We start from the raw sequence: 230,686 nt of genomic DNA, 5'->3' as shown, positions 1-230,686 counted from the left end.
ATCCCGGCGCTGAAAGCGGCAGCCGGCGATGACAAAGTCATGGTGATCCCGAAAATTACCGGCGCCGAGGACTTTTCCTTTTTCGCCAATGAAGTACCGGGCTTTTACTACTTCCTCGGCGTCACCCCGAAGGGCACCGACCCGGCCACCGCCGCCAGCAACCACTCACCGCGCTTTTATGTGGATGAAAGTGCGCTGGCCATCGGTACCAGGGCGATTACCCAGCTGGCACTGGATTATTTCGAGCGTCAAAAAAACTGATGGGCAGACTGCGCTGCCCACAGCCCGGCGGCACGCCGACGTGTTTTCTTTACCGTAGATGAAGCCTGCCGATGGATACCGAAGCCATACGCCTGTTTGTGCGAGCCGCAGAAATGCTGAATATCAGTGCCGCTGGCCGCGAGCTGGGGATGGCACCGGCGGTGGCCAGCGCCAAACTGGCCAAGCTGGAAAAGTCCCTTGGCGCAGATCTGCTGCACCGCTCCACACGCAAGGTGGCCCTCTCTCTCGAGGGCGCCGAATTCCTGCCCTTTGCCCGAGAACTCCTCGCCCAGGAAGACGCGGCGTTTGCCGCCCTCGGCAAAGGTAACCTCGAAGCCACCGGCACCCTGCGCTTCACCGCCCCAAGCACCTTTGCGCAGCTATATATAGCGCCGATCCTGCCGGCGTTTATGCAGCGCCACCCCAAGGTCCATCTGGACCTGCGACTCACGGATACGGAATTCGACCTGATCGAAGGCAGCTTCGATCTGGCACTGCGCTATGCGGCACTGCCGGACAGCAGCCTGAAAGCGCGCAAACTGGCCGATGATGTTGTGGTGCTGTGTGCGTCCCCCGCGTACCTCGAGCAACACGGTGCCCCGCCAACCCCGGAAGCGCTCGGTCAGCATCAGCTGATCGCCTTTCGCGGTCTCGGTACTACCCCTCTGGTCGCCGCCGATGGCCGCCGCGGCGAGTTCGACCCGCGCACGGCCGGCTCCCGACTCACCATCGACGACGGCGCCAGCCAGCGGCTTGCCACCATCGCCGGTGCCGGTATCTCCCTGAACGCCCTGTGGAGCGTCAAAGCGGATCTGGATTCGGGTGCCCTGATCCGGGTGCTCCCCGACTATCAAGCCGATACCCGGGCCGCACTGTGGCTTGTCTACCCACAATCCAACGCCCTGACCGCCAAGGTGCGGGTGTTTATCGACTTTCTGCTTGAGCACATCGGACAACGCCCCACCTGGCTGCAATAGCCGTTTATATAGAAAAGCTAAAAAGTGAACTCCGATATGCACCGTTTTTATTGAAACGGGAAACGCCTATCTTAGTGGTATTCCATCAGAACGGTCCCTATACCACTTGCCGCGGGCACTGAAGACCACGGACCCCGGCAGCGACAGGAGCACACCATGAAAGCCATGATCCTCAACGAATACGGCGCCGATGCCCGCTTCCAGGCCACCGACTTGCCGCGCCCGGACGTACAACCCGGTCACCTGCTGGTGCGCGTCACCGCCTCCAGCGTCAATACCGTCGATACCATGATCCGCCAAATGGGTAAGGAGCTCCCTCTGGCACCGGATCTTCCCGCCGTGCTCGGCATGGACTTCGCCGGCACCGTGGAATCCGTCGGCGAAGGCGTGAATGACTTCCAGCCTGGCGATGAAGTCTACGGCTGCGCCGGTGGGCTGGCAGACCTGCAAGGCAGCCTCGCGGAATTTATGCTGGCGGACGCCCGCCTGGTCGCGCACAAACCCAAAACCCTCTCCATGCGTGAAGCGGCCGCGCTCCCCCTGGTTGGCATCACCGCATTTGAGGGACTGAAACGGGCTGGTACCCAGGCAGGAAAACGCGTACTGGTCCACGGCGGTGCCGGTGGTGTCGGCCACGTCGCAGTCCAGCTGGCGCGCCACTTCGGTGCCGATACATACGCCACCGGCCACGGCGAGCAATTGGAGATTATCCAAGGGTACGGAGCCACCGCCATCGACTTCAAAAAAGAGAAGGTCGCTGACTATGTGGAAAAACACACCGGCGGGACCGGCTTCGATATCGTGTTTGACTCGGTGGGTGGCGCGAACCTGGGCAACTCGTTCGAGGCTGCCGCACTCAACGGCCAAATCGCCACCACCGTCGCGCTGCTCGACCTGGACCTCAGCCCGGCCCATTTCAAAGGATTGTCACTGCATGTGGTATTTATGCTGATCCCCATGCTGCACAACGTGCAGCGGGAAACCCACGGTGCCATTCTGAAGGAACTGGCAAAAATTATTGATGCCGGCGCACTGACACCCCTGGTGGACGACACCTACTTTGGTCTCGAAGATATCGGCCGCGCCCAGGATCACCTCACGACTGGCAAAGCCATCGGCAAGGTTGTTGTAGAAAATTAATTGTTCCCTTACGCCAAGGCAGGGGCACAGCGCTCTTCCCAAAGGAAGGCGCTGGTCCTCACCGGGAGATAAATCCACATGAGAAAAATCACACTAACGGCAATAGCTCTGGCTACAAGTCTGTTTGCACTACCCACCATCGCCGGCGATCACACCGTCATTGCCACCGACAATATTGAGTGGGGCCTGCTCAACCCGCTCAGAGGGGATGCCAGCCCCAAAGCCGCCGACCTGTGGGGAGACCGGACCAAAGATATGGCAACCGGGATGCTGGTGAAATTCGACAAGGGGTTCTCTTCCCCACCCCACATTCACAACATCACTTACCGCGGTGTGGTGATTGAAGGGCGTATGCACAATGATGACCCGGGCGCGGAAAACATGTGGCTCTCCACCGGCTCATTCTGGACACAGCCCGCAGGGGAAACCCACATTACCGCAGCCAATGGAGAGCGCAACCTGATCTATCTGGAGATCGACAGCGGTCCCTATCTCGTGCTGCCCCCGGAGAAAGCGTTTGATAGCGGCGAGCGCCCGATCAATATCGATGAGCGCAACCTCGTCTGGCTGGATGCGAAAGACGTGACCTGGCTCGATAAGGGGAACGCGCAAGTGGCGTATCTCTGGGGTAAACCCAGTGCGGCCAATGGCAGCTTTGTCCGATTACCTGCCGGATTCAACGGCACCATCGAGAACCCGAACGGGTTGAAAGCGGTAGTGGTCAGCGGTGAGGCCAGCTACCGATGGAACAGAGACAAAACCCGGACATCGCTATCGCCAAGCAGCTTTTTCAGCGCCTCCACAGCGGGTAAGCATCGCATCGAAACTCAGGAAGGCGCGGTACTCTACATCAACTCCAATGGCAGCTACCGAATCGAGTAGCTACTGAGAATTCTGCCAGCACCGGCTGAGACGAGCGGCAAAGCACCCTGACTACGAAAATGGAGGCCTTATGAAAGCGAACAAGAAAACCATTCTGATCACCGGTGCCACCGATGGACTGGGTCTGGCCACGGCACAGGCACTGCATGCACAAGGGCACGAGGTTCTATTGCACGGACGCAGCGCAGCCAAGCTCGCCACAGCGCAAGAAACGGTTTTCGGGAAGGCCCCGGGTGCGGCAGAAAAAAATACCGCAGCTGGTAACCTCGCCGATTTTTCCGTGCTGGAAGAAGTACAAACGCTTGCTCAGGCGGTCACCAGAGATCACCCGGTCATTGATGTTCTGATCAATAATGCCGGTGTGTTTCAGGTTCCGGAAACGCGTACAGCAGACAACCTGGATATCCGGTTTGCGGTAAATACCGTTGCGCCCTTTTTGCTGACGCAATTGCTGATGCCAAACCTGGCCGCAGATGCGCGCGTGGTCAACCTGTCATCTGCCGCACAGTCGCCGGTCGATCTCCAGGCACTGGAAGGGCAGCGCCCTATCGCCGACGCCTTTAACGCCTACGCCCAGAGCAAGCTGGCACTGACCATGTGGACCGCAGACCAGGCTCGACGGAACGGGGATCAGGGCCCATTGATTGTCGCGGTGAATCCAGGTTCTCTGCTCGCCACCAAAATGGTGAAAGAGGGATTCGGGCAGGCGGGTAATGATATTCAGATAGGGACAGACATCCTTGTCCGTGCAGCCCTCTCCAGCGAGTTCGAGGGGGCCTCAGGGAAATATTTCGACAACGACAAAGGCGCCTTTTCCGCACCTCATACAGATGCATTGAATGCGGAAAAATGCCAGGCCGTCGTCGCCAGTATCGAATCGGTTTTACAGCGCGCCGGCGCCAGTTGTTGAACACCAACTGGCGCAAGCGAAAATCGCGGTGTTACGCGGATTCCGTGCGACGCTGAGGGCGACGACGGCGGTTGCCACTGTTATTACTATTGTTGTTGCCGTTGTCAGACGCTGACCGGCTGCGGTTACCGCCGTTGCCATTGCGACGATTCCCGTCACCGCGATTTCCATCACTACGGCTTCCATCACTACGTCGGCCTTCGCCGCGACCGGCACCACCGGAGCGACTACCAGAAGCGGCGCCGCGGCCGCCGTTGCCGCTGCGGTTACCGCTTTTATTGCCACCGCCACTTCTCGCTGCCGGCTTGGCACCACCGCGACGCACCTGATTGCCTTTTCCCGCTTTGCCACCGGAGGCCGGCAGCTGGTGATCCGGCTCAAAGCCTTCAATTTCTTCCCGCTCGATCGGCTTCTGGATCAGCTTCTCGATATCCCACAGCTGCTTGGCTTCATCCGCTGAAACCAGAGACACCGCCTGGCCGGAAGCACCGGCACGGCCGGTACGGCCAATGCGGTGCACGTAATCTTCCGGCACGTTCGGCAAATCGAAGTTCACTACCTGGGGCAGCTGGTCGATATCAATACCGCGCGCGGCGATATCAGTGGCCACCAGAATCTGCACCTTGCCGGCTTTAAAGTCGGCCAGGGCCTTGGTGCGCGCATTCTGGCTTTTGTTGCCGTGAATCGCTGCCGCCGGAATTCGGCTCTGTTCCAACTGTTTGGCCAGACGGTTGGCACCGTGCTTGGTGCGGCTGAACACCAGCGCCTGATGCCAGCCATTTTCCTTGATCAGATGACACAGCAGAGACGCCTTGCGGGACTTATCCACCGGGTGCAGCTTCTGGACCACCGTCTTGGTGGTGCTGTTGCGCGGCGCCACGTCGATTTCTACCGGGTCATTCACCAGGCCCTTGGCCAGGCTGCGGATTTCCGGGGAGAAGGTCGCAGAGAACAGCAGGTTCTGGCGCTTCGTCGGCAGTACCTTCAGGATTTTTTTGATGTCGTGGATAAAGCCCATGTCCAGCATGCGGTCGGCTTCGTCCAGCACGAGGGTTTCCAACTGGTCGAACTTGATCGCGCGCTGGTTGTACAGGTCCAGCAGACGGCCGGGGGTGGCCACAAGAATGTCTGCACCACCGCGCAGGCGCATCATCTGCGGGTTGATCTTCACACCGCCAAACACCACCGAGTGACGCATGGGCAGGTACTGGCTGTAGCTCTGTACGTTGTCGAACACCTGCGCCGCCAGTTCGCGGGTAGGGGTCAGCACCAGGGCGCGCACCTGGTTGTTGCGCGCGCGCTCACCGGCGCTCAGTTTGTGCAGCAGCGGCAGGGTAAAACCGGCAGTCTTGCCGGTACCGGTCTGGGCCGCCGCCATCACGTCACCACCGCGCATTACCACAGGGATGGCCTGCTCCTGAATCGGGGTGGGTTTGGTATAGCCCTGCTCCGCAACGGCGCGGGCAATTTCCGGCACAAGGCCGAGGTCTTCAAAAAGCATAGGTTTTCTTACTTGAGTGCAGCCTGCGGAACAATCACGCCGGCTCGCGTTGCGCCCGAGCCGTGGTGCTCCGGGCAAAAATTGGAATGCTCAACCCGCCGATCCCTTGTTTCAAGTCCAGTCAGACTTCAGATTCAGGGCCGATGTTCCACGGGGTGAGATTGGTTGCCGCCAAAGGCGTTGGCCGAATGTTCTCAATCGGCCGGGTGCGGCATTCAGTAGAAAGGGTTCAGACACACTGTTGAGAACAGCGTTCCGGAATTGAGTCGAAAATTAATTCGACCTACAGATGACGCAACTGGCGGTAGCGCCAGCCGCGGCACTATAACACAGCGCGGTAGACTGCCCAGTTTTAATTGCAATTTCGCACCGTGAACACTTTATGCAGGATTATTCACGCTCCTGACCGTGGAACCTTTCGAGACCAAAAGGCCCACCGTAGTATTTCTCCACCACAAAACGGGGAGGGCTAATTTATGTCTTACACGACCCACACGCTACGCGACGGCCGCGAAGTCAGCATCCGCCCGGTCAGGGCCAGCGACGGTGAACTGGAACGGGAGCTGATTGAGAGTCTGTCAGCAGACTCCAGCCGCATGCGATTTCTCGGCGGGATCGGCCAGGTCAGTCAGCAACTGATGCGCGTACTCACCGACAATGACGCGCAGCACGAAGCCTTTATCGCACTGTTTGAGGATGAATCCGGGACCCTGCACGCCACGGGTGTCGCCAACTTCGCCTGTGATCCGGATGGCCGCACCTGCGAGTGCGCCGTCGTGGTTGCCGATGACTGGCAAAACGTCGGCCTGGGTAAACTGTTGCTAGGCGAGCTGGTCGACGCCGCCAAAGCAGATGGCCTGGACGAAATCTACTCCATCGAATCCGCAGGCAATAGCGCCATCGACCACGTCGCGCGGGAACTGGGATTTGCCTGCAAGGCCGACCCGCAAGATTACACCACCTTGCGTTACTCTCTCAGCCTGCACTAGCTCAGTCTGCACTAACTCAGCCTGCACTAAACCTGCTCTGAGCTTGGCCTGCACTCACCCTCGCCAGCGCCGCTTGTCGGGCGCTGGTGACAGCGTGGCCATACCCGCGAAGCCGCAAAGGCCACGACCGTCATGTCCTTAGAAAACTTGCCAACGGATGGAAGCTCCGGCACTTTGGGCTATACACATAAGAGCTAATAATAAATCCGGAGGTTCCCATGGAATCCAGCCCTCTCATTTCGATCGGTCTCCCGCTGTCCCTGTTCATCATCATGATCGGTATCGGTATGACCCTCACCGCCCGGGACTTTCACCAGGTCACCGTGAAACCCGCCGGCCTGATTATCGGCACTATCACCCAAATCGTGGTCATGCCCCTCGCCGCCTTCGCGCTTGCATGGGCACTACAGCTGCCTCCGGCAATGGCGGTTGGACTGGTAATCATCGCCGCGTGTCCCGGTGGTACCACATCAAACCTGTTTACCCTGTTGGCCAAGGGCAATGTGGCACTGTCTATTGTTTTGACCGTATCTGCCAGCCTGATCACGATCATGAGCCTGCCGCTGTTCGCAAACTACGCCCTGCAAGCTTTCTCCGGCACACAACAAACTATTTCTCTGCCATTCGGGAAGACGGTATTGATGTTGTCTGCGATCGTTTTACTACCGGTGGCCATAGGCATGGGCGTGAAGGCGCTGCGCCCGGCCCTGGCTGCACGCGCGGAAGGGCTGGTCAGCGTGTTTGGCGGGCTGGTCCTTGCAGTTCTGATCGCCGGTATTATCTACGGCATGCGCGACCGTGTTGTCGACCTGCTGATCCAGGCCGGCCCCGCAACCGTCGCCCTGAATATTCTGGGTATCGCTATTGGCCTGCTCTGCACCCGTGCTGCCGGGCTGGGAAGCCGCGAACGCCTTGCGGTTGCCACCGAGCTGGGTATCAAAAACGGCACACTCGGATTGATGGTGACACTCACCCTGCTGCAATCCAATGAGATGTCGGTACCCTCGGCCATATACGGCGTCATCATGTTCCCGATCGGATTCCTGCTTGCCGCATACGGCCGCCGGCTCGCCAGGGCTTCAGTGACCTCCGCAAGCGCCGAAGAGCCCTCCCGTACTGCCGAAGCTGGCTAAACGACAGCCCGCCTGGCATTCACTCGAAATGCCCCGTAGAGTGGCCTCACCACAACATGTGAGGCCACCCATGCTCCTCAAACGCTCACCTAGCGCCCTTCGCTCTGCCCTCGTCACTCTGCTATTCCTACTCGCAGGCTACACAGCCTCGGCATCGGCCGAATCAACTCCGCAGCAGGTAACGAGCCCACTGCTCGAATACCGGGATATCCCGTGGGCAAAGGCCGGCGGCAAGACCCTCACCACTGACATTTTTGTGCCTGACACCGGCCGCCAACGGTATCCGGTTGTGATCATCTATCACGGCGGCGGCTGGCTGATTAACGACAACAGCATCATGGAATCCACTGCCAGATACCTCGCACGCAATGGCGAGTTTGTGGTCGCCAACATGAACTACCGACTGCTCGGTGACAATAACAACACCACAACCATGGGCGAAATTATTGAGGACGCGCTCGGCGGATTTCTGTGGGTAGAAGCGCATATTTCCAAGTATGGCGGTGATCCGGGCCGTATTGCCGTTACCGGCGATAGCGCCGGTGGCCACTTGAGCGCCATGGTCGTGCTCGCTGCGACTAATCTGAGCAGTAAACCTTTCGGCCCGGGTAACCTCTCATTCCGGCCTACCTATATCCCCGCCGGAAAAACACCGGAACAGATCGCAAACCGGGAACAGAGCCCGATAAAAGCGGCGGTACTGAGCTACGGTGTGTTTGATCTTGAAAAGCGGGTCCGCGAAGGTCTGGAGTCTCCGGGTAACGGCTTCTGGCAAATGGGCGGCGCCAAAGCGCGTAGCATTTTCGGGAACGATATCAGCGTCGCCACACATCCGGAGCTCTACCAGGCCGTATCGCCAATTCACCTGATACCCAATGTACAGGACCGAAAGCTACCCGCAATATTTGCTCACGTCGGCAGCAGGGATACAGCGACACCGCCAGCAGCCGTTAAGAAGTTTGCAGATCATCTGGAAACGGCGGGGCAATCAGTAGTATTCAAAGAGTACGCAGACAAAAATCATGCTTTTCTCGATAATGGCTGCAACGAATATCTAGGCAACTGTTTTGATGATGATGCACCGGACACTCTGGACGACATGATCCAGTTTCTGCAAACGCATCTGAAATAACATCAAGGTTCATATGGCACATTGGGCTCCATCAACTACTGACGAGCCCTTGTCGAGCCTGATCTTACCCAGATAAGTGGACACCCTAACGATGCGTATTTTCGCAAAAATTAGAACGTAGCGACGCGATTTATCAAATTTCAGCTTTTCCTAGAGCCATCGCTTGGCTTCGGAAATTACCGTTTCCAGCCTCTTCTGAAGCGCCCTATTCCGCAGAGCGCAAAGGTATAGCGTTTCGCTGACCGGGCTAGAAAGTTGATGAGCTTTAATCTGCTCAGGCCGTTGGAAGGCTTCAACCGCATGTGCCGGAAGAATGGTAAAACCCAGCCCCATACTTACCGGTTCCAAAATCAGGCCAATCTGGTTTGAGAATCCCGTTCTTGGAAACAGGTTACTGTGCTGAAATTCAGGGTAATTGGCACCGAGAAGCAGGTTAGCGTGATGACTCCCGTCAGGGTGGTCGATAAAGCCAAGTGCCATCAACGTGTCCCACTCCGGCTCTTTGACTGAAGCAGGTGTTACCAACAGCAGCGACTCTTGCGCGACCGGCGTGCAAACCACATCGGCCAGGGTGGGTTTCGACGTCATGAATCCAATATCAACGGTAGATTCAGCGATTGCATTTTCCACATCGGCATTGGGTGCAAACCGATAATCAATAACAAGCTTCGGATGCTCGCTCTGCAACTCCAGCAAATGTGGATACAACTTAAGCCCGACACTTCCCGGCGACATCACCCTCACAACTCCTTCGTAGGGCGGATCGTCTCGAATGTTCTGCTCCAGATTCGACAACGCGAGGAGAATACCCTGCGCGTCGGCATAAAGTCTTTCACCGGTATCCGAGAGTGAGAACTGCTTGCCCTGCCGTACAAGCAGCTCAGTGCCGAGCTGCTCCTCCAACTTTCGGACGTGCTGACTAACCCCGGACTGCGTCATATGGAGCCGCTCTGCGGTACGCGTGAAATGACCAACTTCAACCAGTGTGCAAAAGCTGCGTAACCAAGTGGTATTTATCATTACATTATGAAATCTAAATGATCACAAATCATAATTTTACGTAATAATAAGTATTATGTAACCTTTTCTTACTCACCAGAGGAGGACAGCAATGAGCAACGTTTATCCAAGAAATTTTTCACATATTGGCATATCCGTGCCGGACCTTGAGCGCGCCGTTAAATTCTATACAGAGGTCATGGGTTGGTATCTGATTATGGAGCCAACCGAGATCGAAGAGGACGACAGCGCCATCGGAGAGATGTGCACCGATGTATTCGGCGCGGGCTGGGGGAGCTTCCGTATCGCTCACCTATCGACAGGAGATCGAATCGGAGTGGAACTTTTTCAGTTCAAAAACCAGACCAACCCGAAAGACAATTTCGAGTACTGGAAAACCGGGGTTTTTCACTTCTGCGTACAAGACCCGAACGTCGAAGAACTTGCACAGCGCATCGTGGCTGCTGGTGGTAAAAAGCGCATGGAGAAGCCGCGCTACTATTACCCCGGCGAGAAGCCGTACCGCATGATTTATATGGAAGATCCGTTTGGGAACATCGTAGAAATTTATAGTCATAGCTACGAATTGATCTACAGCGCGGGAGCCTACTGACGGTTCACCAGCAAGAATACGATAAAGGCTTAGCGAGGCTAAAGGCTCCCTGAGCGCCCAGCGCAGGCGCAGCTAGCGTGGAGCATATTTTGTGTTAATGTTTGAGCGCCAGCGAGTAACACAAAAGGTGCGTAGCGTTGGTTGTCGCTCTGCCGCTGTTTGTTATGCTTGACTACACCACTGACTTACACTAAAACCGCTACATGTAATTTTTAGTGCCCGATCAAATTGAATTATATTTATTCAGCGTCATTGATCAGTGTAAATCAAAGTAGAAAACCTTTAGGCTTTGCACAATGAAGCACTTCGTGCAAACAAGTCATACATTCGGTAACAATAGGATTTCCATTCTTATCTTCTACATATAAGCCGACCCCATTATCTTCATGGCTCATCATTCCGGTGCATGAATTCGGATCGTCCAGATGATAGCAGATATTGTACGCCAAACTTTCTTGCTCCAACATAACGAGTTGCGAAATTTCTTCAGGAGATATTCCCTTGCTAATGAATTTTTCAACTATCGGAATTACAGGGTTTATTGTTCTACTTGGGTTTCTATTGGCCCACGCTTTTTCATTTTCTATACGATCTTTTGAATAAGATGAATTATTAGGGTTTTCGATGTATTGCCAAATTGACCATAAAAATAAAAATTCAATTACATCTCCACGACGATACTCGGAACTACTCGCCCATTGAGTTGGCGATTCGACATCAAGAGTCTCAATTAGCTCCTTAAACTCTTCCATAGACTTAGGAAATTTTAGATTCATATTTCGTAACTCCCTTTGAACCGAGACGCATAACGCCCAGCGCAGGCGCAGCTAGCGCGGAGCGCCTTTTGTGTTAATGTTTGAGCGACAGCGAGTAACACAAAAGGTGCGTAGCGTTGGCTGTCGCTCTGCCGCTGTTTGTTAGGTTTTTACTCACCGGAGTTACGCCACAACGGTAACCTTGCACCGAGTGAAAAACCACCACCTATAATAATGCAGGCGAAAATCATATATGAAAAATTACTTCTAAAACAGGCAAATGGGTTAGCATGGCACCAATTATTGTAAGGGAAATAATATACTTTCAGACCCCAGAGTATTGAAATTAGCAGACAAACGAGAGCGACTCCAAAAAACGAAGCGAGACGAAATTGGTTTAAGATTAAAATTGAAGGAACACCTATGATGCCCACGCCCAGGAGTATGAATGGAGTAAGCAAAACATATAAGTAGATAAAGTAACCTGGAATATGAATCAGCATCTCTTGAAATGTAAATATTCCCTGATCGATTTTTCCGAAGCCGATTTGGACAGCATTGATCAATGCATAGATAGCTGCCGCTAGGAGGGAGCCAAAAATACCAAGGATAACTCTGCGCCCACTAAATTTACTGAAGGACGTAGAAAATTCACGATCTTTTCTAGAAAAATAGTATGCAACGCAAAGGAATCCAGATATTACAAGTACCGGAATCCAAAAAAGTAAAACAAATCCATCTGTTGCCATTACGGAAACCTAACGCCCAGCGCAGGCGCAGCCAGCGAGTAACACAAAAGGTGCGTAGCGTTGGCTGTCGCTCTGCCGCTGATTGTTAGTGTGTTGGCGGGGACCATATGATTAATTTTGGTTTAGCACTCAAAATTGACTGACTTCCTGAATCAATACTTACAGTTACCGAAAATTTTTCGCCAGGCATTGCTGGAAGATAACTTATAAGAGCGCCTGCAGATTCGGCCGCAAAAAATGCATCAGGCAAATAGTCTCGATCTAGCTTTTCTACAACCCCATGGCCTTCTTTGACTATTCGATACGTAAATTTGACTTTCGATAAATTTTCCTCGCAAGCAGGAAACCTAGGACCGCCTTTCCCGTTGAACTGACAAAGCAATCTTTGTCTATTTTCTTTCGTAGTCTCGTACTCGATAGCTACAATATACCTGCCCTCTGTATCAGCCACAAAGTTGGCTGTGTACTTTCTACCGAACTCGTTAATTGCCAATGAAATAGGTACAAATTTCTCATTGATCGGCGAAGCACAGCAGGCCATTCCGAATGAAAATAATGATAAAAACAATACTCTAAGCATAATAGTTACCAGATTCCCTTCTAGACACTAACGCCGCGCTCAGGGGCGGCTTACTTTGTGCGCTTTGTTGCGCAGCATAGGAGCGAAGCGACCGCGCAACAAAGTGCACAAAGTAAGCCGTCCCAATGCAGCGCCTTGTTAACTGTGTTACTCGAAATGGTAGGCATTATGGGGACCTAACCTGCCCATGTATGAACCTACAAAATGACGATCCGATACGCTCAACAGCTTTGGAATAGGCAGCTCATCATCCTCTATGCGTTTTGCATGGCTCAGATATAGAGTGGTCATATAAAGGGCCGCAATAGAGTTTAGGCAATGCTTAAGGCTCGCTTTGCTAAAGTGCTCATGACGTCCGTGCTTAACCTTGTTGTGAGCGCTCCACCAAACTGGTGAAGAGTCGGCTTTCCAGTCAATCCATGGCGTTAAAGTTACACCATACCTAGGAATAGTAACCTGAAACTCAATAAAATCTTTGGTGTTAGCTGCTATCACTTCATAATATTCATTGATGCGATTTGGAGAGCTATCGGGACAAAACACTTCGCAGAGCTGCTTTAAGGTTACCTCTACCTCGGAGCAGCAAGACAAAAAAAGACGCGCAATTTCGATAGAGAATGTATCTTCGTTCGCTGATAAATCAACAAATCGTGCAAGCCTCTCTAAATCTGACTCTAAGGCTAAGAAGTAACTCCAATTTATTGATGTTTCGTTTCTTTGAATGCCCAAATGATCCCTCCATGAACAGTTAACGCCGCGAGCAGCGGCAGATTACTTTGCGCACTTTATGCGCGAAAATGGGAGCGAAGCGACCCGCGTATAAAGTGGGAAAAGTAAGCTGTCCGGTGGAGGCCCGCAGGGCCGGAACGAATTGCCTCGCTTTGTTAGAGTACTCACTGCGCTTGCTTAGGGGGCCAAATCTTAAGACCCAATACTACCAAACATGCTACAAATAGTCCCTGGACCGCAGCAATTACCGGGATTAATGGAATTGTATAAAGCGAGAGATCTGGCATATTCTTAGATGACAGGATAGCTAGCAGAAGTAACGGCAAAAACAGAACGGTTACGCCAACCGTCCAGCCCCTCCAAACTCTCCAAAATAAATTCATTTTAGTACCAACACTAATATTTAAATTATTTTCCATTCATTGCTTCGTATTACGCCGAAACTCTAACGCCGCGAGCAGCGGCAGCTTACTTTGTGCGCTTTATTGCGCAAAAATGGGAGCGAAGCGACCGCGCAATAAAGTGGACAAAGTAAGCTGTCCGGTGGAGGCCCGAAGGGCCGGAACGAACTGCCTCGCATTGTTAACGTGCACTGCCCTTTGGGCCGCTACGGATTAAATTTGCTACTTGAGACCTGCCGCCCACACCCATATAAAAAGGGTGAGAATTAGCTAAAAGTCTCTCTCTACTTTACAACAAACCTGGAGTGTCGAGCGACGCTGAAATTGGGCCGCCTAACTTGCAGCCAACAATTTTTAGCAGACTATGCTTTTCTCCATAATTTTGGATGTCCGGTAAAATCCCGAAGCAAAAACCTTCTTTCTATCCGAACCTGGACTCAACCACAATCCGCTATTCAATACTTTTTAAATTCGATTTTTCTCAGCCAGCCCACGAACTACTTTCTTGCCTCAGCACGTTAACGCCGCGCTCAGGGGCGCCCAATGCTATGCACCTTTTGTGCGAAAATGAGAGCGCAGCGACCAGCACAAAAGGTGCATAGCGTTGGGCGTCCCGCGGAGGGCCAAAGGCCCGGAGCAAACTGCAGCGCCTTGTTAGGCATACTTAGCAAAAAGTTTGTCAAGCGTTAAGGACCTATATATTAGGATCAAGACGAGAAAAAGTAGCGCAATCAGATTAAAGCCAAAAACGAATGGACGGTCACTACCATACGAAAGCGCCCACTCCAAGCCTATGTGAAAGTACTGCCATGAATAAAGATAAGCATTAGGTGCAAATTGGAAATAAATGATATACGTAATAGCAGACGAAAATTTATAAATGAAATAAGATGTATATAGAACTGGAATTTGCGCTATAAAAGATAGCAGTAGGTTTCTACTTTTTTGATCGTTCTTCATGAACTCATACGCCCCAAATATCTGGTAGCCGTACAGTAGAATAGCGATCCCCAGGAGCATCCCGACATTCTTATCTGAGGGCTGGTCTTGCCAAGTAAAATAAAAAACAGTAAAAATTCCAAGGACACCTGTTACATATGAATAGATGAGCAAGTTCCATCGAATAGTTTTTGTTATAGAATCCACTAAAATTTTTCCTATTTTGCCTAACAGTTTTATTCATAAGCCCCAGATATAGACATAATGTCTACATCTGGGCATGGGATGTCTATATATACCCATAATGGCTATATATAGCCATGCCGCCTCATATCGAATATGTCTATATCTAGACATATATTCCTACCCGCATCATGGATCTACATCCGGCCAGGATCTCGCCAATCAGGGCCTTCAACCCGTTGTAAGTGGGTATTTTTCTTTGAGGCAAAAATAACAAAGCCCCGCAAGGCGGGGCTTTGGAGTCAACTGACTTCGGCAAGGTTACCCTTGCTTTCGAGCCACTGCTTGCGATCGCTGGCCCGCTTCTTGGCGAGGAGCATATCCAGCAACTGGTTACTGTTGTCTCCCGCGTCAATATAGAGCTGGACCAACCGTCGCGTATTGGGGTCCATGGTGGTTTCACGCAATTGTAGCGGGTTCATCTCACCCAGGCCTTTGAATCGGGTTACCTGTATTTTCCCTTTCTTTTTCTCGGCGGCGATGCGATCGAGAATTCCCTGGCGTTCAGCGTCGTCCAGTGCGTAGTAAACGTCTTTGCCAATATCGATACGGAACAGTGGCGGCATGGCGACATAGACGTGGCCGGCAGTGATCAGGGGACGGAAGTGGCGCAGAAAGAGCGCACACAACAGAGTGGCAATGTGCAGACCGTCGGAGTCGGCATCGGCGAGGATGCAGATTTTGTTGTAGCGCAGCCCTTCCAGATTGTCGCTACCGGGATCAACACCGAGGGCAACGGCAATATCGTGCACTTCCTGGCTGGCGAGGATTTCACTGGAGTCGACTTCCCAGGTGTTCAGGATTTTACCGCGCAGGGGCATGATGGCCTGGAATTCGCGGTCGCGCGCCTGCTTTGCAGAGCCGCCGGCGGAGTCCCCTTCCACCAGGAAGAGTTCTGAGCGGCTGGCATCGGCGCTGGAGCAGTCGGCGAGCTTGCCGGGGAGTGCAGGTCCCTGGGTAACTTTTTTGCGCGCGACTTTTTTCGCTGAGCGCAGGCGTTTTTGCGCATTGCTGATGCAGAGCTCGGCGAGTTTGTCACCGTCTTCGGTGTGCTGGTTGAGCCACAGGCCGAAAGCATCTTTGGCTACACCGGAAATAAAGGCGGTGGCTTCACGGGAGCTGAGACGCTCCTTGGTCTGACCGGAAAACTGCGGATCGGCGAGTTTGGCGGAGAGTACATAGGAGCACTGCCCCCAGATATCTTCCGGTCCGAGCTTAACGCCGCGTGGCAGCAGGTTGCGGATTTCACAGTATTCACGCATGGCATCCAGCAGCCCTGCACGCAGACCGTTCACGTGGGTGCCACCCTGGGCGGTGGGGATCAGGTTGACGTAGGACTCAGCGGTGACTTCACCACCTTCCGGCAGCCATTGTACAGCCCAGTCTGCGGCCTCGGTCTGCGCGGCGAAGTTGCCGATAAACGGTTCTGCGGGCAGCACTTCCCAGCCCTGGTTTGCTGCGGCGAGATAGTCCTTGAGCCCGTCTTCGTAATACCACTGGTCGGATTCACCATCCTGCTCATTGATAAAGGTGACGTTCAGGCCCGGGCAGAGCACGGCCTTGGCACGCAGCAGGTGGCGCAGGCGCGGTACGGAAAACTTGTGCGAGTCGAAGTATTTCGGGTCCGGCAGGAAGCGCACACTGGTACCCGTGGTGCGCTTGCCACACTCTCCGACCACTTCCAGATCGGAGGCTTTTTCACCGTCCTGGAAACCAATGCGGTGCACCTTGCCATCCCGCTGAATGGTCACTTCGAGCACCTTGGACAGGGCATTCACCACGGAAACACCGACGCCGTGCAAACCACCGGAGAACTGGTAGTTGTTGTTGGAGAACTTGCCACCCGCATGCAGGGTGGAGAGGATCACTTCCACCCCCGGACGCCCCTGCTCCGGGTGAATATCCACAGGCATGCCGCGGCCGTCATCGCTGACGGAGATGGAGTGGTCTTTGTGCAGTACCACTTCGATTTTCTTGGCGTGCCCGGCGAGGGCTTCGTCGACACTGTTGTCGATCACTTCCTGGGCGAGGTGGTTGGGGCGCGTGGTCTCGGTGTACATCCCCGGGCGCTTTTTCACCGGGTCCAGCCCCGTCAATACCTCGATATCTTCTGCGGAATAATTAGCCATAGAGTTCTGCTCGCCGTGGCCGGCGCCTACTGCTTGGGTGTTGTTATTGATTGATTCGGGAACAGGAAATCTACCAGCGCGGGCATATGCCGGGCAAATTCCTGAAAACTATGATCGCCACCGTCTTCGATGGTCTGCCGCTGGCCGCGGTAGAAGGCTTCCGCCTCGCGATAATCCAGGGTTTCGTCACCGCGCTGGGCCAGCAGCCAGTAGCGGCCACTGAGTGTAGCCGGAATACCGGATTCCAGTTGCCGCATCTTATCCACATCCTGCGGGCGCAGGCGATAGGTTTTATCCTCACCACTGTATGGCTTCAGATTCTGGTCCAGATAATTCGGCATAAACCGTGACGGTGTGACCGCGGGGTTGATGAGCACTGCCGGGAGCCTGTGCTGTTCTGCCAGCCAGGTACTCCAGAAGCCGCCCATCGAGCTACCCACCAGACCGATCGGGCCGCGGTGGTTGCTATTGAAATCTTCCAGCGCCTTGCCCAGTGTCATGGCGGCCTCCGCCGGATAAGGCGAGACCAGCGGTGCATAGAAAACAATATCCGGGCGAACTTCCTGCAGCCACGCTTTGAGTTCCTGGCATTTGAAAGACTGTGGTGAAGACAGGAACCCGTGCAGGTACACCAGCAGCGGGCGATCCTGCGGCTGGGGACTGGGGTGCTGAGGGCTGCGGTGTTGAGGGTTGGCATGTTGCGACATGCAGGGGATTATAACGATGCCGCCGGCAGATGTACCGGCGGCGGTAACGATGAATTTATTGAAGCGATTCGTCGAGGCTGGCAAAGGCGCGGCGCAGATCGACCTTCATATCCCTCCAGAAGGTAACACTGGTAAAACGCTCGAAGCGGCCGCCCGGACCGAGGCTGCCGAAGTTTTCGCCGATATCGCGGCGGTCACTGAAGCGCATCACGGCGTTGCCATTGCTGTCTTTGAGCTCACCGGAGAGGGTGCCGTAGGCGCTCTGGTCGGTGTAAACACGCCACAGCCACGGCTGCGGGTCCAGTGGTGCACCGAGCGCAAAGCGGCTCAGGTCGAGCTGCATCACGTAATCCGCTTCCGCCTTGTCGGTGACCAATTGGCTCCGACGCGGCGCGAGGAAGCGCTCGTTCAAGGTTTCTCCCATCACTTCCTGTAGTTTGACCAGATCCTTGTCGCGCAGTTCGTAGTCCTGAGCGCGCAGCGGTGAACCGGCGGTTGGGAAACGCTTGTTGTACTGCACACCCACCGGCTCCAGATACACCTTGGCACCGCTCAGGTCAAAGGCATAGGCTGCACTGACACTGTCCAGCCCGGTCTTGCGGGGCAACAGGCCGTCCGCCTCGTCTTCTGGCGATGCGACCGGTTGCTGGGCGCAGCCGGCAACCAGTGCCGCCGCAAGAAACAGCAGGGGTAAGAATTTCTTATGAATAGTCTGCATGGTGACCTCACTTCCTGATGAACACATAAGTTGTTGCAGAAGAGGCTGGCAACCCGCCGGCCTGCCGTCTGCAGGAACCCGGTACCACTGAACCGCGAATTCAGGTGCCATCTTAGAGTAGATGAGCGGCCAATAAGTCACGAAAGACAGGTTAAGAAGTGCAAATAGATTATTGGTCTGCGTTCGCGGAGCTGCGCGGTATCAGTATCCGGAAGATGCCAGGTCGACACTGTATTCGGCGATGGCGACCCGCTCTACACCGGTGTCGTAGTGTCCATCGTCGTGCAGGTCGAACCAGCGGTAGCCAGGCATTTCACTATCCACAGCAAAGGGACCGCTGCCCGGAGTGAACTGTACCGAGGTGGACGGAGTGGCGTGCAGGCCGATGTCACCGATATGGCTATCGAACTGCTGGTGCACGTGCCCCCAGGTAATTGCACGCACATTTTCAGTTTTTTGCACCAGCTCGATAAATGCCTCGCGCCCGGCCTTCAGCATATGGCCATCAATCCAGTGACTGCCAACGGCCACCGGCTGGTGATGCATCATCAGCATCAGCGGGTGATCGGCGTGACTCTCGATCAGATTTGCGATGCGCGCGAGCTCGGCGTCGTCAAACCCACCACAGATCTGACCGGGCACACTGGTATCCAGTAACAGCAAACGCCAGTTGCCCACGCTGACCACTTCCGGCCGGCGCTTGGCCGCCAGCTGATCCATTCGCTGGGGATTGTCGTGATTACCGGGGAGCCAGAACCAGGGAGACCGCACCCGCTGCATTTTATGCAGGAAGCGGCGATAGGATGCTTCGGAGGCGTTTGCAGAAACATCGCCGGTCACCACCATCAACTCAGGGGCTACCGGGGATTTGTCGATGGCGACAAGCACTTCGTCCAGGGTATGACCGGTGTCGAGGCCCAGCAACTGATAATCCGGCCGGCCGCCTATATGGGGGTCGGTAAACTGGATCAGCCGATGTGCTGCTTGTGCTGGATTGTTACTCACTTTCTCACCTTGCCGATACATCCATGTACGCCTGTACGATGCCCGGCGACTACTCAGGTCTATTCAGGTCGGCGGTTGAGTTCCGAAGGGGAGAGTAACTTCGGCGCGACCATTGGCCAGGCAATGGGCCAACCACTCACTCAGATAGCGGTTGACCTGTTGGCGCTCATCTTCATTGTGCATGGCCGGATTGGGGTAGCGGAAATTCAGTCCATCACCACCAACCGGGCCCTGTCCGTTCACTGCGACGACTTCCGCCATACGTGCATCGTGATAGAGGCGCACGGTAATCGGCGGCGGCGTCAGCCAGTGTTTGTCCTTGTCACTGGAAACGCTGGCCGAGGCCTGCAGACACACTTCAGTGGTGTACCTGCTGCGATCCAGTACGGCAACTTCCAGAGTCCCGTGAGGGATCTGGTAGCGCCAACTCTGATTGTTTGCGAGCTCCGGCATCAACTTGCACAGGCGAAGATAATTTGCATCGCAATCGGCGTGGTACGTAGGCAAATCCACCCGAAAGCGGTCTTTGCCAACTGCTGTCGCCAGGCTGCGAGACCCCTCTCGCGGCGGCGATGCCGTTTTATTTCGGCCTGTGTCTGCCGGTACCGCCATTATCGACACTCCTGTTGAGTTCACGCCGTGACTGATCTCTCAAAATATCTGCGGCGAGATGAAATTTCGGCTTATCGGGCCTGTCGACGTACAAAAAGCGTACAATTTGCTAAGTACATCTCCGGTCAGAAAGCGGGAGCCCCGAGCCGAGAGACTGAAAGGCACACGCCGCTAGTAACCATTCACTACCTTGGCAGTTTCCGGGGGTGATTGCCATTAAAGTGTAACTATCAAAGGAATTATAAGGTTAAGAGGGGCGGATCCATGCGACCAGAGATCCGCTATCGGTACCCGGGCTCAGTCCAGACGATCCCGGTTCAGTTGCAGCCACTGCAGGCTGATGACGCTCGCCGCATTGTCGATCGCGGCATCACCGCTTTCCAAAGCCGCCATGACAGCGTCCAGAGGGAACACTCTCAGGCGAATATCCTCGTGCTCGTCGGCGAGGCCAAATAGTCCCTCGATACCCCGAAGGTCCGCACAAGCACAAAAAAGGTGCATGCGTTCGCTGGATCCCCCGGGGCTTGGCAGGTAACTGCGGATAAAGTGAAGCTTCTGGACCTCGAGCCCCGCCTCCTCCTGCAGCTCGCGGCGCGCGACTTCCTCAAGGGATTCACCTTCCTCGACCATGCCCGCAACAACTTCCAGGCACCAGGGGCTGGGGTCCCGCTCCAGAGCACCAATCCGAAACTGCTCGGTCAGGGCGATCAGCTGATGCTGTGGGTCATACAGCAGCACCCCCACGGCGTTGCCGCGCACAAACAGCTCACGCTCCATTTCGCCCCCCCAGCCGCCGCGATAGAGGCGATGGCGCAAGCGCAGTTTTTGCATCTTGAAGAAACCGTTGTAGACGGTTTTACGCTCGACAATATCCACCGCGCCACGGGTAAACTGGGGTTTGAGATCCGTCTTTTCACTCATTGCGCCGTTTTCCTTTCTCGCCAAAATACCGGCCTCAGTCAAAACCCACGTCGTTGTACGGTGGGAACCGCGCAAGAATCTGGCTGGCCTCCTGGCGCAACTGGAACAGCTGCTGCTCCGGCGCATCGTGACGGCCCGCCACCGAGGGCATGGAGCCGCGCCACAGGGGCGCCTCTTCCGGCGAGAGTACATCGACAATCAGTGACGACTCCCGGTACTCCCGCACCCGCAGCGGTGCGCGCCAGCCGAAGCCGAAATAGCGATAGCCACCGTAGATAGAGAACGGGTCTTCATAGACCGCCACCTTATCGGCGCTGAACAATTGCACCCGCACCAGGAAGTCCGCCTCTTCACGCGAGGCGGCGGGCTGATAACTTCCCTTTAGAATGTCATCCACGGCCTGATTGGCCCGCTTGCTCTCAAACGGCGAAACAGGCCCATTGGCGAGGGTATCGAGCAGGTAGTAGCTGCGCAGGTTGGCGAATTTGTAGGTGGGATCGTAATCGACCGCCACCGGGTTGGGGGCCGCGCAGCCGGCCAGTAGCAGGGCTGTGAGCAAGCCGAGGGTAACGGCAGCAAATGATTTGCGCGGCATGGGTCGATGCAGTGAAGCCATGTCTTCTCCCGGTAGTACGTTGAGAGTACCGGCGTCCCTGCCGAAACTGTTATTCGTTGTGACTAAATTGGACTGGGCAATGTATCGGTCCAGATTGTCAGACGGATTCTATCGCCAATCACGAGGCCGGTGGCAGGTCTTTCAGCAGCTCACCGACGGCGCTGTTCAAAATGCGCTGGCGCTCTTTTTTATCTTCCGGCCGCGCGATCAGTTTGGTGGCACTGCCACCCCAGATGGGCATCGCGTTTTGCGGACCAATGCCCACCGACAGGGTTACCTTGGGAGCGCCGCTGCGATCAGGCAATTCGACCACGCCGCGCTGGGCGTTGCTGTCGAACTGGGAATCCCAGCTTTCATTGTTGTCATCGCTGGCGAATTCCTCCTCCACTACCGCAATCTGGTAATCCACCACCATCTGCGCGCTATTTGTGCTGGCCACCTGGCGATATCCGCGGGACTGCAGCAGACCGCCCACAACCTGACGCAGCTCGGTATCCAGCTCCACCAGTTGAGCCGGCGCGCCGGTATCGGCACTGAGCGCTTCAGTACCCCAGGCATAGGTTTGAAATGCGACCGGAGCACCGGGAGACTGGATACGCTCGATTTTTGTCGGTGTCCCGCAGCCGGCGAGCCCGAGGGCGACGCCCAGCGCGAGCATCATAGCGACAACAGGCGCGGTTACAGGTTTGTGCATAATTCCCATGAAAGCTTCCTTAGGTCCTTGGTGCGACGAAGGTGCGACTATTCGCTAAGCTCCGTAAACGAAACTCCTTCGTGCTATTTGAAACTGTCTTCCAGTGCCGGGTACAGTTCGATTTTCGGGCTCCACAGCAGCCACTCGTCTTCCGGTTTCCCATACAGTGGGTAATGGCTGCCGGACTCCACTTCAAGCCCCATTTCCGGGTTATTCGGTGTAGCGAAGGCAATGCCGCCGGCCAGCAGTGCCTGCGTTGATTCGGTGTGTACATCGAGCCCGGTCATCAGACCAAAGTTGACGTCCACACCGCTGGCATTCCAGAACCGCGAGTGCTCCCGCACCAGGGTGCGAAACTGGGGTTCAATATAAACATAGATGTAAACCCGGTCCGCCAGTTCCCCAAGTTGATATCCGGTCACGCGCCCGACCTGTACCTGACGGTAATACACCGGGCTGCCGCGCTTCAGTGAACCCCGTCGCGGCGCATCCAGAATCAACGCCAGGCCTGGCATCATCATGGTATCCGCAAGATCCGGTACCGGCTTGGCAGCCAGGGCCACGAACTCGGTCTGCGGGTCGTTGCCGCCACCGGGCTCCAGCTCAAGATAGGGCCCGGTAACCAGCGTTTCCAGATTGCCCACGCCATCCAGCCCCAGCTTCGGCCCCACTACCCACATCCGGGTGCCGGTGCGCGCGAAGCGTTCCGCCCGTCGGTACAGGCGGGCGCGGGCGCGCACGCCGTCCATCTCCAGGGTGAGGCGCATACGGGTGATCTCACCTACCTGAATACCCCGGTAGCGCAGTGCCGATCCCACCTTCAACCCCTCGTCACCCTTGAGGTCGATATAAATGTTGATGCCTTCTTCCTGCGCCTCTTCGCGGCTGCCGTACAACCGGAAACTATCGCCGGTGCGCGCGTCTTCCGCGTTTTTGCTGTGGTGGGGTCCGCTGCCGAAGGCTATGCCACCGCGCACCACCGATAACAGAGCATCGGTCTCTACTTCGATGCCCTCGAGACTGGCGCTGGCACGCACGCCGCTCACATTCCAGAAGCGACTGTCGCTGTTGACCAGATGCGCGTAGGGCGGGTCGACTACTACATACACCTCCACCCCGGAGCCATCGGGCAACAGCGCCATCCCCTGTACCCGCCCCACTTCAATCTGGCGGTAATACACAGACGCGCCGCGTTGCAGGGAGCCGGTATTGCGTGCGGTCAATGTGAGATGCAGCCCGGGAACACGGGGATCCCGCTGGGGTGGTTTGGACGCGGCCTCAAAGGTGCGTACCGAACGCTGCCCCTTGCGCAGGTCGACCTCGATACGATTGCCCTTTAGCAGATCGTTCACCCCGGAAGTGAAATCCAGGGTGGGTGGCGCCAGCCAGAAGCGGGTGTTCTCGCTCAGCAGGTCGTCGGTGATGGGGTCCATCAGCACCTTGACCGACATGCCGTCGATCTTCCGATTCGCCTTGACGCTGCTGACCTCACCGACCTTGATCCCCTGATAGATGACCTCGGTGGAGCCCTCCGAAAGGCTGACCCCGCGATCAAAGTCCAGGGTGATGGGAATGCCGGCGTCAGCCTCGGCAAAATTTTTGTACAGCTTGAACGCATTGCCGTCTTCCGCCTGCGGCGAATGGCGCTGGGACTCGGGTGTATAGAAGCTGACGCCGCCGGCAATCAGCGAAGCGAGGGACTCCAGCTCCACATTCACGCCGCTGATACCGCCCTGAATCGATACCCCGGAGGTATTCCAGAAGCGACTGCCCCGGTGCACAAGATGGGCGTAAGGACGGCGGATAAACAGGTTGATCTCCACCTCACTGGCATCTTCGGTGAGGCGGTAGCTCTCGACCTGCCCCACTTCCAGCTGCCGGTAGTACACCGGCGAGCCGCGATTGAGCGATGCCAGGCGCGGGGACTTGAGGGTGATACGCAGACCGTCGCCACGGACATTGGGGGGAGGCTCCGCCACCGCCACAAAGTGCTTCTGTGACGGGCCACTGCCTGGCTCAATAGCAATGTAATTGCCGGAAACCAGCGCCTCCAGGCCGCGAACACCAGTAAGAGACACCTCGGGTTTCACCAGCCAGAACTTGCTGCCGCGGGTCAATAGATAAGCGGCGCTGTGGTTAAAGCGCACCTCCGCGACGACGCCATCCTGCCCGTCCAGCTCCTTGGCATTGGGCGCCAGGCGAAAATCCTCCACCACGCCGATTTCCACCCCGGAGTACTTCACCGCGGTTTTGCCTTTCACCAGGCCATCGCCGGTGGAAAACAGAATCGTGGCCTTGATATCCCCCTGGGTGAAATCCTCGTACAGCAACCAGGCAGCAATGGCCGCCGCAATCAACGGCAACAGCCACACCAGCGAAATTCCGCGACTGCGGCGCGCCACCCCTTCGGGCGGAACGTCGTACTCCATCGGCGGTTCGCTCATTCAGTTTCCCTGTGTTCGTTCTCGTTCACTGGTGAGTCCGCCAGCAGCCTGGCTTCATAGACGTCCCATACCAGACGCGGATCAAATGCGCGCACCGCAAACATGGTTACCACCACCACCGTGGCGAAGGCGGTACTGCCGGCACCCGCTTCCACTTCGGCGATAGCGCCCATATCTACGAGCGCCACCAGAATAGAAATCATAAACAGATCCAGCAACGACCAGCGGCCGATGGCATTGACGACCCGATAGATCCGCATGGCCTGACGCGGTGCCACATTCAGGCGCCACTGTACGATCAGGCACAGGATCACCAGCCCCACCAGTTTCATCACCGGCACCGCGATACTCGCCACGAACACGATCAGGGCGATACCCCAGAGCCCGTTCTGATACAGCTCCAGCGCACCGCCGATAATCGTACTGGGTTCACCGGCGCCCAGATAGATCACCGTCATCACCGGCAAGATATTCGCCGGAATCAACAGCAGTGCACCGGTAATTGTCAGTGCCCAGGTCAGCATCAGGCTGGATTCGACCCGCCCGTGCATACGTGCGCCGCAGCGCGGACACAGGCAGGTTTGCGTCTGCGGCGACACCCGCACCAGCTGGCGGCAGCCGAGGCAGGTCCAGAATCCGTGAGACAATGCGCGCGCCGGACGGTTCACACGGTATCCTCGTCGCGGCCGCTCTCGGCAGCGTCACTTTGTACGCGACGACGCGCCAACCTCGCCCAGATGGTTTCCGCGTCAAATGACACGGAAGTGGCACTGGCCACCACCATCATGGCAACAAAGCAGTAAAGACCGGGCTCCACCGTCATCTTGCCCAGATCCGACATTTTCACCAGTGCCACCAGAATGCCGAGCATATACACATCCAGCATGCCCCACTCCTGCAGGTGGTGATACCAGCGCAGTGCCCGCGCCACCGGCCCGGCCATACTCGCCCAACCACTGCCCCAGCAGATAAAACCCAGCAGCAGGAACTTGCCCACCGGCGCCAGCACACTACAGAACAGGACGATGGAGGCCAGCCAGATGTAACCGGCCGCGAACAGTGCCTGAACACCGTTCATCAGGGTGTTTTCAGCCCCAAAGGAAAACAGGGAAAACTCCAGCAGTGGCAGGCTTGCGGTAGGAATAAACAGTAGCAGCCCGCACAGGCTCAATGCCGCGGTGTGCGTCACGCTGCGGTCCATATTGCGGTGCAGGGACGCGCCGCAGCGCGGACACAACAGGCGCTGCCCCACCGGAGCGTGGGCGCGGGTCAGCAGCAGGTCGCACTGATGACAGGCCCGCTGCCAGGCGACCGGTCTGGCCCCCGAAGGCTGCGAGTGCTGGCAAGTCTGATCCATGCCCTGCCCCATAAACGGTCTATACGCTCCGTTTTCCAATGCGTTTACCCACCCAATCTCCGCTTGTTGGCGACCAGCTTTCGGTCTCCACGGGGCCGTAAAGTCGCCTGCATCCATTCAGCGCCTGTGGCGCGTCTGATGGGCGGGAACGGCGGAAAGCCGGCGGGGGGGAATAATTTGTCACTGGACGCACATTCGCGTCCGTTTAACGAAGATATACCAAATTGCCCCAACCGTCGCCTCGACGCTCCTGCGGGCGAACGGTACACTCTCGCGACCGCGGGCCCGATCTCCGTCTTGAAAACGGATGCCAGCAATCAATGCTAACGAGAAGGGGCCAAGCCAGCATTGCCTTCAGAGCACTCGACAGACTGGCTCCAGAACCATTTCACGCGCATAAATAACGAACAATGCGCAGCGAAATGCAATGCGGGGTTTACAGGAAAGCAGTGGGCGTTGGGGTTCACAGTCCGCAAACGCCACCGGAAACTTGAAGACCGCAGCTGTCACAGGAAATCAAACGAAATGACAAGAAGTGCAAAAGGGCGCATCGCACGCAAGCTGGGCCGCCCGATGAAATCTCTGCTCGCCGCAGCCGTTTTGGGGTTGGGTACCGGACTTGGCGCCGTGCAGGCGCAAGCGGACACCCTGTGGGAAATCTACCTGCAGGCGCTGGATAACGACCCGCAACTGGCTGCAGACCGCGCCGCTTACCGCGCGGGCCTGGAAGCCAAGAATCTCGGCCGCTCGGCACTGCTGCCCCAGGTAAACGCCTCCGCGGAAGCCAGCAGAACCAAAACCGATGCCACGCGCTTTAACTACACCTTTACCGAAAACCAGGTTGTTGTGGTGCCCAACCGCAGCGATACCGACACTGACGAGCGCATCTATTCGGCGACCCTCAGTCAGGCGCTATTCGATTTACCGGCGTGGTTCGGCTACAAACAGGGCAAAACTGCCAGCGAGCAGTCCACCGCCGAGTTCAGTGCCAACCAGCAGGATATGATGGTTCGTGTGGCCAGCGCCTACTTCGATGTACTGCGCGCACACGATGTACTCGAGGCGGCGATCGCGGAAGAAGAGGCCCTGGCCAAACAGCTGGAGCAGACTCAACAGCGGTTTGAAGTGGGTCTCACCGCAATTACCGACGTCTACGACTCCCGTTCCGCCTACGACAGCGCCGTGGCCCGTCGCCTGACCGCTCAGGACGACCTGCTGAGCCGCTTTGACGCGCTTTCAGTGCTGACCGGCCGCAACCACGATGTGGTCGCGCCCCTGCAGCCGAACTTTTCGGTCGCGCCACCTGACCCGGCGGACCGCGCCGCATGGGTTGAGTTTGCACTGACAAACAATTTCACCCTGAAGGCCGCGCGGCTGTCTGCCGATGCCGCCCGCTATGGCGCACGCGCAGCGGCGGCCGAGCATCTGCCTACCCTGACCGGTACCCTGAATTATCAGGATTATCACCAGGACGGATCCTCCACCACTTCTGTGCCAGGGGAAATGGATGAGCGCCTGCCGATTTCCACAGATACCCAGACCAAGTATGCGGCGATCACCTTCAACATGCCGCTGTATACCGGTGGTGGCCTCAGCGCCAGCCGCCGCGAAGCGCGCAATCTGGCCTTCCAGGCGGAAGATGTCCGCAACCTGACCGAGCGCAACACCATCCAGAACACGCGCACCCTGCACCGTGCAGTGACTACCGACACCAGCCGGGTAGAGGCGCGCGAGCAGGCGGTGATTTCCGCCAAGAGTGCACTGGACGCCACTCAGGCCGGTTACGAGGTGGGGACCCGCAATATCGTCGACGTGCTGCTGGCACAGCGTACCCTCGCACTGGCCCGGACCGACTACGCCAATGCGCTCTACGACTACATCCTCAACACCCTGAACCTGAAACTGGTTGCAGGCCTGCTGGCACCGGAAGACCTGCAGCAGCTGGATACCCGTCTGAACCCGGCCACTCCGGTTTCCCGCGCCCATATCCTCGATAGCGGCGCAGCGAGCTTCAGCAAATAACCGCTCCCCTATTGAGTGGGAAACCTGACGCGCTTCGCGACTTTCGCGCGAGGCGCAGAAATTGAAGGCCGGTACTGCTATAGTCCCGGCCTTTTTTCCGTCTGGAGAAAACTGGCGCGGCCACTGGCTACAATTGCCGCTACCCAAGATTTATTTGCGATCCAACTATCCATGAAGCACCTGATCACCGGCAATGCCGGCTTTATCGGTTTCCACGTCGCCCGCGCGCTGATGGCCCGCGGCGATGCCGTGGTCGGCATCGACAACGTCAACGACTACTACGAGACCAGCCTCAAGGAAGCCCGCTTGCGCGAGCTGGAACACACCGCACAGCAGCGCGGCGTCGCCTACCAGTTTGAACGGGCCAATATTGCCGATCGCGCAGCACTGGACAGGATCTTCGCCGAACACCAGTTCGACCGGGTTATCCACCTGGCCGCCCAGGCCGGCGTGCGTCACTCGATCGAGCACCCGGAATCCTATGTCGAGAGCAATCTGGTGGGGTTTTCCAACCTGCTGGAAGTGTGCCGCCACGCCAGCACACCACACCTGACCTATGCCAGCACCAGCAGTGTCTACGGCGGCAATACCCAGATGCCATTCAGTGAAGACCACGGTGTTGACCACCCACTGCAGTTCTACGCTGCTACCAAGCGTGCCAACGAACTGATGGCGCACAGCTACAGCCACCTGTTCCGCATGCCCACTACCGGGCTGCGCTTCTTTACGGTGTACGGTCCATGGGGCCGGCCGGATATGGCGCTGTTCAAATTCACTCGCCTGATTCTCGAAGGCAAGCCTATCCCCGTGTTCAACCACGGCCACCATACCCGAGACTTCACCTATATCGACGACATCGTCGAAGGGGTGATCAAGTCCAGCGACCAGGTCGCCACTGTGGATAACCGCTGGTCCAGTGACCAGCCGTCACCATCTACCAGCAACGCGCCCTTCCGCGTGTTCAATATTGGAAATGGCAACCCGGCACAGCTGGTCGACTATATCGACGCGCTGGAAGATGCCCTCGGCCAAAAGGCCATTCGCGAGATGCTGCCAATGCAGCCAGGTGATATCCCCGACACCCACGCGGATACAGGAAAGCTGGAGCAGGCGGTGGGGTACCGCCCGGATACCAGCGTGCGCGAGGGCGTGGGGAAATTCGTGGAGTGGTACCGAAACTACTATGCGGTTTAAGTCGGCTTGAGCCGGCTCAGGCAGTCACCTGCACTCGGTAAGCACCAAGCAGGGCCTGCCAGTTGTCTTCCGTGAACGTGAAACCTGGCAGACGCCCCATTTCCTTGTCCAGCGAGCGGCGCAGACGCGCCACATTGCCATCGGCGTCCTGACGAGACAGGGGCGTGCGAATGGCTCCCTTGTCAAAATCGATCAGGTACCAGGCCGGCGCAGCAGTGCCAGCGCCTGCCAACAGGATGTTGTGCACGTTGAGATCCGCGTGATAAACGTTGTGTCCGTGAAAGCGCGCAATCAGCGCCCCAAGGGACTCCCATAGCCCGTCGTCAAGCGCGCCCTTGCACAGGGCCTCGGCCAGAGTCTGGGAATTTTCCACCCGCTCGGTAATCAATTCACCGCGATAGACCAGAGGCGGGAAGCTTTCACAGCGCGCCGCCACCGGGCGCGGCACCGGCAAGCCCATGGCACGCATGTCGCGCAGCATATTGAATTCCCGCCACACCCGCGTGTTTGCGAGACAGCTGTAGAGGTAGGTTTTTTTGACCAGCCGGCCAGCAAGCCCGCCGCGATGGTACTGCTTGAATACCAGCTGTTTGCCATCGTATTCAAACATGATCGCGGTACCGCGCTGTACCTGTCCGCAGTGGCCGCTCGCTTGCGCCAGCCAATTCGGCTGGAATAGCTTTTCGCAGTCGGCCCCCACAATCTCATCGTCATAGATGATAGCGGCGCGCTTGCGCGTAAATTGTTGATACCCCACGGGCTTGCCCCCAAAAGCACCTGGAACCGGAAAACTTGGCAAGGAGTTGCTTCCCCGCCACACCAGGATAGACACCGAAAATTAGAAACTTTTACACATTCTACCTGCTGCGGCGCCTCGGCCCCAGTACCGCCGTTCCCCGGAGTCCGCTCTGGGGGAATAATTTCCCGTAGAAATCAGCCTTTTTTCAGCTTTCGCTCCAGACGATCCAGCAGCTTCAACCATCCGGCTCCCTGCATCGGGTCATAGGCCCAGGGAGTTTTCAGCTTGCGGTCCGCAGACAGGAACTCTTCAGCCACAGGTAATCGGGGTGGCTCAGATCGCGCCAGTGTATCCGCCTCACTCTCAGTCATCATGCGAAGCGGGTAAAACCCACAGTTGCGAATCCACTCCCCGAAGCGCAGCGCGAGGGATTTCTGCTTGCCACGATAGGCTCCGCCATTTGGCAGCCACATGGCAAAGGGCGCACGCATTCTTGCCATCCGGCAAAAAACCTTCGCCGCCCGGCGATTGTTCACCGACTCCCCCACCTCAAATTTCCACCCGACACTGCGCAGGCGGGCAACATCGGCAATCAGTAAGGCGGAGAACCAGGTTCCTGTTGATCGCTTGCGGGGGTACCAGAACCAGAAGTTGCGCTCCGCATCAAAACGGAAATCCCGATCCGCGGCTTTTTTCAGGGAAATACCGCGCACAAATGCCGGCGAGATAAACCCGAGGTCCGGCTGCGTATCAATACTGTCTTTCAATCCCTGAATATCGGCTTCGGACAACGACCGCACCATCTGGGTATCGTCCTGAAGAAAGCACATCAGCTCGTCTTCGGACGCCATCTCAAATGCAGCCTGCATGTTGGCATACAACCCACCCAGCTTATGTCCGGACTCTGCCGTCCGGTCGATCACCCGGTGCCGCTTCGCCACTGCCGCCAGCACCTCGCGAGTCTCCGGATCATCACTCCCATCATCAATGATCGTGAGCCGACACTGGGGCGCACACGCTTCAATGGAGCTGACGCAATTCTCCAGATACCGACCGCGATTGAATGAAAACACAAAGATATGCATATAACTGCCCATATTCCCATCTCTGTTTTACAGAGAGGCGTCAATCCAGCGCTTGTCTGCAACAAGCGGTCACACAAGGTTTAAAAAGAAAGCGTATCAAACCTTGAACCAGGTTACTGCAATACCGGTCCTAAACTGACTAGACTCTTCCGGAGCGTGTTTGACCGCGAACACTTTCCGCCCCACTGCCAAGGATCTGGCCGTTTTACCACTATCTGAGATCCCAATGACCAAGCGTTTTGTCATCACCGGCTGTGGCCGATCCGGAACGACCTATATTGCCAGGTTACTTTGCGAACTCGGCTGCAAATGCAATCACGAAGTGTTTTTTACCGGCAGCCGACCGGGGCGCGGCACCGAGCTGCTGGCCCGTCTGGGCGCGCGCGAACTGCGCTGGCAGCCCCCGACCATCGGCGAGGCTGCCTGGGAAGCCGCCCCGTGGTTACCGCTGATGCCCGACAACACCTGTGTTCTGCACCAACTGCGCCATCCGCTGGAATTTATCCGTTCACGCCAGAAAAAGGGATGGGTACACGGCCGCTTTCGCAGTCGCCACCTGCCGCACTTCCCGCGCATGAATAAAGCGCGCTTCGCAGCCCTGCCGCTTGAGGAGCAGGCTGACTGGCTGGCGAGGTTCTGGATCGACTGGAACGCGCTGGTAGAAGAGCGGGCTCAGGGGAAACCCTACTTGCAATACCGGATTGAGGATTTCGACCTGGCGAAACTTGAAGAGGTGCTCACCTGGATCGAGTTCCCCCATGACCGCAGCGCCGTGCAGCAGGCGTTTGCCGCATTGCCAACGAATGTGAATACCCGCGGACAAAAGCGCGAGGATATTACCCTCGATCTGCTCTCCCGCGAAACACGGGCAAATCTGGCGTCCGCCGCCAGCCGCTACGGGTACCACCTCTGAGCGGTAAATCCTGTACAATTCGCGCGCAGAATTACCGGCATCTTTCGCGGAGACACCATGAGCCAATCTGTCATGAACATATCCGTCATCATGACTACCTACAATTCCCCAGAGTGGCTGGAGAAGGTATTGTGGGGCTACAGCTGCCAGACCGAGCAGCCACTGGAGGTCATCGTGGCGGACGATGGCTCAGGGCCGGAGACGGCGCAGCTGGTTGAGCGGCTGCGCCAGGAGACAGGCCTCGATATTCGGCATATCTGGCAGAAAGACGACGGCTTCCGCAAGTGCAGGATTCTCAACAAGGCCATCCTAAGCGCTCGCGGCGATTACCTGGTGTTTACCGATGGCGATTGTATCCCGCGCGACGATTTCCTCGCGGTACACAAGCGCCGTGCGGAGCGCGGCTACTTCCTTTCCGGTAGCTACTTCAAACTGCCCATGAGCACCAGCGAAACCATTGACCGCGACGATATCCTGTCCGGGCGCTGCTTCGATTTCAATTGGCTGTGCGCCAACGGCCTGACAACCCGGCGCAAGACCCTGAAGCTGCGCGCGACTGCGCGCTGGGCTCCGCTGCTGAACCGCCTCACCCCCACTGCCTGCAACCTGAAGGGCTCCAACGCCTCTGCCTGGAGGGAGGATTGCCTCAAGGTCAATGGGTTTGATGAGCGTATGGCCTGGGGCGGGCTAGACCGCGAATTTGGCGTGCGCCTGGAAAATGCCGGAATCAAGCCCCGCCACGTGCGCTTCGATGCAATCTGTATCCATCTGGATCACCCGCGAGGCTATGCAGACCCGGAGATTGTCGCGCGCAACAAGGCACTTCGCCTGCGTGTGGCCAAAGAGGGAGTGATTGAGACACCCCAGGGAATCCGGCAGCTGACCGAGTCTGGCTACCGCCCGCAGTAGAACCTGCAGGCACCGCACCACCACACCTCCCCAACGAAGCGAATTACATGAGCGCACCGACAACTCACAAGCACTGGTCCGACCCTATCGTCAGCCGTTTTCTGCGCCTGGCCGCCAGCGGGCTGGTGCCGCCTTCACTGTTTCAGAAGCCGCTGCCAACAGAGAGTGAGCGCACTGCGCGCACCGGGATGCTGGATATCGAAATCGTCAGCCACTGCTGGCAGTACTCCCACTTCCTGATTTATCAGCTGAGCTCTCTCGCGCTGTTTCCACCAACCAAGGCTACGGTCACCATGACCGTGTACTTTAACCGCGAGGACACCCGCACGGCTGCGGTACTGGATTTCTTCGGCAAACAACAGGTGCCGGGTGTCACCTGGAACTGGTGTGAACTCCCCAGAGAGTCCCTGTACCGCCGCGCCATCGGCCGCAACCAGGCGGCACTGGCTACCAAAGCGGACTGGATCTGGTTTACCGACTGCGACCTGATGTTCCGGGAAAACTGTCTCGACCAGCTCGCAGAACTATTGCAAGGGCGCAAGGATGCCCTGGTGTTTCCGGAGCGCGAGCGCATCACCTCGCTGCTGGCGGACGACGACCCCATGCTGAACTTCGATCCGGAAAACCTGAGCCTCGCGGATATCGACGATTCGCGCTTTATCGAGCAGACACGCGATCGCGCTACCGGTCCACTGCAGATCGCCCACGGCGATGTGGCGCGCGCGGGAGGTTACTGCGACTGCCTGAGCTATTACCAGAAACCCGCCGAGCGCTGGTGCAAAGCACACGAGGACCGGGCCTTCCGATGGCTGCTGGGCACCCAGGGGACCCCTCTGGCGGTTCCTAGTGTTTACCGTATCCGCCATATCAGCAAGGGGCGCTATACCGGCAGCAAATTGAATACCCAGATCCGCAGTAGTGTACGGCAGGCAACCGACAAGCACTGAGTTACACCGACCACCCGCAAACAAAAATGCCGGATGCTTCCTTTATTCACAGAAGCATCCGGCACTTTTATTTTTCCCCCACTAAAGAGGTTGTTCAGCCGCCTCTTCGCCGCATCAGCAACTCAATCACTTCGATCGTGCGCTCTAATGCACCGCTGTTTTGCGCAGCCACATCCCGTGCACGCGCCCCAGCGGCGATTCGCTCGTCCCGGTTCCCCAGCCACGTTGCAACCTGCTCCGCCATCTGCCCGGCATCTTCCACCACCTTCAGGCCGCCCACCTCCCGCATCAAATCAGAAACCATACTGAAGTTGTGCAGATACGAACCAGACACCACGGGCACGCCCCAGGCAGCGGGTTCGATCATATTGTGGCCACCGACCGGTACCAGACTGCCGCCCACAAATGCCACGTCACAGGCACCATAGAAGCGCAGCAACTCGCCCATGGTATCGCCCAACAGCACCTGGTCAGATGCAGCGGGCTTCACACCGTCACTGCGACGCGCCACATTCAGACCTCGCTCGCGGCATAACCTCGCCACACTGTCGAAGCGCATGGGATGGCGCGGCACCAGCACCAGCAATAAGTCCGGGAAGGAATCCCGGAGCTTCTCGAATGCATCCAGAACCACCTCATCTTCACCCGCGTGGGTGCTGGCCGCCAGCCATACCGGGCGACGATGGCCCTGCAGGTCCTGACGGCCGGGCTCTCGCCACTGATGGGATAAGGCCTGGGCCTCACTCACCAGGCCGGAACCGATCTGCAGATCAAACTTGATGTTACCTACTGTCTGTACGCGCCGGGGCGACACACCAAGGGCAATAAAGCGCTCCGCATCAGCCGGATACTGTGCCACGACCCGGGTTATATGGCTGAGCATTTCCCGACTCAGGGTCGCAAAGCGACCGTAGCCGCGAGCCGACTTTGCGCTCAAGCGTCCATTTACCAGCGCCACCGGCATACCGCGGCGGGAACACAGGGTCAGGAGGTTTGGCCAGAGCTCGGTTTCCATACTGACCAGCATGTTGGGGCGCAGTGCATCGAGGAAAGGTGACAGACATTCGGGCAGATCAAACGGCAGGTAGTAGTGCAGCAGGCGACCGTTCAGGATCGGGTCGAGCGCATCGTGTACCCGCTGAGAACCGGTGGGCGTGGTGGTAGTTACCAGCCATTGCCATTGATGGTGGCGCGCCGCCAACTCTTCGATCAAAGGAATTGCCGCGAGTGTCTCACCCACGGAAACCGAATGGATCCAGATCAGAGGTGCACGGCTGGCCCGGTCCGGCACCACCCCGAAACGCTCCCGCCAGCGCCGCCGCGCGCCCGGTCGCGATGGCACCAGGCCAAAGCGCTCGCTCCAGCGCTTGCGATAGGCAGGATCCGCACGGCCCCGCCACCACAGGTGCAGCAACATCAGCGGTAGGGCGAGGCGGAAAAACCAGGTGTACAGAAAACGCATCAGGTCAATATCGAAGTTCAGCGACACAGCGCCATGGGGTGTGCAATTGGATTCTTTTCAGGGCACTATTCTACCTCAATATCTACCCCGATCTCGCGCCATGCTGGTGCAACCCGGGCAGGGGCTGCGATCCCCCCACCGCGCAACCCATCAGACCACGGAGTCAACGTTGAAAATCGTCCAGCTATTACCCGCTCTTAATTCCGGTGGCGTCGAGCGGGGCACCCTGGATCTCGCGCGGGTACTGGTGCAAGAGGGGCATGAGTCCATTGTGATCTCCAGCGGTGGCCGCCTGGTAGAGCAGCTGGAGCGTGAGGGCAGCCGGCATATCACCCTGCCAATTCACAGAAAATCCCTGCTCAGCCTGCGGCAGGTACGACCACTTCGCGCGGTACTGCGCGAGCTGCAAGCCGATATCCTGCACGTACGCTCACGCATGCCGGCCTGGCTCACCTACCTGGCCTGGAAAAAGCTACCGGCAGCCACTCGCCCCCGCCTCGTGAGTACCGCCCACGGTCTCTACTCCATCAACCGCTACAGTGCGATCATGGCGCGCGCGGAACAGGTGATCGCAATTTCAGACTGTGTGGATAACTACTTGCAGCACAACTACTCATCCGTACTGCAGACAGCGCCTGAAGTCATCTATCGCGGTGTAGACACCGATGAATTTTCACCGGATATTCCACCTCCAGCTGCCTGGCTCGAGAACACGCTCACTGATTTTCCGGAGCTGCGCGATCGCCGCTGGCTACTGTTACCGGCACGCCTGACACGCTGGAAGGGTCAGCAGGACTTTATCGACATGATCGCGGAGCTCGCCCGGGATCACACCGATATCCAGGGGGTGATTGTCGGAGCAGCGGAAAAGAACAAGCAGCACTTTGCTGAAGAGCTGCAGGCGCAGGCCGAGCGAGCCGGCATTTCCGACCGCATTACCTTTACCGGCCACCGCAGTGACGTACGTGAGTGGTACCGTCACGCAACACTGGTGTACAACCTGTCGAAAAAGCCTGAGCCCTTCGGGCGCACGGTAATCGAAGCCGTGGCCATGGGGACACCGGTAATTGGATATGATATTGGCGGGCCTGCGGAATCCCTGCGTGCCTGCTACCCACAGGGGCTGGTAACGAACGGCGACCCCGCACAACTGCTATCGCGTACACGGGAGCTACTTGCAGCAGCTCCGAACCCGACACTCAGTCCGGAGTTTACCCTTCACACTCAAGCGCAAAAAACAATTGCGCTATACCGCAAGCTGCTCACACAGAAAGTCCAAGAGAAAACAGCCCATTGATCGACCTCAGTAACTGCAAGCCTTTCGCAAAAGGTGGCAATCGCAACTGCTTCCGCCATCCCGAGTTTCCCGACCGCTGTGTCAAAGTCATGCTGCCAGGCCGACTTGCAGAACTCCGCGCCCGCGCACCCTGGTATAAAAAATTATTCGGCGACGATCAGTTCGATGACAATTCACGGGAGCGGGACGGGTACGCCCAGAAAGCACTGCGCAGTGAGCCACCCACTAGTATCGTCTGGCAACACCTGCCCTACTGGTATGGCATGGAAGAGACTAGCCAGGGACCTGGTGCGGTTTCCGAACTGATACTCGACAGCAATGGCGAACCAGCAATCACTCTGGAGCACTATCTGCAGCAAAACGGGCTGGACACCAGAATCCGGCACGCCATTTCCGAATTCGCTGACTGGCTGCGGTTAACAGGCGTGATGACCAAAAACCTGCTACCCCACAACCTGGTCATTCGCGAGGCCGGAGAGCAGCCTCAGCTCGTACTGATTGATGGCCTTGGCCGCTCCGCATTCCTGCCTTTTGCCGAAATTTTCGATCGATCCCGCGATCGCTACCTGGAACGTCGCATCAAACGCATGTGGGCACGAGTAGCCTGGGAAATCTCGAATCGATCCATTACCTGGGAAGAGGCTGAAGCCATCAGCCGCCGACGCTGACTTTTTGAGTGGACGCCGGCTTTTCTAGATTCTTGCCGACAAAATCATCCAGCAGTCGACTTCTCTGCTAATGCCTGCTCATACACCTTAAAGGTTTCACGTGCCATGGCGTCGAGAGTCAGCCTCTCTCGCGCGCGAGCAAAGTATGGGCTGTAGTCATCCTTCAGTTTTTCCAGACTCGCCAGTGCAGCTGTCAGCTTGACTGCAAGACCGGCAGTATCCCCGATATCCACCAGATATGAAGCCGGGATATTTTCCGGCACATTGCCCACACGGGTGGAAACCAGCGGACAACCAGCCAAAAGCGCCTCGACCACGGTATAAGGAGCTCCCTCTTTGCTGGATGCTACAACCTTCAGGTCCGCGGCAGCCATCCAATCAGTTACTCGAGACTGAAACCCGACAAATTTGACCCGCCCCTCCAGGTGCAACTCTTGAGCGAGGCTTTCCAGCTCTTCCCGCATAGGGCCATCGCCCACGATATACAGCACCGCATCACCCACTTGCGCCTGTGCCCAGGCCCGCAACAGCCGGTCTATGCCCTTCGCAGGAACTAGCCTTGCAACGGAAATAACTGCTGGCCTAGTTGAATCCAGAAGCGAGTCATGACTATCACCAGCGTCCCGCAACTGAGTACCATTCGGGATCACATGCCAGGGCAACGCGGAATTGGCTACAGCCATTTGGCTCACAGCAATCCGATGCGGAAAGTGTTTGGACAGATTGTCTTTCGGGTTGACCACATTGTGCCTGGTCAGAACTACTTTACCGGGGATCCACCCCTGGAGACGGCGCATGATATACGCGGGTTTGGCTGCATGCGCATGAACCAGATCAAATTGATAACGCCGCATCAGGCGGAAAAGTTCAATACTGAGTAATGGATTGCGGCGACCGCGATCGGTATTTACCGGAAGGAATCTGACACCCTCGGGGAACATGGCTTCATACCGGGGGTGGGCGATCACATAGACTTCCGCATTGCAGTGTCGCAGCTGCCAACCGCTCAACTCCTGAACATGCTTCTCGAGCCCACCGGATTCGACGCTGGTAAACAGCTGACAGATTCGCAATGGCTTGCTTCTCTCCACGTCATTCGCCGTCTCAACCATCACCCTTCTCCAAAGTCGATTTAATGCCGCAGCGCCGCAATAACGCCCGCGCGCAGCTTACCTGTTGATTGAGCGGTTTTCGAGGAAACTGCTGCAATGCAGAACAGGCAGCTTCATCCAACTGCTCTGTAACCAGCTCCTGATCCAGCAATCGCTGTATGGCCCCGCGGATCTTGTTGTTAGGCCGTCGACTGGGCAAGGTAATTACCCCCACTTGCGCGCGGCTCTGTAGCGCCTCGGACACCATCGAAACACTGTCACCAGTAACCCAGATATGTCCGGATCGGGCCATCTGCTCCGCCAGCCACCCCGATGAAGTCTCCTGCCAGGAAACTAACTCTGCACCACTCCCAATGAATTGCGTCAGAGCCCCCTGGGGCGTGCGGCGACTGTCTGCCACTACCCACTTCAACGGTCTTTTCAGTAGCTGCTCAGCAACTGCCGTAACTTTTGCAGCGTCCCATTGAAAATGTCGGCTGGGACCACCCAACAACAGCAACCCACGGTCGGCCTCGAAAGGAATATCAGGAAGCGGCTCGGCCAGCGCTCCCTGTGTAAGAATCACGTTTTCTACGGCTGGAGGCCGGTCGTGTTCAGGAACAATCACGAAATCAAACCAGCGCAGTGGCAGGCTGGGCTGCATGATTACAACACTGCGGCCACCACAAAGGCCCCGTGCACGCAGCAAGGGCCAGTGGGTTCTATGCCCCGCACCAATTAACAGGTCTGGGCGTGGCAGCTGTCGTAAAGCCTCGGCCCCCCCCCCAAAAAGCGACAGTTTCACGGCTCTGCAGTCGATAACCCGGCAATCGAGCCTGCCTGCCCCCAGACAACGCTCCAGTCCACTGATCAGTGCGGCGCTCTGCTTTTCATGCGCGCGATTACCGTCCACAAAACGCCAGATAACCAGCACAGTTCCACCTCAATAGCCGTCGATACCACTAGCACCTATCTACTACCTATCGCATTCATCAATGTGGCATCTACATGTGAATAATCAAAATCGAGCGTGTCGAAGATAAGCCCACGCCCCGCGCGGCATGCTACCGCAGCCATAGGGAAGACTGAAACCGCAGCCGCTATTCGCGGACTGTCGACAACAGACGGTATGCACACCTATGACCCGCCGGACCAGACACGCCCCGCGGTAGCCCGCGACATGCTCTACGGATACAATGAGCCGCCTATCCAGAGCCTCAAAGTCACTACCAGAAAGGCCGGAAAACAGGATTCCCGTTGTATGTCTACCATTTTGTCGGCCTCATCCACGCACACGCCCCCTTCGCGAAAAGCCCGTTTACGGGAGATTTTTGACCAGCCTTTCGCCATCGGTCTGCTGCTGTGTAGCTTTATCTGGGTGCTGCCTTGGTCACGCACATTCCAACTTTCTGTCCTTGTGCTCGCCATTACGGCGATCGTTCAGTTGGTGCGCGACCGGAATAGCTGGAAGCCCTTTGGCATCAAGCCCTGGTGCCTGATGAACCTGCTGGCCGCGATGGCGCTGGCGCTTTCTGCCGCAGGATCGCAATATTCGAGCAAACCCATTGAACTCGCGGTGTTTCAGCTGGTCCTGATGCTCGCGGGCATTCCGGTGCTGCTTTGGGCACGCAATGATGCCATATGGCACAAGCTGCAGCTGTGCCTGGTCGCGATTATCGGCTTTTGGCTGGTGGATGGGCTCTTTCAGGCCCTGGTGGGCTTCGACTTCTTCGGAGTGCCCCGGGCCGAACGGCTCGGCGGCTACTTCAGTCACCCAGACAAATTTGGCTATTACATAGCACCACTCTGCGCATGGGTTCTGTTTGCCCCGATAGTGCGCAAGCTAAGCCTGCCGTTACAGTCTGGCATTTATCTTCTGTGCCTCGCTGTCACCTTCTTTGGTAATACCCGCGCCGGTTGGGTGGCATTCGCTCTGGTCAGCCTGATCTGGCTGTACACTATTCGCCACCAATTGCAGGCCTCAAAAAGTGTGATGTGCCTGTTGGCCGCCGCAGCACTCTCCGCCGGCTGGTGGATCATGAGCGACCCAATGGTCAGCAAACGCATCGCCGCCAGCATACCGCAAAGCCTCGATGTACAGGGCTTGTCTTCCGTTATTCCGGTGCGCATCCAACTGTGGTCCCAGGCCTGGGAGCAATTCCTCGCTTCCCCCTGGCTCGGTACCGGCGCCGGGAACTATGTGATGTTCCTACCGGAAACCTGGGCCGATACCCACCTGGACCAGCCTTACGCACACCAGGTGGTGTTCGAAGTGCTCGCGGGCACCGGCATTATCGGCTTCACCCTGTTTTTTACCGTACTGGCCTGCTTTCTGCGTATCGTATGGCGCGGTGACTACTCTCGCGTGAGTGAAACCCGCCGCCCACTGGCTCCACTGATTATCTTGCTGTGCACATGGTTTCCGCTGAGTACGCATCGCGAGCTGTTCAGCTCAGAAATGATGGTATTTACGTGGCTCTGCGTTGCCCTGGTAATTGCACGCTCAAACCTCCCGGAAGCCACACCACGGATCGCGAGCAATGAAATATCCAATTTAGACAAAATTGAAGGAAGCGAAAAGCAATGAATGTCTCTGTATTTGGCACTGGTTATGTAGGCCTGGTGCAGGCCGCCGTTCTCGCAGAGGCCGGCCACCGGGTAACCTGCATCGATATTGACGAAAACAAGATCGAACGACTGAAACAGGGCCATATACCAATTTTCGAGCCAGGCCTTGAACCACTGGTCAAACGCAACAACGAATCCGGAAACCTCGCCTTCACCACCAATGCTGCAGAAGGGGTAGCGCACGGCGACCTGATCTTTATCGCAGTCGGCACCCCACCTGATGAAGACGGGTCTGCGGACTTGCGCTATGTACTCAAGGTGGCACGTACTATTGCCGAACATATGGACGGCAAGAAATATATCATCAACAAATCCACCGTGCCGGTAGGTACCGCGGATAAAGTCCGCGAGGAAGTGACTCGCACCCTGCAAGAACGCGAAGCACTAAATCTGGAATTCGACGTAATTTCCAATCCCGAATTCCTCAAAGAGGGATCCGCAGTGGCGGACTGCATGAAGCCAGACCGCATCATTATCGGCACCTCGGAAAATGCCTCCGAGCAGAAAATGCGCCAGCTGTACGCGCCGTTTAACCGAAATCACGACAAGGTAATCGTGATGGATGTGCGCAGCGCGGAACTGGCCAAGTACGCGGCCAACTGCATGCTCGCCACCAAGATCAGCTTTATGAATGAAATGGCGGTGATTGCCGATAAAGTCGGTGCCGACATTGAAGCGGTGCGCCAGGGCATCGGTTCCGACCCGCGTATCGGTTACCACTTTATCTACCCGGGCATCGGTTACGGCGGCTCCTGTTTCCCCAAAGACGTACAGGCTCTGAAAACTACTGCCGCACAGCTGGGCATCGAACCCAAGGTTCTGAATGCGGTGGAAGACCGCAATCACAGCCAGAAACACTACCTGCTGGATAAAATTGTCGAGCGCTACGGCAAGGACCTGTCCGGTAAAACCTTTGCTCTGTGGGGACTGGCATTCAAACCCAACACCGACGATATGCGCGAGGCTCCCGCGCGTGTATTGATGGAAAACCTGTGGGAAATGGGTGCCAGTGTGCGCGCCTTCGACCCGGAAGCCATGCAGGAGTGCGAGCGTATTTATGGCAATCGCGACGACCTGCAGCTGTGCGGTACCCGTGACAGCGCACTGTCCGGCGCCGACGCGCTGGTGATTGCCACCGAATGGCAGCAGTTCAAGTCTCTTGACTACACCACGGTCAATAGCAATTTGAAGGAGCCAGTGGTATTTGATGGACGCAACCTATACCACCCTCTGGATATGGTCGAAGCCGGATTCGAGTACTATTGCGTTGGCCGCCCACAGGCGGCAGGTGGACAGTAGCCCCCTTTCAGACACGTTGGCACACCTGGCGCACCCCTCTGCGCTTGGTGCGCCAGTCCTCGATTAACGCAATAGCCCGTACAAACGGTAACGCTCAAACACCGCGCGAATCTTGCAGTCGTTCCCACCTCTGGAGCGCCAGTTCTCATTTTGTAACGCTACTTCCTGAGACCCATCCACGGTCAAAAAGCGCCCGGACCAGTCCCGGGTATCGGGCAATCTCGCGCAGGGGGTTCCCTGCAGTAGACTCATGGCCTTCAGCCACACATCGTCCGCTCCGGGGCACAGCGCAAGGAATTTGTCTTTGGCGAAGGCGTCTGGGTGCAGCGAGCCGGGGAAATACAGTACACCGCCTACACCGGTCGGAAATACCAGTGGAGAGGGCTCGCCGCTGCTATCCTGCCAGCGCCAGTCGGCGCACCAGTTACTGTAGGGCTTCAACTCGCCTCGTTTGTCCAGCTGCATCAGGTGCGCGCGGTGGCAATGGATCCAGTCAGGATTGCGGAGCCACGCGCGGTACAGCTGGTCGATCATGTCCGGTGGATAGAGGGTATCGTCATCGACCGTAATGATCAGACTGTCCGGATATTTTTCAAACGCGTAGAAATACTTGGTGTAAGGACCGAGGTCCTCGACATAGCAAATCTGCAAACCGCGCGTCTGCTGGCGTACCAGGCTTTCAGGTAATTGTCCCTCAGGAAATTGCTCCCGCGACAGCCACAGCACCACCGCATCCGCTTTCAGCCACTGCTGGAATACGCTTTCCACGGCATAAACCGCGTTGTGGATGCGACGATCGAATGAGGTGAGAGAGACAACAATGCTGTGCTCCTTTTCATTCCCCACGCCCATGTCATTACTTCCAAGCACCTGCTGTTGTAACAACTGCACCCGAAGCAGGGATTCCAGCTTACGGTTGTTCACCTGGTCGTGCTTGCGAAGCCGCCCCTTCAGCAAATTAGTAAACATACGCTCTGTTCCATCCAGCCAATTTCGCTCTCCCGATACGCTCCTCTAACGTGGCACACCATTCTATGTGTAAAGCGAAGACGACTCTATGAAATGACGGTCAACAGACAACGCACAAAAAAAAGGGCGAATACCCGAGGGTATCCGCCCTTTTTTTGCATTCAGGCTTACTGGAATGTTCAGGCTGATACCGCTACCTGTTCGCAGGTCTCATGCACATCGCTCAGCCAACCGAGGTGCGCCTGGCTCTTGCCCTGCACAGCATCGAAGTACATCTGTTGCAGACGCTTGGTGATCGGGCCACGGCGACCCTCACCGATAGTGCGACCATCCAACATGCGAATCGGCAGTACTTCTGCGGCGGTACCGGTGAAGAAGGCTTCATCGGCGATATACACCTCGTCGCGGGTAATACGCTTTTCCTTCACGGTGTAGCCACACTCTTCTGCCATCTGGATCACCGAGGCGCGGGTGATGCCGTCCAGACAGGAGGTCAGTTCCGGGGTGTAAATGATGCCGTCGCTGACCAGGAAGAAGTTCTCGCCACTGCCCTCCGCCACATAGCCTTCCGGATCCAGCAGCAGGGCTTCTTCACAGCCATTGCGGATGGCTTCCTGCAGGGCCAGCATGGAATTGATGTAGTTGCCATTGGCCTTGGCCTTACACATGGCAATGTTCACATGGTGGCGGGTATAGGAAGAGGTATTGACCTTGATCCCCAGTTCGCGGGCTTCCGGGGTCATGTAGCTCGGCCATTCCCAGGCGGCGACAATCACGTGGGTCTGCAGTCCGTCCGCGCGCAGTCCCATGCCTTCAGAGCCATAAAATGCCATGGGGCGCAGGTAGGCTTCCTTGAGGCCGTTCTCCCGCACCACCAGACGCTGGGCTTCGTTAAGCTCCTCGGCGCTATACGGCATGGGCATGTTCATGATCTTGGCGGAACGGCACAAACGACGGGTATGCTCGTGCAGACGGAAGATACTGGTGCCTCCGTCGGCAGTTTCATAGGCACGCACGCCCTCGAATACGCCCATTCCGTAATGCAACGTGTGGGTGAGCACGTGTACCCGGGCATCGCGCCAGGGAACCAGTTCTCCGTCAAACCAGATAACGCCGTCTCGATCGGCAAAAGACATGGGGATCTCCTACAAAATTCTATTAACGCCTGTAGGAGCGGCCTGGGGGAGGATGGTCGAGTCCTTGCGAGGCATTGCAAGGGAAGATCGAATCAGTTCGCCAGCAGGCTGGCTCCTACAGCACAGAGCCAGGTGAAAAACAGTTTAAGCGGGCAGCGGGAATGGCGAGGCACAGGAATCCCTTAACAGGGGATTCAGCCCAGCATCTGCTGCCAAGTTGTTTCAACGGTCTTTCTTTCCGCTTCGAATTGGTCACCGGATACAACCCCCGGCAGCTGTTGTAATGCCAGGCGATGACCTTCTGATCGGTAGGCTTTGTAGGCGTCGATCAAATGCGCGGCTTGGTGGGCCGGCATCAGGCCCGCCTCGGAGAGGCTTTCAAGAATGCGGATATTGTCGGTATATCGCACGATCGAAGGGGCGCCCTGCGCCCAGGCCAATGCGGCATATTGAACCATAAATTCAATATCGACAATACCGCCAGTGCCGTGCTTGAGATCGAATTGTCGATCATTGCTCTTATCGAGGTGTGCACGCATCTTATTGCGCATTTCCACCACCTCTTTACGCAATTTCTGCTCATCACGCCCCTCGCATAACAGCCTGGTGCGCAGGTCCTCGAACGCCAATCCGAGGCGCGCACTGCCGGCAACCGGGCGCGTGCGCACCAGCGCCTGGTGCTCCCAGGTCCAGGCGCTCTCGCGCTGGTACTTTTCAAACGCGGCAAGCGACGTCACCAGCAGACCGGAATTCCCCGACGGACGCAGGCGGGTATCCACTTCGTACAGAGGGCCGCTGAGCGTGCGGGTCTGCAGAATATGAATCAGGCGCTGGGCCAGGCGGGTGTAGAAACTCTGCGCATCCAGCGACCGCTCGCCACTGGTATAGCCGGCGCTATCGGCGTCGTGCACAAATACGATATCCAGATCCGAGCCATGCCCCAGCTCCAGGCCGCCGAGCTTGCCGTAGGCGACAATGGAAAAGCGCATATCCTCTGCGCTCGCATCCTTCGGCTCGCCGTGTTTTTCCACCACCTGCTGCCAGGCGAGGGTCAGCGACTGCTGCAGTATGGCTTCCGCCAGCCAGGTCAGGGAGTCACTCACTTTCATCAGTGGCAGCGCACCGGTGACTTCCTGGGCGGCGATACGCAGGCTCTGCCCCTGCTTGAAATGACGCAGGGCTTCCATCTGCGCTTCCAGGTCGTCCTCGTCCACCCGCAGCATATGCTGGCGCAGGTCGTCGGCGATATCTTCCGCGGTGGAAGGTTGCAGCAGGCGGCGCTGGTCGAGCATTTCGTCCAGCAGGATGGGGTGACGCGCGAGCAGATCGGCAATCCACGGCGAGGCACTGCACAGGCGCAGCAGCTGGTTCAGTACCGGCGGATTTTCATTGATCAGTACGAGATACGCGCTGCGGCGCAGAATCGAGCGCAATAAAGGCAGCGCCCGCTCCAGCGCAAGTAACGGCTCACTCACCTCGGAAGCTGCAGCCAGCAACAGCGGCATTGTCTGATCCAGGCGCTGGCGACCGGCGGCGGGTAACGCGGCGACGATGCGGTCGCAGTGCAGGTTGGTAAGCGCTTCCAGTGCTTTGGCCGCAGGCTGGAAACCGGCGTTGTGCAGCTGCTCCAGCCAGCTGTCGCGATCGTCGGCGCGCTCACACCCGGCCCAGAGGAATTCCCACTGGTCGGAATCGGTAATCTCGCAACTCTCTTCTGGCGGTGCGATAACCTCGTCAAACTCGCGCTCAATGGCCGCGCGAGCCTGCACCAGCGCATTCTCCAACGTTGCCCAGTTGTCGTAACCGAGTGCAAACGCGAGCTGCTCGCGGCGCTCGATCTCCGGTGGCAGCGTCTGGGTCTGGTGATCCTTTTCCGCCTGCAGGCCGTGCTCAACCCGGCGCAGCAGTAAATAGGCATCGCGCAGTTCGGCCGCAGCCCCTTCGGGAAGATGACCGCCCTCCTCCAGCAACGGCAGAACTTTCAATATATTGCGCACCCGCAGATCCGGCTCGCGCCCGCCGCGGATCAGCTGAAATGCCTGGGCGATAAATTCCACCTCGCGGATGCCACCGCGACCCAGCTTGATATTGTCGATCAGACCGCGGGCCCGCACCTGGCGCTGGATCAGGGTTTTCATTTCCCGCAGCGCGTCGATCACACTGAAATCGATATAGCGGCGGTAGGTAAACGGCCGCAGTAGTTCCACCAGCTCCTCCGAGGCGGCAGCCGCACCTTCGCCGGAGGCGGCCACCGGGCGCGCCTTGATCATGGCGTAGCGTTCCCACTCCCGCCCCTGGGTCTGGTAATAGTCTTCCAGTGCCGCGTAATGGCTCACCAACGGGCCGCTGTCCCCGTAGGGGCGCAGGCGCATATCCACGCGGAACACGAAACCATCGGCGGTGACCGCGTCGAGAGATTTGATCAGCCGCTGCCCCAGGCGTTGAAACCAGGCCTGGTTTTCCAGTGGTTTGTCCCCATCAGACTGACCCGGTTCCGGGTAGGCAAAAATCAGGTCGATATCGGAGGAAAGGTTCAGCTCCCGCGCTCCCAGCTTGCCCATCCCCAGCACCACCATCGGCTGGACATCCCCCGCGCGGCAGCGCGGCTCGCCGTGGCGCTCGACCATCTTCTGGCGGTGCCAGTCGAGCGCCGTCTGAATGCAAACTTCCGCCAGCTGGGTCAATCGCGCACAGGCGGTGGGGATATCCCACTGGCCGGCAAAATCCCGAAAGATCACCTCGGCATTGACCCTGTTGCGCAGGTTACGCAGCACTTTTTCCAGCTGCTCTTCCGACTCGATCTCGGCCAGATCCGGCGCCACCAGCCCGCAATCCGCCTGCCCTACAAAACCGGCAAGCCACTTGGGATGACGACTGCACTGCTGCACAAAAAAATCCGAGCCCACAAACGCCCGTACCAGTCCCCGCCCCAATGCACCACTCTTCTCGTCACCCACCAGCGACTCAACCCCGGCCACCTGCTCCTCCCCCACCGCGGCGCACCAATCCTCCCAGCGCTGAGCAAACAGTGCTTGATGCGGTTGCGGACAGAATTCCATCAATGACATGGGCGATTCCTTCTAAATCCAGAACGACGAGTGTAGTGACCGCAAAAAGCGGCGAAACCCAAAGTGTACACCGGCCGTCACCGGATTCCTCACCAGCGCGGACACCAGGTCTTGAACTTTCCTACACAGGCCCTATCTAACCCTCGATCAACACCGAGCGATCTTTCGTCTGAACCTTGTTTTTATTGCGGCCCCAACCGTATTACGAGCATGACTATTTCGACTGATTACACAAATCATCACCAGCTTCACTATTTCCCCCGGGCCGCGGCAACCTGTCGCCGCCCCATGCGACGCGTACCCATCTACCTGCCTATCTCGCGTCCACCGCCGTAATCACTCTCGAATAAATTCCACATCACTTCGCGCGAAGGCGTCGATGTCCGGTACAGCTTTGCGAGACCGTCTGCGGCCAGGACGGCCGCAGCCGAGCCCCCATGGACGGGTTTACGGCGTGTCTCGCAAAGCTGTACCGGACAGCGGCGCCGCCACGGAGCTGATTAAACCCCCTAAGTGTTACCACCACCCCCTGACAACCAAACCAAAAGGAGGACAAGGTGCTGGAAGTCACCCACCTCAGCCGTTACTACGACGACTTCAAAGCCGTCGACGACGTCAGTTTTAGAATCGGAAAAGGCGAAATTGTCGGCCTGCTCGGCCACAACGGCGCCGGCAAGACCACCATCATGAAAATGCTCTCTGGCTACCTGGAACCGGATAGCGGCAGCGTCACCATTGATGGCATATCTATGGCCGACAAGCCCAAAACCCTGCAAAGGCAACTGGGCTACCTGCCTGAGAACCTGCCCGTGTACGGCGAAATGACCGTCGCCGACTACCTCGACTACGCAGCCTCATTGAAAGGCCTCGACGACCGCGACAAAGTCGACGAAATCCGCCGCGCCATCAAAGCCACCGAACTGGCCGACAAACTCCACGCCCGCATCCACACCCTTTCGCGGGGCTACAAACAGCGCGTCGGCGTCGCCCAGGCCATTCTCGGTCGCCCGCGCCTGCTGATTCTGGACGAGCCCACCAACGGCCTCGACCCCACCCAGACCGAACAGATGCGCAAACTCATCAAAGACATCGCCCGCGAAGCCACCGTCATCCTATCCACCCACATCATGCAGGAAGTGGAAGCCCTGTGTGACCGGGTACTGATCATCCACCGCGGGCAACTGGCGGTGGACGAACAACTCGACCAGCTGCGCCGCGCCAACAGCATCCTGCTGGACACTTCCGCCACCGATGCCCGCGAAATACTCGGCCGACTCGGCAAGGAGGAAGGTATTCACAGTATCGAGCCGCTCAAGAACGCCGGGCAGTTCCGCATCGTCCTCAACGAGGATGCCAACCTGCGCTCCACCAGTGCGGTGATCGCCCGCACCCTGATTGCCGCCGGCGGCGAACTCTATCGATTGCAGCCGGAACAGCGGGACCTGGAAAGCCTGTTCCGTCAGGTGAATGAAAACAGCAAACAACAAAACACGGAGGCACTGGAAAATGCGGCCTGAATCATCACCTCCCGTCAGCGGCAAGCAGCTGATCCAGCGCGTCGCCGCCAAAGAGCTCACCCTGTTTTTCGCCTCGCCGGTGGCCTATCTGTTCCTCGCCACCTTTGCCGCGGTCAGCCTGTTCGTGTTTTTCTGGGGCGAGGCGTTTTTTGCCCGTAATATCGCCGACGTGCGCCCGCTGTTCGAGTGGATGCCGCTGCTGCTGATCTTCCTCAGTAGCGCCCTCACCATGCGCCTGTGGAGCGACGAGCGGGCCAAGGGAACGCTGGAACATATCCTCACCCAGCCCGCGCCCCTGTGGCAGTTTGTGCTGGGCAAGTTTGTCGCCTGTCTTGCACTGCTGGGCATCGCACTCGCCATCACCCTGCCACTGCCGGTAACTGTGGCGCTGATCGGCGAGCTGGACTGGGGCCCGGTGTGGGCGGGTTATCTCGCCACTTTCCTGCTGGGTGCGGCCTATCTCAGCATCGGCCTGTTCGTCTCCGCCCGCGCCAGCAACCAGATCGTCAGCCTGATTGTGGCCTCCGCCCTGTGCGGGGTTTTCTATCTTATCGGCACGCCGCTGCTCACCGACTTTTTCGGCAACAGCGCCGGCGAGTGGCTGCGCAGCCTCAGCACCGGCGCGCGCTTTGATGCCATCACCCGCGGTGTTATCGACCTTCCAGATCTGTATTACTACCTGAGCCTGTGCGCGGTGTTCCTGTCATTGAACACTCTGGTGCTGGAGCGCGAGCGCTGGGCCAATGGTGGCGACCGTAAACACCGCCAGGCCTGGCAGACGGTCACCGCACTGCTGGTAGTAAACGCGCTCGGCGCCAATTTATGGCTGGGGCAACTGAAATCCCTGCGCGCGGATGTGACCGAAGGCAACCTGTATTCCATCTCCCCGGCCACCGAGCAGTACCTGAACCAGCTACAGGAACCGCTGCTGATCCGCGGCTATTTCAGCGGCAAAACCCATCCACTGCTGGCCCCACTGGTACCGCAGATGCGCGATCTGTTGCGGGAATATGAAGTGAGTGGCGACGGCCGTGTGCGGGTGGAGATTATCGATCCGACCCAGGAGCCTGAACTGGAGGAAGAGGCCAACCGCAAATACGGTATTGCGCCGGTGCCCTTCCAGGTGGCGGACCGCTATCAGGCGTCCATCGTCAGCTCCTATTTTGATGTGCTGGTGCAGTACGGCGATGAGTACGAAGTACTGGGCTTCCGCGACCTGATCGAGGTGAACGCGGAGCGAGAAACCGACGTGGACGTACAACTGCGCAACCCGGAGTACGACCTGACCCGCGCGGTGAAAAAAGTCCTGCAGAGCTATCAGAGCGAGGGCAATTTGTTCGATACGGTGCAGGGCTCACTGGAATTTACCGCCTACGTCTCCGCCGATGAACAGCTGCCGGAACAACTGGCGGAGTTCAAACAGTCCATCCGCGAAAGCGTGGAAAAAATACAGGGAGACGCCGGCGAGCGGCTGTCAGTCAGCTTCATCGACCCGCAAGCAGATGGCGGCAAGGTCGCGCAACAGATTGCAGAGGATTACGGCTTTCAGCCCATGGCCGCGAGCCTGATCGGCCGCCCCTTCTATTTCTATCTGACCCTCGCCCGTGATGATCAGCATGACAAAGTGGTGCAGATTCCTCTGGACGATCTAAGCGCGGATACCTTCGAGCGCAACCTGGAAGCAGGTATCAAGCGCTTCGCCAGCGGCTTTACCAAAACCGTGGCACTGGTGACACCGGCGGACGATTTCAGCCACGGTATGGGCGGTGGTGCGCGCTTCAGCCAGCTGGAAACCCTGCTCGGCGCCGAGCTGAATGTGGAACGCGAAGACCTGAGCGACGGTCGCGTATCCGGCAATGCAGATATCCTGATGCTGCTGGCACCGCGCAACCTGAGTGAAAAGGCCCTCTACGCCGTGGACCAGTTCCTGATGCAGGGGGGCACCGTGATCGCCGCTACCTCGCCCTATAGCGCCAACCTGTCGAACCGCAGCCTGAGCCTGAACCGGGTCAACAGCGGCCTGGAAAAATGGCTCGACCACATGGGCCTGAAGGTGGACAACAAGCTGGTACTGGATCCGCAAAACAGCGCCTTCCCGGTACCGGTCACCCGCAACGTGGGCGGTTTCCAGCTGCAGGAACTGCGCATGCTGGATTACCCCTACTTTATCGACGTACGCGGCGACGGCCTCAATGCCGACAACCCCATCACCGGTAATCTTCCCCAGGCCACCGTGAGCTGGGCCTCCCCCATTCACGTGGATGAAGAGAAGTCTGCTGCACGCAGCATTACCCCGCTTCTGCGCAGTTCCGACAGTGCCTGGCTGTCCAGTAACACCAACGTGATGCCGCGCTACGTGGACGGTCAGATCAGCGCCTTCACCCCCGAGGGCGAACGCGCCTCGCACCTGTTGGGTGTGGTCAGTGCCGGACGCTTCGACTCCTACTTTGCCGATAAACCGTCACCACTGGCGCAAGAAGAAAGTGCCGCGGAAAACACGACGGAAGGCGAAAGTGAAAACGACAGCGCAAGTGACGCCAGCCAGCTGGAGAACCTGCCCAGCCAGATCAGCCGCTCGCCGGAATCTGCGCGCATCATTCTGTTCGCCTCCAACGACTTCCTGCGGGATCAGGTGGTGCGCATGAGCGGCGCCGCGGCCGGTGGTGACTACCTCAATACCCTGCAACTGGCGGCCAACAGTGTGGACTGGTCTCTGGAAGATGCAGGTCTGCTCAGCATCCGCGCCCGCAGCCACTTCAACCGCACCCTGCCCCCCATGGAGCAGGACAGCCGGCTGTTCTGGGAATCACTGAACTATATCGCCGCACTGCTGGCACTGGGCATCGTCGCCCTGATCCAACAGCTGCGCAATCGCGCCCGTCAGCAGCGTTACCAACAACTGCTGGCCGGCTGAGGAGGATAGGAGAAATAGCCCATGAAAAATCTACAAATGGCATTGAGTGGCGTGCTGGCCCTGCAGCTGGTCCTCGCCACCGGCCTGTTCTGGGAATCGACCTCCCGACAACAGGCACAGGCGCAGGCCACCCAACTGGTACAGACAGAAACCGATGCCCTGCAGCGACTGGAGATTGCCGGTGACGACAAACAGGTTACCCTGATACGCAAAGACGGACAGTGGCTGCTGCCCGAGCTTCACGACCTCCCGGTAAACGGTGACAAACTGGACACCCTGCTGGAAAAACTCACCGCCCTGAAAGGCAACTGGCCGGTGGCCACCAGCAACAGTGCGCGGGAGCGCTTCGAGGTGGCGGAAGAAAAATTCCGCAAGCACCTGAAGCTGTACTCCGCGGAAGGGGATAAAGCGGCGCTGGAACTGTTTCTGGGCACCTCGCCAGGATTCCGCAAGGTGCATGTGCGCCGCGCCGATGACGACGCCATCTATGCGGTGGAATTGAACAGCTTTGACCTGCCCTCTAGCGCCGACAGCTGGCTAGACAAATCCCTGCTGGCCGCCGGTACACTGGAGCAGATTCAGGGCCCGGACTACACCCTGGAAAAGGGCGAGGACGGCTGGGCGTTTGCGCCTACTAACTCAGGTGGCGGGGAACCGACGCCCGCAGTAGATCCCGGCAAAGCGCGGGAACTGGCTGCGGCACTGGAAAAGCTGCGCATTACCAAAGCCGTCACCGAAGCTCCCCAGGCAGAGGCAACGGAAATCAAGGTGCAGACCAGTGAGGGCGTGCGGCGCTATCACTTCGCCAGCGCGAACGATAAATACTATGTACGCCGAGACGACCGCGAGCAGTATTTTGAAATCGCCAAGTACGATTTCGATCGGGTGATGGATAAACGCCACCAGGATCTGGTGCTGGTGGAGCGGGATGATGAGGAGCAGACCGCGGAGGAAGAATCCGGTAATACTCAGGAAGAAGATGCAAAAAGCTGACACCTTTCAACCAATAAAAAAACCGCGCACTGCGCGGTTTTTTATTGGGTGAAAGCAAACCTTAGGATTCAGGGAAGAACAGTTTCCCCTCACCCATCCTGATTACATTGCCGCCGATGCGGCAGCGCACTTCCTTGCCCGGCTTTTTATCGAACTCCACATGCAACACACTTTTGCGGGTTTCCAGACTGCCGCGATCCACAGAGAAAATGTGCGTGCCAGACGCGGTTTCCTGCTGCTCCGCAAGATAAGCAATAAATTCCGGCATGACGTTGCCGATCGGTGGAAACACATCTTTCGCCAGATTGGGATTTAACAGGCGACCGTGGAACTCGGTGCCGCCGGTAATGGAGCCCGGGGCAAACAGGAATAGCTCGGAGGTATACAGGTCACCGAGCAGCGCATTCCAGTGATCGTGAATAAGACTGGCGGCCAGTACATGTTCGGGGCGGGTAAAGGGAACGATCAGTGTCGGCGTGTCCACACTCACCACCAGTGGTTTGTATTTACTGAAGGTGATGTGTTTATCTTCGGTATTCAGCGCCGCCGCCAGGCGGGCTACATCCGGTGTGTAGCGATCCACCGTGGGGGACAGTTCGCGGGCAAACTGGATATTGCCGGGTGTGCCTTCTTTGTCGTCGATAAAACTTTCGATCAGGCCGCTGTCCTGCTGCAACAGAAAGGAGGCAAAGCTACCTTCGCCTTTCGTCAGCCCCAGTTCAAATGCCATAAAAGACGCGGCGAGAATGGTGTGGGCGCCAAAGTGCTGCTGGCCGCGGCTGTTATACACGCAGGCAGGAACCGTATTGTCCGGCTCGATAAACACGGTTTCGGTCTGCTGGAATTCACTGGCAATGGCTTTTTTGGCGGCCACGTCCAGATTCTTCCCAGCCAGATTCACCACCGGAATCTGGGTGCCCTGAAAAGGTGCATCGGCAAACACATCCAGCAGTGCGTATTCAATCGTCATCACTCAATTCCTTTTTTATTGTCGCCTTCCCTGACTATGCGCCAGCTGGGAATTATTGCAAGTTCTCATCCACCCTACAAAACTCTCAGAAAGCGATATCTGGTGGCGGAGCCACCCGCAGCACTTCCTGCACAGTGGTGATGCCTGCAGCCACCTTGCGTGCGCCGGACAGGCGCAGGCTGTTCATGCCTTCACGCATCCCCTGCCTGCGTACCTGCTGCAGATCGCAGTCGTGGGTCACCAGGGACTGGATGCCCTCACTGAACGGCAGGATTTCGTAAATACCCTGACGGCCGCGGTAGCCGGTATTGCGGCAATCGAGACAGCCCTCCGGCTGATACACCACTTCCGGCTTTGGCGCCTTCCAGGGTTTCACCAGCGCCTGCCAGTCCTCGTCGCTCACTTGCGCCTTGCGCTTGCAACTGGGGCAAAGGGTTCTGACCAGACGCTGGGCCATCACCCCCAGCACGGTGGACTTCAACAGGTAATGGGGAAGCCCGAGATCCAGCAGACGGGTTACTGCGGTGGGGGCGTCGTTGGTGTGCAGGGTGGAGATCACCAGGTGGCCGGTAAGCGCGGCCTGCACTGCCATCTGCGCGGTTTCCAGGTCGCGGATCTCGCCCACCATGATGATGTCCGGATCCTGACGCATCAGGGTGCGAATACCGGCGGCGAAGTCCAGGCCAATGCTGTAGTGCACCTGAGTCTGGTTAAAGCTGTCTTCCACCATCTCAATGGGGTCTTCGATGGTGGACACATTGACCTCGGTGGAGGCCAGCTGCTTGAGCGCGGTATAGAGGGTGGTGGTTTTACCGGAACCGGTGGGGCCGGTCACCAGCACAATGCCATTGGGGCGGCCCAGCATTTTGTGCCAGCGCGCCAGGTCGTCACCGGCGAGGCCGAGGTCGGTATAGGAGCGCGCCAGCACTTCCGGGTCGAAGATCCGCATTACCAGCTTTTCACCAAAAGCGGTGGGCAGGGTGGAAAGCCGCAGTTCCACCTCGCTGCCGTCCGGGCGCTTGGTCTTGATACGGCCGTCCTGGGGTTTGCGCTTCTCCGCCACGTTCATGCGACCGAGAATCTTCAGGCGGCTGGTGACGGCGGCGTTGACCTGATCCGGCAACTCGTGGATCGGGTGCAGTACGCCGTCGATACGGAAGCGGATACGGCCGATGTTCCTTCGTGGCTCGATGTGAATATCACTGGCGCGCTGGTCGAAGGCGTGCTGCAGCAGCCAGTCGACGATATTGACGATGTGCTGGTCGTTGGCTTCCGGATCCTTGAGGTTGCCAAGCTCCAGCAGCTGCTCGAAGTTGCCTGCACCGGAGCTGCCCTTGAGACCACTGGCCCCGGAGATGGAGTTAGCCAGGGAGTAAAACTCGGTGCCGTAGCGTTTGATATCGGCGGGGTCCGCCACCACCCGCTGCACGGTGCGGCCGCTGGTGTGTTCCAGCTGTTCTTCCCAGCCCGAGGTGTAGGGCTGAGCGGTGGCCACCAGCAGCATTTCCTTGGAGGCTTCGACGCACAGGATCTGGTGGCGCTTGGCGAACTGGAAGCTCATCACCTCGGTCACTTCCGCCACATTCACCTTGAGCGGGTCGATATGGTAGAGGCCGTGGGAAGAAGTATCCGCCAGCCACTGGGTAAGTGTGGCCGCGTCCAGCGTCTTACCGGGCTTTTTCTGATTGGGCAGCTCACAGCTGGCAATGTAGGTGAGCGGGTGCATCTGCGCCTGCTCGGCGGTGCGCGGGGTGCCGATCAGGCGATTGGCGTCCATACGCGCCACATACCCCTGACTCACCAGGTCCTCCAGCAATCCGGGCAGATCGAGAACCCGGTCCGCCCCTCTTGTCCCAGTGCTTACAGCCATACCCTGTCATCCGTCTACGCTTTATTGTGAAGGCGCATTGTAGCTCTTATGGCGAGCCGCAACAGTGCGCCGGTTGCCCCCAATGGTAACGAAACCGTCACGTCACTGTGCCCTGCGCACAGGTTGGGGTACCATGCCGCCAAATTTGGCCGCTGCTCACGTCACCAGGCGGTCTTTTCGTCAACTGTCAGGACCGGAAAAAGGAACAGACCATGCCCCTGTCCAATATCGCCAACCTGTTCGGCCGCTCGCCGATCAAGCCGATCAAGGAGCACATGGCGACTGCCCACGAGGCGTCAGCGGATCTGGTGCCCTTCTTTGAAGCCCTTATGAAGGGCGACCTCAGCACTGCCAAAACCGTACAACAGCGGATCTCCGCCAGTGAGAACCGCGCCGACGACATCAAGAAAGACCTGCGCCTGCACCTGCCGGACAGCCTGTTTATGCCGGTCTCCCGCACCGACCTGCTGGAGCTGCTGCACGTGCAGGACAAGGTGGCCAACACCGCTCAGGACATCGCCGGCCTGGCGATCGGCCGTCAGATGCAGATCCCCGCTTCTATGCACGCCATGATGGCCACCTTCGTGGAAAGCGCAGTCGCCACATCCGCCCAGGCCCTGACTGCCATCAATGAGCTGGACGAGCTGCTGGAATCCGGCTTTGCCGGGCGCGAAGTGGATATTGCCCGCCGCATGACTGAAGAGCTGGACGACCTCGAGCGCAAGTCCGACGAGCTGGAAGTGGAAGTGCGCGCCGCACTGTTCAAATTAGAAAAAGACCTGCCACCGGTAGACGTGATTTTCCTCTACCGCATTATCGAGTGGGTCGGTGACCTGGCAGATGAGGCCCACGGCGTGGGCAACCGATTGCAGCTGTTGCTGGCGCGATAACGGGGAGAGAAATCGTGGATATCATTGCTCAGTACGGCCATATCTTTCTGATACTGGCCTGTGTATTTGGATTTTTTATGGCCTGGGGGGTGGGCGCCAACGACGTAGCCAACGCCATGGGCACGTCCGTTGGCTCCCGCGCACTGACCATCAAACAGGCGATCATTATCGCCATGATCTTCGAATTTGCCGGCGCCTATTTAGCCGGCGGCGAGGTCACCTCCACCATCCGCAAGGGCATCATCGCCCCGGATCTGTTCAACGATCGCCCGGAACTGCTGGTCTACGGCATGCTCTCCGCCCTGCTGGCCGCAGGTACCTGGCTGATGATCGCCAGTATTCTCGGCTGGCCGGTATCCACCACTCACTCCATTGTTGGCGCCATTGTCGGCTTCTCCGCGGTGGGCATCTCCGTGGACGCGGTGGCCTGGGGCAAGGTGGCCAGTATCGTCGCCAGCTGGGTGGTCTCTCCGGTTCTCGCCGGCACCATCTCCTTCCTGCTGTTCCGCAGCGTGCAGCGATTGATCCTGAACACCGAAGATCCCTTTACCAACGCCAAGCGCTATATCCCCATCTATATGTTCGCGGTGGGCTGGATGATCGCCATGGTGACGCTGACCAAGGGGCTTAAACATGTATTCAAGGACGCCGGTATCACCCTGTCCTTCTGGCAGGACGCGCTGATCGCCGGCGTGATCGGCCTGATCGTGATGGGTATTGGCATCGTACTGCTGAAGCGCATCAAGCGTGATCCCTCCATGGAAAAAGACAATCGCTTCGCCAACGTGGAGCGCGTATTCGCCATCCTGATGATCTTCACCGCCTGTGCCATGGCCTTTGCCCACGGCTCCAACGACGTGGCCAACGCCGTGGGTCCGCTGGCCGCGGTGGTCAACACCGTGCAACAGGGCGCTGTCACCGCCAAGGCAGTGATGCCGCCGTGGATTCTGTTGCTGGGTGGTGCCGGTATCGTGGTCGGCCTCGCCACTTACGGCTTCAAGGTAATGGCCACCATCGGCCGCAAGATCACCGAGCTGACCCCGAGCCGCGGCTTCGCCGCCGAGCTGGGTGCCGCCTCCACCGTGGTACTCGCCTCCGGCACCGGCCTGCCCATTTCCACCACCCACACCCTGGTGGGTGCGGTACTGGGTGTCGGCCTGGCCCGCGGTATCGGCGCACTGAACCTGCGCATGATCACCACCATCGCCGCCTCCTGGATCGTCACCCTGCCCGCCGGTGCCGGCCTGGCGATTCTGTTCTTCTTCTTCTTCAAGGGCGTCTTTGGCTGGTAAAACTGGAACGGTAATAGAAATTACCTGGTGCACTTGATAAAAAGGGAGAGCTGTTTAGCTCTCCCTTTTTATTTGTGTTCAATTTGCACTGGCAATGTGAGAAGGATCCCTCCATGCAACTGCCCATTTACCAGGCTGACGCCTTCACCTCGGAACTCTTCAAAGGCAACCCCGCCGCTTACGTACCGCTGACCCGCTGGCTCGACGACGCGCTGCTGCAACAGATCGCCGCGGAGAACAACCTCGCCGAAACCGCCTACACCGTCCCCGCCGGCAACGGCTTTGAACTGCGCTGGTTCACCCCCGGCGAAGAAGTCCCCCTGTGCGGCCACGCCACCCTGGTCACCGCGCACCTGCTGTGGACGGAACTGGGGTTCACCGACGACGAGATTCACTTTTTTACCCGCAGCGGCGAGCTGATTGTGCGCCGTGACGGCGAGCTACTGGCCCTGGATTTCCCCGCGCAGAACATCCAGCCAGTCGGACTCGGCAAGGAATATTCCGATGCACTCGGCGCCGAGCCGCTGTCGGCCATGGAAGTTGCCGGCTCTAACCAGCAAGTACTAATCGAGTTCGCCTCATCAGAAACCGTTGCCAGCCTCGAACCCGATATGCACGCTGTCAGTAACCTCCCCTACAAGGGCGTGATCTGCACCGCTCCGGGCGACGGATTCGACTGCGACTTTGTCAGCCGCTTCTTCGCCCCGGCGATTGGTGTGGACGAGGACTCGGTAACCGGCTCGGCCCACACGCGGCTAGTACCATTCTGGACGGAGAAGCTGGATAAAACCGCGCTCACGGCAAAACAGATTTCACCGCGCGGTGGTGAACTGGATTGTGAGTTGAAGGGAGAGCGGGTAATTATGCGGGGCAAGGCGGTGACTTATTTGCGGGGTCAGATCACTCTGTAAAGCTACGGTGGTCAATTCGAAGTAAATAGTTTCGAGAGAAGGCGGCGATACCGGGTGCAAACTTGTGAGACCTTCCGCGAGAGGGACCTCGCGGAAGAGCCCCCAGGGATGGGTTCACGGCGTGTCTCACAAGTTTGCACCCGGTAGCGGCGCCGCCACCCAACCTGCTACGGAGCACACAAAGGACTACCAATAATGGTAATGCAGCCGCTCATTCTTCCGCGGCCCATCAATCTGCCAGATCAACTCGATTTCATCCGAATGCAGAATCAGGTCGGCGGTATACGTATCCTCTCCACATAAATGCGGAGACTGATGACGAAACCCGTGCTCCGTCACCGGAACCAGATTAAATAACAAAACCGGCTCTTCCCGCCGCAAATGCTCAAGGCGCACAAAATCAACACAGCGCGTCCAGCGGTAGGTGTTCTGCAGATCGATCTTGTGGCCGTCGCCATCGGTAAACTCCGCCCGCTCCGCAAACAGAGTGTGCGCACCGAAACTCGTCACCGCCACCTCGCCGCGCCCGTGCCCGCGCCAGTTGGTTTGCGACCCGGGCCCGTTGCTCGCATTAAAACTGAATGCGCGCACCTTCTTTAACCGCTCAACCAATTGCGCTAACGCCAACAAAGCTTTGTAATCCACCACTGCATTCACCGGACATCGCACCTATTCATGATTCTGCTGATCCTTATCACCCTCCTGTGGGCATTCTCTTTCAGCCTGATCGGCGTCTACCTCGCCGGCCAGGTGGACAGCTACTTTTCCGTACTCACCCGGGTATTGCTGGCGGCGCTGGTATTTCTGCCATTTCTCAACTGGCGTACTCCACCACGTACCGCGCTCATCCTGATGGCCATCGGCGCCGTGCAGCTGGGATTGATGTACCTGTTTTACTACCAGTCCTTCCTGCTGCTCAGCGTGCCCGAAGTGCTGCTGTTTACCATCTTCACCCCGGTATATATCACCCTGATCTACGACCTGATGGCACGAAGGTTTTCTCCCTTGAACCTGCTGATCGCCGCTATCGCAGTATGCGGCGCCGCCATTATCCGCTGGAATAATCTCAGCGGTGATTACTGGACCGGCTTTCTTGTGGTCCAGGGTGCCAATCTCTGTTTTGCCAGCGGCCAGGTGGCCTACAAGCAGTTTATGCAATCTCAGCAAAGCCGCGGGAACACATTGCCACCCCGGCAGACCTTCGGCTGGTTTTTTATCGGTGCCAGTATCGTTGCCACCCTCGCCTGGCTGATACTCGGCAAGCCACAGTACCCGAGCAGCGGTGTGCAATGGGGCATCTTGCTGTGGTTGGGTGCCATCGCCTCGGGCGTCGGGTATTTCCTGTGGAACAAGGGCGCCACTCAGGTATCTCCCGGCACCCTCGCGGCCATGAACAACGCACTGATTCCCGCCGGGCTGCTGGTCAACCTGCTGATCTGGAACCGGGACGCGGACCTGTCGCGGCTGGCGCTCGGCGGTGCCATCATCGTCGCCGCAGTGGTACTCAGCGAACGGCGTAACCGGGCGCCCCATTGAGCGGGATTGGCGGCTGCTATAATTGCTGCCGGATGCGGGCGCGGGATAGCGCCGAATTTCTTCGCATTCACCGCGCACAAGGAATTGTGAATGATGGACGCAGCGGAAAGCCCTCGCAGCGATGCCACCGAGTGAATCACCCCGCCTGTGGCCACGCTGCAATCACCTGTTACTCGTCGCCATTCTGACGGGGCTGGTTGCCTGTGCCCCGCTCGGGCCCAATTTCCGCGAGCCGGACGTGACCTGGCTGTCCGCCTGGCAGCCGAATCTCTACGGTCAGACCTATCAGGACCCCGATGCGACGGATATCAGCCAGTGGTGGCACCGCCTGGGCGACCCCATCCTGAACGACCTGATTGCCCTTGCCCGCCGTGAAAACCCGAGCCTGCAGATTGCCGGGCTGCGCATTCTCGAAAGCCGTGCGGCCCTGGGCATTGCCGTTGGCCTGAAATATCCACAGATACAGCGAATCGACGGCAGTGGCGCCTATGTATCCGAGTACCTGCACGGTGGGCCGGACGACGACCACCGGGACTACCGCACCGGCGACATCGCCTTCAACCTGCAGTGGGAAATGGACTTCTGGGGGCGTTTCCGCCGCGGCATAGAATCCGCAGACGCCGCCTTTTTTGCCTCCATCGCCAACCAGCGCGATGGCCAGGTACTGCTGGCGGCGGAAGTGGCCAGGCTGTATTACGGCTACAAGACAACCCTGCAACGCATCGATATTGCCCAGCGCAATATCGCACTGCAGCAACGCAATGTGGACATTACCCGTCAGCTGTTCGATAGCGGCCAGCAGTCGGAACTGGACCTGCAGCAGGCGCGTACCCAGTATCTCGCCAGTCTCGCCACCATCCCCACTCTGCGGCTGACACAGTCACTGCAACGCAACGCCCTCTGTGCCCTGCTGGGACGCGCTCCGGGAGACCTGCCGGAACTCGCCGGCGCGACAGATCAACTGCCCAATATCGAACAGATTCCTCTCCGGCAGACACCGGTCAACCTGCTGCTGCGTCGCCCGGATGTGCGCGCCGCCGCCTGGGATGCCGCGGCACAGTCGGCACAGATCGGCGTGGCCATGAGCGACCTCTACCCGGCTATCTCCCTGTTCGGCACCCTCGGCTGGGCGGGCACCAGTCTCCGTGGGCTGCCGGATGTATCCACACTGGCGGTAGGCCCGGCGCTCAGCTGGAATATTTTCAACTACGGCCGATTGAAAAATAACGTGCGGGTACAGGACGCGCGCCTGCAGCAGCTGCTGGAGCTGTTCCGCGCCACGGTCCTCGAGGCCGCGCGGGAAATCGACGACGCCGCCAGCCGTATCGCCCAGACTGATGCACGCCAGGGCATTCTCGATGAGTCCCTGGTGGCCGCGCAGCGCTCCCTGGACATTGCCAGCCGCCGCTACCAGGAGGGTTACTCCGATTTCCAGCGAGTGCTGGACGCCCAGGCTGCGGTATTTGCCCAGTCGGACCTGGTGGTAATCAACCGCGGTGACCATGTAGCTGCCATTATTGAACTGTACCGATCCCTCGGCGGTGGCTGGCGCGATGCCACCGTCGATGACCTGATCCCCAGCGACACCCGCTACCAGATGCTGGAGCGCACCAATTGGGGAAATCTGCTTGAGGAGCCGCTGCCCGACGCTGACGCGGGCACAACCCCGTAATGGATCCACGCAAACAGGCCAGTAACAAACAACCGGGGCAGCAAACCCTGGACGAGATCGCCGCGGCACAATCGGCCGGCGGGGAATCGTCCGCGCCCGTCTCTCCAGGTGCACCTCCAGCTGCACCTCCACCTCCACCCGCGCCGTCCGGCGACCGCGCAACAACAGGGGCCGATAGGGTATCTCCGGAAACGGAAGCAAAAGAAACACCCGCAAAGGCCGTCGGGCGGGGTGTAAAGATCCTGCTGGCGCTGATCCTCGTCTCACTGTGCCTCTACCTCCTCGCCGACCGCTTCACCCCCTATACCTCGCAGGCGCGGGTGCAGGGCTATGTGGTCGGAGTTGCCCCCAAAGTAGCCGGGGTGATCACCGAGGTGTGGGTCGAGAACAACCAGCGTGTCCAACAGGGCGACAAGCTGTTCGCCATCGATGCCACCCAGTATGAGCTGGCGCTGCAAACCGCCCGCGCGAACCTGGACAACGCCTGGCAGCAGGTGGCGGCCGGAGACGCGGTGGTGCAACAGGCCCGCGCCAACCTGCGTGCCGCCATTGCCGCGCGCCTTGAAGCAGAGCAGGACTACACGCGTTTGCGACACCTGCGCGACAGTGACCCAGGTACCATCTCCGTCCGTCGCCTGGAAATCTCCCGCGCCAATCTCGAACAGGCGCGCGCCAAGGTCATCGCGGCAGAAGCGGCCATTCAACAGGCCATCGAGCAGAAAGGGGGGGATTCCGAGCACAACAATTCGCTGCTGAAAGTCGCCCGCGCGGCGGTCAACGAGGCGCAGCTCGACCTGGACAACACCACGGTCATCGCCCAGAAGGATGGAATCATCACCGACCTGCGCGTCGAGGTCGGGCGCTATGCCGGCACCGGCAATGCGGTACTGACACTGATTTCCCGGGAGGATTTCTGGATCGCCGCGGACTATACCGAGAACAACCTGGGCCACCTGCAACAAGGTACGCCGGTGGAAATCCTGCTGGACTCCCTGCCGGGCAAAGTATTGAAAGGACGAATACTGGATATCGGTGCGGGGGTAAATGCGGGCAGAACCCCAACCCCTGGCGCACTGCCGGAAATTCAGAACAACCGCGACTGGCTGCGCCAGGCTCAGCGATTCCCGGTGCGGGTAACCTTTGATGAAGCGCCACCGCCGGAGGTACTCGCACAACTGCGCATAGGCGGCCAGGCCTCGGTGATCGCCTACAGCGACGAACACCTTATCCTGCGCCAGCTGGGGAAGCTCTATATCCGCGTCATGAGCTATCTGTCCTACGCCTACTGATCGCGCGGTGTTGGAAAAATTTATACAGCGCGGCGCCAGGGCCGCAGCTTCTGTTTATTCTCCGATTTTTCCCCTATTTCGCTCCTATTTCTTCTCCGCTTCCGCGCCCTGATCGCGGAAACGCAGCCGGCGAAACAGACGCACCACCAGCTCTTCGGCCACCAGCATCACCACGACCACCACAATCAGGGTAACCACGCCGTGCCACATTCCGTGAAAGCGCACGTCCTCATCGAATACCAGAGTGATCGCTTCCAGAATCACAAACTTCGAACCAAATAACACCAGCCAGGCGCAGAAGTAACGCAGAAAACGCGAGAAGCCGCTGGTGTACCGCGTAAAAAATTCTGCGACCCGGTGCTCCACGGCAATGGTCAGTTTCAGCAGCAGCTGCAGCAGTATCGCCGCCAGCAGAGAAATGCTGAACGATTTAATTTCGACGTTCTCGGAAAACTCCGCGAACAGATTGAGCACCACCAGGTCCACCAGGACACCGTTGTAATAAAGCAGAAACAACCGCTGTGCATTGGTCGGTGTTTCCGCCAGCTCCGCACGTAGAAACGACATCGTGGACTTGGTCATTCATAGACTCCGCAGACACACCCAGAAATTACTGATAATTCGCCAAAGCGAAAGCAATACCGCCTCGATTCGGCTCGAAAATAGGGAATTGATGCTTAACTACTAGAGTAGCTCCTTATTCCGCGATGCCGAACGGGTGGTTGATCTGGTCTGCCTTACACGACGCAGACCCGGAGCGCGCAAATTTTTCCCCCAATGAAGTAGTAACCAAGCAGTTTGCGGAGGAATCGAATGCCTTCTTCCAACCCGGTTCCGGACAGCGCTATCCGCGGTCCGGTGCTGACATTTACCGGCGATCCTTTCGCTTCCAGTGTCGAGGACACCCTGTGTTACGAGTCAGATGCCATAGTGGCATTTGGCGATGGAGTGATTACCCACTTCGGCCCCGCAGATCAAATCCAGCCGCAGCTGCCGAAAGACCTGAAGGTTCGCAACTACGGCGCGGATGCTCTGATCACCGCGGGCTTTCTCGACAGTCATGTGCACTTTCCGCAAACACCGATGATTGCCGCCTTTGGCGAGCAGCTGCTGGACTGGCTGAACAAATACACTTTTCCCACGGAACGCAAATACGCGGACAAGGCATTTGCCGCATCGGTTGCGAAAGTGTTTCTCGATGAGTGTCTGAAAAACGGTATCACCACCAGCTGTGTCTACTGCACTGTGTTTCCGCAGTCCGTCGACGCCCTGTTTGAAGAGGCCGAGCGCCTGGGCATGCGCATGGCCGCCGGCAAGGTGCTGATGAACCGCAATGCACCGGACTACCTGCTGGATACCACCCAAAGCGGTTACGACGACTCCAAGGCACTGATCAGCAAGTGGCACAACCGCGGCCGCCTGATGTACGCCATTACCCCGCGCTTTGCGCCGACAAGCAGCGCGGATCAGCTGGATTCCGCCGGCGCACTGTGGGACGAATTCCCGGACTGCTATATGCAGACCCACGTATCGGAAAATATGGATGAGGTCGCCTGGGTAAAAGAGCTGTTCCCGGACCGCAAGGGTTATCTGGATGTGTACGACCACAGCAAACTGTGTCGGCCTCGGGCGGTGTTCGGCCACGGTATCCACCTGACCGAAGACGAGCTCTGCTGCATGCATCACACCGGCTCCGCCATTTCCCACTGCCCCACGTCCAACTTCTTCCTCGGCAGCGGCTATCTCGATGTGTATCGCGCGAAAGATCCCAAGCGCCCGGTACGGGTAGGCATCGGCACCGATCTCGGCGCCGGCACTTCGTTTTCGATCCTCGCCACTCTGAACGAGGCATACAAAGCGGCGCAGCTGAATGGCAAGGCGCTCACGGCGGGGCACGCATTTTATTTCGCGACCCGCGGCACCGCCCGCGCCATGTATATCGACGACAAGGTGGGCAGCATCGCCCCGGGAATGGAAGCGGATCTGGTGGTACTCGATATGAAGTCCACTCCGATCATTGATTACCGCATGCAGTTTGTGGAAGACATCCACGAGGCGTTGTTTGTGCAGATGACCCTCGGCGACGACCGCGCGGTCCAGGCCACCTATATCGCCGGCAAACTGCAATACGAGCAGGCCAAAGCCCGATAAACCCGCGTCCGTAATTAGAAATTGATGGAGGCCAGCCATGTCTGCCACCCGTGATAACGCTTCTGCCGCTGGCGCCCCCAAGCTCGGCGGTGCCATGGCCTGGTGGGTGTGGACACTCGCCGTTTTGTTTGTGGTGTATCTGTTCAGTTTCCAGACCGGCTACTCCATCGTGAATCCCAGTGTGCAGGAAGATGTCGGCCTGACGATCAAACAGATCGGTGGTATTGCCGCCGTATACACCTGGGCCTTTGCCATCTCCCAGTTTTTTGGTGGTGCATTGCTTGACCGGCTGGGCGCGCGCAAGGTGATCCCTATTGCCATTGCCCTGGTTGCCCTCGGTATTTTCCTGTTTGCCAATGCCGAGAGCTACACCATGCTGCTGGTCTCCCAGATCGTGGTTGCGGTTGGCTCCTGTGTCGGGTTTGTCGGCGCAGGCTATATCGGCGGCCAGTGGTTCGGTATGGCCAAGTTCAGTTTTATGTTTGGTCTGGTACAGGTCATGGCCGCACTGACGTCCGCCTTCTCGGTGAACCTGATCAGCATGGCACTGGAGACGACCACCTGGCGCACCCTGTTTAACGCCACCGCGATATTCGGCGTGGTGCTGTTTGTATTGGGCCTGATCTTTATCCGCAATCCGACACCGGTGGTGCATGAGGCCGACAGCAGTGGGGACAACTTTTTTGTCGGCGTTCTGAAAAGCCTGGCAAGCGTCGCCAAGATCGGACACGTATGGGTGGCGGCACTGGTAGGTGCGCTGTCATTTGGCATGCTACTGGCTTTAGGGGTGGTGTGGATGCCAAAAATCCTGATGGTGCATGGACTCAGCCCCTCTTCCGCGGCGCTCGGCTCTTCGCTTCTGTGGCTCGGGTTGGCGGCCGGCAGCGCGGTGGTACCCCACTGGTCCGATGTCATCAAACGCCGCAAGCGCACCATGGTTGTGGGCTGTGCCATTCAATTGGCGGCGCTGCTCGGGCTGCTGTTTATTCCCGGTCTTGGCAGCGGCCTGGCGCTGACACTGTGCTTTATTCTCGGTTTTGCCAACGCCTCCCATATGCTCGCGTTCAGTACTGCCGCCGATGTTGTGCAGCCGCACCAGATCGGCACGTCCGCGGCCATCGTCAATGGCATCATGTTTATCCTCGGCGGCATCCTGATCAGCCGGCCGGGATTCCGTATCGGCGTCGGCGTGGAAAAGGGCATACAACCGGAGTCACTGGCACTGGCGCAGTACGCCAGTATCCCGCTGATTATTGCCGGTGCGCTGGCCCTGCTGATCGCGCTGTTTATGCGGGAAACTTATCCACAGCAGGGACATGGCTGAGGAGTAGCTGACGTGGGTACCGGCGCAGGGCAGAGCCCCCCTCTCGGTGGCTGGCGCGCCTGGGGGGCGTGGCTGATTGGAGTCGCCTTTGTGGTGTACTACTTCAGTTTCCAGACCGGCTATTCCATCGTCAACGCACGGGTGCAGGAAGATGTGGGGCTGAGTGTCGCGCAAGTAGGCTTTATCGCCGCGCTCTACACCTGGGTGTTCGCCATCTTCCAGTTCCTCGCCGGGCCACTGCTGGATCGACTGGGAGCGCGCAAGGTCTTATTGCCGGCGATTGTTCTGGTCACCATCGGTATCTTCCTGTTTGCCCGCGCGCAGAGTTTTTCCATGCTTCTGCTCTCCCAGGTATTTATCGCGCTCGGTGCCTGCACCGGGTTTGTGGGCGCGGGGTATATTGGCGGCACCTGGTTTGGCTGGGCCAAGTTCAGCCTGATGTTCGGTCTGGTGCAGTTTTCGGCTTCCCTTTTCTCCGCGTTCAATCAGAACCTGCTGACCCGCGCACTGGAATCCTGGCCGTGGCGGGAGCTGTTTACCATGGCCGCCGGTTTTGGCTTGGCCCTGCTAATTATTGCCGTTTTACGCTTGCGGGATCCCGTGCCCGTCGAGGTTGCCGGCGCACGCGGTATACGGCCGTTTCTGCGCAGTGTCATCCGCGCGCTCAGGAAGGTGGGGGCTGTCCCCATGGTGTGGGTGGCATCGGCATTCGGCGCACTCTGCTTCGGAGTAATGCTCGCACTCGGTGTGGTGTGGGGGCCGAAGCTGATGATGGTGCGCGGGCTTGAGCCTGCAACAGCCAATCTCGCCGCGTCGTTTTTGTGGCTGGGACTTGCCGCCGGTTGTTTTATCACTCCGTGGCTGTCGGATCGTCTGCAACGGCGCAAGCTGCCCACCATCGTGGGTATTGTGATCCAGCTGTTCGCGCTCGCGCTGATTTTATTTGCTCCGCCCATGGGAGCAGCGGCAGACATGTCTCTCTGTTTTGTATTTGGCTTTGGCAACTCCGCACATATGCTGGCTTTCAGCGCCGCCTCCGATGTGGTGGAGCCAGAGAACATCGGCACCTCGGCGGCCATCGTCAACGGTGTCATGTTTATTGTCGGTGGCATCATGATCAGCCGCCCGGGAATGCGCATTGGTCTCGGCCAGGCCGAGGGGCTGGTGCCCGCCTCCGCCGAACTCGCACAATTTGCCGCGCGGCCGCTGCTACTGGCCATTCTGATTGCCTTGCTGATCGCGCTGTTCATGCGTGAAACCTATCCAAAGATGCGTGCGCTCCACGCAGCGGAATAGCGATGGGCATATTCATGATTGCCCGCAACCGCACATCCTCAACCTCCTCGCCATTACCGCTGGCGGCCCGCCGCTGCTACCGGCTCGCCTTTACCACCGCGCTTGCACTGGCCCTGTGCTACGGCCTCAATATTGGTATTCCCTTTGTCGCACCGGTATTTGCGGTGCTGGTGGCAGCGGCGCCAAAGCCGCCACCGGATCTTCGCGGAGCGCTCGGGCTGCTGCTGTTTATGGCCGCCGCACTTACCGTAGGCATTCTGATTGGCCCGCTACTGCAGCAGGCACCGTTCACCGCACTGCTGATCATCGCCGCCGGAACCTATTTCAGTAATCGCCTCGCCATCGGTGGAGGCAAGGCGCTGCCCGGTACATTGCTGGCCCTGGGGTTTACCGTCATTCCCGTGGCGGATGTCGCGAGTTCGGCTCTCGCTTCCGCATTGGTGGAAGCACTGGTGCTGGGGCTAGCCCTCGCCATTTTCAGTCTGTGGCTTGTGTATCCATTTTTCCCGGAAGACGCGGCACTCGCGCCACCGGCACAGTCGACTACACCATTCGATGATCACTGGCTGTCCCTGCGTGCGACCCTGATCGTGCTGCCTGCGCTTGGGTTTACGCTGACCAACCCCACCACCAATTTACCCTTTCTGGTGAAAAGCATTCTGTTGGGACGGGAAGCCAGCGAACTGCAGTTGCGCCATGCCGGCCGCGAGCTGGTGGGCTCCACACTGGCCGGCGGCTTGCTGGCCATTGCGGTGTGGTGGTGCCTCGGCTTCGCGGTGGAGCTTTGGTTTTTCAGTGCCTGGATCCTGCTGGTGAGCCTGTTTGTGGCGGCGGGCTGCTACCAGGTATTCCGCAACCGCTTCAGTCCCGGCTTCTGGAGCAACGCGCTGATGAACATGCTGATATTGCTCGGTGCGGCAGTGCAGGACAGTGTTGTGGGCAACGATGTGTACCGGGCATTTCTGGTGCGCATGTCGCTGTTTCTACTGGTCGCGGTATACGCCCTGTTTACCATGCAGCTGCTGGAATGGTGGCGAAGGCGTCGCAGGCAGGCGCGAAACTTCCGCCGCAGCCAATAACATAAACAAAAGATAAAAACGCCAAGCGGTAAAATTAAAAGTGATTCAGGAAAACGGGAATCATCAGGGCATTGGCCAGGTCGATAAAAAAGGCGCACACCAACGGCACGATAATAAACGCCAGGTGTGACGCACCATAGCGACTGGTGACCGCCGACATATTCGCCATCGCCGTGGGCGTTGCCCCCATGGTAAACCCTGCGAATCCCGCACTAATAACGGCCGCATCGTAATTTTTTCCCATTACACGAAATACGACAAAGATACTCACGACCGCCACCAACACACTCTGCATGGCGAGGATGGACAATATGGGCCCGGCCATATCCAGCAGTGTCCAGAGTTGCATGCTCATCAGGGACATCGCGAGAAATGCGCCGAGAGACACCTCGGCGATCAGCGCCATGGTCGGGGTGCGGGTGGGCCAGGTCATACCGGTAATGCGGGGCACCGTGCGCGGCACCAGGTTGGTCATTACGATGCCTGCAAACAGGCAGGTCACAAACAGCGGCAGGTCGAGGCCGAGGGATTTCAACAGCGCATTCAGCCCGAGTCCGATCAGGATGCACAGGTGGATCGCCAGGATACTATCCATAAACTGCAGCGCGGTTATAGCGCTGTGTTTCGATTTGTCTTCCACACCAACATCCAGCGGTGCGGCTCGAACTGGCGTCAGACCATGGCGATCAATCAGCAGTTTGGCAATTGGGCCGCCCATCACACTGGCAAGAATGAGCCCGAAGGTTGCACAGGCAATGCCGATTTCCATGGCACTGGCGACCCCATAGTCCTCGGCAATCCTGGGCGCCCAGGCAATCGCTGTACCATGACCTCCGATCAGCGACACAGAGCCTCCCAAAACACCGGTGGCCGCGGACAGATCAAACAGCCGCGCCACCGTGATCCCCACCAGGTTCTGCGCCAGCATAAAGGCGATGGTTACGCCCAGCAGTATGAGCAGCGGCTTGCCTCCGGCAACCAGGTCCTTGATGCTGGCGTTGATGCCGATGGTGGTAAAGAAATATACCAGCAGTACATCCCGGGCATTCAGCTCGAAGTCGATGGCGATACCGGTTGCCGCGTAAATCAGCGCGATCACCACGGAAAACAATAGTCCGCCAGTTACCGGCTCGGGAATACTAAACTCCCGAAGCAGACCGACAGACTCGTTAATCCGCTTACCCACAAACAGCACGATCAGCCCGAGGGTAAACGCCAGGAATGAGCCAATAGTCAGAACCCCATCGGTCAGTTCCACACCAGCACCTCTCCACGATAAAGCACAGTCTTCAGCCTAGCAGGCTACTCGCGCGACTCATCAGAGGTTCCTGGATAAAGAAGGTTTAGCGCCGCTTACCACAGTCGGGATTATTCCGCGTCTACTCTTGAAAGAGTCTTGCACGAGGTTGCCTTTTGCTGAATCTACTGCTGATTTTTATTCCTATCGCCGTGGCCCTGGAACATCTGGCACCGGGGCAGCACTTGCTGGTGTTTGTCACTTCTGCCCTCGCGATTCTGCCGCTGGCCGGTTGGCTCGGTCGCGCCACCGAGCACCTGGCGGAGCACGCCGGTGAAGGTGTAGGCGGACTATTGAATGCCACCTTCGGCAACGCCGCCGAACTGATCATTGCACTGGTGGCCCTGAAAGCGGGACTGCACGATGTGGTCAAGGCTTCTATCGCCGGCTCGATTATCGGCAACATTCTTCTGGTGCTTGGGGCCTCGATGCTGGCCGGCGGCATGAAGCACCACCAGCAGCAATACAGCTCCGAGGGCGCCCGCTCTCAGGCGACGATGCTTACCCTCGCCACCATCGGCCTGATATTGCCCGCAGCTTACTCCTTCTCCGTTGCCGAGCAGGTTCCCCGGGGGCTTGGTTTTATCAGTATTACCATTTCTGTCGTACTGCTGACGGTTTATGTGCTGTTTCTCCTCTACTCCCTGATTACCCACCGCGCGCTATTTGCAGGCTCCGTGGATTTCTCGGAAGACGGCACACACAAGGCACCATGGCCCGTAGGAAAAGCGTTGGCGGTACTCGCCATTGCCACGGTGTTTATTGCGTGGATGAGTGAAATTCTGGTGGGCGCCGTAGAACCTGCTGCGGAGGAGCTGGGCCTCAGCAATATTTTTGTGGGGGTCTTTATCGTCGCGATTCTCGGCAACGCAGCGGAGCATGCATCGGCAATAACCGCGGCGATGAAAAACCGTATGGATCTGTCGCTGTCTATCGCCATCGGCTCCGGGGTACAGGTAGCGCTGTTTGTGGCGCCCCTGCTGGTGTTACTGAGCCTGACAATTGGCCCAAAACCAATGGATCTCGCATTTTCCGGCGGCCTGGTTCTGAGCATGCTGCTGGCGGTACTGATTACCGGGCAGGTGGCCGGTGATGGCCGTTCGGACTGGCTGAAGGGCGTGCAGTTGCTCAGTGTGTATCTGATTCTGGCGCTGACCTACTTTGTCATCCCCGACCAGATGGCAACTTGAGGTCGGCTATGTCACAGAACCACAAGAAGCCAAAAACATTCCGCTTCGGTGATTACCTGAACGCCAGCGGCGCCGGTCGCCGCACCCTGGATATCCACGCACTACTGCCGGAGCCCGAGCGGAATTCGGACGGTCGTATTGTGCGCCTTCCTCAGCCACCGGTGTCGCTGACGTCCAGTGAAGTTTCCAGAATCCTCAGGCCGTATTTTTCCGTGCGCTTCCGCGAGCAGTTGCGCGCCGTTGTACCGCTCGCGGCCTACCTGGCTCTTTTCCAGATCATCGTGCTGCGACAATTGGTGGAAGATCCATGGCTTGTCACCGGTGGCCTGCTGGCGGTAATTGTCGGCCTGATGCTCTTTATGGAGGGGTTGAAACTCGGCCTGATGCCCTTCGGTGAAGTCATAGGTGAAACGTTACCGCGCAAAGCGGCGCTTCCCGTCGTGCTGCTGATTACCCTGCTCCTCGGGATCGGGGTAACCTTTGCCGAACCCGCCATCGGTGCGTTGAAAACGGCCGGGCAGAATGTGAGCGCAGAACAGGCGCCCTACCTGTACCTGGTGCTGAATCAGATGTCCGATACCCTGGTGCTGGTGGTCGGTGCCAGTGTAGGGCTTGCCGCGGTTATCGGTACCCTGCGATTTCTTTATGGCTGGAGCCTGAAACCACTGGTGTACGCCGCACTGGTACCGGTACTCGGCCTCAGTCTGTATGCAGCCAGCCAGCCTCAACTGGCCTCGGCCATCGGGCTCGCCTGGGATACCGGCGCCGTCACCACCGGGCCGGTGACGGTGCCACTGGTTCTGTCACTGGGTATCGGGATTGCCGCGGCGGCGGGCAAAGGGGACTCCGGACTTTCCGGTTTCGGGATAGTCACCCTTGCATCCCTGTTCCCTATTGGCGGTGTACTGTTGCTGCTGATAATTCTGTCGTTTGTCACCTCGCCCGAAGAAATTCTCCAGCTCGCTGCCAATGCCAGTACCGCGGTGGTTGAATCGCCCCCCTGGTACGCGCGTAGCCCGGGGATGGAAATCGTAATGGGGATACGCGCCATTCTGCCGCTGGTGATTTTTCTTTTTCTGGTACTGCGGCTGATGCTGAAAGAGCCGCTAAAAAACCGTGGAGAAGTCTTCCTTGGTATTCTGCTCACCATTGTGGGCATGTGCATCTTCAATATTGGCCTCACTTACGGTCTGTCCAGACTGGGAGGCAGCGCCGGCGGCATGATGCCAATGGCCTTTATGGCGATCGAGGGGCAGCAGGATTCACCACTCTACACTTATGCCGTCGGCCTGGTACTGGCGCTGGTATTTGCCTGGGTGCTCGGCTTTGGCGCGACCATCGCGGAGCCCGCGCTGAACGCCCTGGGTATTACCGCGGAGACTCTTACCAACGGTGTATTCCGCAAGCGCACGCTTATTCTGTCAGTGTCGGTGGGTGTTGCCTTTGGCATTGCACTGGGTTTGGCCAAGCTGATTTTCAATCTGCCGTTGCTGTGGATGATTCTGCCCTGCTACCTGGTGGCCGTGGTACTGACCTGGTTATCCAGCGAAGAATTCGTCAACGTGGCCTGGGACAGTGCCGGCGTGACCACAGGCCCGATCACCGTGCCATTGGTATTGGCCCTGGGGCTCGGCTTTGGTAATGCCGTACAAGCGGTGGAAGGTTTCGGCATTCTGTCCATGGCTTCGGTCGGCCCGATTATCACCGTCATGATCTCCGGGCTCTGGTCCCGTTACTGCGCCAGAGCTCAGGCGCGGGCTGCAAAACAAGACGGCGTCACTACCGCATCCAGGAATGAGGAAGTCACATGACCGATAAAACCATCACTTACCTGACGGATGCGGTGCAGATCACTGCGGTGGTGCAGAAAGGCCGCAGCGACGACATTCTACGTGCCTGCCGCGATCTCGGTGTCGCGGGCGGTGTGGTACACCTGGCCCGCGGCACGGGCGCCCGTGAACGCCTTGGACTACTGGGTATTGCGGTGGAAACGGAAAAAGAAGTCGTGACCGTGGTCGTCGCCGCTGACTTGCGCGAACTGATCGCAGAGGCGATTTATCACACCGGCGGACTGGACGCGCCGGGCGGCGGCTATCTGTATGTGAGTGAACTGCAGCGGCTCGCGACTTATATTCCCGAAGAAATCCTTGCACGTATGAACGCACCGCAAAATGCGGCAGTGGATAATCAGGCATGACGGCAACACCCTCTTCTTCCTCGGCACTACCACTGGAAGCCGCTTGCTGTATCCGCGTTATTGTGCCCGATGACGGTACCGATCTGCGCCTGATAAAAACACTGCTGCAGGAAAAGGGAATCACCCGCGCCCACAGTGTACCGCTGCGGGCAGTGGGTATGTTACGGGAAGCTCGCAGCAAACGCGGGCATCTCCCTGAGCCCGCGTTGGCCAGACTGGTCAACGTGGTTGTGCCGGAAAGCGAAGCCGAGACACTATTCGCCTTTGTCTGCGAAGCCGCCAGACTGAATCGCAGCGGTGGCGGCCTCGCTTCCATACAGCGGCTACAGGGAGCCACCAGCTATTCGCTTCCCGAGGATCTGCCCATAGAAGCAGGTCACACCGAAGAAAGCCATTAACGCGAAAAGAAACGCGCGGCTACTTCGCGGGCCACTGATAGTTCTCAAACCGCACGCGCAAATCCTTTTTACTGACCTTGCCGGTTGCCGTATGCGGTATATCCGCCACAAACTCACAGGCTTCCGGAATCCACCAGCGCGCAACCTTGCCGGTAAAATGTGCCAGTAATTCTGCCGGATCTGGCGACTCACCCTCTTTGGGTACAACGACCAATAGCGGGCGTTCGGTCCATTTTTCGTGATACACACCAATCACCGCCGCTTCCGCCACCTGCGGGTGAGTCATGGCACAGTTTTCCAGCTCGATGGAGGAAATCCACTCGCCACCGGACTTGATCACGTCTTTGGTCCGGTCGGTAATCTGCATATACCCATCGGCATCAATGGTGGCCACGTCCCCGGTTTCAAACCAGCCATCGGTGTCGCAGGCATCGGTGCCCGCCTTGAAGTAACGCTGAATCACCCAGGAACCGCGCACTTTCACTGCACCCGATGCCTTGCCATCCCAGGGTAAGGCAACATCATTTTCGTCGACAATTTTCATATCCACACCATAGACGGGGCGCCCCTGTTTGAGCCGAATCCGGGTTTTCTCTTCTTCGCTCCAATTGTCCATGTGGGGCTTCTGGGTATTGTAGGTACCCAGTGGGCTCATTTCCGTCATGCCCCAGGCCTGCTGGACTTCCACATCGTAATGTTCACGAAACTTGTCAAAGATCGGTTGCGGACAGGCGGCACCGCCGGTGGTGAGCCGCTGCAGGCTCGGCACCTTTTGGCCGGACTTTTCCAGATATCCCAGCAGTGCCAGCCAAACGGTCGGCACGCCCGCCGACGCCGTTACTTTTTCCTCATTGATCAGGGTACACAGGGTTTCGCCATCTCCCATTTTCGGCCCCGGCATCACCAGCTTGGCGCCAACCATAGGACCGCTGTACACCAGTCCCCAGCCATTCACATGGAACATGGGCACAATCGGCATCACCACGTCCCGGCCGGAAAGCCCGAAGGAATCCGGCAGAGCGGAGCCGTAGCAGTGTAAAACCGTGGAACGGTGGGAGTAGAGAACACCTTTTGGATTGCCTGTGGTGCCCGAGGTATAACACAGGGAGCTCGCGGTATTTTCTTCTAATTCCGGCCAGTCGAATTCGTCGCTCTCACCGGCAATCAGTGTCTCGTAGCAGATCAGGTTGGGCAGACTGCATTGTTCCGGCATATGCGCTTCATCGGTCAGTACCACAAACCCTTTTACCCGCGGTAACTTTTCCACCAGCTTTTCCAGTACCGGCACAAACAGCACATCCACAAACAGGTACTGGTCATCAGCGTGGTTGATGATGTACTCCAGCTGTTCCGGGAAAAGGCGTGGATTAATGGTGTGGCACACCATGCCCGAACAGGAAATCCCGTAGTACAACTCAAGATGACGGTAATCGTTTAACGCCAGGGTACCGACACATTCGCCGCGCTGGATGCCCAACCGCTCAAGTGCATTGGCCAGTTTGCGTGCGCGGGCAAAAGCCTCCCCGTAGGTATAGCGGTGGTATGGGTTATCGGAGGTCACCGACACAATTTCGCTGCTACCGTAAACCTTGTCGGCAAATTGCATGATATTGGTAATGGTGAGCGGCAGGTTCATCATCTGGCCGTACATAGAATTTCCTCTCGTCAAAATTTGCGTTTACAGAGCACAGGGAATCAGGCAGCTGTCCAGCTCTTCAATAAAGGCTTCCGCCATCGGCCAGGGCCCGAAGCCAGACGCCGGATTGAGGTGACCAACGTCGCCGAGGTTGACCAGTTTGCTACCCCAGGTCGCCGCCATTTTTTCCGCCGTGGCGAATGAAGCCAGGTAGTCATTGGTACTTGCGGCAAGAATGCTGGGAAACGGTAGCGGCTGTGCCGAAGGCTGATCCCAACCGTGCTCGCGCAGAGTATCCGGTGTCGGGTATTGCGGCGGCCAGTCGATATTCAAATCCGGCGGTGCAACCAGCAGCGCTCCCTTGATCTCACGGGTGTAACGCGCCGCCCAGTGCGCCACCATCAGGCAGCCGGCACTGTGCGCAACCAGAATGATGTCGCCTTTGATACGCTCGATCTGTCGCTGGATATTTTCTATTCGAGCATTGCAATCGAGCTTTTGTTCCGTAAGCGGTGGCACGCTGCACACACGCTGCAGCCTTTTTTCCAGATGCGTTTGCCAGTGCTCTTCCACGTGATCTCGCAGTCCGGGCACGATCAAAACAGTCGCTTGTGTTTCCATTGTTCACCTTGTAAAAAAAGGGGCGTGAACAGATAGCTGATCCGCCCCAACAATGAATTTCCACTTAACCAAATATCGGAAAAATACTCAGAAATGCATTCGCGCAGTCAAACCGAAGGTGCGCGGTGTTCCAGTGTAGGCCTGATAAGAAGCGCCGCCATCCAGCTTTGACGCGATAGGCGAGGCGGTTTTCTGGACGAAATACACCTCGTCGTGCAGGTTGCGAACCCAGGTGGAAATGTCCCAGGTATCGTTGCGCCAACCCGCGCGCAGATTACCCACCCAGTAGGCATCCTCCTGATGACGGGGATCGAGCTCGGAACTGTAATTGGCTTGTCCGGTATAGCGATAATCCACACGGGAATAGAGGTCCCCACCGGCCAGGGGCTGCTCCCACTCCAGCGCCAGGTTGCCGGTCAGTTCCGGTGCAAACGGTAGGGTCTCGCCACTCAGATCACACTGCCCCAGTGCATTTTCCGGTGCGCGACCGTAGTAGCACTGTCCGCCGGTGTAGGTATCGTACCTGGCCTGGATATAGGCAAGGTTTGCTACCCCTGTCAGGTTTTCACTGAGCAGCCAGGTGGAGTCCAGCTCGATGCCATCAACTACAACCTTCTCTGCGTTGTTGACCGCAAACGCAAGCCCGATAAAGGTGGCATTCTGGAAATTGGAATACTCGGTATGGAATAGACTGCCGTTGATACGCGCGCGATTTGCCCAGGTTTCGGTTTTCCAGCCGAGCTCGAAGTTATCGATATCTTCTTCGTCGAAGGGTCGCGCCTCTTCGCTGAAGTCGCCCCACTGCAGGCTGTAGCCACCCGCCTTGAAGCCACGGGAATAGGTGCCATAGATCATGGTATCGTCGTTGGCAAACCAGCTCAGGGTGACATTCCCGGTAATCGCAGTCCAGCTGTCGTTGTCTTCAAAGTCGCTGGCATCCGGCGTGAGCGAGCAGACGAGATTATTGAGTACGCAACCGAGTGCGGTGGTGGTGTGCTGCTCGACTTTTCCGTCTTTCGCATCCATTGAGTAGCGCAGGCCGGTGTCCAGCTTCAGGTTCTCATTGATGTGATAACCGAGGGTACCGAATATGCCATAGCTCTGGGTGTCCTGTTCGGCAAAAACGTCACCGGTATCACCATCGCTGCCAAACAGTGCCGGGCGGAATTGCTCGGGTACGCCGAGTACCGAGCCAACCACATTGCCGAGCATGGCAATATCGGACTGCAGTTCAAACTCTGCACCGTTTCTGTCGCCGCGGGTAAATGTGTTGTTGTAGTAGAAGCCGCCCAGTAACCACTCGAGGTTTTCGCTGTTATCCGACATCAGACGCAGTTCCTGGGAAAAAGAGCGCCCGTCCTGCAGATCGTTGAATACCAGCAGGTCCGATGGCATCTGCTCCACGCCATACATGATGTTGCTGGAGGAGTAATCTTCAAATCCGGTAATGGCATTGAACAGGTATCCATCGCCGGAGTATTCAAACTGCAGTACGCCGTCGGTCACCTGCTGATCGAAATCGTTGGTCCCCACCTGCTCGATAATACGATCCGACGGATCGTTATTGGTCACCGCACTGCCGGCGCCAAACTGGGACATGGCCCCGGCAACTGTCACGACCGTTGGGCTGTACCAGGTGTCCCCAAGCATGGTGTTCATATGCCGCTCCATGCGGCTCAGAATCAGCCTGGAAGTCAGGTTGTCGGAAAGATCCGCGCTCAGCTGAACGCGCAGAGCCTGTCCGTCCTGGCTGTCACCGCCTTCGCCTAGGGTGTTCTCGATCATCTGATCGCGGCGGGTACTGGAAACACTGACGCGACCGTTGACACCATCACTGATCGCGCCATTGACGGAGCCCTTGAATTGGCTCAGGCCCTCGGAGCCAAAACCGTACTCGGCCATACCGGCAAAGTCTGAGGTCGGGGCCTCGGTATTGACGATGATGACACCGGCGCTGGCATTTTTTCCGTACAGGGTGCTCTGGGGTCCTTTGAGAACTTCCACCGACTGCACATCGACGAGTTCGCCCAGGCCCACCCCGGAACGGGAGCGGAATGCGCCATCGATGATCAATGCGGTGTCCGGTTCAAAAGTGGGGATATTGCCCTCGTTGCCAATACGACGAATGCGAAAAGTGGCATTCAGTGGGGAAAGGTTGCTGGTCACAATCAGTGACGGAATCTGGGCGGCGACATCATCGACATCGCGGAATCCCGCCTTTGCCAATTGATCTCCGGTCAGGGCGTCCACTGCGACGGGCACATCCTGCAGGCTTTCGCTGCGCTTCTGTGCGGTAACAGTGACTTCGTCTATTCTCAGGTCTCTCGCATCGCTAGTTTCAGCCAACCCGCTTAACGGATGAATCGCCAGGCCAACAGCAAGAGCCAGCAGCGACGGCTGTACCAGTCCAATGGAATTATCTTTATCAGGATTGGTGCGTATAAATTTCATTATTGTCTCCTCAAAATGCTTCAGTGCCTCGCACTGAAGCGTGACTGACCGAAATAAAACATCGATTCCCGTCAGCATGTGGGGTGGTCCGGAACGCTCGGCCACGGACTCACTCTAAAAGAGGGCGTGAATCTGGACTTTTCTTGAGGCGACAGGCAGTTTTCATTTGATGACACTCGGCGACTTTTTTGCATGTTTTTTGCGCGCCCGAGAAAAAGAAAACCCCGCAAAAGTACACCGACTTTTGCAGGGTCTTGCACCGCATGCAGCGGTATTAAGCAGAGCGGGAAAGAGTGATGATCGATCAGCTGAAATAGAGAATGGCCAGGACCATCGCCGCGAGCACCGTGGTTTCGATCAGCATCAGCAGTATCGGTTTGAACCCGACCTTGGCCAGTTCTTTTAGCTGGGTTTTCATGCCCAGCGCACTGATCGCAATAACCAGGCACCAGCGCGACAGGTCGCTGCCAAACTGCTGTGCCGTCGGTGGTACCCAGCCGGTGCTGTTGACCGCGGCAAGCAATACAAAGACCACCGCAAACAGCGGCAGCAGTGGAGGGCGTTTGCCACCATCCTCCGCACCCTGGGCGCGGGCGACCATAACGACACACAGAATCACCGGCAACAACATGGCAATGCGCATCAGCTTGACGATGGTGGCGGTATCGCCGGCCTCATGGGAAATGCTGTAGCCGGCCCCTACCACCTGAGCCACATCGTGGATAGTGCCACCCAGGAAAATACCGGCCTCAACATCATCCAGCCCAAACCACTGCACCACCATCGGATAGGCAATCATGGCCATGGTCGACAGTGCGGAAACCCCCACCACGGTAAACAGGGTTGCGCGCTCCTTGGCCGGGTGCGCAGGCATGGCCGCAGACAGCGCCATCGCCGCGGAAGCGCCGCAGATCGCGGTGGCACCGCCGGTCAATACGCCAAACAGCGACTGAAAACCCAGTGCCCGGGCGAGCCCCACGGAAACACATATGGTCGCAGTAACGATGCCTATCACCAGGATGATCGGCCCCCACCCCAGGGAGGCGACCTGATCAAAGGTGATCCGCATACCCAACAGGGCGACACCGATACGCAATATCGTACGCGCGGTAAATTCAATGCCTTCCTTGCAGGGTCCATCCGCTGCGAGGAAATTCATCGCCATTCCCAGTAACAGGGCGAACAGCATCACCGGCGCGGAGTAATGTTCGGAAAGAAAACTCGCCGCAGCGGCAACGACGGTACTGGCAATCAGTCCGGGCAACAGAACCTGCGATCGCGAGCGCACAGAAACCCAGGTAGCAGCAATCATGAGATAACCCCTCGCTGTTCGCGTCCTTACACAGACAGTTCGTCAAGCGCCTGGCAAAGCGCGGCATATAATTGTTCCGGCGGCTGCGCACCGTGCAGGCGCATTCGGTGATTGAAGGTATAACTCGGCACCCCCTCCACCGCGGAAGCCGAGTGAAAAGACTTAGGAGCCACAGCCGCACCGTCCGCCAGCATGCGGCTATCCAGTGCACAGCCCTCGGCAATGTCGAGCAGGATTTCCACATCGCCGATATCGCGCCCGTGAATAAAGTACGCGTGAAACAGGCATTCGAGAAACTCGTCCGCCTGCGCGGGAGTGCCCAGCTGCTGCGCTCGATGAAAAATCCGATGCACCAGTTTCGTATTCGGCATGATCGGAATATTTTGCAGGCGCAAGGAGATGCCGGCGTTCAACGCAGCGCGGCTGACCTGCTCCTGACGAATACGCACCGCCTCATCGCTTCCCAACCGCTGGCGATAGAAATCCTTGAACGGAACACCAGCGACAGGAAGCCCCGGTAGTAATTGCACGCCCACCCAGAATACGTCGATATGCAATTCCGGCAGGTTTTCACGCAGCAATCCCGTGGCAACTTCCAGGTTGCGTTTGCCGATAAAACACCAGGGGCAGATAAAATCAAACGCCACTTCAATTTTCAGATTACTCATGCCGCGACTACCGCCCCCTGTGCGGATAGATCACGCACACTGGCAATATCCTGCCGGTAGTGGCGCTTCGCGCAGTAGAAAACCAGTGCCGATGCGAGGCTCATGATTGGCACCAGTGCCAGAGCCTGAGAGAGTCCAACCCCATCCGCCAACATGCCGGTCACAAACGGCCCCGGCGCCAGGCCAAGCAGATTGTTGACCAGGGTCAGGGTTGCAAAGGCGGTTCCGTGGATCGCCGCGTGTGTAAGATTCGCCACCATGGCGCCGGCGGGGCCGGTGGTCCCCGCTACCAGGAACATGCCGAGGCCGATCAGCACCAGTTGCACCACCCCAGACTCCAGGCGAAACCCGACGCCCAGAAACAGGCAGCACAACAGGCAGTAAATAATGGCGAGCGAAATTTTACGCTCCGCGTGATTCCGGCACAGTCGGTCACACAGATTGCCGCACACCACCATGCCGGCACCGCTGATCAGAACAAATACTGCTGCGGCCATACCGGCCTTGTCGGTTCCGAGATCGTAATAGCGATTCATGAAGCTGGGGATCCAGGCCATCAGCGACGCCGCGACAAACAGTTGCAGACCGCTGGCGATGTAGGCACACAGCACCGACGGGTTGTTGACCAGGCCGCGCAGAGATGGGCGCTGCGCGCTGGCTGCAGAAGTAGCCGGCGTCACGCGTTTTTCGCGAATGATGACGGGATAGATCAGCGCAAGGACGATGCCGAAAATGGCCATACCGGCGAATGCCCAGCGCCAGCCGAGGTGCTCCGCGAGCACTCCGCCCAACGCCATACCAAGCACCGACCCCAGCATACCGCCGGCCATAAAGGCACCCGCCAGCGTCGCACGCAGGCTTGGCGGAAACACGGAAATCACCAGTGCGATACCCACACTGCCGTAGGCAGCTTCACCGATTCCCACCAGAAAACGCGCCGCAAACATTTCCGCGTAACTGTCGGACAGTGCGCACATCAGGGTGGCGAGGCTCCACAGCAGCGCCATCAGGGTCAGGCTTTTTACCCTGCCCCAGCGGTCGGCAAGTAGGGAGAGCGGTATGGTGAGCAAACCGACCATCAGGGCAACAATACCCGAAAGGGAACCCAGCTGGGCGTCACTCAATTGCCACTCGAGTTTGAGCAGTGGAAATACAGCGTTGAGAACCTGCCGCGACATATAGTCGGAAATCAGCAGACCAAAGGTAAGGGCGAAAATAATCCAGGCGTAACGGCGCGATACCGAGACGACCGGAATATCACTGTCGGCATAGTGGGCCATGGCGGTTCCTCGCAGAAAGCCAGCGTACAGAACAGCGCGGTCACCTCGTCACTGGCGGCACAGGGCCGCCAGTGCGAGACTCAACAGCTGCGGTTCGGGATTGCTGAATCAATACCCGCGCAGCGGAACATTCTTCTGTCCAAGCTTGCGATTGGGCGCCATACCATGGGCCGCCAGGGTTTCATTGGCGTCTTTATACCAGGTGCCAATGCGGTAGATTTCTCGCGCTTCCTGTCCGTTGGCGACTTCGCGCCCCAGTTCGTGAGACAGACGCACCAGTTGCTGGATCTGCGCCACCGAGGTCATGCGATTGCCGTGCTGGTCGATCAGGGTGTCTTCAATACCACAGCGCGGGTGCAGGCCCAGTGCCATGGCGATGGTGTTGATCGGCAACACATTTTTCATCAGGGATTCGAGTGTGAGGCAGGCACCGTCCGGGGCGCGGCGGATAAACTCCATAAAATTGTAGGGGTTGGGGCCGTCGAAACCACCGGCAATACCGACCCAGGTCAGGTTCAGCGGACCGCGATAAACGCCGCGACGCACCAGGCGCTCCAGAGTTTCCAGCGAGTGCATACCGGTCAGCTGGAAGTGCGGCTGAATCTCGGCCGCCTGCAAACGCTTCAGGTGCTCCTCCACCCAGCCCGGTCCTGCGGGCACAGTCATTTCGCGATACGCTTCCCAGTAGGCCGGGTCGCAGATACTGGTACCGGCGACGTCTTCTTCATGCATCAACTCGGTGATGTTCATCTGCACGGTGTTGATGGCCACGGTTACCTGATCCGGTTTCGGCGACAGTTCCGCGAGCATATGGCGGGTGTCGTCGGACAGCCATTTGGCTTCCTGCCCTTCTTCCGGGGCAAAAGAAATGGAACCACCCACCTGGATGATCATGTCGGGTACCGCCTCGCGCACGCCGGCAATCAGTTCATTGAATTTGGACAGGCGCTTGGAGCCTTTGCCATCCAGTTCACGTACGTGCAGGTGCAATACGGTGGCACCGGCCTCATAGCAGTCGACGGCTTTCTGGATCTGCTCCTCCATGGTGACCGGAATATCTTCCGGGAAATCTTCCGGCATCCACTCAGGTCCGTAGGGGGCTACGGTAATTACAACTTTGTCCTGGTTCTGCGGGTGCAGGGAATCATCTAGGAACTGCATTCTTCACTCCTCATCGTTCGCAATTTATTTTTTTCGAATAGTGATTTAGTAAGGCTTATCGCCCACGATGCCGGCGCGCTCCATCTTGCGGTGGCAGGCCGGATAGTCCATCACGGCATAATGTTGGGTACTGCGGTTGTCCCAGATGGCGACGCTGTGCGGTTGCCAGCGCCAGCGCACCTGGTACTCGGGAATCGTTGCCTGGCTAATCAGGTAGCGTAGAAGGTCTGCACCACCCGGATTCGCGTCCTGACCGAAGCGCACATTCTCCGGGGTATGGAAGTTGGTAAAGTGCGTGGTGAACGCATTCACAAACAGAATTTTTTCTCCGGTGTCCGGGTGTGTGCGCACCACCGGATGTTCCGCGTCGGGAAACTGTTCCTTCAGCGCAAGGCGTTTTTCGATAGGCATGGCGGCGCCAAAAGAAGCCTCGATGGAATGGCGTGCACGCAAACCATCGATCTGTTTTTTCACATGCTCGGGCAGCATTTCATAGGCCTTCACCATATTGACCCACATGGTGTCGCCGCCCACCGGCGGACATTCGATACAGCGCAACACACAACCAAACGGCGGCGCCTCGCGCCAGGTGGCATCGGTATGCCAGGCATTTTCATAGCGGTCTGCGGGCTGATCCGGACTTTTATAAATCCGCACTAGCCCCGGGTGCTCAGGGTCAGACCCAGCAACCGGATGATCTTCCAGCTCGCCAAATCGCTCGGCAAAGGCGACATGCTGCGCGCGGGAAAAATTCTGGTCGCGCAGAAAAAGTACCTTGTGCTCGATGAGAAGCTGTCGAATGGTTTCGAACAGTCCATCGTCGTGAACGGCGTCGGCGAGATTGATCCCGGACAGTTCGGCGCCGATACTGCAGGTGAGCGGTTCAATGCGCATGGTCGACACCTCAGATAATGAAAATCGATGAGCCGGTGGTTTTGCGCGCTTCCAGATCCCGGTGCGCCTGCACTGCATCTTCCAGTGCGTAATGCTGATTGATACCGATCTTCAAGCGGCCGCTACCCACCAGGTCGAACAGCTCGCCGGCCAGTGCTTCTTTTTCTGCGGGGTCCGCAATGTAGTCTGCCAGTGCCGGGCGCGTCATATACAGCGACCCTTTCATCGCCAGCAGCTGTGGATCAAAAGGCGGAATGGTGCCCGAAGCGGTACCGACGCAAACCATCAGTCCGCGGCGTTTCAGCGAGTCGAGAGACGCCATAAAGGTGTCTTTGCCAACACTGTCGAACACCACATCCACGCCAACGCCACCCGTCAGGTCGCGCACGCTGGTCACCACATCTTCACAGCTGTAATTGATCACGTGATCGCAACCATGTGCCCGCGCCACTTCTGCCTTGGCTTCCGAAGAGACGGTGCCAATGACATTCAGACCGAGCAGCTTCGCCCATTGGGAAACAATCAGGCCAACACCACCGGCAGCCGCGTGCAGCAGAATGGTGTCCCCCGCTTTGAAATCGTGAATACGGCGCATCAGATAGGCGGACGTCAGACCACGCATGGTCATCGCCGCCGCAGTTTCGTAGGCAATGGTTTCCGGCAGTTTGATCAGTGGCGCCGCGGGAATCAGTCGCTCGCTCGAATAGGCACCGAGGGTGTTGAGGAAACCGGTGTAGGTGACTCGGTCACCTGCGGTGACATTGGTCACACCGGCACCCACTTCCATCACCACACCGGCAGCTTCCACACCGATACCATTGGGCATGGGAATGGGATAGGTGCCATTGCGAAAATAGGTATCCGCATAATTCAGACCTACCGCCACGTGGCGCAGACGCACTTCGCCGGGTCCGGGTTTACCCACTTCGACATTTTCGATACGCAGGACTTCGGGGCCCCCGGTTTCATAAAATCGAACAGCCTTGACCATTCCCAGGCCTCCTGTAGTGCTTTCGCGTTTTCGGTTGATATTCGCTTCTGGTATCTACTGTATGGTTTCCCCCTTTGCGCATCTTCACTTCGAGCGACATATACTTTTCTTTTCATGACACACTAAAATGGAAGAAAAACCGTCTGAGGATGGATAAATGACGAGTCAGATTCGCGCTGCGGCGCTGAATGACTATGCCGAACTGGCCCAGCAACTGGGACTGAACTACCAGCGTCTGATGCACGATGTCGGGTTGCGTCCCACGGTGTTGGGACAGGCGGATACACGTATCTCGGTAGATGCGGTGGTGGATCTGCTGGAACTATCCGCAGAGGAAAGTCAGTGCCCGACGTTCGGGCTGCGCCTGGCAGAATTTCGCCAACTGTCGGATTTCGGTGCGATCAGTCTTTTGCTGCCACATCTGCGCACTCTGCGCGATGCGTTAAATACCACCATCAAATACCGCCACTTGATGAACGATGCGCTGGTCATGCACCTGGAGGATGCGGGGAAAGTCGTGGTCGTACACGAGGAAGTCGTCACCAGCAATACACGCCCGTCCCGTCAGGCGACCGAACTTGCAATCGGTGTGCTGTTTCGTTTGTGCGGCGCACTGCTGAGTGGCCAGTGGCATCCGATCAGCGTCAACTTCACACACAGTGCACCGCCGGATCTGCAGGTACACAAGCGTATATTTAATTGCAAAATCGAGTTTGGCTCCGACTTCAACGGCATGGTGTGTCCGGCAGCGGATCTCGACAGCCCAAATCCATCTGCCGATCCAGCCATGGCGAAATATGCGGAAACCTATATTGCCTCCCTGCCCGGCTCCAAACAGCAACCGTTTTCCTACGAGGTTCGCCAGGCGATTTATCTGTTCCTGCCCATGGGGCGTGCCAATATTGAACAGATCGCCCATGCCCTCGGGGTAAACGTGCGCACCCTGCAACGCAAGCTTGAAGAAAGTGGGGAAACCTTTTCCGACCTGATTAACGAAGTGCGCCGCAACCTGGTGGTGCACTACATGGCAAACCCCAACTATTCTCTTGGCAGAATTGCGGATATGCTCGGCTACTCGGTGGCAAGCTCATTCACTCGCTGGTTTTCCAGCCAGTTTGGGATGTCCCCCGCCCGTTGGCGCGCCGAACACGACACGGACGAAAGTGCGCCGAATAATTGATTTAATCGCTGAAGAACAGACAAGTCGGAAATAACAAAAGGACGTACACCATGAGCGCTCGCAACCTGCCGGGAGTTCAGCAACAGCTGCAGCAGCTGGTCGCCAGTCCCAGCGTCAGCGCCACCAACCCCAAACTGGATATGGGTAATCGCGGCGTTATCGACCTGCTCGCCGCCTGGTTGGAAACCCTGGGCTTCAAGATTGAAATCATGCCCATGGAAGACCAGCCCCATAAAGCCAACCTGATCGCCACCCTTGGCCGGGGCGATGGCGGGCTGGTACTTGCCGGACACACCGATACCGTGCCCTACGACGACAACCGCTGGAAATCCGATCCGTTCAAACTGAGCGAGCGCGACAACCGTTTTTACGGCCTCGGCAGCACGGATATGAAAGGCTTTTTTCCGCTGGCGATCGAAGCCGCGAAAGCCTTTGCCAACAAGCCGTTGCAGCAGCCACTGATCATCCTTGCCACCGCGGACGAGGAAACCTCCATGTCCGGGGCGCGCGCACTGGTAAAGGCCGGCTTGCCCAAGGCCCGTTACGCCATCATCGGCGAACCCACCGGCTTGAAGCCCATCCGTATGCACAAGGGCATGATGATGGAACGGCTGCGCATCACCGGCCAGGCCGGCCACTCCTCCAACCCCGCGTACGGCGCCAGCGCGCTGGAGGCGATGCATACCGCGATGGGAGAAATTCTGAAACTGCGCGGAGAGTGGCAGGAACGCTACACCAATCCCGGGTTTGCCGTTCAGGTGCCGACACTCAATCTCGGCTGTATTCACGGCGGCGATAATCCAAACCGCATCTGCGGGCACACGGAACTGCAATTTGACCTGCGACCATTGCCGGGCATGCCGATGGACGAGTTGCGTGGGGAACTGCACCAGCGTCTGAAAGACGTAATAGGCGGCGAGAAGATCCAGCTGGAAATGGAATCCCTGATCGGCGGCGTGGAGGCTTTCGAAGAGCCGGCACAATCTGAGCTGGTGCGGGTAGCCGAACAGCTGACCGGGCACAGTGCCGAAAGCGTGGCCTTCGCCACCGAGGCGCCCTTCCTGCAAAAGCTCGGCATGCAGACAATCGTTCTCGGCCCCGGAGATATTGATCAGGCCCACCAGCCGGATGAATACCTCGGCCTTGAGCGGATTGATCCGATGGTCGACGTGTTGAAAGGGATGATTGGGAAGTTTTGCCTCTGACAGCGTTTAGAAGTCCGAGAGAAGGTGGCGATACCGGGTGCACTTTTGCGAGACCTTCCGCGAGAGGGACCTCGCGGAAGAGTCCCCATGGATGGGTTCACGACGTGTCTCGCAAAAGTGCACCCGGTAGCGGCACCGCCACCCAGCCCGAACAAATCCCCGCTTTAACATTAACCACTGCTGCCGCAGAAAATACGGTATATTGAGCCGACTTACGATTAATCTGCAGAACACAAAAGCTCGTGAATACAGAAACCACCACCCTCAACTGGTTCAGAAACGCCGCGCCCTATATCAATGATCTGCGCGGGCGAACCCTGGTGGTTGCGATTCCGGGGGAGGGGTTCGAGCATGAGAATTTTCGCAACCTGGTACACGACCTCACTCTGTTAATCAGCCTGGGGGTAAAGCTGGTGCTGGTGCACGGGGCCCGCGCGCAGGTGAACCGCGCATTGACGGCCGCCGGTATCGAAAGCCGTTTTCAGGGCAACACCCGCATTACCGACCGCGAAACCCTGGAGGTGATCAAGGCGGTGGTGGGCAAACTGCGCTTCGAAATTGAAGCCGCGTTTTCCCAGGGGTTACCGGATTCGCCCATGGCGCGCTCCGCGCTGAAAGTGGTTTCCGGCAACTTTGTTACCGCGCGTCCGGTGGGCGTTATCGACGGCGTGGATATGCGCTGGACCGGGCAGGTGCGACGGATGGAAGTGCAGGCCATTGGCCGCGCGCTGGAGGAAAACTCCCTGGTGCTGCTGTCACCCTTTGGCACCTCCCTGACCGGCGAGCTGTTTAACCTCAACTATCTGGATCTCGCCGCCGAAGCGGCCAAGACGCTTCAGGCGGAGAAACTGATCCTGTTTCGCGACCAGCCACAACTGGAAGTCAACGGCGAGACGATTTATGACCTCAGTATCCATCAGGCGGAAGACGTTGCCGACCACCTCGATAGCGAAACACTGAGTTGCGCCATCAAAGCCTGTAACGCCGGTACGCAACGTGTGCACCTGCTGAGTTACGCAGACAATGGCGCCCTGCTGCAGGAACTGCTGAGCCGCGAGGGCGCCGGCACCATGATTTACCGGGATAGCTACGAGGTGATCCGGCGGGCGCGGATCAACGACGTGGGCGGGATTCTCGGGCTAATCCGGCCGTTGGAGAAACAGGGCATTCTGGTGCGCCGCTCGCGAGAAAAGCTTGAGTCGGAAATCGACCACTTTACCCTGGTGGAAGTGGATGGCACCCCGGTGGCCTGTGCGGCGCTGTATCCGATTCTCGACGATCAGGGCGACACCATCGCCGCGGAAATTGCCTGTGTGGCCATTCATCCGGAGTTTCGCGGCGGCGGCCGCGGTGCCAAGTTGCTGCAACATCTTGAGCGACAGGCACGGGCGCTGGATCTGGCGGACATCTATGTACTGACCACCCAGACCGAACACTGGTTTATCGAGCGCGGCTTCACCCAGATGGATGTCGCGGATCTGCCCACGAGCCGCAAGTCTCTGTACAACATTCAGCGAAATTCCCGCGTTTTACGCAAGCCGCTGAAAGCGCAATAGACTTGCATGAAAACCCACGGGAAACGGACAGGTCTTGCGCAGGATTCTCCTACTTTTGGCAACCGCGCAATAGCGCTTCCATTTTGCTAACCTGTCGCGTCCCCGGGGTACATTGCTACCCCGCCCAAACTTCGGGCAAACCACCAAATTCTGATCCACGTTCACACGTTTAGTAAGTACCGCTATGCCTCAGTACCGCTCTCGCACCTCCACCGCCGGCCGCAATATGGCCGGCGCCCGCGCCCTGTGGCGCGCCACCGGCATGAAGGATGAAGATTTCCACAAGCCGATTATTGCCGTGGCCAACTCCTTCACCCAGTTCGTGCCCGGGCACGTACACCTGAAGGACATGGGCCAGCTGGTGGCACGAGAAATCGAGAAAGCCGGCGGCGTTGCCAAAGAGTTCAACACCATCGCCGTGGACGACGGTATCGCCATGGGCCACGATGGCATGCTCTACAGCCTGCCCAGCCGCGAGATCATCGCCGACTCCGTGGAATATATGGTAAACGCCCACTGCGCCGACGCACTGGTTTGTATCTCCAACTGCGACAAAATTACCCCCGGAATGCTGATGGCGGCCCTGCGCCTGAATATCCCGGTGATCTTTGTTTCCGGTGGCCCCATGGAAGCGGGCAAAACCAAGCTAGCCGACCACAAGCTGGACCTGGTGGATGCCATGGTGATTGCCGCTACCGATGATGCCAGCGACGAAAAGGTCGCCGAGTACGAGCGCTCCGCCTGCCCCACCTGCGGTTCCTGCTCCGGCATGTTCACCGCAAACTCCATGAACTGCTTGACCGAGGCACTGGGCCTGTCTCTGCCCGGGAACGGTACCATGCTCGCTACCCACGCCGACCGCGAGCAGCTGTTCCTGCGCGCGGGCCGCGAGATCGTCGCCCTGGCCAAGCGCCATTACGAAGAGGATGACTATTCCGCCCTTCCCCGCAGCATCGCCAACCGCGCCGCGTTCAGCAATGCGATGGCCCTGGATATCGCCATGGGCGGCTCCACCAATACTATCCTGCACCTGCTGGCGGCGGCCCAGGAAGGCGAAATCGACTTTGATTTGTCCGATATCGACCGCCTGTCACGCAAGATTCCGCAGCTGTGCAAAGTGGCGCCGAACACTCAGAAATACCATATCGAAGACGTACACCGGGCGGGTGGCGTCATGTCCATCCTCGGCGAACTGGAGGCCGGCGGACTGCTGGATGCCAGCCTGCCAACGGTGTACAGCAGCTCCTTTAAAGAAGCGCTGGAAGAGTGGGATATTCGCCGTACAGATAACCCGGAAGTACACAAGTTTTTCCGTGCGGGCCCAGCCGGCATTCCTACACAAACCGCGTTCAGCCAGGACTGCCGCTGGAACAACCTAGACGGCGACCGCGAGGAGGGCTGTATCCGCTCTGTCGAGCATGCCTATTCTTCCGAGGGTGGCCTCGCGGTACTGTTCGGCAACCTCGCCCCCAACGGCTGTGTCGTAAAAACCTCCGGGGTGGAAGAAGAGCTGTGGCACTTTGAAGGCCCCGCCCACATCGTCGAAAGCCAGGAAGACGCCGTGGCGCATATTCTTGAAGGCAAGGTGAAGGAAGGTGAGGCTGTCATCGTGCGCTATGAGGGCCCCAAAGGCGGCCCGGGCATGCAGGAAATGCTGTACCCCACCAGCTACCTGAAATCCAAAGGCCTGGGTAAGTCCTGCGCGCTGATTACCGACGGCCGCTTCTCAGGTGGAACCTCAGGCCTTTCAATTGGGCACGTATCACCGGAAGCAGCCGGGGGCGGCAATATCGGTCTGGTACAGAATGGTGACCTGGTCCGCATCGATATTCCCAAGCGCCTGATCGAAATCGATATTCCGGAAGAGGAACTGCAACGCCGCCGCGACGCAATGAACGCGAAAGGTGAGGAAGGCTGGAAACCGGCGAAGGTTCGCCCACGCAAGGTAAGTCGCGCGCTAAAAGCCTACGCATTACTGGCAACCAGTGCCGATAAAGGCGCGGTGCGAGAAATCGACTGATCCTGGGGTCACCCAGCGGCAAGAAAAATAGCGGGCATTGCCCGCTATTTTTTTTTTGGTCCATTAATGGAGTGCACTGACGAAGTGGTTATTCTGCCAGCTTGTAAGAGATCCGGTTGCGTACACCGTGCTTTTCAACCGGCTCACCATCCACCACCGTTGGTCGGTATTTGAAGCGCTCAACGGCCTTTAACGCAGAGTGATCAAACACATCCGTCGGCGCCCCGGCGGTATCGTATCCACCCACAACCCGCGGATTCTTCACACTGCCGTTCTTGCTGATGGTGAATTCCACCACTATGTAGCCTTCGATTCCCCTGGCCATCGCACGCCGTGGGTAGCGGGGTGCCGGCTTGTAAATGGGTAGTGGATCCGCACTGATGATTGCGGTATTCACTTTGGTCCGGGTTGAAGCCGGTGGGCGAATATCCAGGGGAATAGAACCGGGCTCCACGGTGCGCTCAACAGTAGCCGGCGTCACCGGTGGCGGTAACTCCTGTGGTTTACTAACGGTCTCCTGCCGATGCACCGTAGGCTTTACATCCGGCATATGAATCGGTGCAACTTTTGGAGGAGGCTCCACAAGTGGTGCTTCAAAGTCAGTGGCGATCAGCTGCGACATACCGAACAACAGTAATCCGGTAACCCCCAGGGCCATCGCCAGGTTGCGCACGGCGGCGGTAGATTGAATGGGTATTGAAAGATCTGAAACGGAATTGGGCGGATAAGCCAGCTCCATAACACCTCTCCTTTTTATTTTCAGGTGTTGTTTGAAACGCACCGGCGCACGGGGTGAGTCGGTGCGATGGAAAAAGCTGATCAGCTACCTACATTTCTAGTTGAATCCGGCGAAATTGCAAATAATTCCCATTAATCGATCAAAATTATGCCAATCCTGTTCAGACGCAAAAGAAAGGCCGCACAGTGTGCGGCCTTTCTTTGGAAAAACATCCGGTCAATGTAGGGTTTTACATTGCCAGCTGTCTCTCACGCTCCTGCTCACCTTCTACGAAAGTGATCCACTGTTTGGCAAACTTCTCGGAACGTTTGTCTTCCAGGGCTTTCTTGAAGTTCTTGAGCGAGGCGTCGTACTTCTTCAGGTTGGCGTTCGCCATACCCAGCACGATGTAGAGCTGATCCGGACGCTTGATATCGCCTTTCTTCAGCGCCTTGGTACCCATATCCAGAGCTTCTTTATTCTTGTCCAGGTCCAGGTAGATACCGGCCAGACGGGAATAAAGGTCACCCTTGTCGGACATACCTGCAGCAGCTTCCAGTTCAGGGATCGATTTTTGCAGCTCCTGAGCCATCTGGTATGCCTGAGCCAGGGTTTCCAGATTTTTGGAGTTGCGGGCAATCTTCTTCTCGCTCATGCCCTTGTCGATCACTTTGGCACCCTTGTACGGCATTTCTGCACCCATAAAGAGGTAAGCCATGTTCAACAGCTCTTTCTCTTTTTGCAGGGCACCGGCAATGTAGGCAGCTTCCATCATGTGAAGCATATCGTCTTCACGCTTCAGCTCACCGTACATACCCGCCAGCTGTTTGTAGTACTCCCCTTTCGGGTAATACTTGACCAGCTTTTCCAGGATATTGGCCACTTGCTTGTAGTCGTTTTTCTCGTAGTAGAGGAAACGCTGCAGGCCCAGCCAGTTCTCCTTCGGGGTCTTGCCTTCTTTTTCGTACATGGACACGGCCTGATTGATATCGGCCAGTGCCTTGTTGTTGTCGCCCAGCTGGTAATAAGCCTGGGCGCGCAGGGCGTAGGAATCCGCGTTGATATTGTCGGCTACCTTGAACCAGCGGTTCAGGTAGTTGACAGCCTGCTTGTAATCTTCTGTAACGAAGTAAAGCTGGGCCACGGTTAGCAGCGTACCCACTTCCAGTGCTACCGGCAGGTTCTGTTCACCCTGATCCAGCACTTTCTTGTAGTAGGTAATCGCCTGCGGATACTTCTCCATGCTGTAGTAAACAAAGCCGTAGAAGTAGTACATCTGCGCGGTTTCATAACCGTTCAGCTTGTCCTTACCCGCTTCCATCTCCCGCAGTGCCGCCAGGGCAGCCGGCCAGTTCTGGGCATCAGCAGCTTCCTGGGCCTTGCCCAGGTGCTTGAATGCACTTTCGCGCATGGAAGGCGTTTTGCGGGTCTTCTGCTCGCTCTGGGCCTCAGCCTGAGCGAAAGAAGTGGAAACACCCACGGCCTCCAGCACGGTTACACTCACTGCCGGCGCCAGGACCAGGGGCAGCGCTACGGACGTGCGCAGGACGAGCCTGGAGAGGCCTTTCGTCACGGTCGTCATATTCATATGCGTCCCCTATCTTATTGCGCCATATTGAAGCTGATCTTGGTTTTTACACCAGGCACTTCAATCGGTTCACCGTCAACAACCCGCGGCTTGTACTTGTACTTCAACGCGGACTTCACAGCAGCGCGGTTGAAGATGGTGGTGGGGTTGCCGTCTTTGGTGAAGGCTTCCACAACACGCGGATCACGTACAGAACCGTTTTTGGTTACCGTGTATTCCACAACAACCCAGCCTTCGATACCGCGCTGCAAGGCGCGACGTGGATACTGGGGCTGAACCTTCACGATAGGCAGGTAGTCACCTTCGGAAGCGAAGCCGCCGATACCACCTACGTTCAGGTCGGCATTGGCAGTCGGTGCAGACATGTTCAGGGCATTGTCTACGTCCGGCTGGTCAAACTCCGGCTCCGGCATATCGGGTGGCGGCTGCTCGGGCTCGTCGGGCTTATCCGGTTTGCTGGTGTCGTATTGCGTTTCGATCTTCGTTTCCGGCATCACGATATCGGCCACTTTGATCTGCTCCTCGTCATCGGGAGCTTTCATATTGGCTTCAATCAGCGCATGCATGGTGAAGATCAGGGCAATGGTGGTGACTACTGCCAGCGCACCCGCCCCTACTAGTCTTACCGGGTTCATAGCTGTTAACTCTTCTCTGTAGCGACCGACACTTTCTCGATTCCGATCTTCCTGGCCGCGTCCGCGATCAGGGCAACCTTCTCGATACTCGCCTTTTTATCGGGCTGAATAACCAACCACCCCTTGGGGTTTTCCGCGTAGAGACGCTCCAGGGTGTTTTTCACCAGGCGGTCATCTACCTGCTCTTTGGCAATCCAGATTTCGTTGTTGTCGTTAATCGCTACCAGAATAGAGGCGGCTTTGAGATCAGCGGTTGTCGCTTCCGGCTTCAGAACATCGACACCTGGCTCCTTGATAAAGGTCGCGGTGACGATGAAGAAGATCAGCATGATGAACACCACGTCCAGCATGGGCGTGAGGTCAATCGCTTGCCCTTCTTCTTCCGCCGTATTCTGTTTTCTGCTCATTGCAACTCTCTCTAGCAAAATGCTAATAGCGAGATTTGGCCCTGAAGCTCCCACTGACACAGAGTGAAAATGGAAGCTTCCGTGTTGGCTAAACCTTCTCGGTTACCGCCGCACTCGTTCGATTGCGGCAGCAACACACTTGTGGTGCCTTAGTGATCCATCGTCAGATGGTCTTCCAGCAGCTGGCTTTCACGCTGGGCGGTACGGGTGATATAGGTGTTAGCAAATACACCGGACAGTGCGGTTACCATGCCCGCCATTGTCGGGATGGTCGCCATGGATACACCACTGGCCATTTGCTTGGCATCACCACCGCCGGTGATCGCGAGAACCTCAAACACGTTGATCATGCCCCAAACGGTACCCAGGAGGCCGAACAACGGCGCCAGGGCTACACAGGTCTGGATCATGTCCAAGTTGCTGTCGATTTTCTCGGATACCCGGGAAATCAGCGCGTAGCGGATCTGGTGGGCACCCCAGGATTTGCGCTCGGGGCGCGCTTCCCAGGTGTCCACAGCGCCCTGAACATCACTCTTCAGGCCACTCTTGAAGTAGAAGAACCGCTCGAAAATCAGCGTCCACATAAAGAAGGTCAGGCCGGCGATCAGGAGTAGTACTGGCCCGCCCGACGCCATAAAGGCGACAACGGCGGCCCATGCGTCATTCAATGCGTGCATGTTGCCGCCTCCTCTTATTTACGCTCAGCGTTTTCTGCAACGATACCGGCACTCTGCTCGTCCAGAATGTGCAGGATACGCTTGGCGCGGCCGTTCACTACGGTGTGCAGCAGTACAGTCGGGATAGCGACACACAGACCCAGAACGGTGGTTACCAGTGCAGAGGAGATACCGCCAGCCATTGCTTTAGGATCGCCCGCGCCGAAGATGGTGATCGCCTGGAAGGTTACGATCATACCGGTAACGGTACCCAGCAGACCCAGCAGCGGGGCTACCATCGCGATGATCTTCAGCAGGTTCAGACCGGATTCGATGGCCGGACGCTCTTTCAGCACCGCCTCTTCCATCTTCAGTTCCAGAGTCTCACCGTCTACGCCTTTGTTCTCTTCGGCTACAGCCAGAACACGACCCAGCGGGTTGTTGGTGTTCGGAGTAGAGGAACGCAGCTGAGCGTTAACTTTGGCGTTAACACCAGACAGTACGATCAGACGCCAGATAGCCAGCAGGATAGCGAATACACCCACCGCAGTGATGATGTAACCCACTTTGTCACCCTGGTGCCAGCGCTCAACAATGCTCGGGCTGTTGATCATGGCTTTCAGGTAGGAACCGCCGGTAGGACCAGTGGGGTCAACACCGAAGGCGGTGAAACCGCTGGTAGCTGCCTGCAGGTTCGAAGCCATTTTCTGGAAGTGACCATCAGGCTGGCGGATCAGTTCTGCCATCTTCTGGTTGTCGTTCATTTCCAGGTACTTGCCGTTGGAAACCAGGTTGAAGTTACCAACACGTACCACTTCCTGCTCAACCTGTTCACCGTCAGGCAGAATTACAGTGCCGTTAAACTTCACAACCTTACCGGCTTCTACGGTTTCACGCTGCAGTTCGAACCACAAACGCTCAATTTCCGGAATAGTCGGCAGTTTGGTAGCAGAGTTCATTTTGTCGATCAGCTGATCGAGGAACTCAGCACGGCCCGGGTACTGGGCGGAAACCAGAGAGCCGTCCAGGTTAGCGCGCAAGTCGCCAGCGGTGGAGGTCAGGTGACCGAACAGCTCTTTCAGAGAACCCAGACGCTGATCAAGCGCTTCGCGTTTCTGTTGAACCAGCAGTTCCTGGTCTTCGTACTTCTTCTCCAGCGCCGCGGAGCGGGCTTCTTCGGAAGCGCGCGTGTTTTCAGCCTGGCTCAGCAGGGAGGACTGATTAGCTTTCTGACGACGGAAGTCGGCTTCGCGTTTTTTGTGCTCGGCAGACTCGGAGATCTTGGAGCTCTGAACCATCTTCAGCAGCTGGTCCAGGGAGGAGGCTTTGTCCTGGGCAACAGCGGAAACGCTGATCAGGCCAGCAGCCGCTACGGCGAGAACGCTTTTGGCGATAGAGGTTTTCATTGCGCAGCCTCCGGAGCAGTAATCGGCAAAGTCATGATGTCGGTAGTAGCCTGTTTCTTGGCGATTTTCAGACCCTGCATGATGGCGCGACGGTATTCGCCGGAGTCAATCTCAACCCAGGCTTTCTGTTCTTTGTCATAGGCCAGGGAGATTTTGGAGTCAGTGGTCTGAGCTACCAGAGCGATACGACCAACCTGCAGTACGTTTACTTCGCGATCCTGACCGTTCACGTTCAGGGTGTCGCCGTAGCTGTCGATCTTACGGGCGTATTCAGATTCGAAATTGTACAGTTCCAGCACCTGACGGAATTTTTCCGCTACAGTGATATCGGAACGGTCCATATTGTTCTTAACTCCTTCGAGGTTGGCCTTACGCTCGGCCAGCTTGAAGGGGGCGTCCAGTTCGATGAACTGCTCCAGACCGTCCAGCATACGCAGGATCAGCGGCTGGATCTGACGCTCGATAACGGTTACCTGATCGATGGACTCGTCGAGATCCTTGATCACGGCCAGCTGGTTGGCCAGCTGTTTCTCGAGCTGACGGTTGTATACACGCAGACCGTCGATCTCTTTGTTTACTACCTTGAACTGCTGAAGCAGGTCGGAGGTTTCCTGAGCGATCTTGTCGATGCGCTTTTGAGATGCAGTGGCAGCAGCAGTTTTCTGCTCGCCAACCTTGAGTACGGTGTTGAGTGTGTCCGCAGTGGCTACGCTACCGTACAGTGCGCCGGCAGACAGCGCAGTGGTCAGCGCCACAGCCATGAATCGCTTGGTTTTCATTAGACCCCCCAGTGGGTTCAATATTTCACAACATGGTCGCGATGGATTAGCTGCCACAACGCGGTAGTTTTTGGTTTGAAGACAGCTAAGAGCCGCACATTGTAAACAGCCGATTTGATTATTCAAATGCGGATTGACTACGCCGTCCCGCCTGTGTAGCAAGGTAACACCCGGGTAACACCCGCGGGGTTCATGCACACATTTGCGGCGATCTACACTGTGCAACATTTGACCAACCCTACCCGAAAGAGTATTTTTTGGTCAAATTGTTTTTAAATAAACCTGTCGTACTGGACTAAGCAGTAGTTGTATTCATCCCGTTCCGAGGCCGGGTAACAGTCCCGGGCGACTTCTTGCCAGCCATTGCCGAACTCGGGGAAGAAGGCGTCTCCCTCCACTTCCGCATCCACCTCGGTGATATACAGCCGACGGGCCAGTGGCAGCGCCTGGCGATAGATCTCGGCGCCGCCGATCACCATCAACTCCCCCTGCCCCACTTCTTTCGCAGCGCGATCTGCCAATTTCAGGGCCGAATTTAGAGAGCTAACCACTTCAACGCCGTCTGCGCGCCAGTCGCTATTGCGGGTTATCACGATGTTCAGGCGCCCGGGCAGCGGTCGGCCGATGGATTCGAAGGTCTTGCGCCCCATCACCACAGGCTTGCCGAGGGTGGTGCGCTTGAAGAACTGCAGATCCCCGGAGATTTTCCACGGCAGTGCATTAGCGCGGCCAATGGCCCGGTTGTGCGCCATCGCCACAATCATGGCGACCGGAGTTTCGATCGAGATCTCATCCGCCGCCATCAGACTGCCACCGGTGCCGGGATATGCGGGTGGGCTTCGTAGCCCTTGAGCTCGAAGTCCTCGAAACGGAACTCGAACAGGTCTTTGACATCCGGGTTCAGCACCATCTGCGGCAGCGGCAGTGGCTCGCGGGCGAGCTGCTGCTCCACCTGCTCTGCGTGGTTGGAATAGAGATGCGCATCACCGAAGGTGTGCACGAAATCCCCCGGCTCCAGGCCACAAACCTGCGCCAGCATCAGCGTCAGCAGACTATAGGAGGCGATATTGAAGGGCACACCGAGAAAGATATCGGCGCTGCGCTGGTACAACTGGCAGGACAGCTTGCCGTCCGCCACATAAAACTGGAACAGGGCGTGACAGGGCGCCAGTGCCATCTTGCCGGCGCGGGCGTTGTCGCTTGGCGAAACGCCTTCATCCGGCAGATCCGACGGGTTCCAGGCACTGACAATCAGTCGGCGGGAATCCGGGCGGGTCTTTAGCTGGTGAACCAGCTCCTTAATCTGGTCGATATGACGGCCGTCGGCCGTGGGCCAGGAGCGCCATTGATAGCCGTACACCGGCCCCAGATCCCCCTCTTGCGTCGCCCACTCGTCCCAGATGCGCACACCGCTTTCCTTCAGGTAGGCGATATTGGTATCGCCTTTGAGGAACCACAGCAGCTCGTGAATGATGGAGCGCAAATGACATTTCTTGGTGGTGATCAGCGGGAATCCTTCGGCAAGGTCGAAGCGCATCTGATAGCCAAATACGCTGCGGGTGCCAGTACCGGTGCGGTCGCTCTTGAGGGTGCCGTTGTCGCGCACGTGGCGCATCAGGTCGAGATATTGCTTCATCTATATACAGGTCTTTAAATCGAATGCCAGTGAGCGGGCCATTATTTGGCCGCACTCTTTTTCAGTTTGCCGGCACTTTTGCTGGTCTCGGGCTTGAATTCGGGCTCTTCACCCTGGCCGCGCCCCTCCGGCAGCGGCTGGGTGCGATAGCTCCAGATCAGGAGCAGGATTCCGCCGACAATCATCGGCAGGCACAGTAGCTGGCCGCGGGTGAGCCAGCCAAACATCACTTCGATACCCACATCCGGCTGGCGAACGAATTCCACCAGGAAACGGAAAACGCCATACAGGAGGACAAACAGACCGCCTACCGCCAGACGCGGACGCGGCTTGCTGGAGTAAATCCACAAAACCACAAACAGCACCAGCCCCTCAAGAAAGGCCTGATACAGCTGTGAAGGGTGGCGCACCAGCAGCTCCGGGTCACGAGGGAACACCATACCCCAGGGGCCATCAGTCTCGCGGCCCCACAGCTCCTGGCCAATAAAGTTACCGACACGACCAAGACCGAGGCCGATGGGTACCAGCGGCGCCACGAAATCGATCAGTGCCGGGAAGGTCGTGCCGATCTTGCGGGCATAGATGGTGGCCGCCAGCATCACGCCGATCAGGCCGCCGTGGAAACTCATACCCCCTTCCCACACCTTGAACAGGCTGAGAGGGTGGGCCAGCAACTCGCTGAAGTTATAAAAGAACATGTAGCCGAGGCGCCCGCCTACCACCACGCCAATGGCGCAGAACAGGATCAGGTCCTCCACCTCCGACTTGATTACCGGCGACCAGGGTTTCTGTGCCCGGCGCATAGCCAGCCACCAGGCGGCGGCGAAGCCAGCCAGGTACATCAGTCCATACCAGTGAATCTTGAGTGGCCCAATGGCCAATGCGACGGGATCGATCTCGGGGTACGTCAGCATGCTGAAACCGCGGTTGGGAAAATTGGGCGTTATTATGGCACTGACAAAATGACGATTGCGAGCTGACATGTGCCTGTTGTTGATTGCCTATAAGCAACACCCCCGATTTCCCCTGCTGATTCTCGCCAACCGGGACGAATTCTATTCCCGCGCTACCGAGTCCGCGCACCACTGGCCGGGCGGCCGGATTACCGCGGGCCGGGACCTGGAAGCAGGTGGCACCTGGCTGGGGGTCTCGACGGGTGGCAGGGTGGCCGCGGTAACCAATGTGCGGGAGCCGCAGATGCCCGAACCGCGAGATGTCCTGTCTCGCGGAGAGATTCCGGTCAACTTCCTTGCCGGTGACCAGGCGCCGGAGCCCTTCGCCCGGAGTATTGCCGGGGCGCGTTACCGGGGCTTCAACGCCCTTCTCTTCGACGCGTCACTCCTGGAATCAGCAGACCAGCCTCTGATCTGCGCGGGCAACCGCCACCGGCCATTTGCCATGCCGCCGGGCGTGCACGGTATTTCCAACGGGGCACCGGATGCTCCATGGCCCAAGGTCACTCGCGGTTGCCAGGCCCTGTCCGAACTGGTTGCAGCGCTACCCGCATCACTGGACCGGGGCAATTTCGTTTCCCCGGCTCTGGCACTGCTTGCCGACACCCGGCGGGGGCCTGCCACTCAGCTGCCGGACACCGGTGTTGGCCGGGCAATGGAGTCCGCCCTGTCATCGATTTTCGTACGAATCGACGCAGACGATACGCTACCGGGCAGTTCACTGACGGCCGGTTACGGTACCCGGGTAAGCTCACTGGTCGCCGTCGACACCGACGGCGATGTGCAATTCTGGGAACAGGCCTACCTCAACGGACGGGTCAGTGGGTCCCCCGCTTATTTCCACCTGCCGGCGGCATGACCCGGCAGCCGTGACCGTGTTCCGCAGTTCAGGTCCAGGTCCCCGTCCACGCCTCAAAATGCGCCAGCCTGACGCCAATCTACCCCACCGGTTTGCGGCCTAACGCGAGGCGCGCCAGCAACCTAAGGTTAAATGATTCCAACGCCAAGCAAATTTCGCATTTGTTGCCATACTTAAATTCACAGGCAGGCGGATGTTGAGAAACGCGCAAGGCGACGTTCTCGGTACCCGCTTTAATAAAAGGAAGGTCGCGCGGGATGCTCGGCTAAGGTGCGCCGTCGCCGGAATTCGTTCTGGCGATTTGATGTGGATAGGTGCGCCGAAGGTTGGGAAGGTATGAACGATCGGGCCCCGGCTTCCGCACTGTAAACCGGCGCCCTGCAGTATCGCTGAGGTACCATGTCATATTTCATTCCAGAGCGTCGCAAACGCAAATCACCGCTGCCGCTGATTTTTCTCGGCAGCCTGTGCGTGTTCGCCCTCTATTACGCTTTCACTGCCAATCAGAAAACGGTCCCGGTTCTGCCGGAGAATGCCGTGCGCCCACACCTGGTGAACTGGCTGGAGAGCAACCCTGACGCCTGGCCCGCTCAGGACCCCATCTTCAACCCGGTGGCGGTGCGCCGTATCTATCGCCGCACCGACTACCGGTTGCTGTGGTTCGATAACTACAGCCTGAGCGACACCGCGAACGATCTGCTCAAGCAGCTCACCGCATCCAGCTCCGGCAACCCCAGCAGCATGGTGGATTACCGCTATCACCTGGGCTACTTCGACCGCACCCTGCGCGATACCCCGCAGCGCCTGCAAATGGCCGCGGTGCTCGATGTGCTGCTCACCGACGCGTTTATCTCCTACGCCCAGGACACTCAGCTGGACAAGTTGCGTCCACAGGCCCCGGAGCAGCAACCCCGCCTGCGTCTGCGCAAGAAGGACATCACCCCAGTCAACCTGACCGAGGGCGGCTTCCAGATGGCCAGCGCCGGCACCGAAGACCTCATCGACAGGGCAGCCCCGACGCTTTATGCAGCCAACGACAGTGGCCGCCAGTACTTCCGCGGCTACAACCGCGGTGGCCAGTCCGTAGACCGTTCTCGCTACTACACCCAGCGCTCCTCTCAAGGCCAGCAAGGCCGGGTGTACAGCAGCGGCTCGCGCTACGGCACCAGCCACAGTGCGCGCTACTCCACCCGCAGCTATCCACAGTCCTACCCCCGCGTGATGCCGCGCTTCCGCAACCTGTCCGAGGAAGGTTCGGGCCTGACACCGTCCCACGGTGAGGGGATGTACCGGGAGGAAAACACCCCGTTCGGCAGCGATGCCCAGGCCCTGCGCCAGGAGCTGGCCCGCTACCGCAACATGGCCGCATCCGGCCAGTGGCGCCCGCTTCCCGCCGGCCCGGCAATGACCCTCGGTGCCAAGCACGCGAATGTAATCCACCTGCGCAACCTGTTGTCGGTGTACGGGGACTATTACAGCTACGGTGGCGAGACCAACAGCAACCGCTTTGACCAGCGCCTGCACGATGCGGTAGTGCGCTTCCAGCGACGCCACGGCCTCAAGCCCGATGGTATCGTTGGCAAGCAGACTCGCCAGCGCATGAATATCTCGCCCTCCGCCCGTGCGCACATTATCGAGGCCAATATCCGCCGCCGGGAAAAACTGCCGGCCAACCTGGGGGACCGCTTTATCCAGGTGAACATTCCCGGGTACAGCCTCAACTATGTGGAGCAAGATCGCATCAAGCTCTCCATGAACGTGGTGGTGGGCAAGAAGATTCACCAGACACCGGAAATCAATACCCGTGTCGCCCGCGTGGTCTTCAACCCCACCTGGACCGTGCCTCGCAGCATCCTGGTGAACGAGATTCTGCCCAAGGCCCGGGCCAACCCGCACGGCATGGAAAACATGGGTTACCGGGTGGTCAATGGCAGTGGTGAATACCTGCCGCTGAACTCCCAGAACCTGAAGCGCGCGGCGGCTGGCGGCTTCCTTATGCGCCAGAAGGGTGGCGAGCAGAATATCCTCGGCCGGGTGAAGTTCGAGATCCCCAATGGCGACGATATCTACCTGCACGACACCCGTGCCAAGAGCCTGTTCAGCCTCACCGATCGGGACTACAGCCACGGCTGTGTGCGCCTGGAGAAACCGCGCCAGCTGGCCGAAGTGCTGCTGCGGGACGAGCCCGGCGACTGGAGCCGCTATCGCATCGAGCAGCTCACCACCGGTGACAACACTACCGAGGTGCGCATGAGCAAGAATGTGAAGGTGTATCTGACCTACTGGACAGCCTGGGTAGACGGCGAAGGGCGCATGAACTTCCGCCCGGATATCTACGGCAAAGATGGCCTCGCCGCAAACCAGTTCTAAGCGCACTCCACAACCGCAGGCGGTGCCACCACTCACCGCCCTGCGTCCGACTTCTCTCACTGCCCACTGAATTGCCGGGTGGAGGAACCACCCGGCCCCTTTCTCCTGCCAACCGCCCCACTGCCACCAATACCGACCCGCGCGCCACCCCCTCACAGCCCAGTGCTCACCGAGCATATTCCGAAAGATCCCGAGAACCCCCCGCGGCATACCCCAATCGTATTTGGCGCCAATCCAGTCACAAATTACCAATTAAGACACTGCGCGCAGCCGCGCGCGCCGAAGGTTGAGTGGTTTACGGGGCTGAATCCTTAGTCCCGACAGCGACAGGGGTCAGAGATGGGTAGCAAGTTGGGAATTCCAGCCAGCATTGGCGCAGCGATGGTTCTGTCGCTGTCCGTCGATGCTCTGGCGATGGACGAAGAGGTACCGGCACGGGAACAACAGTCCGGCTCGCAGCAAATCGAAAGTAAACGGCCAGCGCAAAAAACAGAAAAAGCGGACCAAACAGACTCTTTCACACCCTACAGCCCTTTCACCCCCTATGGACGCCAGTATGCGCTGATGCGCGAAGAACTTGCGCGCTACCGGGCCCTCAGTGCGGGTGAGGACTGGCAACCGCTGCCTTCTGGCCAGGCCCTGGCGCCGGGCATGCGCGACGAGCGCGTCAGGGTCCTGCGCAGCCTGCTGATGCAGTATGGAGACCTGGCCCTGGTCGACGATATGTCCGGTAGCAGCCTCGACAAGCAACAGGATACAAGTGCCACCAAGAACCCGGCGGACCTCTACGATCAGCAGGTACGCAATGCCGTGAAGCGCTTCCAGCGCCGCCACGGCCTGCGCGCCGATGGAATCGTCAATACCCACACCCGCAACGCCCTCAACACACCACCGGCCAAACGCCTGGCCACGCTGGAAGCCAATCTCCAGCGCTGGCAACAGATGCCGAAGGACCTGGGGCCGCGCTACCTGCTGGTCAATATTCCCGAGTACACCCTGCGCCTGATGGACGGCGAGGAAGAGCAATACCGCATGCGCGTGGTGGTCGGCAAAACCGAGCACCAGACACCCCAGTTGAGCACCCGCCTCACCCGGGTCGTGTTCAACCCTACCTGGACGGTGCCGCGCAATATCGCCGTGCGTGAGCTGTTACCCAAAGGCTCCGGCAACCTGTCTGCGGGGGGCTATCGACTGATTAACAACCGCGGCAAATCGGTCCCTTTCAGCGGCGCCAACCTGCGCGCACTGCGCCTGGGTAGCATCGCGCTCCAGCAGCGCGGTGGAGCCGGCAATGCACTGGGGCGGTTCAAGTTTGTGATTCCAAATCAGCAGGCCATATTCCTCCATGATACGCAGAAAAAAAACCTTTTCGGGCGCAGCCAACGCGCTTTTAGTCACGGCTGTGTGCGGCTGGAAAAACCTGACGAACTAGCCCGCATTGTTCTCGCCCAGCAAAGCCAACCCGGCAAATGGGATAGCGATCGTCTGGCGCGCTACACCACTGGAAGTCGCACACGCTCCGTCGCACTCGAGCAGCCGATCCCCGTGCATATCGTGTACTGGACCGCCTGGGTGGACGAAGAAGGACAGCTGAACTTTCGGCCGGACATATACCAGCGTGACCAGCTAAATGCCGAATGAGAACTGGGGGCAACCATGCATATCGACGACTACAGCAAGCACATCAAGTCGAAGTGCCGGCAGCGATCAGGGTTGCGGGACTGGGCCGTACAACCGCGCCAGACGCTGGCACTGGTTAGTTTCTGCGCCCTGTTACCGCTCTACGCTATCGCACAGATGGCCGAGCCGGCGCCTCCGGCAGAAACCGAGCAAAGCCTGCAGCAGCCACAGCAGGAAAATCAGCCCGGTGTGGCCCCTGAGGAACCGAAAGCAGATACACAGCACACCGACGAGAACGCCGGTCGCGCCATCGACTTTGCCACCACCGCCGCCGCGCTGCGTGAACAGGCCGCGCGATATCGCGAAATTGCCAACCACTGGCAACCGATTGCACAGGGCGCACCGCTACGCCCCGGTGACCAGGGCCCGCGGGTCGCGCAACTGCGCAAGATCCTGAGCCAGTACGGCGATTACCAAGGGGCACTGGGGCCCGTGATTGTGGAAAGCGACGTTTCAGACCGTTACGACGCAGGCCTCCAGCGCGCGGTTGAGAGCTACCAGCGTCGCCATGGCATGGAGGCTACCGGTCGCGCGGACGCGGCAACACTGCACGCGCTGTCACACCCCCCGCAGGAGCTGGCCAACAAACTCGAGATCAATGCCGAGCGCTGGGAAAAGCTACCCGCCAAGCCCGGCAACCGCTACATATTGGTCAATGTCCCAGACTTCCAGCTGCAACTGATCGACCAGCAGCGGGTTGTGCTCTCCATGAAAACCGTGGTGGGCAAAAGCAGCAAACGCACCCCGGACCTGACGACCAAAGTGGTATCGGTGGTATTCAATCCAACCTGGACCGTGCCCCGCAGTATCCTGCTCACCGATCTGCTACCGAAAGCGCGCAATTTTCCGGAAGCCATGCACAAGCGCGGTTACCGGGTGGTGAAATACGGCAGTAACACCACCACGCCGATCAACGATAAGAGCATCGAAAGTGCCGCTCGAGGCAAGGCCACCCTGCGCCAGATCGCCGGCCCGGGGAATACCCTCGGGCGGGTGAAGTTTGTGATTCCCAACAAGCAGGCCATTTTCCTGCACGACACCCAGGCCCAGAGCCTGTTCGAACTGCGCCACCGTGCCTTCAGTCACGGGTGTATCCGCCTGCAACAACCGGAAGAACTGGCCTATGCACTCCTGGGCAAACAGGGCTGGGACCGCACCCGGGTTGCACAGGCAACCACCGGCGACGAATCTGTCACCATCAAGGTGGACAACCCGCCGCGACTCTTTATTGCCTACCTGACGGCCTGGGTGGACGCCATCGGCCAGGTACAGTTCCGCCCGGACATCTACCACCGGGACCGCTAGCACTCAGAACGCCCAGTCAGTCACTGCCAGCGGGGAGGTCAATATACCTCCCCGCGCACGCAGCCTCCGATACCGGCCCGCCCCAAAAACCGCTCAAAATGCACCGAGAAACACCCGATTGCGACGCGAACCTCCCCTTGCACGCGCGCAACCAGCCGGTTCCGTCGGATAAGCATCCACCACCCAACTGAAAACCCTGTACCCGAAACCCGCAAGTCACAGAAAAATAATTTCCCATTAATGACAACGCTGTCACCATATTTTTAAAGGTTCCCGGAGGTGAGTAGGCAAAATAAGTCCGAGCCGCCTAGTGTATTAGAAAAAAATAGCCAGGTTATTTTTTGATCAATTTGTTATCAGAGGCGATCAGTTTGTAACCAAAGATTATTTTTTATACAGTGCAGACATCGCGAGAGACACCGGAAGCCACTCGAAGACTAGAGGCCCCCAAGGGCACAACTCACTCAGACACCAAAGGCGGTAACAGGGTATGAAAGAACTTTCCAGACGCAGGTTTTTAGCAGTTTCTGCAGCTACCGCGGCGGCGGTTTCGGCCGGCCCCGCTATGGCAAAAGTGGGCAAGTCGCGCAATCTGAAAATGCGCAACCTGCACACCGGTGAACGCCTGAGCACCGCCTACTGGGCGGATGGCGACTACGATAGCAGCGGCCTCAAGCAGTTCAACCGACTGCTGCGCGACCACCGCGCCAATGAGGTAACGCGCATGGACCCGAAACTGTTCGACATCGTGTACAAGCTTAAGGAAAAACTGAACTACAACGGTGAGATCGAGATTATCTCCGGATACCGCTCTCCCAAAACCAACGCCAAGCTCCGCGCAGCAGGCCGCGGTGTGGCACGACGCAGCTACCACACCCGTGGTATGGCTCTGGACATCCGCATGCCGGGTGTATCTCTGTCCAAACTGCGCCAGGCTGCCATCAACCTGAAAGCAGGTGGTGTGGGTTACTACCCGAAGAGTAACTTCGTACACGTGGACACCGGCCCGGTACGTCGCTGGTAATCAGCGGCATACCTACCTGAAATCAGGCAGGGCAAAAACCGAAAAACCCAGGCACTGCCTGGGTTTTTCGCGTCTGGACGTTTGCTCAGTCTTCTGCCGGTATCGTCACGCTCACCGGTGTCATTTCTTCTTCGGCCGCGGGGACTTGGGTATCTCCGGATATAAGCCCCATCAGTTTTTCAACCTGTTGGCGGCTGCGCTGGAGTTCTGTCGGGGCTGCCAGTTCGATCGGATCTTCCATCTTCAGCAGCCGCTCTTCCAGCCGACCAAAGGTTTCCGCAAGTGCCATCGTCTGATGGCGATCCAGCAGCAGATCTGCGAGGCCGCTGCCAGCTCCCGGCAACCAGGCAACCTGAACATTGCGCAGCATCGCCAGTAATGCCTGCTTGGAATTCGCCGCCAAGCCACTTTCTACATCGCTTTCGGAACTCTCCGGAATACGCGGCAACACCTGATTCCGCAGCAGGTCGATATGCGCGGCTCGAATCCGCTGCAGACGCGCCACCGGATCTCGCGCCAGGTAAGGCTGGGACAGATCGTTGGCAGTCACCGGCCAGCGATTGGCCAGCTGAGCCAGATCTTCACTGATACCTTGAGAAATCAACCGGGTCAGCTCCCTGCGTCGATTAGAGGCCTGTGCCTTCGGTTCTTCGCCACCACTGGATTCGGTAAATTGCTCAGCGGAGCGCTCGCCGGTCGGTCCCCACAACATAATTTCCAATGCGTGGAAGCCGGTACTCGCCTCTTCATGCGCGGTGAGCCGGTGCTGCTTGCGCAGGTTCGCCAGTGTCAGCTCGATGGCCGTGTCATTGACGATACCGCTGGTGGAGTAACCCGGCACCGTGTCCAGATACCCCGCCTGCACCGGCCAGCTATTCAGCGCCAGCAACAGGTCTTTCCCCTGTTGCTGCAGGGGCGGCGGTGCAAATGCCACCTCGATAAATGGCATGGACGCGGCAAATTCCCGGTGAGCATCCAGCCACGCCAGCTTGGCCGATTCGAGGTGATCCTCGGTCGGTGTCATCAACAACTGCGCCACTGCCCGCTCCAGAGCCTGGGCCGCCGCCTGCGCATCGATAACCTGCGCCTGCCCAGCTCCCCAATACTCCGCGGAATAGGCGCCGGCAGCAGCTTCGTTCACCGCCTGTGTCGGCGCGGGAGCCACTTCGGCTTCCTCAATGGTTTGTGCAGGCTTTCTTTCGCAGCCACTACCCAATACCAGCACACCGCTGAGCATCAGCGCCAAAGACCCCCGGAATCGCACCCCTTGAGATACTGCGTTTTTTAGCTGTTCAAACAAACCCTGATACCCTGTGTATTAATACATTTCGATTGGCACTCCGATAACGATAGCCCGCCGGGTTACCATTCCAGAGCACTGGCAAAATCTTCTTGTTCGCCGCGCAGACTGATGATTTTCCAGCCGCGGGCGATGGCCTCCTCGCGCAAGCGGTTGTCGGGATCGACCGCCACGGGAAACTCGACCTGCTGCAGGAGCGGCAAGTCATTAATGGAGTCGCTGTAAAACCATTTCTCACCCTCGGCGTATTGCGGGTGCGCGTCCAGCCACTGCTGCAGCCGCACCACCTTACCCTCCTGAAAGCAGGGCTGACCGGCCACCTGACCAGTAAACTTGCCGTCCACCTCTTCGGGCTCGGTCGCCAGCAGGGAGTCCACTTTCAGACGATCGACGATCGGCTCCACCACGAAGCGATTGGTAGCGGTAATGATCATGATGTGATGACCAGCATCGCGGTGTTTCTGGATCAGTGTTTCCGCATGGGGCAACCAGATATCACCGATGACTTCTCGCATGAATTCCTGCTGCAGATTCTGCAGTTGCCCCCGGGACAGTTGCGCCAGAGGCTCCAGGGCAAACGACAGGTACGCGAAGATATCCAACGCGCCCTGTTGGTAATCCCGATAAAAGCGGTCGTTCTCACTGCGGAATCGCTCGCCATCCACACAATCACGCTCGACCAGAAATTCGCCCCAGGCATGGTCGCTATCGCCACCGATCAGGGTGTTGTCCAGATCAAAAATCGCCAGCTGCACAGAAATCTCCTTAGTTGACTATAGGGCACCGGTGGCGCACAGGTTGCCCTGCGATGGAATTTTTTACGCCAAATTCAGACCCGTTCACACCCTGGTGCGGACGGAGGTACCACTTCCATTGTTTGCCGCCCCTGATTCAGGGCGGGAGATTTTACCTTGCCCACCAAGACGTTACATCGACCATCTCACTGAATTGCCGTAAACCGGTCCCTGTGGAACAATGCAGGACATTATGGTGCGCTGGGGTTACTCCCCCTTGACGATTTGTGCACCGACAAAATTGAGGACGGTATTTTGGGCGACGGCAAGCAGACACCCGCCGGGCGTAAGCACCGCCGCAAACCCGCCAGATCTTCCGCGCGCAATGACCGCCCCAGCGGCGGCAAGTCCCAACGCAAAGCCGCTGCGGAATCATCTGGTACGACTTCGGACAACGACAGCAATATCGACAGCGAGGGCTTCCGCCCCAATGTCGGCATCATTGTCCTGAATGAGCGCGGCCAGGCTCTCTGGGCGCGCCGGGTAGGCGGAAAGGACGCATGGCAATTCCCGCAGGGGGGCATTAACCCCGGCGAATCCCCGGAACAGGCGCTGTACCGGGAGCTGTATGAGGAAATCGGGCTGACCCGCAGCCAGGTGACCCTGCTCGGCAGCACCCGTGGCTGGCTGCGCTACCGCCTTCCGCACCGGCTAGTACGGCGGCGCTCGGAACCTTTGTGCATCGGCCAGAAGCAAAAATGGTTCCTGTTGCAGCTGAACGCCGAGGAAAGCAACATCAGTTTCAATAATGGCTACAAGCCAGAATTTGATCACTGGCGGTGGGTGAGTTACTGGCACCCGCTGACCAAAGTGGTGACCTTCAAACGAGAGGTCTACCGGCGCGCCCTTACAGAGCTGGCGCCCACACAAATACAATTGGAAAGACGCTGGCTGAAGCGCGACCAGTAACCCCGCCCAGGCGGTGCCCCGACAAAGATCCAGGCCCCGCCCCCGGGAGCGCGCTCAGCAGCGACGACGCCGGCATCAGACCGGCGTGGAAATTCGGCGAGGAAAGCCATTTTGCTCGGATCACTGCGCAGTATTGTTCAGGAAGTAAACACCGCACGGGACCTGCCCTCGGCGCTGGATATCATTGTCCGGCGGGTGCGCGATGTTATGCAGACCAAGGTCTGCTCGGTCTATCTGCGCGACAAACACTCCGGCAATTATGTGTTGATGGCCACCGAGGGCCTCAACCAGGACTCTGTGGGCCAGGTGCATATGGCGCCCGGCGAAGGCCTGGTGGGCAACGTGGCCACCCGCGAGGAACCCATCAACCTGGAACACGCCGAGGCCCACCCCGCGTACCAGTACTTTCCCGCCACCGGGGAAGAGCGCTTCTCCGCGTTTCTCGGCACCCCCATCATTCACCACCGCAACGTACTTGGTGTACTCGTGGTGCAGCAGGCCGAACGCCGCCGCTTCGACGAGGGTGAAGAAGCCTTCCTCGTCACCCTGTCTGCCCAGCTTGCCGGTGTGATCGCCCACGCCGAAGCCACCGGCGCCCTGGCCACCATGGGCCAGCAGCGCAACGAGGCCAAATTTACCGGCCTCGCCGCTTCCCCAGGCATAGCCATCGGCCGCGCACATATCGTCGCGCCACCGGCCAACCTGGCCACAGTGCCCTTCGCCTGTTCGATGGATGTGGATGCGGAACTGGCCCTGTTCCAGCAGGCCCTGGCCGCGGCCCGCAGTGAAATCCGCGAAGTGGGCGAGCGCCTCAAGAACGACCTGAACAAAGAAGAGCGCGCCCTGTTCGACGCCTATATCAGCATGCTCGACGACAGTTCCATCGCCGTCGAGGTGTGTGAGCGCATTCGCCAGAAGCTCACCGCAAGCCGCGCCTGGGCCGAAGTCATGCTGGAGCATGTGCGGCGCTTTGAGGCCATGTCCGACTCCTACTTCCGCGACCGCGCCGCCGATGTGCGCGACCTGGGCGCGCGAGTATTGATGCACCTGCGCCAGCAGGAACAGAGCCAGCGGGATTACCCGACCAACACCATTCTGATTGGCGAGGAGCTGACCGCCTCGGTACTCGCCGACGTACCGCGAGAAAAGCTCGCCGGCCTGGTCTCGGTAAAGGGCTCCTCCAACAGCCACGTCGCCATTCTCGCCCGCGCCATGGGCGTGCCCGCGGTAATGGGCGCCCAGGAACTGCCCTGGGAGCAGATCGACGGCGTCGACATGATCGTCGACGGTTACCGCGGCGACCTGCACCTGCAACCGGGCCCCGAGCTCCGCCGCCACTACGAAGCCATCGTCGCCGAAGAGCGCGAACTGGCGCGCAACCTCGATCACCTCGCCAAACTGCCCGGGGAAACCGCCGACGGCCACCGGGTGCGCCTGTGGGTCAACACCGGCCTGATGGCAGATGTCGTGCGCTCCCTGGAACGCGGCGCCGAAGGTGTCGGCCTCTATCGCACCGAAGTCCCCTTCCTCCTGCGCGACCGCTTCCCCTCAGAAGAAGAGCAGCGGGAGATTTACCGGGAACAGCTGCAGGCCTTCGCCCCGCGCCCGGTGACCATGCGCACCCTGGATATCGGCGGCGACAAAGCCCTCACCTACTTCCCCATCGAGGAAACCAACCCCTTCCTCGGCTGGCGCGGCATCCGGGTCACCCTCGACCACCCGGAGATTTTTTTGGGACAAGTGCGCGCCATGATGAAAGCGAGCCTCGGGCTCGACAACCTGCGCATCATGCTGCCGATGATCACCGGCGTCAGCGAAGTGGAAGCCGCGCGCAAACTGGTCATCCGCGCCTACGACGAACTGATCGACGAAGGCTACGCCATCAAGCGCCCGCCGCTCGGCATCATGATCGAAGTCCCCTCCGCGGTGTACCAGGCCCGCGAACTGGCCAAGCGCGTCGACTTCATGTCCGTGGGCAGCAACGACCTCACCCAGTACCTACTCGCCGTAGACCGCAACAACAGCCGTGTTGCCAGCATCTACCACAGCTTCCACCCCTCGGTACTGCAGGCATTGCTGCAGGTGGTCACCGCCTGCCACGAAACCAGCACCAAGGTGGGTATTTGCGGTGAGTTGGCGGGAGACCCGGGCGGCGCACTGCTGCTGGTGGCCATGGGCTACGACGTCCTCTCCATGAACGCCACTAACCTGCCACGGGTAAAAGCCGCATTGCGGGAAGTGAACAAATCCGATCTCGATCGGTTGCTGCAACAGATACTGACCATGGAAAGTCCGGAGCAGATTGAAGAAAAACTGCACGGGTATTTACAGGATCTGGGGATTGGCGGGTTGGTGCAGCCGCAGAAGGCGGAAGCGAGTTCAGATTCGTAATTCAGTAGATTGGCACAATGCGAAATGCGCAGGTGTGGATACCGTGTATAGCCTTGCGAGACCTTCCGCGAGAGGGACCTCGCGGAAGAGCCCCCATGGATGGGTTCACGGCGTGTCTCGCAAGGCTATACACGGTAGCCGCGCCGCCACTAAACCAGTTCAGAACGAAAAACGCCGGGCAATTGCCCGGCGTTTTTGTTTGCGGAGTCGAAGACTGTGATCAGTCGTCGTTCTCTGCCTTGTACGCGTCCGCGTCCAGCAGCTTTTCCAGCTCGCTCTCATCGCTCGGCTTGATCTTGAAGAACCAACCGTCGTCGTACGGGCTGGAGTTCACGGTTTCCGGCTCGTCTTCCAGTGCTTCGTTGATCGCAATCACCTCACCGGAAATCGGCGCATAGATATCACTCGCCGCCTTCACCGACTCAACCACACCGGCCTCTTCACCGGCAGACACCGTCTGACCCACTTCCGGAGTTTCAACGTAAACCACATCACCCAGTGCATCCTGGGCGTGATCGCTGATGCCCACGGTAACAGTGCCATCTTCTTCCAGACGCGCCCACTCGTGGCTGGAAGCGTATTTCAGTTCGCTGCGAATCTCGCTCATGGGTTCTTCCCTCAAATAAGCTCAAAAAATACTGTAAACAGTGTATCCATTCGTCAGGCCAAAAGCCCAACCGCGTGCTCACACCAGCGACTTGCCGTTGCGCACAAAACTCGGTTTTACCACCCGCACCGGAATCAACTTCTTGCGGATTTCCACCTGTGCGGTATCACCTACCGTCACCGGCACCCGGGCCATCGCAATGGAAAAACCCAGGGTCGGAGAGAAAGTGCCGCTGGTGATGATACCGCGGCGATCACTCTCGTCCACCACAACCTGCTGACCAGCGCGCAGAACACCGCGTTCTTCCAGCACCAGGCCCACCAGCTTGTTTTCCACACCCGCGGCTTTTTCCCGCTCCAGCGCCTCACGGCCAATAAACTGGCGGTCTTCCGGTTCCCAGGCGATAGTCCAGGCCATATTCGCCTGCAGGGGCGAAGTATCGTCGTCCATCTCGTGGCCGTACAGGTTCATACCCGCCTCCAGGCGCAGGGTATCCCGCGCACCGAGACCACAGGGTGCCACACCGGCATCCGCCAGCGCGCGCCAGAAACCCGGTGCATCTTCATTGTTCAGCATGATTTCCAGGCCGTCTTCACCGGTGTAACCGGTGCGCGCCACAAACCAGTCGCCGCGGGAAACGCTATTGAATACCTTGAGACCGTCGATCGCCGCAGTCCAATCGATGCCCAGCACTTCCTTCACCTTGCCGATGGCCTCAGGGCCCTGAATCGCTACCATCGCCAGGTGCGGGCGTTCGGTCAGGGTTACCTCAAAAGCCTCGGCCTGCTCATTCATCCACGCCAGGTCTTTCTCGCGGGTAGCGCAGTTGACCACTACACGGTAGCCGGGATCGCGCAGGTATACGATCAGGTCGTCCACCACGCCGCCCTTTTCGTTCAGCATACCGGTGTAGAGCGCCTTACCCGCATTGCCATCCAGCTTGGCCACATCGTTGGCCAGCAGGGTGCGCAGGTAATCGCGGGCGCCTTCGCCGTCGACATCCACCACGGTCATGTGGGAAACGTCAAACATGCCGGCGGACTTGCGCACCTTGTGGTGCTCTTCCAGCTGCGAGCCGTAGTGCAGCGGCATATCCCAGCCACCAAAGTCCACCATTTTGCCGCCCATGGCGACGTGGGCATCGTAGAGCGCGGTTTTATTTCCCATTCTGAGCTGAATCCCGTGTCGGTTATTGTCTATCGAGCATTTGCCTGAAAGCCGCGTATTCTACCGGCGGCACAACAGGGCTTACCAGATGCCGATACTCTGCAAAGACTAGCAGCCGCAGTGAAAAATATGCTCGCCCGGATAATCTGGAGGGGAATAGCAGCCGCCGGCGGGTTTTTCATCGAATAGATCCCCAGGGCCCAACCGCGCATAATCGTCTGCTCGCTATATAAATATGCGAAAAAATAACTTTTGGTGATAAACCGTTTGCAGTAGCTTTAGCCGTCAAGCGGGCCACACCGGCCCACCTGCGCAATCATCAACCGAATAACTTACCCCGCTATGGATTGGTCTGGCTGGTTTTCCCTGTCTCTCGTCTTCGCCGTTCTGGCCACACTGATCTTTACCCGTGTGCACGCCTACCTGGTGATGATGGCCGCGCTTACCCTGCTGAGCGTTACCGGCATCCTGTCGCCGGCAGAAGCCCTGTCCGGGTTCAGCAATAGCGGCCTGATTACCGTCGCCGCCATGTTTGTAGTGGCCACCGGCATCCACGCCTCCGGCGGTATCGACATGCTGGTAAAGCACCTGCTGGGGCGCCCCAAGACAACCCGCTCCGCCATGTTGCGGGTCTTCGCACCGGTGGTGGCCCTGTCCGGCTACCTCAACAACACCCCGGTGGTGGCCACCATGATTCCCGCGCTGAATGCCTGGGCCAAGCGTATTGATATCGCGCCCTCCAAGCTGATGATCCCACTTAGCTATGGCGCCATCCTCGGTGGCACCCTGACGCTCATCGGTACCAGCACCAACCTGGTGGTCAATGGCCAATACCAGTCGATCACTGGCAACGAGGGCTTTTCCCTGTTCTCCATCGCTGCGGTGGGCCTGCCCGCGGCACTGGTTGGCGTAATGTTTATGCTGATCTTTTTCCCGCGCTGGCTGCCGGATCGCCGCGAGAAGCAGCCGTTTGACAACCTGCGGGAGTTCACCCTGGAAGTGGCGGTGGACAGCAGGGGGCCGTTAGTAGGCCAGACCGTGGAAGACGCGGGCCTGCGGGGGCTGCGCCGGGTATACTTGGTAGAGATCGACCGGGACAACCGGGTAATCACCCCGGTTCGGTCCGAGGAGAAGCTGCGTGGTGGCGATCGCCTGGTATTCGCCGGCGATACCGAAGCCATTTCCGACCTGCTGCGTATGCGCGGTATTGTGCCATCGGACCACGATCACGAGGAGGCCGCACTCAAGGGAGGCTTTGAGGAGCGCAGCCTGGTGGAGGTGGTGGTTTCCCCACACTGTGAGGTGATTGGCAGCACTATCCGCGATGCGCAGTTCCGCAAGCGCTACGGCGCCGCGGTACTGGCGGTGGCGCGCCAGGGTGAGCGAGTATCCGGCAACCTGGGCAGTACCAAATTGAAGGCCGGTGACACACTGCTGCTGGAGGCACGCCCCGGTTTTGTGCTGCGTCAGCGCTACAGCAAGGACTTCCTGCTGATCAACGACCTGGAGGCGCAAAGCCCACGCCACGAAAAAGGCCTCACCGCCTGGCTGATCCTGATCGCCATCGTTCTGGCCGCGGGCACCGGTCTGATCAGCATGCTGAATGCGTCCCTGATCGGTGCCGGCGCCATGCTGGTGACCCGCTGCTGCTCGGTGAACCAGGCGCAGAAGAGCCTGGATCTGCCGGTGCTGATTACCATTGCAGCCTCCTTTGCCCTGGGTGTGGCGCTGCAAAAAACCGGCGTGGCGGGGGTGCTGGCGGAGGGGGTAATTTCCCTGTCTTCCGGTCATCCCTGGCTGATGCTGATACTGGTGTACCTGTGCGTCTCCCTGCTCACGGAGATGGTCACCAACAATGCAGCGGCGATCATCATGGTGCCCATCGTGCTGCAGATCACTGGCAGCGCCGGGCTGAACCCGGAACCGTTTATGTTTGCGGTGATGATGGCGGCCTCTGCCAGCTTCGCCACGCCGCTGGGTTACCAAACCAACCTGATGGTGTACGGGCCCGGCGGCTACCGCTTCTCCGATTACCTGAAGGTGGGTATCCCGATGAACCTGCTGGTGGGGGCGGTGACCATCACCATCCTGCTGACGAACTGGAACCTGGTGCTGGGGCAGTAACGGGTCCGGCCGGTGTGCCGGTAAATTTTTGTGGCGCGGGGGCGCGGGCGGGGTTATAAAGTCGGCCCTGTTCAACCCGCTGCGCCCGGCACCACGCCGCTCCTCCCTCCCGCGCAGCCCTTGCGGAACCAACCTGTTTGAACGCTGCCTTTTCCATTGCGGAAGCTCTCCCGCAGTCTTTTGCCGAGCGCGACTGGCGCCGCGGTCCCGATGGTGACGACCCGCTGGGTCGCATTGCCACTGCATTGCGCGAGACCGGCTATATCGTGTTGCCGGCACCGCTGCCGCCCACTCTGCTGGGGTCGATGTTGCGACATTTCCGTTCGATCGATCGGGAGCGTTTTCAGGCGGCGGGTATTGGCCGGGAGCAGGAGCACCAGCTGAATCAGTTTGTGCGTACGGATGAGATTTTCTGGCTGGACCGTTCGAACCCGTCGGTGGCGGCGTATCTGAGCTGGGCGGAGACGTTGCGGCTGGGGCTGAACCGGCGGCTATTTCTGGGGCTGTTCGATTACGAGTGCCACTATGCGCGCTACGACCGCGGCAGTTTTTACAAGAAACATATGGATGCGTTCAAGGGCAGTACGAACCGGGTGGTGAGTACGGTGCTGTACCTGACGCCGAACTGGCAGCCACAGGATGGCGGTGAGTTGCAGATCTATGCGCCGGACAGTGATGAGGTGATCGAGAAGGTGGCGCCGCGATTCGGGCAGATGGTGATTTTCCTTTCCGAGGAATTCCCCCACGAAGTCCTCACCAGCCACCGCCCCCGCTATAGCGTTACCGGCTGGTTCCGGGTGAACAACAGCCTTGGGGAAAATATCGACCCGGCCCGATAAATCTTCATAGCCGGTCCTGTGGCGGCGCTGCTACCACCGGCGAGCTTATGAGACACGAGCTAGGCGCCCCCCCTCAACCCATCCATGGGGGCTCTGCAAAAACATCCTGTTTTTGAAGGTCTCATAAGCTCGCCGGTGGTATCAGCACCTTCGCATAAACCTCTGAGGCACTAATGCACCGCCACTTCCCGCACCATCGCTGCCATATTCGCCGGACGATCAATAGGGAAATCGAGGTGCAGTCGCGCGCACACATCTTCCGCGCTGATCACACCGCGCACGTGGTGGTTGTCGGTATCCACAACCAGGCAGTGGCGCTGTCCACTCTGGCGCATGGCGAGCAGTACATCGCGAATTTTGGCACCCTTTAACTGGCCGAGTTTCATTTGCTGTAAATGATTGCGGCGCTGCATCAAATCGCCCACGGTCAACTCACCGCGCACTTCACCCGCAGCTACCCGCTGCATGACTCTCTGGTAAGAAACATCTTCAGCGGTGAGCAGTCCGATAAAGTCGCCGCGGTGGTCCATGACCAACACCCAGGCGAGGTGGCCGGTGCGCAGGACCTGGGCGGCGTCCAGTGCGGAGACGGAGGCGGTGAGTATGGCTGGGTGGTGTTTTTTGAAGTCGGTGACGAATTTCAGTGCCGGCGAGTCGAGGCTCAGTTCGTGAAATTCTTCGGGGAATACGAGTTTGTCCGCATCTTCCAGTGGAATCAGGTCCAATTTTTTCATAGCAATACTTCTCTTCTGTATTTTTCGGGCGCACGCTGCCGCTGTCGGGGTGAGCGATTTTTTCGCGCGATTGCAGCCCGATTATTCTGTCGGCACCAGTGGCGCCGCTCGGTAGATGATTCGATTTAAGAAATATATTGCTGAGCGGGAGGCCCGCGGATGGTGTGGGCAGCGCGTGCCGCGGAAGAGATATGTACTGGGAAAGTTATCGTGGATGCGATAACCGAAACGGGGGGATTGAGCGCGGCGTGTTCGGCAACGGCCGCAGGTTCATGATCGGCCTGGGGTGATTCGCCGTCTCGCTGTAGCAGGACACGTACGACCTTGTCTGCAGAATCCAGCTGCACGCCTGCCGTCTCTACGCGGCCTTCGGCGCAGAGCAGCATGGATTGCATCAGTATCAGCAGGATTCCGAAACGCACGCTACAGATCTCTATACGGGTTTAAATTTTTTCTCAGTATCCGTTATGCGCCCTGCCGCTGTGTAATTCAAGGGGCTTGCGACGAACTGTTCAGGTTTTTCGTTTTTCCGAGGAGTCCGCGGAGTCGCTGGAGTCGCTCTCCGGCGTCGAGCCATCCTGAGCGGGCGCCTCATCTTCTCGCAGCCTGTCCACCTGGGATTTAACTTCCTGCTCCAGTTTTTCCTGGGGCCAATCCCCTTCCTGCTCCTGCTGTGCTGCCTCATCAACACGCAACCCGTGACGCTTGGCACGCAGTCGCCACAGGCGTTTCGCCACTTGCTGGCGGTCCGGGGTTTTATCCGCTTCGTCGACGATTTCCTCACCCAGCAGGGTTTCGAGAATATCTTCCAGCGCCACCAGCCCTTCCAGGCTGCCGTACTCGTCCACCACGGCACTGATCTGCACCCGCCGCGACAGCATTTTGTGGAATACCTGATAGATGGGTGCGGTTTCCGGCAGCATCAGCAGGTCCCGGCGCAGGCTGCGCAGGGAGTCTTCGAGGTCGCCGCGGGCATAAGCCTGCAGTAGATCCTGCTTCAGTATAAAGCCCACCACCAGATCCGGGTCGTCCTGTTCGTACACCGGTATACGGGAGAAGCGGCTTTTTTCCACCTGCTCGTAAGCGCTGGCCACGGTCATGTCCTGGGAAAGAGAAAACACTACGGTGCGCGGCGTCATGACTTCGCGCACGGTGTGATCACGCAGCGTGAAAAACAGGTTGTGCAGGATGCTCGACTCGCGGCTCTCCAGCTGCCCTTCGGCCTCGCCGATTTCGGCCATCACCGCGAATTCCTCGCGGCTGAATCCGGTCAATGTGGTGCCGTGCGCAAGACCGCGGGTGAGCCACTCCGATAACCACACGAAAGGCTTCAGTGCCATCACCAGATATCGCAGCGTATAGGCAGTCGCCGGCGCCAGCTGGCGCCAGTACACGGCGCCCAGGGTTTTGGGGATGATTTCGGAAAAAACCAGAATCAGCAGGGTAAGAATCGCGGAGGCAATGCCCAGATAATTGCTGCCAAACACCGCCGCCGCCTGCGCACCGGCGCCGGCGGCGCCGACGGTATGGGCTACCGTATTGAGCGTGAGAATCGCGGCCAGCGGGGCATTGATGTCGTCCTTCAGCTGCCCCAGTAACTTGCCAGAGCGATGCCCCTCCCGCTCCAGCAGGCGGATATAGGGGCGGGTGACACTGAGAATGACCGACTCCGCAATAGAGCAGAGAAAAGAAAACCCCAGGGCGACGAAGACATAAATAATCAGTAATAACATGGCTTGTCAGAAAGATTGGCGACGGTGGTTTGCTGCATCATCGGTGTTTTGTGGCAATAGCGCAAAATACCGACTGCCACCGGCCAGACAAAAAACCAGCCCGAGGAAAACACCCGCGACGAAGCCGCCCACATGCGCAGCATTAGCGATGCCACCGGGAATAAAGTAATCCACAACACCGAGCATGCACACCAACAGCCACACCACCGATAACCACAGCAGTGCGCCCGGGACATCACGCCACTGGGGCTGCCAGCGCTGAATCACCAGCGCACAGCCGATCAGCGCATACACCACCCCGGACATGCCTCCAAACAGGTTCTGTGGCGAAGAGAGATACTGTGCAATATTGGCCGCTGGTGCGCTGATTAATACCAGTAGCGCAAACCACAGAGAACCCGCCCTCGCTTCCAGTGAGCGCCCGACAATCCATATGCCGAGGCTGTTGAAAAGAGCGTGGGGAATCGAAAAGTGCACCATGGCGGGCGACCACAGCCGCCAGTACTCGCCCCGGGCGAGATGCATTGCCAGAGTACTGCCGGGCAGCTCCACATTCCCGGTTTGCTGCGGAAAGATGATCAGTGATTCCGCCCACCCCTGGCGCAACATGAACCAGCCGATAAAGCACAGCGCGATCAATAGCAGGGATACCGGGGTTTGCTGCAACGGCCACTGTGGAATCACCCCCGCGGAAGCTCGCGGTGCCGGTTCACCCGAACCATCACTGCTGCGGGCCTGCACATCCGACGCTGATTCCGCAACTGGCTCTGAATCCGACGGCAAATCTCGTTGCGGATCCTGCTCAGGGCCCTGCGCCGAAGCGTCGTGCACATGTACGTTCACTTGAGCCAGATCTACCGCGCCTTCCTGCCAACGCGCCAATAGCTGCCGCATCGGGTCCACCAGTTGCGGCGCCAGGCTCGCCACTACCTGGGCATTATTCTCTTCGGTGATACGCAGAGGCAGTTGATGGCGGCGAATAAATTCCGCCAGCGGTGAAAGATCTTTGCCCAGGGGGAAGTCGCAGATGGTTATCCAGTTACTCAAGCGGCGCCCTTATTTCGGAAATACACATGAAAACGAGTGAGAGACTCTAACAAAAAACGCGGCTGATACGCCGCGTTTTCGGGTACATCCTGCGTAACCGACTTACACGGACATGGCGCGCATGATGATACGTTTTTTCAGCATCGGGCTCGCATCCACCATGCTGAGACCGGTATTACGCAGCCAGCGCCAGTGCAGATCTCCGGCACCGAACAGAGACTTGAAGGTGCTCATCGCCTTCAACGTGGATGCATTCTCTCCGCGGCGACGGCGCTGATAGCGAGACAGGACCGATGCGTGTGCCGGTGAAATATTGCGTTCCAGTGCGCGTCCGACCTCTTCAGCCAGCACCCGGGCATCCATCATGCCGAGGTTAACGCCCTGGCCTGCAAGGGGGTGAATACTGTGGGCCGCATCGCCCACCAGTACCGCACCGGGGCCGCAATAGGCTTCCGCATGGCGGGCGCGCAGGGCAAAGGAAAACCGCTCACTGACAAATTCGATACCACCGAGACGACTTTCAAAGGCCTTTTCCAGATTCAGGGCAAACGCCTTGTCATCCAGCATCACCAGCTCACGCGCGAGACTGTCGTCCGCGGACCAGACCACGGCACAGTGACGGTCGTCACCCAACCCGGATAGCGGGAGAAATGCCAGCGGACCGGTATCCAGAAAGCGCTGCCACGCCGTGTTCTGATGGGATTGTTCACAGCGCGCAACACATACCAGTGCGGTCTGCTGATACTCCACGTCGCGTGTGCGGATCCGCAACAGATCCCGCACCCGCGAGCGCACACCGTCTGCGCCCACCAGCAGGCGAGTGGTCAGTACCGGTGCCTGCTCATCCAACCCTTCAACCTGTTCGCGATTCGGATTGCGCGCCTGCAGGTGCCAGAGCCCACAGTCCCGCCACCAGCTCTCGAGCTTGAAGCCGGTAACCAGATCCACATTGGGGAGCTCTTCAATGCGCTGGCGCAGCGCCTCGAGAATCACATTGTTTTCCACAATATGCCCAAGGTTCGGCAACTTCACGTCGCGGCAATCAAAATATACCGAGCCTGTACCCTCCGCGTCCCATACACGCATCTGGGTATAGGGGCATTCGCGCTTGCCGGCAATTAACGACCAGGCTCCGGTCTCCTCCAGAAGATCCCGAGACGCTTCGGTGAGGGCCACAACCCGGGCGTCGTAGGCGTCGGGCCGCACCTGCGGCTCCACCGACGACGCTTCCAACAGCGAGATCCGCAACTGTGGATAGCGCACCGCCAACAGGGCCGCCTGCGCCATACCCACCATGCCACCACCGACGATGGTTACGTCCATTCGCTGTCTGTTCATAGGCAGAATGTCTCCGGGATGAAGAGTTTTGAAGGTATCGATTGACCGCTGCATCGGTCATACAAAGAATCCGAACCTTTATAGTGTGAGGCGCGCCTAAGGAGTAATTCCTGCTGCCTGGCGGGCAAATGCCGCCCGTGTGGCCGGTGTCAGTGCCAGCCCGAGCAGCCCCAGCTGGCGCAACCCGCTGGTCAACAGATTGCGAGAGGCAAACAGCGGCGGAATTTTGTCGCTGAAGCCAATAGTGAGTTGCTGGTCATGTTGACGTTCGCGCCAATAGGCCTCAAGTAAGTCTAGCTCCCCGGGGCCGGTGCGGGCGAAATCCGGGCCTTTCTCCGCCACTGCCCGACCAATGGTACGAGCCAGCCCCTCGCAGTCCCGCAAGGTCAGGTTAAAGCCCTGCCCGGCCACCGGGTGCAGGAAGTGGGCACTATTGCCGACCAGTACTACGCCGCGGCGCACCTGTTCGCGGGCCAGGGACAGGGTCAGCGGATAACTGTGCGGCTTGCCCGCACGGACAATTCTGCCAGCGCGCCAGCCAAAAGCGCGCTGCAGTCGCTGGATGAACTCCGCTTCCGGCAACGCCGCCAGAGGCGGCTGCTCATTTTCTTCACAGGTCCACACCAGCGCGGCACGGTGCATACCTTCTCTTTTCGGCAGCGGCAGCAGCGCCATGGGGCCAGTGTCAGTGAAACGCTCGAAAGCAATTCCCCGATGATCCTTCTGCAGTCCCACCGTTGCGACCAGTGCCTGCTGCTGGTAGTCCACCTTTGAGGTGGCGATGCCGAGACGCTCGCACAGCGCAGAGCCGGCACCATCCGCCACCACCAGCAGGCGGGTTTGCATAGCCGTCGATTCACCTGCGCGCCGAATATGCAGTTTTGCGCCCGGTGAATGCATTTCAACAGCAGACACTTCCGCATTATCCAGCACCTGTACCGGCGTCTTTTCCAGTGCCCGATACAGCAGCGGCCCGAGAGCAGCATTTTCGATGACCGCACCGAGCATTCCCTCAAAGCTCGCCTGCCGTTCCCGCGTCGCATCGAGACTGGCGCCAACGCTGTGCCCACGATCAGACACCTGTACCTGGCGTATGGGCTCGGCATATTCGCGCAGCGCCGGCCACAATCCCAGGGTCGAAAAAATACCCAGACTGCCCGCGGCAATGGCGGTGGCACGGGTATCGAAGCTCGGCAGGGCAAGCGGTGCATCAACAGCCGCGACCGGCTGACGCTCCAGAAGCACAATGTTCAACTGCGGGCAGTGATGCGCCAGCAGCAGTGCGAGACTGGCACCGGCCATACCGCCACCGACAATGGCGATATCCGTAGCCTGCATGGAATCGCTCACAGCAACGCCTCCTGAATAAGATCTCCGGCGCTCATCAGATGCTCGATATCCGCAATCGTTTTCGGCGCTGCCTCTGACAATACCTTGTTCCCGCCCCGGGAAAGTGCAACATCGTCTTCGATGCGAATACCGATACCGCGGAATTTTTCCGGCACCGAGGGCGCATCCACCGCAATATAGATACCCGGCTCCACCGTCATGGTCATCCCCGCTTCCAGCTGCCGCCACTGGCCATGTACCTTGTAGTCACCCACATCATGCACATCCATTCCCAGCCAGTGGCCAACCCGGTGCATGTAAAACTGCCGATAGGCGCCGGACTCGATCAACCCCGAAACCTCCCCCTGCAGCAAGCCGAGATCTTTCAGTCCCTGGGTGATAACTTCCACGCTGGCGAGGTGTGGCTGATCCCAATCGTTGCCGGGCACACACTGTTCAATCGCAGCCAGTTGGCTGGCGAGAACAATTTCATACACCGCTTTTTGCGGGCCGCTAAAGCGGCCGCCGACGGGAAGGGTACGGGTAATATCAGCCGCATAGCCGCGATACTCACAGCCCGCATCGATCAACACCAGATCGCCATTTTTCAGCTGCGCATTGTTCGCGATGTAGTGCATCACCAGTGCGTTGCGTCCACTACCGACAATACTCGGATACGCGGGCTCGCGCGCACCGGACGTCGCGAAGGTGTGCAGCAACTCTGCTTCCAGCTGGTATTCATACATACCGGGACGACACACCTGCATCGCGCGTCGATGACCTTGTGCGCTGATTTCGGCGGCCCGCGCCATCAAACGGATTTCAGCAGCACTCTTGTACAGGCGCAGATCGTGCAATAGCGGATCGAGGCTGAGCATCTGGGGCGCGCCACTGCTGCCGGGGGCCGCTTCGATGGCCTGCAGGTAAGACTGCAGACGTCGATCCAGCTGCGGGAATCGGCCCATGGTGTAACAGATAAAGTCTCTGCCCTCCAGTAGGCCCGGGAGAATGTCGTCGAGATCGCCGATGGGGAAGGCATCACACAGGCCACAATGTTCAGCCGCCTGCTCCGGTCCAAGGCGCGGACCGTCCCACATTTCTTTTTCCTCGTCGCGCTCGCGGCAAAACAGCAGTGTTTCGCCCTGACCGCGCCCCGGCGCGAGCACCAGCAGGGACTCCGGTTCGCTAAACCCGCTCAGGTAAAGAAAGTCACTGTCCTGGCGAAACGGAAAATACGTATCTCGCGAGCGCAGTTGCTCGCGCGCTGCGGGCACAATGGCCAGACTGTTTTCCGGCATCGCGTCGAGCAGACGCTGGCGACGGCGGGCGTATTCGGCTTTGGTAATATTCATCGGCGAATGGCGGAGCGAAAATCGGTTTCAGGTTCAGTGCAGGGTCGGGCCCGAGGGCTTATCGCCTCCGGCACCGCCATTGCTGGCTGGAGCACTGTTGCACTCCACAAAAATGTTCAGTGCAGCCATGCGCACGTATTCCTGAACTTCGAATAGCTGGCGCTCCTGCTCGACATCATTCTCCATACCCTGCGCATCCAGCTGTGCAATCTCTGCAAAATCCCTGAGGGCCTCACTGCTCGTCGGCAACAGTTCGCCGGCATACTTGCCAATACCAAACCCATGCAGAAAGCCCTCGCACCACAGGCACAGGGTCTGGCCATGCTCGGCCAGCTCATCGCTGTCACTCAGCAGTGGCTGAAAAGAAAAATCTTTATCCGCGAAATCCGTCTGGCTTTTTTCCACCAGCTCTTGAATTGTGCCGTCCAGGTCAGCGGGCACCGCATCAAGATCGAGAAACTCCGCCGCTTCCTGCTGCCAGCGGGATGCACTAGGTCGCGCACCCGCCGCCAGCAAGCCACAAATAAAACCGTGCAGTTCGCTGGGGCCAATCTTGCCTCCGGCAGCAACAATCTGGTTTGCCAGATCATCAAACGATATTTTTTTCACGGACTTTGCGGACCCTGCGGACATAAACACTCCAAAATACGTATACGGTACGGCAATCGACATGCCGAAAATTTGAACGGCCGCCAAGAATTCCAGTGCCTCTCCCGCGATAATCTGGAAAGCGCAATCGAATGTGTGAATATTTCACCAAAGTGGCGAAATATTGTCTAAGCAACGGCTGGCGCAGACGATTACGCGCGCACGCCGTAATAGTAGGTAATTGACCCTAAATTTCACCGGCAATATAGTAGCGGAATCCCCCAGCTTGCGCAGGTCCTTGCGCAGGTCACCGGAGCGGGCGGCGCACCGAATACGCAGGAATTATGGACAAGATACAGGCGTTAGAACTCAAGCTGGATACGCTGATTCAACAGTATCAACAGCTGGCGGCCGACAACCGCGCCCTGCGTGAGCAGGAAGGCCAGTGGCTGCAGGAGCGCCAACGGCTAATCAAGAACAATGAAATTGCCCGCACACGCGTTGAAACCATGATCAATCGCCTGAAGGGCCTGAGCCAAGAAAACGCATGAGCAGCAAACCGAACCAGTCCGTCGCGGTAACCATACTCGATAAAGAGTACCGGGTAGCCTGCTCCGAAGACGAGCAGGCCGGCCTGCAGGCGTCGGCAAAGTTGCTCAATGAGCGCATGGCCAAGATCCGCAACGGCGGTAGCGTGATCGGCGCCGAGCGCATCGCGGTCATGGCCGCACTGAATATTGCCCACGAGCTGATTCAGGCAAAAGCCGGGCTGGCACGGCAACCGGTGGAAGAACAGATGCTCGACCGCCTGCACGAAAAAGTACAGGCAGCGCTCAGCAAGTTCGACAACGTCTGATACTCGTACCCCGCCCCACTACTCTATTCGGTGCAGCTGAATACCTTTCGCTGCACTTCAATTGATTTCTCCACTCTTTTATCTTCGCCCTTGACTAGCGCGAAAAAGACCGTTTTGGCGCGAAAGTGCGTTTAGCCAAGATCTCCCCCAAGAGGTATACTGTTTACTCGCCCTGAAGTGTTGGCCAGTTGACTATGTCCTGAGCCGATAATTCTACCCTGGAGGTTCCCAGCGGGTGTTGGTGTGCAAGTCCGCCATGCAGCGGAAAGCCTTATGCATTCCGGGAACCCCCACCTTGAGCCTTACGGTTCAAGGCTATGTCATCAGCCGCATCTTCGGGGCTCCTAATTCTTGTCTTGCCGGCGGGCCGGGCTTCCTGTGTGGACCTCTGACCGCCGGTGAATACAGCACACCCATGCCTGAGTCCGTCACCCTGCCGCCAACGCTCCCCTCGAAAACACAGCTGCGCAAACAGATCCGCGACGCGCGCCGCGCGCTGAATCCGAATCAGCAGCGGCTGGCAAGCCGCCAACTTTGCCAGCGCCTGGCGCGCAGTCCGGAAATACAACGCGCACGCCATATCGGCATTTACTGGCCGATGGATGGGGAGATTGATCCGCGACTACTGCTGGCGCGTTTCCCCCACAAACATTTTTACCTGCCCGCGCTACCGCGCCCCGGGCGCACCACCATGACCTTTCGCCACTGGCCAGGCGCGCACCTTCGGTACCGCAACCGCTACGGAATTCCAGAACCGGCGATCGGGCGCAGTGAAATCCGTGCGCCGCAAAAGCTGGATTTGGTACTGGTCCCCCTGGTGGCTTTTGACTCCAGCGGCGCCCGCCTGGGTATGGGCGCGGGGTATTACGACCGCACCTTTGCCTTCAAGCACCTGCGCCCGGGCAGCGCCCCGCTGATGATCGGCGTGGCGCACCAGTTGCAATGTGTGGCGCAGCTCCCGGCAGAAAGTTGGGACATTCCACTGGCGCTGGTAGCGACGGATCAACGCCTCTATCGCTGCCGCTGATCGGCGCCCCCAACCGACAGGCACAAAAAAGCCGGGCCCTGTTTCCAGGGCCCGGCTTTTTTTGCTTGGCGTAACGCCTGCGGGCGGAGGGGTCAGCGAGTAACCACTCCCTGCTGAAGCGCTGCCGGGGCGTCAGCCTCTTCCTGATCGGAAGAGAACACCTCGGTCAAACCGCTGCTGCTCAGCAGTACGCCCGCAACAAAGACAACTACAGCGAGTGTCAATGCATCGGGTTTCATGGGGACCATCCTGTAAGATCTGAATTCTTGTTGTTTTCGCTATCTTTTTTCGCGCCTGGCGATCTGCGCCGCCAGTGGTGATTTGGACCTGTCACTTCCGGAAAGTTCCACGCGGGAGCAAAAAACTGCTCCGCTGGTATTCCTGCCCAGAAGTGACCCATAAGGGCCAATCACCGCTCAAAAGATACTCGATCAGTGGCCAAATAGTAACCCGTCAAGCGCTTTTTTTTGAGAGATTTCTCACAAAATGGAAATTGCAAGTTCGACAGGGCCTGCCCCGTGAACTACCCACCGCAAATACTGGCGACAGGCGCACATTTCCCCGCTGCCACTTAGTCTTTCTGGGCCAGAAAGAACCGATAGGCAGGATTTTCCGTCTCATCCCAGAAGGGGTAGTGCAGCTGGTCGAGCAGTGCATTCAGTTGCGGGCGCTCCGCTTCGGCAACCTCCAGCCCCACGAGCACCCGCCCGTAAGCGGCGCCGTGATTGCGGTAGTGGAACAACGTGATATTCCAGCGACCCGCCAGCTGCTCCAGGAAGTTGCGCAGGGCACCGGGGCGCTCCGGAAACTCGAAGCGATACACCACCTCGCTATCCACGCCGGGAGCCCGGCCGCCCACCAGGTGGCGGATATGCAGCTTGGCCATTTCGTTGTCGGTCAGATCCGTGACCCGGTAACCGCCATTCTCCAGCTGGGCCACCAGCTGGGCGCGGTCGGCGTCGGTGGTGACCTGCATGCCTACGAAAATGTGCGCCTCACCGGAATTGGCGTAGCGGTAATTGAATTCGGTGATGGAGCGATCGCCCAGATCGCGGCAGAACTGCAGGTAGCTGCCGGCTTTTTCCGGGATGGTCACCGCCAGTACGGCTTCTCGCTTCTCACCGATTTCGGTGCGCTCGCTGATATAACGCAGGCGGTCAAAATTGGTGTTGGCACCACTGCACACAGTAGCCAGCGCCTGGTTCTGTTCGCCGCTCTGCTCGGCATATTTTTTCAGGCCCGCGAGGCCTACGGCTCCGGCGGGTTCGGCAATGGAGCGGGTATCTTCAAAAATGTCCTTGATCGCCGCACAGATCTCATCGGTGGTGACCGTGATCACCCCGTCGATGGTCTCCCGCAGCACCCGGTAGGTTTCCTCACCGATCTGCGCCACCGCCACGCCATCGGCGAACAGGCCCACTTGCGGCAAACGTCCGTCGCGGCTGCCCTGGTCCATGGCGAGTTTCAGGCAAGCGGCGTCTTCAGGCTCCACCGCGTACACCTTGATCTCCGGGCGCACGTACTTGATGTAGGCCGCCATACCCGCTGCGAGGCCACCGCCACCAACGGGGATAAACACCGCGTCCAGGTTGCCCGGATGCTGGCGCAACAGCTCCATCGCCACGGTGCCCTGCCCGGCAATCACATCTGGATCGTCGTAGGGGTGGATAAACACCAGGCCGCGCTCTTCCACCAGCTGTTTGGCGAGTGCTGCCGCTTCGTCAAAGGTATCCCCGTGCAATACGACTTCTGCACCACGCATGCGCACTGCGTTAACCTTGATCGCCGGTGTGGTGGAAGGCATCACGATGGTGGCGCGCACGCCGAGCTGCTGTGCGCCCAGCGCCAGCCCCTGGGCATGATTGCCGGCAGAGGCCGCAATCACGCCCTTGGCCCGCTGCTCAGGAGGCAACTGCAGGAGTTTGTTGTAGGCGCCACGAATCTTGAAGGAGAACACCGGTTGCAGGTCTTCGCGCTTCAGCAGAATACGGTTGCCGAGACGGTGGGACAGCTGACGCATGGGCTCCAGCGGGGTTTCGATGGCGACATCGTAAATGCGCGCGTCTAAAATGCGCTTGATATAGGACTTGGGCATGACAGAAATCGGCAGCCGATGGATGTTTACAAGCCCGCCAGTCTAATCGCTACACAGCAGCAAAGCCACCAACGAGCCACTTTTGCGCGCAAAAATATTCATTCGCGGGCATTTTTATGGCAAAAATTGCACAAGGACGCATATTTCCTTATGAACCAGGATCAACTCAAGCAGGCAGTCGCGCGCGCCGCGGTGGAATACATCACCCCCATGCTGGAGTCCGACACCATAGTCGGCGTCGGCACCGGTTCCACCGCCAATTTCTTTATCGACTATCTGGCAGAGAAAAAGGGCCTGTTCGATGGCACCGTCGCCAGCTCCGAAGCCTCTGCCGAGCGCCTCAAGTCCCACGGCATCCCGGTGTATGACCTGAATGCGGTGGACGGCATCCGCGTGTATGTGGACGGTGCCGATGAGACCAACCCGCTGCTGCAACTGATCAAGGGCGGCGGTGCCGCACTGACCCGGGAAAAGATCGTTGCCGCCTGCTCCGATGAGTTTGTGTGTATCGCCGACGGAAGCAAGTGGGTAGAAGTATTGGGCAATTTTCCGTTGCCGGTGGAAGTCATTCCAATGGCGCGCTCTTATGTGGCGCGGGAAATCGTCAAACTGGGCGGCGACCCGGTGTATCGCGAGGGTGTGACCACCGACAATGGCAATGTCATCCTCGACGTGCACAATATGCAAATCGCCAAGCCTCTGGAGCTGGAAGACGCCATCAACAATATCACCGGTGTGGTGACCAATGGCCTGTTTGCCGCGCGTCCGGCGGATGTGCTGTTGCTCGGTACTGCTGACGGCGTCAAGACGGTGAAGTCCAAGGTCTGACTCTTGCTCTGATACCGACCCTGAAACCTGTATTAGCGAACGAATGATTCAAAACAATAAACGATGCGCACTGGCACTGCTCGCCCTGCCAATCCTGTTGGCAACGGGCTGTGCCACCACGCCGCCCAGCAATACCGACGACCTGTGCGAGATATTCCGCGAGAAGGACGACTGGTACCACGATGCCGCGGAATCCGCGCGCAAATGGAACACGCCCATCGCCACCATGATGGCTACCCTGCATCAGGAATCCCGCTTTGTGCACGATGCCAAGCCGCCGCGCACAAAAATTCTGTGGATAATTCCCGGGCCGCGCCCCTCTGACGCCTACGGTTATGCACAGGCACTGGGCACCACCTGGAAAGGCTACCAGCGCTCCACCGGCAACTACCGCGGCGACCGCGATGATTTTGAGGACGCCATCGATTTTGTCGGCTGGTATCACAACTCCAGCCAGCGCCAGTGTCGCATAAAGCCCAACGACACCTACCACCTGTATCTCGCCTACCACGAGGGACAGGGCGGTTTTAATCGCCGCACCTTTCGCAACAAACAATGGCTAAAAAATGTCGCGAAAAAAGTATCCGCGCGGGCGCAAACCTATCAGCGACAGCTCAACAGTTGCGAGGCCTCGCTGAAAAAACGGAAAAAGTTCCTCGGCCTTTTCTGACCCGGTTATTGCCAAAGCGAGAAATATCGCCGGCCACAGGAGGAAGTGGCGGCAAATTTCCCAACCGGCCCGGAATAACAACTACCCTTTGCAGACAGCGCTTTGCAGCACACCCTCGAATTGCTTCGATGCCAAGGCCCTGTAGCCCTCACCCTACGCTGGGCGTGCAACTCCGCACAGATGCGTTTCTTTCCGATAATGAGAGGTGCTCATGAAGCCGACCGTCATCTTTTCCGCCGCTCTCGCCCTGGCTCTCGCTGTATCCAGCGCCTTTGCGGAAACCGCCATATCCGAAACACAGCTGCAGAAGTTTGCCGACGCCTACCGCTCCATCGTGACCCTGAGCCAGGAATACGCGCCGAAGATCAAAGCCGCCGCCGATGCCGCTGCCGCAGAAGCGATCAATGTAGAAGCCCAGGGCAAAATGCTGGCCGCAGTACAGAGCGCGGGTCTGAGCAAGGAAGAGTATCAGGGTATCGCCACCCAGCTGCGCAGCGACCCCGAACTGCTGAAGAAGGTTAACGCCATTCTGCAAAAGGCCGCCGCCCCGCAGTAACGCGCACAACGGAGCCCCCTCAGGCTCAATCCGGCGCCGGGATCTGCTCCGGCGCCAGTGCCAGCACCTCGGCAATTGCAACGAGGTTCCCCCTCACCCAGTGGCGGTCGATCGACCCCCAGTCCTTCAGCTCGTAATACCCATCGTTGTTGCGCACGCCCTGCTGCACAAATTCCACCAGAGTCCCGTGCCCCGGCAGCCCCTTGGCAATCACATCCTGAATCGTCCGGCGAGGCCAGCCGGTTGCCTCCTCGAGTGCTGGATTGTTTGGCCGCGGTAGTCGCTCAATCAGGTAGGCCACCAGTAGTCGGCGACAGATGGTGGGATTGAGCCCGCTGTTCAGGGACTGAGACATAACGCTTCCTTGTATTGGTAGTGAGCGGGGAAAATCGATTGCCCGCAACCTCCTTTGTAGCACATCAACAACACACATTCAGCCATGCATCAAAACCGATCGAGCAGCGGACAAGCGCGACTTTTTATGCACCTTTTTGCATAATCCGGTCACAAGTATTCAATTAGCTGACAGCGGGAAGCGTGACCGTGGAGACAGAAGAGAAGCCACAAGAAGTCGAGCAGCACCAGGAGCCCGGTATTCTGGCCGCCGCCGTGTTTGCGCATCTGGCCGGCCCCCGGGCCGCGGGAGTGGACTGTGATCAGCTGTTGCTGGACGCCGGTATTGACCTCTCCACCGCAGGCGCCCCCGGCGCCCGTATTGGGCGCGAGCAGCTGGCGCGCCTGTTGCGTCGCCTGTGGGATGAACTGGGAGACGAGTCCAGTGGCTATCTGGCGCGGCCCTGGCTGCCCGGCACCTTCGCCATGATGGGGCACGCCACCATCACCTGCCCCAGCCTGCGCCGCGCCCTGCTGCGCTCCGCGCGCTTTGTCGCCATGGTCAGCGACGACCTGCATATCAAACTGGTGGAAGACGGAGAGGAGGCCCGCCTGATTTTTCACCACGAAAATCGCAAGCAGCTGCCCAATCAGAATTTTGTCGAGTCGCTATCGGTGATCTGGCTGCGCTTTTTCAGCTGGTTGATCGACCGCACCATCTTGCTGGAGCGGGTGCACCTCGCGTTCCCGCCACCGGATTACCCCGAAGAATATGCCGACATGTTTCCCTGCCGGCACTATTTTCACCAGCAGGAAACCTGCCTGGTATTCAACACGCGCTACCTGAGTATGCCGCTGGTGCGGGACGCACAGCAGCTCAGCGAGTTTCTCGCCCGTGCTCCGGAGTGCCTGCTCAGCCAGTACAAATCCGATCACAGTTTCACCGGCCGCATTCGCCGTATGCTGCAAAGCGACAACAGTATCGAAAACCTGTCCCTGGACGACGTAGCAGAGCGTTTGTACACCTCACCACAGACCCTGCGTCGCCGCCTCAAAGACGAGGGCAACAGCTGGCAGGACATCAAGGATTCCGTGCGCCGGGATATGGCCATGTACCAGCTGAAGGGGCAGGAAACTGCGGTGGCGGAAATCGCCGAGCGCCTGGGTTTTTCCGAGCCGAGCGCGTTCAACCGCGCCTTCAAAAAATGGACCGGGCTGGCGCCGGGCGCCTATCGGGAGAAATACCGCGGATAGTGTTGCCATCTTGCGGGCGGGTAAATGACGCTCTGCCCAGTCATAAAAAAACCGCGGCGTGCCGCGGTTTTTTTATGCTGAAGGGTTACCGGGTACAGGTTACTCGGTAAACGACTCCACTTTTACCGCAATGCGGCGGTTCTTCTGCTTGCCTTCCTCGGTGCTGTTATCTGCCACCGGGTTGGCCGGGCCCATGCCCACCGCCTTCATACGGCTCGCGTCCACGCCGGCATCGGAGATCATCATCATCACTGCTTGTGCGCGGGATTCCGACAACTTCTGATTCGCACCGGCATCGCCATCACTATCGGTGTGACCCTCGATCACAATATTGAGGCCCGGGTTTTCCTGCATGATTTTGATCAGCGCTTGCACGTCCGGCAGAGAGCCTGCGTTTGGCATACTACCGTCGGCAGGAAACTCGATGTTCAGAGGGAACTCTTTGCTCGGGTCCCGGGTTGCATCGGCCAAATAGGCACGGAAGTCGGTCGCAAAATCACCGCCATCGGTGTCCATCGGCGCTTGCGGCGTCGTGTCTGGGGTCGTCATGGGATCGTCGGCAGAACCTGCCGGCGCCTCTTCGACGACCACCTCATCCTGCTCCATCACCACACCACCGGTACCATCATCCACCTTCTCTTTTTTCGCGCACATGTTCAGTGCCCACAATACCCCAAGGGCAATCAGCAGTGGCCACAGCCATTTCCCAAAACCGCTTTTGCGCGCCGGCGGCGGTGTATGGGCCGCGTGGGCTGTGTGGCGCGGTGTGGTTTCCACCACCGTGCGCTCTGCCATTTCATCCAGGTTACTGACACCCAGCTCCTTCAGCAGGCCGGGGGGTATCTTGTCTTTGATATGCGTTTTCTGCCCCAGTAGTAATGCCGCCAGGCCTTCCATATTCAGGCCTTTGCTTTTCACCAGCTTGCCAACCAGTGACATCACCACCGGCGCGGCAATCCGCATCAGGCTGCCGCCTTTGGCGCTATCGAGTCCCAGCGCGCTGGATACCACATCGAAGATGCCATCTTTCTTGTCGCCAAACAGCGAGCCAAGGATATTGCCCCCCACATCCTGCAGGCTGCTCATCCGATCCGGATCGGTAAAAATATCGCCGGGCGATGAGAGGTCCATATTGGTACTTTTGGTCGCCATATTGAGCAGTGCGCCCAGGCCACTTTCACTGCCCGCTTTGTTCAGCATACCGGCCAGTATCGAAGCGGCGCCGCTGGAGAATGCAGACTCCGATTTGCCATCGGGCAATCCCAGTGCATTCCCAAGTGAGCTGAGACCCGATGAACCCAGGTGGCGTATTGCCATATCCAGAATGTTGTCAGCCATGTATACCTCTTTGCCTGATTCGCCTAGCTGCGACTACTTCGAATGCGCGCACTGACAGTCTGCGCGGATTCCCGGCAGCAACGGAGTGCGTTCAATCAAATCACTACCATCAGTGTACGGCAGCAAAATCCACAAGTTAGGTCGATTCAGAATAAGAGCCCCAAGGTGCCATCAGCATTTCGAATGGCGTCAAAATCATCCACACATTTCCTAAAGTTTAACTTTTTGGTAATAATTGGTAGATAAGTCTCTCCCCCCACGGAGGTGGCTAACCTACTCCAATAACTGAGACATGGAAGTTTCATGGGAATCGACATTGCGTCACGCCTCCCGCAGAAGACAGTAGTCGACGGCGTTTATGAGACCAACAAAGTACTGCTGAATATCGGGCAAGACAGGGTCGTCAAGCGCTTTAAGACCCGCTCCAAAACCCACCGGCGCCGCTACTTTACCGAGAAAGAAGCGCTAAACCGGCTGCGTCATATTCAGGGCGTTCCCCTCCTGCTCCACAGTGAAGACAAGTCTTATTCTTTGGAAATGTCACGCCTGCCGGGCGAATCCACAAAGCTGTTAAACGCGGATAACCTGCGGGAGCTCGGTGGAATCGTGGAGCAGATGCTGGATGCCGGGGTTGCCCGGCATTCCATGCCGGTGCGCGATATTGTCGTCGATCAGAAAGGGCGGGTCGGATTGGTGGATTTTGAACGCGCCACACTGCGCCCTGGTTTCTGGCGGCCGGACTGGCCAATCGCCACACTGGTCGCACGCTATCACCTGTACCGCCTGATTCAGGAACACCAGCCACAATTGCTGACCGCAAAGCAAGCGCGCCTGGTAGCGATCGGTGCACGCCTCAGAGGCACCGTCGCTTTTATTCACACCCTGACCAAGCGCAAGAACACCAGAATCAACTGACGTTTTGACCCCGATACTGTTTCGGGCTGACTCCGAACTGTTGATGGAAGCGCCGGCTGAAATGACTCAGGTGGCGGTAGCCCAGATCGAAGCACACCCGGGTTACCCACTTCCCACGGGCGAGGTGCACATCTGCCTCCCACTGCAAAGGCGCGACGTCGTTCAGGCGCGTGCAGATATTCCGCATCGAAACTGTCGTGGGCGTGCATGATCTTGCGGCCAGTGATCATACCGCAATACCCACATCGAGATTGAGGGGAGCATTCGCTCCCCTTTTTTTCAGAATTCGAACACTCTTTGTCGCATAATAGGTCTTTTCGACTCCGGGCAACGCTCTCTCCAAAGATAGCGGTGCCAATTGACTGTTCAACTAGAGAATAAAATGAATAGCAATCTCGTAAGACTCGCACTTCTAATTTTTATTATCACTTTGCCCGGATGTGGAGGTGGAAGCCATGACGACACGCCCCCTGAAGACATGGCTGAAGCCCCGGTCGATGACAAGGACAACACGGATAATGACAGCGGAGGTGATAAGGACCCGGGCAGTAATGACGGAAACGACCAAGACACGGGTGATGACCAGGGCTCTGACGATGAGGCCAACGCCTCCCCGGCTGCAGTTTCCGTGGAAATACCAGAAAAAATCGACCTGTATAACGACCAGGCTCTGTTGCTGACCAGCTCCGTTACTGGTGACGGTCCGCTCTCCTATAAGTGGCAGCAAGTATCCGGCCCCGAGGTTACCTTCGATTCAGCAGATGCAGCAGAAACCGAGGTGTACTATCCCTTTTCAATGCAAACTGAAACGTACTCACTGACCCTCTCCGCCAGCAATGAGACTTCCGAGGATAGTGCAACCATCACAGTTACGATCAAGGACCGAATCAATGAGGCTGTAAAATCAGGCGACCCCACTATGCTACCTGCCGCAGTCGAGGAATTAGAACAACGCATCCTCGACCGCATCGCACAGCGCCAGCAAGCCACCGCTTGGCTTCATGAGACTGTTTTTGGTGACGCTGCGGTAGAGTTTGATCCATCCCGTAACGCACGCTATTTCACTCTCGACAGCCTGAGCGGGGCACTTGAGGTTGTAACCGGCAATCAGGGCTACAACTTCATTTCTGCTACCGATAACAATAACTACCGCACTGTAGCTGTGGGCGACAATGTAATCGTTAAGCTGGACGCAGGAGATCATTCAGCCTTTATCCATCCGATGATAAATCTTATCGACTGGCTACTTGCCCCCCAGGTCGTGGCTCTGTCTACAGAAGACGACGTTAGCATTGCCCTGATGCAAATGAGTTCCAGCCATATGGACGCCACGGAACGTTGGCTACAAGCTCAAAATACCAATGTGGCGATTACGCGCTGCGACGTTGAAGCTGAACTGACTAGGTGCCTACATGGCACACACCTGATCATCACGGGTGCCGGTGTCACCACCATGGCAGAGAGCTCTGTAACGGCTGCCCTCAGTGGAGCGATCGAAAACCAGCAGTCCCTACTTTACGTTCACACCAATGGCTGGAACTCAACTTCCCTGACGAACCCAATCCTGCGATATTTCGGTGTGAAAACACAAGATGAGGGCAATGCAGGGAATTACTGGGTGCAGGATACCGCCAACTGGGCGTCTGCAGAAGAAATGCGGGCGAGCAACTCAACTCTGACCGACATTGCCAACCTGGTTAATCGCTTCAAGAACAACAGTTTTAGCTTTCAGGTTTCCCAATGTGCAGACCAAGACAATAGCTGCAGTAACGTACCAGCTTATGCCAGCGAATTCGGTGATTTAACCGCAGCATTAAGGTCTATTCCAAAAGGTTTTGACCAGAGTGCCGAAGATATTTTCACTATGGTTGATGAATATCGTATTGAAAAGCTATTGATTCTTCTAGCAGACAAATACCGGGAAAAAATTAATTTCCCCATGTGGAAAGATACCACCCCAACTATCAACTTCTTGAAAAGCTATTTTGCGGATGCTCTGGTATACACCACACGTCAACACAACCCGGTTGCGGCCGACCTCGGCAATTTCAGTCGCACCGATTTCAGCCACATCACGCCAAGCGATACAACAGTAAAACTTACCAGTCGTCGCCCATTCCGCACGGCAGGTGTTTACGCACTGCCCGGCCAGACTTTCCGCGTGACCAGGTCCGCTAGCAACATTGAAAGTGATGCCACAGTATTTATCAACACTCAACGCAGTAACTCTACCCGTCATATGTATCCCAGCCCCAGTGATACGACTTGGGGCTACACCCGACCCAAGTTCCTTCAATCCAATAAAATTCCCATCAAAGCTGGCGAAACACTTGTCCTTACATCACCGTACGGTGGTCCGGTGCAGATTGGATTCTCTGACACAGGGAAAGACATGACCTTTTCCTTTGAAAATATTGGCCAGCATCCAATCTGGCGCACTGGGGATGATGATGTCGCATTTGCCACAGCACTGGCAGCAAACCAATACGACTGGGCTGAAATAGCAACCGACTACTTCGAAATCCACTCATTGACAGAAAGGCTGACCCGCACCCTGTCTGAAGATACGCGCTGGGATACTCCAAGCGAGATGGAGTATTTCATATCGAAGTACCATCACAACTACTTCCGGGTATTGGCAGGCACATACGGCGATAACATTGATGTGGTGGCAGAAATCCACGACTTCGCTAACAGCAATGGGTTTGCCATCGCCGAATGGAATCAAGTCCACCATGGTAATATGGATCAATCTGCCTGTGGCGCCGGCTGCTCTGGCAACCCCTATGACGCCACTTGGGATTTTTCCGTACTTGGTCATGGTGACCTACATGAAGTGGGCCATACCGTGGAAAGAAACCGCTTTAAATTCACCAACTTTGAAGGCCACGCCACGACCAACTTCTACTCCTACTACGCGAAATCCCGCGCACAGGACGAGGACGGCATAATCGCCAACTGTCAAAGCCTGCCCTTCAGTAGTATCAGCGCAGATCTTGAGGCCAGCCAGAGCGATACCGACCCATCTGCCTACATGTCCGCACTGGGTTACAACCGCTGGAATTACGGCACGGTACTGGTAATCGAGATGATGATACACGCTCAAGAAGAGGGAGCCCTCAGTGATGGCTGGAACTTGATTCCGCGACTGCATATTCTCGAACAAGCATTCGACACTGCAATAGCGAGTGACGCGGATTGGGCATCCAGCAAAGGCACGATTGGCTTCTCCCGTTTCACCCGCGAAAAAGCCAACACGATGGATAACAATGACTGGCTGTTAATCGCTAGCAGTCGTGTTACTGGTCTGGACTACCGCCCTTACTTCGATCTGATTGGGCAGACTTATAGCACCGAAGCCGATGCTCAAGTTGCAAGTTTCGGCTACCCAGCGGTGGATCGGACATTTTATGTACCGACAACCGATAAAGCCTATTGTGACACCCTCGCAGGCCACACCAAGCAAACATTCTGATCAATGAGCAGATTCTATTAGGGGAGCACAAGCTCCCCTTTTGTTACGCCAAACTTCGTATTCCAGCCTCCGCAAATACGCTTACACGAATATTTACACGGTTTTTCACACGATGGGCGGCAAGCCTCCCATCGGCCGAGCAATACTGTAAGCAATCTGTAATAGGGAGATAAAGTGTGCGCCATGAATGAAATACGCGCCAGAATTGAGACTACCGTTGCATTTTAGATGCCAACCAATGCACAGCAATTGATCACCACATACTCCTATTGGTAAAACAGCCCGCAATGCGAATTGCAACCAATTCCATTAAGCCAGCCAGACCGAAACGGCACGTTTGTACCATTTATTTCACACTCAGGATCAATCTGTGTTCAAACCAAAGCTCATCATTATCCACGGTATGGGCCAACATACCGCGGACAGCTTCAAGGAGGAATTTGTAGAGGGCTGCCGTTCTGCCTTCAGTCTCTACGATGCATTCAGGGGAACGTCACCGGAGTATTTTGTGGAGATCATTCCGGTCGCCTATAGCGACCTGTTCGATGACTACCGGCTGACGGTTGCGTCTTTCGAGGGATCTTTCCGCGAGGCCATCGAGTCCATTCCCGAGGTCCGCGCACAACTATTGCCGGGCGCGGACGCCGCGTTAAGTGCTCTGGAAAAGGATCCCCGGAATACGCCCCTGTTAAAAACCCACGGCCTCGATGCATTTCTGTATCGCTACACCCGCCTCGGGCAGGTCGCCAGGGAGCGTCTCGGCAGCGCCATAGCGCAGGCCGCGCAAACCATTCATGGCGGTGTGCAGAATGTCCACCTGCTCGGCCATTCACTGGGCACCTCGGTACTCCACGACACTCTGAGCCAGCTTTACACCCCACCACCTACCCTGGCGGACCTCGGCAACCTCGATACCAGCCACCACAAACTCGGCAGCGTACATATGGTGGCCAATATCAGCCGGCTGATGGAATCTTCAATCAAGGTCAACCATTCACTGGTCAAACCGTCGAACAGCGGCTGTGTGTACAACTATCGGGAGTACCGCCATCGCTACGACCCCATTACCTGGGCGCGGCCATTTAATCCCAGGAACGACGGGCGCTGGATCTCCAGCGGAGACTGGCAGTTTATTGCCTACAAGCTGCTTGAATTTGAAGAGGTAACAGACGAATACGGCAACACCCACAGCCTGCACAATTACCTGAATAACCCCCAGGTGCACCGGGAACTGTTCAAGCTCGCATTCGGTATCGAATTTGACGAGGAACAGACCGCCCAGGGGGACGACCGCTTTTTCTGCCAGACCCGAACCCAGATAACCGAGTATCTGCAGGCGGCGTTTTCCGACCTGCGCAACCTCAACAGTATCGATGGAATGATAAACGCCGCCGCCGAACTGAAAGGGTTCGTGGAGCAGCGCGGTGGGCAGTTCCGCCTATAGCCTGCGGTCACCGCACTGAGAAGCCTGCTCCCGACGTGCCCAATGTCCTGGCCACAGGGAGCAGGAGCGCGATCAGAGTTCGCGATTTTCCAGCAGTTTGACCTCACCCATTTCCAGCGCCTCCAGCGGTGCCAATTGGGTCGCGCGGTCCCCGACCACCACCCAGATCATGGAGCCCGGCTGCAGGTACGACTGGGCAATTTTTTGCACCTTCGGGATCGTCATTTTTTCCGCGACAGATTCACGTTCGCGCACATAATCTGCAGGCCAGCCGAACTCACTCATATTTTCCAGCAAGCCCAGTTTCGCACTCGCGGTTTCAAAGGCGCGGGTGTTGGCACGCACCAGATAGGAACGCGAGACCTCCAGGTCTTTTTCCGTAAAAGTCGGACCGTACTGCTTGAGAATTTCGCCAATCAGCTGCACCGATTCGGCGGTCACGTTGGCACGCACACCGGTGCCAATGGAAAACTGCCCCACGGTCTTATCACCACTGAAACCGGAGCGAACGCCGTAGGTATAACCCTTGCCCTCACGCAGCTCCTGAGTCAGGCGCGAGGCAAAGCCGCCACCGCCGAGAATGTAATTGGTGAACACCGCCGGGTAATAATCCTCAGACACCACCGGCATTGCCAGGCGCCCAATCCGCAACACCGACTGTTTGGAGCCGGGCACATCCACAAAGTAAATACCCGGCTTGGCGGTTTCGGATTTCGGGTCGGGAATGTTTACCGGCTTTACCGGCCAGTTTTTTGCCAGCTGCTCCGCCACCGCGAGAAAATCCCCCTCGGCAATATCCCCCACCACATGTGCCCGCGCCACCGAGGGTGACAGATAGTCTTTGTAGTAAGCCTTGAGATCATCCATGGTGATGGCCGCCACGGACGCCTCGGTCCCGAGGCCGCTGTAAGCGCGAATACTGTCCTTGCCGTATAGAAGTTTTCCGTAGGCGCGGCTGGCAATGGCATTGGGCTCTGCCTGCGCCCGCTTGATCTGGCTGACAACGCTCTTCTTCGCCAGCACCAGTTCCTTCTCGTCCCAGCGGGGCTCCAGCAACATCTCCTGCAGTAACGCAAACACCTCGCTGAAATTCCTCGCCAGAGTGGTCACATCAAAGCGAAAGTATTCCTGCCCCGCGGAAACACTGATATTCGCACCCAGCTTCTGTACCGCGGTTTCCAGTTCTTCCGGTGTGCGGTTTTTGGTACCGCGCTCCATCAGCATGGCGGTGAGATTGGCCACGCCGGTTTTATCGATACGCTCCTGCAGCTGGCCACCGTCAATCACCAGGCTGAAGGTCACCGTGGGCACCTCACTGTTTTCAATACCGAAAACCTCGATGCCATTGGACAGCGCCGCCTGCCAAACATCCGGCACCGTGGTCTGTGCCGGCTCACCGTAGTCAGGTTCTTTTGAACGGTCAAAACTCGATGGTGTCTTTTCATACTCGGCACTGGCGGAGGCATCGAACTGCCCCTCGGCACCGCTCACGATTTTCTCTTCCACCACTTCCGCGGCGGTGGAATCCGACAGCGCCAGAGCCTTCTCCCCCTTAGGTACAAAGCTCGTCGCCACGAAGGGCTTGTCCTTGATGTAGGTGTCGTAGACCCGTTTCACATCCTCGGCGGTCACCGCCAGCAGACGGTCAATATCCTGGCTCACGTAACCCGGGTCGTTTGCATAAATCTGATACTGGGCGAGCTGGAATCCCTTGCCCAGCACGCTGGACAGGCTGTTGTAAAACGCCACTTCCTGGCCGGCCTTGATACGCTCCAGGTCTTCCTCGGCAATACCCTCTTTTTCAAACAGCGCGAACCCTTTTTCGATGCCCGCGTACACTGCGTCCAGATCACCGCCGGCAAACGCCTGCACCGTCAACTGCATCTGCCCGGCCAGTTCCGACTCATACGCAAACATGGATACGCTCGCGGTCAGCTGCTCATCCTCAACCAATACCCGGTACAGGGGAGCGCGTTTGCCATAAGCCAGGTATTGCGAAAGCACCGCCAGTGGATAGCTGTCCGCGCTGTACCGGGGCACCGTGGGCCAGGCCATGGTCAGCTGCGGCAGGCGCGCAAAATTATCTTCGTAATACAGCCGTTTGGTTTCCTTCAGCTTGGCCGGCTGTTTGGGTGCCCGCTCCACCGCCTCCCCCTTGGGGATCTCATCGAAGTATTTATGCACCAGCGCCTTCGCCTGCTTGGGGTCGAAATCCCCCGCCACCACCAGTGTCACATTGTTGGGCACGTACCAGCGGCGGAAAAAGGTCTTCACATCGTCCAGCGTGGCGTTCTGTACATCCTCAAGTGAACCGATCACCTGCCAGCTGTAAGGGTGCCCCTGGGGGTACAGGTTGCTGTCGATCACATACTGGGCGTGCCCGTAGGGGCGGTTATCCACACCCTGGCGCTTCTCGTTCTTAACAACCTGCTTTTCCTTCGCCAGCACCGGCTCGGTCACCGTATTGATAAACCAGCCCAGCTTGTCCGCCTCTGCCCACAGCATCTTCTCCAGCGCATCCTTCGGTACCGTCTGGTAGTAATTGGTGACATCCCGCGACGTAGAACCATTCGCCCCCGCGCCGCCAATCCGCGCACTCATCGCATCCAGCCCACCCTTGCCCAGATTCTCCGACTCCAGAAACAGCAGGTGCTCGAACAGATGGGCAAAACCGGTACGGCCTTCCTTCTCCCGCGCCGAACCCACATGGGCGGTGAGCGATACCGCTACCACGGGGTCGGAGCGGTCGATGTGGAAAAGGACGTTGAGGCCGTTGTCGAGCTGGAACTGTTCGTACTCGATGGCGAATTCGGATTTTGGGACGTCTTTAGAGGGAGTGGCAGTCTCGGTGGCTGACTGGGCCTGTTGCTCGGGTTCTGGTTGCGAGCGGTCGCAGCCGGACAGGGCCGCGATGGAAAGTGTGATCACAAGTGCCAGGGAGACAGACAGATTGCAGGGCATGGGGCATTCCTTTGCGTGGTTCTGCAGAGGAAGATAGCAGGAGTGGTGAGCTTGAGCGACAGGGTATCGGGGCTTAGGTTAAATTGGGTATAGGTGATGGAGGGATGGCTTTAGGGCGGCCTCGTCTAGAAAGACCATAAAACCGCACCAGATAAATGCTAACGAGCATTTATAAAGCCAACGAGAAAACCCATACCGCGATAGCTCTCACTAACTAGTTATGCTCAAGCACCCAAATTGCACACAGTAAGTGAGTACAAACTTATAAAATTACATCACCTCGCTAGCCGCAAGCCAACATGCTATAAAAAGCGACATCAAAAAGCATATCAGCCGGACATCGATGAACACCCAATCATCCAGCGTAAGTGAAAGCATTTTAAGTCTAGTTTAAATTTATCCGCCGAAAATAAAAGAACAGATTTAACGAAGACTGTACTTCACCCTCAATTCATGAGCGCACTTTAAGCCTGTCAGCAATCATGAGCACACAACGAATCGCCAGACATGTCAAAGACCCTATATAAATACTTGTCATTAGACAATAAAGTTGAGCTAGACAGGTTTTTTAAAATCCTCAATGGCGAAATATTCCTTGCACCGCCCAACACCTTTAACGATCCGTTTGAACTATCTCCAAACATCTCAATGCCGAAAAGCAGAGAGATTTATGAATATTTTGAAATCGACAGATCAATAAGACTCAACAAAAGTCAAAAAGAAATTATTACGAACATGGCAAACCAGGAATTTTTAAAAGAAAGCTCCTCTCTTGCCACCGAAAATTGGTTAAATCGATTTGGAATTTTATGCCTTACAGAGGAACCGAACAACTTATTAATGTGGGCGCACTATGGAGATTCTCATCGAGGAGTTTGCATTGGGTTTGACTCGAGCTCAAAATTTTTCTCTTCGGCGAATAAGGTTGCCTATGAAAAAATACGACCATCTTTGCCTTTTAATCCAGGAAAAAATAAAACAGATAACTCTCTAAAAAAAACATTCTTAACAAAGTCTATAGACTGGTCATATGAAAAAGAGTGGAGAATAGTAAAGCGTGAAGCGAAAGAAGGTGAACTCAATTATTACAAGAGAATTTACACAGAATCTCCAGAAAAAGAAGACGAAATACTTCAGATCCTGCTTGACAGTGGAGGACCAGGCCTTTATGAATTCAGCAAGAGTTCCATCAGAAACATCTACCTAGGCTCTAGAATTTCTGACTCGATAAAAGAGGATGTAATTTCCTTCGTCGAAGAAAGAATCCCATCAATTAAAATTTTTCAACTATCCCTTGACAGAAAGTACTTCCTTCTAAACAAAGAGAAAATTCAGCGCAAAAATCAATCAATTGCGAAGGGCTAATGCGAGGGCAAGAGGTCAAATCTTGACATAACAGTATAAAACCATGAATTTCGACCCACTTATCAGCCAAGAATTTTTAATAGTCCAATGGCTTATCCCCATCGTCCTGATCGCCGCGATCATAAAATCGCCTTGGCTCAAAGGCCTCTGGGGCGAGGCGCTGGTCAGTTTCTTCGGCTGGCTGCTACTGCCATCCGGGACTTACCGGCGACTGCACAACGTAACGCTTCGCACACCGGACGGCACCACACAGATAGATCATATCTTCGTATCCCGCTTCGGAATTTTCGTGGTGGAAACCAAGAACATGCAGGGCTGGATATTTGGCAATGAACGCCAGGCGCAGTGGACCCAGAAGATCTACAAGAAATCATTCAGATTCCAGAACCCGCTCAGGCAGAACTACAAACATGTTAATACGCTGGAGACACTGCTTGATGTACCACCGGATGTTATTCACTCGGTGGTAGTCTTTGCTGGTAACAGTACCTTTAAAACACCGATGCCTGCCAATGTCACCAAGGAAAGCGGATATATCCGCTATATCAAATCCTTCACCACCCCGGTTCTTACTGAAGCGGAAGTCGAGATAGTTACCGGCAGAATTCAGTCGGGGCGGCTGGCACCAACAAGGGAAACCCACAGGCAGCATGTTGAGCAGCTAAAAGTCCGCCGCAACCCGGATACCAAAAGGCTCTGCCCGAAATGTGGCAGCAAGATGGTCAAGCGTACAAGCAAGCGGGGACCGAATGCGGGCAGTGAGTTCTGGGGTTGTTCATCCTTCCCAAAATGTAGGAACATACTCGCAATCGACTGATCTAATTCAATGTCGGATCTTGGAACGCGCCGCATCATATAAAAGTGAAGTTTACGATGGCTCAGAACACCCTCTACATCGCAGAACCCGTATATTCAGAAAAGCTCCAGCGATTTGACTCGGAAATTTCCTTTCCACCTATCAAGAAAATCGGTATCACCACCGACCTACCGGAGAGACGAGAACGGGAACTGCTTGGCACTATCAGTCCGGTTAAAGTTTCGATCATCAAGGCCTGGACATCTATCGATGCGAGAAAAGTCGAATCGATGCTGCATACCATTCTGGATAACTCGCGCCTCGACGGTGAGTATTTCTGGGATGGCAATGAGACGCTGATCGATGCCGTTTCAGACTTTGTTAGCGCCTATCACCCTGAAGCGGAAGAGATTGGTGTAATAGATGAAGCTGACGTGGTTTCTGCAACAGAGTCCGTTCAAAAGAAAAACTCACAGCGCATTTACACCGAAGTTGTTCCCGAGCTGGACAAGCTGTCCATCAAATACGCACTTACCAAAAATGGACGCGGCGTAAAATTTAAGCTTGGCGAATACACTTTGGCACTGGGTGGCCGCACCGGCGGAAGGTATACCATGACGATTTGGTCGAGGACCAAGTCAACTGAAGAGGCGATGTGCGATTTCAAGAACTCTCAGGAGCTTTCAGCAAACGGGTCGGAGGACAGCAATCGCCGCGCAAGAATCCCGATGAGCCCGCTGAGCACAATTCTCGACTCGGTATCCAACTATGCAATTCAAGAGCGCGCTACAGAAACCTAGTTAGGCGTTAATCACCGGGGCGATGGCTGCAATCTTCGCCCTGCCTCCCAACTTGTCTTTACTGATTTTTCGCTTTGACCAAAGCCCAAGCCTGCTACATTCCCGCCCAAATATTCACCCGGAAAAATCATGGAACATGAAATTCTCAGAGTATTCCTGGCCAACCAATGGCTCACCATACCAATATTCATCATCCTGGTAATCGGCGTTACGCTCTTCTGGTTCGGTGGCCTGATGGCAGCGCTGACGGCGCTGGGTAACAACCGCTGGGGCTGGGGGCTATCGTCGCTTGTTCTCGGGCCGATAACCGGATTTCCATACTCGCTGATTTACAACGAAGCCGAATACCCGAAATCACTGATGATCAAGGGTCTGATTTTCCTGCTCGCTGCGCTCGTTTTATCGCTGCTCGCATGGGCGATCAGCTAGACACGCAAAGAAGCTTGACTCGCACTCGCTCTCAATAATTCCGCCACCAGCCCCGCCAAAGTCTCGATCATTACATCTCGGGCCGCCCTGGTTAGGGGCTCCGGATGCATTTCCCGCCATTTTTTCCGAGTCACCGGTTCTTTCTGGCCACCTGATACGCCTACTTAATATCAGCGCGCAAAATATTCATCCATTGCGGGCGGTGTTTTCGCGTCTTTCGCCACGGCATTGGCGGCCCGGTGTGGTTGCGCCGCCTATCTGCCGCACAACAACAATAAAAACGGAGCGAGCTATGTCTTCGCCAGATCTACAACCTTCCTCTCAGGAACACGGTAATCCCCGCCTTGCCCGGCTCGGAATAGGTGAGAAAGCCGGCTTCGCCATTGGGGATTTCGGATTCAATCTGTACTGGACCTGTATCGCCTCTTTTCTTGCGGTTTTCTATACCGATGTCTTTGGACTGCCGGCGGCCATCGCGGGCACGCTGTTGCTGGTTACCAAGCTTATTGATGCGGTAACCGATCCACTCATGGGTGCCATTGCAGATCGCACCCGGAGCCGCTGGGGCAAGTTCCGGCCGTACCTGCTGTTTGCGGGCCTGCCCATGGCCGCGGCCTCGGTGCTTACCTTTACCACGCCGGACCTGGATGAGACCGGCAAGATTATCTACGCCTATATCACCTACAGCGCGATGATGCTGGGGTACACCTTGCTGAGTACGCCCTACGCGTCTCTGTCTGGGGTGATGACCGCGCACCCACAGGAGCGCAATACACTGATCAGCTGGCGGTTTATCGCGGCGTTTGTGGGTATGACCTGCGTCAACAAATATACCTTGCCCCTGGTGGAATGGCTGGGGCGGGGAGACGAGCAGCTTGGCTGGCAGCTCACCATGACGGTGTATGGCGCTATTGCCTGTGTCATATTCGCGGTGACCTTTTTCACCACCCGCGAACGCATCGTCCCCTCTCCGATACAGAAAACCAGGCCGCTGGACGACATCCAGGATCTGCTGCGCAATCGTCCCTGGCTGATTCTGGTGGGGCTGCAGATGGTCATCATGCTGACCATTACCCTGCGCGGCGGCTCCAGTTATTACTACCTGATGTATTACGTGGAGCGTCCGGAGCTGATCTCCAACTACCTGGCCGTGCAGGCACTGGCCCTGGCGGCCGGCGCAGCGATCACACCACTGCTGACCCGCTATGTGGATAAGGCACGGCTGATTGTCATTCTTATGTGTGTGGTCGGCACATTGTCACTGGCCTTTTATTTTGTTCCGAAAGATGCGGTGTGGCTGATGTTTACCCTGAATATTCTGATCAGTCTGGCGCTGGGGCCCAAGTCTCCTCTGGCGTGGTCCATGTTTGCCGACTGCGCCGATTACACCGAGTGGCGCAGTGGGCGGCGCGCCACCGCGATGACCTTCTCCGCCGCCACCTTCTCCATGAAGCTGGGCGGCGCCATGGGTTCCGCGGTGATGCTGTGGGTGTTGGCCGGCATCGGCTATGTGGCACGGGAGGCCCAGAGTGATGCCTCGCAAACCGGTATCGCCCTGCTGCAAACGGTCATACCCGGCGCCTTCGCGCTGCTCGCAGCCGCAGTGGCAAGTTTCTATCCATTGAACAATGCACGTCTGGCGCGTATTCAGCAGGAGCTGGGGAGGCGCACCGCAACTGCGCAGCCCGATACAGAAAAATTTCCCCAATCGGCTGGAAAAAATCCGCCCCCGGAAAATCCATCCATGGGCACCGCAACATCGTGAGGATAGTTTCCGTATGAAAAATGCCACCGGTCATTCCCCGCTGGTAACCAATAGCGAAGATGGCGCGCGCTGTACGCTCACAAGCCCCACCGCCATGCCCGCGGCCAGCACCTTCCTGTGGAACCGGCGTATGCTGTTACAGGTAAACTGCCGGGGCTTTGTGGTGGCGCGCCATATGCAGCCGGAACCTGCCGCCTACGCCCACGCGCCCAATCTTGAAGCCAAAACCTTTATGCAGCCGGAGCAGCCGTTCTATGCACACCACCCGGGGCGGTTCCTGTATGTAAAGGACGAGGACAACGGCGCGCTGTTTTCCTGCCCGTACGAGCCGGTGCGGGCACGCGCCGAACAGTTCGCGTTTTCGGTTGGCGCCGACGAGATCACCTGGCGTCTGCACCAGGCCGGTCTGGAAGTTACCATGACATTGCGTGTGCCCGTCGACGACGCTGTGGAGTTGTGGGAATGCACCCTGCGCAATCATTCCCCCGGGCCACGACGGATTTCCGCCTACCCCTATTTCCCGGTGGGTTATATGAGCTGGATGAATCAGTCCGGGGAATACCGCGCGGATCTGGGTGGCATCGTCTGCTCCAGTATCACGCCCTACCAGAAGGTGGATGATTACTTTAAAAATCAGCACCTCAAAGACAAAACCTTTCTGCTCCATGAAACCACACCGGACGCCTGGGAAGCCGCCCAATCGGTATTCGAGGGCGAGGGTGGTCTGCACAATCCCGATGGGGTGCGCCAGCCATTGCTGGGTGGTGGCGATGCCCGCTATCAGGTACCGACGGCGGCCCTGCAATACCAACTGCAGCTGGCTCCGGGCGAGGAGCGTACTCTGCGTTTCCTGTTCGGCCCGGCCCGGGACGACGAGGAAATGTTCGCGCTGCGCGAGCGTTATCTGTCCGCCACCGGATTCGCCACGGCCGCTGACGAATATCAAAAGTATCTGGCCCAGGGACGCGGTTGCCTGCAGATCGAAACCCCGGACCGGGAGCTGAATGCGTTTGCCAATCACTGGTTGCCACGGCAGGTGTTCTATCACGGGGACGTCAACCGCCTGACCACAGACCCGCAAACCCGCAACTACCTGCAAGATCAGCTGGGCATGGCCTATATCCGGCCACAGACGGCGCGTTCAGCGCTGCTGCGCACCCTCAGCCAGCAGAAGGCGGACGGCTCCCTGCCCGACGGTATTCTGCTCAGTCCCGAGGCCGAGCTGAAATATATTAATCAGGTGCCCCACACGGATCACTGCGTGTGGCTGCCGATTTTTCTGCGTGGATATCTGGATGAAACCGGGGATCACGCACTGCTCGACGAGCGGGTAATCCCCGTGGGCGAAGATGAAGTTGACGGTGAAGGTCACGGGCGCAGCGTATTTGAATGTGTCAGCCGCGCCATGGACTGGCTGGCGGCAGCCCGCGACGACCGCGGCCTCAGCTATATCGGTCAGGGGGACTGGTGTGACCCGATGAATATGGTGGGTTACCGGGGGCGCGGCGTATCCGGCTGGCTTTCCCTCGCCACCGCCTACGCACTGAAACTCTGGGGGGAGATTTGCCTGCAACAAAAACAGGCGGCAGCGGCGGAACAATATGCGCGACTTGCCGCGGAGATCAACAGCGCGGTGAATCGCCACCTGTGGGATGGTGACTGGTTTGCCCGCGGCATTACCGATGACGGCACCGTTTTCGGGGTACGCGAAGATCAAGAGGGACGTATCTTCCTCAATCCACAGAGCTGGGCACTGCTGAGCGGTGCCGCCGATGACAATCAGAAAAAGCATCTGCTGCGCGCGGTGAAACAGCAGTTGGAAACGCCCTTCGGGCCGATGATGCTGGCTCCCGCTTACACCGGCATGCGCGAGGATGTTGGCCGTGTTACCCAGAAGTTTCCGGGGTCGGCAGAAAATGGCTCTGTGTATAACCACGCGGCGGCGTTTTATATCTACAGCCTGTACGCCATCGGCGAGGGCGACAGAGCCTGGCACCTGTTGCGGCAAATGATCCCGGGCCCGGACCACGACGATCTGATACAGCGCGGCCAGTTACCGGTATTTGTGCCCAATTACTATCGCGGCGCCTGGCACCAGTACCCAGAGCACGCAGGCCGCTCTAGCCAGCTGCTGAACACCGGCACCGCGGCGTGGATCTACCGCTGCCTGATAGAGGCACTGTTTGGACTGACAGGTGAGGGAGCCGGTTTACGCATTGCTCCACAGCTGCCTTCCCATTGGCAACAGGCACGGGTGCAGCGGCATTTTCGCGGCGCTGTTGTTGACGTGCAATTTGAACGCCGACAAAGTAGCGAACGAGACAACGACGAGGGCGTGCAGGTGTATGCCGATGGCGAACAACTTGCAGAACCCCTGATCAATCCAGTGCAGGCCGGGCGACACTACCGGTTGCGGGTGCTGCTGCCGCCAGCCGCACCCCGGACGACTGATCCGACAACAAGGTCGACAACAAGGTCGACAACAAGGTCGACAACAAAGAGAAAAAACCAAAATGCCCAAACCGCTTGAGCGTCTATGTATCGCGACACTGCTGTGTTTTTCCGGCCTGGTGCAGGCTGCACTGCCGGTGGCAGAAGGTGCGAAACTGAAACTGGTCTCGGATCAGTTTGTTTTTACCGAAGGCCCAGCAACGGACGCTGCCGGTAATATCTACTTCACTGACCAGCCGAATAACACCATCTGGAAGTATGCCGTGGACGGGAGCCTCTCACTGTTTATGGATGGCGCTGGCCGCTCCAACGGCATGACGTTTGATCACGAGGGTAACCTGTTGACCTGCGCCGATGAAAAAGGCGAGCTATGGCGTGTCACTCCGCGCGGAGAAGTTGCCGTACTGGTGAAGGATTTCGCCGGCAAACGGCTGAACGGTCCCAACGACTTGTGGGTGGACCCCGCGGGCGGGATCTATTTTACCGACCCCTATTACCAGCGGCCTTACTGGGAACACAGCGCGCCCAAACTGGACAAAGAGGCCGTCTACTATCTGGCCCCCGGCGCGCAGAAAGCGCTGGTGGTGACGGATGATCTGGTGAAACCCAATGGCATTATCGGCAGCAGCGACGGAAAAATCCTTTATATCGCCGATATCGGCGACGACAAAACCTATGTTTACTCGATACTTGCCGATGGAAAACTGTCCGCAAAAAAACTGTTTACAGAAATGGGGTCGGACGGCATGGCGCTGGACCAGCGTGGCAATCTCTACCTCACTGGCGACGGGGTAACCGTTTTTGATAAACACGGCGAACGCATCGGGCATATTCCGGTACCCGGAGACTGGACCGCGAATGTCACCTTCGGCGGCGAGCATGGCCGCACCCTGTTTATCACCGCCGGCCCAGCGGTATACACTCTGGCCATGCAAGTAGCCGGGACGTGAGTCGTACAATAACGGGTATCCCACCCCCCTTCTGATTTACAAAGAAGCGGAATACCCGAAGCCACGGATTGTGCCGATGGCGAACGCGTCGCAGAACCGTTGATTAACGCCATTCAGGCCATTCAGGCCGGACGCGTCTGCCAACTGCGGCTACCTGAGGCAGAATTCCGTTGCCGAAGCCCTAACAGCTCACACATAACAATATCCGGAGGCAGAAGTGGTGCGCAAAGACCGATCACCGATATTTTTAGCGCCAGGTGAGGGGCGCGCTTACTCCATGGGGTCGATGCAGGCGCTGTTTAAAGCGGACGGCGAAGAGTCATTGGGTAAATACGCGATTTCCGAATGGTGGCTGGATGCCTACTCCAAAGGTCCAGGCCCCCATAGCCACAGCGAAGACGACATCTTCTTCGTGCTCGAAGGAACCATGAGTTTTCTGGTGGACGATGAATGGATAGACGCCCCCAAGGGTAGCTTTGTTCTCGCCCCCGGAGGCTCTACCCATGATTTCGAGAACCGCTCGGCCGAGCGGGCCGGGGTACTGAATATTTCCGTGCCGGGTAGCTTTGAGCAGCATATGCCCCAGATTGTGTCCTGGTTTGCGAAAAATCCCCTGGGTTCAACACAGTCCACAGAAAAGTATTAGCGCAAAAACTCATCAATCATTTCGCTGCCACCTGTCGAATTCCCATCTTCTCAATCGACTAGCTATTACCAACACAGTCCGGTGTTGCCGTGAATTGAGGAAATACCATGTCCAGAATGATGTTTGTAAACCTGCCGGTGGCAGATTTGGGGAAGTCCATCGAGTTCTTCTCCCAGCTCGGCTTTGCATTCAACCCACAGTTCACCGACGAGACGGCCACGTGCATGCTTGTTGGTGAGAGTAGTTTTGTGATGCTGCTGACACAGGAGAAGTATCTGAGCTTTACCCCAGGCCTTACACTCTGCAATACCGGCGAGAGCTCGGAAGTGCTTGTATGCCTGTCAGCCCAGAGCCGGGAAGAGGTGGACACGCTGCTGGATAAGGCCGTTGCCGCAGGCGGAAGCAGCTATCGGGACCCCCAGGATCACGGCTTTATGTACGGCCGCGCCTTCCGGGATCTTGACGGGCATATCTGGGAGATCATGTGGATGGACCCGTCTGCGATGCAGTAATTCGTGCATAGGTGTGGATGACTGATGTCATCCACACCTCGACAGGTTCTGATTTAATACGAGATACCTCAGCTTTAATACGAGATACCTCAGCCCCACTCCTGATCAAACTTATTGACTAAATACTGTCTGATCCATGGGAAACGAGGGTTCCAATTCACCAACTTTCCTGCCTCGACTTCGGCAGCTGGAGTCAGCCCCGCTGAAGAGTCAGTATTGTCGAAAATTAGTGCACGATCAGCAGTTATGGCCGCCTGATACAACATATCCATAGTGCGCTTGTATCGCTCAACAATTTTTTCTTTTGGAACGTCATGTCCACCCTTTGCAACGCGGTTCGCTACCCGCGCTACGTTTACCGCTGGGTCATTGACACCAACAAAAAGCAGAAGCACATCAAATCCTTTGGCCTTGGCAGTGACCAAAAATTCAATTTTTGATGGGTGAGACATAACGCTTTCAAAACTATGCGATATTCCGCTATTCAAAAGCTCGGTGCGACGTGACTCGGCCACTCGCTGCGCCTCTCTTACCGCGGCGTCGTAATCACCGCCAATTTCCTTTGCTATTTCATCAGGATTTACATACTCACCGAAGTCCATTCCTTTTTCCATGAACGTTTCCGTGAGTGTACTTTTTCCTGACCCATTGGGACCAGCAATAAGAATTACTCTTGGTTTACTCATTTCTGAAGCGCCTCTACCTCTTCCCTGGTCAATATGCGCTTTATGAGATTTCCAGACTTATCCAGTTTTTCATAGAAAAACTCACCGGTATCAGGATCCTGAGACAAAACTTCCAGTCCCGCTTCCAGACTTTCCTTGCGAGCCCTAAGACCGGCTTCCGATGCCACTTCGGTAATTTCTCCCATGGAGAAATCATCAAAACTCCGCTTATCTGACATATCCTTACACCTTTATCAATTTTTACTTCATCTCACAGAAAGCAAGACGAAAGTACCAACTGCGCTACAGTAGACTCCACCCAACCAAGCGCAAACTTATCCCACAGCAAAAATATTTTTGCAAGCTGCGGGACAAGTGGAAAATACAATGCGGATAATCAGCAATTAAAGATGGCGCGTTTCTTCCGGCACGTTCATCCAGTTGTCATTGCGCCCGTCGAAGTACTGTACCGGCGCTTCGAGTAGTTCCTCTGGGGTGACGTTGTCCAGCGCCGACAGATAGACGGAGACAAACTCCCCACCCAGTTCCTCCACATCGCCATTGCCGAAGCTGCGCACGCCACAGTGTTTGCAGAATGGATGGTGGGCCTGCAGGGTGCCGAACTGATAGTTGCTCAGCGCCTCCTTACCCTTCAGCAGACGAAACGCTGCCGGTTTGATAATGGCACCCCACTCGCGGGTTTTGGTGCAGATGGAACAATTGCACTTGCCGGTGCCCGCTGCCAGATCGATATCCGCTTCAAACTCCACCGCGCCGCAGTGACAGCTGCCTTTGTAGGTTTTTTTCATTGGGCTGGCTCCGCGAGTGCATCGTCCTTGGCATTGGCACGCTTGTGGGCATCGCGACCGGTTACCCGTTTTGCGTAATCGATAAACTCGATACGTTTTTCGATGGTGCCGAACTGCAACCCCCAGGCGATCTGGGCGCCCACATAGACATCGGCAGCGGTAAAGCGCTCACCGGTGACATAGGTATGCTTCATAAACCAGCTGGACAGTGTATCCAGTACTGCGGCGTAGCTACCGTAACCCACCATGCGCTGCTTTTCCGCATCAACATCGATACCCAGCATTTTGCTGTCGGTGATTGCGGCTTCCAGAGGTCCCGCAGTGAAAAACAACCAGCGGTAGTAACTGGCACGCTCTTCCGGCGTGGGGGCCAGCCCGGCCTCAGGAAACACCTCTGCCAGGTAGGCGCAGATGGCGGAGCACTCGGTCACCACCTGCCCCTGGTGCACGATCGCCGGCACTTTACCCATGGGGTTCAGTTTCAGGTACGCCGGCGCTTTCATACTGCTGTCGTAATCCAGTATTTCCACCTGATAAGGCGCATTCAGCTCTTCGAGCATCCAGCGCGCAGTGCGGCCGCGGGATTGAGGGTGGGTGTAGAGCATTACTTCGTTGGACATGGGATCTCCCTTCGTTCGGTTGCCTAGTGTCTGTTGAGAACGTGGAAGGACTGTAAAGCCCAATTAGGCTATATTCCGCCCTATTAAAATCAGGCGGGATGCAATTGATGTCGAATCCAACGACACGTGTACTGGCACTGCTGGAACTGCTGCAGTCGCACGGTAATGCCACCGGCAGTGAACTCGCCGGCAAGCTGGGTGTGGATGGGCGCACCCTGCGGCGCTATATCAATACCCTTGAGGAAATCGGTATCCCGCTGACCAGTGAGCGCGGGCGCTACGGCGGCTACCGACTGGTCTCCGGCTATAAACTGCCGCCGATGATGTTTACCAATGAAGAGACCCTGGCGATCTCCCTCGGTCTGCTGGCGGCACGCAGCCTGAACCTGGGCGATATGGGCTCAGCGGTGGCCAGTGCCCAGGCCAAGCTCGAACGGGTGATGCCACAGAAGCTGAAACAGCAGTTACGGGCGTTGGATGAGAACATCACGCTGGATTTTTTACCTTCCCCGGCACCGGCCAGTGCGATTCTCGCTACCCTGGCATCCGCCACTCAGGAGCGCTGCCGCACGGTGTTCGAGTACACCAGCATCACCGACAAGGCAGCCGGCACCGAGATCACTCTGCAACGGGAGTTTGATCCCTACGGTCTCGTGTTTCGCCGCGGCCGCTGGTACGCGGTGGGCCACTGCCATCTGCGCGGTGAACTGCGCACCTTCCGTCTCGACCGCATGAATGCGCTGCAGCGTCTGAATATTCCGTTCGAGCGCCCGCGGGATTTTGATGCGGCCTCCTACCTCAACCAGAGCTTCTCGCAAATGGATTCCGCCGTGGAGGTGGAACTGCTGCTGCACACCAATTTGGCCACGGCCAGCGCCATGCTTGGTCACGAGGAAGGGCTGCTGACACCCCAGGGGGACGCCGTACACTGGCGGGCACACACGGGCTGCCTGGGCTGGTTTTCCTCACAGCTGATGCAGTTGCCCTGCCGCTTCGAAATCCTCTCACCGCCAAACCTGAAAGCAGAGCTCCGCCGCCAGGCCGAACGGCTGATGGCCCTGGCGGCGGAGTGAAACCGACACCCCTCAAGACACTATTTTTATTTGACCAGCTCCACTTCCGTGGGCCGCCAGCTTTTATCGAAGAAAGGTTGCAGTGGACTGTACAGCCGCAGCACCGGGAAGTAGCTCTTTCCAGGAATGGTCTGTATCCAGTTTCCCCGCGCTACCCCCGCAGGCTGCTCCGGACCGAAAAACACGGTTGTTGAACCTGCCGTCCCGGGCTCTGCTGCGGGAGAGGGATAGCTTTGGCTGCCGGCGCGGGGATATCGCTGCGGCGTTTTCAGCATCGAGCGGGTCTGGGTGTCGTACAGGGTAAATGACCAGAAGCGCTCCGCTGGAACGCCTTTCGGCAGGGTCACCTTATAGGTCTTTGCACCATCGAAGTAATTTTTGTCCGCATCCACCATCGTCCATAAATAGGTGGAGCCGATACCGGTAAGCCGCATGGCCATGGCCGGGGTGATACCGGTTACCCCGTAGAAAAACGCGGTCCGCGCATCCAGCTTGCGGTAACCGGTGGCAGGAAATGGCTTGACGCCTTCTTTGGTAATTTCCGGAATCGGGGTTTCGAACTGATAGCCGGTATCGAACAGCATGTTCTGCCAGTTGCTTCCCTCGTAGTAGTACCAGCTGTGATCCCGGGGGCTCATGAAAACGCTGCGGGCGGTGGCATTGGCGAGCTGCAGGGCATCGGTGAGAATCTTTTTCATGCGCGCGTCGGGTTTGAAGGGTTTGCCTTTGACGATGCCAATTGCGGCAATGGGTCCCATCAGCTCCGGATCAAGCGCGGTCGCCGGCTCCTGCTGCACCACGTCATTGAGCATTTCATAAAAACGCCAGTCATTGGGCGGAATGGTATTCATCACCTTACCGCTGCCCTCATGAAATACCGTCTCCGGCACGGATTCCAGTTTTGCGAGCTTTGACTTGCCGTCGAGGAACTCTGCAATTGGTGTGCCGAGACCACCGGGCTGGTAGGGGTAGATTTTGGTGAATTTCCGAATGCGCTCCACCGCCAGTTTCGGGTCATTGTTCTCTAGAAACGCACGGGCGAACCACACTCCGTAATGGGTTTTAGAATGCGCCACATTGTATTCCCCCTCCGGCAGGGCGCCCTCGTAATCCGGCGGCACGATAAGGTAGCGCCCGCCCCGGCCACGATCCGGCCCCGGCGAGCCCATATCGATCACCCAGCGGAACCAGGCGTCCTGCACGGTACCGAGAACGCCCGGCGGCACCTCGATCACCATTGGCCCCTTGGTCAAGTCAAGCCCGCCAATCAGGTAAATGGTGTCGGCATTGGCGGTGAGGAAAAGCGAATTGGCATCCATCAACTCGGAAAAGAGGATGACCTCGTTGTCCTTTACGCCGATGTCTTTTAGCCCCTTGCGAAGGGCGTGAATGCTCACACCGCGCAAAGACTCGGTGAAGGTACGGAAGGCATGATGGAGGTCCAGATGGTCATATATCTTGCCAACGGTTTCTTTGCTTGGCATGCCATCATCGAATTCCAGGGTGCCCAGGTGGGTTTCAACCTTGTCCGGCGTTGTTATGGACGCAGGAATATCACTTCCGGACTGCGCCAGGAGGAGTTCTGGGCCAATCAGTAATGTGGACGCACACACTACTGCCAGAAACTTCTTCAAGTTCTGCATGGGAATACCTTCGGCGTTGAGGGCAAGAATTGCGAGACAGATTATGGGGGGCGCTTAAAAGATAGCGGCCGGCCGACGTGCCGCCAGTAAATGGCGTTTACTTCCTTTTTACTAAAATTGACACTACAACAGCCAATTGATCGACGGTGAATGTGAAAACTGCAATCTTCGTATTTCTTTTTGTACTCTCAGACATCGTTAGCGGTACGACTTTGGCTGAACGTAGAGAAAACCTTGAACAAGTGGCGGTTTACGACCGCTTCCGGATTTTTTACTCCCTGTCGGGGGAGGACGCGCTCCCCCCTGCACGCCGTGCGGATGACGATGACAATGGCGTGCCCGAGTACATCGACCGGCTCGGACGGCGCCTCCTTCAGACCGATCGTTTCTATCGCGATGAGGTTGGCCTGGTCTCACCTCTGGACGGAGAGCGCTACAAGGGCCACGCCCACTATATCGATGTCAACCTGCTGAACCTCCCCCGGAATGGCATTGCCTATGACGGCACACCCAAACTTGACCGCAGTGCCTCACAGCAGAAATCTGTACCTGTACTGCTGATCGATCTGTCCAACTCCCTGAGGTGGGGTAACAAAACCCCGGAGCACGAGCTTTTTCATATCTACCAGAACGGGTATACCTATTTTAAAAACCGCTGGTATACCGAGGGCACGGCACGCTGGTCGGAAAACATCCAGAGCGGACAGGTGGGCAAGGGAGGATTTCTGCCGGTAAGTCGCGGTGAGCGCGAGGCACTGTTCGGAAAAACCTACGACGCCAGCCTGTTCTGGAATGAACTGATCCTGCGAGCGGATAATGGCACCCATGGAAAAACCTTTATCCGGCACCTGCTGGAGACGCTGCGGGAAATGGACGAAGTGGCAGCCAGAGAGCGCGGTATCAAACGCGCCAACTGGCCCGAGGCGGAGCAGCGCAGTGAGAAAAACAACCCGTATATCTGGCGGGCGATACAGAAAACCCTGAAGGATATGGGCTACTCATCGACCGAAGATGGCGAAATAAAAACCCTGTTCGGTTTATAGGGGCTTCGGCACAGGAGCGTGATAACGATCACGCTATACCCCGCGTCGGTTACCAGACCAATTTCAGCAAGAATTACTTCGTTGGCATCGGCATACACTCCATGACTTCCACACAGTCCCCGGGGAAAATGCTGAAGTGCGGGTGGTTTTCAAACAGCTTCGCCGCCTCGTCGTGCGTCTCGGCCTTGATAATGACGTACCCGGTCATGTCGTTACTGGTGTCGCTGATACCCTCGGGATCGATCCGCTTGGTTTTCCCCAGCGGGCCGCCGGCGGCGACAAGAATGTCGCTGTGCTTTTCCATCCATCCGCCCCAGGCGGCCATACCTTCCTGCATGCGCTGTTCGCGCTGTTGTTCTGAAAGATCCTCCCAACCTTTCATGGATTTGGGGGCGCCCAGATACATGGCGAGATAGTGTTTCATGACGATTCCTTTTCTTTACAGACTGATTACTGATTGATTTCCGGCTCGACAAGGCGCGCCAGCGCGGCCAGCGATTCCTGCCACCCGAGGTGGCACATTTCCACCGGAATCACATCCGGTATGCCTTCCTGTAGAAGTGTCAGCTGTGTTCCGCAGGATACGGGCGTCAAGGTGACCGTCATGGACATTTCACCGGGCATATTGGGGTCGTCAAAGCGATCGGTGTAACGGATACGTTCATTTTCTACCAGCTCGACATACTCGCCACCAAAGGCATGCTCCTCGCCAGTGGTGAAATTGACGAACTTTGCCTTATAAGTACCGCCCACTCTGGCCTCCAGATCGTCATAGACGCCATAGAATCCATCGGGCGACGACCATTTCGCCATAGCGTGGGGGTTGATAAATGCGCGATAGACGCGCTCCGCGGGTGCACGCAATATGCGATTCAGTTTTACAGTTCCCGGCATGTAATTGCTCCCTACTCTCTATTTGGTTTGGTGATTCAGCCGGCGTTTCCGCCCGCCTGATTGCCCTCTGCCACCAGCTCTCGCGCCGGGCGGACTTCGACCGATCCGTAGCGGGCCGGCGGTATCTTTCCAGCCAGGGCAATGGCTTCATTGAGATCCCGGGCTTCCAGCATATAAAAGCCCGCCAGCTGCTCCTTGGTTTCTGCAAATGGGCCATCGGTCACAGTGACACGCCTGTCCCGCACGCGCACCGTGGTCGCAGCACTGGTGGGCATCAGCGGGCTTCCGGTGATGAAGTGACCGCTTTCACTCAGGCCTTCTACACAAGCTATACACTCCTGATTCAGTGCATCCCACTCCTGCTGAGTTTTCTGCGCCATCAGCTTTTCGTCGTAGTAAACCAGTGCCAGGTACTTCATCTTGATCTCCTTGGGTGACAGCAATTGAGGCTGTTTCACGAGTTAGTCGAATGGAGGAAAGGGAATTCGACAGACAATGAAAAAATTTTTTATTTTTTTTCGGTCGCCAACCTGGTCTCGATTTCATGCAGTCGGCGCGACAGAAAACGCTGTTCCGGCCCCTGCTGCGACAGTGCCAGAGCGCGCCCGTAGGCGGCATGAGCCTGTTTGTTCTGACCGAGACGGCGGAGCAGGTCAGCCCGCGCTGCGTGGGCCAGGTGGTAGTCACTGAGCGGCCCCTCGGCGAGCAGGTGGTCAATCAACGCCAATCCCTGCTCCGGTCCATCGCGCATCGCCACGGCCACCGCGCGGTTGAGCTCAATCACCGGAGAGGGGCTTTGCCCCAGTAAGGCATCGTAGAGGCCAACAATCTGGTGCCAGTCGGTTTCTTCCGTGCTATCCGCCTCCGAGTGCACTGCGGCAATGGCGGCCTGCAGGGTATAGGGACCGAAGCGGCGGCTGGCGAGCGCCTGCAATACCAGATTGCTTCCCTCTTGAATCTGTTCCCGGTTCCACAGGCTGCGATCCTGAACTTCCAGCAGGACCAGGTCACCGTCCGCCGATACCCGCGCACTGCGACGGGCATCCTGCAACAACAGCAGCGCCAGGAGCCCCTGGGCTTCCGGCTCCGGCAGCAGCTGACACAAAAGACGCGCCAGACGGATAGCCTCGCCACACAGATCCTGGCGAATCAGTTGTTCGCCTGCGGATGCCGAATAGCCCTCATTAAAAATCAGGTAAATCGCATGCAATACACCGGCGAGCCGCTCCTGCAGCTCCTGGCCTTCCGGAACCGCATAGGGAATTTTGGCATCCCGGATTTTCGCTTTGGCGCGCACGATGCGCTGGGCCAATGCCGGAGTGGATGTGAGAAAGGCGCTGGCGATTTCTTCTGTGGTGAGACCGCACACTTCTCGTAACGTGAGGGCCAGCTGTGCCTCGGGGGCGAGGCTCGGGTGGCAACAGGTAAAAATCAACCGCAGGCGATCGTCTTCAATCCCCTGCGGCTCCTCATCTTCACTGGCGAGTTCCGCTTCAAGCCGGTCGGCCACTTCCTCAAAAGATACGTCGAAGCGCGCCTTGCGGCGCAATTGATCGATGGCCTTGAAACGACCAGCGGAAACTAGCCATGCGCGAGGGTTGTCTGGAATCCCGTCTTTTGGCCACTGGCTGAGAGCCGCGGCAAAGGCATCGTGCAGCGCCTCTTCCGCCAGATCGAAACTGCCCAGCAAGCGGATCAGGGTTGCGAGAACCCTGCGGGATTCCTTCTGATAAATATCCTGAACCCGGTCGTTGGAACTGACCATCATTGGTACGCTCGTTTCTTGTTTATGGTGTTATCAATGACTCCAGCGCGCAGCACCCAACCTTACACCGCATTCCTACTGATCCAAAAGCGCCCTCACTAAACTTCTCGCAGGATAAAGGTTCGACTTTTGTCCGAAAACTGGCAGCCAGCCTACTGGTAGGCCGCCCTCGACGCTTCCCTTCACTACTTCTGCCGACACCATTTTGATTGAGCATGAGTTCACACTATGTGCACCAGAACACTTTGGCTAGACAGCGGGTATGGCCCCATTGCCGGACGCAATATGGACTGGGCGCAAAGCCTGGGTACCAACCTCTGGGTGTTGCCCGCCGGTGCGGAGCGCACTGGAATCGAGCAGGATCCAAATCCTCTCAAGTGGGTCTCAAAGTATGCGAGCCTGGTGGCAACAACCTATGACGTGGCCAGTGCCGATGGCCTGAATGAAAAAGAGCTGGCCGCGCAGCCTTTTGGTGTTCCGGACCCGGCGCGCCCGAATATTTCCATGACCATCTGGCGCTCCCTGATCGACCTTAAGAGGGGCGTATATGCTTTTGAGTCCTCGTTCAGTCCCGACATTGTGTGGGTTCAGTTCAACAAAATGGATCTCGGCACCAGCCGCAAGCTCGATCTCACCCAGGAAAACCTGGTGGGAGACGTGACAGACAGATTTGTCGCGACTCCCGCATTTACATTCGCTTCCGCCTGAATTGGGCTCTCCTGACAGAGGAACCGCGCTATGCCACTTCACCGTAAAAGTACACGCAGGCATCAAGCAGGCGATATTGGCGAGGATATTTTCAGCACAAATGCGGCACACCACAGCGTGCCCCGCTACAAAATGCCCAAGCACAGTATCCCTGCGCGAACCGGCTACCAGCTGGTGCGGGATGAACTGTATCTGGACGGCAACTCGCGACAGAACCTGGCAACCTTCTGTACCACCTGGGCCGAGGATGAAGTACAGCGGTTGATGACGGATTGCTTCGATAAAAACATGATCGACAAGGATGAATACCCGCAAACCGCAGAGATCGAATCACGCTGTGTACATATGCTCGCGGATTTATGGAATGCCGAAGACAGGGAAGACTCCACCGGCTGCTCCACAACCGGCTCATCCGAAGCCGCGATGCTGGGTGGTCTCGCATTAAAGTGGCAGTGGCGCAAGCGACGGAAGCAGGAAGGGAAAAATACCGATAAGCCGAACCTCATCTGTGGCCCGGTGCAAGTTTGCTGGCACAAATTCGCCCGCTATTTCGATGTGGAAATTCGCGAGGTTCCGCTGGACGGAAATGAGGTGTGCCTTAACCCGGATAAAATCCGAGATTATGTGGATGAGAACACGATCGGCGTAGTCGCCACCCTCGGCGTTACATTCACCTGTGTGTATGAGCCGGTGGAAGAAATCGCCCGCGTCCTCGATACCATTGAACAAGAAACCGGGCTGGATATTCCCATTCATGTAGACGCGGCCAGCGGCGGCTTTATCGCACCGTTCGTACAGCCGGACCTGAAATGGGATTTCCGCATACAGCGGGTCAAATCCATTAACAGCTCCGGGCACAAGTTCGGATTGGCACCACTGGGTGTGGGCTGGATTATCTGGCGCGACGCCGCAGAACTCCCGGAAGAATTGATTTTCCACGTGGACTACCTCGGTGGAGATATGCCCACGTTTGCACTGAATTTCAGCCGCCCCGGGGGGGAAGTCGTTGCCCAGTACTACAACTTTGTACGCCTGGGCGTGGAGGGTTACCGGGAGATTCAGCAGGCCTGTATGGATACCGCCGCATGGCTCGGTGAACAGGTGGCCGATATGGGCCCATTTGATCTTTTCTACGACGGAAGAGGCGGGTTACCGGCCATCAGCTATTCCCTCAAGCCGGGTAAATGGGGATTCGATCTCTACGACCTTTCCGACCGGCTGCGCATGCGGGGCTGGCAAATTGCCTCCTACCCACTCCCGTCCAACCGCAAAGGGACGGTTATCCAGCGTATCATGATCCGCCATGGTATCAGTCGGGATATGGCGGCACTGCTGGCGCAGGATATTCGCCGGGCCGTTGAATATTTTTCTACGCACCCGGCGACACCATCGGCACCTCGCCCCACCAGCAGTCACTCAGGACGCAAATCTCCCGGCTGATACCCGTCTGTAATTGGAGGCATTCACAGCGTGAGGGCATTTCAGCCACACACACCGCTTCGCCACTCAGAGCAGTTGATTTAAATGCAGTCTTGTCGCAGTCTACCTGGATATCACATATAACTTTCCAGACAATTCAGCGACCACTCGCCCATGATCGATTTTGACAATAAAAGCCTGTTCAAGCTCAAGCAAAACCCGGGGTTTGCAGAGAAAGTAACGCCACTCCTGATTGATGGCGAGGAAGTGCTAGATTCCTTCAAGTCCATGCGCGACGGAGTGGTATTTACCAGCAAACGCATTATTGCGGTCAATGTACAGGGCATTACCGGCAGCAAAAAGGATTTCACCTCCCTGCCCTATAAAAACATCATCGCCTACTCCGTGGAAACCACCGGCACACTGGACATCGACAGCGAACTGGAATTGTATTTCTCCGAGCTAGGCAAAGTCCGCTTCGAATTCAGCGGCAAGTGCCGCCTAATGGATATTGCGCATTATATTGCGCGATACGCGCTCTAGGCATGCGACGCAGTCAAGGCAAGCACGGCAACTTCCAAACCGGAACCTTCCGCACGCTATTGATAGCGGGATCTTTTTTTGGCCTTGTCACGTTATCCACGCTATTTGGCCGGCTTCCTCCCCTGGTACTTTTACTCTACGTCGGGATGAGTCTGCTGACTTACCTGATCTATTTTCTGGATAAATTGGCCGCTCGCAGGGGGAGCCGGCGCACCAAAGAGAACAGTCTGCATCTTTTTGCACTGGTGGGCGGTTGGCCCGGTGCATTGGTGGCACAGCAGTACCTGCGGCACAAAACCAGGAAGCAACCATTTCGGTTGATTTTTTGGCTTACGGTTGCCGCAAATATTGTTGCGTTAGCCTGGCTGCATTCCGCAGATGGCACCGCCTACCTGAACCATCTTCTGGGCGCCCACATTAACACCCCTTTTTAATAGGTATTACGGCGATACTTTTCGCGCAGGACAGTTACACCATGTCACTCTTATTTGAAGAAATCGATAGCCAGCCCTCAGCTCTGGGTGAAATCTCTCTACGCCGGCGGCGCATTCCGGCGCTGGGTGACCGCGACATCTACGAAGTGAAGCTCGGCGATGAGTTTTTGATGTCGAGTATGTTTGTAGAAGCGGAGGAAGCGCTGTCGACGCTTGGCCTGGCGCAAACCCAGGGCGATGCGCTTGACGTGGTGGTTGGCGGACTGGGACTGGGGTATACCGCGGTGGCAGCACTGCAGGATGCTCGGGTTGCCGAGCTGCTTGTTGTGGATGCCCTGGATACGGTGATTGGCTGGCACAGGGATGAAAAGGTTCCACTGGGAAAAGTACTCAATGCGGATAAGCGCAATCGCTATGTGCACGGCAGCTTCTTCGATCTGGCTACCAACCCGGCGAAAGGATTTGACCCAGAGTGCGCCGGGCGCAAGTTTGATGCCATTCTCCTGGATATCGATCACTCGCCGACGGAATATCTGAATGCGGACAACGCTGGCTTCTATACCACTAGAAACCTTTCTCTGATGGCAAAGCAGCTGAAGCCCAAGGGCGTCTTCGCCATGTGGTCACAAAATTTGCCGGAAGTCGATTTCGTCGCCCTGCTGAAAACGGTATTTGAAACGGTGGAGCCCCATGTGGTCTCTTTCTACAACCCGTTTCTCAGCGGGGAGTCCACCAACTCGGTGTATGTTTGCGTAAAAGACTAAGCTGGGATTATTCGATACCGCGATCGGGCATTGCTGGTACCATGCGCGGCAATTCCCGGCGCGGCCGCCGGCCCCGCCAAGCAGAGACACCAGATGACCTTTCAATCATTAGGATTGGGCACCCCAATCCTGCAGGCCCTTGAAAAAAAGGGCTATATCACTCCCACCGAGATTCAGCGCAAAGCGATCCCCGCCATCCTCAAGGGGCGGGATATTATCGCGACCGCACAGACAGGTACCGGCAAAACCGCGGCCTTCGTACTGCCGATGCTTGCGGCATTGAGTGGCGAGCGCAAGCGGCGGGCCAAACGCTTCCGCGCACTGGTTCTTGTTCCCACCCGTGAGCTGGCCATGCAGGTGGAAGAGAATATCCAGCAGTACGGAAAGCATCTGACCGTTGCGTCCATGACGATGGTGGGTGGGGTGGATCTTGAACCTCAACGGCAGCGTTTGATTGAGGGTGTGGAAATTGTGGTCGCCACACCAGGGCGCCTTTTGGACCTGGCGTACCAGCGCGCACTCTACTTTGACGAGTTACAGGTGGTGGTGCTGGATGAGGCCGACCGAATGCTCGATATGGGCTTCATCGACGATCTCAACAAAATCATCGACCGCCTGCCCGCACAGCGTCAAAGCCTGCTGTTTTCCGCCACGCTGTCCAGCCAGGTTGGAGCGCTGGCAAAATCCGTGGTGGACAACCCTGTTGAGGTCGCCATCGCCGGGGACCAGAAAAGTGCACCGAAGATTGCCCAGTGGCTGGTGGCCGTCGACAAGCACAACAAATCGGCCCTGCTCAGCCATTTGATCAATGCGCGGGACTGGAACCAGGCCCTGATCTTTATTCGCACTCAGCACGGCGCAGCCAAGCTGGCCAGCCAGCTGGAAAAGCGCGGTATTCAGGCGGAGTCTATCCACGGCGGCAAGAGCCAGGCCTCGCGCAGTAAAATCCTGGCCGCGTTCAAGTCCGGTGAAATTCGTATTTTGATTGCCACCGGCGTTGCCGCACGCGGCATCGATATTGATGCGCTGGCACGGGTGGTCAACTACGATATGCCCGACGATGCCGACGAATATATCCACCGTATTGGTCGCACCGGCCGCGCCGGCTCCTCCGGTGAGGCCGTGTCACTGGTTTCCAAGGATGACTTCAAGCGGCTGTGTGCGGTGGAGCGGCGGCTGGGTAAGATCATTGACCGGGTGCAGGTTGCCGAATTTCCGGTGGTGAAGGATTTGCCAGAATCCAACCTCAACTTTTCCACCAAAGCCCGAGATCAATATTCCGGTGCTGGGGGCAAATCAAAAAGCCGCGTGAAAAAGGCTTCAGAGAAGGCTCCCATTAAGAAGACACGGGAAAAAGCACCGAAGAAACCGTCCGCACAGTCACCTGATAAACCACGGGCTAAAACTCCCTGGGGGAGCCCCTGGGGTAGTATCAAAAAATAGAGAACCCCGAATTTACCGGCGCTATCTACCCGTTGAGCCCCCATTGAACCTCCCATTGAACCACTCAGTGAACCACCCATTGAAAAGGGCCGCACACAGCGGTCCGCCTGCTCAATAATCAGACAATATTCTCGACACCCCACCTCAAGCCCCGTATAGTGCGCGGCCCGCCATCCCTCTGGATTATGGCGACGCCGGCTAGCCGCACAGGGCATAGGCCGCCGACTATTCGCCTGCAAACGATTCACCTCAATAAGCCCCGGGAAGACACTCTTGATCACCACCGCCAATATCACCATGCAGTTTGGTGCCCAGCCGCTGTTTGAAAACATCTCCGCAAAATTTGGCAACGGCAACCGCTATGGACTGATCGGGGCCAACGGCTGTGGCAAGTCCACCTTTATGAAGATCCTGAGCGGAGCGCTGGCGCCGACTTCCGGCAATGTCTCCATGGCACCGGGGTGCACCCTGGGCATTCTGAGCCAGGACCAGTTCGCGTTCGAGGAGTACTCGGTAGTCGATGCAGTGATCATGGGTGATACGCGCCTGTGGGCGATCAAGCAGGAGCGCGACCGGATCTATTCCCTGCCGGAAATGAGCGAGGAAGACGGCATGCGGGTGGCGGACCTCGAAGTGCAGTTTGCCGAGCTGGATGGCTATACCGCTGAGAGCCGCGCAGGGGAAATCCTGCTGGAGGCAGGGATCGAGGAATCTCTGCACTTTGGCCTGATGAAGCAGGTTGCACCGGGCTGGAAACTGCGTGTGCTGCTGGCCCAGGCCCTGTTTGCGGATCCGGACATCCTGCTGCTGGACGAGCCCACCAACAACCTGGATATCCACACCATCCACTGGCTGGCGGAAGTGCTCAACCAGCGCAAATCCACCATGATCATCATTTCGCACGACCGGCACTTCCTGAACCAGGTGTGTACCCATATGGCGGATATCGATTACGGCGAGCTGCGGGTATTCCCGGGCAACTATGAAGATTTCGTGGCGGCGTCCACCCTGATCCAGGAGCAGCTGCACGCGGAGAATGCAAAGAAATCCGCGGAACTGGAAGAACTGCAATCCTTTGTAAACCGCTTCTCCGCCAACGCCTCCAAGGCCAAGCAGGCCAGCTCGCGCGCGAAGAAAATGGAGAAGATCAAGCTGGACGAGGTAAAGCCCTCCAGTCGGGTCAAACCGTACATCACCTTCCAGCAATGCAAGAAGCTGCACCGGCAGGCACTGACTCTGGAAGACCTGGCACACGGCTTCGACGGCGAACCGCTGTTTGCCGGTGGCGAGTTGATTCTGGAGGCGGGGGCGCGCCTGGCGGTCATTGGCGAGAACGGCGTGGGCAAAACGACCTTCCTGCGCTGCCTGGTCGACCAGATTCAGGCCAACAACGGCGTGGTGAAATGGTCCGAGAACGCCGCCATCGGCTATTGCCCCCAGGACGCCAGCGCCGACTTCGACAACGACCTCACCATCTTTGAGTGGATGTCCCAGTGGCGCACGCCCAAGCACGATGACCTGACCGTACGCGGTATGCTCGGTCGCCTGCTGTTTACCGCCGACGACGCCAACAAGAAAGCGCGGGTCTGCTCCGGTGGCGAGAAGAACCGCCTGCTGTTTGGCAAGCTGATGATGATGGATACCAACGTGCTGATCATGGACGAGCCCACCAACCACCTGGATATGGAGTCCATCGAGGCCCTGAACAAGGCGCTCTCCCAGTACGAGGGCACCCTGATCTTCGTCAGTCACGACCGTCAGTTTGTCTCATCCCTGGCCACCCGGGTACTGGAGATCAAAGATCGCCGCCTGCTGGACTTCCAGGGCACCTATGACGAATACCTGGCCGATCGGGCCCGGGAAGCGGCACAGGCAGCCTGAGCAGCGCCTGGAGGAAGACGGAATATCCGCATCAGTCGGTTTTTTGCGGCGATTGACGCCAAGATACCGAACAATTTATAGACAGATGAGCTTTCTACCACTAAAGTGTCAGCTGCTAGAAAGAAAGACTTTTATGAACACCGTTTTATCGCTGAACTTGACGTATTTATTCGTCCTGTCGTTTTAAGAGCCTTTACTCCAAGCACCACCCGCCTTTTTTTAAGGCTCTTTTTGTGAATTCACATACATCAGGAATTTGATATGTCAAATACAGTAACTGGAACCGTTAAGTGGTTCGACGAAGCAAAAGGCTTTGGTTTTATTGAGCAGCAGTCCGGTCCGGACGTCTTCGCCCACTTCAGCGCGATCGCCAGCACCGGCTTCCGCACCCTGACCGAAGGCCAGGCCGTAGAGTTCAACGTAACTCAGGGCAAAAAAGGTCCTCAGGCTGAGAATATCGTAGTGGTTTAACATCCTCGCGATGTAAATCTCGATGATTGCGAAAACGGGCCCAATTGGGCCCGTTTTTGTTATGGGGTAATGGCGCCGAACCTATTCCACGCCTGTGGGTCCAATCTTGCATATAAGTGGTTGCGAACGGACATCCGCGTCTCTACGCTGATGCACGGTTAAAAAGAATAATGACCCGAGGCCCACGCCATGCCAGACAAACTCGCCATTCCGACTCTGTTGACCGCGAGCCTGATTCTTTCCGGCTGCAGCGGTATTCAGTTCAACTCGAGCCTTGAGCCGTACCTGGAAAATCGCATCAAAACCAGCCTGGTGCGCGAGTATTCCATTGCCGAGATAGACCAGTACAACGCCACTACCCTTGGATTCGTGGATGCCAGCTACTGCCAGGGGCGCCTGGATGATCGCAAGGCGAGCAAATCGCAGCTGGTACAAGACCTGAAACTTCGCACCAAAAACCTCGGTGGCAACGGGTTGGTTGTGGAAGCCTGCGGAACCGGGTCAGTTGCCGGTTGCTACTCTTATCTGGAGTGCCGCGGGGTGGCTTACTCAGTACCCGAACGCAAAGGCGATAGCATTCCCCCCTCCACCGCAAGCAATGCATTCTAGATTGGAGCAGCTCCAATCTGGCAAAAGCATCTAACAGGGAAGTGACGGATTCACTTGCTCATTGCTGATTCAGCCAACAAATCAGACTTATACGGACGAAGTACCTGACCATGAACAAGCACCCGGGGTTTCGGGGTTATACATCCACGATTTTCTCAGCCTCCCCCAGTCGGCGGATATGCACCGGGTTTCTGTTTGGTTTAATGATCACACTCACAGGCTGCACTCACCCCACCAGAATGACATGCCATCCCGACGAGCAGGCCCAGATACACGACCTACTTTACTTCGGCACCGACAGGCCAGGTGGTCGTGTTGCAGATGCACAGTGGGCGGAGTTTCTTGCCGCGGTGGTTACCCCACATTTTCCCGATGGCCTGACGGTAATTTCCGGGCAGGGACAATGGCGCAGCGGTAACGGCGAGATTGTCCGAGAGGGCAGCCATGTTCTGTCGCTGATCCACAAACAGGAGCCACAGGTAGGACCCGCCATCGATGAGATCATCACCACGTACAAGCAGCGCTTTCAGCAGGAATCCGTTCTGAGAGTGCGCAGTGCTGCGTGTGTATCTTTCCGCTAGCGCTACCGGGGCGGCCAGATGAATTTTCCCAGCCAGTGGTATCAGCTCAAGTTGACCTTCCGCGATCACACGGTCACCTTTTCCGCGGGGCGGAGCAACCTGCGCGCATGCATTCACGAGGCATTTATCCGGCTTTCCGCCTTTTCCAGCGGCACCCGCGCGACCATTCATGTCTCTCACCCGCGGCATGGCTGGCTCAAGGTCTGCGATGAAGCGCAGCGCTACCCGATCATCCAGAACCCACTCAGTCTCGATCCCACGCGTATCTGGCAGGCGATTGGACACACCCTGGCCGAGGCAGACAGCTGGCCCTCGGATGAGGAGATGGCCCGCATCAAACTGGAACGCCAGATACGCAGGCGCGCTGAAATAGCATCTGCACGCCGCAATCGCTTCCGGGTGATCGACGGCGGCGATCAATAGAAGCCGACCTTCACACCCAGTCACCCTTCCTGTGGCTCCGCTCACCGCACCGCTGATCCCTACCCAATACTCGCGATACCGATACAGGGCACAGGCCCATTCCACTCACCGCCAAAAACAGCGCTTTTATCGACACAGCGCATCCTACACAGAACTTGTGTGCGTCAATAAGCCAAACTTCAGGAGTATTGACCAATGCAATGGATGGCGATTTTAACCTGCGTGCTGCTGGCCAGCTGTGCCAGCGGCCCCCAGTCAGCGGACAGTGTGAGGGCGAACGCACCTTATTCGGTGCCGGCCAGTGATGGTTCGGGCAGCAGTGCGCTGGTCCTGGCGCAGCTCGATCAGCTGCGGCCATCGGACACGCCCCTAGCCCCTGCTTCAGAGCTCGCGCCGGGACTGCTGGCACTGTCGCCGGAGATGAAACGCTTTGTGGACGGCATCGGCCCAGGCCTGCCGCCGAAGCAGCGGTTCCGGCGGATTCTGCGCACCCTGAAACAGGATCGCTTTCACCTGGAGTACGACCTGGACACCACCGCAACCGCGGCAGAGGCGTTTGCCAGCCGGCGCGGCAACTGCATTTCGTTCGCTGCATTGATCGTGGCTCTGGCGCGGGAAGTAGGTGTGCCGGCACATTTCAATCGGGTGGAGGCGCCCCGGGCGCGGCGGGCGACCCGCGGTGCGGACGGGCGCGTGCTGGTGCAGAACATTCTGCACATTAACGCGGAGGTTTCATTTGGCTGGAGTACGCAAATTATCGAGCTGAACTTCGAACCGCGCAGCCTGCACCGGCATGTGGCGATTGCAGATGCCGAAGTGCAGTCACTCTATCTGAACAACCTGGCCATGGATAAGGCCCGCGCGGGGCGAACCTCTGAAGCGCTGCCACTGTTGCGTGAAGCGCTCACGCTGACACCGGACTCCAGTATCCTCTGGAATACCCTGGGCTACCTGTATCGCCAGCAGGGAAAATTGGAACTGGCGGAGCTGAGTTACACCCAGGCGCTATCGCTGGACGAAAGAAATACTGCGGCAAAGAATAATCTCAAGCGCGTCTACGCACTGCAGAGCCAGCAGGCACTATCGCTGTCGAATACTGCCAGTGATGCCGACAAGGAGAGCTGATCGCGGTTAACGTACTTGCGTTAAAGCTTGCGAGACAACTCGCGAATCTCCCGGTTCAGGATCCGGTCATTGTCGCTGTAGTCCATCGGAATATCGATCAGGTGCACACCACCTCGTTGCATACATTGCTCGATGGTGGGCTGTAACTCCGCGGTTTTCTCTATGCGATGACCCGAAGCACCGTAAGCCTGCGCGTAAGCAACAAAGTCCGGGTTGCCAAAATCCAGTCCGAAATCGTGAAAGTCCATCTGCGCCTGCTTCCATTTGATCATGCCGTAGCCGTCGTCGCGCAGTACCAGAATGACCAGATCGAGCTTGAGGCGCACCGCGGTTTCCAGCTCCTGGGAATTCATCATAAAACCCCCGTCGCCACAGATGGCCAGCACCTTGCGTTCCGGGTGCACCAGCTTTGCAGCCATGGCCGAGGGCAGCCCTGCCCCCATGGTGGCCAGCGCATTGTCGAGTAAAACCGTATTCGGTTCGTGCGCCTGATAGTTGCGCGCAAACCAGATTTTGTACATGCCGTTATCGAGCGCGATGATGCCGTCTTCGGGTACGGCTTCGCGCACCTCTTTCACCAGCCGCTGGGGGTTTATGGGGAAACCGTCATCCTGTGCGCCTTCGAGGATATGCGCCTGCAGCGCATTGCGAATACGGTGGGCATCGGCGAAGCTCCAGTGCTCCTGGGGCTCCAGCTCTTCCTTCAACTGCCAAAGACTGTTGGCAATATCCCCCACCACCTCGATCTGTGGAAAATATACCGGGTCCACCTGCGCGGAACTGAAATTGATATGCACCACCGCCGGGCCACCGGGCCGCATAAAAAACGGTGGTTTTTCCACAACGTCGTGCCCCACGTTGATGATGAGATCTGCCTGATCGATGGCGCGGTGCACGAAGTCGCCATCGGACAGCGCGGTGTTGCCAATAAAATGCGCACTCGCTTCATCGATCACTCCCTTGCCCATCTGCGTGGTCACCACGGGAATACCCAGTTTCATAACCAGTTCCCGCAGCATTTTCGCGGTGAGCTTGCGATTGGCACCGGCACCGATCAGCAACAGGGGTTTGCGCGCGGCGGCAATCGCCTGCGCGGCCTGACACACGGCTTTTTCCTCGGCGATGGGCCGGCGGGTATAACTCGGTTCCAGCACCGGCATGGTGGAGTGTTCGCGGGCAATATCTTCCGGCAGCTCGATATGGGTCGCACCGGGGCGCTCCTCTTCCGCGTGGCGGAACGCCTCGCGCACATGGGCCGGCACATTGTCACCGCTGACAATCACCTTGGTGAACTTGGTCAGCGGCTGCATCATGTCGACAATATCGATGATCTGAAACTGCCCCTGCTTGGAACTCTTGATGGGTTTTTGCCCGGTGACCATTACCATGGGCATGGCGCCCAGCTGCGCGTAAGCGGCGGCCGTCACCAGGTTGGTGGCACCGGGGCCCAAGGTGGAGAGACACACCCCGGCATTCCCGGTCAGGCGGCCGTAGGTGGCCGCCATAAATCCGGCGGCCTGCTCGTGGCGACCGATCACCAGTTTGATTTTAGAGCCGCGCAGGGACTCCAACAGATCGAGGTTTTCTTCCCCCGGAATGCCGAAAACAAATTCCACGCCCTCCGCTTCAAGCGCGCGCACGAATAAGTCAGATGCTTTCACCAGAAATCCCCGCTCAGATTTTGTAACCGGCTCGGCGCGCGATCGATCACCGCCGCGCCGCAATAACCTGTTAAGCAGGGTAGCAGATGCGGGTCTGCGGAACTCAGTGGTCGCTGGCGTGACGGAGTTCCCCGCTCCCCGGTTCCCCGTCTTGAAACTGCAGTTCCGCCAGACGCTGATACAGTGGCGATGACGCCACCAGTTCCCGGTGACTGCCCTGCGCGACCAGCCGCCCGCGCTCGAGAACGGCAATACTGTCCGAATGCAGGATGGTGGCCAGGCGGTGGGCAATCACAATGGTGGTGCGGTTTTTCATCAGCGCCTGTAGCGCCTGCTGTACGTGGTACTCGCTTTCCGCATCCAGCGCGCTGGTTGCCTCATCCAGCAACAGGATTTTCGGGTCTTTCAGAATTGCACGGGCAATGGCGAGCCGCTGCTTCTGACCACCGGACAGACGTGTGCCCTGCTCACCCAGGTGACTGTTGTAGCCCTCAGGCAATTGCTCGATAAATTCGTGGGCATGGGCGGCTTTGGCGGCGGCAATGACCTCGGCCTCAGTAGCATCCGGTTTGCCGTAGCGGATGTTGTACCAGACATCGGCGGTAAACAGCGCGGGCTGTTGCGGCACAACGGCTATTTGCCTGCGCAGGGTGCCGGTGTCCAGCGCGCGAATATCCACGCCATCCAGGGTAATGCGCCCGCCCTGTGGGTCATAAAACCGCTGCAGCAATTCCAGGACTGTGGATTTTCCCGCACCGGAGGGACCCACCAGCGCCAGACTTTTGCCCGCCGCCACATGCAGGCTCAACTGGTGCAGGGCCGGCTGATCCGGGCGCGACGGATAATTGAATTCAACGGCTTCGAAATCGATCTGCGCGGGCAGGTCGTACCGGGGATCGACCTGGGCCGGGGATTGATTTTGGGATTGATCCGGGGATTGTGGTTGGGCCCTGATCAGGGCCGCGGCGTTAGCGTCATTATCTGCCGGGGCGGGAATATCAGACTCGACACCCAGCAGGTCCATCAGCCGCTCGGTGGCGCCGGTGGCCCGCTGCAGCTCACCGTACACCTCGGAAATGGTCGCCACCGCAGACCCCATCAGGAAGGCATAAAACACAAATGCGGCCAGATCACCGCTCGTCATGCGCCCGGCGATCATGTCGTTGCCACCCACCCACAGCAGCGCACTGACCGCGCCAAACATCAGCAGTATGACCACTGCAATCAGCAGTGAACGCTGGCGTATTCGCCGCCGGGCAACATCAAATGCAGCTTCCACTTCTCCGGCAAACGCCTGCTTCTCATAGTTTTCGCGGGTGTAACTCTGCACCGTTTTAATGTTCTGGATGATTTCCCCGGCGTAACTGCCCACATCGGCGATGGAATCCTGGCTGGCCTTGGAGAGTTTCCGCACCCGCCGCCCGTACAAAACAATCGGCAGCAGCACAGCGGGCACACCGACGAGTACCATCAGGCTCAATTTCAGGTTGGTGATCAGCAACAGAACCAACGCACCGACAAACATCAGCGCACTGCGCAGCGCCATCGAAAACGAAGTCCCGATAATGTGCTGTAGCATTGTGGTGTCGGTGGTGAGACGAGACATGATCTCGCCGCTGCGATTGGTCTCGAAATAGCTGGGATGCAGCGTCACGATATGATCGAACACCGCTTTGCGCAGGTCCGCCACTACGCGTTCACCCAGCCATGAAATCAGGTAGTGGCGTGCATAGGTGCCCAGCGCCATCAGACCCGCCAGCACCAGCAATACCAGAACCGCCTGGGTCAGGGCCTCGCTGGAGCTGCCGGACAATCCCTGATCCACCAGTTGGCGCACACCCTGCCCGATGGACAGGGTCACGAGAGCGGTAAACACCAGCGCAATCGCCGCCCCCAGCAGTACCGCCTTGTGGGGGCGCATGAATTGCCAGAGTGCAACGAGCATTTGCCGCGCACTCAGGGTCGAGGTGGAATCTGCCGGTGAAGTATTTTTCTCAGAACTCACGTGTATCCGCTTATGGGAAGAGATTGAATGTACAGGGTGATGCGTTGGCAGCCATCTATCGGTCACTGTCTATCGGTCACTGTCTATCGGTAACTGCCAACCTTTTCAGGCTTCGCTTTCCAGTGCCACGGCATCCGCTTGCGGTAGCGCAGCCCGTTTCAGACTGCGCAGGTATCCGTGCAGCAGCTCCGCATCCAGCCCGTGCAGCATCAGCCGGAACCCCGCCTGCAGTGTGGAGTGCGGCACCATAGGGTGGCGATTGCTGACCAGAGACAGGGCCATACCATCGTTCAGCAACTTGCCGATATAGATCGAGATGGTTTCGTCCAGCTGCAGGGAGTTACTCGCGCGCCAGAAATCGTGATCGGAAAGGAACAGCGCATACAGTGGCGTGTACATCTCGATAGCGGTCTGCAGATCCAGCACATTGGTGGCGTGATTCCCCCCCGGTTGCAGATCGAATTCGCCATCGGTAATTGCGGAAAAGTCCAACCGCTCGGCTGCGCCGATATCGCGATTGTCACGGCGCAGCTGTTCATTCAACTCGGCGATAAAATTGTAGATATTCAGATCGTGAATCAGGAATGTATCGTCAAGCAGATCCCGCAAATTCTTCGGACGCAGCGGGCGGGTACTTTCAATGCGCACGTCGCCGACATTGTCCGCAATAAACTGCAGCAGTTCGGTGCCGATATTGAAGTGACGCAATATCAGATAGTTGGCATCGCCGCGAACAAAATACTTGAGCCCCCAGTATATGGTTTTGTGCAACAGCCGGGATGAGTTCCAGCGCTCCGGAATCACTATTCGCAACAGCTGCACCAGTACGATGCTGAGCCGCGCCAGTGGCCGCACCACCGGTAACAGCAGGCGTCGCGACCAGGTATTGTTGCCGGCCAGCAGCGCCTTTTTGGCCGGCTCGTGGATAGGCAGGCTGCGATCCAGGTAGAGTGCCAGCCAGGGGTTGGGGTCGCTCCGGTCGATGCGTTCCTGTGCGAAGTCGCTGTTCCAGCTCATGGTTTCTCCCTGATTAACCGCAATCTTTGAATAGTGGCCGACTCACCCTGGTCTTTTATTCGCGGACTTTTAATAGTGGCCCAGCTCTTCCAGCTGCAGCAGATAAAGGCGTCCGGTCACGCGCGCCGTTTCCAGTATCCGCCCCGCCAGTCCGTCGACCTTCAGGACACCGGATTCCAGCACTTCCTGCAATTCCTGCAGGTGGTCCTCGTCGTGCTCGGCGTGGTATCGATAAAAAGAGACTTGATGAGGTTCGAGTTGCAGATGTTGCTGCAAGGCACGGGCAAAAAGCCCGGCAAAGTGCTTGCCCAGCCCCTCGATAATAAACATGGCGCCGAGCAGATCCAGCGGATCGGCGCTGCCTGCGCGCTGGAACATCCATGCGGACAGGGCTCGGGAACCAATATTCTGCTTGCCGCTGCGCAACGTCGCTACATCTCCGCCCACGGCCTGGTAATCCCGCTGCAGCATTTCATAGTCGCGATGCTCAGTGCGCGCATGCTCGAGAAAGCGTGAGCGCAACTCCAGATGTTCCCGGCCGATGGAGGATACCGCACAGGCAATCCAGCGGGATCCATCCAGCACCTGTTGGTAGTGGTCGTGCACCAGCAGCCGGTAGTCCTCCAGTCGCAGTGCGCCCCGCAGGGCGCGGGCAACAATCGGCACCTTGACCAGGCGCCCCTCGAAATCCGCCCAGATTTTTCCCAGCTCGCGAATGATCAATGCCGGCTCGTTTTCAAGAACTTCCATTTTATTCTCCATTACACCGCGGTCAGACACATAAACGACGCCAGGCAGCGGCCACTCTCCGGCACAAAACAGAGTATGCGATCGCCGCGTTCCAGCTTCTCCTCCCGCAGCAACCGGTCAATTAACAGGAAAATAGACGCGGAACCCACGTTACCTACCTCCTGCTGGTGGTTGCGCCAACGTTCCTCGGGAATCATGGCGGCAGAATGGGTGAGCAATGTTTTCATTTTTTCACCCAGTGCGCGCGCGGAGTAATGCGGCAGAAAATAGCGGATATCCCCCGGCGACAGTCGGTGCTTGTCCAGCACTTCGAGAAAGTACCCCATCCAGACCGGAAACATCTGATCCAGCAGTTCGAAATCCTGTCGCAACACGATGGCGCCCTGGTCATAGGCGATACCGGGAGAACCATAGTGCGCCCAGGGTCGGCAATCTTCCATACCATTGCTGCGGGCGCCTGCGTACATACAAGTGGGGAAACGATCGGCAAACGATTTCTGTTCGATCCAATCTATTTTCAAACTGGGGCGCTGCGGGTCCGGCTCGGCCTCCATCACCAGCGCGCCGGCGCCGTCGGACAGGGTCCAGCGCAGAAACTCGTACTGCATTGCCTGATGCGTGCTCATGGAGGTGAAGTCGATGGCGCGGTAAAAATCAGGCTGAAACCAGCGGCTGGAAAATTCACTGCCACTGGCGGCGGCAATACGATGCTGGCCGGCGCGGATGTTCAACCAGGCGGATTTGATCGCCATCATGCTGCTGCCGCAGACACTCTGGTGCGAGCTAATTTCCATGCTGCTACCGCCCAGTTCTCCATGCACCGCACTGCCGATACCCGGTACCAGCAAATCAGCCTGGGTAGTGCCGCAGGCGAGATACTGCAACTGTACAGGGTCCCGGCGCGCCGCATCACAGGCAGCTTCCACAGCACGCGCAGCCATCTCGGCATTGGTAAATAGTGGGGTGCCCTCAGCGTCCAGGGCGTAGTGGCGATGGCGGATGCCGTTCTGGCGCAGGGTCAGCGCCTTGAGCTTGCGACTGTGCTCGCCCAGAAACCCGATGCGCGATTCCATTTCGCGGTTGTCCAGCGGTACACCGGGCAGGAAACTGCCGCTGCCGGTGATAAAAACGTCCTGCATCTACCTTCCCTCTCATCCTTGCTCTGGGCGGGCATATTATCATCCGGGCTGCCCGGAGAACGATACGGCGGTACGATGCTGCCAGTATTACATCGTCAGAAATGGCCAGCTGTTAGAAATACTGCCTTCTCGGTATCACTCAGTGAGCATGCGCTTCCGCCAGACAATCCCACAGGGTTTGCACGATTCGTGAAGGCCGCGGCGAGAGCCGCTGGATCGCGACGAAATCACATTCGTACTGGTAGCGCTGCGGGTGGATTGCGCGGATCTCGCCCTTTTTCAAAAACGTCTCCGCATAGTGGTCCGGCAGGTAACCGATATAGCGCCCGGTCTGCAGGCAGTGAACGATGGCTTCCTGGTCATTGACGGTGATGTCCCGCTCCAATCCCAACCGGTTGCCCACTTCCATATTCGGCGAGTGGTAGCCGAGGCCGGCGTATTTACTCTCGCGAATGGCATCGTCGTCGATGGAAATATCCGCGGTGCCAAACAGCGGGTGGCGGTAGCCGCAATAAAGGTACATCTGCTCGTAAAACAGATGCTGGTACTCGAGGCTTGGCGAGGTGCGGTGTGCGGGTACCACGCCGAGCTGGAAGCGCCCCTCCATTACTCCGCGCTCGATTTCATTGATCGGCTCGATATGGATATCCAGGCTCACCTCTGGCGCCAGGTCGTCAAAGCGCCGCAGGGCCGCACTGATGCGGGCGGCAGGATTGGTCACTATTTTGTCGAACAGGGCGAGTGAGATGTGCCCGGTCATGCGCCGGTGGACGTCCGCCACCTCGCCGCGGAAGGTATCCAGGGATCCCAGCAAACGCAGGGTAGCCTGATAAATCTGGCGCCCCTCGCTGGTCAGGGCAAAGCCGCCACGCCCCCGCTGGCACAGGGTGACCCCGAGACGCACCTCCAGGTCCTTGATATGCCGGCTGATGGTGGAGCGCCCCACATTCAATTCCAGCTCGGCGGCCGAGAAACCGCCGGCCTCGGCCACCGCGCGAAACACCCTCAACAGGCGCAGGTCGATATCGCTGAGCTGGCCCAGCAGGGCGGTTTGTTTGCGGGCCATTGGGACAACTCTCCGGGCTCCTACAAAGAGGGAGCATTAGTTTCAGTTTTATGAAACCAAACATCGATAAACAGCAGTTTATGAAACATTAAAGCTCTTCTACATTTGTCGCAACCCATCGGTCAATCGCGCCGGATACCCGGCCAAATGGAGAATAAGAGTGAGCGACAAGTTTGCCGGGCTAAACCAGTCTCAGCTGGATGCCTACTGGATGCCCTACACGGGCAACCGCCAGTTCAAGCAGGACCCGCGGATCATCACCGGGGCGGAGGGCTGCTACTACACCGACGCCGATGGACGCCGGATTTTCGATGGACTGTCCGGCCTGTGGACCTGTGGTGCCGGGCACAACCGGGTGGAAATTGCCGATGCGGTAAGTGAGCAGTTGCGTACTCTGGATTACGCACCGGCCTTCCAGTTCGGTCACCCCAAGGCATTCCAGCTGGCGGAGCGCATCACCCAGTTTATGCCGCAAGGACTGAACCGGGTGTTCTTCACCGGCTCCGGTTCCGAGTCGGCGGAAACCTCCCTGAAGATTGCCCGCGCCTACTGGCGCAAAAAGGGCATGCCCTCCAAGACCAAACTGATCGGCCGCGCCAAGGGCTACCACGGGGTGAACTTTGGCGGCATCAGCGTCGGCGGTATCGGCGCCAATCGGGCCCTGTACGGCACCGCGGTAGACGCCGACCACCTGCCCCACACGGTGCTGCCACAGAACAAGTTCTGCAAAGGCATGCCGGAAGAAGGTGCGCACCTGGCGGACGAACTGCTGGAAATGATCGCCCTGCACGACGCCTCCAATATCGCCGCGGTGATTGTGGAACCCATGGCCGGCTCCGCCGGCGTGCTGCCGCCACCGGTGGGCTACCTGCAACGCCTGCGCGAGATCTGCGACCAGCACAACATCCTGCTGATTTTCGATGAGGTGATCACCGCCTTCGGCCGCATGGGTGCGGCCACCGGTGCGGAGGCGTTCGGGGTAACCCCGGATATCCTCAACACCGCCAAACAACTCACCAACGGCGCAGTGCCCATGGGCGCGGTGATCGCCAGGCAGGAAATCTACGACACCTTTATGGATCAGGGTGGCCCGGAGTACCTGCTGGAATTGCCCCACGGCTATACCTATTCCGCCCATCCGGTGTCCTGCGCTGCGGCGCTGGCGTCACTGGACATTCTGGAAAATGAAAACCTGTTCAACCGCGCAGCGGAGCTGGCAGTGATTCTGGAAGACCGGGTGCACCAGCTGAAGGGCACACCGCTGATTTCCGATATCCGCAACTGCGGTGTGGCCGCGGGCCTCACTATCGAAGCGGCGCCGGGCGAACCGCTGCTACGCCCGTACCAGATCGCAATGAAAATGTGGGAGAAAGGCTTTTACGTGCGCTACGGTGGTGACACCATCCAGCTGGGCCTGCCATTTGTGGCGGAGGCGGAGGGAGTGGATACGCTGGTAAGTGCGCTTGGCGATGCAATCAATGAAGTCGCCGCCGGTTAACAACCATCGTCATGCCGGACCTGATCCGGCATCCAGTAAGCGCGGCACTATCCAGCTTCGTTGCACCGGATCCCGGATCGAGTCCGGGATGACCCGGTTCGTCATGCCGGACTTGATCCGGCATCCAGTGGGCGCGGCACCATCCAGCTTCGCAGCGCTGGATCCCGGATCGAGTCCGGGGTGACCCGGTTCGTCATGCCGGACTTGATCCGGCATCCAGTGGGCGCGGCACTATCCAGCTTCGCAGCGCTGGATCCCGGATCAAGTCCGGGATGACGGGAACAAAACAATTAAATATTTTCGAGAGGAAACAACATGAACACCGTAGGCCATTTTATTAACGGCAGTACCACCGACGCCGCCGAGCGCACCCAGGACGTATTCAACCCGGCCACCGGCGCCGTATCCAAACAAGTTGCGATTGCCGGCAAGGCCACCGTGGAAGAAGCCATTGCCGCCGCGGGCGAAGCCTATAAAAGCTGGCGCAACACCCAGCCCGCCAAGCGCGCGCGCATCATGTTCAAGTTCAGGCAATTACTGGAAGACAATGCGGAAAAAATCTGCGCGCTGATCGGCGAAGAGCACGGCAAAATTTCTCACGACGCCATGGGCGAACTGACCCGCGGAATCGACAATGTGGAATTTGCCTGCGGCGCGCCGCAGATGCTGAAGGGTGAACACAGCCGCAATGTGGGCCCGGATATCGACTCCTGGAGCGAGATGCAGCCGCTGGGCGTGGTTGCCGGTATTACCCCGTTCAACTTCCCTGCCATGGTACCCCTGTGGATGTTCCCGCTGGCCATTGTGTGCGGCAACACCTTCGTACTGAAACCTTCCGAACGCGACCCTTCCTGCTCCCTGCTGCTGGCACAACTGCTGCAGGAAGCCGGCCTGCCGGACGGCGTATTCAATGTGGTCAATGGCGATAAGGTCGCCGTGGATACACTGCTTACGGATCCGCGCGTGCAAGCGGTCAGCTTTGTGGGCTCCACCCCCATTGCCGAATACGTCTACGCAACCGCCACCGCGCACGGTAAACGCTGCCAGGCGCTGGGCGGAGCCAAAAACCACGCGATCATCATGCCGGATGCGGATATGGACAATGCCGTCGCGGCACTGACCGGTGCGGCCTTTGGCTCCTCTGGCGAGCGCTGTATGGCCCTGTCGGTAGCGGTTTGTGTGGGCGACGAAGCGGCGGATACGTTTATCGACAAGATGTCCGCCGCCATGCAGGAACTGAAAGTGGGCGCCTACAGCGACAGCAGCAACGACTTTGGCCCGGTCATCACCGAGGCGCACATGAACAAGGTCAACGGCTATATCGCTAGTGCCGCCGAGCAGGGCGCCACCATTGTGGTGGACGGCCGCAACCCGAAAGTCGCCGGATTTGAAAGTGGCTTCTTTGTCGGCGGCACCCTGATCGATAACGTGAAAGCGGGCATGACCTGTTACGAAGAGGAAATCTTCGGTCCGGTACTGCTGGTGGTGCGCGCGGACTCCATGGAGCAGGCCATGCAGATGATCAACGATCACGAGTACGGCAACGGCACCTGCATCTTTACCCGCGATGGCGAAGCGGCGCGCTACTTCAGTGACAATATTCTGGTAGGCATGGTCGGTATCAACGTTCCCCTGCCCGTACCCGTGGCCTACCACAGCTTCGGCGGTTGGAAACGCTCCCTGTTCGGTGACCTCGGCACTTATGGCCCGGACGGTGTGCGCTTCTACACCAAGCGCAAAACCATCACCCAGCGCTGGCCTTCCAGCGGTGTGCGCGAGGGAGCACAATTCTCCTTCCCCAGCAATTAACCTTTGAAATGCGGGTGCTCCCAAGCACTCGCATTCACACTTTCACCATCTCGAATAGCGGAAGAAGTTCCGAACCTCACCTTGCGTATTCTCAGGTATGGCACGCTGAACTCACCCTGCCTCTCTCACTTTACCAAGAAACTGCAGTTTCGATTTGTGAAAAGCGTTCTTTACAGAAAATCATCCATCTCTGATAATTGAAAATATACCTAAAAGGAATTTAAAAAAATGCAGAAATGGAAAAGCACCTTACTTATATCCCTCGCAATATCCACCATATGCAGCAATACCATAGCCGGAGACTTTCATTTCCGTCTTGGATATGGTGAAGCTCAAATTCCGACTGCCGATAAATTCCAGTATCGACTATATCCGCATGATGAATCAGAAACCGCCAATACGTACACCCTAGAATTTGGGTATATCGTGAACAGGCATTTATCTGTTGACCTTCGATATGCAGATCTGTCAGATTTCAAAGGCAGTCATAGCGAGGAAGAATATTTTAACGATGGCTATTACGCATCGAGAGGTCAAGCAGAACAACACACCAACATTGACTTGAAGTCACTCGGATTATCGGCAACTATCACCACAGACTCCACACGCCCGGTATTTGCAGGGCTGAAGCTTGGATACCAATATTGGGATGCCCTCTGGGGACATCACCTTCGCTCTTACGGGACGAGCTATGATATCGAATTTAACTCGGGCGAAATTATTTCCGAATCCAGTTATGACTCCACACAAGAAGCCGGAGGAAACGATTCCGGATTTCAGGAAAATTATGGAGCCATAATAGTGATGAACTTGTCCAGCTGGCAAGTTGGACTGGAGCATATGTTATATGCCATCGATAAGGGAGATTCTCAAGCTACAACTCTGTTTATCGGCAAAAAATTCTAGAGCCCACATCCGATTCATACCCAAATGACATCGCTATTTAGGGTTTTATATAGCCGAGTTGAGATTTACATTTATCATTCAAAACGCCCGCAGCCAATACTGCGGGCGTTTTTTCGTTGGAGCGCAGAATTACAACTGCGCCGACCAGGCCACGGCCATGGTCAGACTGTGGGATTTGTCCAGGCTGGGGTTGTCAAAACCCAACTGGAATTTGAACCGGGCACTGTCGTCACTCAGGGCGAACAGCCATTGGCCCTCCTCACCGTCCACACCCACATACGGATTGCCGGGTAAATTGCCCCAGCGGATTCCCGGGCGGTAGCGCACCCTGTCGGCGAAATACTCTACGTCCAGTGAAAGCTGATAGCCGCTCATCTGCTCGACGTAGCGGCCAGTGGCGTACACCGGCATGGTGAACTCATGGTCCTCGAGTTCACGCCAACCGGAAAATACCGGGGCGAGCTGCACCTCGTCTTCTACATCGCGGTCGGCGGTATCGAATTTACCGTAGGTATAGGGTGCCCGCTCCCAGCGAATCAGGCTGTAGGCATCCTCCACCCGCACAAACATTTTGCGCTGGTTGTTCTGGTACCCGGCCACCAGATCCAGGGTAAGCCCCTCACCTTCGGGCTTTTCGAAATCGTGCGCGAGCAACAAATCTTCGGAATAGCGGTAGTCCAGAGACGCATTACCGGCAAAAAAATGCTCGTCGCTGCTCAACAGCCCATCGATAGTGCCGTCCTGGAATTCCCGCGCTTTCAGCAGGCTGACATCCGCCTGAAAGAACAGGCCGCTGTCGAGACTCCAGCGACGCTTCAGGCGAATACCGTCGGCCAGTAGTTGCAGCGCGTTCAGATATACCGGCACCGCACCCTCAGGCGGAGTGAGGTCCTGTTCGTCGCGATAGTAGAGATCGGCCGTGGCGCGGTTATAGGTCAACTGGTAGTCGTAGCGGACCGTGTAAGACAGCCCCCAGTCCCCAAGCCAGACACCGGTATCCAGGCGATTTCTGGTCCAGGAATTCTCGCCGCGGCCCGGGGCCTGCTTCCATTTGCCGGCAAATTCGCTGATGGGCAGCGCTTCACTGACGGTACGGCTGGAAAAATCGAGAGAGACTTCCGGGCTGGGTAGTGCGACTGACTGTAGCGGCACATTCATCAACCCCAGAAACAGAAAGGGCCACCAGTGGTGGCCCGATCCATTTCTGCGAATATCTCCCTGCTTAGAGCAGAGTTTCAATCGCATTGTCGATCCAGGTGATCAGGTAAATATCGTTTTCTTTGCTGACAGTTCCGTAGACGGTACCGTCTTTGATGATGTGCCCGCGCACGAGATCATCGCTTTCGAACTCGGCAAACTCCAGCATAAAGGCTGCACCTTCACCGTCGCTCATGACGATGTTTTTCGGCTCGTTGTCGGCCAGATCAAGTTCGATACGCAGTTGATCGGAACCCCAGGCCAGAGCCAGCACCACGTCACCCACGGTATAACCGGTGCGCTTCACAACCAGCTCCACATCCATGGTGGGCAGGTTGGCGGACAGCTTACCGGTGGTAGCAACACGGGCGGTGGCTTTAAGGTAACGGCCTTCCGCGTCGAAGTCCATTTCGGCATTTTCCAGGGTTGCCATCAGATTGCCACTCTCACTATCCGCAAAAAGAGAGGTGGTCCACAGGCCTGCACCCCACCAGTCTTCCGGACCTGCGGAGTACACACCCTCCGACGGCACAGTTGCTTCCAGGCCGTTGATCAGGTTCTGGTGATCAGCGGTAAACGCGATGCGAATATCCTGAGCGATATTGGTCTCGCTAGCAGCAACGCCTTGAACACACTGGTTGCTGTCCCAATTCCAGTATCCCCAGACGGGTTCATTCTCACACTCGAACTGGCTGGTAACGTCCTCAAGCAGCTCGTTTACGCCCCAGAAGTCATAGCTCTCGCCAGTCCACGGGCACTGCGCATCGCCCTCGACACTGCAATTTACATCGATAAAGTGCTGGAAGTTTGCCTCTTCATAGCGATGGGAGTAAACCACAGTCACGCGATTTCCGGCTTCACCATGTACAAGGGTCAGAGTGTTGTTTTCGGCGTTGTAGGTGTAGCTGGCCAGGTCTTCACGCTCAAAGCCTTCGAGGGTGTAACTAAAGTCATCAAGGTTATCGATGGTCAGGGACACGGAAGCGTTAAGCAGCTTGTCGGTTGCCTTTTCCTTGAACTCACCGGACAGAGCAACCTTCTGCGGCAGCAGGGCTACAAAGTTCTGCTCACCGGCATCAACAATGCCGTCTATCGAAGCGAACATTGCTTCAGACCGCGCCACTACGGCTTCGATGCCCCCCTCAAACGCGTACTCCGCATTTTCAATGCTGGCCGTCAGCTGCAAAGACAATTGCTCAACTTTCGGTGCCGCTTCCAGCTGTTCAAATACATCTTCACCAATCACGACTGCCGCCTGGGAACCTTCGGCAACGGTCAGTGTTGCGTCACCAGAAACTGCGGTGCCGTTAATGGCGAGTGCGTGTGTCCCTTCGGCGAGATAGCGCATTTCCTCTGCTTCGGAGTACTGAATTTCGGGCAGGGTAATGTCAATATCGACATCGACAACACCCTCACTATCACTGAGTGCGATTTTACCGCCAGTGAGGCTCAGGGTGCGATCAACCAAGGCGATGGTGCCCGCCTGGAATTGGGCGAGATAGGCATCCTTGGCTTGCTCAAACTCCGATTCACAGGTGGCATCACCTTCGCACTCCGCATCGCCGAAAGATACCTCGGCAGCGTCGGCAAGTGTCGCGGCGTAATCCGCATCGTTTTCGAAGTTGTCCAGAAGCTGCACGGTGAGAATACCCGCGGCGAGAGAGAAGGCTTCCAGGTTCTCACCATTCGCTTCGGCCAGGATTTCTGCCGCGCCTTCCATCTGTACAACCAGGTTATCCTGGTTGTAAGTGTCGGCAGTGTCGTCCAGTTCTGATGCGATAGCTTCAACCGCTTCGATAGAAACTTTACGCGCGGTAGCAATCAGATTTTTTGCCGCCTGCAGGTTATCCGCCAGTTCGGTGTCTACTTCTACCGGTGGGGTACAGCTGGCGCGATCGCCACAGTTTTCTTCGACGGCCTCGTCGGCGTCACTCTGGGCTGCGCTGGCTGCGTCGGCCACACCGGCCAGGCTATCGTTGTTTTCGCTGGTGGCAGTGGCCACTTCTTCCAGCGCCGCGCTGATCGCTTTCACCGCTTCCGCATCAACGGTATTGGCATCGAAGCCGGCACTGAGGCTAACAAGTTGCGCAGCCACGTCACCGGAAGCCGCGGCTTCTACCGCCGCGTTCAGCAGGGCGAAACGCAGTTCCTGCTCTCCGGCTTCCGTGGCACTGGTCAGGTCAACCGGAGCGATGGTGCTCGGGTTTGCATCCAGACCAAAGGTGTCTTTGACAAACTGGTTGGCAGCGTTGATGGATGCCTGGGTGGGTGCAGGGCCGGCTTTTTCAGCCACCAGCGTGGTCAGTGCGGTAATACTGGAGGAAACACTGGTTGCGCTGGCATCAACAAAAGTCACCGAGCTCAACTGGTAATCCAGTGCGTATTTTTCCCCAAAGCCGATGCTGCCATTTTTATCGGTGTCATCGTCGCTGTCGCCGGCGGTGCGGCACACGGCGGTATCACAGGTCACCATAGCGACACTGTCTGCCGGGTTTTTCAGTACCAGTTTTACCGCGCCGGTGTAATCGGCGAGATCAATGGAATAGCTGCCGTCAGCGCCAGTGGTGGCCGAGCCCAGCAGGGTATTGTCCGCGCCATAGGCCTCAACAAGTGCACCGGCGATGATGCCCTTGGCGGCCGTACCGCCAACGGGAATGGCGCTGCCTGTACCACCGCTACTGGATCCAGAGCTGGAACTGGAGCTGGAACTACCACCGCTCGAGCTACTGGAACTGGAGCTCGAACTGCTTGAGCTTGAACTGCTTGAGCTCGAGCTACCGGAGCCTCCGCTGTCTGAAGAACTGCCACCGCCGCCGCAGGCTGTGAGTGCAGTGACCGCAATGGCCAGTGCGAGTTGTTTATACATGCTTTCCCCTTCACTCCGGCTGGAGTGCTCCCTTGTCGATAACCGTTTGAAAAACTCGGGACACCACCCATTGACTGGATCACTCTGTGCCCACCTCTCCTTTCGGGCTGCCCCCATGCAGTCGCCCAAAAACTGTGACGCGCATCTCACTTCGTCACAGGCGGAAAATGATGCCGGTGGATGTTTGGCGCCTCAATAGCCCCTTTTAATCATTTTTAAGGCCCTCATTGATTGCCCTGCGAGCAATATGGTGACATTCCATCCAAAAGTGTCATTGCATGAGTAAAAGGGGCTAACGACGACGCTCTCTTGCCGTAGGAGAAAACGCTGCCCTGTGTCATCATCCGCGCGCCAAAAAACTGGCCAACCAAAGCAGAAAAGCCCGAGCGGGTGGCCACCGGCCAGATCTGTTTCAGGGAAGCCAATCAACGAAAGGAATACACAGAATGAGCAGAAAGCTGATTTCCAGCGGATCGGAGTTTGAGAGCAAGATTGGTTACTCCCGCGCAGTGGTGGATGGCGACTATGTTTTTGTCTCCGGCACCACCGGTTTCAATTACGCTACCAACAGTATCAGCGACGATGTAGCCGAGCAGGCAGACCAGTGTTTCGCCAATATCGAGCAGGCGTTGAAGGAAGCCGGCAGCAGTATCGAGCGCATTGCACGGGTTACCTATATCCTGCCGAACCGGGATGACTTCCAGCCTTGCTGGCCGGTATTTCAGAAGTGGCTGGGCGAGGTGCGCCCTGCCGCCACCGTTTTTGAAGCGCGACTGCTGGACGATGCGATGAAGATTGAAATTCAGGTCACCGCGCGGATTTGATCCGGTCACCTTAGCCGGTCACCTGAATGGTGGGTTACGGAAGGATCGCTGGTCCTTCCGCATTCACACGAGATTAACGCTCTGGCGCCCGCTCGTTTTGCGCCACCGACAGGTAGCCAAAATAGCGGTCGCGAATTTCCCGCACATAGTTCACTGGCTCACGCCCCCGCACGTAACCGAAGCGGGCTTTTTTATAGTGCTCTGGCTGTGACAGCAGCAACATGGCCTCTTCCACATTGCCGAACCAGCGGTTCGGGTCTTTCCCCAACCTTTCCGCGAGCACCCGCGCATCCCGCACGTGCCCGTGGCCCGCGTTATATGCGGCGAGGGTAAAATAAATTTTCTGGTCAAATGGCAGGGCTCTCGGGAAGCGCTCTTCCAGCCAGCCGAGATAAGAGATACCCGCGCGAATTCCGTTTTCCGGCTGATATAAATCGGAAATGCCCAATTGCTGACCAGTGCGCGGCATCACCTGCATCAGGCCACGGGCACCGGCAAAGGAGCGCGCCTTGGGATTGAAGCGGCTCTCCTGATACATCTGCGACACCACCATGCGCCAGTCCCTGTCTGCGGGTACCGCGTGCTTGCGCACCAGTGGATCGTAGGGAGACAGTTCCGAGGTATCCCGCAGCCGCTCCCGGTGCTTGCCGCGGATGCGCTTCTCTTCCCTGAAGTATTTGTTGTAGGTGACATTGAAAAACAGGCCGCGGTAATACTGATTGAGGAAGCCGTTCAGCTTGTCGAGTAATTGCGGCTGATCCCCGCGTACTGCCCAGGCGATATCCTGTTCGCCGGAAAGATTGCCCACCACCATAAAATCGTCGCGGTAGGTCTGCTCGATCTGCACCAGGTGAGAGTCCGCCACGGTGTAGTCATAGCGCCCTTCGGCTACAGCATCGATCAGCTGCTCGGTGGTTGCCCCCTGCACCGCGCGAATATCCAGCGTCGCGTCCGCGCTCACGGAGGCCTGCAGCAGCTGCAGGCTGGAGTAATAACTGCTCAGCGGGTTCACCGCCACCGACTGCCCCTGTAAACGCTCAGCCACGGGAACTGCCATATCCAGCTGCGCACTGCTGTCCACCGCAGTGATCAACTGCTCGGTCACCTGCATATAGGGACGGGTAAACACCAGGCCCTGCTGTTGGCGCGCCTCGGTGATGGTCAGTGACGCGGCGATAACATCGCCCATTCCCTCAGCCAGTGCATCCGCAAGATCCACCTCGGGGCCGGGCACCACCATACTGAGGCGCAGGCCGCTATCCTTGGCAAAGCGTTTCAGTAAATCGTAGTCAAACCCCATGAGCTCACCGCGCCACATAAAGTAGGACGCAGGATGGTTGCGGGTCAGCACCCGCAGGGTTTTGGTCTGCTTGATCTGCTCCCAGTCACGCAGGGCGCTGGCGCGGCGCTGGGCCGCAATCAGATGCTCTTCGGTAAAATATTCATTCAGCGCCTGCTCCAGTTGCGCGCTGTCTCTGCGCACGGCCCAGGCGATGGCGCGGCGGCTGTCCCGCAGGTTTTCCGCCTGCAACGTCGGGTAATCCACAAGCATGACCTCGGCGAGGTTGCTGTCGATCACGGTACCGTCGTATTCACCTGAGGCTACGCCATCGAGCAGTTCATCCTGGGTGACGGGTCCGTCAAGTACCCGGGGAATCAACACCCGCTCTTCGCTGGACTGTTGTGCGAGAGTGGCAACGAAGGCACTGCCGTTGCGCAGTGCGACTTCCAGCTCCGCCGTCTGTTGCTGATGGTCGCGACGGGTGATCAGCTGCTCCTGCACGTATTCCAGGGGCCGGGTGAAGGCGACCTGTGTTGCGCGCTCCGGGGTGCGGGAAAAGTTGACCGCAATCAGGTCACCGCGCCCGTCGATAAGGGCGGGAATCAGTTGTGCAAAGTCTTCCACATAGATCCACTGCGGCTCGAGCCCGCGCTGGCGGGCGAACTTTTCCGCAAGTTCACGCCACTCGCCGGTGGGCAGCCCATCCCGCGGCAGCGACTCCTCCTCCAGGCCCTGGGGGGCCAGCAGCCGCAAGGTGCCCCGTGCGGTAATCGCTTCGAGGTCGCCCGTCTCTAGATAATTTGTGAACGGGGCCTCTTGTGGATGTGGCGGCGCAGTGACTGCACCATCGCCCGGCCCGGTATCTAGCCGGTCCGCCCCCTCATGGTTTTGGATCTCCGGTGCGTCGGTACCCGGGCGCTCGGACGTCCTTTCGCCACAGGCCACTAGAAGAAGGACCACAGTGAACCAGAACAACCCGCGATAAAACCCTGTGACAGCCACGCTATTCCCCATAGAAAAAATTCCCTGTTCCAGCGACACTGCAAAAGCTAGGGCGTGATTCAGCGCACGCGCCCCCTGAGTGCCGCCGCTAAAGTTACTGTCGCACAATCTCTGCTTTGTGACCAACCTGACCACTTTTTACCCAGCCAGGCCACCCGTCACAGCCTGGCCCTATCCCGCACCTTCGGTTGGCGCTATGCCTGTCAACAGTTTTCGGCGAAGTTAATCCTGCCCATTCATGATTTCGGTGGCCGGTAATTGTGTTCTGTCCCCGGCAGCCACTCAAAACAACAGACAGGCGAAAACCAAAAATGAAAATAATTCGACACCTCACCCTGGCCGCGCTGCTCAGTGCCTGCGCGACGCCAGGCCTGCACGCAAGTACGCTTCTCGACGAGGACTTTCAAGACGGAGATATTGCCGGCTGGAGCACTACCGGTAACGTTTACACCAACGCCTACTACGGCAACTATTCCATCGGGCTGCGCGGGCCCAATGCCAGCGCCAGCTACACTCTCTCTACCGCTGGCTACGTAAACGTCAATATTTCCCTGGATATTTCCGCCTACTCCCTGGAGAGCACCGACAGCTGTATTGCCGAGGTTTCCAACGATGGCGGCAGCTCATGGACAAATGCCATTACCCTGGTGAACGGTCAGGACAATAGCGCCCTCTACACGGCAGGTAGTGTGGCCATCGATGCGGACAACAAAAATCAGCTGGTCATCCGCTATCGCAACGCGGTCAACCGCAACAACGATTACTGCTACGGGGACAATATCCTGGTCACCGGCGATGTGGACACCGGTGGCGGCAGTAGTAGCAGTAGTAGTAGCAGTAGTGGCGGATCGGGAAGCGGCGGCAGCAACGATGACTACTACGATGAGCTGACCGGATCCGGCAGTGTCTCCCGCAGCACACTCAGCTATGCCACCCTGATGAACGGTAGTGATCCGGGTAGCCGTGTAGACCTGGCCGCGTACGGTGTACCGCAAAACGCCGCGCATCCAGAGCACGCGTTTACCGGAACCCTGACACTGAGCGGTGAGGATACCGGCGGCAGCTTTGCGGAAGTGGTCGACACCTACAATTACACCGGCAGCGGCGACAACACACGCAAGCATTTGCCAGAATTTGAATTTCAGTTTGTGCAGACCGGAAGCCATATTTTCCCGCTGGAGCGCGGCTCCATCGCCAGCACACACCCGAACTGGGAATACGTGCTGACCCCCGGCCGCGTGTGGCAGGAGAACAGCGATAACGGCTACAGCCGTGCCGCCATTCCATTCGCCCTGCAGCAGCGCAACGCAAACTGTATGCACAACGGGGTGATGACCTTCCTGTTCAAGGAAGACGGCTCGACCTCCAAGGTGGCGTATCAGATCAGCAGCGAGACCTGCCTGTATTTCAAGGCCGACTGGTGGGGGCTGCTTAGCGCCAGCTACACCCCGGAAACCATTGCCAACGAGAGCCAGCTGATCCAGGACTACCAGGCCGAGATCGCCGCTCGTATGCCCACCAAACCGCTGTCCGCACTCAGTACGGACTACCCCGGCACTGATCCTTCCGCGTTTGAGGCTCCGAACAGCACCGATGCCAGCCATGTTTCTACCGCCGGATTTATTTATGGTGGCGTGCACTACCGTGGCGACTGTGTGACCCGCAACGGCGACTATCCCTACTGCGACTCCATGGTGATTCCATCCTACTCTTCGGCGAAATCCTTCTTCGCCGGCGTGGCCATGATGCGACTGGAAAAACTGTACCCCGGCGTACGCAACACCTCCGTAGCAAGCCATGTTCCCGCGTGCAGCAGTAATGGTAATTGGTCCGATGTATCCCTGAACAACCTTCTGGATATGGCGACAGGAAACTATGGCAGTACAACCTACATGTCGGATGAAGGTGCATCGCACACCGACGGTCTGTTTCTGGTCGACAGCCACAGCAACAAGATCAACTACAGCTGCGGTCAGTACTCACGCAAAGCGTCACCGGGAACTCAGTGGGTTTACCACACATCGGATACGTATATTGCCGGTACTCATATGAATGATTACCTGAAGGATCAGCAGGGCAGCAATGCAGATATCTTCGATAGCACCATTGTCGCCGACCTGTGGGAACCGATTGGCGTGAGCCCTACCGGCCAGTATACCCGCCGCACTTACGACTCTGTTGAACAACCATTTGCCGGTTGGGGCCTGATGTGGCTGCCGGACGACGTGGCGAAAATCGCAAGCTTTGTGGGAATTGACGATGGCGAGATCAACGGCCAGCAGATGCTCGACAGCAACCAGCTCGACGCCGCCCTGCAACGCAACAGCAGCGATACCGGCACAGTACCGCTGACCGACTACCGCTACAACAACGGTTTCTGGGCACACAATGTGGCCGGCAACCTGAGTGGCTGCAGCGGCGCCCAGTGGATTCCATTCCTGTCCGGCTTTGGCGGCATTACCGTGGTACTGCTGCCGAACGACAGCGTGTACTACTACTTTAGCGACAATGACACTTACTACTGGCTGGAAGCCGTACAAGAGGCGCACCAGATCCAGAGCGCCTGTCAGTAACCTTTTGACTCCTGCGCAATCGCGCTTCGGCGGGCCCGGCAACGGGCCCGCCTTTTTTATATCCGAAGATTGATTTCACGACATTTCGCCACTGGTACTACGCCAACGCGGTAGCTGGTCCTACAGGATGTTCGACCGCACATTCATGTTAAGTCCGTGCCAATGTACGCGCTAGGCGCTTGTGCAAAGGCAGTCCCAGCTCATAAAAATAATCAAGGTGCGAATATGAAATCGACTAACCAGCGATCGCGAGCAGGACTCGCGACGGCCATTCTGCTATTGAGTGCGGCGGGCTCAGCCAGCGCTCAGGCGGAAACTATTTATTCCGACAGTTTCAGCAGCGGCAATATCAGCGACTGGAGTACAACCGGAAACGTGGGCCCACACAATGGCACCATGCGCTTGCGCGGTGGAGCCAGTGCAACCCACACGTTATCGACCGCCGGTTATTCCGCGGTTTCGGTATCGCTGACCTTGTCCGCAGGTTCACTGGAGAACAACGAATTCTGCTACGGGGAAATTTCCACCGATGGCGGCAGCAGTTGGACCACCGCAGTCACTGTCGCCAATGGTGACGATAATGGCACCCAGTTCAATAGCAGCAGCTCACCGGCCGGGATCGACAACAATACCGATGTGCAACTCCGCTTCCGCGGAACAGGCTCCACTAACGGTGACTACTGCTACGGTCACCAGGCGCTGGTCACCGGCACCGGCGGCGCCCCCACCGACCCCGATATCAGCGCGCCGGCCAGTGTCAGCTTTTCAAATGTTGCCCCGGGCAATACCAGCTCCCAGGTCATTACCGTATCCAACCAGGGTTCTGCCCCACTGGTGATCAGCAACACCAGCGCACCCACCGCGCCATTCAGTATTACCAGCAACAATTGCGGCACCGTTGCCGCAGGCAGCAGTTGTGCAATTTCAGCGACCTTTTCGCCGTCCAGCGAAGGCAGCTTTGGCAGTGCCATTACCCTGACCTCCAACGACCCGGATGAATCCAGCCTCACCATCAACCTGAGCGGCTCATCGAGTGAGGGCGGCGGCAGTGTGGAAGATTTTGACCCGCTCACTGGCAGCGGCAATGTTTCCCGCTCCGCGCTTACCATGACCACTCTGATCAACGGCAGTGACCCCGGCAGTCTGGTGAATTTTTCCCACTATGCACTGCCAGCCGACGCAGCCATGCCCACCAATCAGTTTGAAGGTTCTCTGGAGCTCTTCGGCGAAGCCAGCGGCGGTGCCTTTGACGAGCACAAGGATACCTTCCGTTACACCGGGTCCCAGGATGCAACGCGCAAACACCTGCCGGAATTCGATTTTGAATTTGTGCAGACGGGCAGTCATATCTTACCCAGCCAGCGGGGCTCCATTCCCAGCAGCCACCCGGAATGGGAATATGTACTGACACCGGGACGGGTGTGGAATGAAAACGGTGATGCGGGCTACAGCCGCGTTGCCCTGCCCTTTGCCCTGCAACAGAAAAACGCCAACTGCATGCACAATGGGGTGATGAGCTTCCTGTTCAAGGACGACGGCTCCGTTTCTGATGTGGCCTATCAGATCGCCAGTGAAACCTGCCTGTATTACCAGTTTGATATGTGGGGGCAGCTCTCCGCCAACTACACGCCACAGTCCGTCGGAAACAGCGCGGCTCTGGTTAGTGACTACCAGGCTGAAGTCGCAGCGCGTATGCCAAGCAAGCCTCTAAGCGCACTGACACAAGACTACCCGGGCACGGATTACACCGCCTTCGCCACACCCAACGGCAAGGACCCCCTGGCAATCTCCCTGGTGGGCTTTGTGATCGACGGCACCCACTATGTCGGTGGCTGCAGCACTCGCCAGGGTACTTACCCATACTGTGAATCCCTGGTGGTTCCGTCCTATTCCAGCGCCAAGTCAGTATTTGCCGGTGGCGCGCTGATGCGACTGGAACAGAAGTATCCGGGCACCTTCAACCAGTCCATCGGCAGCTATATCAGCGAATGCAATACCAACGGCAACTGGAATGACGTGACCTTTGGCAATGCACTGGATATGGGTACCGGTAACTACAAGCTCGCCGGCTATATGAGCGACGAAGGCGCCAGCCATACCAACGACCTGTTCCTGCCGGAAGATCACGCCAGCAAAATCAATTACAGCTGTACCGAGTACCCACGCAAGGCGACCCCGGGCACCAAGTGGGTATATCACACCTCGGACACCTACATTCTGGGTACCGCGATGAACGCCTACCTGCAGGGTATTGAAGGCAGCAGCAGCGATATCTTCACCGATATTCTCCTCGATGAAGTATTAGCGCCGCTGGGTGTCAGCCCCACCGCAGAATTTACTCGCCGCACCTACGACAGCGTGCAACAGCCTTTCGCCGGCTGGGGGCTGATGTGGTTACGGGATGATGTGGCGAAAATCGGCGCGTTCCTAGCGGACGATAACCAGTCCGTACTGCACCAGGGTCAGCTGGATGCCGCATTGCAGCGGGATAGCAGTGACCGCGGTCTGGAACCGCTCACCGACTACAAATACAACAACGGCTTCTGGGCCCACGAAGTCAGCAGCGATATGAGCGGATGCAGCAATCCTCTGTGGCTGCCGTTTATGTCGGGCTATGGCGGTATTTCTGTGCTGATCCTGCCCAACAACTCAGTCTATTACTATTTCGGTGATGATGACGAGTATCTGTGGATGGATGCGGCACAGGAAGCGCACGCTATCCGCAGCCTATGCCAGTAATTCACTACCGGTAGACTGAAATGAAAAAGGGGCGCTGGCTTTCCACCAGCGCCCCTTTTTTATGGATGTTTTCGTGTATCCCCTACTCCGTCTCCCGGATTGGCTTGCGTAATTCTACCGCTTCGACCGCTTTCGCCTTCTTGCTGCGCATGCGGATATTGAGCATTTCCACCGCCACCGAGAACGCCATGGCAAAGTAGATGTAGCCTTTGGGTACGTGTACCTCAAAGCCTTCGATAATCAGGGTGACCCCCACAAGAATCAGGAACGACAGCGCCAGCATCTTGATCGTGGGATGGCGGTCGACAAAATCGCCAATGGGCTTGGCCGCCAGCAGCATCACCGCCACTGCGAGAATGATGGCAATTGCCATAATGGAGATATGGTCCACCAGGCCCACCGCGGTGATAACCGAGTCCAGCGAGAACACGATATCCAGAATCGCAATCTGCGCCAGCACCATGCCGTAGGTGGCGGTCTTGGTTGAGGTGGCCTCGCCGTCGACACCTTCCAGGCTGTTGTGAATTTCGTGGGTGGCCTTGAACAGCAGGAACAGGCCACCGCCGATCAAGATCACATCCCGTCCGGAGATTTCCTCACCAAACACGGTAAACCAGGGCTCAGTCAGTCCCATGATCCAGGCGATGGAAAACAGCAGCCCCAGGCGGGTGAGCATCGCCAGGGCCAGACCAATAAAGCGCGCGGACTCCCGCTGCTTTTCCGGCAATCGGCCTACGAGGATGGAAATAAAGATAATGTTGTCGATGCCCAGCACGATTTCCAGGGCCGCCAGGGTGGCCAGGGCAATCCAGGCCTCCGGGCTCGCAATCCATTCGAACATGAGTTTCCCCAAAGCAATAAAGGCGTGCAGAAAAGTAACCAGCTGCGCAACCGCACTGGCAAATAGCATTAATTCCGCGGAGAGTGTATGCGGTTTGCGGCAATCAGGCCAAGCCCCAGCCAACCGACAAAAAAAGGGCCGCAAACGCGGCCCAACGGAGTCGTTCGTTATTAAGCAAATCAGGAATCGCTGAAAAACGTAGCGAGCGGGTGCCTGGTGGTGGCCGCCGGAGCGGAGGCAGCGGAGTGTATGTCGAATACATGAGCTGCCGAGCACCGCCGGACGCCGCCAGGCGCACGCGCAGTAGTTTTTCAGTGATTCCTCAGCTGATGTCGATCCAGGTGGATTTAAGCTCGCAATACTTATCCAGCGCATGCAGGGACTTGTCGCGGCCGTTGCCGGATTGTTTGAAGCCGCCGAACGGCACGGTGATATCGCCACCAAAATAGTTGTTCACCCACACAGATCCGGCACGGATATCGCGAGCCATACGGTGGGCGCGGCTGATGTCTTTTGTCCAGACACCGGAAGCGAGGCCGTAGATGGAATCGTTGGCGATCTTCAGCGCTTCCTCTTCGGTCTCGAATTCGATAATGGACAGCACCGGGCCGAAGATTTCCTCACGGGCGATAGTCATGTCGCCGCTTACGCCGCGGAAAATAGTCGGCTCGTAGTAGTGCCCCCCTTCCACCGCTTCTGCGGGCTTGCCGCCGCACACCAGACTGGCGCCCTGCTCCAGGCCCTTGGCCACGTAGAATTCGACGGTGTCGAATTGGCTCTGGTCGATCAGCGCACCCATCACCGAGTTCGGGTCCTGCGGGTGGCCCGGCTTGAAGCGCTCGGAGGCCTTCTTCACTTTTTCGATAAAGGTATCGGCAATGCCTTTTTCCACCAGCAGACGGGTGCCCGCGGTACAGGTTTCGCCCTGGTTGTAGAACACTGCCAGCGCCGCCGCTTGCGCCGCCTTGTCCAGATCCGCATCGGCAAAAACAATATTGGGGCTCTTGCCGCCCAGCTCGAGGAAGGTGCGCTTGAGGTTGGACTGGCCGGAGTATTCGGTCAGCGTCTTGCCCACTTCGGTGGAGCCGGTAAACGTCAGACCATCGATATCCATGTGCAGGCCGAGGGCCTTGCCGAGGGTACTGCCGGGCCCGGGCAACACGTTCAGTACGCCGTCCGGCAGGCCAGCTTCTTTCGCCAGGCCGGCCAGTTTGATGGCGGTGAGCGGGGTGTTGGAAGCGGGCTTCAGAATCACGCTGTTGCCGGTGGCCAGTGCCGGGCCCAGTTTCCACGCGGTGGTGGAGAGCGGGAAGTTCCACGGCACAATCGCCGCGATCACCCCCAGGGGCATACGGGTAATCAGGCCTATCTCCGTGGGACCTGTGGGAGCAACCTCGTCGTAGATCTTGTCGATGGCTTCGGCGTTCCAGCGGATGGTGGTCACCGCACCGGGCACATCCACATTCATGGTATCGCTGATGGGTTTGCCCGCGTCGAGGCTTTCCAGCAGGGCGATTTCCTCGCGGTTGGCTTCGATCAGCTCGGCAAATCGCACCAGGATCTTCTTGCGATCCATGGGAGGCATATGGGACCAGACACCGGATTCGAAGGTGTCGCGGGCGATCTTGACCGCCACCTCGGCATCTTCCGGACCACAGTTGGCGATCTGCGCCAGCTCGCGGCCGTCTGCCGGGCTGGTACAGGGGCGGGTCTGGCCACTGCGGGCATCCACATATTCGCCATTGATAAAGGCGCGCCCCTCGATGGTGAGGCTGTCGGCCATGGCGAGCCACTCCTGCAGGGATTGCGGGGTGGGTTGCGGTTTCTGCTGATCGGTCATGAACACCTCGGTCTTCAATATGAAAATTGGCAGCCAGTAAAACTGAAGGGTTGTTCAGCCTACACCTAAAATGTGATCACAATTAAAAAGGCGCAGTGTAACAGGGTTAAATGGCTTCGAAGGTCCCGGTTTCCAGGTTCTTGCGCGCACCGGGGATGGGGAACACCCGGTTGTGGAAGGCGATATAGAAGCCGGGCTGCATCAGGCGCGCGGTGAGCAGTGCCTCGGTGACATTCTGGCGGGCATCGGAATCGATAAAGCCCATGGGGCGCATGGCGCCGGTGAACACTACCGGGACGGACGGCGTACCCATCTTTTCAAAGCAGTATTCGGCGGTGATCGACATGGTGTCGGTACCGTGCAGGATAACGATGGGGTCGCCCTGCTGCGCGGTGCTGGCGATGGCAGCGCAGATCTGGTCGCGGTCGCTGTTGTCCATCTCCAGGGAGTCCTTGTTGAGGATGCTCTCCAGCTCCAGATGGGTATAGGGCAGGCGCAGGCTGCTGATCAGCCCCTCGCGAATGATGGACGCTCGGTTCTTGAGGGTGCCCTCGGATTCGCAATAGCTCTTTTCAATGGTGCCACCGGTGGTGAGAATACGGATGGTGGTCTTGTGGTTGAGATCTGTCATCGTTTTTCCCGCTGAATGAGTACAAATGTGCGCATATTAGTGGGCACGGGAGAACGAGACAATTGTAGCGTTAGGGACAGTCACCCGCAGCCGCACGCTGCGGGCTTACAACAGGAAAGCTGGCGGCTCAGACTTCTTCGATACGGTAGGAGTGCACAATCTCCACCCCGGCCTTGCCCAGCATGATGGACGCGGAGCAGTACTTCTCTGCCGACAGCTCCACCGCGCGCGCCACCTGGGACTCCTTGATATTGCGCCCGCGCACCACAAACTCCATCTCGATCTTCTCAAACGGCGCCGGTACCGCATCCGGGCGGTGGCCCTTCAGTTCCACATGACAGCTGGCCACGTCCTGACGGGTCTTCTGCAGGATACCCACCACGTCGTAGGAGGCGCAGCCACCCACACCCAGCAGGATCATCTCCATGGGGCGAATGCCATTGTTCTTCTGGCCTCCTTCCATCACCACGGAATTGCCACTGCCCGTCTCGCCGATAAAGGTGACACCATTCACCCAGGTCACCTGCCCCTGCATTACGCCCGCCATGGAACTCTCTCCTTCATATTGAATGGGGGCCGGGAGCTTATCACAAGAGTCGCGGGAATCCTCAGCACGCTGTGGTGCCTCGGGCACCGTAACAGCTCGTACCAGCGGCAGGCGCTACAGAGTGAGCCTTTACTAACGGTGGTTGTCACCGGTGCCGACAACCGCTATAAACAACACCCTGTCCCCACGTCGGACAAAAAGTGGCCCAGATCACATTGCTGAGCATTGACCTGTGATGCCCCCTGTTGGCATCGGGGTTTTAGCGGGATAATCATCCACTTACCCGGGATCAGGCACAAAAATTTCAAGAAAAGGAGTAGATCCGTGACGGTCGCTACCGAAGACACTCTGACTACTGGCAACATCGAAGACTTTCTCGCCCACTGCCATCGCCGCCGCTACCCGGCCAAGAGCACCATCATTTACGCTGGCGACCGCTGTGAGTCCCTCTACTTCATCATGCGCGGCTCCGTAACCGTACTGATCGAAGACGACGAGGGCCGCGAGATGATCGTGGCCTACCTGAACGACGGCGACTTCTTCGGCGAAATGGGCCTGTTTGACCAGGACACCCGCAGTGCCTGGGTGCGCACCAAGACCGAATGTGAAGTCGCGGAAATCTCCTACACCAAGTTCCAGGAACTGACCCGTCAGCATCCGGAATTCCTGTTCAACCTGGCCACCCAGATGGCCGTCCGCCTGCGCAACACTACCCGCAAGGTGGGTGACCTGGCATTCCTGGACGTGACCGGCCGCGTGGCCCGCACCCTGCTGGACCTGTGTAACGAGCCGGATGCGATGACCCACCCGGAAGGTATGCAGATCAAGATTACCCGCCAGGAAATCGGTCGCATTGTCGGCTGCTCCCGCGAGATGGTGGGCCGGGTACTGAAGACTCTGGAAGAGCAGGGCCTGGTGTCCGTAAAAGGAAAAACCATGGTGGTCTACGGGACACGCTAGTTCCTCTTACACAAGAATCCAACGAAGAAGCCGGGCAAGCCCCGGCTTTTTTGTGCCTGTTTGGCGCCAGCCCCACGCAAAATACAAGACGACCGTCTAGCATTTTATTCTGCACAAGCACCATAATGATGCGCTATTCGCACATTAAGTGCCCGCAAGAACCAGTTTGACGCACACGCGCAAAATTAAACTCTGCAAATTGCCGCTTTTTAGCAAAATATTCTCCCCTGCACTGGTACGTTGGTTGCAGCCAATTCAACACACAAACAAGAAAAAGTCTTAGGGAGATCTTATGAGGGACACCAACAACTACCTCACGCTAAAAAAATCCCACCTGGCGCTGGCCATCTCTTGCGCGGCAATGCCCCTGCCGCAGATTGCCGCCGCGCAGGAAACGGATAGCAAGAGCAAACCGGTTTTTGAAGAAGTCGTGGTCACCGGTTCGCGGCGGGAAGAAAACGTGATGGATATTCCCATCAACATTTCTGCCGTGGGTGGGGAGAAAATCGACGAGCTGCGCCTCGACAGCATCGCCAAGATCGCCTACTACACTCCGGGCCTGACCGTGGTGGATCGCGGCCCCCGCGATGAGTCACCCGATGTGCTGGTGCGCGGACTGAACACCGGTGGCCTGGGCCCGGGCTTCAGCAGCAGCACCGTGGCCACCTACCTCGGCGATATCCCGCTGCAGGTTGACCTGAAGCCAATTGACCTGGAGCGGGTAGAAGTCCTGATTGGCCCCCAGGGTACCCTTTACGGACAGGGCACAATGGGCGGCGCCATTCGCTATATTCCCGCCAAAGCCGACCCCTCGGGTTTCTCCGCCAAGCTCCGCAGTAGCGCAAGCAGCACGAGCGAAAGCTCCGGACTCGGTCAGGAGTACGGCGCAACCCTGAACTTCGCCATCACCGACACCCTCGCCGTGCGCGTGAATGCCGACAGTATTCAGGATCCGGGGTTTATTGATTACAACTATGTTGTGCGCGAATCTGGCGTATCCAATCCGGACCCTGACTTCAACGATCCCGATGATGTCGCCGCGAACCTGCGCAAAGTCAAAGACGCAAATGGCGAAGACACCAAATCCGGCCGTATCAATGTGCGCTGGCTCGCCACCGACTGGCTGGAAGCCAACCTTTGGCACTACTACCAGGATACTAAGGCAGAGGGTCGCCAGCTGGCCAACCAGCTCTCCTTCGGCACCGGTCCCTACGAATCCGGCATGCGCTATGAGGAGCCCAATCACTACACCAACAAGCTCACCAGTATCGAGCTGATCGGTGATCTCGGCTTTGCCCAGGCCACCATGGTTTACGGCCAATCCGAGTATGAAGAGCTGGGCCAGCGCGACCAGACCGACCTCTTGCTCGACCTGGACTACGGCTACGATTCCTTTCCGTCGTTCTCGGCCTACACGCGCGAGGAAGTAAAAGACAAAGCCGATACCTTTGAACTGCGCATGTCCTCACAGCATGAAGGTCCGTTCAAATGGGTCGCCGGTTACTTCCAGAACAAATATGTTTCCGATGCGATCAGTGAAGAATATACCCCCTTCTTCGACCAGTTCGCTGTGGATAACTGGGGCGCCGAGCAGCTTCGTCCAGACAGTCTAGAGTACATTCAGCTTACCGATATCGACGAAAAAGAATCTGCCTTTTACGGTGAACTGACCTATAGCCTGACCGACACACTCGCGGTCACCGGCGGTTACCGTCGCTACAATTTTGAAACCGACATTACCGGCGGCTTCGGACTCCCTCTGTACGATACCGTATTCCTCGGGGCTCCTCAGGACGCCATCAACATTGACCTCGGTACCAATCAGGGGGAAGACGAGGGAGACCTGTTCAAGTTCAACCTCGCCTGGGATGCGACCGATTCCGGCATGGTGTATTTCACATACTCCCAGGGCTACCGCAACGGCGGTGTCAACTCCGTACCGGAATGTACCCCGGAGCAAATCGCCAGCGATAATCAGCAACTGTGCGCACTGCCGGAAGAAGTACTGATTGACCCCGACAAAATCGACAACTACGAAATCGGCTACAAAGGCCTGGTCGGCGAGCGCCTGAATATCAGCACCGCGCTGTACTACATCGACTGGACCGACCTGCAGGTTGCCACCACCACCCAAAATGGATCTCTCCCCATTACCGGCAACGGCAGCGCCGCCGTCAGCCAGGGGTTTGAGCTCCAGGGAAGCTGGCTGATCAGTGACAGTCTGGATCTGGCCTTCACCTACGCGTATACCGATGCCGAGCTCACCGAGGATGCCCCCGGCCTGGTCGGCCCCTACGATGTCTATGCGGGCGCTCGCCTGCCGGGACACGCCGAGCACCAGGGCTCTCTCAACCTGAACTACTCAACCACGGTAATGGGCAACTATGACCTAGCCCTGAACTACGGGCTCGTGTTCGCCAGCGATGTGTACAACATGGTTGGTGGCCCGGAAGACCCGCTGTATATGGTCGAGGAAGATGGCAGCATTACTGCGGGTGACCGCGGTGGCGAAGCCATTCCGGGTTATGCGGTACACCACCTGTCTGCCACCCTGTCACTGGACAAGTGGACGGTGCAGGCGTTCGCGGACAACCTGTGGGACAAATACTACATCACCGGAACCCGCACCAGCCGCCGCAACCTGCAGGACGAAAACAACGGTCCGGGTATCGAGTGGGGCAACGGCTTCACCCAGCGTTCCTACGGCCAGTACGTCGGTACTCCGCGTACCATTGGTGCCCGCTTCACCTACAGCTTCTGACACCTGTAGGCTTTCTATCAAGCCGGTCTGGGATACACTGTCCCGGCCGGCTTTTTTATTTGTTGATCCTTATTTTATTGCCATCTATGCAGACTCCCTCCATTGCGCAATTGCACAGTGCTGCAGAGCAGGCCCTCAACCGGGGCGACATGCGCGCACTCCACCACTACTGCCGCCAGATTTTGCAGGGTGACCCGGCGCACAGCGATGCCTGGTTTCTCGCCAGTATCGCAGCGGCAGCGGCGGGCCAGCTATACAAGGCAGTCGAGATGGTCGAACGGGCGCTGGCAGGCTGCCCGGAGAATCCTGAATATCTCGCGCAAAAGGCGCGCTACTATGCGCAACTGAATGACTACGACCGGGCAATTCAGGCGGCAGACTTGGCACTTGCGGCAAACCCCGAGAGGCCGTTGATTCTCGATACACTGGGTGTGATATACGCGCGATTCGACGAACACCACAAGGCCATCAACCCCCTGCGCCGCGCCGTGTCACTGGCACCGGAAAATCCCCAATTTCAATTTAACCTCGCCTCCACCGAGCAGTTCCTCGGCAATATGGATGCAGCGCGCGCAGCCTATGAAAAAGCCATTGCGCTGCAGCCAGATTTTGCCCGCGCGCGCTGGGCGCTGTCGGAATTGGGGAAGAACAATGCGAGTGTAGAAAATACGGCCGAATTGAAAAAACGACTACAGCTGCCGCAACTGAGCACCGAGGACCGGCTCTATTTGAGCCACGCGCTGGCGCGTGATTGTGAGCGCAGCGGCGACTACGCACAGGCTTTCGAATACCTGGAGACAGCCAAGCATCGCTACCGGGAAAAGATCGGCTATTCCTTTGCGCAGGACGCGACACTGTTTGACGGGCTGAAATCCGCGTTCTCATCGGCAGCGCCGAATAGCGCAACAGGGCTCGGCAACCAATCTCTGTTTATCGTGGGCATGCCCCGCTCCGGCACCACACTGGTAGAGCGTATTCTCGCCAGCCACTCACAAATCGAATCGCTGGGTGAACTTCACGAGTTTCCACTGGCGATCAAGCGCCACTCAAACACCGGTTCCCCGCACACACTGGCTTTGGAAGTCATTGACGAAGCACTGAATGTGACCCCTGCAACTATCGGACAGGACTACGAAACCCGTTGCCGCGCACGGGGCAAAAGTGCCGCATACCTGATCGACAAACTGCCAATGAATTTTCTCTATCTCGGGTTTATTCTGCGCAGCCTGCCGAATGCGAAAATCGTGGTACTCGACCGGCACCCACTGGATGTATGCCTGAGCAATTTTCGCCAATTGTTTTCTTTCAACTTTCGCTACTACCACTACCACTACAGCCTGGAAGATACCGCGCGCTATATCTGTGCCTACCGGAACCTGATCGATCACTGGCAGACAATTTTCAGAGACAGGATCCACACGGTAAGTTATGAGCAGCTCACCGAGAACCCGCGGAGGGAAGCGCACGCATTAATGGACTATCTGGGGTTGCCCTGGGAGGAGGCCTGCCTGGAGTTCCACCAGTCCGATGCGGCGGTTTCCACGGCGAGCAGCGTACAGGTACGCCAGCCCATCTACCGCAGTGCGGTGGCACGCTGGCGAAAGTATGAAAAAGAATTGCAGCCGGCCATCGAAATCTTTGCGAAGACCGGGTTAATTTAACCCGGCCTCGGGCAATGCACTCTGTAGTGCCGGATCCCTGGTCGAGTCCGGGGTGACGTGTTAGTTGAACAGCTCCATCAGGCGACGGCCCGGTTCTTCCTCGCGCATAAAGGCTTCACCCACCAGGAAAGTATCCACATTGTGGCCGCGCATGGCCGCCACGTCGTCGGTAGTGTGGATACCGCTTTCGGTGACCACGATTCGGTCATCGGGAATCCGCTCCAGCAGGCCGAAGGTAGTTTCCAGCTGCACTTCAAAGTTGTGCAGGTTGCGGTTGTTGATACCGATCAGGCGATTGGGCAGTTTCAAGGCCCGCTCGAGCTCTGCGCGATCGTGCACCTCCACCAGCACATCCAGACCCAGCTCCAGCGCCAGATCGTTCAGGCCGGTGAGCTGTGCGTCGTCCAGGCAGGCGGCGATCAGCAGGATGCAGTCGGCACCGATAGCGCGGGCCTCGTACACCTGATACGGATCGACAATAAAGTCCTTGCGGATCACCGGCAGCCGCACCGCGTTGCGGGCCTGCTGCAGGTATTCATCGGCGCCCTGGAAAAAGTCCACATCGGTCAGTACCGACAGACAGGCGGCACCGCCCTTCTCGTAACTGGTGGCAATTTCTGCGGGAATAAAATCTTCGCGAATCACGCCCTTGCTCGGGGAGGCCTTTTTGATTTCAGCGATCACCGCCGCTTCGCCGGCGTTACGCTTGGCCTCGATGGCCTGTACAAATCCGCGGCAGGTTGGCTGCTTGAGCGCGCGCTGCTGCATCTCATCCTGACTCACCAGCTTCTTGCGCTCGGCCACTTCTTCCCATTTGCGCTCGACGATGGTCTTCAGAATCGTTGGAGTATTCATTACTTCACTCTTTGAATGCGCTGGTAAAGGCGGCCAGCTCGTTAATCTTCTCTCCGGCGAGGCCGCTGTAGATGGCGTCCTGCGCCATGCTCACCCCTTCCGCCCGGCTAGCTGCCACACCACTCACGTAGATGGCCATGCCGGCATTCATGGCAATGATATCAGCTGCCTTGTCCCCCGCGGCGGTTTCACGCTTGCCGAGGGCATCGCGGATCAGTGCCAGAGATTCTTCAGAACCATCCACGCACAATCCGTCCAGGTTCTGCCGCTCGATACCGAAATCTTCCGGGGCAATGGTGACTTTTTTCAGCTCACCGTTCTTCAGCTCCCATCCGCGCGTATCCGCTGCGAGACTCACCTCGTCCAGCCCGTCGTCGCTGTGCAGTACCAGCACATGCTCGGAACCGAGAGTCTGCAGCACTTCCGCCAGCATGCGGCAGTAGTGCGGGTCGAACACTCCGATCACCTGGCGCTTTACACCGGCGGGATTAGTCAATGGACCCAGTAAATTGAAAATGGTGCGCAGCCCCAGCGCCTTGCGCGGCCCAATGGCGTGGCGCATGGCGCTGTGATAGCTCGGTGCAAACATAAAGCCCACCCCCACGCCGTCGATACAGCGGGCGACCTGCTCGGGAGTCAAAGGTAGATAGATACCGGCTTTTTCCAGCAGATCTGCTGCGCCGGACGAGGAAGAAACGGAACGGTTGCCATGCTTGGCCACCCGCGCGCCGGCAGCGGCGGCAACAAAACTGGAAGCACTGGAAACATTAAACAGGTTGGCCCCATCACCGCCGGTACCGACGATATCCACCGCATTGGTCTGGTCGATCTCGACCTTGGTACACAGCTCGCGCATCACCTCCACCGCACCGGTGATTTCCTCCACGGATTCACCGGCCATACGCAAGGCCACCAGAAACGCGCCTATCTGCGCGTCTTCCGCTTCCCCGCGCATAATCTGGCCCATGGCCTCGCGCATTTCCCCGCGGGTGAGATGCTCACCCTCGACCAGTTTTCCGATGGCCTGTTGGATATTCATTATTCTTGCTCCCCGCTCCCTATGAACTTGCCCTGAAAGGCGATCAGCGCCCTGATTCTGCATGCGAAGGTACTGATGCCGGGATCCATCTGCGAGACCTTCTAAAACAGGGACGTTTTAGAAGAGCCCCCATGGATGGGTTCACGGCGTGTCTCGCAGATGGATACCGGCAGCAGTACCGCCACCGGCCCTTCTACAAAGCACCCTTCAGGACTCCAAAAAATTCCGCAACATATCGTGCCCATGCTGAGTCAAAATCGACTCGGGGTGGAACTGCACCCCTTCAATCGGCAATTCGCGATGGCGGATCCCCATAATCTCATCGATCTCACCATCTTCGGTCTCGGTCCAGGCAGTAACTTCCAGACAATCCGGCAGACTGCCCTTCTCCACCACCAGCGAATGGTAACGGGTCGCCTCGAACGGATTGGATAGCCCGTTAAATACACCGAGATTGTTGTGAATAATCGGCGAGGTCTTGCCGTGCATCACTTCACCCGCACGCACCACGCGACCACCAAATACCTGACCGATGCTTTGATGCCCCAAGCAGATACCGAGGATCGGCAGCTTGCCGGCATAGGTGCGGATGGTCTCCATGGAGATACCCGCTTCGTTCGGCGTGCAGGGGCCCGGGGAGATCACGATTTTTTCCGGGTTCAGTTTCTCGATATCCGCAACGGTAATTTCGTCGTTGCGTTTGACCACGACCTCCGCGCCCAACTCCGCCAGATACTGCACGATGTTGAAGGTGAAGGAGTCGTAGTTGTCGATCATCAGGATCATGATTCGCTTCCTTTCTCATCTCCCATGTCTCCCAGGCGCTTCTGCAAGCGGGCGAGGGATTCCTGGGTTGCGCGGAGTTCGCGCAGAATTTCGGTCTGACTCGGCGGCATCGCCAACTCGTCCAGGCGGCGCAGCTTGGCCTCTTCCAGGTTGTTCAGCACTACCCCGATAAACAGGTTGATCATCACAAACGCGCCCATCACTACAAAGCTCAGGAAATAGATCCAGCTGTAGGGCATGGACTCCATCGCGGTGTACATGATGTCGGTCCAGTCCTCAAAGGTGACAATGCGGAACAGACTCAACAGCGCGATGGGCAAGTTGCGCCAGTGGGTGGGGTCGATTTCGTGAAACAGGAAATAACCGGCCACCCCGTAAATGTAAAAAATAATGCCCATCAGCAGACTGATATGGAACATGCTCGGCAAGCTGCGCAGCAGCGTGTCCACCAGCAAACGCAGTTCCGGGAACGCCGATACCAGACGCAAAACTCGCAGCACCCGCACCAGGCGCGCCAGCGTAGCCATCGGGCCAGCCGCCGGGATCAGGCTCAGCACGATGATGGAGAAATCAAACACGTTCCAGCCATTGGCGAAGTAACGCCAGGGGCGGTTGCCGTGGGCGGCGATCTTGATCGCGGCCTCCACCATAAACGCCAGCAGGATCAGCTGGTTGATACCGTGCAACGCGCTGCTAAAACGCTCCAGCACCCAGGTGGAGGTTTCCAGCCCTACCACCACGGCGTTCACCGAGATCAGGGCGATAATCACCTGATTAAAGATCGGTGCTTCTACCAACCTGCGGCAGCTTTCTGCAAAGCCGCGTTTCTGTTCAACTAAAACTTCACTCATCGGTCTTACTGCTTCCAATGGATCAAGAAAAAAAGTTAAAAGGTATTCGCTATTGCCCGGTAGCGATGGCCACGGCGCGGAACAGTGCCCGCGCCTTGTTCATGGTCTCGTCCCACTCGGATTGCGGATCGGAATCCGCGACCAGGCCGGCTCCGGCCTGCACGTACACTTTTTCATCCTTGATCACCGCGGTGCGAATCGCGATGGCGGTATCCATATTGCCGTTCCACGCCAGGTAACCAACGGCACCGCCGTAGACACCGCGCTTTTCCGGCTCGAGTTCATCAATAATTTCCATGGCGCGGATCTTGGGCGCACCGGATAGGGTGCCTGCCGGGTGCGCCGCACGCAGGGCGTCGATGGCGTGCAGCTCCGGTTTAATCTTGCCGGTCACATTGGAGACGATGTGCATCACGTGGGAGTAGCGCTCCACCACCATTTTTTCGGTGACCTGCACGGTGCCGGTCTGCGCAACACGGCCCACGTCGTTGCGGCCGAGGTCGATCAGCATCAGGTGCTCGGCAATTTCTTTCGGGTCTGCCAGCAGGTCTTTCTCCAGCGCCAGATCCTGCTCCTCGGTGGCACCGCGGCGGCGGGTACCTGCGATCGGGCGCACGGTCATATCACCGTCTTCCAGATGCACCAGAATCTCCGGGCTGGAGCCCACCACCTGGTGGTCACCCAGGTCGAGGAAGTACATATATGGTGACGGATTCAGGCTGCGCAAGGCGCGGTAGAGATTCAGTGGTGGAACCGTGAATGGCGCGGACAGGCGCTGGGACGGCACTACCTGCATCACATCGCCGGCCAGGATGTAATCCTTGACCTTGTGTACGCCCTGTTTGAAGGTATCTTCGCCGAAATGGGAGGTAAAGGTGTCTTCTGCGGTATGTTCGCCGTCGATACCTAACGGTTCGACGCTGGCCAGCGGCTGGGAGAGCTGGCCCACCAGCTGGTCCAGGCGGCGCTGGGCGGACTCAAAGGCGTCTTCCTGTTCCGGGTCGGCGTGCACAATAAACAGCACCGCGCCGGCGAGGTTGTCGAACACCACCAGCTCGTCGCTCACCATCAGCAGGATATCCGGGTTACCCAGGGTATCCGGTGGACAGCTGTCGGCCAGTTTGGGCTCGATATAGCGCACGACATCATAGCCAAAGTAGCCGACGAGGCCGCCGTTGAAACGCGGCAGGCCTTCGATTTCCGGCACCTTGTAGCGGCCGCGAAACTCTTCGACGAAGGCGAGCGGGTCTTCGACGGTGTTCTGCTCGACGATTTTGCCATCGCGCTCGACTACTACATCGTGACCGGTCACTTTCAATACGGTGCGTGCGGGCAGGCCGATGATGGAGTAGCGCCCCCACTTTTCCCCGCCCTGTACCGATTCCAGCAGGTAGCTGTAGCGGCCGCCATCGCGGGCGGCGAGCTTCATGTAGGTGGTCAGCGGGGTTTCAATATCGGCCAGTACGCGGCGGACAAGAGGTATACGGTTAAATCCTTTAGACGCAAGTTGGGCGTATTCGCTGGGGGTCATGGCGACTCCGGTCTGTGCAATGCTTCGTATTTTTTGTTCGGGCCTGGATTGCGCATCTTTGGTGGAATCCTACCCGCGGGAAAGGCGCCCGTCGGACCGGTATCTCGGTCTTCAGGCTCTATGGGTCAGTGGCGCCATCGCCAGCTGTTGATGTGGGGGGCAGTGCAGTTCAATGTCAGAATCTCGCAGCGTCGAGTTGCTTCCCTGTATTCCGGCGAGCAAGTGTACAAATCTCTGGTAGAGGCGGCAAGCTCGGGATTTTCTTGGCCCTGTGCAGTCCTTTGAGGTCCTTTATAACCTCTTGTGGCGCCGGAGCACCGGGTAAAGGTTTTTGAAACCGCTGTGGACCCATCCCTGGGCGCTGCGGCGCAAACATCCTGTTTGCGACGCTTTCAAAAACCTTTACCCGGTACTCCAGCTTCGCATGGCACTTAATAACGCTGAAATACGATGCTAAGGCTGGGTGCCGGGTGGAGCTTTTCGGGATCGTCGGCAACAGGGATGTTGCCGACGAAGCGTACAGGGACGTATTCACAGCGGTCCCGAAAAGCTCCGCCCGGTGCCCGGCCGCCACGGTGCCCACTACGAAGCCACCATGGCTACGAAGCTCAAACCTGCGCCAACTCTGAGCGCATCACTTTGATCACTTCAGCATAGTCATCCGCATTGAAGATGGCGGAGCCGGCGACGAAGCTGTCGGCGCCGGCCCGGGCGATTTCGCGGATGTTGTCTTTGGTTACGCCGCCGTCGATCTCGAGGCGGATGTCGAGGCCGGAATCGTCGATGAGTTTGCGGGCTTCCTTGAGTTTGTCGAGGGTGGCGGGGATGAATTTCTGACCGCCGAAGCCGGGATTTACGGACATGAGCAGGATCATGTCGAGCTTGTCCATGACGTATTTGGCGGCGTCGAGGCTGGAAGCCGGATTGAACACCAGGCCTGCTTTGCAGCCGAGGGATTGGATGAGCTGCAGGGAGCGGTCGACGTGTTTGCTGGCTTCCGGGTGGAAGGTGATGTAGGTGGCGCCGGCGTCGGCGAACATGCGGATCATGTCGTCGACGGGTTCGACCATGAGGTGGACGTCGATTGGGGCGGTTACGCCGTGGTTGCGCAGGGCTTTGCAGACCATGGGGCCGATGGTGAGGTTGGGGACGTAGTGGTTGTCCATTACGTCGAAGTGCACCCAGTCGGCGCCGGCGGCGAGGACGTTGTCGACTTCTTCACCCAGGCGGGCGAAGTTGGCGGAGAGGATGGAGGGTGCAATTTTGTAGTCTGGCATTTTCTCGTCTCGGTGCTTTCGTCGTGGCCCCTTTGATTCAGGCCTTGTGGCGGCCGGGCACCGGGTGGGGCTTTTCAGGACCGCTGTGAATACGTCCCTGTACGCTTCGTCGGCAACATCCCTGTTGCCGACGATCCTGAAAAGCCCCACCCGGTGCCCGGCCTTCGATTTGTGCTTTTGTACTTCGTGAGCGGGTGGGTTAACTCGCTCTTAGTCTTTCTTCCAGCTTGTTCAGGCGCTCCGGGGTGCCGACATCGCACCAGTCGCCCTCATAAACTTCCGCCTGCATTTTGTCTTCGTTATACGCGAACACTTCTCCCAGACCGTAACATTCCCGGGCTTTGGGATAACCGGTGAGAACTTCCGGGCGCAGAAAGCTGATACCGGCGAAGGTGAATCTGGGTTTGGTGGTGCCGGAAAGCAGGCCTTCTTCAATCCCAAAGTCGCCCTCTGGATTGTGCGGCGGGTTGGGCACCATGAGTAGGCGGCCGGGGCAGTTTTCCGGCAGCGGGTTGTCCACCCACTGGGCGAAATCGAAATCGCACCAGACGTCGCCATTGACCACCAGAAAAGGCGCGTCACCCAACAGCGGCAGGGCTTTGCTGATGCCGCCGGCGGTTTCCAGGGGTTGGCTTTCTTCCGAGTATTGAATGGTTGCGCCGAAGCGCTCGCCATTGCCGAGGTGTTCGCGGATTTGCTCGCCGAGATGGGCGAGATTGATGACCAGGTTGGTGACACCGGCCCGGGTAAGGCGCTCAATGGCGTATTCGATCAGGGGTTTGCCCAGCACCGGGATCAGTGGCTTTGGCGTGTGATCGGTGAGCGGGCGCATGCGCTTGCCAAATCCGGCGGCGAGGAGCATGGCGGTGGGCGCCTTGGTGGTTTGAACTGTCATCTCTTGGCTTTTTTCGGGCGTTGATCAGTAAATTTCGGTTTCTGAGTTCCGGCGATCACCAGCGGTGCGGTAGTCGCGGTACCAGTCCTGCAGTTCGATCAGGGGCAATAATTCGGCCCGGAACCACTGGGCAAAGGGCTGTGTCTCTTCGTATTTATCGCACACTTCCAGGGTGTAGCGTATGACAAGGGGAAGATCCGGCAGGTAGCCGTGTTTGCCATCGCGCAGATACAGACGCGGGAAAAGCCCCAGAACTTTGAAGTGGCGCTGCAGACCGATCCAGTCGAACCAGCGCAGGAAGGTCTTGCCGTCGACTTCGGGAATCACGCCGGCGTCCATGGCGGTGGAGGCGTAAGCGAGCGCCCAGTTTTCCACCTGTTCCCGCGGCCAGCGGATATAACAGTCGCGCAGCAGTGATGCGAGGTCGTAGGTGACCGGACCCCAGACGGCATCCTGAAAGTCGACCACCCCGGGGCGTTCGCCATCACGGATCATCAGGTTGCGGCTGTGGTAGTCCCGGTGCACCAGTACCTGGGGCTGGCTACTGGCGCTGTCGAGCAAGTGCGCGAAGGTGCGCTCCAGCAACTGGTTTTCCTCCTCGCTCAGCGCCCGCTGCAACAGTTTTCCCACCAGCCACTCGGGCAGCAGGCGCATTTCCATATGCAGCAGTTCGCGGTTGTAGGGCGGGAACAGTCCTTCCTGACGACTGATCTGCTGCAGGCACAGGAGTTCGCTCATGACTTCCGCGTAGAGACCGGAGACGCTGTCGTCATCCAGTTCTCTGAGCAGCTGGGTATCGCCGAGATCTTCCAGCAGCATATAACCATGCTCGATATCCGCGGAGATCACCATTGGCGTGTGAATGCCATTGCGGCGCAGGTAATCGGCCAGGGCGACAAAGCGGCTGACGTTGGTTTTGCTTGGCGGGGAGTCCACCGCGATCAGGCTGGGACTGGTATCGGTGCGGAAATAGCGGCGAAAACCCGCATCCCCGGACAGAGGCAGCAAATCGAGGCTGGCATCCAGTGGTGGCAATTGCAGCGGTTCGTGGCCTGCCTGCAGGGCGCGGGCGGCCCACTGGCGCAGCTGCTCTTTGCGCTCATCGGGGACCTGGGTTACACACTCGTTCATCCACCACCTGTCATTATCGAAACGTTCATTTACGGCCTGTGGCGACCGATTGGCGAAAAATACGCGGCCACTCTTCTTTGTCGCCTGTTTTTGCTGCCTAAAAGCTGAGCATTGTAGCGGCACCGGAGGTGCGGATCACCCGCTAATCTGGCCCTGCCACCGCACGGGCGGTTTCCATGGTTACGGCCATTCAAGTAGAATCGACCGCTGATTTTTGCGCGCCGGTGCCGTCTTTACCGGAAGCGCGCTTTTCGGCGCCACGCGCGCGGTCTCGCCCAAGGCCAAACCAGGGCCACACTCTATGGCCAGAATACAAGACAGACTCTAAAGATAGCTGGAACCAATCACTCGATGCTGGAAGCTTCCCGCTGGCGCCGTCTTGCGCTGGCCATTGGACAATTGTCACGCCCCCGCTCCCTCGCTTTCGGCCTGCTCGCCGCCCACTCTCTGTGGCCGCTCACCGCTACGGCCGAAACGGAATCCGCGCCCGAGCCCGAGGAAAACCCCTACCTGTACCTGGACTGGTTCCCGAAAAGCCAGCTGGACCCCACCCTGCGCAGTCAGGTGTCGCCGATCTGTGGCGGCATGTTTGTGGAGCCGCTGCGGGCGTACCCCAACGCGGACCAGCTGCCGGAGGACTCGCCCCTGCGCGCCACCGCCGACAGTTCCGACTGGCTGGAAAACGGTACCGCCCAATTGCGCGGCAATGTGCACATTACTCAGGGTTACCGCCAGCTCTTTGCCGACCAGGTAGACGTCAACCGCGAGGAAAATACCGCCTACCTGAGCGGCGCCATCGAAATGCGTGAGCCGGGCATGCTGGTGCGTGGCAAGGCCGCCGAGGTGCACACTGACAGCAAGGCTGCCTCCATCGAGGACGCCACCTACGTGGTCCATGAGGATGCCGCCCACGGCTCCGCCCGCTTTGCGTCCCGCGAGGCCAGCGGGGAGCTGATTCTGACGGAAGGCAACTACACGCGCTGTGAACCGGACGACGTTTTCTGGCGCATGTCCGGCGGCGAAATCGCCATCGACAATGTGGAACGCCAGGGCACCGCGCGCAATGTGCGCCTGGAAATCGCCGATGTACCGGTGTTCTATTTCCCTTATCTGCGCTTCCCGGTAGGAGATGAGCGCCTGTCGGGCTTCCTGTTTCCGAGCCTCAGCAACAGCGACGAAAACGGCTGGGACATCGCGGTGCCCTACTACTGGAATATCGCACCGCAACTCGATGCCACCATCGCCCCGCGCTATGTGCAGTACCGGGGTACCGGCCTGGAAATAGAGGGCCGCCACCTGAGCCCGGTATTCAGCACCGAAGTGCGCCTCGCCGGGCTGCCCAACGACAAGGGCGGCAATGACGAAGACGCCCGTCGCCTGATTGACGAGGGCTTTCCGGAAGATCTGGTACTGCCGGCAAAAGGCGAAGACCGCTGGTATGCAAACCTGAACCAGGTCGGCGGTACCGGGGGCCTGTGGCGTACCAAAGTCAATTACACCAGGGTCAGTGACCCGGACTATTTCCGCGATCTGGACAATGCGGAAATCAAGGTACCGCAGAACGTCAACGCCCGCGCCATGACCAGCCTGAGCCAGACCGCGCAAGCCAGCCTCAGCACCGAGCACTGGTTTGCCAGCCTCCGCGCCCAGGAGTACCAGCAGCTGGTGAAGGACCGCTTTGACACCTACAGCCAGCTGCCGCGACTCAACGTAAACGGCAACTACAAGTGGGATGACTGGCAGCTGCTGCTGGACCACGAGATCACCGCTTTCGATCACCAGGATACGCAGACGATCCAGTTTATTGCGGATGTGAACGATCCGGACAGCGTCACGACTCGTACCCGCGACTTCGTCAATGCCACCCGCGCCTACGCCAACTACAGCTTTGGCTGGGACAAACAGTGGCTGTGGGGCTTTTTCAATCCGCAGATCAACGGCATTTACCTGGGCTACGAACTGGCGGAGACCTTTCTCGCCGACCCGGATATGAACACGCCGGAGGCTTCCGCCGCACAGATCTCCATCGACAGCGGTCTGTTTTTTGAACGCTACGGCAACCTGTTCCAGCAGGAGTATGTACAGACCCTGGAGCCGCGCCTGTTCCTGATGGCCAGCACCGACGCGGATCAGACCGATTTTCTCGATGTCAGCACCAGCCCCAGTGACGGCGGCAACGACCTGCTGTACGACACCTCGCTGTTCACTTTTAGTTACGATCAGCTGTTCCGCGACAGCCGCTTCAACGGCCACGACCGCATCGACGACGCCGACCGCGCTTCGTTTGGCCTCACAACCCGGTTTATCGACCCGCGCAGCGGCCGCGACCTGTTCGCCGCCAGTGCCGGGCAGATCTTCTATTCCGAAGCCAGCCGAATCGAGCTGCGCGACTTTATCGAAGATGTGCCGCGCTCGGAATTTGCCGCGCGACTGGAAAGCCGCCCCAGCGACGCCCTGCGCATCAGCAGCGAGGTGATCTATCACGACACCGACCACACCATAAACCGCGGTAACGTCACCCTGCGCTACCTGGACGACAATTTCCGCCTGATCAACGCCAGTTACCGCTACCTGCGCAAGGAAGAGGTGTACGACAGCACCGACACCTATCTGATCCAGGGGCCGGTCAAGCAGATAGACCTCTCCGCCGCGTGGCCGGTGAATGACCGGCTTTCACTCCTGGCCCGGGCCAACTACGATTTGACCTTTGAAAGGGAACTGGAGTACCTGGCGGGGATCGAATACGACACCTGCTGCTACCGCACACGGGTGCTGTGGCGCCGTGAACTGGACAATGACCTGGCCGACGTCGTCCCGCCGGAGGAGCTGGAATTCGACGAAGGCGTCTATATTGAACTGCAGTTGAAGGGCCTGGCTGGTATTGGCGGCTCGGTCACACGCATACTTACCCAGGGCATTGCCAACTTTGAACAACGAGAAGTACTGAAACAGTGATGACAATAATGCAGATGTTCACCTCTCTTCGCCGCGGTCTTTTGACCCTGGCCGCCGCCAGCGCCATTGCGCTTCCCGCCTGGGCCCAGGTACAACAGCTGGATCGCGTGGTGGCCGTGGTGGACGACGACGTGGTGATGGCCAGTGAGCTGCATCAGCGCATGCAAACCATCAGCCAGCAGATTGCCGCACAGAACGTGCAGGCACCGCCAGTGGATGTACTGCGGCGCCAGGTACTGGAACAGCTGATTATCGAGCGTCTGCAGTTGCAAATGGGCGCCCGCGCCGGCGTCACCATCGCCGAGGAAGAGCTGGACCAGGCCATCGCCCGGGTACAGCAGAACATGAATATGTCCCCGGCCGAATTCCAGCAAAAACTGGAAGCGGACGGTATCTCCAACAACGCCTTCCGCCAGCAGATTCGCCAGGAGCTGATCATCCGCCGGGTGGAGCAGGGCAGTGTCAGTCGCCGCATCCAGATTACCGACCAGGACATCAACAACTTCCTGCGCTCCAAAGAGGGCGAGTTCTGGAAGTCACCCCAGTACCTGCTGGGCCATATCCTGATCCCTGTCAGCTCCAGCGCCCCCGCGGAGGAAGTCACTGCAGCCCGCGCCAAGGCGGACTCGGTGTATGACAAGTCCATGGGTGGCGAAGACTTCCGCGCCCTGGCGATTTCAAGTTCCGCCGGCCAGAACGCCCTGCAGGGCGGAGATCTGGGCTGGCGCAAAACCGTGGAACTGCCCACCCTGTTCGCCGATGCCCTGGACGGGGTGAACGTGGGCGAGACCACCAAGCCGTTCCGCAGTGACGCCGGCTTCCACCTGCTGAAAATTCACGAGCAGCGCGGCGCCACCGAACAGGTGGTCGAGCAGACCAAGGTGCGCCATATCCTGGTAAAGACCTCCGCGATCCGCGACGACGACGCCGCCTACAAGCTGCTCACCGAGTTGCGTGAAAAAATCCAGGCCGGCGAGCTGAAATTTGAAGACGCCGCCAAAGACAATTCGGAAGATATTGGCACCATGCTGCAGGGCGGCGACCTGGGCTGGTCCAACCCCGGCCAGTTTGTACCGGAATTCACCCAGGCCATGGACAACACCCCGGTGGGCGAGATCACCATGCCGTTCCGCAGCCAGTTTGGCTGGCATATTCTGCAGGTGGAAGGCCGCCGTCAGCAGGACATGACGGACCAGTACATCCGCAACCAGGCCGCCAACCTGCTGCGCAACCGCCGCTACGAGGAAGAGCTGCAGAACTGGCGCCAGGAAATCCGCGACCAGGCCTATGTGGAAATCAAGCTGCCCGACGCCAAGGAACCCGCGGATGAGTCCTCTGCCGGCGACACCAGCGAGGGCGACAGCCAGTAACGGAATGACCCCACGCATTGCCTTCACCCCCGGCGAACCCGCCGGGATTGGCCCGGAGCTGGCAGTAAAACTCGCCTGCTCCGAGCGCCCCACCCCAATTTCCCACGCCCAGATTGTTGCCATCGCCGACCCGGACCTGCTGCAGCAGGAAGCCGCGCGCCAGGACAAGAGCCTGCAACTGATTCCCTGGGATTCGAATCGCCCGGCAGAGCCAACCCCCGCCAACTGCCTGCATATTCAGACGGTCTCACTGGCGGCTAGCGCAACCCCCGGCCAACTCAACCCCGCCAACGGTACCTATGTGCTGGAAACCCTGCGCATCGCCGCCGAGGGCTGCAAAGACCGCCGCTTTGATGCGGTGGTTACCGGCCCGGTGCACAAGGGCGTGATCAACGAGGCGGGCGTGCCCTTTAGTGGACACACCGAATTTTTTGCCGACAACGCCGGCGTGGAAAAGGTGGTGATGATGCTCGCCGCCGACGACCTGCGCGTGGCACTCGCCACCACCCATCTGCCATTGAAGGATGTCAGTGCGGCAATCCGCGGCGAATCCCTGCAACAGGTGCTCACCATTCTGCACCGCAGCCTGCGCGACCAGTTCCGCATCGAAAGCCCGCGTATCGGTGTGTGTGGCCTCAACCCTCACGCCGGCGAAGGCGGGCACCTGGGGCGCGAGGAAATCGATACCATCGAGCCGGCGCTCGATACCCTGCGCGCCCTCGGACTGAACCTGATCGGCCCTCTACCCGCGGACACCCTGTTCACCCCACCACAACTGGCCCGCTGTGACGCCGTATTGGCCATGTACCACGACCAGGGCCTGCCGGTGTTAAAATTCAAGGGATTCGGGCGCGCGATCAACATCACCCTCGGGCTGCCGTATATCCGCACCTCGGTAGATCACGGCACCGCGCTCAACATTGCAGGCAAAGGCATTGCCGATACCGGCAGTCTCCTCGCAGCCATGCACCAGGCCATCGAACTGGTCCAGCTCCGCAATATTTAACCGGGCCAAATTTAACTGTGCGTCCCGCGCGCAAACCTCATTCAAACGAACACATTCATGGACAATTTTTTCCAACACAAGGCGCGCAAGCGTTTCGGCCAGAACTTTCTTGTCGACGAGAACATCATCGAGCGCATCGTGCGCGCCATCGGCCCCAAGGACACCGACAAGCTGGTAGAGATCGGCCCCGGCCAGGGCGCCATCACCGCGCTACTGCTGGACAAGTGCCCGTCACTGACCGCGGTCGAACTGGACCGGGACCTGATCCCGATGCTGGAATTCAAATTCCGCGGCTACCCGGATTTCACCATCATCGAGAAAGACGCGCTGAAATTTGATTTCGGCAGCATGGTGAAGGACGGTGAGCAGCTGCGCATTGTGGGCAACCTGCCCTACAACATCTCCACACCGCTGCTGTTCCATCTACTGAGCTTTCGCGGCAAGGTGCAGGACATGCACTTTATGCTGCAGAAAGAAGTGGTGGACCGTCTGAGCGCAGTACCAGGGGTCAAAGCCTTTGGCCGCCTGAGTGTGATGACCCAGTACTACTGCCGCGTGCAGGGCCTATTCCCGGTGCCGCCGCAATCCTTCCGCCCGGCGCCGAAAGTCGATTCCGCCATCGTGCGCCTGGTACCGCACCAGACTCTGCCGCACCCGGCGGAAGACGAAGCCCTGCTGGAGCGCATCGTCAGCGTCGCCTTCCAGCAGCGCCGCAAAACCCTGCGCAATGCGCTGAAGCCCCTGTTCCCGGATCTGGATCCCGAACAGCTGCCGGTAGACACCAGTCGTCGCCCGGAAACCCTCAGCGTGAAAGAGTACGTAGAGCTGGCAAATTTCTGCAGCAAGCTCATGCCATCGCAAGATCAAGCGCAGTAAACGGGGAACGTTTTGGCCACCTATGCAATCGGCGATATCCAGGGCTGCCTGGAACCATTGGAAAGACTGCTGAAAAAAGTCCGCTTCAATCCGGACAAGGACAAACTGTGGCTGGCCGGCGATATGGTCCACCGCGGCCCCGACAGCCTCGGCACCCTGCGCTTTCTTTACCAACACCGCAGCCAGATCACCGCGGTGCTCGGCAACCATGACCTGCACCTGCTGGCCATTGCCCACGGCGCCAAGCGACTGACCGATAAAGAACACGATCTCGCCGAAGTATTGCGAGCCAAAGACGCCGACCAACTTCTGGAGTGGCTGCAAAAGCAGCCGCTTATGGTGCACAAAAAGGTCAAGGGCAAGTACTTCTCCATGGTTCATGCGGGCATTCCGCCCATATGGAGCATGAGCAAAGCCCTGGAGCTGGCAGGTGAAGTACATCAGGCACTGCAGGATCCCGCCATGGCCGAGGCTTATTTCTTCGGTATGTACGGCAACGAACCGCACAAGTGGAGTGACCATCTGATTGGTGTAGAGCGACTGCGCTCCATCACCAACTACTTCACCCGTATGCGCTTCTGCAAGGAAGACGGCACCCTCGACCTGATTACCAAGCAGGGTCCGCTGGCGGCGCACCACGATTACCAACCCTGGTTCAGCTATAAAAACCGCAAGACCAAAGATGACCGGATTATTTTCGGTCACTGGGCGGCGCTGGAGGGGGAAGCGAATACCAAAAATGTGTATGCGCTGGATACCGGTTGCGTGTGGGGCGGCTATCTCACCGCGATGAAGCTGGAAGATGAATCGTTTTATTGCGCAGACTGCACGCTCTAAACTGGCTCCACAAAAATTGTGCAGTCACATTTTGCTAAACCCGGGGGCGGCTTCCCGCGACGCGGGATCTAGCATACCCGACGCGCCCCGCCCCTCAATCGTTTCCGTGGCGCGAGGCGCTACCGGTACCCATTGCAACTTCTGCTGCTCACGTATTTGCATCGCCGTGGCAAAAAGCTCCGCAGCAGTAAGGTTTCCCGACAACACGTACAGCGTGTCAGAGAAATTCCAGTGCACCCGGCCCCGCCTTTCTTCGCCCACATTGAATCCATCCCCGCTCGCTCCACTCCTGCCCGGCAGGACGCCGTCGGACAAACGCTCAGGTATGCGCTCATTGAGCGTGGCTTGCGACGAGGACGGCAGCGAAAAACCTTCCAGCGTCAGCAGGACGCCGCCCCCACCCTGAAAATTCAGGCGAAAGTATTCGCCAGCCGGGTGCGGACTTTTGGGAAGCAGATGCTCGCCTGGCGGCACCTGCTCACCGTTCCCACCATTGAAATCGGTACCGCTGGTTTCCTGGGACGGCGTCTCGCCGGTAATTTGTTGCGGTGTCACTTCCAGGTCTGGCACATTCATTTCCGGGGTAACCGCTGCGACGCGAACCAGAGCAGCGCCCGCCTGTTCATCGACGATGGGATCAGCCTGTAAAGAGTGCGTGTCATCAGCTGTTGCGGTAAAACTTTGGGTCGCGTCGGCAGTATTTTGCTCAAGGCTGAGCGCCCACAATCCCAGAACCAGTAGTCCGCCCGCCGCCACACCACTCAGCCAGGGCAAGCGGGAACTGGCTCTCTTCTCGCGCATGGCGTTATGACGCGCTGCCGCGATCACTTCATCGCCGCTTGCCGCATGTATTTGATCCAGCAGCTCGCTCTCAATACACCAGGTGTCGAATATCTTTTGCGCCGCCTGTGGATTAAGCCGCACATACTGAGCCACCTGTCGCGCGCGACGCGGCGGCAGTGCGCCGTCGGCAAAAGCAGAGATTTCCTCCTCAGAAATACTGTTCGACCGGTAGTCTTTGTTGTTCTGCGACATAACCAAATCTCCACACTTTCGATGCAGCCTACTGCAACACTACTTTACCCGCTGTAACACGGTTCCGCCTGCGGTGACCCGCGCGCAAGATGCAGGTTTTTTTCCGTTTGAAACGCTTTCTGCGCAAGCATTGCGGACAAACTCTCGGGCCCGGGAGACCCGGCTGCGCAGAGTGCCGGCATTCACACCGAGAATATCTGCAGCCTCCCTATAACTGGGGTTTTCCAATACCATCAACAGTAATGCGGAACGCTGCTCATCCGGCAACTGTTGTATCGCAGACATAGCATCTCGACACTGCAATGCAGCCTCATGACCAGATGGTATTGCCACATCCACTCCTGCATTTTCCATCAGAGACTCTTTGCGCACCCGCGCCGAGCTGCGATGATTCAGATAAATCCGATACAGCATCCGGAACAGCCACGGCTTCAGTGTACTGGCCGGACGCCACAGGTGTCGCTTGCGCAGCGCGCGCTCCATGCAGTCTTGCACCAGGTCATCCGCCTGAGATCTCTCGCCGCAAAGCGCTATGGCGTAACGCGTCAATCCGGGGATATGCTCACACACCTTCTGCTCGAACTTCATAGGCTGTTTTTCTCCGCTAGTCGCGGCCGCGTACTCTCCACCTTACCGATACATGAACACCGTTAAGATGATACGAATTATTTCTACGGGCCTTTACTAGTGAACAAGCCAACATCGGGTTTAGTTCCAAAGTAATGCCGCGGATCCCCGCGATCGAGAATTCGTTCACGTTTCCAGAATTTACTGGCAACGGCGGAGTCTTTTCAGGTGTTCTATTTCCCGAGCGGCCAGCACAGGAGTACTTCACTGGGAAGACTCCAAAATGAGAAGTACGACTCGTTGCTGGTCAATTTGTAACAGCGCTCTATTCATCAAAGAGGAAACTCGCAACATGAAAATGCAAACTCCGGAAAAGAATCGCCTCATCGCCAATCTGTCCATCGCGACTGCCGGCACACTTCTCGCTCTCGGCCTGAGTTCGGGCGCTGCCTGGGCTGACCAGGATACGCAACAGCAGACCGACAACAGCCCCGCCTATTCGGCAAGCCCGCAAATGCCGGCGCAATCAATGACAGCGGAACACCTTCCGGACGAGAAACTGGAAGCCTTTGCCAAAGCGCAGGAAAACGTGGACGAAACCCGTATGGAAATGACCACAAAACTTCAAAACACCCAGGATCCTCAGGAGGCAATGGCGTTGCGGGAACAGGCCAACCAGGAAATGCTGGCAGCAGTGGAAAGTGCGGGACTTACCCGTGAGGAATACAACAGCATTGCCCGGGCAGTAGCGATGGATCCAGAAGTTGCAAAGAAAATTGATGGCTACCGATAAACATAAATACCATCGCCCCTCAATCTGAGGCAGATTACGCGCTCGTCCGTGTGGCGAGCGCAAGCGCAACTCCTACCCCACAAGCCTTGAACCAAGCCTATTCGCGGCCGGCCCCGGCCGCTTTTTTCCGTGGACGACCCGCGCACCTCTCCCCGGTGGCGGGTACTCCCCCCATCACCCCTGGTTACTTCTTCCTCCGCCCCCTGCGGGTGGGATGCTGTTTGCCGCCGGCTGACCTCTAATCGAGCTTCCGTTTTTGTACATGTATTCCGCCCCGTCGGTTTGAGGGGAGCCGTGTACCGATGGTGACACAGCCCCGATGCGCGCGAAGCGCCGGAGCTGGCAGAGAATCGATAATAGAAACAATAAGGTCAAAGAGCATGCAAGCATCCTCACACACTCGGGGGAGTGTCCGTGGCGCGCACCTGCGCGCGCTACTGGCGCTGGCGATTGCCGCCGCAACCCACAGTACCGCTCAGGCAAGTGCCAATTCTGAACTGGCCATGGTCAATATTCCCGGCAGTATCCAGACCGCCATCGGCTGCGCGGAAGACTGGCAGCCCGCCTGCGAAGCCTCACAACTCACCTACGACGAAGCCAACGACCTCTGGCACGGCACCTACACCCTCCCCGCCGGCGACTACGAGTACAAGGTTGCCATCGATGGCGGCTGGGATGAAAACTATGGCGCCTTCGCTGATGCGAACGGCGGCAATATTCCGCTGAGCCTCAGTGCGGAGACCCAAGTCAAATTTATCTACGATCACGAAACCAACTGGATTGCGGACAATGTTCGCCACTCCATTGCCACAGCAGTGGGCAGCTTCCAGAGCGCCCTCGGCTGCCCCGGTGACTGGCAACCCGCGTGCCTGCAGACCCTGCTGCAGGACGTGGACGGCGATGGTGTCTACACCCTGATTACCGATGCCATTCCCGCCGGCGACTACGAAATGAAAGTCGCCCTAAATGAAAGCTGGGATGAAAGCTACGGCGCGAACGGCGGCAACATCGCGTTCACCGTGGAAGATGGCAAGGACGTCTACTTCGCCTTCGATCGCAATTCAAAAAGTGTGGTGGTCAGCACCGACGGCGTACCCCGCGGTGACCTGACCACAGACAAGGCCCACTGGGTCGACGCCACGACGATTCTGTGGCCGGTGACCCTGCCGGAAGGTGGCAGTGCAAAGCTCGTGGCCAGCGAAAGTGCAGCGCTCACTCTTGGCCCCGACGGTGTCAGCGGCGATGAGGAAATCGCACTCATACCCAATGCCAGCGCCACCGATGCAACACTGGCCAAATTCCCACACCTGGCCAACGCCACCGCCTTTACCGTACCGGAGACTGCGGACATTGCCGCACTGGTGAAAGGCCAGTTGGCCGTGGCGATTTACGACGGGGAAGGCAAGGTAGTGGACGCCACCGGCATCCAGATGCCGGGTCTGCTGGATGCCGCCTTTGCATTTGACGGCACCCTCGGCGCAACCGTGGGCGAGGAAGCGATCGAGTTCGCTCTGTGGGCGCCAACGGCAAAATCCGTAAAAGTGCACCTGTTCGACACCGGCGACCAGTACGAAGCCAGCACCTTTGTGGAGATGACCGAAAGCAACGGCGTGTGGACCGCATCTACCAGTATCGACTGGGATCGCAAGTTTTATATGTACGAGGTAGAGGTCTACTCCTACGCGACACGGGAAATCGAAACTAACTGGGTGTCCGACCCCTACTCCCTGAGCCTGTCCACCAACTCCCACAAGAGCCAGATCGTCAACTTGAACGATGACGATCTGAAACCGGAAGGCTGGGATGGAATTGCAAAACCCTCTCTCGCGGCACCGGAAGACATCACCGTTTACGAACTGCACGTGCGCGACTTCAGTATTGCGGACGATATGGTGAGCGAGCCCGCGCGCGGCACCTTCGCGGCATTTAGTGAGGATGGTCGCGGCAGCCTGCACCTGGCGGAACTCGCCGCCGCGGGACTGACCCACGTGCACCTGCTGCCCGCGTTCGACTTCGCCACGGTGAACGAAGATCGTGCGCAGCTGAAAACCACCGAAGACCTCAGCGTCTACGCCCCGGACAGCACCGAGCAACAGGCCGCGGTGAATGCCATCCGCGACGAAGACGGCTTCAACTGGGGCTACGACCCACTGCACTTCACCGTGCCTGAGGGCAGCTATTCCACCGACCCGAACGGTGTGCAGCGGATTATCGAATTCCGCGAGATGGTGCAGTCCCTGAGCGACATGGGCCTGCGCGTGGTAATGGACGTGGTGTACAACCACACCAGCTCCTTTGCTCAATACGACAATTCCATTCTCGATAAAATCGTTCCCGGTTATTACCACCGCCGCAATGGCGAGGGCTTTGTGGAAATGAGCAGCTGCTGCGCCAACACCGCCAGCGAGCACACCATGATGGAAAAGCTGATGCGCGATTCCATGAAAACCTGGGCCACCGCCTACAAGGTGGACGGCTTCCGCTTTGACCTGATGGGCCACCACACCAAACAGAATATCCTGAATGTGGCGGCGGACCTGGAAGCACTCACTACCGAGACCGACGGCGTCGACGGCTCCTCCATGTACCTTTACGGCGAAGGCTGGAACTTTGGCGAAGTGGTGGACGATGCGCGCTTTGTACAGGCACGCCAGGGCAATATGGCGGGCACCGGCGTGGGCACCTTCAACGATCGCGTGCGCGATTCCGTACGCGGCGGCAACCCGTTTGGCGGTTTTGAGGAACAGGGCTTTGGCACCGGGCTGTTTACCGACAGCAACGGCAAGTTCGGCGGCGACGACGAACGCGCAACCCTGCTGACCCTGGCCGACAAAGTGCGTATCACCCTCGCCGGCAACCTGGCGGACTATGTACTGGAAACCTCGGACGGCACCGAACTGACCGGCGCCGAGCTGGTGTACAACGGCCAGCCCACCGGCTATACCGGCGACCCGCAGGAATCCATCAACTACGTGGCCGCCCACGATAACGAGACCCTGTTCGACGGTATCCAGATCAAGGCCAACAGCACCACCAGTGTGGCCGACCGCGTACGCCTGCAGAACTTCAGCACCTCGCTGGTGATGTTTGCCCAGGGTGTGCCGTTTATCCACGCTGGCCAGGAAATCCTGCGCTCCAAATCCATGGACCGCGACAGCTACAACTCCGGAGACTGGTTCAATGCCATCGACTTCTCTCTCGCCACCGACAACTGGGGTGCGGGTCTGCCGATTGCGGACAAGAACGAGGACAACTGGGGGCTGATGGCACCGCTGCTCGCCAATCCGGATATCGCGCCGCAGCAATCCGATCGCGAGTTCGCCCTGGCGGTATTCAAGGAGTGGCTGCAGATCCGTCGCAGCAGCGGCCTGTTCCGTTTGCCCAGCAAAGAGGCGGTTCAATCGGTGGTGTCCTTCGCCAATACCGGACCGGAACAGATTCCAGGCCTGATCGCCATGCACCTGAACGATCCGGCGGGCGACTTCGACGAGGAGACGTCGCAGATTCTGGTGCTGTTCAATGGTGGCTCAGAGGCTCAGGAGTTCACTCTGGAGTCTGCCGCAGAGCTGCCGTTCACCCTGCACCCGGTACAGCAGGAATCGGCCGATGCGGCACTGATGGAAGCGACTGCGGAAGCAGGTGTATTCAACGTACCGGCGCGCACCACCGCGGTGTTCACACTCGCGCGTGCGGACGACACCTCGATTCCCGTTGAGGAGGAAGAGGAAGAAATCGAACAGCCGGAAAATCCAGGCAGTGGTTCCAGTGGTGGCGCCACCGGTTTTGCCCTGCTGGCGCTGCTCGCAGCAGCCCTGTTGCGTCGTCGCCGCACCTAAACCACCAGTCACATTCCCACAAATAAAAAAACCGGCATTTTTGCCGGTTTTTTTATTTCATGCTCGCTCGCGACTACTTCGAATAGCCCTGCGGATTCTGCGACTGCCAGCGCCAGGTGTCTTCCACCATGCGCTTCAAATCAAACTCCGCTTTCCAACCCAGTTCGCTTTCCGCGTAGGCCGGATCCGCGTAGCACTCGGCAATATCGCCGGGGCGACGGGGCACGATCTGGTAGGGAATTTCCTTGTCTGCGGCATCAGCAAAGGCGCGCACGATTTCCAGTACCGAGCTGCCGCGGCCGGTACCCAGGTTATAGGTGTAGCAACCGGTATCGGTGCCCGCCTTGTTCAGCTTGTTCAGCGCCGCCAGGTGGCCGCGTGCCAGGTCGACCACGTGGATATAGTCGCGCACGCCGGTGCCGTCCGGGGTGGCGTAGTCGTCGCCAAAAACCTGTAAATGGGGCAGGCGGCCAACGGCCACCTGGGCCACATAGGGCAGCAGGTTATTGGGGATACCCGCCGGATCTTCTCCAATGGTGCCGCTCTCATGGGCGCCAATGGGATTGAAGTAGCGCAGCAGGCTGATCTTCCACTGGTTATTCGGCGCCTTGCACAGGTCGCGCAGGATATCTTCCACCATCAGTTTGCTGGCACCGTAGGGGTTGGTGGCACCGGTGGGGAAGTTTTCCTGAATAGGAACGGTTTCCGGGTCACCGTAGACGGTCGCAGAGGAACTGAAGATCAACTGCTGTACGCCGGCCTGCTCCATCACCTCACACAGGGTGAGAGTGCCGGCAACATTATTCTGGTAATAGCGCAAAGGTTGGGAAACGGATTCGCCCACGGCCTTGAGGCCGGCAAAATGAATCACCGCCTGCACGTCGTACGCGCGGAAAACCTCGCGCAGGGCTTCGGCATCGGTGATATCCACATTGTGAAAAGGTACAGAGCGCCCGGTAATGGCCTCTACACGGCGCAGAGCCTCTTCACTGCTGTTACACAGATTGTCGACCACAACGGGCTCAAAACCGGCCTCAATCAGCTCTACGCAGGTGTGGCTGCCAATGTAGCCGGCGCCCCCGGTAACCAAAATCTTCATAGACTTCCTTAATTCACGCTATTCAGGCCGGTATCGCATCTTCGACACGGCCGGCTCCGCAGGGCTAAAAGACTAACCCGTGTATATGAGCGCTATTTTACGCCCTTAACCCGCTTGGCAAAACTGACACCAAATTCTACCTATCTTGGCCCTATCCGCCTTTCAAGGCCACAGCGCTGACTATCCTGAAAGTGCGGGACCTGCTAGCAGGACCCCTGTTGCGACAGCTGCATCGTCGCGCAATCAATAGGTAATAAAGATAGCGTTCTCGCGCGTCAGCGCTCTTAAGCATTCGTTGCGAGATGTATTCGCGGTCATCACACGCTGCAGCGCAGTTGGCACTCCACGGCAGGAGGCCGGTTACTGACGCGGTACGCTACAGGGAGTCGTAAACCATGTCGATATTCAATCACTACCTGGAACGCTACGAGTCGGTTCAGGAGGAAGAACTCACCATCCAGGAATATCTGGAGCTGTGCAAAAACGACCGCAGCGCCTATGCCTCGCCCGCAGAGCGCATGCTGATGGCCATCGGCGAGGCCGAGCTGGTGGACACCTCCCGCGACCCGCGACTCTCGCGCATCTTTTCCAACAAGGTGATCAAGCGCTACAAGGCGTTCAGTGAATTCTATGGAATGGAGGAAGCCATCGAGCAAATCGTTTCCTTCTTCCGCCACGCGGCCCAGGGCCTGGAAGAGAAAAAGCAAATTCTGTACCTGCTGGGCCCGGTGGGCGGCGGCAAGTCCTCCCTGGCGGAGCGCCTGAAGGCACTGATGGAGCAGATCCCCGTCTACGCCATCAAGGGTTCGCCGGTATTTGAATCGCCACTGGCACTCTTCTCCCCGTCCGAGGACGGCCAGATCCTGGAAGAGGATTACGGTATTCCGCGCCGCTATGTGAACACCATCATGTCCCCCTGGGCGGTCAAGCGCCTGCACGAGTACAAGGGTGACATCAGCAAGTTCAAGGTGGTGAAGATCCGTCCGTCGATTCTGGATCAGATCAGCATCGCCAAAACCGAACCTGGCGATGAAAACAACCAGGATATTTCCGCGCTGGTGGGCAAAGTAGATATCCGCAAGCTGGAAGATTTCCCACAGAACGACCCGGACGCGTACAGCTTCTCCGGCAGCCTGTGCCGTGCCAACCAGGGCATGATGGAATTTGTGGAAATGTTCAAGGCGCCGATCAAGGTGCTGCACCCGCTGCTGACTGCCACCCAGGAAGGTAACTACAACAGTACCGAAGGCCTGGGCGCGATTCCGTTCAACGGTGTGATTCTGGCCCACTCCAACGAATCCGAGTGGCAGTCCTTCCGCAACAACCGCAACAATGAGGCGTTCCTCGACCGTATTTATATCGTCAAGGTGCCCTACTGCTTGCGGGTGCAGGAAGAGATCAAAATTTACGACAAGCTGCTGGAACACAGCTCCCTGTCGAAAGCCCCCTGCGCACCGGACACCCTGCGCATGCTGGCGCAATTCTCGGTGCTGTCCCGAGTGAAAAATCCGGAGAATTCCAGCCTCTTTTCGAAGATGCGGGTGTACGACGGCGAGAACCTGAAAGATACGGATCCGAAAGCGAAGACCATTCAGGAATACCGCGACAACGCCGGTGTGGATGAGGGCATGAATGGCCTGTCTACCCGCTTCGCGTTCAAGATCCTGTCCAAGGTATTCAACTTCGATGCCACCGAAGTGGCGGCCAACCCGGTGCACCTGCTCTACGTACTGGAGCAGCAGATCGAACAGGAGCAGTTCCCGCCGGAGGTGCAGGAGAATTATCTGGGCTTTATCAAGGAATACCTGGCACCGCGCTATGTGGACTTTATCGGCAAGGAAATCCAGACCGCCTATCTGGAGTCCTACGCGGAATACGGCCAGAACTTGTTCGACCGCTATGTGACCTATGCGGACTTCTGGATTCAGGATCAGGAATACCGCGATCCGGAAACCGGCGAGATTCTTGACCGCGCAGCCCTCAACGAAGAGCTGGAGAAAACCGAGAAACCCGCGGGCATCTCCAACCCGAAAGACTTCCGCAACGAGATCGTCAATTTTGTGCTGCGCGCCCGCGCCGGCAACCAGGGCAAGAATCCGGACTGGAGATCTTACGAAAAGCTGAAGGCGGTGATCGAGAAGAAAATGTTCTCCAATACCGAGGACCTGCTGCCGGTTATCTCCTTCAACACCAAGGCCTCTGGTGACGACCAGAAAAAACACGCGGACTTCGTCGCGCGCATGGTTGAGCGCGGCTATACCGAGAAACAGGTCCGCCTGCTTTCCGAGTGGTATCTGCGAGTACGCAAGTCTCAGTAACTGCTGACGGGTTTGTGTCTTGATATTCCGCGGTGGCGATCCTGCCATCGCTGGAATTCAAGACACGCCACGGACCCTCCCCT

At 57.8% G+C, this 230,686-nt stretch carries 198 protein-coding genes and 1 other RNA gene (1 of these 199 only partly in view); 99 read left to right on the top strand and 100 right to left on the bottom strand.

Annotated features, from left to right (window positions below; translation table 11 throughout):
- The 5 genes from ACXAG1_RS05390 to ACXAG1_RS05370 all read left to right on the top strand — a co-directional run.
- Positions 1-261 carry the 3' end of a M20 family metallopeptidase gene (locus ACXAG1_RS05390; RefSeq protein ID WP_475119156.1) on the top strand. 1,056 nt of this gene lie to the left of the window's left edge, so only the last 261 of its 1,317 coding nucleotides appear in the window; its start codon lies off the left edge, out of view; the stop codon is at positions 259-261.
- A gap of 71 nt (positions 262-332) precedes the next feature.
- The gene (locus ACXAG1_RS05385) at positions 333-1,238 is read left to right on the top strand and encodes a LysR family transcriptional regulator (protein WP_475091838.1); all 906 of its coding nucleotides are present in this window, start codon (positions 333-335) and stop codon (positions 1,236-1,238) included.
- 156 nt (positions 1,239-1,394) lie between these two features.
- Positions 1,395-2,378 carry a zinc-dependent alcohol dehydrogenase family protein gene (locus tag ACXAG1_RS05380; protein ID WP_475119155.1) on the top strand — a complete coding sequence of 328 codons (984 nt, stop codon included), beginning with the start codon at positions 1,395-1,397 and terminating at the stop codon, positions 2,376-2,378.
- 78 nt (positions 2,379-2,456) lie between these two features.
- Positions 2,457-3,260: a DUF4437 domain-containing protein gene (locus tag ACXAG1_RS05375; RefSeq protein WP_475091836.1), complete on the top strand. Its 804-nt coding sequence runs from the start codon at positions 2,457-2,459 to the stop codon at positions 3,258-3,260.
- A gap of 70 nt (positions 3,261-3,330) precedes the next feature.
- The gene (locus ACXAG1_RS05370; RefSeq protein ID WP_475119154.1) at positions 3,331-4,170 is read left to right on the top strand and encodes an SDR family NAD(P)-dependent oxidoreductase; all 840 of its coding nucleotides are present in this window, start codon (positions 3,331-3,333) and stop codon (positions 4,168-4,170) included.
- 31 nt (positions 4,171-4,201) lie between these two features.
- Here the strand turns inward: ACXAG1_RS05370 and ACXAG1_RS05365 are convergent, their stop codons facing one another.
- Positions 4,202-5,671: a DEAD/DEAH box helicase gene (locus ACXAG1_RS05365; RefSeq protein WP_475119153.1), complete on the bottom strand. Its 1,470-nt coding sequence runs from the start codon at positions 5,669-5,671 to the stop codon at positions 4,202-4,204.
- A gap of 476 nt (positions 5,672-6,147) precedes the next feature.
- Here ACXAG1_RS05365 and ACXAG1_RS05360 point away from each other — a divergent pair, with 476 nt between their 5' ends.
- From ACXAG1_RS05360 to ACXAG1_RS05350, 3 genes are all read left to right on the top strand, one after another.
- Entirely contained in the window at positions 6,148-6,660 is a 513-nt protein-coding gene (locus ACXAG1_RS05360; RefSeq protein WP_475119152.1) for a GNAT family N-acetyltransferase, read from the top strand.
- A 218-nt stretch (positions 6,661-6,878) separates the two neighbouring features.
- Positions 6,879-7,793, top strand: coding sequence for a bile acid:sodium symporter family protein (locus ACXAG1_RS05355; RefSeq protein ID WP_475119151.1), 915 nt, complete (start codon positions 6,879-6,881; stop codon positions 7,791-7,793).
- Between the two features lie 70 nt (positions 7,794-7,863).
- Positions 7,864-8,925 carry an alpha/beta hydrolase gene (locus ACXAG1_RS05350; protein WP_475119150.1) on the top strand — a complete coding sequence of 354 codons (1,062 nt, stop codon included), beginning with the start codon at positions 7,864-7,866 and terminating at the stop codon, positions 8,923-8,925.
- A gap of 150 nt (positions 8,926-9,075) precedes the next feature.
- On the opposite strand, the gene ACXAG1_RS05345 is transcribed toward ACXAG1_RS05350, so the two are convergent.
- Positions 9,076-9,945: a LysR family transcriptional regulator gene (locus ACXAG1_RS05345; RefSeq protein WP_475119149.1), complete on the bottom strand. Its 870-nt coding sequence runs from the start codon at positions 9,943-9,945 to the stop codon at positions 9,076-9,078.
- 91 nt (positions 9,946-10,036) lie between these two features.
- Between ACXAG1_RS05345 and ACXAG1_RS05340 the strand changes: the two genes are divergently transcribed.
- The gene (locus ACXAG1_RS05340) at positions 10,037-10,537 is read left to right on the top strand and encodes a lactoylglutathione lyase family protein (protein WP_475119148.1); all 501 of its coding nucleotides are present in this window, start codon (positions 10,037-10,039) and stop codon (positions 10,535-10,537) included.
- A 266-nt stretch (positions 10,538-10,803) separates the two neighbouring features.
- Here ACXAG1_RS05340 and ACXAG1_RS05335 read toward each other — a convergent pair whose 3' ends face one another.
- From ACXAG1_RS05335 to ACXAG1_RS05265, 15 genes are all read right to left on the bottom strand, one after another.
- On the bottom strand, positions 10,804-11,313 hold the full coding sequence (locus tag ACXAG1_RS05335) for a hypothetical protein (RefSeq protein WP_475119147.1): 510 nt from the start codon (positions 11,311-11,313) through the stop codon (positions 10,804-10,806).
- Between the two features lie 149 nt (positions 11,314-11,462).
- Complete coding sequence (locus ACXAG1_RS05330; RefSeq protein WP_475091443.1) at positions 11,463-12,041, bottom strand: hypothetical protein; 579 nt, start codon at positions 12,039-12,041, stop codon at positions 11,463-11,465.
- A gap of 85 nt (positions 12,042-12,126) precedes the next feature.
- Positions 12,127-12,621: a hypothetical protein gene (locus ACXAG1_RS05325; RefSeq protein ID WP_475119146.1), complete on the bottom strand. Its 495-nt coding sequence runs from the start codon at positions 12,619-12,621 to the stop codon at positions 12,127-12,129.
- A 147-nt stretch (positions 12,622-12,768) separates the two neighbouring features.
- The gene (locus ACXAG1_RS05320) at positions 12,769-13,350 is read right to left on the bottom strand and encodes a hypothetical protein (protein ID WP_475119145.1); all 582 of its coding nucleotides are present in this window, start codon (positions 13,348-13,350) and stop codon (positions 12,769-12,771) included.
- A 1,825-nt stretch (positions 13,351-15,175) separates the two neighbouring features.
- Complete coding sequence (parE, locus tag ACXAG1_RS05315) at positions 15,176-17,062, bottom strand: DNA topoisomerase IV subunit B (RefSeq protein WP_475119144.1); 1,887 nt, start codon at positions 17,060-17,062, stop codon at positions 15,176-15,178.
- A gap of 26 nt (positions 17,063-17,088) precedes the next feature.
- On the bottom strand, positions 17,089-17,769 hold the full coding sequence (locus ACXAG1_RS05310; protein ID WP_475119143.1) for a YqiA/YcfP family alpha/beta fold hydrolase: 681 nt from the start codon (positions 17,767-17,769) through the stop codon (positions 17,089-17,091).
- A 55-nt stretch (positions 17,770-17,824) separates the two neighbouring features.
- Entirely contained in the window at positions 17,825-18,487 is a 663-nt protein-coding gene (locus ACXAG1_RS05305; protein WP_475119142.1) for a hypothetical protein, read from the bottom strand.
- Between the two features lie 201 nt (positions 18,488-18,688).
- Positions 18,689-19,492 (bottom strand): metallophosphoesterase, encoded by an 804-nt coding sequence (locus ACXAG1_RS05300; protein ID WP_475091820.1) that lies wholly within the window; start codon positions 19,490-19,492, stop codon positions 18,689-18,691.
- A gap of 63 nt (positions 19,493-19,555) precedes the next feature.
- On the bottom strand, positions 19,556-20,104 hold the full coding sequence (locus ACXAG1_RS05295; protein WP_475091819.1) for a DUF1249 domain-containing protein: 549 nt from the start codon (positions 20,102-20,104) through the stop codon (positions 19,556-19,558).
- Between the two features lie 297 nt (positions 20,105-20,401).
- Positions 20,402-21,025, bottom strand: coding sequence for an NUDIX domain-containing protein (locus ACXAG1_RS05290; protein ID WP_475091818.1), 624 nt, complete (start codon positions 21,023-21,025; stop codon positions 20,402-20,404).
- Positions 21,026-21,059: 34 nt separating this feature from the next.
- Positions 21,060-21,641: a DUF4136 domain-containing protein gene (locus ACXAG1_RS05285; protein ID WP_475091817.1), complete on the bottom strand. Its 582-nt coding sequence runs from the start codon at positions 21,639-21,641 to the stop codon at positions 21,060-21,062.
- A gap of 118 nt (positions 21,642-21,759) precedes the next feature.
- On the bottom strand, positions 21,760-22,344 hold the full coding sequence (locus ACXAG1_RS05280; RefSeq protein WP_475091816.1) for a DUF4136 domain-containing protein: 585 nt from the start codon (positions 22,342-22,344) through the stop codon (positions 21,760-21,762).
- 74 nt (positions 22,345-22,418) lie between these two features.
- Positions 22,419-24,779: a PqiB family protein gene (locus tag ACXAG1_RS05275; protein ID WP_475119141.1), complete on the bottom strand. Its 2,361-nt coding sequence runs from the start codon at positions 24,777-24,779 to the stop codon at positions 22,419-22,421.
- Positions 24,776-25,447, bottom strand: a complete 672-nt coding sequence (locus ACXAG1_RS05270; RefSeq protein ID WP_475091814.1) for a paraquat-inducible protein A — start codon at positions 25,445-25,447, stop codon at positions 24,776-24,778. Before ACXAG1_RS05270 ends, ACXAG1_RS05275 begins: the two co-directional genes overlap by 4 nt.
- Complete coding sequence (locus tag ACXAG1_RS05265) at positions 25,444-26,136, bottom strand: paraquat-inducible protein A (protein WP_475119140.1); 693 nt, start codon at positions 26,134-26,136, stop codon at positions 25,444-25,446. Before ACXAG1_RS05265 ends, ACXAG1_RS05270 begins: the two co-directional genes overlap by 4 nt.
- A 525-nt stretch (positions 26,137-26,661) precedes the next feature.
- On the opposite strand from ACXAG1_RS05265, the gene ACXAG1_RS05260 reads away from it, so the two are divergent.
- Together ACXAG1_RS05260 and ACXAG1_RS05255 are read left to right on the top strand one after the other, a co-directional pair.
- Complete coding sequence (locus ACXAG1_RS05260; protein ID WP_475091812.1) at positions 26,662-28,158, top strand: TolC family outer membrane protein; 1,497 nt, start codon at positions 26,662-26,664, stop codon at positions 28,156-28,158.
- Between the two features lie 171 nt (positions 28,159-28,329).
- The gene (locus tag ACXAG1_RS05255; RefSeq protein WP_475119139.1) at positions 28,330-29,352 is read left to right on the top strand and encodes an NAD-dependent epimerase; all 1,023 of its coding nucleotides are present in this window, start codon (positions 28,330-28,332) and stop codon (positions 29,350-29,352) included.
- A 16-nt stretch (positions 29,353-29,368) separates the two neighbouring features.
- Here ACXAG1_RS05255 and ACXAG1_RS05250 read toward each other — a convergent pair whose 3' ends face one another.
- Both ACXAG1_RS05250 and ACXAG1_RS05245 read right to left on the bottom strand, forming a co-directional pair.
- Entirely contained in the window at positions 29,369-30,109 is a 741-nt protein-coding gene (locus tag ACXAG1_RS05250; RefSeq protein ID WP_475091810.1) for a 3-deoxy-D-manno-octulosonic acid kinase, read from the bottom strand.
- Between the two features lie 176 nt (positions 30,110-30,285).
- Complete coding sequence (locus ACXAG1_RS05245; protein ID WP_475119138.1) at positions 30,286-31,188, bottom strand: glycosyltransferase; 903 nt, start codon at positions 31,186-31,188, stop codon at positions 30,286-30,288.
- A 148-nt stretch (positions 31,189-31,336) separates the two neighbouring features.
- Between ACXAG1_RS05245 and ACXAG1_RS05240 the strand changes: the two genes are divergently transcribed.
- The 3 genes from ACXAG1_RS05240 to ACXAG1_RS05230 are packed head-to-tail and all read left to right on the top strand — an operon-like array spanning position 31,337 to position 33,945.
- Positions 31,337-32,089: a hypothetical protein gene (locus ACXAG1_RS05240; protein ID WP_475091808.1), complete on the top strand. Its 753-nt coding sequence runs from the start codon at positions 31,337-31,339 to the stop codon at positions 32,087-32,089.
- A gap of 57 nt (positions 32,090-32,146) precedes the next feature.
- Positions 32,147-32,998 (top strand): glycosyltransferase family 2 protein, encoded by an 852-nt coding sequence (locus tag ACXAG1_RS05235; protein WP_475091807.1) that lies wholly within the window; start codon positions 32,147-32,149, stop codon positions 32,996-32,998.
- Between the two features lie 47 nt (positions 32,999-33,045).
- Complete coding sequence (locus tag ACXAG1_RS05230) at positions 33,046-33,945, top strand: glycosyltransferase family A protein (protein WP_475119137.1); 900 nt, start codon at positions 33,046-33,048, stop codon at positions 33,943-33,945.
- 94 nt (positions 33,946-34,039) lie between these two features.
- On the opposite strand, the gene waaA is transcribed toward ACXAG1_RS05230, so the two are convergent.
- Complete coding sequence (gene waaA, locus ACXAG1_RS05225) at positions 34,040-35,434, bottom strand: lipid IV(A) 3-deoxy-D-manno-octulosonic acid transferase (protein ID WP_475119136.1); 1,395 nt, start codon at positions 35,432-35,434, stop codon at positions 34,040-34,042.
- Between the two features lie 142 nt (positions 35,435-35,576).
- On the opposite strand from waaA, the gene ACXAG1_RS05220 reads away from it, so the two are divergent.
- The gene (locus ACXAG1_RS05220) at positions 35,577-36,704 is read left to right on the top strand and encodes a glycosyltransferase family 4 protein (protein WP_475119135.1); all 1,128 of its coding nucleotides are present in this window, start codon (positions 35,577-35,579) and stop codon (positions 36,702-36,704) included.
- On the top strand, positions 36,701-37,372 hold the full coding sequence (locus ACXAG1_RS05215; protein WP_475091802.1) for a YrbL family protein: 672 nt from the start codon (positions 36,701-36,703) through the stop codon (positions 37,370-37,372). The genes ACXAG1_RS05220 and ACXAG1_RS05215 overlap by 4 nt, the downstream gene beginning before the upstream one ends.
- A 44-nt stretch (positions 37,373-37,416) precedes the next feature.
- Here the strand turns inward: ACXAG1_RS05215 and ACXAG1_RS05210 are convergent, their stop codons facing one another.
- Both ACXAG1_RS05210 and ACXAG1_RS05205 read right to left on the bottom strand, forming a co-directional pair.
- Positions 37,417-38,484 carry a glycosyltransferase gene (locus tag ACXAG1_RS05210; RefSeq protein WP_475119134.1) on the bottom strand — a complete coding sequence of 356 codons (1,068 nt, stop codon included), beginning with the start codon at positions 38,482-38,484 and terminating at the stop codon, positions 37,417-37,419.
- Positions 38,477-39,376, bottom strand: coding sequence for a mitochondrial fission ELM1 family protein (locus tag ACXAG1_RS05205; RefSeq protein WP_475119341.1), 900 nt, complete (start codon positions 39,374-39,376; stop codon positions 38,477-38,479). The genes ACXAG1_RS05210 and ACXAG1_RS05205 overlap by 8 nt, the downstream gene beginning before the upstream one ends.
- Positions 39,377-39,724: 348 nt before the next feature.
- Here ACXAG1_RS05205 and ACXAG1_RS05200 point away from each other — a divergent pair, with 348 nt between their 5' ends.
- On the top strand, positions 39,725-41,050 hold the full coding sequence (locus ACXAG1_RS05200) for an O-antigen ligase family protein (protein ID WP_475119133.1): 1,326 nt from the start codon (positions 39,725-39,727) through the stop codon (positions 41,048-41,050).
- Positions 41,047-42,390, top strand: coding sequence for a UDP-glucose dehydrogenase family protein (locus tag ACXAG1_RS05195; RefSeq protein ID WP_475091799.1), 1,344 nt, complete (start codon positions 41,047-41,049; stop codon positions 42,388-42,390). Before ACXAG1_RS05200 ends, ACXAG1_RS05195 begins: the two co-directional genes overlap by 4 nt.
- Positions 42,391-42,453: 63 nt before the next feature.
- Here ACXAG1_RS05195 and ACXAG1_RS05190 read toward each other — a convergent pair whose 3' ends face one another.
- From ACXAG1_RS05190 to glnE, 3 genes are all read right to left on the bottom strand, one after another.
- Positions 42,454-43,359 carry a hypothetical protein gene (locus ACXAG1_RS05190; RefSeq protein WP_475119132.1) on the bottom strand — a complete coding sequence of 302 codons (906 nt, stop codon included), beginning with the start codon at positions 43,357-43,359 and terminating at the stop codon, positions 42,454-42,456.
- A 179-nt stretch (positions 43,360-43,538) separates the two neighbouring features.
- Positions 43,539-44,495, bottom strand: a complete 957-nt coding sequence (locus ACXAG1_RS05185; protein WP_475119131.1) for a branched-chain amino acid transaminase — start codon at positions 44,493-44,495, stop codon at positions 43,539-43,541.
- Between the two features lie 194 nt (positions 44,496-44,689).
- Positions 44,690-47,563, bottom strand: coding sequence for a bifunctional [glutamate--ammonia ligase]-adenylyl-L-tyrosine phosphorylase/[glutamate--ammonia-ligase] adenylyltransferase (gene glnE / locus ACXAG1_RS05180; RefSeq protein WP_475119130.1), 2,874 nt, complete (start codon positions 47,561-47,563; stop codon positions 44,690-44,692).
- A gap of 557 nt (positions 47,564-48,120) precedes the next feature.
- Here glnE and ACXAG1_RS05175 point away from each other — a divergent pair.
- Genes ACXAG1_RS05175 through ACXAG1_RS05165 form a run of 3 tightly spaced genes read left to right on the top strand, consistent with a single transcriptional unit; the run spans position 48,121 to position 52,987 of the window.
- Positions 48,121-49,080 (top strand): ABC transporter ATP-binding protein, encoded by a 960-nt coding sequence (locus ACXAG1_RS05175; RefSeq protein WP_475119129.1) that lies wholly within the window; start codon positions 48,121-48,123, stop codon positions 49,078-49,080.
- Positions 49,070-51,994, top strand: a complete 2,925-nt coding sequence (locus ACXAG1_RS05170; protein WP_475119128.1) for a Gldg family protein — start codon at positions 49,070-49,072, stop codon at positions 51,992-51,994. The genes ACXAG1_RS05175 and ACXAG1_RS05170 overlap by 11 nt, the downstream gene beginning before the upstream one ends.
- 21 nt (positions 51,995-52,015) lie before the next feature.
- Positions 52,016-52,987, top strand: coding sequence for a DUF4340 domain-containing protein (locus tag ACXAG1_RS05165; protein ID WP_475091793.1), 972 nt, complete (start codon positions 52,016-52,018; stop codon positions 52,985-52,987).
- 61 nt (positions 52,988-53,048) lie between these two features.
- Here the strand turns inward: ACXAG1_RS05165 and ACXAG1_RS05160 are convergent, their stop codons facing one another.
- Positions 53,049-53,957: a PhzF family phenazine biosynthesis protein gene (locus ACXAG1_RS05160; RefSeq protein ID WP_475091792.1), complete on the bottom strand. Its 909-nt coding sequence runs from the start codon at positions 53,955-53,957 to the stop codon at positions 53,049-53,051.
- An 85-nt stretch (positions 53,958-54,042) separates the two neighbouring features.
- The gene (gene tfpB, locus ACXAG1_RS05155) at positions 54,043-55,827 is read right to left on the bottom strand and encodes a type IV pilus assembly ATPase TfpB (protein ID WP_475119127.1); all 1,785 of its coding nucleotides are present in this window, start codon (positions 55,825-55,827) and stop codon (positions 54,043-54,045) included.
- A gap of 212 nt (positions 55,828-56,039) precedes the next feature.
- On the opposite strand from tfpB, the gene ACXAG1_RS05150 reads away from it, so the two are divergent.
- The 3 genes from ACXAG1_RS05150 (at position 56,040) to ACXAG1_RS05140 (ending at position 58,920) form a co-directional block, all read left to right on the top strand.
- Positions 56,040-56,717, top strand: a complete 678-nt coding sequence (locus tag ACXAG1_RS05150; RefSeq protein ID WP_475091790.1) for a TIGR00153 family protein — start codon at positions 56,040-56,042, stop codon at positions 56,715-56,717.
- Between the two features lie 14 nt (positions 56,718-56,731).
- Positions 56,732-58,009, top strand: a complete 1,278-nt coding sequence (locus ACXAG1_RS05145) for an inorganic phosphate transporter (protein ID WP_475091789.1) — start codon at positions 56,732-56,734, stop codon at positions 58,007-58,009.
- Positions 58,010-58,122: 113 nt separating this feature from the next.
- Positions 58,123-58,920, top strand: coding sequence for a PhzF family phenazine biosynthesis protein (locus tag ACXAG1_RS05140; protein ID WP_475119126.1), 798 nt, complete (start codon positions 58,123-58,125; stop codon positions 58,918-58,920).
- Between the two features lie 186 nt (positions 58,921-59,106).
- Here the strand turns inward: ACXAG1_RS05140 and ACXAG1_RS05135 are convergent, their stop codons facing one another.
- Complete coding sequence (locus ACXAG1_RS05135) at positions 59,107-59,568, bottom strand: DUF6314 family protein (RefSeq protein ID WP_475091787.1); 462 nt, start codon at positions 59,566-59,568, stop codon at positions 59,107-59,109.
- Between the two features lie 27 nt (positions 59,569-59,595).
- Here ACXAG1_RS05135 and ACXAG1_RS05130 point away from each other — a divergent pair, with 27 nt between their 5' ends.
- From ACXAG1_RS05130 to ACXAG1_RS05120, 3 genes are all read left to right on the top strand, one after another.
- Positions 59,596-60,456 carry a carboxylate/amino acid/amine transporter gene (locus ACXAG1_RS05130; protein ID WP_475119125.1) on the top strand — a complete coding sequence of 287 codons (861 nt, stop codon included), beginning with the start codon at positions 59,596-59,598 and terminating at the stop codon, positions 60,454-60,456.
- Positions 60,457-60,577: 121 nt separating this feature from the next.
- A complete protein-coding gene (locus tag ACXAG1_RS05125; protein WP_475119124.1) occupies positions 60,578-62,128 on the top strand; it encodes an efflux transporter outer membrane subunit in 1,551 nt (516 codons plus the stop codon).
- Positions 62,128-63,417, top strand: a complete 1,290-nt coding sequence (locus tag ACXAG1_RS05120) for an HlyD family secretion protein (protein WP_475119123.1) — start codon at positions 62,128-62,130, stop codon at positions 63,415-63,417. The genes ACXAG1_RS05125 and ACXAG1_RS05120 overlap by 1 nt, the downstream gene beginning before the upstream one ends.
- Before the next feature lie 84 nt (positions 63,418-63,501).
- Here ACXAG1_RS05120 and ACXAG1_RS05115 read toward each other — a convergent pair whose 3' ends face one another.
- Complete coding sequence (locus tag ACXAG1_RS05115; protein WP_475091783.1) at positions 63,502-63,999, bottom strand: hypothetical protein; 498 nt, start codon at positions 63,997-63,999, stop codon at positions 63,502-63,504.
- A gap of 231 nt (positions 64,000-64,230) precedes the next feature.
- On the opposite strand from ACXAG1_RS05115, the gene guaD reads away from it, so the two are divergent.
- From guaD to ACXAG1_RS05095, 4 genes are read left to right on the top strand one after another with little or no spacing between them, the layout of a single operon-like run.
- Entirely contained in the window at positions 64,231-65,568 is a 1,338-nt protein-coding gene (guaD, locus tag ACXAG1_RS05110; RefSeq protein ID WP_475091782.1) for a guanine deaminase, read from the top strand.
- A 37-nt stretch (positions 65,569-65,605) separates the two neighbouring features.
- Positions 65,606-66,892, top strand: a complete 1,287-nt coding sequence (locus ACXAG1_RS05105) for an MFS transporter (RefSeq protein ID WP_475091781.1) — start codon at positions 65,606-65,608, stop codon at positions 66,890-66,892.
- Positions 66,893-66,904: 12 nt separating this feature from the next.
- On the top strand, positions 66,905-68,188 hold the full coding sequence (locus ACXAG1_RS05100; RefSeq protein WP_475119122.1) for an MFS transporter: 1,284 nt from the start codon (positions 66,905-66,907) through the stop codon (positions 68,186-68,188).
- A 2-nt stretch (positions 68,189-68,190) separates the two neighbouring features.
- A complete protein-coding gene (locus ACXAG1_RS05095) occupies positions 68,191-69,267 on the top strand; it encodes a DUF2955 domain-containing protein (protein WP_475119121.1) in 1,077 nt (358 codons plus the stop codon).
- A 34-nt stretch (positions 69,268-69,301) separates the two neighbouring features.
- On the opposite strand, the gene gltS is transcribed toward ACXAG1_RS05095, so the two are convergent.
- Entirely contained in the window at positions 69,302-70,525 is a 1,224-nt protein-coding gene (gene gltS, locus ACXAG1_RS05090; RefSeq protein ID WP_475119120.1) for a sodium/glutamate symporter, read from the bottom strand.
- A gap of 155 nt (positions 70,526-70,680) precedes the next feature.
- Between gltS and cax the strand changes: the two genes are divergently transcribed.
- The 4 genes from cax to ACXAG1_RS05070 are packed head-to-tail and all read left to right on the top strand — an operon-like array spanning position 70,681 to position 74,349.
- A complete protein-coding gene (gene cax, locus ACXAG1_RS05085; RefSeq protein WP_475119119.1) occupies positions 70,681-71,754 on the top strand; it encodes a calcium/proton exchanger in 1,074 nt (357 codons plus the stop codon).
- Between the two features lie 8 nt (positions 71,755-71,762).
- The gene (locus ACXAG1_RS05080) at positions 71,763-73,565 is read left to right on the top strand and encodes a DUF1538 domain-containing protein (RefSeq protein ID WP_475119118.1); all 1,803 of its coding nucleotides are present in this window, start codon (positions 71,763-71,765) and stop codon (positions 73,563-73,565) included.
- Positions 73,562-73,951 (top strand): hypothetical protein, encoded by a 390-nt coding sequence (locus tag ACXAG1_RS05075; protein ID WP_475119117.1) that lies wholly within the window; start codon positions 73,562-73,564, stop codon positions 73,949-73,951. Before ACXAG1_RS05080 ends, ACXAG1_RS05075 begins: the two co-directional genes overlap by 4 nt.
- Positions 73,948-74,349: a hypothetical protein gene (locus tag ACXAG1_RS05070; protein WP_475119116.1), complete on the top strand. Its 402-nt coding sequence runs from the start codon at positions 73,948-73,950 to the stop codon at positions 74,347-74,349. The genes ACXAG1_RS05075 and ACXAG1_RS05070 overlap by 4 nt, the downstream gene beginning before the upstream one ends.
- Before the next feature lie 19 nt (positions 74,350-74,368).
- Here ACXAG1_RS05070 and ACXAG1_RS05065 read toward each other — a convergent pair whose 3' ends face one another.
- The 9 genes from ACXAG1_RS05065 to ACXAG1_RS05025 all read right to left on the bottom strand — a co-directional run bounded on the left by ACXAG1_RS05065 (position 74,369) and on the right by ACXAG1_RS05025 (position 85,363).
- Positions 74,369-76,000: a long-chain-fatty-acid--CoA ligase gene (locus ACXAG1_RS05065; protein ID WP_475119115.1), complete on the bottom strand. Its 1,632-nt coding sequence runs from the start codon at positions 75,998-76,000 to the stop codon at positions 74,369-74,371.
- A gap of 27 nt (positions 76,001-76,027) precedes the next feature.
- Positions 76,028-76,606: an RBBP9/YdeN family alpha/beta hydrolase gene (locus ACXAG1_RS05060; protein WP_475119114.1), complete on the bottom strand. Its 579-nt coding sequence runs from the start codon at positions 76,604-76,606 to the stop codon at positions 76,028-76,030.
- 87 nt (positions 76,607-76,693) lie between these two features.
- The gene (locus tag ACXAG1_RS05055) at positions 76,694-79,057 is read right to left on the bottom strand and encodes a TonB-dependent receptor (protein WP_475119113.1); all 2,364 of its coding nucleotides are present in this window, start codon (positions 79,055-79,057) and stop codon (positions 76,694-76,696) included.
- A 304-nt stretch (positions 79,058-79,361) separates the two neighbouring features.
- Positions 79,362-80,369, bottom strand: a complete 1,008-nt coding sequence (locus tag ACXAG1_RS05050; RefSeq protein ID WP_475119112.1) for a YeiH family protein — start codon at positions 80,367-80,369, stop codon at positions 79,362-79,364.
- A 26-nt stretch (positions 80,370-80,395) separates the two neighbouring features.
- Positions 80,396-81,037, bottom strand: coding sequence for a DsbA family oxidoreductase (locus tag ACXAG1_RS05045; protein ID WP_475119111.1), 642 nt, complete (start codon positions 81,035-81,037; stop codon positions 80,396-80,398).
- Entirely contained in the window at positions 81,034-82,317 is a 1,284-nt protein-coding gene (locus ACXAG1_RS05040; RefSeq protein WP_475119110.1) for an MFS transporter, read from the bottom strand. Before ACXAG1_RS05040 ends, ACXAG1_RS05045 begins: the two co-directional genes overlap by 4 nt.
- A 108-nt stretch (positions 82,318-82,425) precedes the next feature.
- On the bottom strand, positions 82,426-83,478 hold the full coding sequence (locus ACXAG1_RS05035) for a beta-keto acid cleavage family enzyme (protein WP_475091767.1): 1,053 nt from the start codon (positions 83,476-83,478) through the stop codon (positions 82,426-82,428).
- Between the two features lie 45 nt (positions 83,479-83,523).
- On the bottom strand, positions 83,524-84,372 hold the full coding sequence (locus tag ACXAG1_RS05030) for a TauD/TfdA dioxygenase family protein (RefSeq protein ID WP_475091766.1): 849 nt from the start codon (positions 84,370-84,372) through the stop codon (positions 83,524-83,526).
- A 10-nt stretch (positions 84,373-84,382) separates the two neighbouring features.
- Complete coding sequence (locus tag ACXAG1_RS05025) at positions 84,383-85,363, bottom strand: quinone oxidoreductase family protein (RefSeq protein WP_475091764.1); 981 nt, start codon at positions 85,361-85,363, stop codon at positions 84,383-84,385.
- A gap of 157 nt (positions 85,364-85,520) precedes the next feature.
- On the opposite strand from ACXAG1_RS05025, the gene ACXAG1_RS05020 reads away from it, so the two are divergent.
- From ACXAG1_RS05020 to ilvD, 4 genes are all read left to right on the top strand, one after another.
- A complete protein-coding gene (locus ACXAG1_RS05020; RefSeq protein WP_475091762.1) occupies positions 85,521-86,543 on the top strand; it encodes an AraC family transcriptional regulator in 1,023 nt (340 codons plus the stop codon).
- A 50-nt stretch (positions 86,544-86,593) separates the two neighbouring features.
- A complete protein-coding gene (argE, locus tag ACXAG1_RS05015) occupies positions 86,594-87,748 on the top strand; it encodes an acetylornithine deacetylase (protein ID WP_475091761.1) in 1,155 nt (384 codons plus the stop codon).
- Positions 87,749-87,990: 242 nt separating this feature from the next.
- Positions 87,991-89,304, top strand: a complete 1,314-nt coding sequence (gene argA / locus ACXAG1_RS05010; RefSeq protein ID WP_475091760.1) for an amino-acid N-acetyltransferase — start codon at positions 87,991-87,993, stop codon at positions 89,302-89,304.
- A gap of 184 nt (positions 89,305-89,488) precedes the next feature.
- Positions 89,489-91,324, top strand: a complete 1,836-nt coding sequence (ilvD, locus tag ACXAG1_RS05005) for a dihydroxy-acid dehydratase (RefSeq protein ID WP_475091759.1) — start codon at positions 89,489-89,491, stop codon at positions 91,322-91,324.
- A gap of 88 nt (positions 91,325-91,412) precedes the next feature.
- Here ilvD and ACXAG1_RS05000 read toward each other — a convergent pair whose 3' ends face one another.
- The 10 genes from ACXAG1_RS05000 to lgt form a co-directional block, all read right to left on the bottom strand.
- Positions 91,413-92,063, bottom strand: coding sequence for an energy transducer TonB (locus ACXAG1_RS05000; protein ID WP_475119109.1), 651 nt, complete (start codon positions 92,061-92,063; stop codon positions 91,413-91,415).
- Positions 92,064-92,292: 229 nt separating this feature from the next.
- Positions 92,293-93,630, bottom strand: a complete 1,338-nt coding sequence (locus ACXAG1_RS04995; protein WP_475091757.1) for a tetratricopeptide repeat protein — start codon at positions 93,628-93,630, stop codon at positions 92,293-92,295.
- A 14-nt stretch (positions 93,631-93,644) separates the two neighbouring features.
- Positions 93,645-94,265 carry an energy transducer TonB gene (locus tag ACXAG1_RS04990; protein ID WP_475091756.1) on the bottom strand — a complete coding sequence of 207 codons (621 nt, stop codon included), beginning with the start codon at positions 94,263-94,265 and terminating at the stop codon, positions 93,645-93,647.
- 5 nt (positions 94,266-94,270) lie between these two features.
- The gene (locus ACXAG1_RS04985) at positions 94,271-94,672 is read right to left on the bottom strand and encodes an ExbD/TolR family protein (protein WP_043319449.1); all 402 of its coding nucleotides are present in this window, start codon (positions 94,670-94,672) and stop codon (positions 94,271-94,273) included.
- A 149-nt stretch (positions 94,673-94,821) separates the two neighbouring features.
- The gene (locus tag ACXAG1_RS04980) at positions 94,822-95,349 is read right to left on the bottom strand and encodes a MotA/TolQ/ExbB proton channel family protein (protein ID WP_475091755.1); all 528 of its coding nucleotides are present in this window, start codon (positions 95,347-95,349) and stop codon (positions 94,822-94,824) included.
- Positions 95,350-95,363: 14 nt separating this feature from the next.
- Entirely contained in the window at positions 95,364-96,734 is a 1,371-nt protein-coding gene (locus ACXAG1_RS04975) for a MotA/TolQ/ExbB proton channel family protein (protein WP_475091753.1), read from the bottom strand.
- Entirely contained in the window at positions 96,731-97,513 is a 783-nt protein-coding gene (locus tag ACXAG1_RS04970; protein ID WP_475091752.1) for a DUF3450 domain-containing protein, read from the bottom strand. Before ACXAG1_RS04970 ends, ACXAG1_RS04975 begins: the two co-directional genes overlap by 4 nt.
- A 272-nt stretch (positions 97,514-97,785) precedes the next feature.
- The gene (locus tag ACXAG1_RS04965; RefSeq protein WP_475119108.1) at positions 97,786-98,316 is read right to left on the bottom strand and encodes a dihydrofolate reductase; all 531 of its coding nucleotides are present in this window, start codon (positions 98,314-98,316) and stop codon (positions 97,786-97,788) included.
- On the bottom strand, positions 98,316-99,149 hold the full coding sequence (locus ACXAG1_RS04960) for a thymidylate synthase (protein ID WP_475119107.1): 834 nt from the start codon (positions 99,147-99,149) through the stop codon (positions 98,316-98,318). The genes ACXAG1_RS04965 and ACXAG1_RS04960 overlap by 1 nt, the downstream gene beginning before the upstream one ends.
- A 41-nt stretch (positions 99,150-99,190) precedes the next feature.
- On the bottom strand, positions 99,191-100,063 hold the full coding sequence (gene lgt, locus ACXAG1_RS04955; RefSeq protein WP_475119106.1) for a prolipoprotein diacylglyceryl transferase: 873 nt from the start codon (positions 100,061-100,063) through the stop codon (positions 99,191-99,193).
- A gap of 67 nt (positions 100,064-100,130) precedes the next feature.
- Between lgt and ACXAG1_RS04950 the strand changes: the two genes are divergently transcribed.
- The 5 genes from ACXAG1_RS04950 (at position 100,131) to mepK (ending at position 107,340) form a co-directional block, all read left to right on the top strand.
- Positions 100,131-100,961: an NRDE family protein gene (locus tag ACXAG1_RS04950; RefSeq protein ID WP_475119105.1), complete on the top strand. Its 831-nt coding sequence runs from the start codon at positions 100,131-100,133 to the stop codon at positions 100,959-100,961.
- Positions 100,962-101,360: 399 nt separating this feature from the next.
- Positions 101,361-103,331 (top strand): L,D-transpeptidase family protein, encoded by a 1,971-nt coding sequence (locus ACXAG1_RS04945; protein ID WP_475091747.1) that lies wholly within the window; start codon positions 101,361-101,363, stop codon positions 103,329-103,331.
- Between the two features lie 339 nt (positions 103,332-103,670).
- The gene (locus ACXAG1_RS04940) at positions 103,671-104,972 is read left to right on the top strand and encodes a L,D-transpeptidase family protein (protein ID WP_475091746.1); all 1,302 of its coding nucleotides are present in this window, start codon (positions 103,671-103,673) and stop codon (positions 104,970-104,972) included.
- 15 nt (positions 104,973-104,987) lie between these two features.
- The gene (locus ACXAG1_RS04935) at positions 104,988-106,316 is read left to right on the top strand and encodes a L,D-transpeptidase family protein (protein WP_475091745.1); all 1,329 of its coding nucleotides are present in this window, start codon (positions 104,988-104,990) and stop codon (positions 106,314-106,316) included.
- Between the two features lie 490 nt (positions 106,317-106,806).
- The gene (gene mepK / locus ACXAG1_RS04930) at positions 106,807-107,340 is read left to right on the top strand and encodes a peptidoglycan L,D-endopeptidase MepK (RefSeq protein ID WP_475091744.1); all 534 of its coding nucleotides are present in this window, start codon (positions 106,807-106,809) and stop codon (positions 107,338-107,340) included.
- Positions 107,341-107,425: 85 nt separating this feature from the next.
- Here the strand turns inward: mepK and ACXAG1_RS04925 are convergent, their stop codons facing one another.
- Both ACXAG1_RS04925 and ACXAG1_RS04920 read right to left on the bottom strand, forming a co-directional pair.
- A complete protein-coding gene (locus ACXAG1_RS04925) occupies positions 107,426-108,577 on the bottom strand; it encodes an imelysin family protein (protein ID WP_475091743.1) in 1,152 nt (383 codons plus the stop codon).
- A gap of 125 nt (positions 108,578-108,702) precedes the next feature.
- Entirely contained in the window at positions 108,703-109,395 is a 693-nt protein-coding gene (locus ACXAG1_RS04920) for a histidinol-phosphatase (RefSeq protein WP_475091742.1), read from the bottom strand.
- A gap of 294 nt (positions 109,396-109,689) precedes the next feature.
- Here ACXAG1_RS04920 and rppH point away from each other — a divergent pair, with 294 nt between their 5' ends.
- Both rppH and ptsP read left to right on the top strand, forming a co-directional pair.
- The gene (rppH, locus tag ACXAG1_RS04915; protein ID WP_475091741.1) at positions 109,690-110,343 is read left to right on the top strand and encodes an RNA pyrophosphohydrolase; all 654 of its coding nucleotides are present in this window, start codon (positions 109,690-109,692) and stop codon (positions 110,341-110,343) included.
- 111 nt (positions 110,344-110,454) lie between these two features.
- Positions 110,455-112,734 carry a phosphoenolpyruvate--protein phosphotransferase gene (gene ptsP / locus ACXAG1_RS04910; RefSeq protein WP_475119104.1) on the top strand — a complete coding sequence of 760 codons (2,280 nt, stop codon included), beginning with the start codon at positions 110,455-110,457 and terminating at the stop codon, positions 112,732-112,734.
- Between the two features lie 220 nt (positions 112,735-112,954).
- Here the strand turns inward: ptsP and gcvH are convergent, their stop codons facing one another.
- Both gcvH and gcvT read right to left on the bottom strand, forming a co-directional pair.
- Positions 112,955-113,341, bottom strand: a complete 387-nt coding sequence (gene gcvH, locus ACXAG1_RS04905; RefSeq protein WP_043319474.1) for a glycine cleavage system protein GcvH — start codon at positions 113,339-113,341, stop codon at positions 112,955-112,957.
- 78 nt (positions 113,342-113,419) lie between these two features.
- Positions 113,420-114,508 (bottom strand): glycine cleavage system aminomethyltransferase GcvT, encoded by a 1,089-nt coding sequence (gcvT, locus tag ACXAG1_RS04900; RefSeq protein ID WP_475091739.1) that lies wholly within the window; start codon positions 114,506-114,508, stop codon positions 113,420-113,422.
- A gap of 342 nt (positions 114,509-114,850) precedes the next feature.
- On the opposite strand from gcvT, the gene ACXAG1_RS04895 reads away from it, so the two are divergent.
- Both ACXAG1_RS04895 and ACXAG1_RS04890 read left to right on the top strand, forming a co-directional pair.
- Positions 114,851-116,632 carry an SLC13 family permease gene (locus tag ACXAG1_RS04895; protein WP_475119103.1) on the top strand — a complete coding sequence of 594 codons (1,782 nt, stop codon included), beginning with the start codon at positions 114,851-114,853 and terminating at the stop codon, positions 116,630-116,632.
- 137 nt (positions 116,633-116,769) lie between these two features.
- Complete coding sequence (locus tag ACXAG1_RS04890) at positions 116,770-117,471, top strand: 2OG-Fe(II) oxygenase (RefSeq protein WP_475119102.1); 702 nt, start codon at positions 116,770-116,772, stop codon at positions 117,469-117,471.
- A 170-nt stretch (positions 117,472-117,641) separates the two neighbouring features.
- Here ACXAG1_RS04890 and ACXAG1_RS04885 read toward each other — a convergent pair whose 3' ends face one another.
- The 8 genes from ACXAG1_RS04885 to ACXAG1_RS04850 form a co-directional block, all read right to left on the bottom strand.
- Entirely contained in the window at positions 117,642-118,205 is a 564-nt protein-coding gene (locus ACXAG1_RS04885) for a CBS domain-containing protein (protein WP_475119101.1), read from the bottom strand.
- A gap of 125 nt (positions 118,206-118,330) precedes the next feature.
- Positions 118,331-118,627 carry a hypothetical protein gene (locus ACXAG1_RS04880; RefSeq protein ID WP_475119100.1) on the bottom strand — a complete coding sequence of 99 codons (297 nt, stop codon included), beginning with the start codon at positions 118,625-118,627 and terminating at the stop codon, positions 118,331-118,333.
- Positions 118,628-118,717: 90 nt separating this feature from the next.
- On the bottom strand, positions 118,718-119,938 hold the full coding sequence (locus ACXAG1_RS04875; RefSeq protein WP_475091734.1) for a hemolysin family protein: 1,221 nt from the start codon (positions 119,936-119,938) through the stop codon (positions 118,718-118,720).
- A gap of 6 nt (positions 119,939-119,944) precedes the next feature.
- Positions 119,945-120,985: a rhomboid family intramembrane serine protease gene (locus ACXAG1_RS04870; RefSeq protein WP_475091733.1), complete on the bottom strand. Its 1,041-nt coding sequence runs from the start codon at positions 120,983-120,985 to the stop codon at positions 119,945-119,947.
- Between the two features lie 102 nt (positions 120,986-121,087).
- Positions 121,088-122,323, bottom strand: a complete 1,236-nt coding sequence (locus tag ACXAG1_RS04865; RefSeq protein ID WP_475119099.1) for a UbiH/UbiF/VisC/COQ6 family ubiquinone biosynthesis hydroxylase — start codon at positions 122,321-122,323, stop codon at positions 121,088-121,090.
- A 96-nt stretch (positions 122,324-122,419) separates the two neighbouring features.
- On the bottom strand, positions 122,420-123,673 hold the full coding sequence (gene ubiH / locus ACXAG1_RS04860; RefSeq protein WP_475119098.1) for a 2-octaprenyl-6-methoxyphenyl hydroxylase: 1,254 nt from the start codon (positions 123,671-123,673) through the stop codon (positions 122,420-122,422).
- Positions 123,670-125,004 carry a Xaa-Pro aminopeptidase gene (pepP, locus tag ACXAG1_RS04855; RefSeq protein ID WP_475119097.1) on the bottom strand — a complete coding sequence of 445 codons (1,335 nt, stop codon included), beginning with the start codon at positions 125,002-125,004 and terminating at the stop codon, positions 123,670-123,672. The genes ubiH and pepP overlap by 4 nt, the downstream gene beginning before the upstream one ends.
- Positions 125,005-125,037: 33 nt before the next feature.
- A complete protein-coding gene (locus tag ACXAG1_RS04850; protein WP_475119096.1) occupies positions 125,038-125,637 on the bottom strand; it encodes a UPF0149 family protein in 600 nt (199 codons plus the stop codon).
- A 299-nt stretch (positions 125,638-125,936) separates the two neighbouring features.
- Here ACXAG1_RS04850 and ACXAG1_RS04845 point away from each other — a divergent pair, with 299 nt between their 5' ends.
- The 4 genes from ACXAG1_RS04845 (at position 125,937) to ACXAG1_RS04830 (ending at position 127,475) form a co-directional block, all read left to right on the top strand.
- Positions 125,937-126,143: a TIGR02449 family protein gene (locus tag ACXAG1_RS04845; protein WP_475119095.1), complete on the top strand. Its 207-nt coding sequence runs from the start codon at positions 125,937-125,939 to the stop codon at positions 126,141-126,143.
- Positions 126,140-126,448, top strand: coding sequence for a cell division protein ZapA (locus ACXAG1_RS04840; protein ID WP_475091728.1), 309 nt, complete (start codon positions 126,140-126,142; stop codon positions 126,446-126,448). The genes ACXAG1_RS04845 and ACXAG1_RS04840 overlap by 4 nt, the downstream gene beginning before the upstream one ends.
- A gap of 166 nt (positions 126,449-126,614) precedes the next feature.
- A non-coding RNA gene (gene ssrS / locus ACXAG1_RS04835) (6S RNA) lies at positions 126,615-126,794 on the top strand.
- A 69-nt stretch (positions 126,795-126,863) separates the two neighbouring features.
- A complete protein-coding gene (locus tag ACXAG1_RS04830) occupies positions 126,864-127,475 on the top strand; it encodes a 5-formyltetrahydrofolate cyclo-ligase (protein ID WP_475119094.1) in 612 nt (203 codons plus the stop codon).
- Positions 127,476-127,567: 92 nt separating this feature from the next.
- Here ACXAG1_RS04830 and ACXAG1_RS04825 read toward each other — a convergent pair whose 3' ends face one another.
- On the bottom strand, positions 127,568-127,714 hold the full coding sequence (locus ACXAG1_RS04825; RefSeq protein ID WP_475091726.1) for a hypothetical protein: 147 nt from the start codon (positions 127,712-127,714) through the stop codon (positions 127,568-127,570).
- A 332-nt stretch (positions 127,715-128,046) separates the two neighbouring features.
- Complete coding sequence (gene ilvA, locus ACXAG1_RS04820) at positions 128,047-129,570, bottom strand: threonine ammonia-lyase, biosynthetic (RefSeq protein ID WP_475091725.1); 1,524 nt, start codon at positions 129,568-129,570, stop codon at positions 128,047-128,049.
- 150 nt (positions 129,571-129,720) lie between these two features.
- Here ilvA and rpiA point away from each other — a divergent pair, with 150 nt between their 5' ends.
- The 3 genes from rpiA to ACXAG1_RS04805 all read left to right on the top strand — a co-directional run bounded on the left by rpiA (position 129,721) and on the right by ACXAG1_RS04805 (position 131,624).
- Positions 129,721-130,398 carry a ribose-5-phosphate isomerase RpiA gene (gene rpiA / locus ACXAG1_RS04815; protein ID WP_475091724.1) on the top strand — a complete coding sequence of 226 codons (678 nt, stop codon included), beginning with the start codon at positions 129,721-129,723 and terminating at the stop codon, positions 130,396-130,398.
- 43 nt (positions 130,399-130,441) lie between these two features.
- The gene (locus ACXAG1_RS04810; RefSeq protein WP_475091723.1) at positions 130,442-131,068 is read left to right on the top strand and encodes a transglycosylase SLT domain-containing protein; all 627 of its coding nucleotides are present in this window, start codon (positions 130,442-130,444) and stop codon (positions 131,066-131,068) included.
- A 211-nt stretch (positions 131,069-131,279) separates the two neighbouring features.
- Entirely contained in the window at positions 131,280-131,624 is a 345-nt protein-coding gene (locus ACXAG1_RS04805) for a DUF4168 domain-containing protein (protein WP_475119093.1), read from the top strand.
- 25 nt (positions 131,625-131,649) lie between these two features.
- On the opposite strand, the gene ACXAG1_RS04800 is transcribed toward ACXAG1_RS04805, so the two are convergent.
- Positions 131,650-131,979, bottom strand: coding sequence for a helix-turn-helix domain-containing protein (locus ACXAG1_RS04800; RefSeq protein WP_475091721.1), 330 nt, complete (start codon positions 131,977-131,979; stop codon positions 131,650-131,652).
- 182 nt (positions 131,980-132,161) lie between these two features.
- Here ACXAG1_RS04800 and ACXAG1_RS04795 point away from each other — a divergent pair, with 182 nt between their 5' ends.
- Positions 132,162-133,211 (top strand): AraC family transcriptional regulator, encoded by a 1,050-nt coding sequence (locus ACXAG1_RS04795; RefSeq protein WP_475119092.1) that lies wholly within the window; start codon positions 132,162-132,164, stop codon positions 133,209-133,211.
- 99 nt (positions 133,212-133,310) lie between these two features.
- On the opposite strand, the gene ACXAG1_RS04790 is transcribed toward ACXAG1_RS04795, so the two are convergent.
- On the bottom strand, positions 133,311-134,549 hold the full coding sequence (locus tag ACXAG1_RS04790; RefSeq protein WP_475119091.1) for a DUF937 domain-containing protein: 1,239 nt from the start codon (positions 134,547-134,549) through the stop codon (positions 133,311-133,313).
- A 303-nt stretch (positions 134,550-134,852) separates the two neighbouring features.
- Here ACXAG1_RS04790 and ACXAG1_RS04785 point away from each other — a divergent pair, with 303 nt between their 5' ends.
- On the top strand, positions 134,853-135,464 hold the full coding sequence (locus ACXAG1_RS04785) for a hypothetical protein (RefSeq protein WP_475119090.1): 612 nt from the start codon (positions 134,853-134,855) through the stop codon (positions 135,462-135,464).
- On the opposite strand, the gene ACXAG1_RS04780 is transcribed toward ACXAG1_RS04785, so the two are convergent.
- Entirely contained in the window at positions 135,457-135,651 is a 195-nt protein-coding gene (locus ACXAG1_RS04780; RefSeq protein ID WP_475119089.1) for an AraC family transcriptional regulator, read from the bottom strand. The two genes, ACXAG1_RS04785 and ACXAG1_RS04780, sit on opposite strands and share 8 nt — an antisense overlap.
- A gap of 195 nt (positions 135,652-135,846) precedes the next feature.
- On the opposite strand from ACXAG1_RS04780, the gene ACXAG1_RS04775 reads away from it, so the two are divergent.
- Complete coding sequence (locus tag ACXAG1_RS04775) at positions 135,847-138,939, top strand: ImpA family metalloprotease (protein ID WP_475119088.1); 3,093 nt, start codon at positions 135,847-135,849, stop codon at positions 138,937-138,939.
- A gap of 370 nt (positions 138,940-139,309) precedes the next feature.
- A complete protein-coding gene (locus tag ACXAG1_RS04770; RefSeq protein WP_475119087.1) occupies positions 139,310-140,383 on the top strand; it encodes a hypothetical protein in 1,074 nt (357 codons plus the stop codon).
- 72 nt (positions 140,384-140,455) lie between these two features.
- Here the strand turns inward: ACXAG1_RS04770 and ACXAG1_RS04765 are convergent, their stop codons facing one another.
- On the bottom strand, positions 140,456-143,344 hold the full coding sequence (locus ACXAG1_RS04765; protein WP_475119086.1) for a M16 family metallopeptidase: 2,889 nt from the start codon (positions 143,342-143,344) through the stop codon (positions 140,456-140,458).
- A 507-nt stretch (positions 143,345-143,851) separates the two neighbouring features.
- Here ACXAG1_RS04765 and ACXAG1_RS04760 point away from each other — a divergent pair.
- From ACXAG1_RS04760 to ACXAG1_RS04720, 9 genes are all read left to right on the top strand, one after another.
- Complete coding sequence (locus tag ACXAG1_RS04760; protein WP_475119085.1) at positions 143,852-144,709, top strand: DUF2971 domain-containing protein; 858 nt, start codon at positions 143,852-143,854, stop codon at positions 144,707-144,709.
- 43 nt (positions 144,710-144,752) lie between these two features.
- Entirely contained in the window at positions 144,753-145,526 is a 774-nt protein-coding gene (locus tag ACXAG1_RS04755; protein ID WP_475119084.1) for an NERD domain-containing protein, read from the top strand.
- Positions 145,527-145,582: 56 nt separating this feature from the next.
- The gene (locus ACXAG1_RS04750; protein ID WP_475119083.1) at positions 145,583-146,305 is read left to right on the top strand and encodes a GIY-YIG nuclease family protein; all 723 of its coding nucleotides are present in this window, start codon (positions 145,583-145,585) and stop codon (positions 146,303-146,305) included.
- A 129-nt stretch (positions 146,306-146,434) separates the two neighbouring features.
- Positions 146,435-146,734 carry a hypothetical protein gene (locus ACXAG1_RS04745; RefSeq protein ID WP_475091707.1) on the top strand — a complete coding sequence of 100 codons (300 nt, stop codon included), beginning with the start codon at positions 146,435-146,437 and terminating at the stop codon, positions 146,732-146,734.
- 292 nt (positions 146,735-147,026) lie between these two features.
- Complete coding sequence (locus ACXAG1_RS04740) at positions 147,027-148,499, top strand: glycoside-pentoside-hexuronide (GPH):cation symporter (protein ID WP_475119082.1); 1,473 nt, start codon at positions 147,027-147,029, stop codon at positions 148,497-148,499.
- Positions 148,500-148,512: 13 nt separating this feature from the next.
- Complete coding sequence (locus ACXAG1_RS04735) at positions 148,513-151,029, top strand: GH36-type glycosyl hydrolase domain-containing protein (RefSeq protein ID WP_475119081.1); 2,517 nt, start codon at positions 148,513-148,515, stop codon at positions 151,027-151,029.
- Positions 151,013-151,900: an SMP-30/gluconolactonase/LRE family protein gene (locus ACXAG1_RS04730; RefSeq protein WP_475119080.1), complete on the top strand. Its 888-nt coding sequence runs from the start codon at positions 151,013-151,015 to the stop codon at positions 151,898-151,900. The genes ACXAG1_RS04735 and ACXAG1_RS04730 overlap by 17 nt, the downstream gene beginning before the upstream one ends.
- A gap of 220 nt (positions 151,901-152,120) precedes the next feature.
- Entirely contained in the window at positions 152,121-152,546 is a 426-nt protein-coding gene (locus tag ACXAG1_RS04725; RefSeq protein ID WP_475091703.1) for a cupin domain-containing protein, read from the top strand.
- Between the two features lie 107 nt (positions 152,547-152,653).
- Positions 152,654-153,058, top strand: a complete 405-nt coding sequence (locus ACXAG1_RS04720; protein ID WP_475119079.1) for a VOC family protein — start codon at positions 152,654-152,656, stop codon at positions 153,056-153,058.
- An 89-nt stretch (positions 153,059-153,147) separates the two neighbouring features.
- Here ACXAG1_RS04720 and ACXAG1_RS04715 read toward each other — a convergent pair whose 3' ends face one another.
- The 4 genes from ACXAG1_RS04715 to ACXAG1_RS04700 all read right to left on the bottom strand — a co-directional run bounded on the left by ACXAG1_RS04715 (position 153,148) and on the right by ACXAG1_RS04700 (position 155,152).
- Positions 153,148-153,744, bottom strand: coding sequence for an ATPase (locus ACXAG1_RS04715; RefSeq protein ID WP_475119078.1), 597 nt, complete (start codon positions 153,742-153,744; stop codon positions 153,148-153,150).
- Positions 153,741-153,962: a hypothetical protein gene (locus tag ACXAG1_RS04710; protein ID WP_475119077.1), complete on the bottom strand. Its 222-nt coding sequence runs from the start codon at positions 153,960-153,962 to the stop codon at positions 153,741-153,743. Before ACXAG1_RS04710 ends, ACXAG1_RS04715 begins: the two co-directional genes overlap by 4 nt.
- A 165-nt stretch (positions 153,963-154,127) precedes the next feature.
- Positions 154,128-154,532: a GFA family protein gene (locus ACXAG1_RS04705; RefSeq protein ID WP_475091701.1), complete on the bottom strand. Its 405-nt coding sequence runs from the start codon at positions 154,530-154,532 to the stop codon at positions 154,128-154,130.
- The gene (locus ACXAG1_RS04700) at positions 154,529-155,152 is read right to left on the bottom strand and encodes a glutathione S-transferase family protein (protein ID WP_475119076.1); all 624 of its coding nucleotides are present in this window, start codon (positions 155,150-155,152) and stop codon (positions 154,529-154,531) included. Before ACXAG1_RS04700 ends, ACXAG1_RS04705 begins: the two co-directional genes overlap by 4 nt.
- A gap of 107 nt (positions 155,153-155,259) precedes the next feature.
- On the opposite strand from ACXAG1_RS04700, the gene ACXAG1_RS04695 reads away from it, so the two are divergent.
- Positions 155,260-156,225, top strand: coding sequence for a helix-turn-helix transcriptional regulator (locus tag ACXAG1_RS04695; protein ID WP_475091699.1), 966 nt, complete (start codon positions 155,260-155,262; stop codon positions 156,223-156,225).
- A 26-nt stretch (positions 156,226-156,251) separates the two neighbouring features.
- Here the strand turns inward: ACXAG1_RS04695 and ACXAG1_RS04690 are convergent, their stop codons facing one another.
- A complete protein-coding gene (locus ACXAG1_RS04690) occupies positions 156,252-157,868 on the bottom strand; it encodes a DUF1254 domain-containing protein (RefSeq protein ID WP_475119075.1) in 1,617 nt (538 codons plus the stop codon).
- 212 nt (positions 157,869-158,080) lie between these two features.
- Between ACXAG1_RS04690 and ACXAG1_RS04685 the strand changes: the two genes are divergently transcribed.
- Positions 158,081-158,911, top strand: a complete 831-nt coding sequence (locus ACXAG1_RS04685; protein ID WP_475119074.1) for a hypothetical protein — start codon at positions 158,081-158,083, stop codon at positions 158,909-158,911.
- Positions 158,912-158,984: 73 nt separating this feature from the next.
- Here the strand turns inward: ACXAG1_RS04685 and ACXAG1_RS04680 are convergent, their stop codons facing one another.
- From ACXAG1_RS04680 to ACXAG1_RS04665, 4 genes are all read right to left on the bottom strand, one after another.
- Positions 158,985-159,335 carry a YciI family protein gene (locus tag ACXAG1_RS04680; protein ID WP_475091696.1) on the bottom strand — a complete coding sequence of 117 codons (351 nt, stop codon included), beginning with the start codon at positions 159,333-159,335 and terminating at the stop codon, positions 158,985-158,987.
- 26 nt (positions 159,336-159,361) lie between these two features.
- Positions 159,362-159,805, bottom strand: a complete 444-nt coding sequence (locus ACXAG1_RS04675; RefSeq protein WP_475119073.1) for an SRPBCC family protein — start codon at positions 159,803-159,805, stop codon at positions 159,362-159,364.
- Positions 159,806-159,840: 35 nt separating this feature from the next.
- Complete coding sequence (locus tag ACXAG1_RS04670) at positions 159,841-160,224, bottom strand: YciI family protein (RefSeq protein WP_475091694.1); 384 nt, start codon at positions 160,222-160,224, stop codon at positions 159,841-159,843.
- A gap of 89 nt (positions 160,225-160,313) precedes the next feature.
- Positions 160,314-161,573: an RNA polymerase sigma factor gene (locus ACXAG1_RS04665; protein WP_475119072.1), complete on the bottom strand. Its 1,260-nt coding sequence runs from the start codon at positions 161,571-161,573 to the stop codon at positions 160,314-160,316.
- Positions 161,574-161,798: 225 nt separating this feature from the next.
- On the opposite strand from ACXAG1_RS04665, the gene ACXAG1_RS04660 reads away from it, so the two are divergent.
- The 12 genes from ACXAG1_RS04660 to ACXAG1_RS04605 all read left to right on the top strand — a co-directional run bounded on the left by ACXAG1_RS04660 (position 161,799) and on the right by ACXAG1_RS04605 (position 171,971).
- Positions 161,799-162,278, top strand: coding sequence for a linear amide C-N hydrolase (locus tag ACXAG1_RS04660; protein ID WP_475119071.1), 480 nt, complete (start codon positions 161,799-161,801; stop codon positions 162,276-162,278).
- A gap of 30 nt (positions 162,279-162,308) precedes the next feature.
- On the top strand, positions 162,309-163,718 hold the full coding sequence (gene gad, locus ACXAG1_RS04655; protein WP_475091691.1) for a glutamate decarboxylase: 1,410 nt from the start codon (positions 162,309-162,311) through the stop codon (positions 163,716-163,718).
- Positions 163,719-163,871: 153 nt separating this feature from the next.
- On the top strand, positions 163,872-164,240 hold the full coding sequence (locus tag ACXAG1_RS04650; protein WP_475091690.1) for a PH domain-containing protein: 369 nt from the start codon (positions 163,872-163,874) through the stop codon (positions 164,238-164,240).
- A 2-nt stretch (positions 164,241-164,242) separates the two neighbouring features.
- Complete coding sequence (locus ACXAG1_RS04645) at positions 164,243-164,674, top strand: DUF1294 domain-containing protein (RefSeq protein ID WP_475119070.1); 432 nt, start codon at positions 164,243-164,245, stop codon at positions 164,672-164,674.
- 41 nt (positions 164,675-164,715) lie between these two features.
- On the top strand, positions 164,716-165,438 hold the full coding sequence (locus ACXAG1_RS04640) for a polyamine aminopropyltransferase (protein WP_475091688.1): 723 nt from the start codon (positions 164,716-164,718) through the stop codon (positions 165,436-165,438).
- A gap of 93 nt (positions 165,439-165,531) precedes the next feature.
- Entirely contained in the window at positions 165,532-166,881 is a 1,350-nt protein-coding gene (locus tag ACXAG1_RS04635; RefSeq protein WP_475119069.1) for a DEAD/DEAH box helicase, read from the top strand.
- 273 nt (positions 166,882-167,154) lie between these two features.
- The gene (locus ACXAG1_RS04630; protein ID WP_475091686.1) at positions 167,155-168,762 is read left to right on the top strand and encodes an ABC-F family ATPase; all 1,608 of its coding nucleotides are present in this window, start codon (positions 167,155-167,157) and stop codon (positions 168,760-168,762) included.
- Between the two features lie 261 nt (positions 168,763-169,023).
- Complete coding sequence (locus ACXAG1_RS04625) at positions 169,024-169,233, top strand: cold-shock protein (RefSeq protein ID WP_043319538.1); 210 nt, start codon at positions 169,024-169,026, stop codon at positions 169,231-169,233.
- A 189-nt stretch (positions 169,234-169,422) separates the two neighbouring features.
- Entirely contained in the window at positions 169,423-169,842 is a 420-nt protein-coding gene (locus ACXAG1_RS04620; protein ID WP_475091685.1) for a hypothetical protein, read from the top strand.
- A 239-nt stretch (positions 169,843-170,081) separates the two neighbouring features.
- Positions 170,082-170,423, top strand: coding sequence for a DUF3574 domain-containing protein (locus ACXAG1_RS04615; protein ID WP_475119068.1), 342 nt, complete (start codon positions 170,082-170,084; stop codon positions 170,421-170,423).
- 18 nt (positions 170,424-170,441) lie between these two features.
- Positions 170,442-170,846 (top strand): hypothetical protein, encoded by a 405-nt coding sequence (locus tag ACXAG1_RS04610; RefSeq protein WP_475119067.1) that lies wholly within the window; start codon positions 170,442-170,444, stop codon positions 170,844-170,846.
- A 195-nt stretch (positions 170,847-171,041) separates the two neighbouring features.
- Complete coding sequence (locus tag ACXAG1_RS04605; RefSeq protein ID WP_475091682.1) at positions 171,042-171,971, top strand: tetratricopeptide repeat protein; 930 nt, start codon at positions 171,042-171,044, stop codon at positions 171,969-171,971.
- Between the two features lie 20 nt (positions 171,972-171,991).
- Here the strand turns inward: ACXAG1_RS04605 and ACXAG1_RS04600 are convergent, their stop codons facing one another.
- The 6 genes from ACXAG1_RS04600 to ACXAG1_RS04575 form a co-directional block, all read right to left on the bottom strand.
- Positions 171,992-173,632: an acetolactate synthase large subunit gene (locus ACXAG1_RS04600; RefSeq protein WP_475119066.1), complete on the bottom strand. Its 1,641-nt coding sequence runs from the start codon at positions 173,630-173,632 to the stop codon at positions 171,992-171,994.
- Positions 173,633-173,735: 103 nt separating this feature from the next.
- Positions 173,736-175,577: an ABC transporter transmembrane domain-containing protein gene (locus ACXAG1_RS04595; protein WP_475119340.1), complete on the bottom strand. Its 1,842-nt coding sequence runs from the start codon at positions 175,575-175,577 to the stop codon at positions 173,736-173,738.
- A gap of 165 nt (positions 175,578-175,742) precedes the next feature.
- Positions 175,743-176,654, bottom strand: coding sequence for a DUF6999 family protein (locus ACXAG1_RS04590; RefSeq protein WP_475119065.1), 912 nt, complete (start codon positions 176,652-176,654; stop codon positions 175,743-175,745).
- Between the two features lie 69 nt (positions 176,655-176,723).
- Entirely contained in the window at positions 176,724-177,404 is a 681-nt protein-coding gene (locus ACXAG1_RS04585) for an iron-containing redox enzyme family protein (protein ID WP_475119064.1), read from the bottom strand.
- An 11-nt stretch (positions 177,405-177,415) separates the two neighbouring features.
- Entirely contained in the window at positions 177,416-178,543 is a 1,128-nt protein-coding gene (locus ACXAG1_RS04580; RefSeq protein ID WP_475119063.1) for a 3-oxoacyl-[acyl-carrier-protein] synthase III C-terminal domain-containing protein, read from the bottom strand.
- Positions 178,544-178,682: 139 nt separating this feature from the next.
- Positions 178,683-179,609 carry a LysR family transcriptional regulator gene (locus tag ACXAG1_RS04575; protein ID WP_475119062.1) on the bottom strand — a complete coding sequence of 309 codons (927 nt, stop codon included), beginning with the start codon at positions 179,607-179,609 and terminating at the stop codon, positions 178,683-178,685.
- A 160-nt stretch (positions 179,610-179,769) separates the two neighbouring features.
- Between ACXAG1_RS04575 and aptA the strand changes: the two genes are divergently transcribed.
- From aptA to ACXAG1_RS04560, 3 genes are all read left to right on the top strand, one after another.
- The gene (gene aptA, locus ACXAG1_RS04570) at positions 179,770-181,107 is read left to right on the top strand and encodes an omega-aminotransferase AptA (RefSeq protein WP_475119061.1); all 1,338 of its coding nucleotides are present in this window, start codon (positions 179,770-179,772) and stop codon (positions 181,105-181,107) included.
- Positions 181,108-181,422: 315 nt separating this feature from the next.
- Positions 181,423-182,916 carry a CoA-acylating methylmalonate-semialdehyde dehydrogenase gene (locus ACXAG1_RS04565; protein WP_475119060.1) on the top strand — a complete coding sequence of 498 codons (1,494 nt, stop codon included), beginning with the start codon at positions 181,423-181,425 and terminating at the stop codon, positions 182,914-182,916.
- Between the two features lie 228 nt (positions 182,917-183,144).
- Positions 183,145-183,822, top strand: a complete 678-nt coding sequence (locus ACXAG1_RS04560) for a hypothetical protein (RefSeq protein WP_475119059.1) — start codon at positions 183,145-183,147, stop codon at positions 183,820-183,822.
- Positions 183,823-183,951: 129 nt separating this feature from the next.
- On the opposite strand, the gene ACXAG1_RS04555 is transcribed toward ACXAG1_RS04560, so the two are convergent.
- Positions 183,952-185,067: a hypothetical protein gene (locus ACXAG1_RS04555; protein WP_475119058.1), complete on the bottom strand. Its 1,116-nt coding sequence runs from the start codon at positions 185,065-185,067 to the stop codon at positions 183,952-183,954.
- Positions 185,045-187,885 carry a hypothetical protein gene (locus ACXAG1_RS04550; protein ID WP_475119057.1) on the bottom strand — a complete coding sequence of 947 codons (2,841 nt, stop codon included), beginning with the start codon at positions 187,883-187,885 and terminating at the stop codon, positions 185,045-185,047. The genes ACXAG1_RS04555 and ACXAG1_RS04550 overlap by 23 nt, the downstream gene beginning before the upstream one ends.
- A 446-nt stretch (positions 187,886-188,331) precedes the next feature.
- On the opposite strand from ACXAG1_RS04550, the gene ACXAG1_RS04545 reads away from it, so the two are divergent.
- Complete coding sequence (locus ACXAG1_RS04545; RefSeq protein WP_406828384.1) at positions 188,332-188,709, top strand: RidA family protein; 378 nt, start codon at positions 188,332-188,334, stop codon at positions 188,707-188,709.
- A gap of 73 nt (positions 188,710-188,782) precedes the next feature.
- Here the strand turns inward: ACXAG1_RS04545 and ACXAG1_RS04540 are convergent, their stop codons facing one another.
- Positions 188,783-190,993: an MltF family protein gene (locus ACXAG1_RS04540; protein ID WP_475119056.1), complete on the bottom strand. Its 2,211-nt coding sequence runs from the start codon at positions 190,991-190,993 to the stop codon at positions 188,783-188,785.
- A gap of 311 nt (positions 190,994-191,304) precedes the next feature.
- Between ACXAG1_RS04540 and ACXAG1_RS04535 the strand changes: the two genes are divergently transcribed.
- A complete protein-coding gene (locus tag ACXAG1_RS04535; protein ID WP_475119055.1) occupies positions 191,305-193,566 on the top strand; it encodes a serine hydrolase domain-containing protein in 2,262 nt (753 codons plus the stop codon).
- A 225-nt stretch (positions 193,567-193,791) separates the two neighbouring features.
- Positions 193,792-196,305, top strand: coding sequence for a choice-of-anchor D domain-containing protein (locus ACXAG1_RS04530; RefSeq protein ID WP_475119054.1), 2,514 nt, complete (start codon positions 193,792-193,794; stop codon positions 196,303-196,305).
- An 82-nt stretch (positions 196,306-196,387) separates the two neighbouring features.
- Here ACXAG1_RS04530 and ACXAG1_RS04525 read toward each other — a convergent pair whose 3' ends face one another.
- The 4 genes from ACXAG1_RS04525 to ACXAG1_RS04510 all read right to left on the bottom strand — a co-directional run bounded on the left by ACXAG1_RS04525 (position 196,388) and on the right by ACXAG1_RS04510 (position 200,152).
- The gene (locus ACXAG1_RS04525; RefSeq protein WP_475119053.1) at positions 196,388-197,146 is read right to left on the bottom strand and encodes a TerC family protein; all 759 of its coding nucleotides are present in this window, start codon (positions 197,144-197,146) and stop codon (positions 196,388-196,390) included.
- A gap of 322 nt (positions 197,147-197,468) precedes the next feature.
- Complete coding sequence (locus ACXAG1_RS04520; protein ID WP_475119052.1) at positions 197,469-198,986, bottom strand: aldehyde dehydrogenase; 1,518 nt, start codon at positions 198,984-198,986, stop codon at positions 197,469-197,471.
- 106 nt (positions 198,987-199,092) lie between these two features.
- Positions 199,093-199,617 (bottom strand): asparaginase, encoded by a 525-nt coding sequence (locus ACXAG1_RS04515; protein ID WP_475091665.1) that lies wholly within the window; start codon positions 199,615-199,617, stop codon positions 199,093-199,095.
- A gap of 127 nt (positions 199,618-199,744) precedes the next feature.
- Positions 199,745-200,152: an OsmC family protein gene (locus tag ACXAG1_RS04510; RefSeq protein ID WP_475119339.1), complete on the bottom strand. Its 408-nt coding sequence runs from the start codon at positions 200,150-200,152 to the stop codon at positions 199,745-199,747.
- Positions 200,153-200,488: 336 nt separating this feature from the next.
- Between ACXAG1_RS04510 and crp the strand changes: the two genes are divergently transcribed.
- The 3 genes from crp to ACXAG1_RS04495 all read left to right on the top strand — a co-directional run bounded on the left by crp (position 200,489) and on the right by ACXAG1_RS04495 (position 205,546).
- Positions 200,489-201,124: a cAMP-activated global transcriptional regulator CRP gene (gene crp, locus ACXAG1_RS04505; protein ID WP_475091664.1), complete on the top strand. Its 636-nt coding sequence runs from the start codon at positions 200,489-200,491 to the stop codon at positions 201,122-201,124.
- Between the two features lie 292 nt (positions 201,125-201,416).
- On the top strand, positions 201,417-203,885 hold the full coding sequence (locus ACXAG1_RS04500) for a TonB-dependent receptor (protein WP_475119051.1): 2,469 nt from the start codon (positions 201,417-201,419) through the stop codon (positions 203,883-203,885).
- 86 nt (positions 203,886-203,971) lie between these two features.
- Entirely contained in the window at positions 203,972-205,546 is a 1,575-nt protein-coding gene (locus ACXAG1_RS04495; RefSeq protein ID WP_475119050.1) for a tetratricopeptide repeat-containing sulfotransferase family protein, read from the top strand.
- A 60-nt stretch (positions 205,547-205,606) separates the two neighbouring features.
- Here the strand turns inward: ACXAG1_RS04495 and trpC are convergent, their stop codons facing one another.
- The 8 genes from trpC to ACXAG1_RS04455 form a co-directional block, all read right to left on the bottom strand.
- Positions 205,607-206,401, bottom strand: a complete 795-nt coding sequence (trpC, locus tag ACXAG1_RS04490) for an indole-3-glycerol phosphate synthase TrpC (protein ID WP_475091661.1) — start codon at positions 206,399-206,401, stop codon at positions 205,607-205,609.
- 4 nt (positions 206,402-206,405) lie between these two features.
- On the bottom strand, positions 206,406-207,440 hold the full coding sequence (gene trpD, locus ACXAG1_RS04485; protein ID WP_475119049.1) for an anthranilate phosphoribosyltransferase: 1,035 nt from the start codon (positions 207,438-207,440) through the stop codon (positions 206,406-206,408).
- Between the two features lie 207 nt (positions 207,441-207,647).
- Positions 207,648-208,226 (bottom strand): anthranilate synthase component II, encoded by a 579-nt coding sequence (locus ACXAG1_RS04480; protein WP_475119048.1) that lies wholly within the window; start codon positions 208,224-208,226, stop codon positions 207,648-207,650.
- Positions 208,223-209,077, bottom strand: coding sequence for an ion transporter (locus ACXAG1_RS04475; protein WP_475119047.1), 855 nt, complete (start codon positions 209,075-209,077; stop codon positions 208,223-208,225). The genes ACXAG1_RS04480 and ACXAG1_RS04475 overlap by 4 nt, the downstream gene beginning before the upstream one ends.
- A gap of 49 nt (positions 209,078-209,126) precedes the next feature.
- Entirely contained in the window at positions 209,127-210,608 is a 1,482-nt protein-coding gene (gene trpE / locus ACXAG1_RS04470; RefSeq protein WP_475119046.1) for an anthranilate synthase component I, read from the bottom strand.
- A 608-nt stretch (positions 210,609-211,216) separates the two neighbouring features.
- Positions 211,217-211,885 (bottom strand): ribulose-phosphate 3-epimerase, encoded by a 669-nt coding sequence (rpe, locus tag ACXAG1_RS04465; protein WP_475119045.1) that lies wholly within the window; start codon positions 211,883-211,885, stop codon positions 211,217-211,219.
- Positions 211,886-212,084: 199 nt separating this feature from the next.
- Positions 212,085-212,780, bottom strand: coding sequence for an N-acetylmuramate alpha-1-phosphate uridylyltransferase MurU (gene murU / locus ACXAG1_RS04460; RefSeq protein WP_475091655.1), 696 nt, complete (start codon positions 212,778-212,780; stop codon positions 212,085-212,087).
- 24 nt (positions 212,781-212,804) lie between these two features.
- Entirely contained in the window at positions 212,805-213,911 is a 1,107-nt protein-coding gene (locus tag ACXAG1_RS04455) for an aminoglycoside phosphotransferase family protein (RefSeq protein WP_475091654.1), read from the bottom strand.
- 351 nt (positions 213,912-214,262) lie between these two features.
- On the opposite strand from ACXAG1_RS04455, the gene lptD reads away from it, so the two are divergent.
- The 5 genes from lptD to ACXAG1_RS04430 are packed head-to-tail and all read left to right on the top strand — an operon-like array spanning position 214,263 to position 220,955.
- Positions 214,263-216,866 carry an LPS assembly protein LptD gene (gene lptD, locus ACXAG1_RS04450; protein WP_475119044.1) on the top strand — a complete coding sequence of 868 codons (2,604 nt, stop codon included), beginning with the start codon at positions 214,263-214,265 and terminating at the stop codon, positions 216,864-216,866.
- Positions 216,866-218,236: a peptidylprolyl isomerase gene (locus ACXAG1_RS04445; protein ID WP_475119043.1), complete on the top strand. Its 1,371-nt coding sequence runs from the start codon at positions 216,866-216,868 to the stop codon at positions 218,234-218,236. Before lptD ends, ACXAG1_RS04445 begins: the two co-directional genes overlap by 1 nt.
- A gap of 4 nt (positions 218,237-218,240) precedes the next feature.
- Positions 218,241-219,242 (top strand): 4-hydroxythreonine-4-phosphate dehydrogenase PdxA, encoded by a 1,002-nt coding sequence (gene pdxA / locus ACXAG1_RS04440; RefSeq protein ID WP_475119042.1) that lies wholly within the window; start codon positions 218,241-218,243, stop codon positions 219,240-219,242.
- A 57-nt stretch (positions 219,243-219,299) separates the two neighbouring features.
- Positions 219,300-220,118, top strand: a complete 819-nt coding sequence (rsmA, locus tag ACXAG1_RS04435; RefSeq protein WP_475091650.1) for a 16S rRNA (adenine(1518)-N(6)/adenine(1519)-N(6))-dimethyltransferase RsmA — start codon at positions 219,300-219,302, stop codon at positions 220,116-220,118.
- 12 nt (positions 220,119-220,130) lie between these two features.
- Positions 220,131-220,955 carry a symmetrical bis(5'-nucleosyl)-tetraphosphatase gene (locus ACXAG1_RS04430; protein ID WP_475091649.1) on the top strand — a complete coding sequence of 275 codons (825 nt, stop codon included), beginning with the start codon at positions 220,131-220,133 and terminating at the stop codon, positions 220,953-220,955.
- A 24-nt stretch (positions 220,956-220,979) separates the two neighbouring features.
- Here ACXAG1_RS04430 and ACXAG1_RS04425 read toward each other — a convergent pair whose 3' ends face one another.
- Entirely contained in the window at positions 220,980-221,990 is a 1,011-nt protein-coding gene (locus ACXAG1_RS04425) for an anti-sigma factor family protein (RefSeq protein WP_475091648.1), read from the bottom strand.
- 39 nt (positions 221,991-222,029) lie between these two features.
- The gene (locus tag ACXAG1_RS04420; protein ID WP_475119041.1) at positions 222,030-222,578 is read right to left on the bottom strand and encodes an RNA polymerase sigma factor; all 549 of its coding nucleotides are present in this window, start codon (positions 222,576-222,578) and stop codon (positions 222,030-222,032) included.
- A gap of 331 nt (positions 222,579-222,909) precedes the next feature.
- Here ACXAG1_RS04420 and ACXAG1_RS04415 point away from each other — a divergent pair, with 331 nt between their 5' ends.
- Together ACXAG1_RS04415 and pulA are read left to right on the top strand one after the other, a co-directional pair.
- Complete coding sequence (locus tag ACXAG1_RS04415) at positions 222,910-223,350, top strand: DUF4168 domain-containing protein (RefSeq protein WP_475091646.1); 441 nt, start codon at positions 222,910-222,912, stop codon at positions 223,348-223,350.
- Positions 223,351-223,730: 380 nt separating this feature from the next.
- Positions 223,731-227,186, top strand: a complete 3,456-nt coding sequence (gene pulA, locus ACXAG1_RS04410; protein ID WP_475119040.1) for a pullulanase-type alpha-1,6-glucosidase — start codon at positions 223,731-223,733, stop codon at positions 227,184-227,186.
- Between the two features lie 73 nt (positions 227,187-227,259).
- On the opposite strand, the gene galE is transcribed toward pulA, so the two are convergent.
- Positions 227,260-228,285: a UDP-glucose 4-epimerase GalE gene (gene galE / locus ACXAG1_RS04405; RefSeq protein WP_475119039.1), complete on the bottom strand. Its 1,026-nt coding sequence runs from the start codon at positions 228,283-228,285 to the stop codon at positions 227,260-227,262.
- A 395-nt stretch (positions 228,286-228,680) separates the two neighbouring features.
- Here galE and ACXAG1_RS04400 point away from each other — a divergent pair, with 395 nt between their 5' ends.
- Positions 228,681-230,603, top strand: a complete 1,923-nt coding sequence (locus tag ACXAG1_RS04400) for a PrkA family serine protein kinase (RefSeq protein WP_475091643.1) — start codon at positions 228,681-228,683, stop codon at positions 230,601-230,603.
- Positions 230,604-230,686: the final 83 nt, after the last annotated feature.

The organism is Microbulbifer sp. ABE4_465 (assembly GCF_056160765.1).
This window is presented reverse-complemented; position numbering and strand designations above follow the sequence as displayed.

Coding starts and splice junctions, on each gene's coding strand:
- ACXAG1_RS05385 (WP_475091838.1), top strand. CDS start 333: ATGGATACCGAAGCCATACGCCTGTTTGTGCGAGCCGCAGAAATGCTG.
- ACXAG1_RS05380 (WP_475119155.1), top strand. CDS start 1,395: ATGAAAGCCATGATCCTCAACGAATACGGCGCCGATGCCCGCTTCCAG.
- ACXAG1_RS05375 (WP_475091836.1), top strand. CDS start 2,457: ATGAGAAAAATCACACTAACGGCAATAGCTCTGGCTACAAGTCTGTTT.
- ACXAG1_RS05370 (WP_475119154.1), top strand. CDS start 3,331: ATGAAAGCGAACAAGAAAACCATTCTGATCACCGGTGCCACCGATGGA.
- ACXAG1_RS05365 (WP_475119153.1), bottom strand. CDS start 5,671: ATGCTTTTTGAAGACCTCGGCCTTGTGCCGGAAATTGCCCGCGCCGTT.
- ACXAG1_RS05360 (WP_475119152.1), top strand. CDS start 6,148: ATGTCTTACACGACCCACACGCTACGCGACGGCCGCGAAGTCAGCATC.
- ACXAG1_RS05355 (WP_475119151.1), top strand. CDS start 6,879: ATGGAATCCAGCCCTCTCATTTCGATCGGTCTCCCGCTGTCCCTGTTC.
- ACXAG1_RS05350 (WP_475119150.1), top strand. CDS start 7,864: ATGCTCCTCAAACGCTCACCTAGCGCCCTTCGCTCTGCCCTCGTCACT.
- ACXAG1_RS05345 (WP_475119149.1), bottom strand. CDS start 9,945: ATGATAAATACCACTTGGTTACGCAGCTTTTGCACACTGGTTGAAGTT.
- ACXAG1_RS05340 (WP_475119148.1), top strand. CDS start 10,037: ATGAGCAACGTTTATCCAAGAAATTTTTCACATATTGGCATATCCGTG.
- ACXAG1_RS05335 (WP_475119147.1), bottom strand. CDS start 11,313: ATGAATCTAAAATTTCCTAAGTCTATGGAAGAGTTTAAGGAGCTAATT.
- ACXAG1_RS05330 (WP_475091443.1), bottom strand. CDS start 12,041: ATGGCAACAGATGGATTTGTTTTACTTTTTTGGATTCCGGTACTTGTA.
- ACXAG1_RS05325 (WP_475119146.1), bottom strand. CDS start 12,621: ATGCTTAGAGTATTGTTTTTATCATTATTTTCATTCGGAATGGCCTGC.
- parE (WP_475119144.1), bottom strand. CDS start 17,062: ATGGCTAATTATTCCGCAGAAGATATCGAGGTATTGACGGGGCTGGAC.
- ACXAG1_RS05310 (WP_475119143.1), bottom strand. CDS start 17,769: ATGTCGCAACATGCCAACCCTCAACACCGCAGCCCTCAGCACCCCAGT.
- ACXAG1_RS05305 (WP_475119142.1), bottom strand. CDS start 18,487: ATGCAGACTATTCATAAGAAATTCTTACCCCTGCTGTTTCTTGCGGCG.
- ACXAG1_RS05295 (WP_475091819.1), bottom strand. CDS start 20,104: ATGGCGGTACCGGCAGACACAGGCCGAAATAAAACGGCATCGCCGCCG.
- ACXAG1_RS05290 (WP_475091818.1), bottom strand. CDS start 21,025: ATGAGTGAAAAGACGGATCTCAAACCCCAGTTTACCCGTGGCGCGGTG.
- ACXAG1_RS05285 (WP_475091817.1), bottom strand. CDS start 21,641: ATGGCTTCACTGCATCGACCCATGCCGCGCAAATCATTTGCTGCCGTT.
- ACXAG1_RS05280 (WP_475091816.1), bottom strand. CDS start 22,344: ATGGGAATTATGCACAAACCTGTAACCGCGCCTGTTGTCGCTATGATG.
- ACXAG1_RS05275 (WP_475119141.1), bottom strand. CDS start 24,779: ATGAGCGAACCGCCGATGGAGTACGACGTTCCGCCCGAAGGGGTGGCG.
- ACXAG1_RS05265 (WP_475119140.1), bottom strand. CDS start 26,136: ATGGATCAGACTTGCCAGCACTCGCAGCCTTCGGGGGCCAGACCGGTC.
- ACXAG1_RS05260 (WP_475091812.1), top strand. CDS start 26,662: ATGACAAGAAGTGCAAAAGGGCGCATCGCACGCAAGCTGGGCCGCCCG.
- ACXAG1_RS05255 (WP_475119139.1), top strand. CDS start 28,330: ATGAAGCACCTGATCACCGGCAATGCCGGCTTTATCGGTTTCCACGTC.
- ACXAG1_RS05245 (WP_475119138.1), bottom strand. CDS start 31,188: ATGGGCAGTTATATGCATATCTTTGTGTTTTCATTCAATCGCGGTCGG.
- ACXAG1_RS05235 (WP_475091807.1), top strand. CDS start 32,147: ATGAGCCAATCTGTCATGAACATATCCGTCATCATGACTACCTACAAT.
- ACXAG1_RS05230 (WP_475119137.1), top strand. CDS start 33,046: ATGAGCGCACCGACAACTCACAAGCACTGGTCCGACCCTATCGTCAGC.
- ACXAG1_RS05210 (WP_475119134.1), bottom strand. CDS start 38,484: ATGGTTGAGACGGCGAATGACGTGGAGAGAAGCAAGCCATTGCGAATC.
- ACXAG1_RS05200 (WP_475119133.1), top strand. CDS start 39,725: ATGTCTACCATTTTGTCGGCCTCATCCACGCACACGCCCCCTTCGCGA.
- ACXAG1_RS05195 (WP_475091799.1), top strand. CDS start 41,047: ATGAATGTCTCTGTATTTGGCACTGGTTATGTAGGCCTGGTGCAGGCC.
- ACXAG1_RS05190 (WP_475119132.1), bottom strand. CDS start 43,359: ATGTTTACTAATTTGCTGAAGGGGCGGCTTCGCAAGCACGACCAGGTG.
- ACXAG1_RS05185 (WP_475119131.1), bottom strand. CDS start 44,495: ATGTCTTTTGCCGATCGAGACGGCGTTATCTGGTTTGACGGAGAACTG.
- glnE (WP_475119130.1), bottom strand. CDS start 47,563: ATGTCATTGATGGAATTCTGTCCGCAACCGCATCAAGCACTGTTTGCT.
- ACXAG1_RS05170 (WP_475119128.1), top strand. CDS start 49,070: ATGCGGCCTGAATCATCACCTCCCGTCAGCGGCAAGCAGCTGATCCAG.
- ACXAG1_RS05165 (WP_475091793.1), top strand. CDS start 52,016: ATGAAAAATCTACAAATGGCATTGAGTGGCGTGCTGGCCCTGCAGCTG.
- ACXAG1_RS05160 (WP_475091792.1), bottom strand. CDS start 53,957: ATGACGATTGAATACGCACTGCTGGATGTGTTTGCCGATGCACCTTTT.
- tfpB (WP_475119127.1), bottom strand. CDS start 55,827: ATGGCTGTAAGCACTGGGACAAGAGGGGCGGACCGGGTTCTCGATCTG.
- ACXAG1_RS05150 (WP_475091790.1), top strand. CDS start 56,040: ATGCCCCTGTCCAATATCGCCAACCTGTTCGGCCGCTCGCCGATCAAG.
- ACXAG1_RS05140 (WP_475119126.1), top strand. CDS start 58,123: ATGCAACTGCCCATTTACCAGGCTGACGCCTTCACCTCGGAACTCTTC.
- ACXAG1_RS05130 (WP_475119125.1), top strand. CDS start 59,596: ATGATTCTGCTGATCCTTATCACCCTCCTGTGGGCATTCTCTTTCAGC.
- ACXAG1_RS05125 (WP_475119124.1), top strand. CDS start 60,578: ATGCCACCGAGTGAATCACCCCGCCTGTGGCCACGCTGCAATCACCTG.
- ACXAG1_RS05120 (WP_475119123.1), top strand. CDS start 62,128: ATGGATCCACGCAAACAGGCCAGTAACAAACAACCGGGGCAGCAAACC.
- ACXAG1_RS05115 (WP_475091783.1), bottom strand. CDS start 63,999: ATGACCAAGTCCACGATGTCGTTTCTACGTGCGGAGCTGGCGGAAACA.
- guaD (WP_475091782.1), top strand. CDS start 64,231: ATGCCTTCTTCCAACCCGGTTCCGGACAGCGCTATCCGCGGTCCGGTG.
- ACXAG1_RS05105 (WP_475091781.1), top strand. CDS start 65,606: ATGTCTGCCACCCGTGATAACGCTTCTGCCGCTGGCGCCCCCAAGCTC.
- ACXAG1_RS05095 (WP_475119121.1), top strand. CDS start 68,191: ATGGGCATATTCATGATTGCCCGCAACCGCACATCCTCAACCTCCTCG.
- ACXAG1_RS05080 (WP_475119118.1), top strand. CDS start 71,763: ATGTCACAGAACCACAAGAAGCCAAAAACATTCCGCTTCGGTGATTAC.
- ACXAG1_RS05075 (WP_475119117.1), top strand. CDS start 73,562: ATGACCGATAAAACCATCACTTACCTGACGGATGCGGTGCAGATCACT.
- ACXAG1_RS05070 (WP_475119116.1), top strand. CDS start 73,948: ATGACGGCAACACCCTCTTCTTCCTCGGCACTACCACTGGAAGCCGCT.
- ACXAG1_RS05065 (WP_475119115.1), bottom strand. CDS start 76,000: ATGTACGGCCAGATGATGAACCTGCCGCTCACCATTACCAATATCATG.
- ACXAG1_RS05060 (WP_475119114.1), bottom strand. CDS start 76,606: ATGGAAACACAAGCGACTGTTTTGATCGTGCCCGGACTGCGAGATCAC.
- ACXAG1_RS05055 (WP_475119113.1), bottom strand. CDS start 79,057: ATGAAATTTATACGCACCAATCCTGATAAAGATAATTCCATTGGACTG.
- ACXAG1_RS05050 (WP_475119112.1), bottom strand. CDS start 80,369: ATGATTGCTGCTACCTGGGTTTCTGTGCGCTCGCGATCGCAGGTTCTG.
- ACXAG1_RS05045 (WP_475119111.1), bottom strand. CDS start 81,037: ATGAGTAATCTGAAAATTGAAGTGGCGTTTGATTTTATCTGCCCCTGG.
- ACXAG1_RS05040 (WP_475119110.1), bottom strand. CDS start 82,317: ATGGCCCACTATGCCGACAGTGATATTCCGGTCGTCTCGGTATCGCGC.
- ACXAG1_RS05035 (WP_475091767.1), bottom strand. CDS start 83,478: ATGCAGTTCCTAGATGATTCCCTGCACCCGCAGAACCAGGACAAAGTT.
- ACXAG1_RS05030 (WP_475091766.1), bottom strand. CDS start 84,372: ATGCGCATTGAACCGCTCACCTGCAGTATCGGCGCCGAACTGTCCGGG.
- ACXAG1_RS05025 (WP_475091764.1), bottom strand. CDS start 85,363: ATGGTCAAGGCTGTTCGATTTTATGAAACCGGGGGCCCCGAAGTCCTG.
- ACXAG1_RS05020 (WP_475091762.1), top strand. CDS start 85,521: ATGACGAGTCAGATTCGCGCTGCGGCGCTGAATGACTATGCCGAACTG.
- argE (WP_475091761.1), top strand. CDS start 86,594: ATGAGCGCTCGCAACCTGCCGGGAGTTCAGCAACAGCTGCAGCAGCTG.
- ilvD (WP_475091759.1), top strand. CDS start 89,489: ATGCCTCAGTACCGCTCTCGCACCTCCACCGCCGGCCGCAATATGGCC.
- ACXAG1_RS05000 (WP_475119109.1), bottom strand. CDS start 92,063: ATGGAGCTGGCTTATCCGCCCAATTCCGTTTCAGATCTTTCAATACCC.
- ACXAG1_RS04995 (WP_475091757.1), bottom strand. CDS start 93,630: ATGAATATGACGACCGTGACGAAAGGCCTCTCCAGGCTCGTCCTGCGC.
- ACXAG1_RS04990 (WP_475091756.1), bottom strand. CDS start 94,265: ATGAACCCGGTAAGACTAGTAGGGGCGGGTGCGCTGGCAGTAGTCACC.
- ACXAG1_RS04985 (WP_043319449.1), bottom strand. CDS start 94,672: ATGAGCAGAAAACAGAATACGGCGGAAGAAGAAGGGCAAGCGATTGAC.
- ACXAG1_RS04980 (WP_475091755.1), bottom strand. CDS start 95,349: ATGCACGCATTGAATGACGCATGGGCCGCCGTTGTCGCCTTTATGGCG.
- ACXAG1_RS04975 (WP_475091753.1), bottom strand. CDS start 96,734: ATGAAAACCTCTATCGCCAAAAGCGTTCTCGCCGTAGCGGCTGCTGGC.
- ACXAG1_RS04970 (WP_475091752.1), bottom strand. CDS start 97,513: ATGAAAACCAAGCGATTCATGGCTGTGGCGCTGACCACTGCGCTGTCT.
- ACXAG1_RS04965 (WP_475119108.1), bottom strand. CDS start 98,316: ATGGCGGCGGATGAGATCTCGATCGAAACTCCGGTCGCCATGATTGTG.
- ACXAG1_RS04960 (WP_475119107.1), bottom strand. CDS start 99,149: ATGAAGCAATATCTCGACCTGATGCGCCACGTGCGCGACAACGGCACC.
- lgt (WP_475119106.1), bottom strand. CDS start 100,063: ATGCTGACGTACCCCGAGATCGATCCCGTCGCATTGGCCATTGGGCCA.
- ACXAG1_RS04950 (WP_475119105.1), top strand. CDS start 100,131: ATGTGCCTGTTGTTGATTGCCTATAAGCAACACCCCCGATTTCCCCTG.
- ACXAG1_RS04945 (WP_475091747.1), top strand. CDS start 101,361: ATGTCATATTTCATTCCAGAGCGTCGCAAACGCAAATCACCGCTGCCG.
- ACXAG1_RS04940 (WP_475091746.1), top strand. CDS start 103,671: ATGGGTAGCAAGTTGGGAATTCCAGCCAGCATTGGCGCAGCGATGGTT.
- ACXAG1_RS04935 (WP_475091745.1), top strand. CDS start 104,988: ATGCATATCGACGACTACAGCAAGCACATCAAGTCGAAGTGCCGGCAG.
- mepK (WP_475091744.1), top strand. CDS start 106,807: ATGAAAGAACTTTCCAGACGCAGGTTTTTAGCAGTTTCTGCAGCTACC.
- ACXAG1_RS04925 (WP_475091743.1), bottom strand. CDS start 108,577: ATGCTCAGCGGTGTGCTGGTATTGGGTAGTGGCTGCGAAAGAAAGCCT.
- gcvH (WP_043319474.1), bottom strand. CDS start 113,341: ATGAGCGAGATTCGCAGCGAACTGAAATACGCTTCCAGCCACGAGTGG.
- gcvT (WP_475091739.1), bottom strand. CDS start 114,508: ATGGGAAATAAAACCGCGCTCTACGATGCCCACGTCGCCATGGGCGGC.
- ACXAG1_RS04895 (WP_475119103.1), top strand. CDS start 114,851: ATGGATTGGTCTGGCTGGTTTTCCCTGTCTCTCGTCTTCGCCGTTCTG.
- ACXAG1_RS04885 (WP_475119101.1), bottom strand. CDS start 118,205: ATGAAAAAATTGGACCTGATTCCACTGGAAGATGCGGACAAACTCGTA.
- ACXAG1_RS04875 (WP_475091734.1), bottom strand. CDS start 119,938: ATGTTATTACTGATTATTTATGTCTTCGTCGCCCTGGGGTTTTCTTTT.
- ACXAG1_RS04865 (WP_475119099.1), bottom strand. CDS start 122,323: ATGAACAGACAGCGAATGGACGTAACCATCGTCGGTGGTGGCATGGTG.
- pepP (WP_475119097.1), bottom strand. CDS start 125,004: ATGAATATTACCAAAGCCGAATACGCCCGCCGTCGCCAGCGTCTGCTC.
- ACXAG1_RS04850 (WP_475119096.1), bottom strand. CDS start 125,637: ATGTCCGCAGGGTCCGCAAAGTCCGTGAAAAAAATATCGTTTGATGAT.
- ACXAG1_RS04845 (WP_475119095.1), top strand. CDS start 125,937: ATGGACAAGATACAGGCGTTAGAACTCAAGCTGGATACGCTGATTCAA.
- ACXAG1_RS04840 (WP_475091728.1), top strand. CDS start 126,140: ATGAGCAGCAAACCGAACCAGTCCGTCGCGGTAACCATACTCGATAAA.
- ACXAG1_RS04830 (WP_475119094.1), top strand. CDS start 126,864: ATGCCTGAGTCCGTCACCCTGCCGCCAACGCTCCCCTCGAAAACACAG.
- ACXAG1_RS04825 (WP_475091726.1), bottom strand. CDS start 127,714: ATGAAACCCGATGCATTGACACTCGCTGTAGTTGTCTTTGTTGCGGGC.
- ilvA (WP_475091725.1), bottom strand. CDS start 129,570: ATGCCCAAGTCCTATATCAAGCGCATTTTAGACGCGCGCATTTACGAT.
- rpiA (WP_475091724.1), top strand. CDS start 129,721: ATGAACCAGGATCAACTCAAGCAGGCAGTCGCGCGCGCCGCGGTGGAA.
- ACXAG1_RS04810 (WP_475091723.1), top strand. CDS start 130,442: ATGATTCAAAACAATAAACGATGCGCACTGGCACTGCTCGCCCTGCCA.
- ACXAG1_RS04805 (WP_475119093.1), top strand. CDS start 131,280: ATGAAGCCGACCGTCATCTTTTCCGCCGCTCTCGCCCTGGCTCTCGCT.
- ACXAG1_RS04800 (WP_475091721.1), bottom strand. CDS start 131,979: ATGTCTCAGTCCCTGAACAGCGGGCTCAATCCCACCATCTGTCGCCGA.
- ACXAG1_RS04790 (WP_475119091.1), bottom strand. CDS start 134,549: ATGGCTGACAACATTCTGGATATGGCAATACGCCACCTGGGTTCATCG.
- ACXAG1_RS04785 (WP_475119090.1), top strand. CDS start 134,853: ATGGGAATCGACATTGCGTCACGCCTCCCGCAGAAGACAGTAGTCGAC.
- ACXAG1_RS04780 (WP_475119089.1), bottom strand. CDS start 135,651: ATGCGGAATATCTGCACGCGCCTGAACGACGTCGCGCCTTTGCAGTGG.
- ACXAG1_RS04775 (WP_475119088.1), top strand. CDS start 135,847: ATGAATAGCAATCTCGTAAGACTCGCACTTCTAATTTTTATTATCACT.
- ACXAG1_RS04765 (WP_475119086.1), bottom strand. CDS start 143,344: ATGCCCTGCAATCTGTCTGTCTCCCTGGCACTTGTGATCACACTTTCC.
- ACXAG1_RS04760 (WP_475119085.1), top strand. CDS start 143,852: ATGTCAAAGACCCTATATAAATACTTGTCATTAGACAATAAAGTTGAG.
- ACXAG1_RS04755 (WP_475119084.1), top strand. CDS start 144,753: ATGAATTTCGACCCACTTATCAGCCAAGAATTTTTAATAGTCCAATGG.
- ACXAG1_RS04750 (WP_475119083.1), top strand. CDS start 145,583: ATGGCTCAGAACACCCTCTACATCGCAGAACCCGTATATTCAGAAAAG.
- ACXAG1_RS04745 (WP_475091707.1), top strand. CDS start 146,435: ATGGAACATGAAATTCTCAGAGTATTCCTGGCCAACCAATGGCTCACC.
- ACXAG1_RS04740 (WP_475119082.1), top strand. CDS start 147,027: ATGTCTTCGCCAGATCTACAACCTTCCTCTCAGGAACACGGTAATCCC.
- ACXAG1_RS04735 (WP_475119081.1), top strand. CDS start 148,513: ATGAAAAATGCCACCGGTCATTCCCCGCTGGTAACCAATAGCGAAGAT.
- ACXAG1_RS04730 (WP_475119080.1), top strand. CDS start 151,013: ATGCCCAAACCGCTTGAGCGTCTATGTATCGCGACACTGCTGTGTTTT.
- ACXAG1_RS04720 (WP_475119079.1), top strand. CDS start 152,654: ATGTCCAGAATGATGTTTGTAAACCTGCCGGTGGCAGATTTGGGGAAG.
- ACXAG1_RS04715 (WP_475119078.1), bottom strand. CDS start 153,744: ATGAGTAAACCAAGAGTAATTCTTATTGCTGGTCCCAATGGGTCAGGA.
- ACXAG1_RS04710 (WP_475119077.1), bottom strand. CDS start 153,962: ATGTCAGATAAGCGGAGTTTTGATGATTTCTCCATGGGAGAAATTACC.
- ACXAG1_RS04705 (WP_475091701.1), bottom strand. CDS start 154,532: ATGAAAAAAACCTACAAAGGCAGCTGTCACTGCGGCGCGGTGGAGTTT.
- ACXAG1_RS04700 (WP_475119076.1), bottom strand. CDS start 155,152: ATGTCCAACGAAGTAATGCTCTACACCCACCCTCAATCCCGCGGCCGC.
- ACXAG1_RS04695 (WP_475091699.1), top strand. CDS start 155,260: ATGTCGAATCCAACGACACGTGTACTGGCACTGCTGGAACTGCTGCAG.
- ACXAG1_RS04690 (WP_475119075.1), bottom strand. CDS start 157,868: ATGCAGAACTTGAAGAAGTTTCTGGCAGTAGTGTGTGCGTCCACATTA.
- ACXAG1_RS04680 (WP_475091696.1), bottom strand. CDS start 159,335: ATGAAACACTATCTCGCCATGTATCTGGGCGCCCCCAAATCCATGAAA.
- ACXAG1_RS04675 (WP_475119073.1), bottom strand. CDS start 159,805: ATGCCGGGAACTGTAAAACTGAATCGCATATTGCGTGCACCCGCGGAG.
- ACXAG1_RS04670 (WP_475091694.1), bottom strand. CDS start 160,224: ATGAAGTACCTGGCACTGGTTTACTACGACGAAAAGCTGATGGCGCAG.
- ACXAG1_RS04665 (WP_475119072.1), bottom strand. CDS start 161,573: ATGATGGTCAGTTCCAACGACCGGGTTCAGGATATTTATCAGAAGGAA.
- ACXAG1_RS04660 (WP_475119071.1), top strand. CDS start 161,799: ATGTGCACCAGAACACTTTGGCTAGACAGCGGGTATGGCCCCATTGCC.
- gad (WP_475091691.1), top strand. CDS start 162,309: ATGCCACTTCACCGTAAAAGTACACGCAGGCATCAAGCAGGCGATATT.
- ACXAG1_RS04650 (WP_475091690.1), top strand. CDS start 163,872: ATGATCGATTTTGACAATAAAAGCCTGTTCAAGCTCAAGCAAAACCCG.
- ACXAG1_RS04645 (WP_475119070.1), top strand. CDS start 164,243: ATGCGACGCAGTCAAGGCAAGCACGGCAACTTCCAAACCGGAACCTTC.
- ACXAG1_RS04640 (WP_475091688.1), top strand. CDS start 164,716: ATGTCACTCTTATTTGAAGAAATCGATAGCCAGCCCTCAGCTCTGGGT.
- ACXAG1_RS04635 (WP_475119069.1), top strand. CDS start 165,532: ATGACCTTTCAATCATTAGGATTGGGCACCCCAATCCTGCAGGCCCTT.
- ACXAG1_RS04625 (WP_043319538.1), top strand. CDS start 169,024: ATGTCAAATACAGTAACTGGAACCGTTAAGTGGTTCGACGAAGCAAAA.
- ACXAG1_RS04620 (WP_475091685.1), top strand. CDS start 169,423: ATGCCAGACAAACTCGCCATTCCGACTCTGTTGACCGCGAGCCTGATT.
- ACXAG1_RS04615 (WP_475119068.1), top strand. CDS start 170,082: ATGACATGCCATCCCGACGAGCAGGCCCAGATACACGACCTACTTTAC.
- ACXAG1_RS04610 (WP_475119067.1), top strand. CDS start 170,442: ATGAATTTTCCCAGCCAGTGGTATCAGCTCAAGTTGACCTTCCGCGAT.
- ACXAG1_RS04605 (WP_475091682.1), top strand. CDS start 171,042: ATGCAATGGATGGCGATTTTAACCTGCGTGCTGCTGGCCAGCTGTGCC.
- ACXAG1_RS04595 (WP_475119340.1), bottom strand. CDS start 175,577: ATGCTCGTTGCACTCTGGCAATTCATGCGCCCCCACAAGGCGGTACTG.
- ACXAG1_RS04590 (WP_475119065.1), bottom strand. CDS start 176,654: ATGAGCTGGAACAGCGACTTCGCACAGGAACGCATCGACCGGAGCGAC.
- ACXAG1_RS04585 (WP_475119064.1), bottom strand. CDS start 177,404: ATGGAAGTTCTTGAAAACGAGCCGGCATTGATCATTCGCGAGCTGGGA.
- ACXAG1_RS04580 (WP_475119063.1), bottom strand. CDS start 178,543: ATGCAGGACGTTTTTATCACCGGCAGCGGCAGTTTCCTGCCCGGTGTA.
- ACXAG1_RS04575 (WP_475119062.1), bottom strand. CDS start 179,609: ATGGCCCGCAAACAAACCGCCCTGCTGGGCCAGCTCAGCGATATCGAC.
- ACXAG1_RS04565 (WP_475119060.1), top strand. CDS start 181,423: ATGAACACCGTAGGCCATTTTATTAACGGCAGTACCACCGACGCCGCC.
- ACXAG1_RS04560 (WP_475119059.1), top strand. CDS start 183,145: ATGCAGAAATGGAAAAGCACCTTACTTATATCCCTCGCAATATCCACC.
- ACXAG1_RS04555 (WP_475119058.1), bottom strand. CDS start 185,067: ATGCGATTGAAACTCTGCTCTAAGCAGGGAGATATTCGCAGAAATGGA.
- ACXAG1_RS04550 (WP_475119057.1), bottom strand. CDS start 187,885: ATGTATAAACAACTCGCACTGGCCATTGCGGTCACTGCACTCACAGCC.
- ACXAG1_RS04545 (WP_406828384.1), top strand. CDS start 188,332: ATGAGCAGAAAGCTGATTTCCAGCGGATCGGAGTTTGAGAGCAAGATT.
- ACXAG1_RS04535 (WP_475119055.1), top strand. CDS start 191,305: ATGAAAATAATTCGACACCTCACCCTGGCCGCGCTGCTCAGTGCCTGC.
- ACXAG1_RS04530 (WP_475119054.1), top strand. CDS start 193,792: ATGAAATCGACTAACCAGCGATCGCGAGCAGGACTCGCGACGGCCATT.
- ACXAG1_RS04525 (WP_475119053.1), bottom strand. CDS start 197,146: ATGTTCGAATGGATTGCGAGCCCGGAGGCCTGGATTGCCCTGGCCACC.
- ACXAG1_RS04520 (WP_475119052.1), bottom strand. CDS start 198,986: ATGACCGATCAGCAGAAACCGCAACCCACCCCGCAATCCCTGCAGGAG.
- ACXAG1_RS04515 (WP_475091665.1), bottom strand. CDS start 199,617: ATGACAGATCTCAACCACAAGACCACCATCCGTATTCTCACCACCGGT.
- ACXAG1_RS04510 (WP_475119339.1), bottom strand. CDS start 200,152: ATGCAGGGGCAGGTGACCTGGGTGAATGGTGTCACCTTTATCGGCGAG.
- ACXAG1_RS04500 (WP_475119051.1), top strand. CDS start 201,417: ATGAGGGACACCAACAACTACCTCACGCTAAAAAAATCCCACCTGGCG.
- ACXAG1_RS04495 (WP_475119050.1), top strand. CDS start 203,972: ATGCAGACTCCCTCCATTGCGCAATTGCACAGTGCTGCAGAGCAGGCC.
- trpC (WP_475091661.1), bottom strand. CDS start 206,401: ATGAATACTCCAACGATTCTGAAGACCATCGTCGAGCGCAAATGGGAA.
- trpD (WP_475119049.1), bottom strand. CDS start 207,440: ATGAATATCCAACAGGCCATCGGAAAACTGGTCGAGGGTGAGCATCTC.
- ACXAG1_RS04480 (WP_475119048.1), bottom strand. CDS start 208,226: ATGATCCTGATGATCGACAACTACGACTCCTTCACCTTCAACATCGTG.
- ACXAG1_RS04475 (WP_475119047.1), bottom strand. CDS start 209,077: ATGAGTGAAGTTTTAGTTGAACAGAAACGCGGCTTTGCAGAAAGCTGC.
- trpE (WP_475119046.1), bottom strand. CDS start 210,608: ATGACCCCCAGCGAATACGCCCAACTTGCGTCTAAAGGATTTAACCGT.
- rpe (WP_475119045.1), bottom strand. CDS start 211,885: ATGCCAGACTACAAAATTGCACCCTCCATCCTCTCCGCCAACTTCGCC.
- murU (WP_475091655.1), bottom strand. CDS start 212,780: ATGACAGTTCAAACCACCAAGGCGCCCACCGCCATGCTCCTCGCCGCC.
- ACXAG1_RS04455 (WP_475091654.1), bottom strand. CDS start 213,911: ATGAACGAGTGTGTAACCCAGGTCCCCGATGAGCGCAAAGAGCAGCTG.
- lptD (WP_475119044.1), top strand. CDS start 214,263: ATGCTGGAAGCTTCCCGCTGGCGCCGTCTTGCGCTGGCCATTGGACAA.
- ACXAG1_RS04445 (WP_475119043.1), top strand. CDS start 216,866: ATGACAATAATGCAGATGTTCACCTCTCTTCGCCGCGGTCTTTTGACC.
- pdxA (WP_475119042.1), top strand. CDS start 218,241: ATGACCCCACGCATTGCCTTCACCCCCGGCGAACCCGCCGGGATTGGC.
- rsmA (WP_475091650.1), top strand. CDS start 219,300: ATGGACAATTTTTTCCAACACAAGGCGCGCAAGCGTTTCGGCCAGAAC.
- ACXAG1_RS04425 (WP_475091648.1), bottom strand. CDS start 221,990: ATGTCGCAGAACAACAAAGACTACCGGTCGAACAGTATTTCTGAGGAG.
- ACXAG1_RS04420 (WP_475119041.1), bottom strand. CDS start 222,578: ATGAAGTTCGAGCAGAAGGTGTGTGAGCATATCCCCGGATTGACGCGT.
- ACXAG1_RS04415 (WP_475091646.1), top strand. CDS start 222,910: ATGAAAATGCAAACTCCGGAAAAGAATCGCCTCATCGCCAATCTGTCC.
- pulA (WP_475119040.1), top strand. CDS start 223,731: ATGCAAGCATCCTCACACACTCGGGGGAGTGTCCGTGGCGCGCACCTG.
- galE (WP_475119039.1), bottom strand. CDS start 228,285: ATGAAGATTTTGGTTACCGGGGGCGCCGGCTACATTGGCAGCCACACC.
- ACXAG1_RS04400 (WP_475091643.1), top strand. CDS start 228,681: ATGTCGATATTCAATCACTACCTGGAACGCTACGAGTCGGTTCAGGAG.